Source organism: Pseudorhizobium marinum (genome assembly GCF_000705355.1).
GTDB lineage: Bacteria > Pseudomonadota > Alphaproteobacteria > Rhizobiales > Rhizobiaceae > Neorhizobium > Neorhizobium pelagicum.
In genome coordinates this window covers 55,471-284,066 of the sequence record NZ_JMQK01000008.1, presented here as the reverse complement: position 1 = coordinate 284,066, position 228,596 = coordinate 55,471, and the positions used below count along the sequence as shown (strand labels likewise).

The 228,596-nt window shown below is 64.0% G+C and carries 208 protein-coding genes, 2 tRNA genes and 2 other RNA genes (2 of these 212 only partly in view); 89 read left to right on the top strand and 123 right to left on the bottom strand.

Annotation, left to right across the window (positions count from 1 at the left end; translation table 11 throughout):
• From clpA to EO99_RS0112195, 5 genes are all read right to left on the bottom strand, one after another.
• Nucleotides 1–996: the 5' portion of an ATP-dependent Clp protease ATP-binding subunit ClpA gene (clpA, locus tag EO99_RS0112215; RefSeq protein WP_029618926.1), read on the bottom strand. It extends 1,515 nt beyond the left edge of the window; the window shows 996 of its 2,511 coding nt (coding positions 1–996); it begins with the start codon at nt 994–996; its stop codon lies beyond the left edge, outside the window.
• Nucleotides 997–1,005: 9 nt separating this feature from the next.
• Nucleotides 1,006–1,359, bottom strand: a complete 354-nt coding sequence (clpS, locus tag EO99_RS0112210) for an ATP-dependent Clp protease adapter ClpS (RefSeq protein WP_029618925.1) — start codon at nt 1,357–1,359, stop codon at nt 1,006–1,008.
• 250 nt (nt 1,360–1,609) lie between these two features.
• A complete protein-coding gene (locus tag EO99_RS0112205; RefSeq protein ID WP_029618924.1) occupies nt 1,610–1,813 on the bottom strand; it encodes a DUF3126 family protein in 204 nt (67 codons plus the stop codon).
• A gap of 123 nt (nt 1,814–1,936) precedes the next feature.
• On the bottom strand, nt 1,937–2,761 hold the full coding sequence (cysE, locus tag EO99_RS0112200) for a serine O-acetyltransferase (protein ID WP_029618923.1): 825 nt from the start codon (nt 2,759–2,761) through the stop codon (nt 1,937–1,939).
• A gap of 114 nt (nt 2,762–2,875) precedes the next feature.
• A complete protein-coding gene (locus EO99_RS0112195; protein ID WP_029618922.1) occupies nt 2,876–3,652 on the bottom strand; it encodes an alpha/beta fold hydrolase in 777 nt (258 codons plus the stop codon).
• A 158-nt stretch (nt 3,653–3,810) separates the two neighbouring features.
• Between EO99_RS0112195 and EO99_RS0112190 the strand changes: the two genes are divergently transcribed.
• Both EO99_RS0112190 and EO99_RS0112185 read left to right on the top strand, forming a co-directional pair.
• Complete coding sequence (locus EO99_RS0112190) at nt 3,811–4,056, top strand: zinc-finger domain-containing protein (protein WP_029618921.1); 246 nt, start codon at nt 3,811–3,813, stop codon at nt 4,054–4,056.
• A 20-nt stretch (nt 4,057–4,076) separates the two neighbouring features.
• A complete protein-coding gene (locus EO99_RS0112185) occupies nt 4,077–5,240 on the top strand; it encodes an FAD-dependent monooxygenase (protein WP_029618920.1) in 1,164 nt (387 codons plus the stop codon).
• Here the strand turns inward: EO99_RS0112185 and EO99_RS0112180 are convergent, their stop codons facing one another.
• Nucleotides 5,241–6,431, bottom strand: coding sequence for a cystathionine beta-lyase (locus tag EO99_RS0112180; RefSeq protein ID WP_029618919.1), 1,191 nt, complete (start codon nt 6,429–6,431; stop codon nt 5,241–5,243). It lies immediately after the preceding gene.
• A gap of 355 nt (nt 6,432–6,786) precedes the next feature.
• Between EO99_RS0112180 and EO99_RS0112175 the strand changes: the two genes are divergently transcribed.
• The 4 genes from EO99_RS0112175 to EO99_RS0112160 all read left to right on the top strand — a co-directional run bounded on the left by EO99_RS0112175 (nt 6,787) and on the right by EO99_RS0112160 (nt 11,062).
• Entirely contained in the window at nt 6,787–7,809 is a 1,023-nt protein-coding gene (locus tag EO99_RS0112175; RefSeq protein ID WP_029618918.1) for an amino acid ABC transporter substrate-binding protein, read from the top strand.
• A gap of 109 nt (nt 7,810–7,918) precedes the next feature.
• Nucleotides 7,919–9,112, top strand: coding sequence for an amino acid ABC transporter permease (locus EO99_RS0112170; protein ID WP_029618917.1), 1,194 nt, complete (start codon nt 7,919–7,921; stop codon nt 9,110–9,112).
• Nucleotides 9,113–9,116: 4 nt separating this feature from the next.
• Nucleotides 9,117–10,274 carry an amino acid ABC transporter permease gene (locus tag EO99_RS0112165; RefSeq protein ID WP_029618916.1) on the top strand — a complete coding sequence of 386 codons (1,158 nt, stop codon included), beginning with the start codon at nt 9,117–9,119 and terminating at the stop codon, nt 10,272–10,274.
• A gap of 14 nt (nt 10,275–10,288) precedes the next feature.
• A complete protein-coding gene (locus tag EO99_RS0112160; protein ID WP_029618915.1) occupies nt 10,289–11,062 on the top strand; it encodes an amino acid ABC transporter ATP-binding protein in 774 nt (257 codons plus the stop codon).
• 163 nt (nt 11,063–11,225) lie between these two features.
• Here the strand turns inward: EO99_RS0112160 and EO99_RS0112155 are convergent.
• From EO99_RS0112155 to EO99_RS0112110, 10 genes are all read right to left on the bottom strand, one after another.
• Nucleotides 11,226–11,301, bottom strand: a tRNA-Lys gene (locus EO99_RS0112155).
• 136 nt (nt 11,302–11,437) lie between these two features.
• The gene (locus EO99_RS0112150) at nt 11,438–12,352 is read right to left on the bottom strand and encodes a PhzF family phenazine biosynthesis protein (RefSeq protein WP_029618914.1); all 915 of its coding nucleotides are present in this window, start codon (nt 12,350–12,352) and stop codon (nt 11,438–11,440) included.
• 98 nt (nt 12,353–12,450) lie between these two features.
• Entirely contained in the window at nt 12,451–13,560 is a 1,110-nt protein-coding gene (locus EO99_RS0112145; protein WP_029618913.1) for an endonuclease/exonuclease/phosphatase family protein, read from the bottom strand.
• A 46-nt stretch (nt 13,561–13,606) separates the two neighbouring features.
• On the bottom strand, nt 13,607–14,635 hold the full coding sequence (locus EO99_RS0112140; protein WP_029618912.1) for an ABC transporter ATP-binding protein: 1,029 nt from the start codon (nt 14,633–14,635) through the stop codon (nt 13,607–13,609).
• Nucleotides 14,623–16,317 carry an ABC transporter permease gene (locus EO99_RS0112135; protein ID WP_029618911.1) on the bottom strand — a complete coding sequence of 565 codons (1,695 nt, stop codon included), beginning with the start codon at nt 16,315–16,317 and terminating at the stop codon, nt 14,623–14,625. Before EO99_RS0112135 ends, EO99_RS0112140 begins: the two co-directional genes overlap by 13 nt.
• Nucleotides 16,318–16,331: 14 nt before the next feature.
• Nucleotides 16,332–17,315 (bottom strand): ABC transporter substrate-binding protein, encoded by a 984-nt coding sequence (locus EO99_RS0112130; protein ID WP_029618910.1) that lies wholly within the window; start codon nt 17,313–17,315, stop codon nt 16,332–16,334.
• 141 nt (nt 17,316–17,456) lie between these two features.
• A complete protein-coding gene (locus EO99_RS0112125; protein ID WP_029618909.1) occupies nt 17,457–17,978 on the bottom strand; it encodes an AAA family ATPase in 522 nt (173 codons plus the stop codon).
• A gap of 84 nt (nt 17,979–18,062) precedes the next feature.
• Nucleotides 18,063–19,289, bottom strand: coding sequence for an aminotransferase-like domain-containing protein (locus EO99_RS0112120; RefSeq protein WP_029618908.1), 1,227 nt, complete (start codon nt 19,287–19,289; stop codon nt 18,063–18,065).
• Nucleotides 19,290–19,497: 208 nt separating this feature from the next.
• Nucleotides 19,498–20,517 (bottom strand): ketol-acid reductoisomerase, encoded by a 1,020-nt coding sequence (ilvC, locus tag EO99_RS0112115; protein WP_029618907.1) that lies wholly within the window; start codon nt 20,515–20,517, stop codon nt 19,498–19,500.
• Between the two features lie 40 nt (nt 20,518–20,557).
• Nucleotides 20,558–21,196, bottom strand: a complete 639-nt coding sequence (locus tag EO99_RS0112110) for a TetR/AcrR family transcriptional regulator C-terminal domain-containing protein (RefSeq protein WP_051679823.1) — start codon at nt 21,194–21,196, stop codon at nt 20,558–20,560.
• Between the two features lie 288 nt (nt 21,197–21,484).
• Between EO99_RS0112110 and EO99_RS0112100 the strand changes: the two genes are divergently transcribed.
• Nucleotides 21,485–22,531, top strand: coding sequence for an NAD(P)-dependent alcohol dehydrogenase (locus EO99_RS0112100; protein ID WP_029618905.1), 1,047 nt, complete (start codon nt 21,485–21,487; stop codon nt 22,529–22,531).
• A gap of 57 nt (nt 22,532–22,588) precedes the next feature.
• Here EO99_RS0112100 and EO99_RS0112095 read toward each other — a convergent pair whose 3' ends face one another.
• On the bottom strand, nt 22,589–22,999 hold the full coding sequence (locus EO99_RS0112095) for a winged helix-turn-helix transcriptional regulator (RefSeq protein ID WP_029618904.1): 411 nt from the start codon (nt 22,997–22,999) through the stop codon (nt 22,589–22,591).
• A gap of 131 nt (nt 23,000–23,130) precedes the next feature.
• Here EO99_RS0112095 and EO99_RS0112090 point away from each other — a divergent pair, with 131 nt between their 5' ends.
• Nucleotides 23,131–24,012 (top strand): SDR family oxidoreductase, encoded by an 882-nt coding sequence (locus EO99_RS0112090; RefSeq protein WP_029618903.1) that lies wholly within the window; start codon nt 23,131–23,133, stop codon nt 24,010–24,012.
• Nucleotides 24,013–24,048: 36 nt separating this feature from the next.
• On the opposite strand, the gene EO99_RS0112085 is transcribed toward EO99_RS0112090, so the two are convergent.
• The gene (locus EO99_RS0112085; protein WP_029618902.1) at nt 24,049–24,513 is read right to left on the bottom strand and encodes an Lrp/AsnC family transcriptional regulator; all 465 of its coding nucleotides are present in this window, start codon (nt 24,511–24,513) and stop codon (nt 24,049–24,051) included.
• Nucleotides 24,514–24,664: 151 nt separating this feature from the next.
• Here EO99_RS0112085 and EO99_RS0112080 point away from each other — a divergent pair, with 151 nt between their 5' ends.
• Both EO99_RS0112080 and EO99_RS0112075 read left to right on the top strand, forming a co-directional pair.
• Nucleotides 24,665–25,381: an aspartate/glutamate racemase family protein gene (locus EO99_RS0112080; RefSeq protein WP_029618901.1), complete on the top strand. Its 717-nt coding sequence runs from the start codon at nt 24,665–24,667 to the stop codon at nt 25,379–25,381.
• A gap of 55 nt (nt 25,382–25,436) precedes the next feature.
• Nucleotides 25,437–26,387, top strand: a complete 951-nt coding sequence (locus EO99_RS0112075; RefSeq protein ID WP_029618900.1) for a bifunctional helix-turn-helix transcriptional regulator/GNAT family N-acetyltransferase — start codon at nt 25,437–25,439, stop codon at nt 26,385–26,387.
• Nucleotides 26,388–26,395: 8 nt separating this feature from the next.
• On the opposite strand, the gene EO99_RS0112070 is transcribed toward EO99_RS0112075, so the two are convergent.
• The 6 genes from EO99_RS0112070 to EO99_RS0112045 form a co-directional block, all read right to left on the bottom strand.
• Nucleotides 26,396–27,148 (bottom strand): pyridoxine 5'-phosphate synthase, encoded by a 753-nt coding sequence (locus EO99_RS0112070; protein WP_029618899.1) that lies wholly within the window; start codon nt 27,146–27,148, stop codon nt 26,396–26,398.
• Nucleotides 27,149–27,261: 113 nt separating this feature from the next.
• Nucleotides 27,262–28,389 (bottom strand): ATP-dependent DNA helicase, encoded by a 1,128-nt coding sequence (locus EO99_RS0112065; RefSeq protein WP_029618898.1) that lies wholly within the window; start codon nt 28,387–28,389, stop codon nt 27,262–27,264.
• Between the two features lie 79 nt (nt 28,390–28,468).
• Nucleotides 28,469–28,840 carry a nitrile hydratase accessory protein gene (locus EO99_RS0112060; protein ID WP_029618897.1) on the bottom strand — a complete coding sequence of 124 codons (372 nt, stop codon included), beginning with the start codon at nt 28,838–28,840 and terminating at the stop codon, nt 28,469–28,471.
• A complete protein-coding gene (gene nthB, locus EO99_RS0112055; protein WP_029618896.1) occupies nt 28,827–29,486 on the bottom strand; it encodes a nitrile hydratase subunit beta in 660 nt (219 codons plus the stop codon). The genes EO99_RS0112060 and nthB overlap by 14 nt, the downstream gene beginning before the upstream one ends.
• A complete protein-coding gene (gene nthA / locus EO99_RS0112050; RefSeq protein WP_029618895.1) occupies nt 29,483–30,124 on the bottom strand; it encodes a nitrile hydratase subunit alpha in 642 nt (213 codons plus the stop codon). The genes nthB and nthA overlap by 4 nt, the downstream gene beginning before the upstream one ends.
• Nucleotides 30,125–30,135: 11 nt before the next feature.
• Nucleotides 30,136–30,729 carry a LysE family translocator gene (locus EO99_RS0112045; RefSeq protein WP_029618894.1) on the bottom strand — a complete coding sequence of 198 codons (594 nt, stop codon included), beginning with the start codon at nt 30,727–30,729 and terminating at the stop codon, nt 30,136–30,138.
• Between the two features lie 157 nt (nt 30,730–30,886).
• Here EO99_RS0112045 and EO99_RS0112040 point away from each other — a divergent pair, with 157 nt between their 5' ends.
• Nucleotides 30,887–31,735 carry an aldo/keto reductase gene (locus EO99_RS0112040; RefSeq protein WP_029618893.1) on the top strand — a complete coding sequence of 283 codons (849 nt, stop codon included), beginning with the start codon at nt 30,887–30,889 and terminating at the stop codon, nt 31,733–31,735.
• Here the strand turns inward: EO99_RS0112040 and ilvN are convergent, their stop codons facing one another.
• Together ilvN and EO99_RS0112030 are read right to left on the bottom strand one after the other, a co-directional pair.
• Nucleotides 31,736–32,308 (bottom strand): acetolactate synthase small subunit, encoded by a 573-nt coding sequence (gene ilvN, locus EO99_RS0112035; RefSeq protein WP_029618892.1) that lies wholly within the window; start codon nt 32,306–32,308, stop codon nt 31,736–31,738.
• A gap of 44 nt (nt 32,309–32,352) precedes the next feature.
• On the bottom strand, nt 32,353–34,131 hold the full coding sequence (locus EO99_RS0112030) for an acetolactate synthase 3 large subunit (RefSeq protein WP_173425146.1): 1,779 nt from the start codon (nt 34,129–34,131) through the stop codon (nt 32,353–32,355).
• A gap of 369 nt (nt 34,132–34,500) precedes the next feature.
• On the opposite strand from EO99_RS0112030, the gene EO99_RS0112025 reads away from it, so the two are divergent.
• A complete protein-coding gene (locus EO99_RS0112025; RefSeq protein ID WP_029618890.1) occupies nt 34,501–36,591 on the top strand; it encodes an ATP-binding protein in 2,091 nt (696 codons plus the stop codon).
• On the opposite strand, the gene miaA is transcribed toward EO99_RS0112025, so the two are convergent.
• Nucleotides 36,576–37,490: a tRNA (adenosine(37)-N6)-dimethylallyltransferase MiaA gene (gene miaA / locus EO99_RS0112020; RefSeq protein ID WP_029618889.1), complete on the bottom strand. Its 915-nt coding sequence runs from the start codon at nt 37,488–37,490 to the stop codon at nt 36,576–36,578. The genes EO99_RS0112025 and miaA overlap by 16 nt on opposite strands.
• Here miaA and serB point away from each other — a divergent pair, their 5' ends adjacent.
• Nucleotides 37,491–38,381 carry a phosphoserine phosphatase SerB gene (serB, locus tag EO99_RS0112015; protein ID WP_029618888.1) on the top strand — a complete coding sequence of 297 codons (891 nt, stop codon included), beginning with the start codon at nt 37,491–37,493 and terminating at the stop codon, nt 38,379–38,381.
• Nucleotides 38,378–38,956 (top strand): GNAT family N-acetyltransferase, encoded by a 579-nt coding sequence (locus EO99_RS0112010; protein ID WP_029618887.1) that lies wholly within the window; start codon nt 38,378–38,380, stop codon nt 38,954–38,956. Before serB ends, EO99_RS0112010 begins: the two co-directional genes overlap by 4 nt.
• 3 nt (nt 38,957–38,959) lie before the next feature.
• Here the strand turns inward: EO99_RS0112010 and EO99_RS0112005 are convergent, their stop codons facing one another.
• From EO99_RS0112005 to EO99_RS0111985, 5 genes are all read right to left on the bottom strand, one after another.
• Nucleotides 38,960–40,672, bottom strand: a complete 1,713-nt coding sequence (locus tag EO99_RS0112005) for a Do family serine endopeptidase (protein WP_029618886.1) — start codon at nt 40,670–40,672, stop codon at nt 38,960–38,962.
• Nucleotides 40,673–40,856: 184 nt separating this feature from the next.
• Nucleotides 40,857–41,867 carry a protease modulator HflC gene (gene hflC / locus EO99_RS0112000; RefSeq protein ID WP_051679819.1) on the bottom strand — a complete coding sequence of 337 codons (1,011 nt, stop codon included), beginning with the start codon at nt 41,865–41,867 and terminating at the stop codon, nt 40,857–40,859.
• Nucleotides 41,864–42,976, bottom strand: coding sequence for an FtsH protease activity modulator HflK (gene hflK, locus EO99_RS0111995; protein WP_029618884.1), 1,113 nt, complete (start codon nt 42,974–42,976; stop codon nt 41,864–41,866). Before hflK ends, hflC begins: the two co-directional genes overlap by 4 nt.
• 132 nt (nt 42,977–43,108) lie before the next feature.
• Entirely contained in the window at nt 43,109–43,636 is a 528-nt protein-coding gene (locus EO99_RS0111990) for a dihydrofolate reductase (protein ID WP_029618883.1), read from the bottom strand.
• Nucleotides 43,636–44,430 (bottom strand): thymidylate synthase, encoded by a 795-nt coding sequence (locus tag EO99_RS0111985; protein WP_029618882.1) that lies wholly within the window; start codon nt 44,428–44,430, stop codon nt 43,636–43,638. Before EO99_RS0111985 ends, EO99_RS0111990 begins: the two co-directional genes overlap by 1 nt.
• A gap of 168 nt (nt 44,431–44,598) precedes the next feature.
• Between EO99_RS0111985 and ssrA the strand changes: the two genes are divergently transcribed.
• The 4 genes from ssrA (at nt 44,599) to EO99_RS0111970 (ending at nt 46,105) form a co-directional block, all read left to right on the top strand.
• Nucleotides 44,599–44,966, top strand: a transfer-messenger RNA (tmRNA) gene (ssrA, locus tag EO99_RS26630).
• A 115-nt stretch (nt 44,967–45,081) separates the two neighbouring features.
• Nucleotides 45,082–45,585, top strand: coding sequence for an SspB family protein (locus tag EO99_RS0111980; protein WP_029618881.1), 504 nt, complete (start codon nt 45,082–45,084; stop codon nt 45,583–45,585).
• A 16-nt stretch (nt 45,586–45,601) separates the two neighbouring features.
• On the top strand, nt 45,602–45,793 hold the full coding sequence (locus tag EO99_RS0111975) for a DUF4169 family protein (protein ID WP_029618880.1): 192 nt from the start codon (nt 45,602–45,604) through the stop codon (nt 45,791–45,793).
• 69 nt (nt 45,794–45,862) lie between these two features.
• Nucleotides 45,863–46,105, top strand: a complete 243-nt coding sequence (locus tag EO99_RS0111970) for a ribbon-helix-helix domain-containing protein (protein ID WP_029618879.1) — start codon at nt 45,863–45,865, stop codon at nt 46,103–46,105.
• A gap of 7 nt (nt 46,106–46,112) precedes the next feature.
• On the opposite strand, the gene EO99_RS0111965 is transcribed toward EO99_RS0111970, so the two are convergent.
• Both EO99_RS0111965 and EO99_RS0111960 read right to left on the bottom strand, forming a co-directional pair.
• Entirely contained in the window at nt 46,113–49,838 is a 3,726-nt protein-coding gene (locus EO99_RS0111965; RefSeq protein WP_029618878.1) for an AsmA family protein, read from the bottom strand.
• A 56-nt stretch (nt 49,839–49,894) separates the two neighbouring features.
• On the bottom strand, nt 49,895–51,325 hold the full coding sequence (locus tag EO99_RS0111960) for an FAD-binding oxidoreductase (RefSeq protein WP_029618877.1): 1,431 nt from the start codon (nt 51,323–51,325) through the stop codon (nt 49,895–49,897).
• A 969-nt stretch (nt 51,326–52,294) separates the two neighbouring features.
• Between EO99_RS0111960 and EO99_RS27815 the strand changes: the two genes are divergently transcribed.
• Nucleotides 52,295–52,651 carry a hypothetical protein gene (locus tag EO99_RS27815; RefSeq protein WP_051679818.1) on the top strand — a complete coding sequence of 119 codons (357 nt, stop codon included), beginning with the start codon at nt 52,295–52,297 and terminating at the stop codon, nt 52,649–52,651.
• A complete protein-coding gene (locus EO99_RS27810; protein ID WP_029618875.1) occupies nt 52,648–53,247 on the top strand; it encodes a DedA family protein in 600 nt (199 codons plus the stop codon). The genes EO99_RS27815 and EO99_RS27810 overlap by 4 nt, the downstream gene beginning before the upstream one ends.
• Here EO99_RS27810 and EO99_RS0111945 read toward each other — a convergent pair whose 3' ends face one another.
• Together EO99_RS0111945 and EO99_RS0111940 are read right to left on the bottom strand one after the other, a co-directional pair.
• Nucleotides 53,248–56,406, bottom strand: coding sequence for an efflux RND transporter permease subunit (locus tag EO99_RS0111945; protein WP_029618874.1), 3,159 nt, complete (start codon nt 56,404–56,406; stop codon nt 53,248–53,250).
• Nucleotides 56,403–57,572 (bottom strand): efflux RND transporter periplasmic adaptor subunit, encoded by a 1,170-nt coding sequence (locus tag EO99_RS0111940; protein WP_029618873.1) that lies wholly within the window; start codon nt 57,570–57,572, stop codon nt 56,403–56,405. Before EO99_RS0111940 ends, EO99_RS0111945 begins: the two co-directional genes overlap by 4 nt.
• 284 nt (nt 57,573–57,856) lie before the next feature.
• Between EO99_RS0111940 and EO99_RS0111935 the strand changes: the two genes are divergently transcribed.
• Entirely contained in the window at nt 57,857–60,358 is a 2,502-nt protein-coding gene (locus EO99_RS0111935; protein ID WP_029618872.1) for an ATP-dependent helicase, read from the top strand.
• Nucleotides 60,359–60,364: 6 nt separating this feature from the next.
• On the opposite strand, the gene EO99_RS0111930 is transcribed toward EO99_RS0111935, so the two are convergent.
• The 3 genes from EO99_RS0111930 to EO99_RS0111920 form a co-directional block, all read right to left on the bottom strand.
• On the bottom strand, nt 60,365–60,658 hold the full coding sequence (locus EO99_RS0111930; protein ID WP_029618871.1) for a type II toxin-antitoxin system RelE/ParE family toxin: 294 nt from the start codon (nt 60,656–60,658) through the stop codon (nt 60,365–60,367).
• 2 nt (nt 60,659–60,660) lie between these two features.
• Nucleotides 60,661–60,909: a type II toxin-antitoxin system ParD family antitoxin gene (locus tag EO99_RS0111925; protein ID WP_029618870.1), complete on the bottom strand. Its 249-nt coding sequence runs from the start codon at nt 60,907–60,909 to the stop codon at nt 60,661–60,663.
• 81 nt (nt 60,910–60,990) lie between these two features.
• The gene (locus EO99_RS0111920; RefSeq protein WP_051679817.1) at nt 60,991–61,410 is read right to left on the bottom strand and encodes a winged helix-turn-helix transcriptional regulator; all 420 of its coding nucleotides are present in this window, start codon (nt 61,408–61,410) and stop codon (nt 60,991–60,993) included.
• A 104-nt stretch (nt 61,411–61,514) separates the two neighbouring features.
• On the opposite strand from EO99_RS0111920, the gene EO99_RS0111915 reads away from it, so the two are divergent.
• The 3 genes from EO99_RS0111915 to EO99_RS0111905 all read left to right on the top strand — a co-directional run bounded on the left by EO99_RS0111915 (nt 61,515) and on the right by EO99_RS0111905 (nt 64,617).
• On the top strand, nt 61,515–62,273 hold the full coding sequence (locus EO99_RS0111915) for an SDR family oxidoreductase (protein ID WP_029618868.1): 759 nt from the start codon (nt 61,515–61,517) through the stop codon (nt 62,271–62,273).
• A 120-nt stretch (nt 62,274–62,393) separates the two neighbouring features.
• The gene (locus EO99_RS0111910; RefSeq protein ID WP_029618867.1) at nt 62,394–63,395 is read left to right on the top strand and encodes a zinc-dependent alcohol dehydrogenase family protein; all 1,002 of its coding nucleotides are present in this window, start codon (nt 62,394–62,396) and stop codon (nt 63,393–63,395) included.
• Between the two features lie 76 nt (nt 63,396–63,471).
• Nucleotides 63,472–64,617 carry an amidohydrolase gene (locus EO99_RS0111905; protein ID WP_029618866.1) on the top strand — a complete coding sequence of 382 codons (1,146 nt, stop codon included), beginning with the start codon at nt 63,472–63,474 and terminating at the stop codon, nt 64,615–64,617.
• A 25-nt stretch (nt 64,618–64,642) separates the two neighbouring features.
• Here the strand turns inward: EO99_RS0111905 and EO99_RS26270 are convergent, their stop codons facing one another.
• The 3 genes from EO99_RS26270 to EO99_RS0111890 form a co-directional block, all read right to left on the bottom strand.
• Entirely contained in the window at nt 64,643–65,983 is a 1,341-nt protein-coding gene (locus EO99_RS26270) for a DUF2778 domain-containing protein (RefSeq protein ID WP_235776807.1), read from the bottom strand.
• 269 nt (nt 65,984–66,252) lie between these two features.
• The gene (locus tag EO99_RS0111895; RefSeq protein ID WP_037111686.1) at nt 66,253–67,476 is read right to left on the bottom strand and encodes a YeeE/YedE family protein; all 1,224 of its coding nucleotides are present in this window, start codon (nt 67,474–67,476) and stop codon (nt 66,253–66,255) included.
• A gap of 234 nt (nt 67,477–67,710) precedes the next feature.
• Nucleotides 67,711–69,093, bottom strand: a complete 1,383-nt coding sequence (locus EO99_RS0111890; protein WP_162179305.1) for a DUF2254 domain-containing protein — start codon at nt 69,091–69,093, stop codon at nt 67,711–67,713.
• Nucleotides 69,094–69,278: 185 nt separating this feature from the next.
• Between EO99_RS0111890 and pncA the strand changes: the two genes are divergently transcribed.
• From pncA to EO99_RS0111875, 3 genes are all read left to right on the top strand, one after another.
• Entirely contained in the window at nt 69,279–69,905 is a 627-nt protein-coding gene (gene pncA / locus EO99_RS0111885) for a bifunctional nicotinamidase/pyrazinamidase (RefSeq protein WP_029618862.1), read from the top strand.
• A 107-nt stretch (nt 69,906–70,012) separates the two neighbouring features.
• Nucleotides 70,013–70,732: an AzlC family ABC transporter permease gene (locus EO99_RS0111880; protein WP_029618861.1), complete on the top strand. Its 720-nt coding sequence runs from the start codon at nt 70,013–70,015 to the stop codon at nt 70,730–70,732.
• 1 nt (nt 70,733) lies between these two features.
• Complete coding sequence (locus EO99_RS0111875) at nt 70,734–71,048, top strand: AzlD family protein (protein ID WP_029618860.1); 315 nt, start codon at nt 70,734–70,736, stop codon at nt 71,046–71,048.
• Nucleotide 71,049: 1 nt separating this feature from the next.
• On the opposite strand, the gene EO99_RS0111870 is transcribed toward EO99_RS0111875, so the two are convergent.
• On the bottom strand, nt 71,050–72,879 hold the full coding sequence (locus EO99_RS0111870) for an aminopeptidase P family protein (protein ID WP_029618859.1): 1,830 nt from the start codon (nt 72,877–72,879) through the stop codon (nt 71,050–71,052).
• Between the two features lie 255 nt (nt 72,880–73,134).
• Between EO99_RS0111870 and EO99_RS28000 the strand changes: the two genes are divergently transcribed.
• The gene (locus EO99_RS28000) at nt 73,135–73,308 is read left to right on the top strand and encodes a hypothetical protein (protein ID WP_029618858.1); all 174 of its coding nucleotides are present in this window, start codon (nt 73,135–73,137) and stop codon (nt 73,306–73,308) included.
• 208 nt (nt 73,309–73,516) lie between these two features.
• Here the strand turns inward: EO99_RS28000 and EO99_RS0111860 are convergent, their stop codons facing one another.
• The 3 genes from EO99_RS0111860 to EO99_RS27995 all read right to left on the bottom strand — a co-directional run bounded on the left by EO99_RS0111860 (nt 73,517) and on the right by EO99_RS27995 (nt 75,359).
• Nucleotides 73,517–74,401, bottom strand: coding sequence for a 50S ribosomal protein L11 methyltransferase (locus EO99_RS0111860; protein ID WP_029618857.1), 885 nt, complete (start codon nt 74,399–74,401; stop codon nt 73,517–73,519).
• Between the two features lie 90 nt (nt 74,402–74,491).
• Nucleotides 74,492–75,091, bottom strand: coding sequence for an SCO family protein (locus tag EO99_RS0111855; RefSeq protein ID WP_029618856.1), 600 nt, complete (start codon nt 75,089–75,091; stop codon nt 74,492–74,494).
• A gap of 109 nt (nt 75,092–75,200) precedes the next feature.
• Nucleotides 75,201–75,359, bottom strand: coding sequence for a hypothetical protein (locus tag EO99_RS27995; RefSeq protein WP_173425145.1), 159 nt, complete (start codon nt 75,357–75,359; stop codon nt 75,201–75,203).
• Nucleotides 75,360–75,628: 269 nt separating this feature from the next.
• Between EO99_RS27995 and EO99_RS0111845 the strand changes: the two genes are divergently transcribed.
• Together EO99_RS0111845 and EO99_RS0111840 are read left to right on the top strand one after the other, a co-directional pair.
• Nucleotides 75,629–76,096, top strand: coding sequence for a chemotaxis protein CheW (locus EO99_RS0111845; protein ID WP_029618855.1), 468 nt, complete (start codon nt 75,629–75,631; stop codon nt 76,094–76,096).
• 186 nt (nt 76,097–76,282) lie between these two features.
• Nucleotides 76,283–76,630: a hypothetical protein gene (locus EO99_RS0111840; protein WP_029618854.1), complete on the top strand. Its 348-nt coding sequence runs from the start codon at nt 76,283–76,285 to the stop codon at nt 76,628–76,630.
• An 82-nt stretch (nt 76,631–76,712) separates the two neighbouring features.
• Here EO99_RS0111840 and EO99_RS0111835 read toward each other — a convergent pair whose 3' ends face one another.
• Complete coding sequence (locus EO99_RS0111835) at nt 76,713–77,204, bottom strand: CreA family protein (protein WP_029618853.1); 492 nt, start codon at nt 77,202–77,204, stop codon at nt 76,713–76,715.
• 67 nt (nt 77,205–77,271) lie between these two features.
• On the bottom strand, nt 77,272–77,862 hold the full coding sequence (locus tag EO99_RS0111830; RefSeq protein WP_029618852.1) for a 3'-5' exonuclease: 591 nt from the start codon (nt 77,860–77,862) through the stop codon (nt 77,272–77,274).
• A 278-nt stretch (nt 77,863–78,140) separates the two neighbouring features.
• Here EO99_RS0111830 and EO99_RS0111825 point away from each other — a divergent pair, with 278 nt between their 5' ends.
• Entirely contained in the window at nt 78,141–78,677 is a 537-nt protein-coding gene (locus EO99_RS0111825) for a GNAT family N-acetyltransferase (protein ID WP_029618851.1), read from the top strand.
• Between the two features lie 3 nt (nt 78,678–78,680).
• On the opposite strand, the gene ligA is transcribed toward EO99_RS0111825, so the two are convergent.
• A complete protein-coding gene (gene ligA, locus EO99_RS0111820; protein WP_029618850.1) occupies nt 78,681–80,846 on the bottom strand; it encodes an NAD-dependent DNA ligase LigA in 2,166 nt (721 codons plus the stop codon).
• A gap of 141 nt (nt 80,847–80,987) precedes the next feature.
• Here ligA and EO99_RS0111815 point away from each other — a divergent pair, with 141 nt between their 5' ends.
• Nucleotides 80,988–81,875: an MBL fold metallo-hydrolase gene (locus EO99_RS0111815; protein WP_029618849.1), complete on the top strand. Its 888-nt coding sequence runs from the start codon at nt 80,988–80,990 to the stop codon at nt 81,873–81,875.
• A gap of 4 nt (nt 81,876–81,879) precedes the next feature.
• On the opposite strand, the gene recN is transcribed toward EO99_RS0111815, so the two are convergent.
• From recN to EO99_RS0111695, 25 genes are all read right to left on the bottom strand, one after another.
• Nucleotides 81,880–83,553, bottom strand: a complete 1,674-nt coding sequence (gene recN, locus EO99_RS0111810) for a DNA repair protein RecN (protein WP_029618848.1) — start codon at nt 83,551–83,553, stop codon at nt 81,880–81,882.
• A gap of 3 nt (nt 83,554–83,556) precedes the next feature.
• Nucleotides 83,557–84,423 (bottom strand): outer membrane protein assembly factor BamD, encoded by an 867-nt coding sequence (locus EO99_RS0111805; protein WP_029618847.1) that lies wholly within the window; start codon nt 84,421–84,423, stop codon nt 83,557–83,559.
• A gap of 220 nt (nt 84,424–84,643) precedes the next feature.
• Nucleotides 84,644–85,597, bottom strand: coding sequence for a UDP-3-O-acyl-N-acetylglucosamine deacetylase (gene lpxC / locus EO99_RS0111800; RefSeq protein ID WP_029618846.1), 954 nt, complete (start codon nt 85,595–85,597; stop codon nt 84,644–84,646).
• 254 nt (nt 85,598–85,851) lie between these two features.
• Nucleotides 85,852–87,624 carry a cell division protein FtsZ gene (gene ftsZ / locus EO99_RS0111795; protein ID WP_029618845.1) on the bottom strand — a complete coding sequence of 591 codons (1,773 nt, stop codon included), beginning with the start codon at nt 87,622–87,624 and terminating at the stop codon, nt 85,852–85,854.
• 85 nt (nt 87,625–87,709) lie between these two features.
• Nucleotides 87,710–89,038, bottom strand: coding sequence for a cell division protein FtsA (ftsA, locus tag EO99_RS0111790; RefSeq protein WP_029618844.1), 1,329 nt, complete (start codon nt 89,036–89,038; stop codon nt 87,710–87,712).
• Nucleotides 89,035–89,961, bottom strand: coding sequence for a cell division protein FtsQ/DivIB (locus EO99_RS0111785; RefSeq protein ID WP_029618843.1), 927 nt, complete (start codon nt 89,959–89,961; stop codon nt 89,035–89,037). The genes ftsA and EO99_RS0111785 overlap by 4 nt, the downstream gene beginning before the upstream one ends.
• A complete protein-coding gene (locus EO99_RS0111780; RefSeq protein WP_029618842.1) occupies nt 89,949–90,875 on the bottom strand; it encodes a D-alanine--D-alanine ligase in 927 nt (308 codons plus the stop codon). Before EO99_RS0111780 ends, EO99_RS0111785 begins: the two co-directional genes overlap by 13 nt.
• A gap of 249 nt (nt 90,876–91,124) precedes the next feature.
• Nucleotides 91,125–92,099, bottom strand: a complete 975-nt coding sequence (murB, locus tag EO99_RS0111775) for a UDP-N-acetylmuramate dehydrogenase (protein WP_029618841.1) — start codon at nt 92,097–92,099, stop codon at nt 91,125–91,127.
• Nucleotides 92,100–92,101: 2 nt separating this feature from the next.
• Entirely contained in the window at nt 92,102–93,511 is a 1,410-nt protein-coding gene (murC, locus tag EO99_RS0111770; RefSeq protein WP_029618840.1) for a UDP-N-acetylmuramate--L-alanine ligase, read from the bottom strand.
• Nucleotides 93,508–94,632, bottom strand: a complete 1,125-nt coding sequence (murG, locus tag EO99_RS0111765; RefSeq protein ID WP_029618839.1) for an undecaprenyldiphospho-muramoylpentapeptide beta-N-acetylglucosaminyltransferase — start codon at nt 94,630–94,632, stop codon at nt 93,508–93,510. Before murG ends, murC begins: the two co-directional genes overlap by 4 nt.
• Before the next feature lie 4 nt (nt 94,633–94,636).
• Nucleotides 94,637–95,791: a putative lipid II flippase FtsW gene (gene ftsW / locus EO99_RS0111760; RefSeq protein ID WP_029618838.1), complete on the bottom strand. Its 1,155-nt coding sequence runs from the start codon at nt 95,789–95,791 to the stop codon at nt 94,637–94,639.
• 2 nt (nt 95,792–95,793) lie between these two features.
• The gene (gene murD, locus EO99_RS0111755; RefSeq protein WP_029618837.1) at nt 95,794–97,200 is read right to left on the bottom strand and encodes a UDP-N-acetylmuramoyl-L-alanine--D-glutamate ligase; all 1,407 of its coding nucleotides are present in this window, start codon (nt 97,198–97,200) and stop codon (nt 95,794–95,796) included.
• Nucleotides 97,201–97,204: 4 nt separating this feature from the next.
• On the bottom strand, nt 97,205–98,308 hold the full coding sequence (gene mraY, locus EO99_RS0111750; RefSeq protein WP_029618836.1) for a phospho-N-acetylmuramoyl-pentapeptide-transferase: 1,104 nt from the start codon (nt 98,306–98,308) through the stop codon (nt 97,205–97,207).
• A gap of 24 nt (nt 98,309–98,332) precedes the next feature.
• A complete protein-coding gene (locus tag EO99_RS0111745; RefSeq protein WP_029618835.1) occupies nt 98,333–99,766 on the bottom strand; it encodes a UDP-N-acetylmuramoylalanyl-D-glutamyl-2,6-diaminopimelate--D-alanyl-D-alanine ligase in 1,434 nt (477 codons plus the stop codon).
• Entirely contained in the window at nt 99,763–101,223 is a 1,461-nt protein-coding gene (locus tag EO99_RS0111740; protein ID WP_029618834.1) for a UDP-N-acetylmuramoyl-L-alanyl-D-glutamate--2,6-diaminopimelate ligase, read from the bottom strand. The genes EO99_RS0111745 and EO99_RS0111740 overlap by 4 nt, the downstream gene beginning before the upstream one ends.
• A 64-nt stretch (nt 101,224–101,287) precedes the next feature.
• Nucleotides 101,288–103,033: a peptidoglycan D,D-transpeptidase FtsI family protein gene (locus EO99_RS0111735; RefSeq protein ID WP_029618833.1), complete on the bottom strand. Its 1,746-nt coding sequence runs from the start codon at nt 103,031–103,033 to the stop codon at nt 101,288–101,290.
• Complete coding sequence (gene ftsL, locus EO99_RS0111730; protein ID WP_029618832.1) at nt 103,033–103,503, bottom strand: cell division protein FtsL; 471 nt, start codon at nt 103,501–103,503, stop codon at nt 103,033–103,035. The genes EO99_RS0111735 and ftsL overlap by 1 nt, the downstream gene beginning before the upstream one ends.
• A gap of 2 nt (nt 103,504–103,505) precedes the next feature.
• Complete coding sequence (gene rsmH / locus EO99_RS0111725; protein WP_029618831.1) at nt 103,506–104,531, bottom strand: 16S rRNA (cytosine(1402)-N(4))-methyltransferase RsmH; 1,026 nt, start codon at nt 104,529–104,531, stop codon at nt 103,506–103,508.
• Nucleotides 104,532–104,545: 14 nt separating this feature from the next.
• Nucleotides 104,546–104,992 (bottom strand): division/cell wall cluster transcriptional repressor MraZ, encoded by a 447-nt coding sequence (gene mraZ / locus EO99_RS0111720; protein ID WP_029618830.1) that lies wholly within the window; start codon nt 104,990–104,992, stop codon nt 104,546–104,548.
• A 405-nt stretch (nt 104,993–105,397) separates the two neighbouring features.
• An RNA gene (gene rnpB / locus EO99_RS26275) (RNase P RNA component class A) lies at nt 105,398–105,830 on the bottom strand.
• A 58-nt stretch (nt 105,831–105,888) separates the two neighbouring features.
• Nucleotides 105,889–107,079, bottom strand: a complete 1,191-nt coding sequence (locus tag EO99_RS0111715) for an FAD-dependent oxidoreductase (RefSeq protein ID WP_029618829.1) — start codon at nt 107,077–107,079, stop codon at nt 105,889–105,891.
• Nucleotides 107,080–107,088: 9 nt separating this feature from the next.
• Nucleotides 107,089–108,276 carry an NAD(P)/FAD-dependent oxidoreductase gene (locus EO99_RS0111710; protein WP_029618828.1) on the bottom strand — a complete coding sequence of 396 codons (1,188 nt, stop codon included), beginning with the start codon at nt 108,274–108,276 and terminating at the stop codon, nt 107,089–107,091.
• An 85-nt stretch (nt 108,277–108,361) separates the two neighbouring features.
• The gene (locus EO99_RS0111705) at nt 108,362–108,907 is read right to left on the bottom strand and encodes a lytic transglycosylase domain-containing protein (RefSeq protein ID WP_029618827.1); all 546 of its coding nucleotides are present in this window, start codon (nt 108,905–108,907) and stop codon (nt 108,362–108,364) included.
• Between the two features lie 236 nt (nt 108,908–109,143).
• Nucleotides 109,144–109,911, bottom strand: a complete 768-nt coding sequence (locus EO99_RS0111700) for an N-acetylmuramoyl-L-alanine amidase (RefSeq protein WP_029618826.1) — start codon at nt 109,909–109,911, stop codon at nt 109,144–109,146.
• On the bottom strand, nt 109,908–110,648 hold the full coding sequence (locus EO99_RS0111695; RefSeq protein WP_029618825.1) for a J domain-containing protein: 741 nt from the start codon (nt 110,646–110,648) through the stop codon (nt 109,908–109,910). The genes EO99_RS0111700 and EO99_RS0111695 overlap by 4 nt, the downstream gene beginning before the upstream one ends.
• Before the next feature lie 415 nt (nt 110,649–111,063).
• Between EO99_RS0111695 and EO99_RS0111690 the strand changes: the two genes are divergently transcribed.
• The 3 genes from EO99_RS0111690 (at nt 111,064) to EO99_RS0111680 (ending at nt 114,053) form a co-directional block, all read left to right on the top strand.
• Nucleotides 111,064–112,275, top strand: a complete 1,212-nt coding sequence (locus EO99_RS0111690; protein WP_029618824.1) for a pyrophosphate--fructose-6-phosphate 1-phosphotransferase — start codon at nt 111,064–111,066, stop codon at nt 112,273–112,275.
• A gap of 37 nt (nt 112,276–112,312) precedes the next feature.
• On the top strand, nt 112,313–112,948 hold the full coding sequence (locus EO99_RS0111685; protein ID WP_051679814.1) for a LysE family translocator: 636 nt from the start codon (nt 112,313–112,315) through the stop codon (nt 112,946–112,948).
• A 100-nt stretch (nt 112,949–113,048) separates the two neighbouring features.
• Complete coding sequence (locus EO99_RS0111680; RefSeq protein WP_029618822.1) at nt 113,049–114,053, top strand: lytic transglycosylase domain-containing protein; 1,005 nt, start codon at nt 113,049–113,051, stop codon at nt 114,051–114,053.
• Here EO99_RS0111680 and EO99_RS0111675 read toward each other — a convergent pair whose 3' ends face one another.
• On the bottom strand, nt 114,054–115,400 hold the full coding sequence (locus EO99_RS0111675; protein WP_029618821.1) for a serine hydrolase domain-containing protein: 1,347 nt from the start codon (nt 115,398–115,400) through the stop codon (nt 114,054–114,056).
• A 137-nt stretch (nt 115,401–115,537) separates the two neighbouring features.
• On the opposite strand from EO99_RS0111675, the gene EO99_RS0111670 reads away from it, so the two are divergent.
• The 5 genes from EO99_RS0111670 (at nt 115,538) to EO99_RS0111650 (ending at nt 120,655) form a co-directional block, all read left to right on the top strand.
• Nucleotides 115,538–116,785 carry a DUF3419 family protein gene (locus EO99_RS0111670; RefSeq protein WP_029618820.1) on the top strand — a complete coding sequence of 416 codons (1,248 nt, stop codon included), beginning with the start codon at nt 115,538–115,540 and terminating at the stop codon, nt 116,783–116,785.
• Nucleotides 116,782–117,459, top strand: a complete 678-nt coding sequence (locus EO99_RS0111665) for a class I SAM-dependent methyltransferase (RefSeq protein ID WP_029618819.1) — start codon at nt 116,782–116,784, stop codon at nt 117,457–117,459. The genes EO99_RS0111670 and EO99_RS0111665 overlap by 4 nt, the downstream gene beginning before the upstream one ends.
• 111 nt (nt 117,460–117,570) lie before the next feature.
• Nucleotides 117,571–118,353: a glycoside hydrolase family 25 protein gene (locus EO99_RS0111660; protein ID WP_029618818.1), complete on the top strand. Its 783-nt coding sequence runs from the start codon at nt 117,571–117,573 to the stop codon at nt 118,351–118,353.
• Nucleotides 118,354–118,465: 112 nt separating this feature from the next.
• The gene (locus EO99_RS0111655) at nt 118,466–119,650 is read left to right on the top strand and encodes a lytic murein transglycosylase (RefSeq protein ID WP_029618817.1); all 1,185 of its coding nucleotides are present in this window, start codon (nt 118,466–118,468) and stop codon (nt 119,648–119,650) included.
• Between the two features lie 81 nt (nt 119,651–119,731).
• Nucleotides 119,732–120,655, top strand: a complete 924-nt coding sequence (locus tag EO99_RS0111650; RefSeq protein WP_029618816.1) for a DMT family transporter — start codon at nt 119,732–119,734, stop codon at nt 120,653–120,655.
• A 423-nt stretch (nt 120,656–121,078) separates the two neighbouring features.
• Here the strand turns inward: EO99_RS0111650 and metF are convergent, their stop codons facing one another.
• The 3 genes from metF to ettA form a co-directional block, all read right to left on the bottom strand.
• Nucleotides 121,079–121,975, bottom strand: a complete 897-nt coding sequence (metF, locus tag EO99_RS0111645) for a methylenetetrahydrofolate reductase [NAD(P)H] (protein ID WP_029618815.1) — start codon at nt 121,973–121,975, stop codon at nt 121,079–121,081.
• Nucleotides 121,972–122,988, bottom strand: coding sequence for an ArsR/SmtB family transcription factor (locus tag EO99_RS0111640; protein ID WP_051679813.1), 1,017 nt, complete (start codon nt 122,986–122,988; stop codon nt 121,972–121,974). Before EO99_RS0111640 ends, metF begins: the two co-directional genes overlap by 4 nt.
• 144 nt (nt 122,989–123,132) lie before the next feature.
• Entirely contained in the window at nt 123,133–124,782 is a 1,650-nt protein-coding gene (gene ettA, locus EO99_RS0111635) for an energy-dependent translational throttle protein EttA (RefSeq protein ID WP_029618813.1), read from the bottom strand.
• Between the two features lie 90 nt (nt 124,783–124,872).
• On the opposite strand from ettA, the gene EO99_RS0111630 reads away from it, so the two are divergent.
• The 4 genes from EO99_RS0111630 (at nt 124,873) to EO99_RS0111615 (ending at nt 129,732) form a co-directional block, all read left to right on the top strand.
• Entirely contained in the window at nt 124,873–125,805 is a 933-nt protein-coding gene (locus EO99_RS0111630) for an alpha/beta fold hydrolase (RefSeq protein WP_029618812.1), read from the top strand.
• 101 nt (nt 125,806–125,906) lie between these two features.
• The gene (locus EO99_RS0111625; RefSeq protein WP_029618811.1) at nt 125,907–126,869 is read left to right on the top strand and encodes a DMT family transporter; all 963 of its coding nucleotides are present in this window, start codon (nt 125,907–125,909) and stop codon (nt 126,867–126,869) included.
• Nucleotides 126,870–126,880: 11 nt separating this feature from the next.
• Entirely contained in the window at nt 126,881–128,086 is a 1,206-nt protein-coding gene (locus EO99_RS0111620; protein WP_029618810.1) for a CaiB/BaiF CoA transferase family protein, read from the top strand.
• A complete protein-coding gene (locus EO99_RS0111615; protein ID WP_029618809.1) occupies nt 128,083–129,732 on the top strand; it encodes a thiamine pyrophosphate-binding protein in 1,650 nt (549 codons plus the stop codon). Before EO99_RS0111620 ends, EO99_RS0111615 begins: the two co-directional genes overlap by 4 nt.
• Nucleotides 129,733–129,791: 59 nt before the next feature.
• On the opposite strand, the gene EO99_RS0111610 is transcribed toward EO99_RS0111615, so the two are convergent.
• The 3 genes from EO99_RS0111610 to EO99_RS0111600 all read right to left on the bottom strand — a co-directional run bounded on the left by EO99_RS0111610 (nt 129,792) and on the right by EO99_RS0111600 (nt 131,446).
• Nucleotides 129,792–130,133, bottom strand: coding sequence for a RidA family protein (locus EO99_RS0111610; protein ID WP_029618808.1), 342 nt, complete (start codon nt 130,131–130,133; stop codon nt 129,792–129,794).
• Between the two features lie 63 nt (nt 130,134–130,196).
• Nucleotides 130,197–130,535 carry a TIGR01244 family sulfur transferase gene (locus tag EO99_RS0111605; RefSeq protein ID WP_029618807.1) on the bottom strand — a complete coding sequence of 113 codons (339 nt, stop codon included), beginning with the start codon at nt 130,533–130,535 and terminating at the stop codon, nt 130,197–130,199.
• A gap of 71 nt (nt 130,536–130,606) precedes the next feature.
• Nucleotides 130,607–131,446: a DUF4432 family protein gene (locus EO99_RS0111600; protein WP_029618806.1), complete on the bottom strand. Its 840-nt coding sequence runs from the start codon at nt 131,444–131,446 to the stop codon at nt 130,607–130,609.
• Nucleotides 131,447–131,638: 192 nt separating this feature from the next.
• On the opposite strand from EO99_RS0111600, the gene EO99_RS0111595 reads away from it, so the two are divergent.
• Entirely contained in the window at nt 131,639–133,000 is a 1,362-nt protein-coding gene (locus EO99_RS0111595; RefSeq protein WP_029618805.1) for a L,D-transpeptidase family protein, read from the top strand.
• A gap of 49 nt (nt 133,001–133,049) precedes the next feature.
• Here the strand turns inward: EO99_RS0111595 and EO99_RS0111590 are convergent, their stop codons facing one another.
• The 8 genes from EO99_RS0111590 to EO99_RS0111555 all read right to left on the bottom strand — a co-directional run bounded on the left by EO99_RS0111590 (nt 133,050) and on the right by EO99_RS0111555 (nt 141,829).
• Complete coding sequence (locus EO99_RS0111590) at nt 133,050–133,766, bottom strand: ParA family protein (protein WP_029618804.1); 717 nt, start codon at nt 133,764–133,766, stop codon at nt 133,050–133,052.
• 203 nt (nt 133,767–133,969) lie between these two features.
• Nucleotides 133,970–135,115 (bottom strand): iron-containing alcohol dehydrogenase, encoded by a 1,146-nt coding sequence (locus tag EO99_RS0111585; RefSeq protein WP_029618803.1) that lies wholly within the window; start codon nt 135,113–135,115, stop codon nt 133,970–133,972.
• Entirely contained in the window at nt 135,112–136,497 is a 1,386-nt protein-coding gene (locus tag EO99_RS0111580; protein WP_029618802.1) for an aldehyde dehydrogenase family protein, read from the bottom strand. The genes EO99_RS0111585 and EO99_RS0111580 overlap by 4 nt, the downstream gene beginning before the upstream one ends.
• Nucleotides 136,498–136,537: 40 nt before the next feature.
• On the bottom strand, nt 136,538–137,908 hold the full coding sequence (locus EO99_RS0111575) for a glutamine synthetase family protein (protein ID WP_029618801.1): 1,371 nt from the start codon (nt 137,906–137,908) through the stop codon (nt 136,538–136,540).
• A gap of 75 nt (nt 137,909–137,983) precedes the next feature.
• Nucleotides 137,984–139,030, bottom strand: coding sequence for a TRAP transporter substrate-binding protein (locus EO99_RS0111570; protein WP_029618800.1), 1,047 nt, complete (start codon nt 139,028–139,030; stop codon nt 137,984–137,986).
• Between the two features lie 102 nt (nt 139,031–139,132).
• Nucleotides 139,133–140,458 (bottom strand): TRAP transporter large permease, encoded by a 1,326-nt coding sequence (locus EO99_RS0111565; protein WP_029618799.1) that lies wholly within the window; start codon nt 140,456–140,458, stop codon nt 139,133–139,135.
• A complete protein-coding gene (locus tag EO99_RS0111560; protein ID WP_029618798.1) occupies nt 140,455–140,964 on the bottom strand; it encodes a TRAP transporter small permease subunit in 510 nt (169 codons plus the stop codon). The genes EO99_RS0111565 and EO99_RS0111560 overlap by 4 nt, the downstream gene beginning before the upstream one ends.
• 67 nt (nt 140,965–141,031) lie before the next feature.
• Nucleotides 141,032–141,829 (bottom strand): N-formylglutamate amidohydrolase, encoded by a 798-nt coding sequence (locus EO99_RS0111555; protein WP_029618797.1) that lies wholly within the window; start codon nt 141,827–141,829, stop codon nt 141,032–141,034.
• 164 nt (nt 141,830–141,993) lie between these two features.
• On the opposite strand from EO99_RS0111555, the gene EO99_RS0111550 reads away from it, so the two are divergent.
• From EO99_RS0111550 to EO99_RS0111525, 6 genes are all read left to right on the top strand, one after another.
• A complete protein-coding gene (locus EO99_RS0111550) occupies nt 141,994–142,881 on the top strand; it encodes a MurR/RpiR family transcriptional regulator (RefSeq protein WP_029618796.1) in 888 nt (295 codons plus the stop codon).
• A 177-nt stretch (nt 142,882–143,058) separates the two neighbouring features.
• On the top strand, nt 143,059–144,117 hold the full coding sequence (locus EO99_RS0111545; protein WP_408002868.1) for an ABC transporter substrate-binding protein: 1,059 nt from the start codon (nt 143,059–143,061) through the stop codon (nt 144,115–144,117).
• 115 nt (nt 144,118–144,232) lie between these two features.
• Nucleotides 144,233–145,108: an ABC transporter permease gene (locus tag EO99_RS0111540; RefSeq protein WP_029618794.1), complete on the top strand. Its 876-nt coding sequence runs from the start codon at nt 144,233–144,235 to the stop codon at nt 145,106–145,108.
• Nucleotides 145,105–145,896 (top strand): ABC transporter permease, encoded by a 792-nt coding sequence (locus tag EO99_RS0111535; RefSeq protein ID WP_029618793.1) that lies wholly within the window; start codon nt 145,105–145,107, stop codon nt 145,894–145,896. The genes EO99_RS0111540 and EO99_RS0111535 overlap by 4 nt, the downstream gene beginning before the upstream one ends.
• Before the next feature lie 14 nt (nt 145,897–145,910).
• Nucleotides 145,911–146,966 carry an ABC transporter ATP-binding protein gene (locus tag EO99_RS0111530; protein ID WP_029618792.1) on the top strand — a complete coding sequence of 352 codons (1,056 nt, stop codon included), beginning with the start codon at nt 145,911–145,913 and terminating at the stop codon, nt 146,964–146,966.
• A gap of 29 nt (nt 146,967–146,995) precedes the next feature.
• Nucleotides 146,996–147,916, top strand: coding sequence for a protein phosphatase 2C domain-containing protein (locus EO99_RS0111525; RefSeq protein ID WP_051679812.1), 921 nt, complete (start codon nt 146,996–146,998; stop codon nt 147,914–147,916).
• Here the strand turns inward: EO99_RS0111525 and metH are convergent.
• Nucleotides 147,871–151,647: a methionine synthase gene (gene metH / locus EO99_RS0111520; protein ID WP_029618790.1), complete on the bottom strand. Its 3,777-nt coding sequence runs from the start codon at nt 151,645–151,647 to the stop codon at nt 147,871–147,873. The two genes, EO99_RS0111525 and metH, sit on opposite strands and share 46 nt — an antisense overlap.
• 155 nt (nt 151,648–151,802) lie before the next feature.
• On the opposite strand from metH, the gene EO99_RS0111515 reads away from it, so the two are divergent.
• Together EO99_RS0111515 and EO99_RS0111510 are read left to right on the top strand one after the other, a co-directional pair.
• A complete protein-coding gene (locus tag EO99_RS0111515; protein WP_051679811.1) occupies nt 151,803–153,059 on the top strand; it encodes an AGE family epimerase/isomerase in 1,257 nt (418 codons plus the stop codon).
• 140 nt (nt 153,060–153,199) lie between these two features.
• Nucleotides 153,200–153,697, top strand: a complete 498-nt coding sequence (locus EO99_RS0111510) for an MgtC/SapB family protein (protein ID WP_029618788.1) — start codon at nt 153,200–153,202, stop codon at nt 153,695–153,697.
• Here EO99_RS0111510 and EO99_RS0111505 read toward each other — a convergent pair.
• Nucleotides 153,694–156,561: a hybrid sensor histidine kinase/response regulator gene (locus EO99_RS0111505; RefSeq protein ID WP_162179304.1), complete on the bottom strand. Its 2,868-nt coding sequence runs from the start codon at nt 156,559–156,561 to the stop codon at nt 153,694–153,696. The genes EO99_RS0111510 and EO99_RS0111505 overlap by 4 nt on opposite strands.
• A gap of 327 nt (nt 156,562–156,888) precedes the next feature.
• Between EO99_RS0111505 and EO99_RS0111500 the strand changes: the two genes are divergently transcribed.
• The 4 genes from EO99_RS0111500 (at nt 156,889) to glgB (ending at nt 165,954) form a co-directional block, all read left to right on the top strand.
• Nucleotides 156,889–157,110, top strand: a complete 222-nt coding sequence (locus EO99_RS0111500; protein ID WP_029618786.1) for a DUF982 domain-containing protein — start codon at nt 156,889–156,891, stop codon at nt 157,108–157,110.
• Nucleotides 157,111–157,193: 83 nt separating this feature from the next.
• A complete protein-coding gene (locus EO99_RS0111495) occupies nt 157,194–160,439 on the top strand; it encodes an alpha-1,4-glucan--maltose-1-phosphate maltosyltransferase (protein WP_051679810.1) in 3,246 nt (1,081 codons plus the stop codon).
• A gap of 11 nt (nt 160,440–160,450) precedes the next feature.
• Entirely contained in the window at nt 160,451–163,747 is a 3,297-nt protein-coding gene (gene treS, locus EO99_RS0111490; protein WP_029618784.1) for a maltose alpha-D-glucosyltransferase, read from the top strand.
• Nucleotides 163,744–165,954: a 1,4-alpha-glucan branching protein GlgB gene (gene glgB, locus EO99_RS0111485; RefSeq protein WP_029618783.1), complete on the top strand. Its 2,211-nt coding sequence runs from the start codon at nt 163,744–163,746 to the stop codon at nt 165,952–165,954. The genes treS and glgB overlap by 4 nt, the downstream gene beginning before the upstream one ends.
• A 19-nt stretch (nt 165,955–165,973) precedes the next feature.
• On the opposite strand, the gene EO99_RS0111480 is transcribed toward glgB, so the two are convergent.
• The 10 genes from EO99_RS0111480 to araD1 form a co-directional block, all read right to left on the bottom strand.
• Nucleotides 165,974–166,471: a cupin domain-containing protein gene (locus tag EO99_RS0111480; protein ID WP_037111679.1), complete on the bottom strand. Its 498-nt coding sequence runs from the start codon at nt 166,469–166,471 to the stop codon at nt 165,974–165,976.
• 65 nt (nt 166,472–166,536) lie between these two features.
• On the bottom strand, nt 166,537–167,118 hold the full coding sequence (locus EO99_RS0111475) for a J domain-containing protein (RefSeq protein WP_029618781.1): 582 nt from the start codon (nt 167,116–167,118) through the stop codon (nt 166,537–166,539).
• Between the two features lie 107 nt (nt 167,119–167,225).
• Complete coding sequence (locus EO99_RS0111470) at nt 167,226–167,933, bottom strand: phosphatase PAP2 family protein (protein ID WP_029618780.1); 708 nt, start codon at nt 167,931–167,933, stop codon at nt 167,226–167,228.
• Nucleotides 167,934–167,964: 31 nt separating this feature from the next.
• On the bottom strand, nt 167,965–168,786 hold the full coding sequence (locus EO99_RS0111465; protein ID WP_029618779.1) for a DUF1206 domain-containing protein: 822 nt from the start codon (nt 168,784–168,786) through the stop codon (nt 167,965–167,967).
• 126 nt (nt 168,787–168,912) lie between these two features.
• Nucleotides 168,913–170,103 (bottom strand): multiple monosaccharide ABC transporter permease, encoded by a 1,191-nt coding sequence (gene mmsB, locus EO99_RS0111460; protein WP_037111676.1) that lies wholly within the window; start codon nt 170,101–170,103, stop codon nt 168,913–168,915.
• Entirely contained in the window at nt 170,100–171,662 is a 1,563-nt protein-coding gene (mmsA, locus tag EO99_RS0111455; protein WP_029618777.1) for a multiple monosaccharide ABC transporter ATP-binding protein, read from the bottom strand. The genes mmsB and mmsA overlap by 4 nt, the downstream gene beginning before the upstream one ends.
• Nucleotides 171,663–171,722: 60 nt before the next feature.
• Nucleotides 171,723–172,787 carry a multiple monosaccharide ABC transporter substrate-binding protein gene (gene chvE, locus EO99_RS0111450; protein WP_029618776.1) on the bottom strand — a complete coding sequence of 355 codons (1,065 nt, stop codon included), beginning with the start codon at nt 172,785–172,787 and terminating at the stop codon, nt 171,723–171,725.
• 75 nt (nt 172,788–172,862) lie between these two features.
• On the bottom strand, nt 172,863–174,707 hold the full coding sequence (locus tag EO99_RS0111445; RefSeq protein WP_037111674.1) for an IlvD/Edd family dehydratase: 1,845 nt from the start codon (nt 174,705–174,707) through the stop codon (nt 172,863–172,865).
• A 48-nt stretch (nt 174,708–174,755) separates the two neighbouring features.
• Nucleotides 174,756–175,679 (bottom strand): Gfo/Idh/MocA family protein, encoded by a 924-nt coding sequence (locus EO99_RS0111440; RefSeq protein ID WP_029618774.1) that lies wholly within the window; start codon nt 175,677–175,679, stop codon nt 174,756–174,758.
• Nucleotides 175,680–175,687: 8 nt separating this feature from the next.
• Nucleotides 175,688–176,677 (bottom strand): AraD1 family protein, encoded by a 990-nt coding sequence (araD1, locus tag EO99_RS0111435; RefSeq protein WP_029618773.1) that lies wholly within the window; start codon nt 176,675–176,677, stop codon nt 175,688–175,690.
• A gap of 304 nt (nt 176,678–176,981) precedes the next feature.
• Between araD1 and ytfQ the strand changes: the two genes are divergently transcribed.
• The 5 genes from ytfQ to EO99_RS0111410 all read left to right on the top strand — a co-directional run bounded on the left by ytfQ (nt 176,982) and on the right by EO99_RS0111410 (nt 182,362).
• Nucleotides 176,982–177,941: a galactofuranose ABC transporter, galactofuranose-binding protein YtfQ gene (gene ytfQ / locus EO99_RS0111430; protein WP_029618772.1), complete on the top strand. Its 960-nt coding sequence runs from the start codon at nt 176,982–176,984 to the stop codon at nt 177,939–177,941.
• Nucleotides 177,942–178,044: 103 nt separating this feature from the next.
• Complete coding sequence (locus EO99_RS0111425; protein ID WP_029618771.1) at nt 178,045–179,568, top strand: sugar ABC transporter ATP-binding protein; 1,524 nt, start codon at nt 178,045–178,047, stop codon at nt 179,566–179,568.
• Nucleotides 179,565–180,596, top strand: a complete 1,032-nt coding sequence (locus tag EO99_RS0111420) for an ABC transporter permease (RefSeq protein ID WP_029618770.1) — start codon at nt 179,565–179,567, stop codon at nt 180,594–180,596. Before EO99_RS0111425 ends, EO99_RS0111420 begins: the two co-directional genes overlap by 4 nt.
• Entirely contained in the window at nt 180,596–181,579 is a 984-nt protein-coding gene (yjfF, locus tag EO99_RS0111415; RefSeq protein WP_029618769.1) for a galactofuranose ABC transporter, permease protein YjfF, read from the top strand. The genes EO99_RS0111420 and yjfF overlap by 1 nt, the downstream gene beginning before the upstream one ends.
• Entirely contained in the window at nt 181,580–182,362 is a 783-nt protein-coding gene (locus tag EO99_RS0111410) for a FadR/GntR family transcriptional regulator (protein ID WP_081852032.1), read from the top strand.
• A 9-nt stretch (nt 182,363–182,371) separates the two neighbouring features.
• On the opposite strand, the gene EO99_RS0111405 is transcribed toward EO99_RS0111410, so the two are convergent.
• Complete coding sequence (locus EO99_RS0111405) at nt 182,372–182,860, bottom strand: metallophosphoesterase family protein (protein ID WP_029618767.1); 489 nt, start codon at nt 182,858–182,860, stop codon at nt 182,372–182,374.
• 107 nt (nt 182,861–182,967) lie between these two features.
• On the opposite strand from EO99_RS0111405, the gene EO99_RS28570 reads away from it, so the two are divergent.
• Nucleotides 182,968–183,225, top strand: a complete 258-nt coding sequence (locus EO99_RS28570) for a CrpP-related protein (RefSeq protein WP_328286599.1) — start codon at nt 182,968–182,970, stop codon at nt 183,223–183,225.
• Nucleotides 183,226–183,451: 226 nt separating this feature from the next.
• Nucleotides 183,452–184,111: a BA14K family protein gene (locus tag EO99_RS27405; RefSeq protein WP_051679809.1), complete on the top strand. Its 660-nt coding sequence runs from the start codon at nt 183,452–183,454 to the stop codon at nt 184,109–184,111.
• 168 nt (nt 184,112–184,279) lie between these two features.
• Here EO99_RS27405 and EO99_RS26625 read toward each other — a convergent pair whose 3' ends face one another.
• Together EO99_RS26625 and EO99_RS0111390 are read right to left on the bottom strand one after the other, a co-directional pair.
• Nucleotides 184,280–184,759: a hypothetical protein gene (locus tag EO99_RS26625; protein WP_077067062.1), complete on the bottom strand. Its 480-nt coding sequence runs from the start codon at nt 184,757–184,759 to the stop codon at nt 184,280–184,282.
• Nucleotides 184,760–184,896: 137 nt separating this feature from the next.
• Nucleotides 184,897–184,972, bottom strand: a tRNA-Ile gene (locus EO99_RS0111390).
• Nucleotides 184,973–185,234: 262 nt separating this feature from the next.
• Between EO99_RS0111390 and EO99_RS0111385 the strand changes: the two genes are divergently transcribed.
• Nucleotides 185,235–185,936 (top strand): SIMPL domain-containing protein, encoded by a 702-nt coding sequence (locus tag EO99_RS0111385; protein WP_051679821.1) that lies wholly within the window; start codon nt 185,235–185,237, stop codon nt 185,934–185,936.
• An 89-nt stretch (nt 185,937–186,025) separates the two neighbouring features.
• Here EO99_RS0111385 and EO99_RS0111380 read toward each other — a convergent pair whose 3' ends face one another.
• The 6 genes from EO99_RS0111380 to EO99_RS0111355 form a co-directional block, all read right to left on the bottom strand.
• Nucleotides 186,026–186,418, bottom strand: coding sequence for a hypothetical protein (locus tag EO99_RS0111380; RefSeq protein ID WP_029618763.1), 393 nt, complete (start codon nt 186,416–186,418; stop codon nt 186,026–186,028).
• 127 nt (nt 186,419–186,545) lie between these two features.
• Nucleotides 186,546–186,968: a secondary thiamine-phosphate synthase enzyme YjbQ gene (locus tag EO99_RS0111375; RefSeq protein ID WP_029618762.1), complete on the bottom strand. Its 423-nt coding sequence runs from the start codon at nt 186,966–186,968 to the stop codon at nt 186,546–186,548.
• Nucleotides 186,969–187,053: 85 nt separating this feature from the next.
• On the bottom strand, nt 187,054–188,013 hold the full coding sequence (locus tag EO99_RS25660) for a DUF930 domain-containing protein (protein ID WP_037111672.1): 960 nt from the start codon (nt 188,011–188,013) through the stop codon (nt 187,054–187,056).
• Nucleotides 188,014–188,127: 114 nt separating this feature from the next.
• Entirely contained in the window at nt 188,128–190,182 is a 2,055-nt protein-coding gene (gene rpoD / locus EO99_RS0111365) for an RNA polymerase sigma factor RpoD (RefSeq protein WP_029618761.1), read from the bottom strand.
• Nucleotides 190,183–190,606: 424 nt separating this feature from the next.
• Nucleotides 190,607–192,601, bottom strand: a complete 1,995-nt coding sequence (gene dnaG / locus EO99_RS0111360) for a DNA primase (RefSeq protein ID WP_029618760.1) — start codon at nt 192,599–192,601, stop codon at nt 190,607–190,609.
• 151 nt (nt 192,602–192,752) lie between these two features.
• On the bottom strand, nt 192,753–193,202 hold the full coding sequence (locus tag EO99_RS0111355) for a GatB/YqeY domain-containing protein (protein WP_029618759.1): 450 nt from the start codon (nt 193,200–193,202) through the stop codon (nt 192,753–192,755).
• A gap of 323 nt (nt 193,203–193,525) precedes the next feature.
• On the opposite strand from EO99_RS0111355, the gene carA reads away from it, so the two are divergent.
• Entirely contained in the window at nt 193,526–194,731 is a 1,206-nt protein-coding gene (gene carA / locus EO99_RS0111350) for a glutamine-hydrolyzing carbamoyl-phosphate synthase small subunit (protein ID WP_029618758.1), read from the top strand.
• Between the two features lie 53 nt (nt 194,732–194,784).
• Here carA and EO99_RS0111345 read toward each other — a convergent pair whose 3' ends face one another.
• From EO99_RS0111345 to EO99_RS0111330, 4 genes are all read right to left on the bottom strand, one after another.
• A complete protein-coding gene (locus EO99_RS0111345) occupies nt 194,785–196,167 on the bottom strand; it encodes an MATE family efflux transporter (RefSeq protein ID WP_029618757.1) in 1,383 nt (460 codons plus the stop codon).
• 306 nt (nt 196,168–196,473) lie between these two features.
• Nucleotides 196,474–197,376 (bottom strand): KPN_02809 family neutral zinc metallopeptidase, encoded by a 903-nt coding sequence (ypfJ, locus tag EO99_RS0111340; RefSeq protein WP_029618756.1) that lies wholly within the window; start codon nt 197,374–197,376, stop codon nt 196,474–196,476.
• Between the two features lie 90 nt (nt 197,377–197,466).
• Complete coding sequence (locus EO99_RS0111335; protein ID WP_029618755.1) at nt 197,467–198,132, bottom strand: glutathione S-transferase; 666 nt, start codon at nt 198,130–198,132, stop codon at nt 197,467–197,469.
• A 104-nt stretch (nt 198,133–198,236) separates the two neighbouring features.
• Complete coding sequence (locus EO99_RS0111330; protein ID WP_029618754.1) at nt 198,237–198,959, bottom strand: DUF1868 domain-containing protein; 723 nt, start codon at nt 198,957–198,959, stop codon at nt 198,237–198,239.
• A gap of 265 nt (nt 198,960–199,224) precedes the next feature.
• Here EO99_RS0111330 and carB point away from each other — a divergent pair, with 265 nt between their 5' ends.
• The 6 genes from carB (at nt 199,225) to EO99_RS0111295 (ending at nt 206,088) form a co-directional block, all read left to right on the top strand.
• Nucleotides 199,225–202,710, top strand: a complete 3,486-nt coding sequence (gene carB / locus EO99_RS0111320) for a carbamoyl-phosphate synthase large subunit (RefSeq protein ID WP_029618753.1) — start codon at nt 199,225–199,227, stop codon at nt 202,708–202,710.
• 160 nt (nt 202,711–202,870) lie between these two features.
• A complete protein-coding gene (locus EO99_RS0111315) occupies nt 202,871–203,065 on the top strand; it encodes a DUF2283 domain-containing protein (RefSeq protein ID WP_029618752.1) in 195 nt (64 codons plus the stop codon).
• A gap of 113 nt (nt 203,066–203,178) precedes the next feature.
• Complete coding sequence (locus tag EO99_RS0111310; protein WP_029618751.1) at nt 203,179–203,523, top strand: ArsR/SmtB family transcription factor; 345 nt, start codon at nt 203,179–203,181, stop codon at nt 203,521–203,523.
• Nucleotides 203,520–203,963 (top strand): SRPBCC domain-containing protein, encoded by a 444-nt coding sequence (locus EO99_RS0111305; RefSeq protein WP_029618750.1) that lies wholly within the window; start codon nt 203,520–203,522, stop codon nt 203,961–203,963. Before EO99_RS0111310 ends, EO99_RS0111305 begins: the two co-directional genes overlap by 4 nt.
• Before the next feature lies 1 nt (nt 203,964).
• Nucleotides 203,965–204,435, top strand: a complete 471-nt coding sequence (locus EO99_RS0111300; RefSeq protein ID WP_029618749.1) for an SRPBCC family protein — start codon at nt 203,965–203,967, stop codon at nt 204,433–204,435.
• Between the two features lie 105 nt (nt 204,436–204,540).
• The gene (locus EO99_RS0111295) at nt 204,541–206,088 is read left to right on the top strand and encodes an MFS transporter (RefSeq protein WP_029618748.1); all 1,548 of its coding nucleotides are present in this window, start codon (nt 204,541–204,543) and stop codon (nt 206,086–206,088) included.
• A 26-nt stretch (nt 206,089–206,114) separates the two neighbouring features.
• Here the strand turns inward: EO99_RS0111295 and EO99_RS0111290 are convergent, their stop codons facing one another.
• Together EO99_RS0111290 and EO99_RS0111285 are read right to left on the bottom strand one after the other, a co-directional pair.
• On the bottom strand, nt 206,115–207,575 hold the full coding sequence (locus EO99_RS0111290; protein ID WP_029618747.1) for a UdgX family uracil-DNA binding protein: 1,461 nt from the start codon (nt 207,573–207,575) through the stop codon (nt 206,115–206,117).
• A complete protein-coding gene (locus EO99_RS0111285) occupies nt 207,575–208,807 on the bottom strand; it encodes a putative DNA modification/repair radical SAM protein (RefSeq protein WP_029618746.1) in 1,233 nt (410 codons plus the stop codon). Before EO99_RS0111285 ends, EO99_RS0111290 begins: the two co-directional genes overlap by 1 nt.
• Nucleotides 208,808–209,036: 229 nt before the next feature.
• On the opposite strand from EO99_RS0111285, the gene greA reads away from it, so the two are divergent.
• The 3 genes from greA to EO99_RS0111270 are packed head-to-tail and all read left to right on the top strand — an operon-like array spanning nt 209,037 to nt 211,778.
• Complete coding sequence (gene greA / locus EO99_RS0111280) at nt 209,037–209,513, top strand: transcription elongation factor GreA (protein WP_029618745.1); 477 nt, start codon at nt 209,037–209,039, stop codon at nt 209,511–209,513.
• A gap of 13 nt (nt 209,514–209,526) precedes the next feature.
• A complete protein-coding gene (locus EO99_RS0111275) occupies nt 209,527–210,591 on the top strand; it encodes a glycosyltransferase family 4 protein (protein ID WP_029618744.1) in 1,065 nt (354 codons plus the stop codon).
• A complete protein-coding gene (locus EO99_RS0111270) occupies nt 210,588–211,778 on the top strand; it encodes a capsular polysaccharide export protein, LipB/KpsS family (RefSeq protein WP_051679808.1) in 1,191 nt (396 codons plus the stop codon). Before EO99_RS0111275 ends, EO99_RS0111270 begins: the two co-directional genes overlap by 4 nt.
• Before the next feature lie 32 nt (nt 211,779–211,810).
• Here the strand turns inward: EO99_RS0111270 and EO99_RS0111265 are convergent, their stop codons facing one another.
• Entirely contained in the window at nt 211,811–212,278 is a 468-nt protein-coding gene (locus tag EO99_RS0111265; protein WP_029618742.1) for an Lrp/AsnC family transcriptional regulator, read from the bottom strand.
• Nucleotides 212,279–212,508: 230 nt separating this feature from the next.
• Between EO99_RS0111265 and trxB the strand changes: the two genes are divergently transcribed.
• The 4 genes from trxB to EO99_RS0111245 all read left to right on the top strand — a co-directional run bounded on the left by trxB (nt 212,509) and on the right by EO99_RS0111245 (nt 216,311).
• Nucleotides 212,509–213,483, top strand: coding sequence for a thioredoxin-disulfide reductase (trxB, locus tag EO99_RS0111260; RefSeq protein ID WP_029618741.1), 975 nt, complete (start codon nt 212,509–212,511; stop codon nt 213,481–213,483).
• A gap of 8 nt (nt 213,484–213,491) precedes the next feature.
• On the top strand, nt 213,492–214,394 hold the full coding sequence (locus EO99_RS0111255) for a LysR family transcriptional regulator VtlR (protein WP_029618740.1): 903 nt from the start codon (nt 213,492–213,494) through the stop codon (nt 214,392–214,394).
• 447 nt (nt 214,395–214,841) lie between these two features.
• Entirely contained in the window at nt 214,842–215,138 is a 297-nt protein-coding gene (locus tag EO99_RS0111250; RefSeq protein WP_029618739.1) for an ArsR/SmtB family transcription factor, read from the top strand.
• A 51-nt stretch (nt 215,139–215,189) separates the two neighbouring features.
• Nucleotides 215,190–216,311, top strand: coding sequence for an alkene reductase (locus EO99_RS0111245; protein WP_029618738.1), 1,122 nt, complete (start codon nt 215,190–215,192; stop codon nt 216,309–216,311).
• Between the two features lie 36 nt (nt 216,312–216,347).
• Here the strand turns inward: EO99_RS0111245 and EO99_RS0111240 are convergent, their stop codons facing one another.
• Together EO99_RS0111240 and EO99_RS0111235 are read right to left on the bottom strand one after the other, a co-directional pair.
• Nucleotides 216,348–216,728: a DUF6220 domain-containing protein gene (locus EO99_RS0111240; RefSeq protein WP_051679807.1), complete on the bottom strand. Its 381-nt coding sequence runs from the start codon at nt 216,726–216,728 to the stop codon at nt 216,348–216,350.
• Nucleotides 216,725–217,747: an NAD-dependent epimerase/dehydratase family protein gene (locus tag EO99_RS0111235; RefSeq protein WP_081852040.1), complete on the bottom strand. Its 1,023-nt coding sequence runs from the start codon at nt 217,745–217,747 to the stop codon at nt 216,725–216,727. Before EO99_RS0111235 ends, EO99_RS0111240 begins: the two co-directional genes overlap by 4 nt.
• Nucleotides 217,748–217,833: 86 nt before the next feature.
• On the opposite strand from EO99_RS0111235, the gene EO99_RS0111230 reads away from it, so the two are divergent.
• Nucleotides 217,834–218,757 (top strand): LysR family transcriptional regulator, encoded by a 924-nt coding sequence (locus tag EO99_RS0111230; RefSeq protein WP_029618735.1) that lies wholly within the window; start codon nt 217,834–217,836, stop codon nt 218,755–218,757.
• Here the strand turns inward: EO99_RS0111230 and EO99_RS0111225 are convergent.
• The gene (locus EO99_RS0111225; RefSeq protein ID WP_029618734.1) at nt 218,748–219,023 is read right to left on the bottom strand and encodes a DUF2188 domain-containing protein; all 276 of its coding nucleotides are present in this window, start codon (nt 219,021–219,023) and stop codon (nt 218,748–218,750) included. The two genes, EO99_RS0111230 and EO99_RS0111225, sit on opposite strands and share 10 nt — an antisense overlap.
• Nucleotides 219,024–219,343: 320 nt before the next feature.
• On the opposite strand from EO99_RS0111225, the gene EO99_RS0111220 reads away from it, so the two are divergent.
• The gene (locus EO99_RS0111220; protein ID WP_029618733.1) at nt 219,344–220,582 is read left to right on the top strand and encodes a PQQ-dependent sugar dehydrogenase; all 1,239 of its coding nucleotides are present in this window, start codon (nt 219,344–219,346) and stop codon (nt 220,580–220,582) included.
• Nucleotides 220,583–220,677: 95 nt separating this feature from the next.
• Complete coding sequence (locus EO99_RS0111215; RefSeq protein ID WP_029618732.1) at nt 220,678–221,685, top strand: SDR family oxidoreductase; 1,008 nt, start codon at nt 220,678–220,680, stop codon at nt 221,683–221,685.
• 71 nt (nt 221,686–221,756) lie between these two features.
• Here EO99_RS0111215 and EO99_RS0111210 read toward each other — a convergent pair whose 3' ends face one another.
• Nucleotides 221,757–222,959: a pyridoxal phosphate-dependent aminotransferase gene (locus EO99_RS0111210; protein ID WP_029618731.1), complete on the bottom strand. Its 1,203-nt coding sequence runs from the start codon at nt 222,957–222,959 to the stop codon at nt 221,757–221,759.
• 245 nt (nt 222,960–223,204) lie between these two features.
• On the opposite strand from EO99_RS0111210, the gene EO99_RS0111205 reads away from it, so the two are divergent.
• The 3 genes from EO99_RS0111205 (at nt 223,205) to EO99_RS0111195 (ending at nt 225,185) form a co-directional block, all read left to right on the top strand.
• Complete coding sequence (locus EO99_RS0111205) at nt 223,205–223,516, top strand: hypothetical protein (protein ID WP_029618730.1); 312 nt, start codon at nt 223,205–223,207, stop codon at nt 223,514–223,516.
• 116 nt (nt 223,517–223,632) lie between these two features.
• Nucleotides 223,633–224,529: a DMT family transporter gene (locus EO99_RS0111200; protein ID WP_029618729.1), complete on the top strand. Its 897-nt coding sequence runs from the start codon at nt 223,633–223,635 to the stop codon at nt 224,527–224,529.
• A gap of 440 nt (nt 224,530–224,969) precedes the next feature.
• Nucleotides 224,970–225,185, top strand: coding sequence for a cold-shock protein (locus EO99_RS0111195; protein ID WP_029618728.1), 216 nt, complete (start codon nt 224,970–224,972; stop codon nt 225,183–225,185).
• A 52-nt stretch (nt 225,186–225,237) separates the two neighbouring features.
• On the opposite strand, the gene EO99_RS0111190 is transcribed toward EO99_RS0111195, so the two are convergent.
• Entirely contained in the window at nt 225,238–225,894 is a 657-nt protein-coding gene (locus EO99_RS0111190) for an MBL fold metallo-hydrolase (RefSeq protein ID WP_029618727.1), read from the bottom strand.
• Nucleotides 225,895–225,950: 56 nt separating this feature from the next.
• Entirely contained in the window at nt 225,951–226,133 is a 183-nt protein-coding gene (locus tag EO99_RS0111185; RefSeq protein ID WP_029618726.1) for a hypothetical protein, read from the bottom strand.
• A gap of 188 nt (nt 226,134–226,321) precedes the next feature.
• Between EO99_RS0111185 and EO99_RS0111180 the strand changes: the two genes are divergently transcribed.
• The 4 genes from EO99_RS0111180 to EO99_RS0111165 all read left to right on the top strand — a co-directional run.
• Nucleotides 226,322–226,933 (top strand): DUF1236 domain-containing protein, encoded by a 612-nt coding sequence (locus EO99_RS0111180; RefSeq protein WP_029618725.1) that lies wholly within the window; start codon nt 226,322–226,324, stop codon nt 226,931–226,933.
• A 202-nt stretch (nt 226,934–227,135) separates the two neighbouring features.
• The gene (locus EO99_RS0111175) at nt 227,136–227,603 is read left to right on the top strand and encodes a MarR family winged helix-turn-helix transcriptional regulator (RefSeq protein WP_081852031.1); all 468 of its coding nucleotides are present in this window, start codon (nt 227,136–227,138) and stop codon (nt 227,601–227,603) included.
• On the top strand, nt 227,603–228,298 hold the full coding sequence (locus EO99_RS0111170; protein WP_029618723.1) for a response regulator: 696 nt from the start codon (nt 227,603–227,605) through the stop codon (nt 228,296–228,298). Before EO99_RS0111175 ends, EO99_RS0111170 begins: the two co-directional genes overlap by 1 nt.
• A 34-nt stretch (nt 228,299–228,332) precedes the next feature.
• Nucleotides 228,333–228,596 carry the beginning of an ATP-binding protein gene (locus EO99_RS0111165; protein WP_029618722.1) on the top strand. 1,116 nt of this gene lie beyond the right edge of the window, so 264 of the gene's 1,380 nt are visible here — the first part of the coding sequence; its start codon is at nt 228,333–228,335; its stop codon lies off the right edge, out of view.

The window sequence follows — 228,596 nt, the reverse complement described above, 5'->3', positions numbered from 1 at the left end:
GCAGCGGATCTGCCCGGAAGACAGCGCCGGCTTCAGAAGGTTCGAGGCATCCATGGCACCGCCCGACGTCGCGCCCGCACCGATGACGGTGTGGATTTCGTCGATGAACAGCACCGCACCCGGATAGTCCTCGAGTTCCTTGACGACCTGCTTCAGGCGCTCCTCGAAATCGCCGCGGTAACGGGTGCCGGCGAGCAGCGTGCCCATGTCGAGCGAGAAGATGGTCGCATCGGCGAGCGCCTCGGGCACCTTGCCTTCGACGATCCGCTTGGCCAGACCTTCGGCGATCGCCGTCTTGCCGACGCCGGGATCGCCCACGTAGAGCGGATTGTTCTTGGACCGGCGGCACAGCACCTGGATGGTGCGGTTGACCTCGGAATGGCGCCCGATGAGCGGATCGATGCGCCCGTTCTTGGCCTTCTCGTTCAGGTTGACGCAATAGGCCTTCAGGGCATCGGCCGGCTTCTTGCCGGGAGCTTCATCCTGTTCGCGCGAGGGCTTGGCGTCTGCGTCGCTCTCCTCGGCACCGCGCGGCGGCCGTACCGTCGAGGACCCGGGCCGCTTGCCGATCCCGTGAGAGATGTAGTTGACGGCGTCATAGCGCGTCATCTCCTGCTCCTGCAGGAAGAAGGCGGCATGGCTTTCCCGTTCCGCGAAGATCGCCACCAGCACATTGGCGCCGGTAACCTCCTCGCGTCCGGAAGACTGGACATGGATGACGGCGCGCTGGATGACGCGCTGGAAGCCGGAGGTCGGCTTCGAATCCTCGTCGTATCCGGTGATCAGGTTGGCAAGTTCGTTGTCGACGTAGTCGGCAACGGTCTTGCGCAGGGCATCCAGGTTGACGTTACACGCACCCATGACCGCTGCAGCATCGGCATCGTCGATCAATGCCAGCAACAGATGCTCGAGCGTGGCATATTCGTGATGCCGCTCGTTCGCAAACGTCAGTGCCTGGTGTAGCGCCTTTTCAAGACTAGGCGAAAAAGTTGGCACGTGGATTCCTCACTTCTTTTCCATCACGCATTGAAGGGGATGCTGGTGCTGTCGGGCAAAATCCATGACCTGACTGACCTTTGTCTCCGCCACTTCATACGTAAATATTCCACACTCCCCCACGCCATGATTGTGCACGTGGAGCATGATCCGCGTCGCCGCCTCAAGATCCTTCTGGAAGAACCGCTCCAGGATATGAATGACGAATTCCATGGGAGTGTAGTCGTCGTTCAGGAGCAACACGCGGTACAGGTTCGGTTTCTTCGTCTTCGGCTTGGTGCGGGTGATGACGGACGTGCCGCGATTTGCGTTGTCTCCGTCGCCGTTCTTTTCGTCTTGCATCAAGATCGGCGCTGCGATCATTTCGTTCATTCCCCAATCATCCGGCGGGTGACCATCTGGTTTAAGCGGCGGACATCAGATGCTCTTAACTTAGTGCATTTGACCCCGATTTTAAGCCCCCCGCGCTGTGGCGCAATCACTATTCCTTGCGCGGCCGGATCATTCGAAAAAGCAGCCGTCGGAATCGAAAGACCGGCGAACGGGCGTCGCCGGTCTCCAATCAAATATAGTGCAGAAGCGCCGCGCGACAAAGCCGCGTCTGAACCCGGGGCTACAGATCGACGTCGAGGATCGCCATCGAGAAATTGTAGGAGCGGTCGCCGTCCTCGTCGTCGATGTAGACGACGCCCAGGAACTCGTCGCCAATATAGACTTCCGCCGAATCGTCCTTGCGCGGGCGCGCCTTGACCGCCATCTGCGGGTTGAACGTCCGCTTGAAGTAGCCGTCCAGCTTCTTGATTTCTTCTGGCTTCATGATTTTTTCTCCGTCAGCGGTTCGATTTCGGGGCTTGTGCCATGGCATCGCAGCCAAAGTAAAGGCAACGGTCGGCCACCCGGCATTTTTCGTGCCGGTGCCGGGAGGGGGATCGTCGAGGGTCTATTCGTCGGAGCTGAGAAGCTGGTCCATCAGCCGGGCGGGCTCAGAGCAGCCGGCCTCGCCTACGACCTTCGCCGGGACGCCCGCAACGGTCGTCTTCGGCGGCACGGGCTTCAACACGACCGAACCGGCAGCGACCCGGGAGCACGAGCCGATCTCGATATTGCCGAGAATCTTGGCGCCTGCGCCGATCAGCACGCCGTTGGCGATCTTCGGATGACGCTCGGCGCCTTCCTTGCCGGTGCCGCCCAGCGTCACGCCGTGCAGGATCGAGACATTGTCGCCGATCACCGCCGTCTCGCCGACGACGAGACCGGTGGCATGATCGAGGAAGATGCCCTTGCCGATGCGCGCGGCCGGATTGATGTCCGTCTGGAAGACGCTGGAGGCGCGGCTCTGCAGGTAGAGCGCAAAGTCCCGCCGCCCGCGCGACAGCAGCCAATGGGCCAGCCGATGCGTCTGGATGGCGTGAAAGCCCTTGAAGTAGAGGACGGGTTCGAGAAAGCGCAGGCATGCCGGATCGCGGTCATAGACAGCCTGGATGTCCACCCGCAGGACCGAACCCCATTCCGGCCAGTCAGCCAGCATCTCAGCGAAGGTCTGGCGAAGCAGCACGGCCTGGAGATCGGCATGATCGAGCCGCTCGCAGATGCGATGGATCACGCTGTCTTCCAGCGAGCGGTGGTTGAGAACCGTCGAATAGAGGAAGGCCGCCAGCAGCGGGTCGCTGTCGGCCGCAGCGCGCGCTTCCTGCCGCATCGTATCCCAGATCGGATCGACGCTGGCCACCGGGTCATTGGGGCGAATTTCGGTTCTCGCGGCCATCGCCGTCTCCTCGTTCTCGATGGAGGATAATATATATAAGAACATTACAGGAAGACCAACGCCTCCAACATCGCATTTCGCTGATCTTTATCGTCAGGGCGGATCGTTCGCCCCTCAGAGTTCTTCGTAGAATTCGAGCACGGCCTTCTTGAAGACCCGGTCACCGACCGCCAGCATGTGGTCGCGGCCCGGAATGTCGAGGGCTGTCGCATGCGGCATCAGGGCGGCAAGCTTCTGCGGAGAACCGGCGATATCGTCCTTCGTTCCCACGCCGATCAGCGTCGGCGCCTCGATCCGCCCCATGTCGTCCTCCGACACCAGGTCCCGGGAGCCGCGGATGCAGGCGGCGAGTGCCTCACGGTCGCTCTTGGTCTGGTCGGCGAAGGCGCGAAACATGCGCCCGCGCTCGTGCGAAACATCGTCGAGCGTCGGCGCCATCAGGGCATCGGCGATCGGATCCCAGTCGCCGACCCCGTCGGTCATGCCGCTCCCGAGCCCGCCCAGCACCAGCGACCGCACCCGGTCCGGATGGTTGAGCGCGAGGAAGACGGAGATGCGGGCACCCATCGAATAGCCCATCACATGCGCCTGCGGGATGCGCAGATGGTCGAGCAGTGCGGCGGCGTCTTCGGCCATGACCCACGGCCGGTAGGCCTCCTGATCGCGCGGCTTGTCACTCCGGCCATGACCCCGGTTGTCGATCGCGATCACCCGGTAGCCCGCCTCGCCCAGCGTTTTCAGCCAGCCCGGGTGCACCCAGTTGACCAGTGCGCTCGAGGCAAAGCCGTGGATGAGCAGCACTGGCTGCCCCTCCGGATCGCCCTCGTCGAAGTAGAAGAGATCGAGGCCATCATGGGCGAAGGAGGAAAACGCGGGGGCATTGAGGTTCATGAACCGGCTTTCTGATCAGTTTGGAGCCCGCAGGCAGAGCGAGCGGATTTAAACCGCCGGCTGCGCCGTTTCCACCCCGCCGCGTCAGTTTTTCCCACTACACATTCCGCCATCGGGGAGATAATGTCCGGCGCAACGAAAAAGCATCGGAGACGACAATGGCTGGGCACGGCATCCCTCACTTCCAGAACGACGGCGGTCACAGGCTGATCCAGATCGGCGTGAAGGAGTTCATGTGCACCGGCGCGTCGGTTCCTTACGACCATCCGCACATCTACATCGACATGGGCGACGACGTCGAAAAGGTCTGCTCCTACTGCTCGACCCTCTATCGCTACAATCCGGCCCTGAAGCCCGAGCAGACGGACCCGCCGGGCTGCGTCTTCCACGTCAGGGCGGCGTAGTCCTCCGATCGGCATTGAAGATGCCGACAGACAGGATCGCCATTGTCGGCGCCGGAATGGCCGGGCTGACCGCTGCCCTCGCATTCGCACGAAAGGGTATTGCCTGCGATATCTACGAACAGGCACCGGAACTGACGGAAGTTGGCGCTGGCCTGCAGATCTCGCCCAATGCATCGCGCATTCTCGATGCGCTCGGCGTGCTGGAGAAGATCGAAACGGTCTGGACCGAACCGGAGCGCATCAACCTCCTCTCCGGCACCAGCCTGCGGGCCATCAGTCATGTGCCGGCCGGCAGTTTCGCGCGTGCGCGCTGGGGGGCGCCCTATGGCGTTCTGCACCGCTCGACGCTGCAGAACGCGCTGCTGGAAGCCGTGCTGGCGCAACCGCTTTGCAACCTGAAGCTCGCCACCCGCCTGTCGCCGGACGACATGCCCGACCTCATCGGCGCCGGCAAACCCTACAAACTTGTCGTCGGGGCTGATGGCGTCTGGTCGCAAATGCGCCACCGCGTTTCCGGCGGACCGGAACCAGAGTTTTCCGGAAATGTCGCCTGGCGCTTCACTGTCCCCGCTGCAGAGGGCCCCGCCTGGCTGACACCGGATGCTGTCTCGGCCTTCCTCGGCCCCTCCGCCCACCTCGTCTCCTATCCCCTGAAAGACGCCGGCGGCTTCAATGTGGTCGCCATCGCCTCAGGCATCAGTCCGGGCGAGACCTGGGAAGCGACGTCGACGCAGGCACAGCGGCAGATGCTGCTTGACCAGTTCCGGAACTGGAACCGCCAGATCGTATCTGTTCTCGAAAGAGCCCCTGCCCCGACCTTCTGGCCGCTTTACCAGATGATTCCGGGGCGCTGGCAGAACGGCCGCGACACCGTGCTGATCGGCGACGCCGCCCACGCCATGATGCCGTTTGCGGCGCAGGGCGCGGCGATGGCGATCGAGGATGCCTTCGCGCTCGCGGCCCATGTGGCGGGCGCCGCCTCGATTGCCGAGGCGCTCGGCACCTTCGAGGCGGAGCGCCTGCCGCGCATCGCCCGGGCCCGAGCCCGCGGCAAGTTCAACCGCTTCGCCTATCACGCCCGTGGACCGGTCCGGCTGGGACGCGATCTCGTCCTGTCGCTGAGGCCGCCGCAGTCGCTTGCGGCGGATCTCGACTGGCTCTACGGCTACCGCAGCCGCGACTGATCAGACGGCCGCCGCGGCAGCGAACCCGGCTTCCAGATCCTTCTTCAGGTCGGCGACATCCTCGAGGCCGATCTGCAGACGGATCACCGGCCCATCCGTCGGTGCGGTGCGGATGGTGCGGTCCGAGAGGTTGACGGGCACGGCGAGGCTCTCGTAGCCGCCCCAGGAATAACCGAGGCCGAACAGGGACAGTGCGTCGAGGAGCGCATGCGCCTTGGCCTTGAACCGGCCCGCCTCGTCCACCTTGAGGACGAAGGAGAAGACGCCGCTGGCGCCTTTGAAGTCACGCTTCCAGATCTCGTGGCCGGGAAAGCTCGGCAGCGCCGGATGCAGCACCCGGGAAACGTCGTCGCGTCCCTCCAGCCATTGCGCGATATCCAGCGCGCTGCGCTGGTGATGGTCGAGCCGCACGCCCATGGACCGCAGCCCGCGCAGGATCTGGTAGGAATCGTCGGGTGAACCGCAGATCCCCATGCTGAGCGCCGTCTCCTTCAATTGCGGCCAGTGGGCCGCATTGGCCGACACGGATCCCATCACGATATCGGAATGGCCCGACGGATATTTCGTCGTCGCATGGATCGAGACATCGACGCCGAAATCGAGCGGCCGGAAGAACAGCGGCGTCGCCCAGGTATTGTCCATGGTGACGACACAGCCGTGTCGATGGGCGGCCTCCGAGATGGCCGGGATATCCTGCATCTCCATGGTGTTGGAGCCGGGCGCTTCCGTATGCACGAGCTTGGTATTGGCCTTGATCAGCGTCTCGATCCCGGCGCCGATCTCGGGATCGTAGTATTCGATCTCCACCCCAAGCCGCTTCAGCACCGTGTCGCAGAACTGCCGGCAGGGCGCATAGACCGAATCGACGATCAGCGCATGGTCGCCGGCCGAGAGATAGGCAAGGAATGGCACCGAGATCGCTGCAAGACCGGACGGCACGAGGGTTGTCCCGGCTGAGCCCTCGAGCGCGTCCAACGCCTCGCACAGCGCATCGGTCGTCGGCGTCCCGCGGGTACCATAGAGGTATTTCTGCTCCCGCTTCTCCATCGCCTGGCAATCGGGGAAGAGAACGGTCGACGCATGCACGACCGGAGGATTGACGAAACCGTGATAGCTGAAGGGATCGTGACCGATATGGGCGAGACGCGTGTTCACACCGGCCTCGGCGGGCAAGGATGCCTTGTTTTTCATCTGCGGAGAGCTTTCTTTGCAATGCGAGAAAGCGATGTTGCCGCCTCGTACGGATACGGTCAACCCTTTGGAACCAGCAAGTTATCGGCATGGCAGGTTCGTGGATCGAAGGCAGTTGCAAGCATTTTCGGCAGTGAGCGCCTAAAAATTGGATCAATGACGGACAAGCGGGCAAATTAAGCAACTTTGACGCTTTTCGGACACAATCTGGGGCGTCCCGACTTGACCATGACGCCTTTTCCGACTGTGATGGCCGTCTCCGCACCGGGAGGTCAGCGGAGGTTGCGCTCGTGTTCACGAATGTGAACGGCAGGGCGACGAAGTCACAAGAACACAAAAGATAAAGGTTGGGAAAATGAAAAAGACGCTTCTGTCAGCTACGATTGGCGCAGCAGTCCTCGGCTTGGGCTCGGCTGCCTCGGCTGCCACGCTCGATGACGTCAAGGCAAAGGATTTCGTTCAGTGCGTGGTGAACACCGGTCTTGCAGGCTTTGCCGCACCGGACGCCTCGGGCAGCTGGACCGGTTTCGACGTGGACTACTGCCGCGCCGTTGCTGCCGCCATCTTCAATGATCCGTCGAAGGTGAAGTTCACGCCGACAACCGCGCAGACCCGTTTCACGGCGCTGCAGTCGGGTGAAGGCGACGTCCTGTTCCGCAACACGACCTGGACGATCAGCCGCGACACGGCTCTCGGCTTCAACTTCCGCACCGTCAACTACTATGACGGCCAGGGCTTCATGGTCCCGAACGCCCTCAACGTGAAGTCGGCTCTGGAACTCTCGGGTGCCGCCGTCTGCGTGCAGTCCGGCACGACCACCGAACTCAACCTCGCCGACTACTTCAAGGCCAACAACCTTGACTATCAGCCGGTCGTTTTCGAAAAGCTCGAAGAAGTGAACGCCGCCTATCAGGCCGGCCGTTGCGACGTCTACACGACCGACCAGTCCGGCCTTTACTCGCTGCGCCTGTCGCTGTCGAACCCGGATGACCACACGATTCTCCCGGAAATCATCTCCAAGGAGCCGCTTGGACCGGCCACCCGCCAGGGCGACGACCAGTGGTTCGACATCGTCAGCTGGACCCATTTCGCGCTTGTCCAGGCTGAAGAGTTCGGCATCACCCAGGCCAACGTCGACGAAATGAAGAACTCCGAGAACCCGGACATCCGCCGCTTCCTCGGCGTTGAAGCTGACACCAAGATCGGCACCGACCTCGGCCTCACCAACGACTGGGCCTACAACATCATCAAGCACGTCGGTAACTACGGCGAAGTCTTCGAACGCAACATCGGCAAGAGCACCCCGCTTGAAATCGAGCGTGGCCTCAACGCCCTGTGGACGAAGGGTGGCCTTCAGTACGCACCGCCGATCCGCTAAGATCGCGACGACTTCAGATGAGGCGGTTCGCCGCCTCATCTCTCTGAATAAAAACTAAAAGCAAAAACAAAAGAGACCTTAAAAAAGGTCACAAGGGGATAGGGCCGGCATGACCGATCACGCTGTAACTGCGCCGCCCTCCGGACGATCTTTGGCATCCTACATGTACGATCCGAAGTTCCGGGGGTTGTTCTTCCAGGCGCTGACACTCGCAATCATAATCATCTTTGGCTGGATGATTTTCGACAACACCACTGAAAACCTCAGCCGGTCGAACACGGCTTCAGGCTACGACTTCCTCAATGGTCGCGCAGGCTTCGACATCGGTCAGTCGCTGATCCCTTACAGCAGCGATTCAACCTATGGCCGCGCCATCATGGTGGGCTTCCTGAATACGCTGCTGGTGGCCATCGTCGGCATCTTCACGGCCACGGTCATCGGGTTCATCATCGGCCTCGGGCGACTGTCCCGAAACTGGCTGATCGCCAAGCTCTGCACCGTCTATGTGGAGGTGTTCCGCAACGTTCCCGTGCTGCTGGTTATCTTCTTCTGGTACAAGGGCGTCCTTGGCGCACTGCCACAGGTGCGGGACTCGCTTGCCCTGCCCTTCGGCATGTTCCTCAACAATCGCGGCCTCGCATTTCCGAAGCCGATCTGGGGTGAAGGCGCCTGGTTGATCCCGGCAGCACTGCTGATCGCCATTATCGCCTCCATCGCCGTGGCCCGCTGGGCAGCCGCCCGGCAGGCCGCCACGGGCCAGCAGTTCGGTACGGCACGGGTGGTGATCGCCCTCGTCATCGGATTGCCGCTGGTGGCCTATTTCCTCGGCGGCATGCCGCTGACGTTCGACTTCCCGGAAGCCGGCCGCTTCAATCTCACTGGCGGCGCCACCGTGGCGCCGGAGTTCGTGGCGCTCTACCTCGCGCTGTCCTTCTACACCGCCTCCTTCATCGCCGAAACGATCCGCGCCGGCATCGCGGGCGTGGCGAAGGGACAGACCGAAGCCGCCTCGGCACTGGGCCTGCAACCATCCATGACGACGCGCCTCGTCGTCATTCCGCAGGCGATGCGCATCATCATACCGCCGCTCACAAGCCAGTATCTCAACCTGACGAAGAACTCGTCGCTCGGCGTTGCGGTCGGTTTTCCGGAGCTGGTTTCCACGGGCGGCACGACCATGAACCAGACCGGCCAGGCCATCGAGGTCGTGTCGATCTGGCTGGTGGTCTATCTCAGCATCAGCATTGCCACCTCGATGTTCATGAACTGGTTCAACGCCCGTATGGCGCTGGTGGAGAGGTAAGGTCATGAACACGCGTAAGATTGGGTTTGTCAGAACCGAGCTTCTCCCGGCGCAGCCTGCGCCGGAGCATGCCGGAAGTGCGACCCGCTGGATCCGGGCCAATCTCCTGGCCACGCCGAAGGACATCATCCTGACCCTGGTGGCGATGGCCCTCCTCCTCTACACCGTCCCGGGCATGCTGAACTGGCTGTTCTTCGATGCCGTCTGGACCGGTGCCGACCGCGAGGCTTGCCTGACCGTCGCACAGGGAGGCGCCAAGCCCGACGGTTGGAACGGCGCCTGCTGGGCCTTCGTCGGCGACCGCTTCCAGCAGTTCATGTTCGGACGCTATCCTCTCGAGGAGAGATGGCGCCCGATCCTCGTGGCACTGATGTTCATCGGCCTCCTGACGCCCATCATGATCCCCAGGCTGCCGTTCAAGGGCTGGAACGCCCTGGCGCTCTTCGTGATCTTCCCGGTGGTAGCCTTCTTCCTGCTGCACGGCGGCAGCTTCGGCCTGGAGCAGGTCGAGACCCCGCTGTGGGGCGGCCTGATGGTGACGCTGATCCTCTCCTTCGTCGGGATCGCCGTCTCCCTTCCGGTGGGCATCCTGCTGGCGCTCGGGCGCCAGTCCAACCTGCCGGTGATCCGCATCTCCTGCATCACCTTCATCGAGGTGGTTCGCGGCGTGCCGCTGATCACCGTGCTCTTCATGGCCAATGTGATGCTGCCGCTCTTCCTGCCGACCGGCTGGACGATCGACAACTTCCTGCGCGCGCTCGTCGGCGTGGCGCTGTTTGCCTCCGCCTACATGGCCGAAGTGGTGCGCGGCGGGCTGCAGGCCATCCCGAAGGGCCAGTACGAGGGCGCCGATTCGCTCGGCCTCGGCTACTGGCAGAAGACCCGGCTGATCATCATGCCCCAGGCGCTGAAGCTGGTCATTCCCGGCATCGTCAACACCTTCATCGGCCTCTTCAAGGATACCTCGCTCGTGTCGATCATCGGCATGTTCGATCTCCTTGGAATCGTCCGGCTGAACTTCACCGATACGACCTGGATCACCCCCGTGACACCGATCACCGGGCTGATCTTCGCAGGTTTCCTGTTCTGGCTCTTCTGTTTCGGCATGTCGCGCTATTCCGCCTTCATGGAAAGCCATCTCGAAACCGGCCACAAACGATAATTTAGGGGAAAACAATGGCTGACGCCCAACCCAAGATCCGACCCGGCTCCGCAACCGACGTGGCCGTCGAAATCATCGGCATGAACAAGTGGTACGGGGACTTCCACGTCCTGCGCGACATCAACCTCAAGGTGATGAACGGCGAGCGCATCGTCATCGCCGGGCCTTCGGGATCCGGCAAGTCGACGATGATCCGCTGCATCAACCGCCTGGAGGAACATCAGTCCGGCACCATCACCGTCGATGGCATCGAGCTGACCAACGATCTGAAGAAGATCGACGAAGTGCGCCGCGAAGTCGGCATGGTGTTCCAGCACTTCAACCTCTTCCCGCATCTGACGATCCTCGAGAACTGCACGCTGGCGCCCATCTGGGTCCGCAAGATGCCGAAGAAGGAAGCGGAAGCGATCGCCATGCACTACCTGGAGCGGGTGAAGATCCCCGAGCAGGCGCTGAAGTACCCGGGGCAGCTCTCCGGCGGCCAGCAGCAGCGTGTGGCGATCGCCCGCTCGCTCTGCATGAGCCCGAAGATCATGCTGTTCGACGAGCCCACCTCGGCGCTCGACCCGGAGATGATCAAGGAGGTGCTCGACACCATGGTGAGCCTTGCCGAAGAAGGCATGACCATGCTCTGCGTCACCCACGAGATGGGCTTTGCCCGCCAGGTCGCCAACCGGGTGATCTTCATGGACCAGGGCCAGATCGTCGAGCAGAACGAACCCGCCGAATTCTTCGACAACCCGCAGCACGAGCGCACCAAGCTCTTCCTGAGCCAGATCCTGCACTAGCTGCCAGTTCTGTCCTCAGATTCACAAAAGATCGGCCGGAACCGCCAGACGCGGTTCCGGCCGATCTTGCGTTGAAGCCTGCAGCAGGCGCGGAAACGCCGTCGCGAGCCCACGTTGAAAACGTCGGCTGCGATGCGGCAAGATTATGAAAATCTGGAAAGAATGGTGGGTGATGTAGGGCTCGAACCTACGACCCGCTGATTAAGAGTCAGCTGCTCTACCACCTGAGCTAATCACCCGAGAACCGTTCGTTGCGGCCAGCGCCCCGTCGGTGTGAGCGCGTATAAAGGGGATCGAACGGGTTGTCCAGCGCTTGCGTGAAAATAATTGCTTCGCGTCGCGCAAGCAGCGCTCAAGCGCGATTTGCAAGGCAAATCAGAGCTCAAGCGTACCCCGGGCAAGCCGGACGGCCTGGCCGCCGATGCGTGCCTTGGCAATGGCTCCCTCTTTGACGTCGATATGCAGGTGGATGTAGGAGGGCCGCCCGATCTCGACGCCCTGCTCGACGAGGAGCGGATGATGGCCGTCCGGAAGGTCATCGAAATGATGGATCGCACCGGCCAGTGCCGCAACGGCAGAGCCGGTGGCCGGATCTTCAGCAATGCCCATGTCCGGGGAAAACATCCGCGCATGGAAGCGGGCCTGGTGATGCACGCCACCGCGGCAATAGACATAGGGCGACGCCAGCCCGCCGTCGGCGAAGGGCGCCACCTTTTCCCACAGGGACGCGTTGAACTCCAGGCTCTGGACGCTGGCCAGATTGTGCACCGGAATCAGGACGAAGGGTACACCGGCACTCCAGACCGAAGCGCGGTGGTTTTCGAACCCGATCGACGCGGCATTGAGGCTCAGGGCATCCGCGAGCCCCTGCCGGTCGAGCGGCAGGTCGATGGCAACCGGCGTCCTCGGCAGGTCGAACTCGGCAAAGCCGACACTGGCTGCGCGCAGGCGCACGGCACAGCGCACCGGCCCGACGTTCTCCTCCAGCACGCAAACCATGTCGAGGTCGCCATCGCTGCCGGTCTGAAGCTCCGCCAGGGCCACCGCGGTCCCTACCGTCGGATGGCCGGCGAAGGGCAGTTCCCGGCTGGGCGTGAAGATGCGAAGCTTGGCGGTGTGGGCCGGGTTCGTCGCCGGCAGCACGAAGACGGTCTCGGACAGGTTCATCTCCCGCGCCACGGCCTGCATGACATCGTCATCCAGTCCATCGCCGTCGAAGATCACCGCCAGCGGATTGCCGGCCAGCACCGTGTCGGTGAAGACGTCATAGATCCCGTAACGCCGCGTCAAAGCCCCCTCCCGTCGTGGTATGCTCCTTGCGCAACCTGCACGACGGCTGCCGTCCGCGCAACAGCTCCATCAGATTATCCTGAATCTCGCGCGTCGCCTCAGAGGCTGAGCTCCACCACCACCGGGCAATGATCGGAGGCCTTGGGCCGGTCCCAGCCGATCCGCGGGTAGCGCTCCACCTCCTGCCCCGGCGGAAAGGGCGTCCGGTATGGCTGCCCGTCGCGGATGATCTCCGGGATCATTTTCGCATTGCGGGTGGCAAGCGCCGACGACAGCCAGATGTAGTCGAGCTGGCAGAGATGCTGCTCCTGCGGCCCGCGGGAATGATAGAGCGTCCAGCGGTCGAGCTCGCCCCGCCGGCGCACGACGTTTTCGGCAAAGCCCTCAGCACTGAAGACGTCGAGCGCGCTGTTCTCCTCGCGCTGATAGGTGAACGCATGGCCGGAGCGGCGCGTCCCGGAGACCACCACCTTCTCCTGGTAGTCGTTCATGTCGCCGCAGATCGCGAAGTTCTTCCTGGCTGCGTGTTCGGCCCCGAACCGCTGTTCGATGATCCGCCGCACCGCCCTCGCCTCAGCCATCCGCACCGGCATCGTGCCGAGCCGACCGTCGCCGCTCTCGCGCGCGTTGCCCATCGACTTGAAGTGGACGACATAGAGCGTCAGCGGGCGCCCGCCGATGCGGATGTCGAGTTCCAGGCAGTCGCGCTTGAAGACCTTGTCGTGCGGCTTGACCATTGCCGTCGCCAGCGTCTCGTTGAAGACATCGAGGTCCTGATAGGTCTGCATCGCGTGGCTGCGGATGTCGACGAGCTCGATCGTCTCGCCATGGCGGGTCTTCTCCCGCATCAGCACGGCAACATCGATGCCGCGCGTGTCGTTGCCCTCGATCAGATACTTCTGGAGGTAGCCGTTGCCGACCATCCGGAACAGATAGCCGTATTCGAAGGCGTGCAAGGCGGGCATGTTGTCGACCTCCTGCAGGCAGAGGATGTCGGCATCCGCATCGGCGATCGCCAGAGCCGACAGCTGCCGCGTGTCGTCCGTGGCGGCGATGACCCGCGCCTGCTCCATCTGCTGGTAGGCGTCCTTGTCGTTGACGTCGTAGAGGCGCAGCACCCGGTCCTGCCGCAACTGGTTGCGGAAGCCGGAAAAGTCGAAGCGGGTGACGAGGTTTTCGATGTTGAAGGTGGCGAGGCGGACGGACATGAGCTCTCCCGGTTGAGGGGACAGTTATGCCCGCTGGCGGACCAGCCTACAATCGCCATCCACTGGCCAGCACCACGTTGATCGTGTCCCCCGGCCTCACCGCCTGCCGGGAGAAGGCGCGAAGCGACTGGCCGTCCGCCAGCTCGAGGCGCAGCGCGTAACGCTCGCCCTCGAAGAACGAGGAGGTGACGCGGGCAGCGATCCCGGATGCGTCGAGGACGACATCCTGCGGTCGCACCAGCACGCTGGACGGTTGCGCACCCTCTGCCGGTGCCTTGAGCGCTTCGTTCAACAGAGTCCAGTCCATCAGCCTGGGGGAGCCTGGCGCAAGCGGCACAGACAGGATCGACCCCTGCCCCACCAGTCCGCCGACGACGAGGCCCTCGGGCCTGGCATAGATCTCCTCGGGCGAGGCCATCTGCAGCAGCCGCCCCTCCGACATCACCGCAACGTCGGTGGCGAGCGCCATGGCCTCGCTCTGGTCGTGCGTCACATAGATCATCGTTGCCCCGGACCGGGCATGGAATTCGCGAAATGTCTCTTCCATCTCCTGGCGCAGGTGGCGGTCGAGATTGGCCAGCGGCTCGTCGAGCAGCACCACGTCCGGCTCCGTCACCAGGCAGCGGGCGAGCGCCACGCGCTGCCGCTGGCCGCCGGAAAGTGCTGCCGGTCGACGGTCGGCATAGGAGTCCAGTCGAACCGCAGCCAGCGCCTCGCGCACCTTCTGGCGCGCCCGCTCCTTGCCGACGTTGCGCACCTTCAACGGGTAGCCGACATTCTCGGCGACCGTCATATGCGGCCAAAGCGCGTAGGATTGGAACACCATCGCCATGTTGCGCCGTTCCGGCGGCACCATGGTCGCGGCATCGGCGAGCAGCCGCTCGCCCAGCAGGATCGACCCGTCGGTCGGCTGCTCGAAGCCGGCGATCATCCGCAGCACGGTCGTCTTGCCGCATCCGGACGGCCCCAGCAGCGCCAGGAACCGGCCGTCGCGCACCGTCAGCGACAGATCGCGCACGGCAGGCGCTCCGAGTCCGAAGCGCTTCTCCAGGGCATGGAGGATCAGCGGCGCCATGGCAGCGCTCCTGCCGGCAGCCGGCGTGCCATCAGTTCGAGTATCAGCATCAATATGACCACCATGATGACGACGAGCACCGAGAGTGCCGCGGCCAGGTCGAAGCTGCCGCTGTCGTCGAGATTGTAGATTGCCACCCCGAGCGTCTGTGTCCCGGCCGACCACAGCAGCGCGGAGACGGTCAACTCGTTGCAGGCAATCAGGAAGACCAAAATCAGCGAGGAGCCGGCCGCCGGCGCAATCAGTGGCACCAGCACGTCGCGCATCCGCCGGTAGAACCCGGCGCCGGACAGCCGCGCCGCCTCCTCAAGAGAGGGATCGAGCTGCCGGTAGGCGCTCACGACGGGCTTCAGGCTGACGGCGAGGAAGCTCGACAGATAGGCGATCAGAATGATCCAGATGGTCCCGTAGATCGAGAAGCCGAGGATGGGAAGCGGTGCCGCCAGCAACAGGATGAAGGCAACCGCCAGCACGATCCCCGGCAGCGCATAGGGAATTTCCGCCATGGCCGAGATGGTCGCCGCCGTCCGGCTCTTCGTCTGCACGATATAATAGCCGAGGAGAACCGAGATGACCAGCAGGCCGAAGGCGCTGGCCAGCGCCAGCGTGACCGAGTTGGAGAAGGCCGAGCGCGTCACCGACTGCCGGAACAGGACCTCTTCGTAGGCATGCAGGGTTGCCGTCTCCATGTTGAGCGGCACGCCATAGGCCGGTGCCAGCGAACTTGCCAGAAGCGCCAGGAACGGCAGGACGAGGATCACGAAGGTGACCAGCCAGAGCAGGATTTCGGCGGGCAGCCGCACTTGGCCAAGCCTGAAGACGGCCGCCTGCCCGGACAGTCCGATGGTGCGGAAGTCGCGTCCGCGCAGCACCCTCGCCTCCACCGAAAGCCCGGCGACGGCCAGCAGCGTGATCAGCGCCGAGATGATCGAGATGTCGGCAAAGGTCGTCGGGCCGAAGCTGGCAAACTTCGAATAGATCAGCGTCGGCAGCGTGTAGATCGAGGCCGGTATGCCGAGGATCGCCGGAATGCCGAAGTTGCCGACGCCGGACACGAAGGCGATCGCGGCGCCCGCGACCAGTCCCGGCAGGGCGAGCGGCAGGACGATGTCGAGCAGCACCCGCACCGACGAGGCCCCGGAAAGCCGCGCCGCCTCCACGCCCTCCTTCGGCAGCGCCAGCAGCCCGGAACGCATGGCAAGATAGACGAGCGGTGCATGCTGCACCCCGAACAAAAGGGCAATTCCGCCGATCGAATAGAGCGGCTGCGGGCTGCCGAGCGGCGGCGCCATGCCGATCGCCTTCAGAAGCGTGCTGGAGGGCCCGGTCAGTCCGATCCAGGAGAGCGCCGTCACCTGCGGCGGGATCATCATCGGCAGCATGAACAGAAAGCCGAGCAGGCTCCTGCCCCGCACGTCAAACAGCGTCAGCAGCACGGCGAAGCTGCCGCCGAGAACGACCGCAGCGATCATCCCGAGGAAGGAGGTGGTCAGCGTGTTGAGCGTCGCGCTCCAGAGGGCGGGGTCGGCAAGCAGCTGGCCGGCATCGCCGCGCAGGGCGGAGACCATGCCGGTCCACGCCAGCCGCGCCAGCGGCAGCACGCTCAGGATGAGGATGACGATGAGAACAAAAGGAAACAGCCAGCGCGGCTGGCTGTTTCCCGATCGCGCCGAAGACGGCATCTGCGGCTGACGGATCAGCCGGCGGTGCCGAAGATTTCGGAGAAGGTCTTGAGGTCTTCCTCCGAGGTCTTCAGGGCGTCGGCGGCATTGACCGGCAGAACCTTGATCTGGTCACGCGCGGGGAAGCCTTCCGGAACGCCCAGACCGTTGCGCGCCGGGATGTAGCCGAGGCCCAGCTGGATCTTCTGGCCGTCCTCGGACAGGATGTAGTCGATGAACTTCTTGGCGGCATCCGCATGCGGCGAAGACGACAGGATGGCGACCGGCTCGGTGACGGCGGACACGCCCTCTTCCGGGAAGACGAACTCGACCGGCGCGCCCTTGGCCTTCTCGCGGATCGGCATGTAATCGACGACCATGCCGTAGGCCTTCTCGCCGGAGGCGACCGACTTCAGGACGGCACCGTTGCCGCCGGAGGCGACTGCGCCGTTTTCCTTCAGCGACCGGTAGTAGTCCCAGCCGAGGCTGTCGATGCCGGTCAGTGTCTGGGCGTGGATGAGCGCTGCACCCGAGGTCAGCGGGCTCGGCATGGCGACGAGGCCCTTGGCTTCCGCCTCGGCGAGGTCCTTCCAGCTGGTCGGCTTCATGGCCGCCTGGGTGTTGTACATGATGCCGGTGGTGATCAGCTTGGTAGAGTAGTAGTGGCCGTCCGCGTCGTAGAGGGCGGCGTCGAAGTTCTGGGCTTCCGGCGACTTATAGGCCATCAGCTGGCCGGCCTGCTTCATCCGCTCGAGCGTGACGGTGTCGGCGATCAGCAGAACGTCTGCAACCGGGTTGCCGGCTTCGATCTCGGCCATCAGCTTGGCCATGATCTTCGGCGTACCGTCGCGGACCCACTCGACGTCGAGACCGGGATTGGCGGCCTTGAAGCCGTCGACGGTGGCCTGGGCGTCTTCATTGGGCTGGCTGGTGTAGATCACCAGGTCGGCGGCTTCGACGGCGCCGGCAAGCAGTGCGGTGGCGGCGAGAGCGGAAAAGGCGGAGACGATCTTGTTCATGGGATGGTCCTTCCTGCTGGGATTGCCCTCGCTAGACCACAGGCATCTGACAGGCTTATGACAGTCTGCCGACGTCATTGTGGATGAGGTGGCGGCGGCAGGCTTTCCACACGCCGAAACGCACCCTGCACCCTGTCAGGCTCACCGCCCTGGTGGACGGCTGCCAAGCGCGAGCCTGGACATCACCTCGGCGACGGATTGCTCCACATCCTGCGCCGCAGTGTCGATGACAAGTGGGCTTTGACCCCAGTCTTCATAGTGTCGGTTGGTAATTTCGTCCCAGCTCGGATTACTCGCTCCCGGACCGTCGGTTGCTCTTGCTTCCGCCCGTCGGCGATGCTCCTCCTTGTCCGAACAGATGATCTCTATTTCGACTGCCGGGACCCCCGATCGTGCTGCAACCGAGAGCCACGCATCCCTGGTGATTTTGATGCAGTTCACCGAATCCGCGATCACGGTGTTGCCGAGCCTCAGATTGTCTTCGGCAACCCCGTAGGCGACCATGTAGCCCGCCGGACCAACCTCGGATTTCAACACGTCAGAAGCTCGTATCGCCTGCTCGGCGGTATCGACGCGGACATAAGCCCCTCCGATCTCCTTTGCCAGGGCCCGAGCGACCGTGGTTTTTCCGGTGCCCGGCAGACCGCCAAAGATGATCAGCATGGATACGAACCTCCCCTTCGGACAAACAAAACCGATCGCTTCGATCAGCGATCGGCAGACTTCCGGGAGGCCCGTATCACACCTTTATGCAGCTTCGGCGACAGCCTGACCGATCAGCCGGCCGAGTCGCTGAATCCCCTCCTCGATCATCGCCTCGTTGGCGCAGGAGAAGGACAGCCGCAGGGTGTTGTTGTTGGAGCCGTCGGCATAGAAGGCCCGGCCCGGCACGAAGGCGACCTTCTCCGTCTGGATCGAACGGGCCAGAAGCTCGGCGCCATCCATGCCCTCCGGCAGCCGCACCCAGACGAACATACCGCCCTCCGGCTTCGTCCAGCTGGCGCCGGCAGGCATGTATCTGGCAAGGGCTGCCAGCATCGCATCGCGGCGCGCGCTGTAAGCCTTCTTGATCTTCGCCACCTGCTCGGGAAAGATCGTCTGCGCAACGGTCGCGACCGCCATCTGGTTGATCGTCGACGAATGCAGGTCCGCCGCCTGCTTCATCAGCACCAGCTTGCGGATGACCGGCATGGCCGCAACCACGAAGCCGACGCGCAGGCCCGGCGCCAGCGTCTTGGAGAAGCTGCCACCGTAGATCGTGCGGGTGTTCTCGATGCCGCCATTGCGGGCGATGTCCAGCGCCAGCACCGGCGGCACCGGCTCGCCGTCGTAGCGCAGGTTCTGGTAGGCGCCGTCTTCGATGATGGCGATGTCCAATTCATCGGCCAGGTCGAGCAGCTTTTCGCGCGCCGCGCGGTCGACCGTCTCTCCGGTCGGATTGGCGAAGTCGGGCGAGAGATAGGCGAACTTCACCGCGCCACCGGCCTTGGCGGCTGCCTCGCGGTAGCCTTCCGGCGTCCGGTTGCCGTTCAGCGACAGCTGGTCGTAGGTGGGTTCATAGGCGTTGAAGGCCTGCAGCGCACCGAGATAGGTCGGCCAGGTCACCAGAGCCGTGTCGTTGGGCGAAATGAACAGCTTGCCGAGATAGTCGAGCGCCTGCTGCGAACCGGAGGTGATGAAGACGTTGTCGACACCGCACTCGATGCCGATCCTGGCCATCTCGCCCACCAGCCATTCGCGCAGCGGCTTGTAGCCCTCGCTGACGGAATACTGCAGCGCGGCATTGACCTGCGGCCCGGAAAAGATCGACGCATAGGCCTCCTGGAAGGCCTCATGCGGAAACAGCGCCGGATCGGGAATGCCGCCGGCAAACGAGATGATGTCCGGCTGCTCGAGCAGCTTCAGCAGTTCACGGATTTCGGACGCACGCATTCTGGTGGAACGGGTGGCGAAGATATGTTCCCAATCGAGCACCGGATGTTTCCTCATCTTTCAATTTTGTTGGCCGAAGCATTACAGAAAGTTCGACAGGTCAGCAATACTGACCTATCGAACTTCTTCAAATTTCTGTCTGCTCCGACTTCGTTTGAGATCGGCGCAGCGCTCACTTATGGCTGATGCAAAAGCGAACGCCGCGTCTTCCATCAGGAAAACGCGGCGCAACCATGTCTATTTGTAGTTGTTAGTTGACCGACTTGTCGACCAGCTTGTTCTTGCCGATCCAGGGCATCATGCCGCGCAGCTTTGCGCCGACTTCCTCGATCTGGTGGGCGTCGTTCATGCGGCGGATGCCCTTGAAGCGGGCGCCACCGGCACGGTATTCCTGCATCCAGTCAGAGGTGAACTTGCCGGTCTGGATGTCGGTGAGCACGCGCTTCATCTCGGCCTTGGTTTCCGCCGTGATGATGCGGGGACCGGAAACATATTCGCCCCATTCCGCCGTGTTGGAGATCGAGTAGTTCATGTTGGCGATGCCGCCTTCATAGATCAGGTCGACGATCAGCTTCACTTCGTGCAGGCACTCGAAATAGGCCATTTCCGGCGCATAGCCGGCCTCGACCAGCGTTTCGAAGCCAGCACGGATCAGCTCGACCAGACCGCCGCAGAGGACGACCTGCTCGCCGAACAGGTCGGTTTCGCATTCTTCGCGGAAATTGGTCTCGATGATGCCCGAACGGCCGCCGCCGACGCCGCAGGCGTAGGAGAGCGCGAGCTCAAGCGCGTTGCCAGAGGCGTTCTGGTGAACGGCAACCAGGCACGGCACGCCGCCACCCTTCTGGTATTCGCCGCGAACCGTGTGGCCCGGGCCCTTCGGCGCGATCATGACGATGTCGACGGAGGCCTTCGGCTCGATCAGGCCGAAGTGGATGTTGAGGCCGTGGGCGAAGGCAATCGCCACGCCGTCGCGGATGTTCGGAGCGATCTCGGACTTGTAGATGTCGGCCTGCAGTTCGTCGGGGGTCGCCATCATCATCAGGTCGGCCCAGCCGGCCGCTTCGGCAACGGTCATCACCTTGAAGCCGTCGGCTTCGGCCTTCTTGGCCGTCGGCGAGCCCGCCTTCAGCGCGATCGCCACGTTCTGTGCTCCGGAATCCTTCAGGTTCAGCGCATGCGCGCGCCCCTGGGAGCCGTAGCCGATGATGGCGACCTTCTTGGACTTGATCAGGTTGAGATCGGCATCGCGATCATAATATACGCGCATCGTTTGGTCCTTCCCTATGCGTTTTTGCTGTTGCTGGTCTTTAACGTCCCGAAGAGAGGCGCAGCGCCTCCCCCGATTCCTGTCGCACGCCGTAGAGCGCGAGAAAGGCGGACACCGCCCTCTCCGCCTGGCGCGCCGTGTCTTTCAGCCCCGGCTCTCCGAGCAGCATGCGGACATGCAGGTCGGAGACGGCAAGGCCGTAAAGCGTGTGATAGGCGGCATCCGCATCGTCGAAGCGCAAGAGGCCCGCGCGCTTTGCCGTATCCATCAGCGCGACCGCACGCCGGTCGATCTGCCGACGGCCGTGCTCCACCAGAAGCTTGCCGAGCTTCGACCCGTCGCGGCTCGACTGCCCGATCGCCAGACGGTTCAGCGCCAGCGAGATGTCGCCCGAAAGAACCTCGATCAGGTCGCGCGCGAAAGTCTCCAGATGCTCGCGCAGGTTTTCCGCCGTCAGGCGCTCCTTGCTCCGTTCCAGCGTGCGCACCTTGCTGGCCTGATGCGCGATCATCGCCGCCAGCAGCCCGTCCCGGTCGCCGAACCACTTGTAGAGGCTTTCCTTCGAGCAGTTGGCCGCCCGTGCCAGTCCCGACGTCGTCAGCGCCCTGTCGCCGCCTTCCACCAGCAGGCGAAGCGCCTGCTCCAGAACCTCGTTCTGTCGCGGTGTAAACTCCGGCATCTGGCTCGCGTCAGCGATCAAGGCAACCACTCCAACAAAGGTACCGTACGGTACGGTTCTTGATGCTGTTATGCTGAACCCGGTGTCCGCCGTCAAGCGGATTCTTGCGCCACGATCCCGAACGGGATCAGCGCGATGCGGCCGGCATCCGCCGGCTGCGCACCCGCGCTCGCAATCTCGGAGGATCGTGCAAGAACCAAGTTGCATCGAACTACCGCCCGGCAACTCTTCCGGTGCATAAGCGTTGTCTCACCGCCCTTCCCAACCATCAAAGAACGGAGCTGTCCCATGGCACTTGCACGAGGCTATGCCGCCACTGACGCGTCGAAACCGCTGGCACCCTTTACCTTCGAACGGCGCGAGCCGAACGCCGACGACGTGGCGATCTCGATCCAGTATTGCGGCGTCTGCCATTCCGACATCCACACCGTCCGCAACGAATGGAAGAACGCCGTCTATCCGATCGTCCCCGGCCATGAGATCGTCGGCGTCGTGACCGCCGTCGGTTCGGACGTCACCAAGTTCAAGGTCGGCGACAAGGTCGGCGTCGGCTGCTTCGTCGATAGCTGCGTCGGCTGCGCCAGCCGCGACCTCGACAACGAGCAGTACATGCCGGGTCTGGTGCAGACCTACAACAGCGTCGAAGCCGACGGGAAGACCGCCACGCAGGGCGGCTATTCCGACCACATCGTCGTCAAGGAAGGCTACGTCCTGTCGATCCCGGACAACCTGCCGCTCGATGCGACCGCGCCGCTGCTCTGCGCCGGCATCACGCTCTATTCGCCGCTTCGCCACTGGAACGCCGGCCCCGGCAAGAAGGTCGCGATCCTCGGCATGGGCGGCCTCGGCCACATGGGCGTCAAGATCGCTCATGCCATGGGCGCCGACGTCACCGTGCTCAGCCATTCGCTCTCCAAGAAGGAAGATGGCCTGAAGCTCGGCGCCGATCACTACTATGCGACGAGCGATGCTGAAACCTTCACCAAGCTCGCCGGGACGTTCGACCTGATCATCTGCACCGTCGGCGTTGCCATCGATTGGAACGCCTATCTCGGCCTCCTGAAGGTCGATGGCTCCATGGTCATCGTCGGCGCGCCGGAAGATGCCATTCCCGTCCACGCCTTCTCGCTGATCCCCGGCCGCCGCAGCCTCTCCGGCTCGATGATCGGCTCCATCAAGGAAACCCAGCAAATGCTGGATTTCTGCGGCAAGCACGACATCGTCTCCGAGATCGAGACGATTGGTATCCAGGAGATCAATGAAGCCTATGAGCGCGTCCTGAAGAGCGACGTCCGCTACCGCTTCGTCATCGACATGGCCTCGCTGGCCGCCTGATCCGGCACCCTGGTGACACCTTCCAGAGGGCGGCAGCATCTGCCGCCCTTTTTCAATTCAGGCAAGGCCCGCGTCGTCGAAGGAGCGCCTCGCTGCGCGAACCGCATCATGGTTCTCCGCCGCCCACGCCAGCACCTTGGACAGCGGCTCGAACAGCGAGCGCCCCAGCGGCGTCATCCGGTACTCGACGCTCGGCGGCTTGGTCGGAAACACTTCCCGCTCGATATAGCCGTCCCGCTGCAGATCGCGCAGCGTCTGCGTCAGCATGCGCTGCGAGATGTCCGGCACGAGACGCCTGAGCTCACCGAACCGATGCGGCTTTTCGGCCAGCGCCTCCAGAAGCAGCGTCGACCATTTTCCGGAAATCCGGTTCATCACATCGCGCACGGGGCAGTTGCCCGCATCCCAGGCGCTGCGATCGCAGTCGGCGGTCGCAGCCTTTACGGCTGAGCGGACGGCTTGGTCCATGGCAGGTGGTTCCCTCAAGGTAACGATCTCCCCGAAAACTGCCTCCTTTACAGCCGAAGATCAATTCCCTTTATAGTGCTGGTCTATTTTTGAGACTGACATCGTCACCGACCCCTGAATGGAGCCCACGCATGACCCGTCTGTTCGTTACCGGCGCCAGCGGCCATCTTGGCCGAGCCACTCTCCGACACCTGCTGGAGACACAGAAGATCGCGCCGTCCGACATTGTCGCCGGAAGCCGGGACCCATCAAAACTGGCAGAATTCTCCGAGCTCGGCGTCGAGACCCGCAAGGCCGATTTCGACGACAGGGACGGGCTGGTGCAGGCTTTCACCGGCATCGACCGCCTCCTTATCGTCTCGACGGACGAACTGGCGACGCCCGGAAAACGCCTCAAGCAGCATCGCAACGCAATCGAGGCTGCGGTTGCAGCCGGCGTCGGCCACGTCGTCTACACCTCCATGCCGAACCCCGACCGCTCGCTGGTGACCTTTGCTCCGGATCATCTCGGCACCGAGCAGGCCATCAAGGCGAGCGGCCTCCCCTACACGATCCTGCGCAACGCCTGGTATGCGGACAACCATCTGATGGCCATGCCGCACAACCTGCAGGCCGGCAGCTGGTACACGGCCATGGGCGACGGACGCGTGTCCAATATCTCCCGCGACGACTGCGCCCGCGCCGCCGCTGCAGCCCTCGCAAAGCCGCCTGCAGGCAATGCAACGCTCACTCTCACCGGTCCGGAGAGTTTTACTGCCTCCGAGATTGCCGCGATTGTATCCGCCGTTGCCGGCAAGCCGCTGCAGGTCGTTCCTGTCTCCGACGAACAATTGGCAGAAGGGATGACGGCCGCGGGTCTGCCCGGCTTCGTGGTCGCGATGCTGGTCTCGGCGGACGCCAACATCCGTGCCGGCAATTTCGACCTTGTCACCAACGATTTCCAGGCACTGACGGGTGCCACGCCACAGTCGCTGAGGGCGTTCTTCGAAGAGCATCGCGCGGTGCTCGCCTGATCTTCCCGGCGGGCGCCGTTCGTGGCGCCCGCATCCTCACACGGCATAATCCACCGGCAGCGTCTGGCCGCTCTTCAGCACCTCCATGGAGATGAAGGCCGAGACGTCGAAGAGTTCGATGCGCTTGACGAGGCGGCGATAGACGACGTCGTAGTGCTCGACCCGCGGCAGCACCACCTTCAGGATATAGTCGTAGCTGCCGGTCAGCCGGTGCGCCTCGACGATTTCACCGATGTCGCTGATCGCCCGCCGGAAATTTTCGATCCAGTCGTCGGAATGATGCGCCGTCTTGATCAGCGCAAACACCGTCGTCGGCACGCCGATGCGCTCCCGGTCGAGAACGGCGATGCGCCGCTGGATATAGCCGGCCTCCTCAAGCCGCTGAATGCGCCGCGAACAGGCCGAGGCCGAGAGCGACACCTGGTCGGCCACCTCCGCCACCGGAATGGCGGCATCCTTCTGCAGCAGTTCGAGGATTCGTCGATCACGCTCGTCCAGCATCGATTGTCTCCCAGTGTCTGCACACAACGTGCAGCATTCCTGCGATGCGCGCAATCAGAATGCAACGGGCGCGCTAATCGCCGCCGACATCGCACACTTCCACCGCCTGACGCGCCCTATCATCCTGCCACTCACCAGAGGGAGACCAGAGATGAAGACGATTGGCCTGATCGGCGGCATGAGCTTTGAGAGCACGGCGGTCTACTACCGCATGATCAACGAGATGGTACGTAAACGCATCGGAGGTCTCGCCTCCGCGGACGTACTCCTGCATTCGGTGAATTTTGCCGAGATCGTCGCCCTCCAGAAGGCCGGTCGCTGGGATCTCGCGGCCGAAGCCCTGACGACCAGCGCCCGCCGCCTGCGGGAGGCCGGCGCCGACTGCGTGCTGATCTGCACCAACACCATGCATCTGGTCGCGCCAGAGGTGGCCGGCGGAATCGACGTGCCGCTGATCCACATCATCGACGAAACCGCCAAGGCGCTGGCCGCCAAGGGCCTGAAGCGCCCGCTCCTGCTCGCCACCCGCTATACGATGGAGCATGGCTTCTATGCCGAGCGCATGCGCGAGGCCGGCATCGAGGTGATGGTCCCGGAAGCCGATGACCGCGGCGCCATGCACGACATCATCTTCGACGAACTCTGCGCCGGCGTCGTCCGGCCCGGCTCCCGCGAGCGCGCCATTGCCATGATCGAGGCGGCCAAACGCCAGGGCGCCGACAGCATCATCCTCGGCTGCACCGAGATCTGCCTTCTGCTGGACCCGCAAGACCTGCCGCTGCCAGGCATCGATTCCACTGCCGTCCATGCCTGCGCCGCAGTCGAGTTCGCGCTGGCAGAGACCGCCGCGGACCGCGTCGCCGCCTGATACTTGACTCAGTCAATATTTTATTGGATGGAGTCGACGAACGGAGGCTCCATCCATGCTCGACGATACGACCGCGGATACCATCCGCGCCTTCAACCGCTTCTACACCAACAAGCTTGGCCTGCTCGACAAGGGCTATCTCGAGACCCCCTATACGCTGACGGAAGGGCGCATCCTCTACGAGATGGGTGCCCGGCAGTCGGTCTCGGCCAGCGAACTCAACCGCGATCTCGGGCTCGATCCCGCCTACCTTAGCCGGATCGTGAAGAAGTTCCGCGAGGCCGGCTTCATCGACAGCACGTCCGATCCGTCCGACAAGCGCAGCCAGATCCTGCGTGTCACCGCGAAGGGACAGGAGGTCTGCGACATGCTGGGACAGCGCTCCCGCCAGCAGATCGCCGGTGATCTTGCAGGCGTCAACGAGGGCGACCGCGGCAGGCTGATCGAGGCTATGCGTACGATCCGGGCGATCCTCGACTCTTCGTCGCAACCGGCGAGCCCCGCCCCCGTGATCCTGCGCCCCTACCGGATCGGCGACATGGGCTGGCTCATCGAAAGCCAGGCGACGGCCTATGCCCGCGAATACGGGCTGAACGAGAAGTTCGAGGCATTGATCGCACAGGTCGCCGGCAAGTTCATCGCCGACTTCAACCCGCAGCGCGAACGAAGCTGGATCGCCGAACAGGGCGGCAAGCGGGTGGGCTCCGTGCTGGTCGCCGACGGCGGCGGAGACACCGCAAAGCTGCGCCTGCTCTATCTCGACCCGCAGGTGCGCGGGCTTGGCCTCGGCCGCACGCTGGTGGAGGAATGCATCCGCTTTTCGATCTCGGCCGGCTATGCCCGGCTCTCGCTCTGGACGAACGACATGCTGACGGCTGCCATCCGCATCTATGAGACCGCCGGCTTCAAGCTTGTCTCCGAGGAGAGACATGCCATGTTCGGGCCGGAATGCGTCGGCCAGACCTGGGAGCTCGATCTCTCCGAAGCTAAGCTTTCGACCCCCTAGACCGGCACCTAGACCGTCTGGCCGCAGGCGCGACGGAAGCGGCGCACGGTTTCCGCCATGCCGAACTCCAGCGCGTCCGCCGTCAGCCCGTGACCGATCGAGACTTCCGCAAGATCCGGAATCCGCTTGACCAGAAGCGGCAGGTTGGCGACGGTCAGATCATGTCCGGCATTGACGCCCATCCCTTCGGCGCGCGCCGCATCTGCCGTCTGGCCGAGCTTTTCGACCATCTCTGCCGCCCGTTCCGGCGCGTCGTAGCAGCCGCCATAGGGGCCGGTATAGAGTTCGATGCGATCGGCACCTGTCGCCTTTGCAAGCTTGACCGCCTCCACATCGCCATCGCCATCGGCAAACAGCGAGACACGCATGCCGCCCGCCTTCAGCCGCGCCACGATCGGCTTCAGCATCTCGCCATGAGCCCTGAAATCAAATCCATGGTCGGAAGTGGCCTGGCTCGGATCGTCCGGCACCAGCGTCACCTGCTCCGGCTGCGTCCGTTCGCAGAGCGCCAGAAAATCCTCGCTCGGATAGCCCTCGATGTTGAACTCGGCCTGCGGAAACTCGTCGTCGATCAGCGCCCGGATCACGGGCAGGTCGGAGAATCGGATGTGCCGCTGGTCCGGCCGCGGATGCACGGTCAGGCCGCTGGCGCCCGCCCGCAGCGCAATGCGCCCCAGATGCTCGAGGCTCGGCCACGGCAGGTCGCGGCGATTGCGCAGCATGGCGATGGCATTGATGTTGACCGAAAGCGTCGTGGGCATGGCGAAATCCACTTCAGAAGATGCGCTTCCTGCTTATGCCAAGCCGCCGCAGATGACCAATGGCTTTCGCAGATCCGGCCATTGAAACTTTTGATGAACCGCCACCGAAGGCCTTAGCGGACGATGGTGATCGTCTCGGCCGCCCGGGTGATCGCCGTATAGAGCCAGCGCTCGCGGGTATCGCGAAATGCCCAGCTCTCGTCAAACAGCACGACATTGTTCCACTGCGAACCCTGCGCCTTGTGGACGGTCAGCGCATAGCCGTAGTCGAACTCGTCGTAGCGCTTGCGCGTCGACCACGGGATCTCCCCCTCGACGTTCTCGAAGGACGCCTTGAGCAGCTTGATCTTGGCAGCGCCGCGATCCATGTCGTCGTCTTCCGGCCGGATCATCAGGTTGATCCCCGGCTTCACTGTCTCCTTGGACGAACTCATCACCTGCCACAGCGAGCCGTTCAGCAGACCCTTCACCTGGTCGTTGCGCAGGCACACCAGCTTGTCACCGGACTGCGGGTATTCGGTCGCAAAACCTTTAAGCTCTCGGAGCCGCTGGTTGTAGCGCTTGCGGGTCTTGTTGGTGCCGACCAGCACCTGGTCGGCCTCCAGCACCAGCTCCTGGCTGACGTCGCCGCGGGAGATCACCTGGGCGGTGCCATAGTCGCCGTGCATGATCTCCTTGCCTTCGCGCACGTTCATCGCCAGCTGGATGATCGGATTGTCGCGGGCCTGGCGATGGATGTCGGTCAGCAGGTAGTCGGGCTCCTGCTCGGTGAAGAAGCCGCCGCCGGACACGGGCGGCAGCTGCCCCGGATCGCCGAGCACGAGGATCGGCGTTCCGAAGCTCATCAGGTCGCGACCGAGCTGCTCGTCCACCATCGAGCATTCGTCGATGACGATCAGCGGCGCCTTGGCGAGCGGGCTCTGCCGGTTGATGGAGAACATCGGCGACACGGAGGTCTTGCCGGTCTCCTCGTCGGACACCTCTTCCTCCCCGCGCGGCCGGTAGATCAGCGAATGAATTGTGCGGGCGTTCTTGGCACCGCGCGATCGCAGCACCTGCGCCGCCTTGCCGGTGAAGGCGGCAAACAGCACCTCGCCGTCGACGTTCTCGGCAAAATGCTTGGCCAGCGTCGTCTTGCCGGTACCGGCATAGCCGAACAGCCGAAAGACCGGGCTGCGGCCTTCCTTCAGCCAGCGCGAAACGGCTTTGAGAGCCTCGTCCTGTTGCGGTGCAAATTGCATGGCTGCGACATGGCAGGATTCTGGAGCTCACCGCAACCGAAAAGAACGAAAGAGGATCAAAAGGGCCGGCAAACCGTGGTCAGCGCTCCGGATCGTTCGCCAGCTCGATCGGCTGCGCGTGCGGCGTCGCCTCCGCCGCCCGCTGCCAGCTGCGCTGCAGGCCGAGGATCTGTTCGGCATCGGCAATGCCCTTGGCCGCAAGCAGCGCTGAAAGCGCCTCCACCCAGCAGTCGAAATAGTCGCTGCCGTCCTCGGCCCGGCCCGGTCGATGCACTTCGGCGGACAATGCCGCGGCCCATTCCGTCCAGGAGAAGACGCCCCGCGCATGCAGATGCACCGTCATCGCAAAGGCTTCCGCCGCCCAGGGCTCCGGAAACACCGGATCTCCCTCCGAGGACATCGGCAATCCCAGCGACCGGGCGAGTGGCGATCCGGTCTCACCGGCGCTCAAGATAGCTCTCCCAGGCATCGATCGAGACCGTCAGCGTCGCATCGGCGCCCTCGCCCCAGATCTCGTCCCCGTCGAAGACGACAGTATAGAGCCATTGCGGATGCTCGCCGCGGCCATGGGCATTGTCGTCAGCAAAGACGAAGGAGCCCTGCACCGCCTCTATCACGCCCGCCTTGGCCCGCGCATAGCGCGGCAGCCGCGTGTGCGTCTCCGGATTGAAGTTCTTCGTCCGCACGCGGTCGCCGACGGCAAAGCGCGGCGCCGTCTCGACGGGCCGATCGCAGGGCCCGCCGCGTGCCAGCACGCCCGCCACCATATCCGCGGTCAGCACCCGCTTCGGCGTCGCCGGCGGCCGCAGCATCCGCCCCGCCTCGATCTCGTCCTGGCCCGCGAACCCGTGCCGCTCCAGCAGCACCTCCAGCGCCCGGATCCAGATCTCGTAGTAGCTCGCGGAAAGATAATTGGCCGGCGGAATGGTTTCCCGCGCATGCCGGCTCTCGTCGATGGTCCAGGCGCCGAAGGCACCGCAGGACAGCGTCAGCCCAAGCGCCCGCTTCTCCCATTCTGCGTGGAAATAAGGCTCATGCGGCTCCGGCGCCACTGGCCCGAAACCCATCTGGCCGCCGAGATCGTGCGGGCCGTTCATCGCGCACCCTCCGGCGCCAAGGCGAGCCCCGTGCCGATCATCGAATCGCGCGTCACGAGATCCGCCAGTTCGGCTTCGCCCATCCCGTCCGTCCCGGAGGGTCGCTGCGGCACCACGAGATAGCGAAGTTCCGCCGTCGAATCCCACACCCGGATCTTCTGCTCCGGCGCCAGCGTGACGCCGAATTCCGCCAGCACGCCGCGCGGATCGATGACGGCGCGCGAGCGATAGGCCGGCGCCTTGTACCAGACGGGCGGCAGCCCGAGCACGGACCAGGGATAGCAGGAGCAGAGCGTGCAGACGACGAGGTTGTGGGTCTCCGCCGTATTGAAGACCGCGCGCATGTGCTCGCCCTGCCGGCCGGTGAAGCCGAGGCTCGCGATCGCCGCCGTCGCATCCCGTTGCAGCCACTCGGCAAAATCCGGATCGCTCCAGGCCTTCGCCACCACGCGGGCGCCGTTGCGCGGCCCGACCTTCGTCTCATAGGTCTCGACGATGGCATCGATGGCAGCCGGATCGACCAGCCCCTTCTCCATCAGGACGGTTTCGAGCGCCCGCACCCGCGCCTGCATGTCGCTGTAGCGGTTGTCGTGGTGATGATGATGATCGTCGTGGGCGTCGTGGTGGTGGTCGTCCATCGGTTCTTCCTTTACTTCAGCATCGGCCACAGGCTGATGACGAGCAGGACTGCCATGGTGATGTTGAACCATTTCAGCCGCACCGGCACCGACAGCCACTCGCGCAGGGCAGAGCCGAAGCCGGCCCAGGAGGAAACACTCGGCACGTTGACGAGCGCGAAAGCGAAGCCGACCAGCAGCACCGTCGGCACATAGGAGGCTGGATTGGTATAGGTCGCCATCGCCGTCACCGCCATCACCCAGGCCTTTGGGTTGACCCACTGGAAGGCGGCAGCCCCCAGGAACGTCATCGGCTTGGCGCCGGCCTTGCCTTCCGACAGGCTACGCGAGGTGCCGATCTTCCAGGCGATGAAGAGCAGATAGGCGCCGCCGGCAAATTTCAGCACCGTATAGGCGACCGGCACCGCCTGCATCAGCGCGCCGAGCCCCAGTCCCACGCCGATCAGCAGCGAAAAGAAACCGACGCCGATGCCGAGCATGTGCGGAATGGTCCGGCGGAAACCGAAGTTCACGCCCGATGCGAACAGCATCATGTTGTTGGGGCCTGGTGTGATCGAGGTCGTGAAGGCGAACAGGACCAGGGCCAGAAAGGTTTCCAGCGGCATGACTTCTCCAGACGCCAAGGGGTCCCAGGTGGTGCGGCCATCTCGTTCAGCGGATCGCCTGCAGTGGGTTTAGGCGCATTCGCAAGCCGCTTCAAGCGGGCTTGGCAGCAGAGCGGTACGCCTTATCTATGGCTTATCGAGAAGGAGCGACCCCATCATGATCGACGACACCCTGCCCACCGTCACCCTGTCTTCCGGCGCAACCGTCCCGGCGCTCGGCCTCGGCACCTGGCACATGGGCGAGGACCCGGCGCAGGCGGCCCAGGAAGTCGCGGCGCTCCAGGCGGGCCTGGATCTCGGCCTGACGCTTGTGGACACCGCGGAGATGTATGCCGAGGGCGGCGCCGAGGAGATTGTCGGCGAGGCGATCGACGGCCGCCGCGACGAGGTCTTCCTCGTCAGCAAGGTCTATCCGTGGAATGCCAGCCACGAGGGCACCATCGCCGCCTGCGAGCGGAGCCTCGAGCGCCTGCGCACCGACCGGCTCGATCTCTACCTCCTCCACTGGCGCGGCGAACATCCCCTCGCCGAAACCGTGGGCGCCCTCGAGGAACTCCGCAGTCAGGGGAAAATCGGCGCCTGGGGCGTCTCCAATTTCGACGTAGACGACATGGAAGAGCTCATGGATGTGCCGGGCGGCGAGAACTGCACCGTCAACCAGGTGCTCTACAATCTCTCGCGGCGCGGCGTCGAATACGATCTGCTGCCCTGGTGCCAGGAGCGCGGCATCGCCGTCATGGCCTATTCGCCGATCGAACAGGGACGGCTGATCCACAGCGAGGCGCTGGCGAGAATCGCCAAGGCCTATCAGGCAACCCCGGCGCAGGTGGCCCTGGCCTTCCTGCTGGAGCGGGAGGGCGTCATCGCCATCCCGAAATCCGCCAACACCAGCCGGGTCGCGGAAAACTGCGAGGCGGCGCGCCTGGAGCTGACGGAGGAGGATCTGCAGGCGCTCGACGCCGCCTTCCCGCCGCCGGCAAAGAAGACGCCGCTCGCCATGCTCTGATCACATCCCCTGGGGCCCGCGGTTCATCGCGGCAATGCCGGTGCGGCAGATCTCGATCAGTCCGAGCGGCTTCAGGATGGCCACGAACTGGTCGATCTTCGACGACTTGCCTGTCATTTCGAGGATGAAATGCTCCACCGTCGCGTCCACCACCTTGGCGTGGAAGGCATCGGCAAGGCGCAGCGTCTCGGCGCGGTGTTCGCCCGATCCGACCACCTTGATGAGCGCCACCTCCCGTTCGATCGGCCGCTCCTGGCCGAGGCTCTGGGCCCGAACCGTCAGGTCGACCACCCGGTGCACCGGCACGATGCGCTCCAGCTGCGCCTTGATCTGCTCCAGCACCGCCGGCGTTCCGCGCGTCACGATGGTGATCCGCGACAGATGAGCCTCATGCTCCGTCTCAGAGACCGTCAGGCTCTCGATGTTGTAGCCGCGGCCGGAAAACAGGCCGATGACGCGGGCCAGCACGCCCGGCTCGTTGCTGACGAGGACGGAGAGCGTGTGGTTCTCCGCCTTGGCGGTCTCCGGCGCGATGAAATAGGCGGATCCGGTCGGTTGTTGATGCGCATTCATGATCTTGCGTCCATTCTATGAGAAATCGCTTTAGAAGACAGCGCTCAAACGAGCTGCCGTCCCTTGGCATCGATGGCATTGGCGACCGCGTCGTCTGTGGCCTCGTCCGGCAGCAGCATCTCGTTGTGCGCCTTGCCCGACGGGATCATCGGGAAGCAGTTGGCGAGGTTGGCGACGCGGCAGTCGAAGATCACCGGCTTCTTGACCGCGATCATCTCCTCGATCTTTCCGTCCAGCTCCTTCGGGTCGTCGCAATACATGCCGATGGCGCCATAGGCTTCCGCCAGCTTGACGAAGTCCGGCATCGCCTCGGTGTAGGAGTTCGACAGCCGGTTGCCGTGCAGGAGCTGCTGCCACTGGCGCACCATGCCCATGTACTGGTTGTTGAGGATGAAGATCTTGACCGGCAGGTTATGCTGGATGGCGCAGGACATTTCCTGGATGCACATCTGGATCGAGGCGTCGCCGGCGATGTCGATGACCAGCGCATCCGGATGCGCGACCTGCACGCCGATCGCCGCCGGCAGGCCGTAGCCCATCGTGCCGAGACCGCCCGAGGTCATCCAGTGGTGCGGCTCCTCGAAACCGAAGAACTGGGCTGCCCACATCTGGTGCTGGCCGACTTCCGTGGTGATATAGGTGTCCCTGCCCTTCGACAGCTCGTAGAGCCGCTGGATGGCGTATTGCGGCATGATGACGTCGTTCGACATCTTGTAGGCGAACGAGTTGCGGCCGCGCCAGCGGGCGATGCCCTCGTGCCAGTCCTGGGTCTGGCTCTTTTCCGGCTTCTTGGGCAGTGCCCGCCACAGGCGAACCATGTCCTCCAGCACCCGGCCGACATCGCCGAGGATCGGCACGTCGACGCGGACGTTCTTGTTGATCGACGACGGGTCGATGTCGATGTGGATCTTGCGCGAGTTCGGCGAGAACGCGTTCAGTCGCCCGGTGATGCGGTCGTCGAAGCGTGCGCCGATGCAGACCATGACGTCGCAGTCATGCATGGCCATGTTGGCCTCGTACGATCCGTGCATGCCAAGCATTCCGAGCCAGTTCTTGCCCGATGCCGGATAGGCGCCCAGCCCCATCAGCGTCGAGGTGACGGGAAAATCCGTCAGTTCGACCAGTTCGCGCAGCAGGCGGGTGGCTTCCGGACCCGAATTGATGACACCGCCGCCGGTGTAGAGAATCGGACGGCGCGCGCCGGCCATCAGCTCGACGGCCGCCTGGATGGCCGTGAGGTCGCCCTGCAGCTTCGGCTTGTAGCTGCTGTTGGCCGGCGTCTCGCCCGGCGGCGTATAGGTGCCGGTCGCGAACTGGACGTCCTTCGGGATGTCGACGACGACTGGGCCCGGACGGCCGGCCTGGGCGATCCGGAAGGCCTCATGGATGACGGCCGCCAGATCATTGACGTCCTTGACCAGCCAGTTGTGCTTGGTGCAGGGGCGCGTGATGCCGACGGTATCGCACTCCTGGAAGGCGTCCGAACCGATCAGCGTCGTCGGCACCTGGCCGGTCAGACACACCAGCGGGATCGAATCCATCAGCGCATCCTGCAGCGGCGTCACCGCATTCGTGGCGCCCGGACCGGAGGTGACCAGCATGACGCCGACCTTGCCGGTGGAGCGGGCATAGCCCTCGGCCGCATGGCCCGCACCCTGCTCGTGGCGCACGAGGATGTGCTGGATGTCGTCCTGCTGGAAGATCTCGTCGTAGATCGGGAGCACCGCCCCGCCGGGATAGCCGAAGATATGCTCCACGCCATTGTCTTTCAGCGCCCTCAGAACGATCTCCGCGCCGGTCATCTGATTGTTGCTATCCGTCATGTCCTGGTCCATTTGCTGCTGTCTGCTGGATGGTCTTGCTGTGCTTCGGGCATAAAAAAAGGCCCCTTGAGGAGCCTGTCTTTCCGCGCATGGGTGGCTAACGCCGGATGGTCAATCCATCCTGCCCATGCGCGTTCCCACCACGATAAGTGCGTTTGCAATGTTCATGGTGGCAAGTGTTAGACAGATAATTGCTGTGCGTCAACGCGAGACGCACTAAAAATTACGCCCGGGTTGCCCGGCGGCGGCCGTCGAGTCTCAGCTTTTGCTAAACTACTTGTTAAGCCAGGTGAATTAAGTTGCCGATTAAATCTGCATGCCGGCGGTTGGCCCACATACCATTCCGTCACCCAATGATCGGGAGACGTTTTGCTCAACAACGATTTGCACCGTTCCGTATCCGCTGGGGAACATGATCGCCGCAACTCCCAGAGTGCCGGCAACCGAATGCTGGGACGCGTCGTTGCTTGCAATGGCGCCCATGCCACGATCGCCGCGACTGCCGAACTCGGCGAAACCGACCTCACCGAACTCTGGTCCGTCGGCAGGCTCATCTCCATCAACGTCGGCCGCAACCGGGTCGTGGCTCTGGCCTATTCGATGAGCACGGAAAAGAAGACCTGGGGCGAAGGCGAAGACAACAGCTTCCAGATCGAAGCGGAGCTTCTGGGAGAGGTCCGCGTCGGCGAGGATGGCCGCGAAGAGTTTTCCGGCGGCATCTCGCGCTATCCCTATCTCGGCGCCGTCGCCCACCGCATCCGCGCCTCCGATCTCTTGCGCATCTACGACACCGGCAAGGATGATACCTGCGTCATCGGCAAGCTGACGCAGGACGAGACGATCGACGCGGCAATCCATATTCCGTCCATGCTGTCGAAGCATTTCGCCATCGTCGGCTCCACCGGCGTCGGCAAGTCGACGGCCGTGTCGCTGCTGCTGCACAAGGCGATCGAATCCGATCCGAAGCTTCGGGTCCTGATTCTCGATCCGCACAACGAATTTGCGGCAGCCTTTCCCGAGCATGCCGTCGTCATCGATACCGACACGCTCGACCTGCCCTTCTGGCTGATGAAGCTTGAGGAATTCGCGGAAGTCCTCTTCCGTGGCCGCCCGCCGATCGCCGAAGAGCTCGACATTCTCCGGGACCTCATCCCCGAAGCCAAGCGCGCCTTCCGCGGCGGCGATTCCGCCCTGATGCGCCGTGCCACCGAAAAGAGCTCGATCACCGCCGACACGCCGGTTCCCTATCGCATGGCCGACCTGCTGGCGCTGATCGACGAGCGCATCGGCCGCCTCGAGGGACGCGGCGAAAAACCTCTCCTGCGAACGCTGAAGATGCGCGTGATCTCGGCGATCAACGATCCGCGCTATCACTTCATGTTCTCCAACAACACGATCCAGGATACGATCATGGAGGCGATCGCGCATATCTTCCGCATTCCCGGCGGAGACAGGCCGATATCCACCTTCCAGCTGGCGGGAATTCCGTCCGAAGTCGTCAATTCGGTCGCCTCCATCCTGTGCCGCATGGCCTTCGAGCTGGCGCTCTGGAGCAATGGCGCGATCCACATGCTGGTCGTCTGCGAGGAAGCACACCGCTATGTCCCGGCCGATCCGGAACGCGGCTTCTTCCCGACCCGCCAGGCGATCGCCCGCATTGCCAAGGAAGGCCGCAAGTACGGCGTGTCGCTCGGGGTGATCACGCAGCGTCCGGGAGAGCTCGACCAGACGATCCTCTCACAGTGCTCGACCATCTTCGCCATGCGTCTCTCCAACGATCGGGATCAGGACATCATCCGCTCGGCGATCCCCAATTCGTCGATCTCGACGACCAGCTTCCTCTCCTCGATCGGCAACGGCGAAGCGATCGCCTTCGGCGAGGCGATCTCCGTGCCCATGCGCATGCGCTTTGCCCGCGTCGAGCAGAAATATGTGCCGAAAGCCAACGGCGTGGCCAACAAGGGAACGGAAGACACCCCCGACACGGTCGACCTGCGCACCGTGGTGGCGCGCATGCGCTCCGTAAACGGACCCGACATCCAGGCCTTCAAGCAGAGTTTCGACCGCTACGACGACAGCGAGGATTGCCCGGACACCGTGCCGCCGCCAGCGCCGGCAGCGTCCTCCGATGGCACCGATCTGGACCGCTGGGCGCAGACGGTCAACAGCGCCCAGGAGCGCCGTCGCCCGCCTTCGGAGACGGGAGCAAGCCCGGAACCCTATCGGCCCGACATGCTGCCGCAGGCGCGGACGCCAGCCCCTCTTCCACGTCCGGCTCCGCGGTTCGATCGTCCGGCCGCAAGCCTGCCCGGCGAGGAGCTTCCGGACCGGACGCAGAGCGGCTACAGGCCGTTTGGCGGCGAGAGCGGCCCGCGGCCGCCCCAGCCCCCGCGGCGCGAGGGGTCGCTGCGCGACAGCCTCCTGAGGAAGCCGCTCGGCGGCCTTTACGACAAGGACTGAGGATCGGCAGGGTCGATCCTCTTCCAGCTCTCGTTCATCTGGTTGCGAAACCACGTCATCTGCCGCTTGGCATATTGGCGGGTGAGCGCCGAGGACCGTTCAACGACCTCCTGCGCGCTCATCCTGTCTTCCAGCATGTCGGCGATCTGCGCCACGCCGATCGCCCGCATCGCCGGCACGTCCGGATCCGGATGCAGCGCCAGCAGCGCCGTGACCTCGTCCACGGCACCCGCTTCGAACATCTCTCCGAACCGCCTGTCGATCCGCTCCCGCAGGACGGCCCGGTCCGGCAGCACCACGATTTTCAGGGCGCGCTCCGGATCGACGATCATGGGGCCGCGCTTCTCCTGGAAGTCCGCGATGGATTTCCCGGTCACCTCCAGCACCTCCAGCGCCCGGATGATCCTCTGCCCGTCCATCGGCTCCAGCATCGCCGCCATGGCCCGGTCGCGACCTGAAAGCTCCTGGTGCAATGCCTCCGGTCCCTCGTCCTTCAGGCGCGCGCGCAGCCGAAGGCGGACGTCGGCGGGGATCTCCGGCATGTCGGACAACCCGCCGGTGAGAGCCTTGAAGTAGAGCCCGGTTCCGCCCACGAAGATCGGCAGCCGCCCCTCCGCCTGCAGGCGCGGCAGAAGTGCCGCCACGTCGCGCAGCCATTCCCCCGTCGAATAAGCCCGGGTCGCCGCCACCGTGCCGTAGAGATGATGCGGCACGCCCGCCATCTCCTCGTCAGAGGGACGCGCCGTCAGTACCCGCAGCGTGTCGTAGACCTGCATGCTGTCGGCGTTGATCACGGCGCCGCGGCTCTCCCGCGCAAGCCGCAGCGCCAGTGCCGACTTGCCGCTGGCGGTCGGTCCCGTTATCAGGATCGCATCATATTGTTTTGCAAGGTCGCTCATATGGCTTTCGTTGCCACGCTCATCGCCCATCCGTCAAACCCTGTCCTCGCGTCGTCGGTCGGAGAAGCCGCCGCGGCGGCCGTCGAGGCGAGCGGTCTCTACTGGCTGGCCGATGGCATCGCCTGCGATATCGTGCTGCGCGACGGCGCCGACCTCACCGCGGCGGAGGTCGCATTGCGCGCCGCCACCCTCGGCCTGCCCGTCGATCTCGTCATCCAGGACGCCGACACCCGTCGCAAGAAATTCCTGATCGCCGACATGGATTCCACCATGATCGGCCAGGAATGCATCGACGAACTCGCCGACGTCGTCGGCCTCAAGGACCGGGTGGCGACCATCACCGCCCGTGCCATGAACGGCGAGATCGCCTTCGAGCCCGCCCTTCGCGAGCGCGTCGCACTCCTCAAGGGCCTGCCGCTGTCCGTGGTCGACGACGTGATCGCAAAGCGCATCACGCTCACCTCCGGCGGCCCCGAGCTGGTGGCCACGATGCGGGCGAAGGGCTTCTACACCGCCCTCGTCTCCGGCGGCTTCACCGTCTTCACCGATCCGATCGCCGCCCGTCTCGGCTTCGACGAGAACCGCGCCAACATTCTCCAGGCCGATGACGGCATCCTCACCGGCGAGGTCGCCGAACCCATCCTCGGCAAGCAGGCCAAGGTCGATGCGGTCGTCGACATCTGCGCAAAACTCGGCATCGCCTCGGACGACGTGATTGCCGTCGGCGATGGCGCCAACGATCTTGGCATGATCAAGCTCGCCGGCACGGGTGTTGCCCTGCATGCCAAGCCCGCGGTGGCGGCCGAGGCCCGCGTGCGGATCGACCACGGCGACCTGACCGCCCTCCTCTACCTCCAGGGCTACCGCAAATCGGACTTCGTCACCCCATGAACCTCGCCGGCCGGCCCGCGATCATCCTGGAGACGGACCGCCTGCTGGTCCGCAGCTGGATCGAGACGGACCGCAACCTCTTCCGCGAGATCAACGCCGATGCCAAGGTGATGGAATTCTTCGCCTTCCGCCGCAGTCACGAGGAGGCGGACGCCCTCCTCGACAAGGTTAACGGCTCGATCGAGGATACCGGCTTAGGTTTCTATGCGCTGGAGCTGAAGGCGACGGCAGAGCCGATCGGCTTCTGCGGCCTGTCGCTGGCGAACCTGCCGGACATCTTCCCGGTCGAGACGGTGGAGATCGGCTGGCGTCTTGCCACCCGCTTCTGGGGCCACGGCTACGTCACGGAGGCGGCCCGCGCGCTGCTCGACTTTGCTTTTGTGGAAAAGCGCATGGCCGCCGTGCTCGCCTTTGCGGTGGCGGCCAACCACCGCTCCACCGGTGTCATGGAGCGCATCGGCATGAGCCGCTGCCCGCAGATGGACTTCGACCATCCGCGGGTCCCCGAAAGCCATCCGCAGCTCAGGCGCCACGTCGTCTATGCGGCCGTGTCAGAGGCTATGAAGCCCGCCTGACCTCTACTCGACCGGGATCGCCACGAAGCGCAAGGCGCCGTCCGGGCCGGCGATCATCATGTGGGCATTGCGCCGACCTTCGGCCTTCAGCGCATCCACACGTTCGCTGACGGTCGCCGGCGCATCCACGAAGTCCTGGCCGACCTCGACGATCACGTCGCCCGCCTTCATGCCCTTCTCGGCCGCTGCCGATCCGGGTGCGACGGCGGTGACGACGACACCCTCGACGCTTTCCGCAATGCCGAAGGCCTGGCGCTGCTCTTCGTCGAGTGCAACCACCGTCATGCCGAGGATCTCGACCGGCTCGCCGGGCTCCTCGCTGCTCTGCTCGTCGGGAGCGCCACTGTCAGGCGCCGGATCGCTGTCGTCCGGGACGACAGATTCTTCGTCCGTCTGGGCCACCTCTTCGCCGCTGTCCTCCAGCCGGCCGAGCGTCACCTGGACGGTCTCTTCCTTGCCGTCGCGCAGGACCACCACGTCGACCTCCTTGCCGACCGGGCTTTCGGCAACCACCCGCGGCAGGTCGCGCATTTCGCCCACCGGCCGGCCGTCGAACGTCAGGATGACGTCGCCGGCGCGGATGGCGTCATTCTGGATCGGGCCGCCCTCGACGACACCCGACACCAGCGCCCCGCGAGCCCGGTCGAGGCCGAGGCTTTCGGCCACCTCGTCGGTGACCGGCTGGATCCGCACGCCGAGCCAGCCGCGCCGGGTCTCGCCGAACTCGATCAGCTGGTTGACGATGTTTTCCGCAAGCTCTGTCGGCACCGCAAAGCCGATGCCGATCGATCCGCCCGACGGCGAGATGATCGCCGTGTTGATGCCGATGACCTCGCCGCGCATGTTGAAAAGCGGCCCGCCGGAGTTGCCCTTGTTGATGGCAGCGTCGGTCTGGATGAAATTGTCGTAGGGGCCGGCGTTGATGTTGCGGCCGCGCGCAGAAATGATGCCGAGCGTCACCGAGCCGCCGAGGCCGAACGGATTGCCGATCGCCATCACCCAGTCGCCAATGCGCATCTGCCGCGAATCGCCGAAGCGGACCGACGTCAGGGGCGCCTTCGGTTCGACCTTCAGAACCGAAAGGTCGGTCTTCGGGTCCGTGCCGACCAGCGTCGCCTTCAGCTTGTTGCCGTTCGGGAAGACGACTTCGATGTCGTCGGCATCCTCGATGACGTGGTTGTTGGTGACCACGTAGCCGGAAGGGTCGATGACGAAGCCGGAGCCGAGCGAATTGACCTTCTGGCCGCCGCCCTCGCCGCCTTCACCACCCTCGCCGTCGAAAAAGTCGTCGAAGAACTCCTCGAAGGGAGCGCCATCCGGGACCTGCGGCGATTGCGGTCCGGCGCCGCGGTTGTCGACGCTCTGCGACGTCGAGATGTTGACGACGGCGTCCAGCAGTCCTTCCGACAGGTCTGCGATCGAGGCCGGACCGCCGGTCACGGGACCGGGCGATGGCTGGATGTTGACGGTCGGTGTCGCGGTGGGGGGCGCCGGCAGCATGGCATCCGGCTGGACGCCGTCCCCAGCCGCCGGAGGCTCGACCGTCTCGCCGGCCGGAGGGGCGCCAGGCGGCGGGGGTGCAGGTGCGATCGGAGGGGCCGGTTCTGCCGATGGCGCGGGTGGCGCCGGCGTTTGCGCCGCGGCACTCGCGGCCAGGGAAACAATGGCCAAAACCGCGACGGACCGTTTCAAGGACGATAGAACCGACTGAGCCATTTGGCCTCCCTGTAGAGCATGCCCGACCGTGGGCGGCCGCACCGTATTATTCGCGCGGACTGTCGCCGCAACATAGGGCGGAATGAAGACCGGCGAAATTACCTTTTCGTGAGAAATGTGCAGAGACTGACTGCAACGGGCACGCTTGAAAAGAAAGAGGCGGCCGAAGCCGCCTCTCTGGATCTTAGCCGCCGGTGCCCGGGGCTGCCGGCGTCGCCGGTACGGATGCTTCCGGAGTGGCCGGAGGCGGAGCGGCGGGAAGCGCCCCGGCTGGCGCCGGTGCCGCGTTCCGGGCCCGCGTGGCGGCAGCCCCTGCTTCCACGTCCGGATTGTTCAGGAACTTGAAGAACGCCGAATCGGGCGACAGGACCAGCGTCGTGCCGGTATCCACCAGCGATTCGACGTAGGCTGTCATCGACCGGTAGAAGTCGAAGAACTCGGGATCCCGCCCGAAGGCCTCGCCGAAGATCTGCGTCCGCTCGGCATCGCCCTCGCCTCGGATGATCTCCGAGTCGCGCTGCGCTGCCGAGACGATCTCGACGACCTGGCGGTCGGCGACGGCGCGGCGGGTCTGGCCGAGCTCGTTACCGCGGGCACGGATCAGTTCCGCCTCCGCAAGGCGCTCGGCCTTCATCCGCTCGAAGGTCTGCTGCGAGACCTCCTGCGTCAGATCGGTCCGGCTGATGCGCACGTCACGCACCGTGATGCCGAGCGATTCGCCGGCGTCACGAAGCTGTTCGCCGACTTCCTGCATCATCTGCGAACGCTCTTCGGAAAGAGCCGCGCTGAAATCGCGCAGACCGTAAACACGGCGCAGGGCCGCATCGAGACGGGTACGCAGCCGCGACTCGGCAGCCTCGCGGTCGCCGGAGACCGTCTGGCGGAACAGGCGGGGATTGCTGATCTCGTAGACGACGAAAGCGTCGACTTCATAGAACGCACCACCGCGGACCTGAACACGGATGTCGTTCAGATCGAAGCGAAGCGCGCGATCTTCGACATACTGCACCCGATCGGCATCCATGAATGCGAACGGCAGCTTGAAGTAGAGACCCGGCTCGCTCTTCACGTCCTGGATTTCACCGAAGCGAACGACCACCGCCTGCTCGCGCTCGTTGACGACGAAGACCGACGAATAGATCAGGAAGAGAACGACCGCGATGCCGATAAGGATAGCTGGGAGACGAGAGCTCATTGGGTGCCTCCCTGCTGCCGCTGACCGGCTGTTCTGTTGATCTCGTTGAGCGGGAGATAAGGCACGACGCCCTGTCCGCCTTCAACAATGATCTTCTCGGAATTCTTCAGGACAGCCTCCATGGTCTCCAGGAAGATGCGCTGACGCGTCACGTCCGGAGCCGTCTGGTATTCATCGTAGATCGAAATGAAGCGCTGCGCTTCACCCTGTGCCTCGTTGACGACCTGATCCTTGTAGGCTGCCGCCTCTTCGCGGATCTGGGCCGCCTGGCCTCGGGCCTGACCGAGCCGCTGGTTGGCGTACTGGTTGGCCTCTTCGACGAAGCGATCTTCGTCCTGCTCGGCGCGCTGCACCTCTTCGAACGCGTCGGCAACCTCGCGCGGCGGCGCCGCATCCTCGATCGGAACCGCGTTGATGGCAATGCCGGAGCCGTAGGTGTCCATGGTGCCCTGGATGATGGCGCGCACTTCCGTGGAGATCTCCTCGCGATTGTCGCGGAAGACGTCCTGAGCCGGACGGCGACCGACCACTTCACGCATCGCACTTTCGGCCACCTGCTGCAGGGTGCCGGCCGGATTTTCCAGGTTGAACAGGTAATCCTTCGGTTCGTTGACCGTATAGAGCACCGAGAACTGAACGTTGACGATGTTCTGGTCGCCGGAGAGCATCAGGCCCGCGGAGGACTGTGCACTGCCGGCCGCCCCGATGTTCTGCTGCTGCTCGGTGACCTTCACGATCTCCACCGTTTCGAACGGCCAGAAGTGGAAGTGCAGGCCAGGCATCGAAATTTCTTCCTTCGGCTGACCGAAGCGAAGCTCGACGCCGCGCTCGTCCGGCTGCACCGTATAGACGGACTGGATCGCCAGGAATGCGACCACCACCAGCACGATGATGACGACGGCGCCCCCGTTGAAGCCGCCGGGCACGATGCTGCGCAGCCGATCCTGGCTGCGCCGTATGATGTCTTCGAGATCGGGTGGGCCGCCATTGCCGCCGCCGCCGCCGCCACGCGGGCGGTTAGGACCGTTGCCCCAGGGGCCTTGGTTGTTTCCACCACCGCCGCCGCCGCCCCAAGGACCGCCGCCGCCATTCTGATTGCTCCAGGGCATTAAAACCTCTTTGTTTGCTCTCCCACCGCACGGAAGCAATGCCTCCCCGCCTGTATGGTCTCGTTATAGGGAGCCGGGGAGACCCTTTCAACGCCGGTTCCGGAAGTTCCGGGCGTTTGGTAACGAAATGTTTCAGTTTGTCGCGGGGCGGCGGACGTAAACGGCAAATCGCGTGGGATAACTATCCCTTTCGCCGGATGGATGCGCCGTTTCTTCCCGCTTCTCGAAGACGTCCGGGTCGATGTCCGGGAAGAAGGTGTCCCCATCGCCGATCGTGGTCTCGACATGCGTCACATACAGCACATCCGTCGCATCAAGCGCCTGCTTGTAGATCTCACCGCCACCGATGACGCAGACCTCTGTGGCCCCTGTCTCCGCAGCAATGCGCTGCGCGATCACCAGGGCCTCCTGTACCGAGGAAGCCGTTACCGCACCGTCGAGCACGAAGTCGGCACTGCGGGTGACCACGATATGCGGCCTGCCCGGCAGAGCCTTGCCGCCGAAGGATTCCAGCGTCTTTCGCCCGACGATCACGGGCTTACCGATGGTCAGGGCCTTGAAGCGCTTCAGGTCGGTGGAGAGCTTCCAGGGCATACCGCCCTCGCGGCCGATGACGCCATCGTCCGATACAGCAACGACGATCGAGACAGGAACAGTCATCATACGGCGATCCGTGCCTTGATGCTGGGCTCGGCTTCATAGCCGTCGAGCCGGAAGTCCTCGTAGGTGAAGGCGAAGAGATCCGTCACCTCCGGATTGATATGCATCCGCGGCAGCGCTTTCGGGGTGCGGGTCAGCTGCAGCCGGGCCTGCTCGAAGTGATCCGCATAGAGATGCGCGTCCCCCAGGGTGTGAACGAAGTCGCCCGGTTTCAGCCCCGTCACCTGCGCCACCATCATCGTCAGCAGGGCGTAGGAGGCGATGTTGAAGGGCACGCCGAGAAAGATGTCGGCCGAGCGCTGGTAGAGCTGGCAGGAGAGCCGGCCGTCGGCGACATAGAACTGGAACAGGCAGTGGCAGGGCGGCAGCGCCATCTCGTCCACTTCCGCGGGGTTCCAGGCCGAAACGATGTGCCGGCGCGAGTTCGGATTGCTGCGGATGCTCTCCACGACATTGGCGATCTGGTCGATCTTGCGCCCGTCCGGCGCGGGCCAGGAGCGCCACTGCGCGCCGTAGACCGGCCCGAGGTCGCCGTTCTCGTCGGCCCATTCGTCCCAGATGGTGACGCCGTTGTCCTTCAGGTAGGCAATGTTGGTGTCGCCCCGGAGGAACCACAGGAGCTCGTGGATGATCGAGCGCAGATGCAGCTTCTTGGTGGTCAGCACCGGAAACCCCTGCTCCAGGTCGTAGCGCATCTGGTAGCCGAAGACCGAGCGGGTGCCCGTCCCGGTCCGGTCACCGCGATCGGTGCCCTCCTCGAGGACATGGTGGAGAAGGTCGAGATACTGCTTCATGCTGCCGCCGCCGATTCTGGATGGTGCGATTGTAGCGGCTATGGACGGCGGCTCCAACGACGCGCTTCGTCTATCTACAGCTAACTGTCACCTGTCCGGAGCGGCTTGCCGCAGCGCGAACCGGAACATGACGCCACCATGACAATCCGCCCGCAAATTGCACGCATCCCCCTTCCCAGCGGCGTCCGGAAGCCCTATATCTGGTTTGCCGGGGCTTGCTCCGGATATGGCGATAAATGGTCGATGAAATAAACCTATTGGACCCGGGGGCGGTACCCGGCGCCTCCACCAAAAACCGGTCGGTCAGCATGACCGGCTTTTGATGGGGGCGAAATAGGATCGACAAGGGTGTAAAGATCGTACTTTTGCTCGGCATGATACCGCCGTTATCGGGTCACAAGTGTAGTTGCAAATGACAACAACGCTAAGGGTTACGCTCTCGCTGCCTAATGGCGGTGCGGGAAACCCGAACTAAGTCCTCCTGGCTAGCACCTTGAGGCGGGGTCCGAAGGCACCTGGCAACAGAAGCCTTCACCTTCTCTCTTTCGACGAATTTATGTACAGTGACACCAACGCGACCGCTTTCCCGCGCATCGCGGGCATGGCATAAGCAGTGCTTCGACACTTATTCAGAATGAGAGACAGAACCGAATGGGGCAGGATCACATCCGCTACGATATCTTGGCACAGGACGCATTGCGCGGCGTCATCCGCAAAGTATTGTCGGAGGTCGCAGCCACCGGGCGCCTGCCTGGCGACCACCATTTCTTCATCACCTTTCTGACCGGCGCGCCCGGCGTTCGTGTCTCCCAGCATCTGAAGTCCAAATATCCCGAGCAGATGACCATCGTCGTCCAGCACCAGTTCTGGGACCTGAAGATCTCCGACACGCAGTTCGAGATCGGCCTGTCGTTCTCCGACACGCCCGAGCGTCTGGTCATCCCGTTCAACGCGATTCGCGGCTTCTACGACCCGTCGGTGAACTTCGAGCTCGAGTTCGAGGTGCCGTTGGTGGACGAAGACCAGGCATCCGCGGAGATCACCGCTATTCCCGTCGACTCGGTTGCCAAGCCGGAAACCGGCGAGCAGAATTCCGGCGAGGAAAAGAAGCCGGCGTCCGTCGTGTCCCTCGATTCCTTCCGCAAGAAGCAGTAGCCCAGTCGGAGACCCCATGAGCGGCGATGTCGTCAACCTGCGGCAGTTTCGAAAGACGAAGCAGCGGGTCGAGAAGGAAAAGCAGGCGGAGCAGAACCGCCTGACCTTCGGCCGCAGCAAGGCGGAAAAGACGCTGACGAAGACGCTGAACGACAAGGCGGAGCGGACACTTGATCAGGGCCGCCGGGAAAAGCCGGATCTGGACTGACCGGGAGCCTGATCCGCGACGAGCCTGGAATGCATGCATGCGACAGGCTTAGCTCAAATGGGGGCGCCGGTGATCCGCAAACATTCCGCAACGCTGCACGGCCACCGGACCAGCTTCTCGCTCGAAGACGAATTCTGGGAAGAGCTGAAGCGCATGGCTACGGACCGGCAGATCAGCATTGCCGGCCTCATTGCCGAAGTCGATGACGCGCGCCCCCCAGACAGCAATCTCTCGTCGGCGCTCCGGGTACACGTCCTGCGAACGCTGCAGCAGGCAAGTCGCCAACATCCCACGATCGCAAGGCCGGCGTAGACCAGGCCTAAGGCTGCACGCCGGGCAGGTTCTGGATGCTCGGCGTCTGGAGCGGCGCAAGATTCTCTCGGAACACGTCTCCCGTTGGCGGCACGGACAGTGTCGGCGCCACCTGCTGCGAGCGACGAAGCTCCTCTTCGGCGGCCCGGGCGGCAGCTTGCGCCCTCTCCCGCTCCGCCTGTGCCGCAGCCTCGGCCTGCCGGCGTGCTTCCTCCGCTTCGCGCCGCGCCCGTTCCTCGGCTTCGGCCCGTTCGCGGGCCGCCTGACGCTCCTCTTCCAGGAAGCGGTAGAGCGCGACCTCGCGGCGCAGCCGCTGCTTTTCCAGCACACTCGCCTGCAGGGCTTCGACCCGACGGCGCTCCCGCTCGTAGGCCCGCAGCGACAGGAAGTTTGTGAGCGGCGCCACCGACGTCGTCACCTGCGGCTCGGCGATATCGCCGGAATAGGTGAGCTGCACGGCCGCATCGCCGCCGGCCAGCCCCTCGTCACCCGCCGCATAGGCTGCGACCAGTTCGCCGCGGAGCGTCTCCTCCAGAAGATCGACCCTCGCCTCGCCCGACAGCCTGACATCCCCGGCGGCGGCAACGATGTTCTGCGCCCTCACCTCGCCTTCGGTGATCGTGAACGGCACAACGACCGTTCCGAGCGAAAGCGCGCCGCTGCGGATCAGCCGCTCGGCAATCGGGCGCACCCGCGCCTCCGTGATATCGCCCTCCAACTGATCGACCTCCGCCAGGATGGCCGGCAAGGCCGTGGGCGAGATGCCCTGCACCGAAAGGTCGGCAAGCCGCAGTTCGCCGGAGCCGTTGAGCGCGGCCATCAGCGCGGCGGGCGACTGGGCAGTGGCCTCGGCCGAAAGCGTTGCGTTCAGCCGTCCGCTGGCGACCGGCGCACCGCCGCTTTCCCAGACAACCGAAGACAGATCGGCATCCTCTACCGTCAGGCGGCTCTGGAAGATGCCATTGCCCTCGCCGTTCGACATGGCGAGCCGGCCGGCAATCCGCCCGCCCTGCCAGGCACCCGCGGCGTCCTCGATGGTAAGGCTGCCGTTGCGATGCGTAATGACGCCGGAGAAATCGGCTATGTCGCCGAAGAGTCCCGGTCGGAACGTTTTCGCCTGCACGTTAAGCTGCGCCTGCGCCGCGCCGAAGATCGGCAGGGAGAACGGCTTGTCCGACAATCCCCCCGTCGCCGGATCGGCGAGCGCGCCATAGGCCGCCTCGCCGAGCCAGGCAAGATCGAGGGTGTCGAGCACCAGGTCCCCGGCGAGCGAGAAATCCGGGGCGGTGCGGTCGACGACCAGTTCGCTGCTGGCAACCGAGTTGCCGCCAATCCGTCCCGCGACGTCCGCAAAAGCCATGCTCTGCGGCGACACCGTGACCTCGGCGCCGAGTTCGACGGGCAAGCCGGTGCCGAACTGCGGCACACCGATGCCCGACATCAGCAGATAGGGTTCGATGTCGCGGCTGCGAAGACTGATCCTACCGCGGCCGGAGCCGAAATCTTCGGACGCGAGGCTGAGCGATCCATTCGTCTCGAACTGCGTGGCATCGGTCTCGAACGCGAGGCTGCCGGTGGCCGGCTGATCGCCTTCCCGGTTGAGCGCCAGCGACAGCCGGCCCGGACCATCGTCGCCCAGCGGCAGAGGATCGAGGCCGGCCTGACCGAGCAGGATGAGGCTCTGCTCGTTCGTCAGCAGGGCGTTGAGCGAAAAATCGGCGCCGGCCGTCAGGTCGAACAGTGTGGGCAAGGCGATATCCGCCTCGACCGTGCTGCCGTTCACCGTTCCGGTCACCCGTGCGGACGCGCCGCTGATCTCGCCGCCGACGGAGACATTCGCCGAGAGGTCCGTTCCCGCAAACCAGCCGGCGCTCGCCGCCATCCGGTCGAGCATCGGGTGCGACGGCAGCCGGTTGCGCAACATCGCCAGGAAGGCAGACGGATCCTCGGCTTTGAGCGTGGCGGACCCGCTGCCGGTATAGGAGAAGAACGAGCCGGTCAGATTGCCTTGCGCCGCGATCGCTGCTCCGGCCAGATCGCCGATTGCCAGACGCTCGAGCGAAAGCTGTCCCTCGGAAAGCGTGAAGACCGTATCCACCCGGTCGGCGGCGACGCCGAAGGCGGTGAACCGTTCGGCCTTCAGGCTGGCGGCGACGGTATGGTCGAGGACATCCTCACCCGCATCATCGCCGGTGATCAGCGAGGCAAGCGCCCGTATGGCATCGAGGTCGATCTCGTCGCCGGCAAGGTCGAGGGTCAGCGAAGGCACCGCCTCCGGAGGTGCATGCCGCTCGACGCTGCCGCGCAGCGTCGCAGGGCCGATGGCAAGCTCCAGGTCGTCGAAGCGCTGCAGTTGCGGCGTGAGGTTCACGCGCGCCGAAAAGCCCGCCGTCTTCAACTGCCGGATGGCCGGATCGACGGTGCCCGACAGCCAGTCGGCAAGTCCCGAGGGCTGGTTCGAGGCGAGCAGCATGTCGCCGACGAAGCCAATCCGGTTCTCCAGCGTCAGGGCGCCCTTGGCTTCTACCTGGGTGCGGCCCGGAAGGGTCGCCGCAAAATTCTCGACGGTCCAGCCGCTGCCGGCCGGCCGCACGTCGATGCGGATGTCGCGGACGGTCGTATCATTGGCCACGACGGCGGGAAGCCTGAGGCTGGCCCGCCCCGGCACCTGCGGAATGGGGATCTGCGCGGCGATGTCGATGACCGCCTGGATGCGCCGCTGGGCGGAAGCGGCCGCATCACGGCCGGTCTTGGCGCGCTCGCCCGTTCCCAGACGATTGACGTCGATCTGCTGGCCGTCGGCCGTCAGCAGGAATTCCGGCGCCTGCCCGGTATCGAGCGTCGCCTCGCCCGTCACCACATAGGGATCATTCAGCGCTCCGACCTCAAGCCGGTATTCCGGGATCCTTATCCGCTCGTTGGTGAGTTCGAAGCCACCCTTCAGGCGCGGGCCGGGTGGCGGCGCATTGACCGGCTCGTCCTCGCTTTCCTCCTGCAGCACATCCAGAGCGAAGGTGCCGTTGTAACCGGGGCGGTCTTCCGAAAGAGCAAGGTCCCCGTCGAGCGTCAGGGCGATCGGCGCCGAATCCGGCAAGAGCCGCAACCGCAGCGGGACCTTCTGCTCGATCCGGTCGGCCTCCCCGGTGGAGAGGCTGAAGGCAGCCTCCTCGCCGTCGAGCGAGGCAAAGCCGTCGCCGCGCCAGGGACCCGCCAGCGAGCCTGCGGACAGATCCGCAGAAAGGCCAGTCAGCCGCCGCGTCTGGCCGCTCTGCTCATCGATCAGGTCGATGGAGCCCCCGGTGATGTGGACGTCTTCGATCACCACGGTGCGCAGCGGAATATCGGCGCTGCTGCCGCGCATCCAGTCGAGCGTCCCATCTGGAAGAACACGCACGCGCGCCTTCGGATCCTCGATGCGCATGTCGAAGATGCGCGCCTCGCCCGACAGGAAGGGTGCCAGTTCCATGTCCATGGAGAAACGGGCTGCCGACACCTGCGGCTGACCGTCCTGATCCTGGCCGACCCGGACGTCGCTCAGCGTCACCGATGGGAACGGCAGGATGCGGGCCTCGACCTCGCCGTGGACCGTCACCTTCTTGCCGAGGATGCGGCTCGCCCGCTGCTCGAACTCGACCCGGAAGTCGGTCCAGTCGATGAAGAACGGCGCCAGCAGGGCGGCGAACAAAGCCACCACCAGAACACCGCCAAACGTCAACAGGATGCGTCCAAGCACCGTACGAGTCTCCTTCGCCTTAGGAAAAGACTAGTCCCACCCGATGCATAGGCAAGTCAAGCATTGGGGAGCGACATCGTCATCGGGAAGATCTTTCCGGGGTTGAAGATATTCTCCGGATCGAGCCCTTTCTTGATCGATCGCATCAGATCGACCGCGCCGCCAAGCTCCTGCTCCAGGAAGCTCATCTTGCCCTGGCCGATGCCGTGTTCGCCCGTACAAGTCCCGCCCATGGCAAGCGCCCGGGTGTTGAGCCGCGCCACGAAGGCCTCGGCGCGCGCCACATCCGCCGGGTCCTTGTCGTCGAACAGGATCAGTACATGGAAGTTTCCGTCGCCCGCATGGCCGACGATCGGCGCCAGATAGCCGTGCTCCCGGATGTCCGCCTGGGTCTCGACGACGCAGTCCGCCAGCCGCGAGATCGGCACGCAGACGTCCGTCGACAGGCCGTTCAGATGCGGCGCCAGCGCCCGCGACGCCCAATAGGCGTCGTGGCGGGCCTTCCACAGGCGGCTGCGCTCCTCGGCATTGGCGGTGAAGCTGAAGCTGTCGCCGCCGCATTCCGTGGCGATCTCGGTAAACTGCTCGGCCTGCAGCGCCACCGTCTGCTCCGTGCCGTGGAATTCGACGAAGAGCGTCGGCTTCTCCGCATAGGAGAGCCCGGAATAGGCGTTGCAGGCGCGCATCTGCATCTCGTCGAGCAGTTCGATGCGGGCGACCGGAATGCCCATCTGGACCGTCAGAATCACGGCGTCGCAGGCCGCCTTCACCGACGGAAAGGCGCAGACGCCGCCGCCGATCTTTTCCGGAATGCCCTGCAGCCGCAGCGTCACCGAGGTGATGACGCCGAGCGTTCCTTCCGATCCGACGAAGAGCCGGGTGAGGTCGTAGCCGGCGGAGGATTTTCGCGCCCGCTGGGCGGTGCGGATCTCTTCGCCGTTCGCCGTCACCACGGTCAGCGCAAGGACATTGTCCTTCATCGTGCCGTAGCGCACCGCATTCGTGCCGGAAGCCCGCGTCGCCGCCATGCCACCGATCGAGGCATTGGCGCCGGGGTCGATCGGGAAGAACAGGCCGGTGTCGCGCAGCTCCGTGTTCAGCTGCTCGCGGGTGACGCCGGGCTCCACCACCACGTCGAGGTCTTCGGCGTTGATCTGGAGCACGCGGTTCATGCGGGAGAAATCGATCGAGATGCCGCCGCTCGGCGCGTTCACCTGGCCTTCGAGCGAGGAGCCCGTGCCGAAGGCAATCACCGGCACCTTGTGCGCCGCGCAGGCCGCGACCACCGCCTTCACGTCCTCGGCGGTTTCGACGAAGACGACGCCGTCGGGAAGCTGCGACGGCAGATAGGTCGTGGTATGGGCGTGCTGCTCGCGAAACGCCTGCCCCGTCTGGAAGCGCTCGCCGAACTGCTGCTTCAGGAGACCGAGGACCATCTCGATCCCCTGCTCGTTGCGTTGTCCCGACCGAACGTCCTTCAATGCCATGATCACTCTCTCCCGCAGTACTGTCGACAGAGTGGGTAAGCGCCAGCCGGGCGTTTGTCCAGAACGGTGAACCGGTCAGGCGAGGCTGCGACAAGATGCGGCCGGTGTGGGATGCGGCCTTCGGCGCCGAGGCTACCCCTCATCCGCCCTGAGCCGAAGCAAAGGCCGGAGAAGTGGCCCGGCAGGGCGGATGAGAGCAAGCCGCAAGCTCAGAAACAGCACAGAATCCTCCCTTGGCGATCGGTGGAATTTTCAAAATTCGGACGGGGCGCTGAAAGCTGCCTCGTAAGTTTAGTTTTATGTGGCACCTCTCAGCACCCCGTTCGGCGGTTGTTGCCCGCGACTTCGGTCCCTCTGCAAGGGTCTTCGAGGCGGTGTTCGTCTGGCCTTCCGAAGCACGGGCGGACCGATTTACCGCCAACACTTACGGCGCCTTCGCCGAACGCTCGTCGAGACGACAGACACACCGTCCGGCGACACCATCCTCGTCGACCCCCCTGTGTGCCGCACAGGCACGCCCGGCGCGCTCTTTCGGGCTTCAAGAGACGGGGGCCGGTCCGAAAGCCCGCGCCTCTCCCCGTGTCGCCGGAGGGAGACCATTTTCCGCGAACCCCGAGGATGGAGACTTACGTCGTTTCTCCACCACCGGCGCCGGCCCCACCTCGCCGGCACGCCTGCCGGTGTATCCGAGAGCGGAACGGGGGGATTATGGGCATGGGTTTGCGGGAGGTGAATCTGGATGGGGGTAAGTGGTTGATTTTTGGTGGGTGGGGTGCGTTTTTTTGGTGGGGCGCCGCAGATGCGCTTGATCCTGAGGCGGACGGGCGAAGCTGGACTCGCCAAGGATCGGCTTGCGGTGCGGCCCGCCCTGGCCGCCTCGGGTGATGGCGAGCGGCGTCCCCGCATCCGGACAGATCGACAACAGGCAGCCGTCCGTGGCAGGTTGGCGGCACATCGAGAGAACGTCACGTGACCACACGACATCCCCGCAGGGTTCTATTCGCCCTTGCCATCGCCTTTGCCGCTGCACTGGGTGCCGCGGGTTTCTTTGCGGTGCGGTTCGCAGTCCATGCAACCTACTGGTCCGCCCATCGTCTGGAGCCCATCGAGGACTGGATGTGGATCGGCTATGTCGCCCATTCGCACGATGTACCGCCGCAAATCCTCCAGGAGGCGATCGGCCTGCCGGTGGGACAGCCGGACCGCCGTCCGCTGGCGGATATCGCCAAGGACCAGGGCAGAGCTTTCGCAGACGTCAGGGCAGATCTCGAGCGGGCGATCGCCGCCGACACGGCGAAGCGCCCGAACGGCGAGGCCGCAAGGTGACGGATCAGCTTCTCCAGTTCGTCAACACGGGAGGGAGCCTCGCTCTCGCGCTGATCCTGATGGCGAGCTGTCTTGCCGTTCCCGTTCCCGCCGCCCTGGTGATGATGGCCGTCGGCTCCCTGGTGGACCAGGGGGAGATCGAGGCCCTGCCCTTCTTCCTTGCCGGTCTGGCCGGCTCGGTCGTCGGCGACCAGCTCGGCTACCTGATCGGTCACACCGGCCGGTCAAGGGTCAGGGCGAGCACGGAGCAAGGCTGGCTTGCCGCAACCCTCCAGAAGGCGGAGCGCTTCGAGACCCGCTGGGGGGATCTCGGAATCTTCCTGAGCCGCTGGCTGCTCAGCCCCATGGGACCGTGGATCAATCTGGTGGCGGGCATGACCGGCTATTCCTGGGCCCGGTTCTCGCTCTTTGGGCTTCTCGGGGAAGCGGTCTGGGTCGCAGGCTACCTCGCCCTCGGCGTGACCTTCAGCCGAAGCGTGGAAATGTTGTCGGAGTTGCTGGGCAGCCTGACGTGGTTCATCGTGTCCGCGCTCGTTGCCGGCATCCTGGGCTGGAAGCTGTTTACCCTCGCAAGGACGCGCAGGCGTCGGCGGTAGTCACTCCGCCGCCAGCAGCGGCCGCTCGTCTTCGTTCGCCTGCCGCTGGCGGGCAACCGCCAGCTCCGCGTGGAAGCGCTGCTCCTCATGCACATGCGGCTTGGAGAAGCGGGCGAGCAGCAGATAGGCGACGGGGGTGATGTAGAGGGTGACGAGCGTCGCCATGCCGAGACCGCCGACGATGACCCAGCCGAGCGCGATGCGGGCCTCGGCGCCGGCGCCCTGGGCCAGCACCAGCGGCAGGCCGCCGATCACGGTCGCGATCATCGTCATCATCACCGGACGCAGGCGCACGCTGCAGGCATTCTCGATCGCCTCGCGCACGCCCTCGCCGCGGTCGCGCAGCTGGTTGGCGAACTCGACGATCAGGATGCCGTTCTTCGCCATCACCCCGACCAGCAGCACGAGCCCGATCTGGCTGTAGACGTTGAGGCTGGAGCCCGTGATCACCAGGGCAAACACGGCGCAGGCAAGCCCCAGCGGCACCGTCGACATGATGATCAGCGCCGAGATGACGCTTTCGAACTGCGCCGCCAGCACCAGGAAGATGATGGCGATCGCAAAGCCGAAGGTCAGCAGCATGCCGTTCGAGTTCTCGTCGAGCGTCGCCGCCTCGGCAAGCGGCATCAGCCGGGCGCCCGCCGGAAGAAGCGGCGCGGCAAGCTCGGTGGCGACCTGGACCGCCTGGCCGAGCGACACGCCGTCGCGCAGGTTGGCCGAGAAGGAGACGGCGGCAAGCTGGTCTTCGCGGTTCAATTCCGGCGCAACCGCCACCTCTTCCAGGGTCGCGACCGTCGACATCGGCACCATGCGGCCGTCCTGTGCCTTCAGGAAAATGTTCTCCAGATCCGTCGGATCGTCGATCGGGCGCGTCGTCGAGGCGAGCTTCACCGGGATCGCCTCGCCGTCGACGAAGACGTCGACGATCGACCGGCCCTCGAGCAGCGCCTGCAGCGATGTGCCGAGGCTGGTGATGTCGATGCCGAGATCGGAGGCCCGCTCGCGGTTGATGCTGACGGAAATCTGCGCCTGGGTCGGCTCGTCGTTGAGACGCGGCGTCTCGAAGAGGCCGCTGTCGCGCAGGGCATCGACCAGCTTGATCGTCGCTTCGGTGAGCTGTTCGTGCGTGGAGCCGACCATGGCCATCTGCAGGCCGTTGCCGGCGCCGCGGATGCGCAGGCTGTTCTGCTGGATGGCAAAGCCGCGCAGCGCCGGCACTTCGGCGGCGGCCGCATTGATGTCCTGGACGATCTCGTTCTGGCTGCGCTCCCGCTCGCCCCAGGGCGCCAGCGTCAGCACCATGAAGCCGCTGTTGGTGGAGCTGCCGAAGCCGGAGATGGAGAAGACGTTGGAGACCTCGCCCGAATCCACCAGCGGCTGCAGCCTCTCCTCGATCTGCTGCAGCTTGTCGCGGGTGTATTCGAGGCTGACGCCCTCCGGCGCGCTGGCACGCATCATCACCATGGCGCGGTCTTCCTGCGGCGTCAGCTCGCTCTGGACCTGGGTGAAGGCGAGGTAGGCGGCGGCCGAGACGATGATCGACACGACGATCACCACCGCCGGCGCGTTGAGGCAGACGCGCAGCGTGACGCGGTAGAGTTCGGCGACCCTGGTGCCGAAGCGCCCGAGCGCCCCGTGATCTTCCTTCATCGGCTTCGTCAGCATGCGCGAGGCGAGCATCGGGCAGAGCGTCAGCGCCGTCACCGACGACAGCGCCACGGCGAAGGCCAGCACGAAGCCGAACTCGCGGAACAGGCCGCCCATCTGGCCGGGAAGGAAGGACAGAGGAATGAAGACGGCGGCAAGCGTCGCCGTGGTCGCCAGCACAGCGAAGAACACCTCCTGCGTGCCGAGTACGGCGGCCGCCCGCGGTCCCATGCCTTCGGATCGTCGTCGCACGATGTTTTCCAGCACCACGATGGCATCGTCGACGACGAGACCGGTGGCGAGAACGATGGCAAGCAGCGTCAGGATGTTGATCGAGAAGCCGACCAGATAGACGGCGACCAGCGTGCCGATCAGGGCGACCGGCATGGTCAGCGCCGGAATGAGCGTCGCCCGCCAGTCGCGCAGGAAGAGGAAGATGACGGCGATCACGACGGTGCCGGAGATCGCCAGCGCGATCTCCACCTCGTGCAGCGCGCCGTCGATGAAGACGGCGTCATTGCTGGTGATGGCCAGCCGCGTGCCTTCCGGAAGCGTTCCGGCAAGATCGGCAACGGCCGCCTCGACGCCCTGCGAGATGCTGAGCGTGTTGGACTGGGCCTGTCGCAGGATGCCGAGGCCGACGCCCTGCACGCCGTTGGAGCGCAGCGCCGTGGTGCCGTCGTCGGCGCCGAGCATGACGGTGGCGACGTCGCGCAGCCTGATGTTGTCGCGCAGCAGGACGTTCTCGAAGTCTTCCGGCGTCGTCAGATTGGCGGTGGCGCGCACGACGATGTCCTGGGTGCTGGATTCCAGCGACCCGGCCGGCACGTCGAGGGCCGCCGTGGACAGCGCCTCCGACACATCCGCGACCGTCAGGCCGCGGCTGGCGAGAGCGCCCTGGTCGACGTCGATGCGGAAGACCTTCTCCTGGTCACCGTAGAGTTCCACGTCGGCCACGCCTTCCACGGCCGCGAGGCGGTCGGAGATCTCGTTGTCGACGAGCAGCGTCAGGTCTTCCATGCTGAGCGTGGTGGAGGTGACGGCAAGCCGCATGATCGGCTGCGAGTCGGAATCCGCCTTGATGATGCGCGGTTCGTCGACATCGTCGGGAAGCTGGTTGGTGACCCGGCCGAGCGCATCGCGCACGTCGTTGGCGGCTACGGCCAGATCGGCGGTATCGTTGAACTCGAGGGTGACGCGGCTGGAGCCGAACTGCGAGGAGGACGAGATCTTGCTGAGGCCGCTGACGCGGGCGACCGCGCCCTCGATGATCTCGGTGACCTCCTGGTCCATGGTCTGGGCGGAGGCACCGTCGTAATCGGTGCGCACGGTGATGACCGGCTGGTCGACGTCCGGCAGTTCGCGCACCTCGATGCCGAAGAGCGCGGCAAGGCCGGCGACGACGAGCAGCGTGTTGAGGACCGCGGCCAGGATAGGCCGGCGCACGAAGAGTGCGGTAAAGGTCTGCGAGGAATCGCCCTGCGTGGGGTTCTGCGTCTCGTCCTGGCTCATTTGCTGGCGACCTCCGGTGCCGGCTGGCCGGCAATGCGCACGGTGCCACCTTCCCGCACGCGCTGCAGGCCCTCGGTCACGACGCTGTCGCCTTCGGCAAGTTCGGCCTCCACGAGCACCAGATCCGGATTGCGCTGGATGATGCGAACGCGCGTCTTCATCGACTTGTCCTCGCGAACCTGCCAGACGAAGGAGCCCTGGCTGTCCCACTGCACCGCCAGCGGATCGACGGCGGGGAAGCGCTCGCCTTCGAAGCGCATGGTGACGTTGAACGACATGCCGGCGCGCAGCGCGTCGTCGCCGTTCGGGATCTTGGCGCGGATGCGGATCGTGCGGCTGGCGGGATCGACGCGGTTGTCGACGGCCTCGACCGTGCCGTTGAACACCTCGCCCGGCCGCGACACCGAGCTCGCCTCGACCGGCATGCCGGGCTTCACGGCAACGGCGAAGCGCTCCGGCGCCCAGAAGTCGACGAGCAGCTCCGAACGATTGTCGATCGACACGACATTGCTGGTGGTGGTGACGTTGTCGCCGATATTGACCGCGACGATGCCGACGATGCCGTCGATCGGCGCGACGATCGACCGGCGATTCAGGGCAAGCTCGGCATTGGTCAGATCGAGCTGCGCGGTTTCCTCGGCGATCTGGGCGTCGAGCACTTCCAGACGCGAGAAGCTGCGGGCATTGCGGTAGGAGGAGGCCTTTTCGCTGGCACTGCGCAGGAGGACCTGCGCCTGGTCGCGCAGGATGGTCTGCTCGTCGTCGTCGAGGCGAGCCAGGACCTGCCCCTTCGTCACGCGGTCGCCGGAGGAGACCATGATCTCCTCGATCGTGCCGGTGGCCTGCGGCATCACCACGACGGACTGGATCGCCTCGCCGTCGCCGATGGCGCTCAGCCGGTCGTTGACGGTGCCGATCTCGACCGGGCGCGTGGCAATCAGCGTCCCCTGCCCGCCCCCCTGTCTGCGGCCGGCCTGGCCGCCGCGGGGCGCGCCCTCGCCCTCGGCGGGCGCACTGGCCGTTTCCGGGCGGACGGCGGCGATCCAGGTGGCCGGCACGCCGGCCTTCGCCAGCGTATCGCCGGCGCTCGGCACCAGATAGACCCAGAGACAGAGGGCTCCGACGAGAAGGACGATACTCAGCAGGAGCTGTTTCCAAATGCGCATGAAGGTCTCCGGTGGAGGGCCCGGGGGCCGAAAATCAATTGGCGAAAATTACTGGTTGCGGGATTATACATGCAATACCCGGGCCGCATCCTTACGGATTTGTAACGTCGCGACATTTCACGCAAATGTCAGCGTCGCCGACCACTGCATGCAGCCGACATAGGCAGCCGGCAGCGGAAGGACAGAGGCGATCCGCCCGCTTTTTGACCACCGATAGGGCGCGACTGGAATGAAAGCAGAACATCTTTTCTGGCCTTTCGAGTCCGAATCACTACATTGGCCGCATGAGTAACAGTTTCGACGATATTCCGTTCTTCGACGAGGAGCCGGAACCCCGCCGCCCGTCGCAGCCGGCCCCCTCGGCGTCCGCTGCCCCTGCTCCAGGTGGGTTGGGCATCGCCGCCCGCGCCATGGCCGCCCGCGACCAGAGCCGCAGCGTTCCCGACTATCTCTCCGGCCTCAACCCGGAACAGCGCGAGGCCGTCGAGGCGCTCGACGGTCCCGTGCTGGTGCTGGCCGGCGCCGGCACCGGCAAGACGCGCGTGCTGACCACCCGCATCGCCCATATCCTGGCCACCAACCGCGCCTATCCAAGCCAGATCCTCGCCGTCACCTTCACCAACAAGGCGGCGCGCGAGATGAAGGAGCGCATCGGCGTGCTCGTCGGGGGCGCCGTCGAGGGCATGCCGTGGCTCGGCACCTTCCACTCGATCGGCGTCAAGATCCTGCGCCGCCACGCGGAGCTCGCCGGCCTGCGCTCCGATTTCACCATTCTCGACACCGACGACGTGATCCGGCTGATCAAGCAGCTGATCCAGGCCGAGGGTCTGGACGACAAGCGCTGGCCGGCCCGCCAGTTCGCCGGCATGATCGACGGCTGGAAGAACAAGGGGCTGACGCCGAAGGACATTCCCGAAGGCGACGCGCGCGCCTTCGCCAACGGCAAGGGCCGCGAGCTCTATGCCGCCTATCAGGCGCGGCTGCGCACGCTGAACGCCTGCGATTTCGGCGATCTGCTACTGCATCCGATCGCCATCTTCCGCGCCCATCCGGATATCCTCAAGGAATACCACGGCCGCTTTCGCTACATCCTCGTCGACGAGTATCAGGACACCAACACCGCCCAGTACATGTGGCTGCGGCTGCTCGCCCAGCGGCCGAAGGATGTGCCGCAGAACGTCTGCTGCGTGGGCGACGACGACCAGTCGATCTACGGCTGGCGCGGCGCCGAGGTCGACAACATCCTGCGCTTCGAAAAGGATTTCCTGGGCGCCCGCGTCATCAAGCTGGAGCGCAACTACCGCTCGACCGAACACATCCTCGGCGCCGCCGGCCATCTGATCGCCCACAACGAGGGGCGTCTGGGCAAGACGCTGTTCACCGACCGGGTAAATCCGGACGACGAGAAGGTGCAGGTGCACGCCGCCTGGGACAGTGAAGAGGAAGCCCGCGCGCTCGGCGAGGAGATCGAGCGGCTGCAGCGCGGCGACGCCGACGGCAAGAAGCATGCGCTGAACGACATGGCGATCCTGGTGCGCGCCTCCTTCCAGATGCGCGAGTTCGAAGACCGCTTCGTGACGCTCGGCCTCAACTACCGCGTCATCGGCGGCCCGCGCTTCTACGAGCGGCTCGAGATCCGCGATGCCATGGCCTACTTCCGGCTCGTCTGCCAGCCGGCCGACGACCTCGCCTTCGAGCGCATCGTCAATACGCCGAAGCGCGGCCTGGGCGACACGACGATCCGCAATCTGCACGACTATGCCCGCGCCCGCGACATCCCGATGCTGGCGGCCGCGACCGACATCATCGAGACAGACGAGCTGAAGCCGAAGGCGCGCAAGGCGCTGTTCGACGTGATTCAAAGCTTCAGGAACTGGCAGGAAAGGCTTGAAAAGACTCCGCATGTCGAGCTTGCCGAGCAGATCCTCGAGGAGTCCGGCTACACCGACATGTGGAAGAACGACAAGTCGGCCGAAGCCCCCGGGCGGCTCGAAAACCTGAAGGAGCTGATCCGCTCCATGGAGGCCTTCGAGTCCATGCGCGGCTTCCTGGAGCATGTCTCGCTGGTGATGGACGCCGAGCAGAACGAAGACCTCGACGCCGTCTCGATCATGACGCTGCATTCCGCCAAGGGCCTGGAGTTCGAGACCGTCTTCCTGCCCGGCTGGGAGGAAGGCCTGTTTCCGCACCAGCGGTCGCTCGACGAAGGCGGCCGCTCGGGGCTGGAGGAGGAACGTCGCCTCGCCTATGTCGGCATCACCCGCGCCAAGCGCCGCTGCCATATCTGGTTCGTCTCCAACCGCCGCATCCACGGTCTCTGGCAGTCGACGCTGCCGTCGCGCTTCCTCGACGAGCTGCCGCAGGCCCATGTCGACGTCGCCGCCTCCGACACGAGCTACGGCGGCTATGGCGGCGGTCGCGGCGGCTACGGTCAGTCGCGCTTCGACAAGGCCGAGCCCTTTGCCAACAGCTATGGCACCCCCGGCTGGAAACGCGCCCAGGCCAACAAGACCGATGCCACCCGCGACAACTGGGGCTCGCGCTCCGGCCACGCGGTGGAGCGCATTGGCTATGGCGAGAGCGGCCCGCGCGGGCGCACCATCGACGGCGAGCTGGTGGCCAAATCCGTGGCCGACACCCCGTCGAAATTCACCCTCGGCGACCGCGTCTTCCACATCAAGTTCGGCAACGGCAATGTGGTGACGATCGAAGGCAACAAGCTGACGATCGATTTCGACAAGGCCGGGCAGAAGCGGGTGCTGGACGGGTTCGTGGAGAAGGTGTGAGGGGGATCACGTCTCCTCGCTATCCCAGTTCTCATGTGCGTGCCGTACGCGAAGCACAAGAACCTCGCCATCATCTTCGATCAGGTAGACGACGAGATGCGCCTTGAACGGCTGTATGCGGACCGGCGGGACGATCTCACGACGCTCCCGCGCCATGTGCGGATGGTCGGCGATCAGCGCCATCAGCGTGAAAAGTTCCTGGTGATAGCGCTTAGCCTGAGCCTCGCCGAAGGATAGGATGCCGTGTTCGGCAATACGGACGATGTCTTCTTCCGCCTCGAGAGAAAGGCGGAAGCCCACGATCAGCGCCCCGTGCCTTGAGCCCGCGTCTTCGCCTCATCGAACAATGCGGCCGCCGAGCGGCCCCCAAGGCCGCTTGCCAGGCCTTCATCGACCAGCCGTTGCATGGCGGCGACCTTTTCGGACCGCTCCTGATCGCGTCGGATCAAGTCGCGGACATAATCGCTCACGTTCGAATAGCCGCCGGATCGTGCCTGGTCCTCGGCCCAATCCTTCATTTTCTCCGGAAGGGATACGTTCATCGTCGCCATGGCGGGACACCTCGTCTGTTACGGATGATGGCAAAGTTTGTAACCTGTGGCAACGCTCTGGCTTGTGGGCAACGATAGCTGTCAGCCCCTTCCCGTCCGCGCCGCAAACGCCGTCCGTGCCGCCTCGATCGTCGCGTGGTGCTTCTCCGCCCAGATCCAGACGCCGCAGAAGGCCTCGCCGAGGCTGTGGCCGAGGTCGGTCAGCGTATAGTCCACATGCGGCGGGATGACCGGGTGGACGGTGCGTGAGACGAGGCCGTCGCGCTCCATGTCGCGCAGCGTCTTCGTCAGCATCTTCTGGCTGATGCCGCCGACATGCCGGCCCACCTCCGTGAAGCGCAGCGTGCCCTGTTCCTCCAGCACCTCGAGGATCAGCATGGTCCATTTGTCGGCGACCTGGCCGATGATGCCGCGCACCAGCGCCTCGATCGCCGGATCGATCTCGTCGGGAATCCCGCGGCTTGGATCAGACGTTTTTTCGGCCGCAATCGCTTGGCTCACAGACACTCTCCTTCGGGTACGTATGGAACTCTTAAGTGCCTTCTTTCGAAAGGTAAGCATGCGCCATATCTTCTCTCCAGACAAGCAGCGAGAGGACGACACGCATGCAGACGACAGGCAATACCATTCTCATCACCGGCGGCGGTTCCGGCATCGGCCGGGCGCTGGCGGAAGCCTTCCACCAACTCGGCAACCAGGTGATCATCTCCGGCCGCCGGCAGGAGGCCCTGGCCGAAGTGACGGCCGCCAATCCCGGAATGGCGGCGCTGACCGTCGACATGATGGACGCGGACAGCATCAAGGCCTTCGCCGATGAAGCGACCACGCAACATCCCGGCATCAATGTCGTCATCCACAATGCCGGCATCATGAAGCGCGAGACGCTTGCGGATGCGCCGGACTTCCTGGCGACGGCGGAAGACACGATCGCCACCAATCTGCTCGGCCCGATCCGGCTGACGGCTGCCCTGCTGCCGCATCTCCTGAAGCAGAAGGACGCGGCGATCCTCACCGTCTCCTCCGGCCTCGCCTTCGTGCCGATGGCCGCGACGCCCACCTATTCCGCCACCAAGGCGGCCATCCATTCCTACTCGATGGGACTGCGCCGCCAGCTGGCAGAGACGCCGGTGCAGATGATCGAGATCGTGCCGCCCTACGTGCAGACAACGCTGATGGGCGACCGCCAGGCGAATGACCCGACAGCCATGCCGCTCACGGACTTCATCACCGAGGTGATGGACATCCTGACGAACCAGCCGGATGCGCAAGAGGTCGTGGTCGAGCGCTGCAAGCCGCTGCGCTATGCGGCCGAAACCGGCAACCTCGACAAGATGTTCGAGATCGTCAGCGGCCTCAACCACTGAGGCCGCCGGCATCGGCTCGGACACCTGCGAGGGGTGCTGGCGAGATTTCGCGGCGCCCCTTGTCCATCTCCGCCCCGCCTCCTAGGTGTGGCCTCCACCCCCAAGACTGAGGACCTCCCCATGAAAGCCATCGTCACCGCCCCGGGCGGACTGAACGCCCTGAAGCTCGTCGACCTGCCCGATCCGGGCCAGCCGGGGCCGGGCGAAATCCGCGTCGCCCTGCACGCCAGCTCGATCAACTTCCACGACTACAGCGTGGCGAGCGGCAAGATGCCGAGCGACGGGCGCGTGCTGATGGCCGACGGCGCCGGCGTGGTGGAATCCGTCGGCGACGGCGTCAGCGAATTTGCCCCGGGTGATCATGTCGTCTCCGGCTTCTTCCCCGACTGGCAGGATGGACCGCCGGTCTCTGGCAATTTTTCCCGCGTCCCCGGCGACGGCATCGACGGTTTTGCGACCGAATACGCGGTGCGCCCGGCGACCGCCTTCACCCATGCGCCGAAGGGCTTTTCCCATGTCGAGGCGGCGACGATCACCACCGCGGGGCTGACGGCCTGGCGGGCGCTGGTGGAGCTCGGCGGGCTGAAGGCGGGTGACACGGTGCTGGCGCTCGGCACCGGCGGCGTCTCGATCTATGCCCTGCAGATCGCCCGCGCCATGGGCGCCCGCGTCGCCATCACCTCCTCCTCGGACGAGAAGCTGGCGCGGGCCAGGGAACTGGGCGCGGAGTTCACGCTGAACTACAAGACGCATCAGGACTGGGGCAAGCAGGTGATGGACTGGACCGGCGGCCGCGGCGTCGATCACGTGGTCGAGGTCGGCGGTCCCGGCACGCTCGCGCAATCCATCCAGGCGGTGGCGCTGGGCGGCCGCATCACGATGATCGGCGTGCTCACCGGCGTCAGCGGCGAGGTGCCGACGGCAGCGCTGATGGGCAAGCAGGCGGTGCTTTCTGGCATCATCGTCGGCAGCCGCCGGCACCAGCAGGACTTTGTCCGCGCCCTCGACACCGGCATCTTCCGTCCGGTAATCGACCGCGTGTTCCCGTTGGAGCAACTCGCAGACGCCTTCCGCTACGAGGAGAGCGGCGCCCACTTCGGCAAGATCGGCATCGAATGGTAGGCTGACGCCAGCGCCCGGCTGCTTGCCTTGCCGGGCGCACCCCGTTACCTCTTTGCACCGGTAACGGAGGTGCCCCATGTTTCTCACCAATCACGACATCGTCGAGCTGACCGCCTGGCGGCAGAAGCTGCACGCCATGCCGGAGATCTCCGGCGAGGAGGTGGCGACCGCCGCCGAGGTGATTGCCTTCCTGGCCGAGACGGCGCCCGACAAGGTGCTCTCGGGCCTCGGCGACACCGGCGTTGCGGCCGTCTTCGACGGCGCCGAGCCGGGGCCGACGGTGCTCTTCCGCTGCGAGCTGGATGCGTTGCCGATCGAGGAAATCTCCGACATCCCGCATCGGTCGCGGCTCTCCGGCAAGGGCCATATGTGTGGCCACGATGGCCATACCGCGACGATCGCCGCACTTGCCCGAGGTTTTGCCAAGGCGCGTCCGAAGCGCGGACGCGTCGTGCTGCTGTTACAGCCGGCGGAGGAAACCGGCGCCGGCGCGGCGGCCGTGATTGCCGACCCGCGGTTCGCGGAGATCACGCCGGACTATTCCTTCTCGCTGCACAATTTGCCGGGGCTGCCGCTCGGGCATGTCTGGCTGAAGGAGGGCATCGCCAACTGCGCCTCGCGCGGGCTGAAGATCACGCTGACCGGCAAGACCGCGCATGCCTCCATGCCGGAAACCGGAGCCTCGCCGATGCGGGCGATCGCCGGGCTGATGCCGGCGCTGACGGATCTGAGCGGCGGCACCGTCGCCGGTGACGATCTGGTGCTGGCGACCGTCGGCCATGTCCGACTGGGCGAACCAGCCTTCGGCATCGCGCCTGGCTACGCGGAGCTCTGGGTGACGCTGCGCACCACGACCAACGACCAGATGCAGGCTCTGGTGGATGCCGCCGAGAAGCTGGCGCGGCAGGCGGCCGATGCCGGTGGGCTTTCGCTGGACACGAGCTATCACGAGGTCTTCAGCCACTGCGACAACCATCCCGATGCGGTGGAGAAGCTGCGCGCCGCGCTCGATGCGGAAGGAGTGGCCCATGAACCGGGCGAGGCGCTGCGCGCGTCGGAAGACTTCGGCCGCTTCGGCGCGGTCTCGCGCTCGGCGATGTTCTATCTCGGCGCCGGTGAGAAGCACCCGGCGCTCCACAATCCGGATTACGATTTCCCCGACGACCTGATCCCGATCGGCGCCCGCATCCTCATGCGCACGGCGCGCGACCTTCTCGGCTAGGAATCAGGCCCGAAACAGGGGCGGATCAGGCGCCCTTGCCGCCGAACAGCTTGACCAGCAGGTTGTCGTTCTTGCCCGGCAGGCGGCCGTTGTATTCCGGCACGATGACCATGTGGGTGATCTCGCCGCGGCGGAAGGCCGCCAGGAACTTGTCGTAGTTCTTGAAGGCGACGCAGCCATGCGAATCGCCGGGCCGCGAGCGCAGCAGATAGGTGTGCGCCAGAAGGCCGGTGCGGTTCTGCGGATGCTTTCCGTCCACGGACGTCAGGCGGATGGCGGCGACGCCGTGGAATAGCTTTTCGCGCATCGACAGCTTGTAGGTGCCGGGCGGCGTCGGGCCGTTCATCTTCACATGGGTGTATTTCGGGTTGTCGCGCATCTTGCCGATGCCGGAATGCGCTTCGAGCTTGGTGCCGTTCGGCATGTGTACGACGCCATTGGTGATATCGTAGATGGCCACCTTCTTGGTGCCCGGATTGGGAATTGGCGCGACCGGGGCAAGCGGCTTCACCGGATTGTCGGGACGGGCATAGGCCAGCACGGTGGAGGCAGGCTCTTCGGCCGCATCATCGGCCTGCGGCTTGGACAGTTTCGCAACCGCCATCGCCTCGAGCGCCTTGGCCGCGGTCTGCGGGCGTGTCCCCGGCAGCGGGCCTGCCATCGGCAGGCTGTCGTCCATCAGCGCCGCGATCTCGGCGGTGCGTCCGGCTTCCTCCGCCTCGATGGCGGCCAGTTCGACGGCGCTCTCGTCCGAGAGTGCCTCGTCCTGGGCAGGCTCGGTCGGGATGGAGGCTGTGGTAATCATGGCGAGTGCATCGCCGGCGGCAGGCTCGATGCGCGGGGCCAGCGCAACGACCTGGGTCATCGCCTCGCCGAGCATCTGCTTGACCACCTCGGCTTCCGGGCGAAGCTCCGCCAGGGCCTGGAATTTTTCTTCCTCGGCAGCCGAGGCGAAGGCAGCGCCCAAGGTGTCGGCCAGGGCCTGTTCGCCCGGGCGCTGCGCCAGGGCGGCAGCGAGACGCGCGCCCTCAAGCCGCTCGGCCTTCGGCGCCGCCGGCTGCTGGTAGAGGCGGGAGAACTTGTTGATCTTCAGCGAAAAGGGTTCGAGCGCCTGCGGCTCGGAGGTCTTTGCCGCATGGGCCGGCCTCAACGACAGCATCAGGTCGAACTGCGGCTTTTCCAGTGCCGAATGGCTGGGCGCAAAGCTGCTGACGGTGGTGGTGGCCGCAAAGATCCAGATGCCGCCGAGCGCGGCGGCGGCAAGTGCCATCTTGCCGGCGAAGGCGAAGCGGGACGGACGCTTCTTGCGCGGTGCCTGCTTCTGCGATGGAAATGCATTATCGAGCGTTTCGATCTCTAGCGCCATGATACTCGTTACCCGGTCATTCTGCCAAAGCCGCTGCTGCGACCATGTCCACATTCGTTGAACGGCGGCCCGTGAGCCTCATGCCGTCCGGCGATTGGATTAGAGAATGCCGAAATATGGTAACCAATATCTTTACACCCCGCCCGTGATTTGATGCTTCTCCTCTAGAGGGCAAACATGCGGGAAATTTAGCGGAAATGCGGCGCTGCCGTGTCGGGGGCCGAAAAAGTGGCCTCCCCGCACCACATGGGGCGCGGGGAACCAGAGTGCTAGCCATCCATGCGGCGGATGGCGCTCCGCTCCAGGAAGAACCAGGGACGCAGCTTGACACCGAGGATATTGCCGGCAAAGGCGGCCACCGCCCAGAGATAGCCGTGCAGGCTGCCCGAGGCGATGCCGGAGAAATAGGCGCCGATGTTGCAGCCATAGGCGATGCGGGCACCATAGCCGAGCAGCAGGCCACCGACGACGGCGGCGAGAATCGACCGCAGCGGGATGTCGAGGCTCGGAGCGAACTTTCCGGCAAGTGCTGCGGCCAGCATGGCACCGGCGATGATGCCGAAGTCCATGACCGAGGTGACGTCGGCAAAGACGCTTTCGGCGAGCGCCCTGGCGTTGCCGGGCGCCTGCCAGTAGGCCCAGGCCGTCGGATCGATGCCGATCAGTTGCGCACCCTTGGCACCCCAGAGCGCGAAAGCCGAGGTGATGCCCCACGGACGGCCGGCCAGCGACAGGGTCGCGAAGTTGAGGAGTGCCAGTGCCACGGCACCGGCCACCAGCGGCCAGGGACCGCGCAGATAGCGGGCAAGACCATGGCGCGGCGCTTCCGGCGGCTGTTCCAGCGCACCGTTGCGCTTCTTCTCGACGAGGACGGTGATCGCCGCGATGGCACCGAAGATCGCCAGCGACACGAGAATGCCGGCAACCGGGCCGAGACCCGTCAGCGACATTGGCGGCAGCGCCGGCAGGCTGGCCCACCAGTCGAAGTGGACGGTGGCCAGCACGGAGCCGACGATGAAGAAGAACAGCGTCACCAGCATGCGGGCATTGCCGCCGCCGGCGGTAAACAGCGTACCGGAGGCGCAGCCGCCGCCGAGCTGCATGCCGACGCCGAACATGAAGGCGCCGACGATCACGCCGGTGCCGGCCGGCGAGACGAAGCCGCTCACCTCATGGCCGAAGAGCGTGCCGCTCGACAGGAACGGGAAGAACAGGATGACGGTGAGCGCCAGCAGGATCATCTGCACGCGCAATCCCCTGCCCCGCCCATCCGCGATGAAGACCCGCCAGGCGGAGGTGAAGCCGAAGGCGGCGTGATAGAGCGAGATGCCGAGCGCGCCGCCGACGAGAAAGAGCGCACCATGGGCAGTGCCATAGGCGGCGCCAAGCGCCAGGGTGCCGAGGATGAGGACGGCGAGCGCCGCGAGGCCGGGCGCGCCGAGCGGTGGCAGGCTCCCGGCGCGCGGCTGGATAGATGTAGATGAAACGGACATGGGAGACTCCGGAAAGTTGTAAGCCGTATATGGGCCGCATCGCCGCCGGCTTCGAGGAACCCTGTTCTCCCTGCGGCGGTTCAGGCGGATATTGTTTGCGCCCAGACGCCCGTCGCGGGTCAGGCAGACTTCTGACGGTCCAAAACCCGGCGACGCGCAGCTTCCTGCGGAATTGCATCAGACGGGCGCCTGCAGTTTTGCCGAGGCAGGCGAGCCTCGCCACCGCAGATCGCGTCAGCGCCGCTCCTGGATGAGCCTCTGCCTTTGCCTGTTGATCGCGCTACGGGCGGCCTCTGCCCGGGCGTTGATCGCCTGCCGGTCGAAGTCCCCGATCGCGCTGCCGGCGTCCAGGGCCGCGTCCAGTTGCTCCTCCAGGACGTCGGCCTGCTCCGGAAGCCGGACATGGTCCGCGATGCGCAGAATGGCCTCGATCAGGTGCAGGATGACGAAGGGCTTGGAAGCCGCGTTCTGCCGGATCTGGTTGAACGCGGCGCCGACGACCGAAGCATAGGTCGAGCTCGGAACCACGATGCGTGCGCCTCCGTCTGCCCCGGTCACCACCGATTCCGGCAGCGCGCGCTTCATGAGATGCGCCAGACCCGCGGAGAGCTGCGCCAGCACCGCCGTTGCCGTATAGGGATCGTTGACCCCCGGCGACAATGCTCTCACCGCCATCTCCACCAGATGGCGGATGGCGAACTCCGGGTCCTGGGTGGAGGTTCGCCGCGAGCCCACGACGATCATCCGGCAAATGTGCTCCTGAAGTTCGGGCGTGCAGTTTCGGCCGGGACAGACCCCGATGCCACCGCCATCGGCGATGACATAGTCGCCGGGCCGAAACGAGAATGCGACAAGTACGTCGGCGTCCTCAGCGAGCTCCTTGAGCCCGTCCAGGTCGATGCTCTGGACGAAGCCGTCAGCACGCGGACCAAAGAAGGTGGCCTCACGCTCGAAATCCTCCGGCAGCGCCGCTGCCGTCTGCTGATTGCGATCCTCCGGCAGGTCATCCAGTTCCGCGACCATGTCGGCGACCTCCGTGCCGAGCCGCTTGATCAGAGTTTCCGAGACGATCGACCGCGCCAGAAAATGGAGGAAGGACACCAGGACAAGGACACTCACCAGCATCAGCAGAAGTCCGAGACTGACGCTCGGAAAGGGCTGCATCTTTTCCTCGGTGGTTGAGCCCACCGATCCGAGCTCGAGCAGACAGTAGACGGACGTCATGACGAAGGTCCCCAGCACGAACTGCGTGTGCGGGTTCGACATGAAGCTGCGGATCAGGCGCGGGCCGAACTGGTTGGCCGCCAGCGACAGGACGACCATGGTGATCGAAAACACCAGGCTGGTCATCGTGATCATCGACGACAGCAATGTCGAGAGGACATCCCTTGCCGCATCCGGCGTGCTGACGAAAATGAATCTCGGCATGCTGGCGGGGTCGGCGTCGGCCAGCTGGAAGTCAGCCCATGTGGCGGCCACGGCGATCGCGAGCGCCGCCAGCGCCATCAGGCTCGGCACCAGCCAGAAGCTGGTCCTGAGCTTCTCCCACACGACCTGAATCGCAGGATTGTGCCCGCCCAGATGCCCCCTGCCCATCATCGCTCGCGGAAATCTCATCGGAACTCTCTGGCTGGATCGCTGGACGCTGCAACCGGAGGGCACGGCGAAAGTTCCCAGCCGCTGCCGTGCCCCTTGCCAGCCCGTTTGTTTAGCGCCCATTCGCTGCTCCACACGCGGCAAGGGTTGTCCCGCGGGTCTGCCTCGGGTTTAATCAACCGGGTACGGACAAGGAGGAGCAGATCATGAAGGCCTTGCTGCTGGTCGACATCCAGAACGGCTTCTGCCCGGGCGGCAACCTGCCGGTGCCGGAGGGCGACAAGGTGGTGCCGGTGGCCAACCGCCTGATCGAGGAAGGCGGCTATGACGTGATCGTCGCTTCCCAGGACTGGCATCCCGCCAATCACGGCAGCTTTGCTTCGCAGCACCCCGGGAGGCAGCCCTTCGAGATGGGCGAGCTTTGCGGCCAGCCGCAGATGCTCTGGCCGGATCACTGCGTGCAGGGAACCGCCGATGCCGAATTCCATCCGGATCTCGACACCGATGCGGTCGACTACATCCAGCAGAAGGGCGAAAACCCGGCCATCGACAGCTATTCCGCGTTTCGCGACAACGACAAGGCGGCGATCACCGGCCTCGCGGGCTACCTTCGCGCGCAGCAGATCAAGGAACTCGACATCTGCGGCCTGGCGACCGACTACTGCGTCAGGTTCTCCGCCCTCGATGCCCTGGAGATGCTGCCCGGCGTGCAGATCTGCTTCATCGAGGATGCCAGCCGCGGCATCGATCCCAAGGCCGTGAAGGCGGCGATCGAGGAGATGCGGGAAAAGGGCATCGGCATCGTCAAGAGCCGGCAGATTCTCAAGGACTGAAGGCACGGCCGGTCGCGATGCTTCAGCGAAATCGATCCATCCATCAGCGCAATTGAATTGTGCCCTTCGCTGCACGCCCGTAAGGCTTGCGCGCAAGAAGGATTTCCATGAACCGCAGCGATTTCAAACAAGGCCTGAAGGGCGGTGCCATCATTGCCCTGTCGTCGGCACCTTTCGGGGTTCTCTTCGGGGCGGTGGCCATCGACAATGGCCTGAGCTTCCTCGAGACGCTGCTGATGAGCGCCACGGTCTACGCCGGGGCAAGCCAGCTGGTGGGCATCGAACTCTTCGGCCAGCGCGTCGAACCGTGGCTGGTGGTGCTGTCGGTCTTTGCCGTCAACTTCCGGCATATTCTCTATTCCGCCGCCATCGCGAAATTCGTCCGGCACTATACTCCACTGCAGAAGGCGCTCGCCTTCTTCCTGCTGGTCGATCCGCAGTTTGCCGAAGCCTTCCGGCGCGGCGAGAGCGGTCAGGGCGTCAGCTTCTCCTGGTATTTCGGCTTCGGCGCGGTGATCTACGTGTGCTGGAGTATTTCCACGATGATCGGCGCCTGGTTCGGGCGCATGATCGGCGATCCCGCCTCGATCGGGATAGACATCCTGCTGCCGGTCTATTTCCTCGGCATGGTGCTGGCCTTCCGCAGCCGCTGGGGCTTCTACCCCATCGTGCTGGCAAGCGCCGTCGCATCGATCGCGGCCTACCACACGGTCGGTTCCCCCTGGCATGTCAGCATTGGCGCAGCCGCCGGCGTGATCGTGGCCACCCTGCTGCCGCTGCCGGCAAAGCAGGAGCCCGATGCCGCGGTATCCGAGGCGGAGGGCTGAGATGAGCACCGCACTTGACATCAACACGGTAATGCTGATCCTCGCGGCCGCTGCGGCGACCTATGTCACCCGCATCGGCGGCTATCTGCTGATCACGCGGATGACGAGCATCCCGCCCCGGATGGAGGCGGCGCTGAACGCCGTGCCGGCGGCCGTCCTGACGACGCTGGTGGCACCCGCCTTCTTCGAGGGCGGCTGGGACGTGAAGATCACCATGCTGGTGGCGCTCGGCGTCGCCCTGCGCTTTCCCGGTCTGCTGGTGCTGGTGGCCGGCTGGGCGACAGTGATGATCTGCCGCCACCTGTTCGGGCTCTGACCTAACCGAGCGGCTCGGTCGCCCGCGCCAGCCATTCCCGCACCTCCGCGTCCTCGATCAGCGGCATCAGCTTCTCGCGCGTCTGCGCATGATAACCATTCAGCCACTCCGTCTCGTCCGTCGTCAGCAGTTCGGGCAGGACGAGGCGGCGGTCGATCGGGCACCAGGTCAGCGTCTCGAAGGAAAGCATCGACATGTCGCCGCCGGCGATCTCTTCGGCGTCGCGGACGTGGATCAGGTTCTCGATGCGGATGCCGAAGTGCCCGGGGCGATAGTAGCCCGGCTCGTTGGAGAGGATCATGCCGGCCAGCAGCTCCTGCGTCGACAGCCGCGAGATCCGCTGCGGCCCCTCGTGCACGGAGAGATAGGAGCCGACGCCATGGCCCGTGCCGTGCGCGAAATCGCCGCCGGCCTTCCACAGTGCGATGCGGGCCAGCGGATCGAGATCGCAGCCGCGTGTCCCCTTTGGAAAGCGCGCTGTGCTGATCGCGATCATGCCCTTCAGCACGAGCGTGAAGAACCGCTTGCGGTCCTCCGGCACCGTACCGATCGCCACCGTGCGGGTGATGTCGGTGGTGCCGTTGATGTATTGCGCCCCTGAGTCGATCAGGAACAGCTCGCCTTCGTTCAGACTGCGGTCGCTCTCGCTGGTCACCCGGTAATGCATGATGGCGGCGTGTTCGCCGGCACCCGAGATGGTGTCGAAGGAAATGTCCTTGAGCGGGTTCTGCATCCGCTCGCCGACCCGTAGACGGGCCGCTTCCAGCGCCCTGACGCTTTCGATCTCCGTGACGCTGCCCGCCGGCTGCCGGTCCAGCCAATGCAGGAACTCAACCACGGCCGCGCCATCCTGCAGATGCGCCCTGGCGGAGCCTTCCAGCTCCGTGCGGTTCTTGCAGGCGCGCGGAAGCCTGGCCGGATCCGGCGCCTCGATGACGGTTCCGCCGGCCTCCTCGATCGCCAGGCTGAGCGCCAGCGGCGCGAGATCGGCGTCAAGGAGAATGGGGCCCTGCTTCGCCCAGTCCTGCAGCCGGACCGGAAACGCCTCCGGCGGCAGCTGCTCGGCGAGCTGGGCGAGATAGGCGCGCACCTCGATGCCCGTCTTGCGCTGGTCGAGGAAGAGCTGCGGCTTGCCCTCGGTCGAGACGATGGCGCGTGCCAGCGGATGCGGCGTATGCGGCACGTCGCTGCCGCGGATGTTGAAGATCCAGGCGACGGAGGACGGATCGGTGATCAGCACCGCGGCGGCCTTCTTGTCCTTCACCTGCTCGACGATCGCGGCGATCTTCTCGCTCGCCAGCGTGCCCGCATGGTCGGCCTTCTGGATGGCGACGGCGCCGACCGGCTCTGCCGGGCGGTCCGTCCAGATTGCATCCAGCGGGTTCGACGGCAGGAAGATCAGCGATCCGTCTATCTCCTCCAGCGCCTTCCTGAGCCGGCGCACCTCGGCGGCCGTGTGCAGCCAGGGATCGATCCCCAGCCGGAACCCCTTGGTGCCATGATGGCGCAGCCACAGATGCGGCGGTTCGCCCACCAGATCGCCGCCGGTGAAGACCTCGCCGTCCACCTGCTCCTTCAGCTGCGTCGTATAGCGCCCGTCAACGAAGACGATGGCCTGCGAGGCGGTGATCAGCGCCACGCCGGCCGATCCGGTGAAGCCGGTGAGCCAGGACAGCCGCTCGGCGGACGCCGGGACATATTCCCCCTGATATTCGTCCGCGCGTGGGACGAGAAAACCGTCGATGCTTGCCTCGGCGAAGCGAGCCCGGAGAGAAGCGACCCGCTCGCGACCGAACTGCGGGGCTGATTTGATATCGAAGGACTGGAACATGAGAACTTTCCGGAACGGCAAAAAGGACAGGAGGATGCCGATACTAGACGATCCCTGCCGGCTCCCGCCAGCGAAAGACGCAGATGCACGCCGATTGTGCATATGCTAACAGGCAATGGACACTATCGCGGCGGCCCATGCGCTGGGCGCATAACACCAATGACGCAAGCCCTCTCACTGCCTCCCGGCAAAGCGACTATATTCCAATCATCGAACGGGCAGCGAACCAGTCCCGCGATGAAAGGAACTAAGACAATGGCTACCTCATTTTTCCGCACTGCCTTCCAACGCGTTGTTGCGGCACGCGAACGTCAGGCCAGCCGGTATGTCAACGGCGTGCTGATGAACCTCGACGACCAGACCCTTAAGGGCATGGGCACCAGCCGCGAAGAATTGCGCCGCAAGGGCGGCTCGACCTCCGCATTCTGATAAAGGTTCCGGATCGGGATCCTCCCTCCCTCCTCCGGAAACCTCGGAATGCGTGCTTCCTGCTTGAGCTTTCCTCCCAGGCTCGCGGGTCAGATCAGGATCTCCTGATCGTTCAAGGCGGTACCTCACGGTGCCGCCTTTTTCTTGTTCCGAGTTTGGGTTTGGGGGAGTTGCTTTGCAGCCTGCGCAATGCTGCAGCGCAGCAGAATCAGTGACTGCGATGCCGCAGGTGGATCGTCACCCAGCCGTTGCGCCAGATCGTCCGCACGTGGTGCAGGCGCACGCCATTGTAGGCCGCGAGCACCTTCCAGCGCTGCGCCGCAAGAATCCCCGAGAGGATGACCGATCCGCCGGGGGCAAGATGCGCCGCCAGCTGCGGCGCCATCTTCATCAGCGGACGGGCGAGAATGTTGGCGATGATCAGGTCGAACGGCCCCGCCTGCGCGAATGCCGGCGAGTGGAAGCCCGGCGCCGTCACCAGCTTCAGTCCGGAGGCGATGCCGTTGCGGCGGACGTTCTCTTTCGCCACGGCAACAGCAACCGGATCGATGTCGGTGGCCAGGATCGGGATGTTGCGGATCTTGCGCAGGCCGATCGCCAGCACACCGCTTCCCGTGCCGAGATCAAGCGCCCGGCGGATGGTCTGCGACCGCGCCACGGCATCGATCATCTCCAGGCATCCGGCCGTCGTTCCGTGATGACCCGTGCCGAAGGCCTGGCCCGCGTCGATCTCGATCGAGACGTCGTTGGCCTTCACCTTGCCCCGGTCGTGCGAGCCGTGAACGAGGAAACGACCGGCCCGCACCGGCGACAGGCCTTCGAGCGATTTGGCGATCCAGTCGACATCGGGAATCACTTCCTTCTCGATGGCAAGGCCCGGATAGGCCTCCGCGAGACCATCGGCGATCCGCTGGCGGATCTCGTCCTCATCGTCCGCCATCAGATAGACCGAGGCCTCCCAGAGGTCCCGCTTCTCGTCGACCTCCGTCGTGGCGAGCGCTATATCCTCCTCGCCGAAAACATCCGACAAGATGTCGAGGATGCGCTCGGCATCCCGTTCGGTGGCGGCGACGTATAGGCGGATCTCACTCAAGGGGCGGCTCTTTGGCGATTGCGATTGCGGTGGCATGCCACATAGCCCCTGCCCCTGCCATCGGCAAGCGACAGCAGGCAAATAGGATGATCAGCCGTTGACGAGGTTCTCGAGTTTCTTGACGGCCGTCTCCGGATTCTCGCCGTAGGAGATGGTGCCGGAGAAGCGCCCCTGCGCGTCGAGCAGGAAGACGGAGGCGGTGTGGTCCATCGTGTAGTCACCCTCCGGCTGCGCCTCGTCGAGCGGCACCTTCTTGAAGTAGACCTTGAACCCCTTGGCCATCTCGCTCACCTTTTCAGGTGGTCCCGAGATCCCGGTGATGCGGTCGGTGACATTGGAAATATACTTTCCGAGAAGCTCCGGCGGATCGCGCTCCGGATCGACGGTGACGAAATAACCGTTCAGCTTCGTGCCATCGGGATCGACCTGATGCATCCAGCCGTTCAGTTCGTAGAGCGTCGTCGGGCAGACCTCCGGGCAGTGGGTGAAGCCGAAGAAGAGCGCGGTCGGCTTCTGCCGGAAGGCCTGTTCGGTGATCGGCTCGCCATTCTGCGCCACGAGCTCGAAGGGAACGCCGAACGGTTCTTCGACGACGGCCTGCCGGGTCTGGGTCACTTCGAGTGTCAGCCACGCCAGCACGCCGCCAAGCACGAGGACGGCTGCCCAGAGGATGATGCGGAGCGTTCTCATGTCTGTCTCTCTTTGCGGCCATGGATTTTACCGATCCGATAGGCGAATCTGCGGCTGCGGGCAAATCATTCGCGCGTCGAGCGGCGATTTGTCTCAAACCCGAAGATCCTCAGAAACAGTTGGAGAGGCCGGTTTCGGCAAGCGTCAGCAGGATCGACGATCCGTAGGTCACCCAGCCATAGAAAGCGGCAGCCACAAGCGACGTCACGGCCAGGGCAGCGAGCAATGCGGTCGGAAGGCGGTGAGCCGATGGCGAGACCTGATCCATGGATACAGTCTACTGCCAATCGGCGGAGATCGAAAGCCCGAGATGCAGGCATTAGCGGAAGCTTAACATCTGATGGGCATTCTCCCATCCACGCGAAGGTGGATTCGATTGCCATGTCCGTCCTCATGATGACGGAGGGCAAAATCCACACCGACATGACGTCACCGAGAGAGATCTCGCCTCCGCATCTCGATCCAGACAATTTATTGCAGCCTGAATGGCGGCATCCGCGGCAAGCCGCGAGCCCATTGGCAGGTGGGGGAAAACACATGAGCAACGCCATCAAGCAATCGGGCGCCTATCTCGAAATCGTCTCCTTTCATCTTGGAGACCAGGAATTCTGCATCGACATCATGGCGATCCGCGAAATCCGCGGCTGGGCGCCGGTGACCCCGATGCCGCATACCCCGCCCTATGTGCTCGGCCTCATCAACCTGCGTGGAGCGGTGATCCCGGTTATCGACATGGCCTGCCGCCTCGGCATGAAGATGACCGAGCCGTCGGAGCGCTCCGCCATCATCGTCACCGACATTGCCGGCAAGCTGGTGGGTCTGCTGGTGGAACAGGTTTCCGACATGATGACCATCCGGTCCGAAGACCTGCAGCCGGCACCGGAAATCATTCCGGAAGAGCAGCGCGCCTTCTGCCGCGGCATCGTGGCGCTGGAGAAGACCATGGTCTGTTTCCTGAACCTCGACACGATCATTGCCGACGAATTGGCCCGCGAAGCAGCCTGATCCATCAGAGCACTGCGGCCTTAAGTCAGTCCCGAGATGACGCTTATGTTATCTCTGCGTGAAATAATACATGAGCGGCGTGGGAACGAAGTCGTACCCGCGCCGTTTCTCTGGTGTCCAATCGGACAGCGAAATGTTCGGCTAAGCTTAGGCTGGTCGATCGGAAACAAACCAGGGAGAATATCCATGAGAAACGCCGTAACACTCGCTCTCGCCGCAGCACTGTCCACCGCATCGCTCGGCGGCATTGCTTTCGCACAGACGACATCTTCGACAACGGCGACTGCCACGTCGGACATGAACGACATGATCCGTATCGTGCGCATCAGCGAAAATTCCGACAGCGACGACGCAAACAACCAGGTTCCTGAGATGTTCCAGAGCCCGACGGCCGAAGTCACGGCTGAAGCACAGGCTGAAGTCCGCGCCACTCCGGCACTGATGGCTGAACTGCAGGAAAACAGCATCGAAGTCGACAACGTTCTGGCCATCGACACGGCTGCCAACGGCGGCAAGATCGTCTACGTCAAGTAAGACGATCACGTCCCTCCAGGACACAAAGAGCCCGCATCGCGGGCTCTTTTTTTTGTCTCCGAACGCCTTTGCTTTCGGACTCTTAGGGCTTGCCACTCGTCCACGTCACCTCTTCGCCGTAAAGCGGAACGGTGGAGATCGACATCTTCGCCGATCCTTCGACCACCTGCCGCGAATGCGCCAGATAGACCAGCGTGTCATTGGTCTTGTCGTAGATGCGCTTGACGAGCAGATCCTTCCAGATCAGCGACCGGCCCTGCCGGAACACCTCTTCGCCCCCCTTGGAGAGATCGATATCGCCGATCTCGATCGGGCCGGTCTGCCGGCAGGCGATCGAACTGTTGGAAGGATCCTCAAACCAGTTGCCCTGCTTCAGCCGGTCGATGATGGAGCGGTCGAAATAGGTGACATGGCAGGTGACGCCCTTCACCTCCGGATCGGCGACGGCCTCGACGATGATGTCGTTGCCGATCCAGTCGACGCCGACCTCGCCGACCACTTCAGCCAGAGCTACGGATGCCAGAAGGCCGCAGGATAAAGCGGCGGCGGATGCGAAAAGGGTCAGGCGATTCATAAGGGGTGCTCCGGTCAACGATCTGTGATCAGAGATAAGGTACAGCGCCGGCGTTACAAGCGCGACATCACTTCAGTCGGCAGGTGCAGGGGGCGTAACCGCCCGCAAACAGCCGCCCCACCTTCATGCCGATCATCGCCGGAATATCCCGGATATGCGCAACATCCAGAGATTTGGCGATCGCGATCGCCGCCCGCGCGCAGACGGCCGCATCCTCGGCCGCATTGTGGTGCATGAACTGCAGGCCGAGATGGGCCGCCAGCGCATTCAGCCGGTGCGAGCCGAGATGCGGCCAGACCTTCTGCGACATCTTCACGCTGCAAAGGTAGGAGAGTTCCGGATAACCAAAACGGTAGAGGTCGAGACAGGCGCGCCAGACGCTGAAGTCGAAGGCCGCGTTATGGGCGATCATCGTCGCTTCGCGGAAATCCTCGGCGAATTCGTCCATCACTTCCGGGAATTCGGGCGCATCCTCCACATGCTCCGGGCGGATGCCGTGGATGGCGATGTTGAAGGAGGAAAACCGCATGTCGTGCGGCCGGATCAGCCGCTCCTCGACACGCACAACCTCGCCGTCCTCGATCCAGGCGAGACCGACGGAGCAGGCGCTGCCGCGGGTCTCGTTGGCCGTTTCAAAGTCGATGGCGATGGTCTTCACGGTGCGGTCCCGGGTTTGTCTCCCCCACTTCTAGCGAGGTGGCGGTGATTCGGCAAAACAGCAGACATTTCGGTGTTGACGATCTTGGGACAACATGGCGAGATGCAGCCATGACCAGCATCATCACCCACGTGCAGCTTACCATGACCATCCGCCCTGCAGGGCGCGTGGCGGGTATGGCGCGTTAGCCGGTCCTCCGTCACCCACCCTGCCCCATATGGCAGGGTCCGGTGTTGCCGCTCTGCCTAGGCCCAAGACCCAGGAGAGCAAAGATGAACATTTCTGCAAACGAGACTGACGAGCAGCCGGCGCGACCGGCCAGGCTGGAAGGCCTGACGATTCGCGCTGCCCATCCCGCAGACGCAGAGGCGATCACCGCCCTCGCCAACATGCCGGGTTATCGGCACGGGACGCTGCGCATGCCCTTCCAGCGAGTGGACGAGACGCGAAAATGGGTCGACAACCCGGCTCCCGGCAGTATCGCTCTGGTGGCCACCAGCGACGGCCGGATCGTCGGCAACGGCGGCATCAACCCGTTCCAGGGACGAAGAAGCCACGCAGCCAGCATCGGGATGGGCGTGCACGACGATTTCATCGGGCATGGTGTGGGAAGCGCCCTTCTGGGCGAAATGCTGAAGGCTGCCGATAACTGGCTGAACATCCGCCGGATCGAACTCACGGTCTACACCGACAACGCGCCGGCCATGGCGCTCTATCGTAAATTCGGGTTCGAAGTGGAAGGCCAACTCCGCGACTTCGCCTTCCGCGACGGCAGCTATGTCGACGCCTATGCGATGGCGCGCATCAGACCCTGATCCTCAGCCGCCCACCAACGCCAGCCATTCATCCTCGTCCATCACCTGAACGCCGAGCTCCGCCGCCTTGGCAAGCTTGGAGCCGGCGCCGGGGCCTGCTACGACGATATCGGTCTTCTTGGAGACCGAACCGGCGACCTTGGCGCCAAGGCTTTCGGCTTTCGCCTTGGCCTCGTCGCGGGTGAATTTTTCGAGCGCGCCGGTAAAGACGACGGTCTTGCCGGCGACCGGGCTGTCGCTCGCGGCAATCTGTTCGGCCACCTCCGGCGTCACCTCCTCCAGCAGCCGGCCGATCACCTCGACATTGCGTGGCTCCTTGAAGAATTCCACGATCGCGCGGGCGACCACCTCGCCGATCCCCTCGATGTTGTTGAGATCGTCCCAGGCATCACCGGCCAGGCCCGCCGCCTCCTTCATCGCCGCTTCGAAGGCGCCATAGGTGCCGTAGGCGCGCGCCAGGAGCTTTGCCGTCGTTTCGCCCACGTGTCGGATGCCGAGTGCATAGATAAAGCGGTGGAGCGCAATGGTCCGGCGCTCGTCGATCGCTTCGAAGAGCTTGCGGACGCTGACCTTGCCGAAGCCCTCGATGTTCTCGAGCTTGGTGAGCGGCGATTTCTCCTGGCGGTCCTTGAGGGTGAAGATGTCCGGCGCCGTCCGGATCGTCAGCGCCGGATCCTCGGCCTCGAAGAAGAAGTCGATCTGCTTGGAGCCGAGCCCCTCGATGTCGAAGGCATTGCGGGACACGAAATGCTTCAGGTGCTCCATCGCCTGCGCGCGGCAGACGAAACCGCCGGTGCAGCGGGTGACCGAATCGAGCTTGCCCGTCTTCTCGTTCTTCTCGCGCACCGCATGGCTGCCGCAGACCGGGCACTTCCGCGGAAACTCGTAAGCCACCGCCTCAGCCGGCCGCTTCTCCATGACGACGTCGAGGACCTGCGGGATGACGTCCCCTGCCCGCTGCACGATCACGGTGTCGCCGATGCGGATGTCGTGCTCGTCCTCGCGGATGCGCTCGCCGGAATTGCCGATGCCCTTGATGTAGTCCTCGTTGTGGAGCGTCGCATTGGTGACGACGACGCCGCCGACCGTCACCGGCGTCAGCCGCGCGACCGGTGTCAGTGCACCGGTGCGGCCGACCTGGATGTCGATCTTCTCCACCAGGGTGAAGGCCTGCTCGGCGGGGAACTTGTGCGCCGTCGCCCAGCGCGGCGAGCGCGAGCGGAAGCCGAGGCGCTGCTGCAGGTCGAGCCGATCGACCTTGTAGACGACGCCGTCGATCTCGTAGTCGAGATCCGGGCGCTTCAGGCCGATCTCCTGGTAATGGGCGATGATCTCCTCGACGGAGGAAAGGCGCTTCATCAGCGGGTTGACCGGAAAGCCCCAGGTCTTGAACGTCTGGACCATCTCATACTGCGTCGTCGGCAGGTCGTTCGGCTCAGACATCTCGCCCCAGGCATAGGCAAAGAACCGCAGCCGGCGGCTTGCCGTCACCTTCGGATCGAGCTGGCGCAGCGAGCCCGCCGCCGTGTTGCGCGGGTTGACGTAGGTCTGCTTGCCCTCGGCGGCCATCTTCTCGTTGAGCGCCAGGAAGTCGCTCTTCGTCATGTAGACCTCGCCGCGCACTTCCACCACCGACGGCGCGCCCTTGGGCAGCACGTTCGGGATCTCGTCGATCGTCAGGATGTTGGCGGTGACGTTCTCCCCCGTCGTGCCGTCGCCACGGGTGGCGGCATTGACGAGCCGGCCATTCTCGTAGCGGATCGACATCGACAGGCCATCGATCTTCGGCTCGGCGGTGAAGGCGATCGAGCCGTCCGGCAGTTGCCCGAGGAAGCGATAGACGGCGTTGATGAAGTCGCGCACGTCCTCGTCGGAAAACGCGTTGTCGAGCGACAGCATCGGCCGCGAATGGGTGATCGGTGCGAAGGTGGCGAGCGGTGCGGCACCGACGCGCAGTGACGGGCTATCGGCGCGCCGCAGCTCGGGGAAGCGCGTCTCGATGGCATCGTTGCGACGCTTCAGGGCATCGTATTCGGCATCCGACACCTCCGGGGCGTCGTGGCCATGATAGAGCTCGTCGTGGCGCGCGATCTCGGAGGCCAGAAAGGCCAGTTCGGCCGCGGCCTGCTCTTGGGTCAGGGTTTCAACGGGCGTCTGTTCGGCGGCCATGCTTCTGTCTCACTCCAGTCGTGTCGAAGCGTTTTAGCCGAAAATTCCAGAATGCAAACGTCGAACTGTCGCAAGGCGTGCGCTTGCCACGGCGATTTCCGGTCCGTAGTTTCCACCAGGTCAAAACAGGATGCCGCCATCATGGTCGATACGTCGACGCTTCGAGTCTTCGAGCCCTACCCGGGCGTCTTCGCCTATTACGACGGGCGCATTGCCGGCAAAAGGCTGTATTCGCAGAAGCCGAACTGGCTGGACGATGGCGCCTTTGAGCTGGGCGCCGCCTCCTATGCCATCGTCGATGGCGCGGAAGCGCTGGTCTACGACACGCATATCTCGATCGCCCACGCTCGCTTCATCCGCCAGCACCTCGAGGACCGTGGCGTCGGCAAGATCACCGTCGTCCTCAGCCACTGGCACGCCGATCACGTCGCGGGCAACGCCATCTTCGAGGATTGCGAGATCATTGCGCTGGAGCTGACCGCGCGGACGCTGGAGGAGAACCGGCCGAGACTGGAAAGCCGCGACCCGCCGATCAAGCCGCTGGTCATGCCGAACCGCCTGTTCACGACGGCGCTGACGCTGCAGATCGGCGAGCGGACGGTGGAGCTGCATCATTTCGACATCCACAGCGCCGACGGTAATGTCCTCTGGCTCGCCGACCAGGGCCTTCTGTTCGCCGGTGACACCCTGGAGGACCCGATCAGCTATCTCGCCGAAGAAGACAGGCTCGCCATCCACATCGGTGAACTGGAGCGCATGCGCACATGGCCGATCCGCCGCATCCTGCCCAATCATGGCTCTGCCGAGCGGATCGCAGCGGGCGGGTATACAGTAGAGTTCATCGACGCGAACCGGCGCTATCTGGAAAAGCTCACGACCAAGGGGGAGATTTCGAAACCGCAGGCCATGTCGCTGAAGGATTTCATCGCCGAGGATCTGGCGGCGGGCGCCATCGACTACTTCCAGCCCTATGAAGCCGTTCACCGTCGCAATGTCGTTGCGATCGTGAGCCAGTCGGACGGCGACTAGCCGATCAGCCGGTTCCGGCCAGAAGCTTCTTGGCTGCGGCGCGCGCCTCTTCGGTGACCGAGGCGCCGGCAAGCATCCGGGCGATTTCCTCGGTGCGGTGCTCGGGCTCCATGGTCGCGACACGGGTGGCGATCTTCTCCGAGCCCTCGCCGGCCGGTCCCTTGGAGATCAAGAGATGCGTGGCCGCGCGCGCGGCCACCTGCGGCGCATGGGTCACCGACAGGACCTGCACGTTGTCGGAGAGCCGCTTCAGGCGCTGACCGATGGCATCGGCCACCGCACCGCCGACGCCGGTGTCGATCTCGTCGAAGACGAGCGTCGGCGCCGAGCCGCGATCGGCCAGAGCGACCTTCAGCGCCAGCAGGAAGCGCGACAGCTCGCCCCCGGAGGCGACCTTCATGATCGGGCCCGGCCGTGTGCCCGGATTGGTCTGGACATGGAATTCGACGATGTCGATGCCCTCGGCCGTCGCCGCGTCGGCGTCGCTCGTGACTTCCACCATGAACCGCGCCCGCTCCAGCTTCAGCGCCGGCAGCTCCGCCATCACCGCTTCGGCCAGGCCCTCGGCACCCTGCTGCCGCTTCTGCGACAGCGTGAGCGCCGCCCAGTCGAATTCCGCCTTGGTGGCGAGCGTCTGCTGTTCCAGGATCCCGAGTCTTTCCTCGCCGGCATCGAGATCGGCGAGATCCGCGACCATCTTCTCCGCCAGGGCAGGAAGTTCGGCCACCGCGACGGAATACTTGCGCCCGGCGGCGCGCAGCGCAAAGAGCCGTTCCTCGACACGCTCGAGCTCGCGCGGATCGAATTCCGTCTTCCGAAGGGCGGCTTCGACCTCCATCTGCGCGTTCGACAGGCTGTTCAGCGCCGCATCGAGAAGCTCGACCGTCTCTTCCAGGAGCCCGGGAGCTTCCTGGGACTTGCGCTCCAGCCGGCGGACCATGGAGGCGATCGCCGGAACCGGCGAACCATTGCCGTTCAGGAACTCGGACGCTTCGGAGATGTCGCCGGCGATGCGCTCGGACTTCTGCATCCGCGAGCGTTGCTCGGCCAGCTCCTCCTCTTCCCCGTCCCGTGGGCTGAGGGCCTCCAGCTCCTCCACCGAGGCGCGGATATAGTCGGCCTCGCGGGCGGCGGCTTCCACCTTGGCGCGATGAGTCTTGAAGGCGCGCTCGGCATCCTTCCAGTTGCGGTAGAGGCCGGCGACCTGCTGGACCTCCTCCGTCAGCCCGGCAAAGGCATCGAGCAGCGTGCGGTGTGTATTGGTGTCGGTGAGAGCACGGTCGTCGTGCTGGCCGTGGATCTCGACCAGCAGCTGGCCGATCTGCCGCATCATCTGGACGCTGACCGGCTGGTCGTTGATCGAGGCGCGGGTGCGGCCGTCCGCGGACTGGATGCGGCGGAAGATCAGGTCGCCGTCGTCATCGATGCCATTGTCGCGCAGCATGAGACGGGCGGGATGCTGGCCGGCGACGTCGAATACCGCCGTCACCTGTCCCTTGTCCTCGCCGTGGCGCACGAGCCCGCCATCGCCACGCCCGCCAAGCGCCAGCGACAGGCTGTCGAGAAGGATGGATTTGCCCGCCCCCGTCTCGCCGGTCAGCACCGAGAGGCCGGCCTCGAAATCGAGGTCCAGCCGCTCGATCAGGACGATATCGCGGATCGAAAGCTGGACGAGCATGGGTTAGGCGCCGATGAGCTTGGCCCCGGCGCGGGAAATCCAGGAGCGAGGGTTTTCGCGCGGCTCGATGCCACCCGACTGCAGCAGCTTGTAGGAGTCCGCGTACCACTGGCTGTCAGGATAATTGCGGCCGAGAATGGCGGCAGCCGTCTGCGCCTCTTCGACGATGCCCATGGCGTAATAGGTCTCGACGAGGCGCGCGAGCGCCTCTTCCACCTGGTTGGTGTTGGAATACTCCTCGACCACAACGCGGAAGCGCTTGATGGCGGCGAGATACTCCTTGCGCTCCAGATAGTAGCGGCCGACCTGCATTTCCTTGCCGGCGAGCTGGTCGCGGGCAAAGCGGATCTTCGCCTGGGCGTCCTCGACATACTCCGAATCCGGATATTCGTTGATCACCCGCGACATGGCGTCGATGGTCTGCGCCGCAGCCTTCTGGTCCTGCGTCACATCGGCGATCTGCTTGGAGTAGGAGAGGCCGACGAGATACTGGACGTAGGCCGAATCCTCGGAGTTCGGATACTGCTTCAGGTAGCGGTTGCCGGTGGTGATGGCGTCTTCATTGCGGCCCAGCCGGTATTTGCTGAAGGTGCTCATCACCAGCGCCTTGCGACCCCATTCGGTGAAGGGGTACTGGCGATCGATCGAGTCGAACTTGCGCGACGCTTCGCCGATATTGCCGGCCTTCATGTTGGCCAGGCCCTGATTGTAGAGCATCTCCGGCGGCTCGCTTTCGAAGCCGAGCTTGGTGATGTCGATGTCCTTGTCGGACTGGCAAGCCGTCACGGCAGCACCTGCAAAGGCCATTGCAAGCGAAACCAGGGCGATCCTCGCCGTTTTCTTCATCACTTCAGACTGCGCATAAGCCATTCGACGGTTCCTGATCATCACGCGTACAAGTGCCACTGCTCTTACTGGCCTTCTAGCCTTACAAGCAGGTTCAGAGCAACGCAATGCGGACGCATTAACGCAATTTTGTGGCACGTTGTCCGAGGCAGCACTCACCGGAGGACGGATTTTGCCGGTTTGCACTTGCCGTTCAAAGAAAAGGCCGCCCACGAGGAGCGGCCAGTTGGACTGGAGGTCGATTTCAAGCAAGCCAGGCTGAAACTTCCGGTGCCTGCACCGGCACGAACTCGCGCGCACGCACCCGGTCGCTGCGGACCGGCGCCTCGACAATTTCATAGGCAGTGGGATCGCTCAGCAGCGCCTTCAGCGCATTGGCGTTCATCTTGTGGCCGCCACGATAGGACCGGTAGCAACCGATGAACTGGGCACCGGCAAGGGCAAGATCGCCGACGGCATCCAGCGTCTTGTGGCGAACGAACTCGTCCTTGTAGCGCAGGCCTTCGACATTGACGACGGTGTCGTCGTCGGAGATCACCACCGAGTTTTCCAGCGACGAGCCAAGCGCGTAGCCGGCAGCCCAGAGCCGCTCGACATCGCGCATGAAGCCGAAGGTGCGCGCCCGCGAAAGCTCTTCCTTGAAGGTCGCGGCGGTCAGGTCACCCTTCCAGCTCTGGCGACCGATCAGCGGCGTCGAGAAATCGATTTCGACCTCGAAGCGCGTGCCGTCATAGGGCCGGAACTCCGACCAGGAGGCGTCCGAATCGATGCGCACCGGCTTGACGACGCGAATGTAGCGGCGCTTGACGCCGAGATTGACGATGCCGACCTGCTCGATCGCCTCGATGAAGTCATAGGAGCTGCCGTCCATGATCGGCATTTCGGCCGCGTCCACCTCGACGAGGACATTGTCGATGCCCAGCGCATAAAGGGCTGCCATCACATGCTCGATCGTGGCGACCCAGTTGGCCGGCGAGCTGCCGAGGATGGTGCAGAGATCCGTCGGGCCGACCTGCGAGGAGACTGCCCGGTATTCGACGGACTTGCCATTGGCGAAGACACGGCTGAAAACAATACCGGCACCGGCCTCGGACGGCTGGAAGGTGATCGACACCGGAGTTCCCGAATGCACACCAATGCCCCGCATGGTCACGGGAGCTGCGATGGTTGTCTGAAATCCGAGGAGACCGATCGTCATTGCTTTTGCCTTTTAAAGGTCCCTCCGCCCGAAGGCGGCGGGGCATTCCTGCGATTGCCATCCCACGCGGATGTCAATGCTTATTCTGAGCCTTCTACATACGCAGCCCGGGAGGACATTCCAAATCACTGTTTCTTTCTGATTGTTACGTTGTTAACCATCAGTATTTGCTAATCTTTCAGGTCCTCGCGCAGACGCGAAAAAGGCCCGGATCTGGAGATCCGGGCCTTCGTCTGTTCCTGGTATGGATTGAATCAGTTGTGCTGGCGGCGCAGGAAGGCCGGAATTTCCAACTGATCGTCTTCCTGCTGTGCAGCCGACTGCGGCACGGCGCGGCCGTGATCGTCGAGCTGGCCACGACGCGGCGCATAGAGGCTCGCCTCGGCCGAGAGCGGACGGCGCTGCTGCGAGGCTGCAGCCGGTGCCGGTGCCGTCATGTCGGCCGTGACCTGGTCTTCGTCTTCGCGACGCCCGAGCGAATTGGTGATCCGCTTCAGGAGACCCATCGGGCCACGCTCTTCCTGGACATGCTGAACCTGGTGGGCGCGGTGATCCATCTCGGCCTTCACGACCGGCGGAAAGTCTTCGACCTTGGGCATGCGGACCGGCTCGACTGCAGCCGACATGGTCGGTGCGGCAGGCTCATGGTGGAACGGCTGCGCCATGCGCGGTGCCGGCTGGGCCATGACCGGAGCCGGCTGCGCCTGCATCTGCGGGGCTGCCGGAGCGCGAAGAACCGGGGCTTCGATCGGAGCCGAGCCGCTGAAGATCCGGCTCTGCGGACGGAATTCCGGCTCTGCCTGCTGGGCAACCGGCTGCGGTGCCGCCGGCTGGAGAGCGGCCGGACGCGGTGCTTCCGCAATCGCCAGTTCGCGTTCCATGTCGGCTTCTGCCTGGCGGATGGTCTCGGCAACCGGGTCTACGGTTCGGGGTGCCTGCATCACGGGGGCAGGCTGTGCTGCGGCCGGAGCCGGAGCAACGGCCGCCGAAGGACGAATGATCGGACGTGCCGGAGCAGCAGCGGCATGGGCCTCATAGCCGCGCATGTCGCCCTGGTTGGCGCTACGGTCGATGCCGGTGGCAACGACCGAGACGCGGATCAGGCCTTCAAGTGCTTCGTCGAAGGTGGCGCCGAGGATGATGTTGGCATCCGGATCGACTTCCTCGCGGATGCGGGTCGCCGCTTCGTCGACTTCAAACAGCGTCAGGTCGCGACCGCCGGTGATGGAGATCAGCAGGCCCTGTGCGCCCTTCATCGAGGTTTCGTCGAGCAGCGGGTTGGCGATTGCGGCTTCCGCAGCCTGCATGGCGCGGCCCGGACCCGAAGCCTCGCCGGTACCCATCATGGCGCGACCCATCTCGCGCATCACCGAACGGACGTCGGCGAAGTCGAGGTTGATGAGGCCTTCCTTGACCATCAGATCGGTGATGCAGGCGACGCCCGAGTAGAGCACCTGGTCGGCCATCGCGAAGGCGTCGGCGAAGGTGGTCTTGTCGTTGGCGATGCGAAACAGGTTCTGGTTCGGAATGACGATCAGCGTGTCGACCGACTTCTGCAGTTCCTGGATGCCCATCTCGGCAAGCCGCATGCGGCGTGCGCCTTCGAAGTGGAACGGCTTGGTGACGACGCCGACAGTCAGGATGCCCTTGTTGCGGGCGGCCTGTGCCACGACCGGTGCCGCACCGGTGCCCGTGCCGCCGCCCATGCCGGCAGTCACGAAGCACATGTGGGTGCCGTTCAGGTGGTCGACGATCTCGTCGAGGCACTCTTCGGCGGCAGCGCGACCGACTTCCGGCTGCGAACCTGCGCCGAGACCTTCGGTGACCTGCGCGCCCATCTGGATGATGCGCTCGGCCTTGGTCATCGTCAGCGCCTGGGCATCGGTATTGGCGACGACGAAGTCGACTCCCTCGAGCCCGGCCGAGATCATGTTGTTGACAGCGTTTCCGCCACCGCCACCGACGCCGAACACGGTGATCCGAGGCTTCAGCTCGGTGATATCGGGCTTTTGCAGCTTGATGGTCATTGTACCCGTTCCTTCTCACTCTGGCCGCATCGCCGCCGGCCGATTTATTACAACTTCTTCAGACGCCGCCCTTGTGGGCGGTTGGTCAAAAACTTTCCTTCAGCCACTGGCCCATGCGGGACAGTCTGCCGTTGCCATTGCCGAGGGAGGCGATCAGGCCACCCTGCGACGCATGCGTTTCCATGTCCGCAACCTGCGGATAGATCATCAGCCCGACCGCAGTCGAGAAAGCCGGTCCCTTGGCCGCAACCGGCAGTCCCGAGACGCCCATCGGGCGTCCGATCCGCACGTTGCGGGCGAGAATCCGCCGCGCCGTTTCCGGCAGGCCGGTCAGCTGGCTGGCGCCGCCGGTAAGCACGATCCGCTTGCCGACGACCGGGCTGAAACCCGATGCCTGGATGCGGTCGCGGATCAGTTCCAGCGTTTCTTCGATGCGAGCCCGCACGATGCGCGTCACCAGCGCACGCGGCACCTGGGTGGGCTGGTCGCGGTCGTCCTCGCCGATCGGCGGGATCGAGATCAGATCGCGATCGTCGCCGCCGTTCGACAGCGCCGACCCATGCACCACCTTCAGGCGCTCGGCATCGTCGATGCGGGTGGAGAGGCCGCGGGCCAGATCGGTGGTCACGTGATGACCGCCAAGACCGATGGCATCGGTGTGCACCAGCTTGCCTTCGGCAAAGACCGAGATCGTCGTCGTGCCGCCGCCCATGTCGATGGCCGCGCAGCCGAGTTCGACCTCGTCGTCGACAAGCGCCGACAGGCCGCTGGCATAAGGGGTTGCAACCATGCCCTCGACCGACAGATGCGCCCGGTTGACGCAGAGTTCGAGGTTGCGCAGCGTCGCCCGCTCGGAGGTCACCACGTGCATGTCGACGCCCAGAACGTCGCCGAACATGCCGAGCGGATCGCGGATGCCGCGCTCGCCGTCCAGCGAATAGCCGGTGGCGAGGGAATGCAGGATGGCGCGATCCTGACGCTGCGACTGCTGGCTGGCAGAGATCAGCACCTTGCGCAGGTCGTCGCCTTCGACCTCCTGGCCACCGAGGTCGATGCTCGCCGTGTAGACGTCGCTCGCAAGGCGGCCGGACGAAATGTTGATGATGAGGCTGTCGACCGTGAGACCGGCCATGCGCTCGGCGGCGTCCACCGCCAGCCGCACGACGCTTTCGGCCGCATCGAGATCGGCGATGACGCCGGACTTCACGCCGCGCGACCGCTGATGGCCGATGCCGATGACCTCGATGTTGTGGGTGCGCCCCGGCAGGACCAGGCTCTCGGCGCGCGGCGTCAGGCGACCGATCATGCACACGACCTTGGTCGAGCCGATGTCGAGGACGGACACGACGTGGCTGCGCTTGGAGGACAGCGGCTTGATGCGCGGCAGGAAATGCGAGGAACCGAACAGGCTCATGACTGCGCCCCCGCCTTCTTGAGGGCCTTGGTACGGGCGTCGAGAGCTTCCTTGCGGCGCTCGAAGGCGCCATCGCTCAGCTGCACGGCGGTACGGTCGTCGAGGCGAAGGTCGACGGCTGCGACATCGCGCTCCAGGATCCCCTGCTCGGCTTCCAGACGCGAGAGCACGGCCAGCGCCTTGTGGATGTTGCGCTCGGGAAGCTTCAGGACGACGCCATTGTCGAGATGCAGATCCCACCGGCGTCCGGCAACGCGGACGTAGGCGCGCACCCGCCTCTTCAGTTCCGGCCAGCCGGCGAGCTCCTGCTCGAATGCGGAAGCGGCCGTCTCGGCATCGCGACCGACGAAGAGCGGCAGCGTGGCGAACTTGCTGTCACGCAGCGGCGCGATGACCTTGCCGTCGCGCTCGATCAGCGACAGTTCCGTGCCGTGCTGCCAGATGCCGAACGCCTGGCGCTCCTTGAGCATGACTTCGATCGTCTTCGGATAGACCTTGCGGACTTCCGCGTATTCGACCCAGGGAAGCTCGGCGAGCTTCTTGCGGGCAGCCTCGATGTCGAGAGCGACGAGCGAGGTCGTGCCATCGAGGCCGAGGAGCTGGAGAATGTCGATCTCGGAGGTCTGGTCGTTGCCGGAGACGCGGACGTCCTCGATGGCAAAGCCGGCCGAGGCCGTCACGGACTGCGCAACGACTTCCGTGTGACCACCGACGGACATGCCGTAGAGGCCGACAACGCCGAGGAAGACGAAGGTCGAGGCCGTACCGACATGGCGCGGGATATGAATGCGGCCGCTCGCCAGGCTGACGGTGAAGCGAACGATACGGCGAAGGGGCCGCGGCAGGACGCGGCGATCTTCGGCATGGGATACAGTTCCCTCATGGGACGACCTGCCGGACATTTTGCCGTTCAACGCAAACACGATGCGTCCTCCACCATCCAACGAACAAGCTCACCGAACGAATAACCGGCATGAGCTGCCATTTCGGGCACCAGGGAGGTCGGGGTCATTCCCGGCTGGGTATTGACCTCCAGCCAGATGATCTCGCCGTTTTCGGAGAAGCGGTCGTCGTAGCGGAAATCGGATCGACTCACGCCGCGGCAGCCCATCGCCTGATGCGCCTTAAGTGCGTAGGATTGAATGTTTTGGTAAACATCTGGTGAAATTTGCGCCGGAATGACGTGTTTCGACCCACCGTCCGAGTATTTCGCGTCATAGTCGTAGAAGGCGTTGCCGGTCGGCACCACCTCGGTGACACCGAGCGCCACGTCGCCCATGACGCCGCAGGTCAGCTCGCGACCGTGGATGTAGCGCTCCACCATGACCAGATCGCCATAGCGCCAATCCGGCGAGGTGAGGATCTGCGGCGGATGCGACTGCCCTTCCCGGACGATCACGACGCCGAAGGACGACCCTTCCCGCACCGGCTTCACCACATAGGGCGGCTCGATCGGATGCTCCGAGGTAAAGTCGAAACGGTTCATGACGCGCGCTTCGGCGACCGGAATGCCGGCTGCCGCGGCAACATGCTTGGCCTGCCCCTTGTCCATCGACAGCGCAGAGGCAAGGACGCCCGAATGCGTATAGGGAATTTCGAGATATTCGAGGATACCCTGGATGGTGCCGTCTTCGCCGAAGGGGCCGTGCAGGGCATTGAAGGCGACATCCGGCCGAAGCTCGGACAGGACGGATGCGACATTGCGATCAACGTCGACGCGCGTTACCCGATACCCTTCAGCCTCGAGAGCATCGGCGCAGGGCCTTCCGGAAGCCAAGCTTACGGGCCGCTCGGAGGAGAATCCCCCCATTAGAACAGCCACATGCTTGTCACTCATCGACGACCTCCGGAAAAAGAACGCATCCATTCCACACTTCACTTGCGCCAGGCTGACCGGACCAAACCGGATCACCCGACGCAGGACCCATATTGGCGGCATATGGTTAATGAACCGTTTACTTTCGTTAACCGAAACCCGAAGTCGTTGAAAAATCAGTCCTTCCGGGCAGCGACTTTGACCGGAATCAAGACAATAAAAAAGGCCGCCAACCCTTTGGGATGACGGCCTTTTAAGGAACTGGACCTGTTATTCCGACGCGACGCCCTGGTAAGGCTTAACCTCGCGGCCCGGCATGAAGATTCCGAGGCGCTTGATCTCCCATTCGAGCCTGATTCCCGAATGTTCAAAGACTCGCTGGCGCACCATCTCGCCGAGATACTCCAGGTCGTAGCCCCCGGCATGGCCGGTGTTGATCATGAAATTGCAGTGCAGCGACGACATCTGGGCCCCGCCGCAGACCAGTCCGCGGCAACCGGCCTCGTCGATGAGCTTCCAGGCCGAATGACCTTCCGGGTTTTTGAACGTCGAGCCGCCGGTCTTTTCCTTGACCGGCTGCACCGTCTCGCGATGCTGGCGCACGGCATCCATTTCCTGGCGGATCTTCGCCCGCTCGTCGGCATAGCCTTCAAAGATGCCGTGGGTGAAGATCAGCCCGGCGGGCGCGCTGGAGTGGCGGTAGCTGTAGCCCATGTCGGCCTTGCTCAGCACGTGTCTGTTGCCGCTCCGGTCCACCGCATGCACCTCGACGACGCGGTCCGCCGTTTCGGTGCCGTTGGCGCCGGCGTTCATGCGCAGGGCGCCGCCGATCGACCCGGGAATGCCGTAGTAGAAGGCAAAGCCGCCGATGCCGTTGTCCATCGCCATGGCCGCGACATGCTTGTCCGGGCAGATGGCGCCGGCCTTGATCCGGTTTTCGCCGACGAGATCGACCTGGCCGAAGCCCTTGGCCGAAAGCCGCAGCACGACGCCCGGAATGCCGCCGTCGCGCACCAGGAGATTGGACCCGACGCCGACCACCGTCAGCGGCACCTCTTCCGGCAGGATCTTGAGGAAGGTGACCAGGTCGTCGACGTCATGCGGCTGGAACATCAGCTCGGCCAGACCGCCGGCCTGGAACCAGGTGACGCGGTCCATCGGCGCATCCGGCGTCAACCGGCCCCGCACATCCTTGACGCCCTCCCCGAGCGACGCCAGCAGTTTTTCCCCATTCACCTGTTTCATGCCTACTGTCCCGAAACGCTTTCCAATTCCTCGGGCAAGACTGCTGCCCACTGGGTGATATTGCCAGCCCCCAGAAGAACCACAAAATCGCCGGGCTTCGCAATGCCGGAAATGATCGGCGCCAGCTCGGCGGGTCCGCTGATGTAGCGCGCGTCGCGATGGCCTCCGGCCCGGATCTGCGCCACGAGGGCCTCGGAGGTGATGCCCTCGATCGGCTCCTCGCCTGCGGCATAGACCGGGGCAAGAAAGATGCTGTCGGCATCGTTGAAGCAGGTCGCGAAATCGTTGAAGAGGCTCGACAGCCGCGAAAAGCGGTGCGGCTGATGGACCGCGATGATGCGACCGGAGCAGGACTCGCGTGCCGCCCGCAGCACGGCCTTGATCTCCACCGGATGGTGGCCGTAGTCATCGAAGATGGAGACGCCGTTCCAGGTGCCGGTCAGCGTGAAGCGCCGCTTGACGCCGCCGAAGGCAGCCAGTCCCTTGCGGATGTCATCTTCGGAAATGCCCAGGCGGTTGGCGACGGCAATCGCGGCCGTGGCGTTCGAGATGTTGTGGCGTCCCGGCATCGGCAGCGCCAGATCCTTGAGCTGGAAGACGCGGCCGGTCCGGCGCCGGCGGATCTCGACGTCGAAGATCGCCTTCGTGCCTTCTATGCGGACGTTGGAGAAACGCGCATCGGCCTGCGGGTTTTCGCCGTAGGTGACGATCTTGCGATCCTCGATGCGGCCGACCAGCGCCTGCACTTCCGGGTGGTCGATGCAGAGCACGCCGAAGCCGTAGAACGGCACGTTCTCGACGAACTGGCGGAAGGCCGCGCGAACAGCGTCGAAGCTGCCGTAATGGTCAAGGTGTTCCGGATCGATATTGGTGACGACGGCCACATCGGCCGGGAGCTTCAGGAAGGTGCCGTCCGATTCGTCGGCCTCCACCACCATCCATTCGCCCTCGCCCATGCGGGCATTGGTGCCATAGGCATTGATGATGCCGCCGTTGATGACGGTCGGATCCAGGCCGCCGGCATCCAGAAGCGTGGCGACCATCGAGGTCGTGGTCGTCTTGCCGTGCGTGCCGCCGATGGCGATGGCATTGCGAAAGCGCATCAGTTCGGCCAGCATTTCCGCACGCCGCACGATCGGCAGTGATTTCTCGCGGGCGGCAACCAGCTCGGGATTGTCCTTCTTGATCGCGGTGGACACCACCACCACCTCGGCGTCGCCCAGGTTCTCGGCCTTGTGCCCGACGAAGACGGGAATACCCTTCTCGCGCAGCCGCTGGACGTTGGCGCCATCCGCCTGGTCGGAACCCTGCACCCGGTGGCCGAGGTTGTGCAGGACCTCGGCGATACCGCTCATGCCGATCCCGCCGATGCCGATGAAATGAACAAGCCCGATGGCCTTCGGCATCTTCATGGATGCTCTCCTTTGAATTCCTGTACCGATTGATGCGCCGAGATAGCCACAACCAGGTCTGCGAGCAAGGCTGCTGCGTCCGCACGCCCGGCCTGCTTCGCCGCCGTGGCCATCTTTTCCAGCCGCTCGGGCTCGGCCATGGCGGCCGTGATCAGTTCTGCCAACCGTTCCGGCGAAAGATCCGCCTGCGCCACGACGGCCGCGCCGCCCTTGGCAACCAGCGCCGCGGCATTTGCCGCCTGGTCGTGATCGAGGGCGTAGGGATAGGGGACGAGAATGGCAGGGCGCCCGATCACCGCGATCTCCGACACCGTCGAGGCGCCTGACCGGCAGATGACGAGATGCGCATCCGCGAGCCGCTCGGCCATGTCGGCAAAGAAGGGCGACACCGCCGCCGGGATGTCGAGCGCCCGGTAGGCCTCGGCCACCGCGTCGGCATCGTCCGCGCGCGCCTGCTGCGTCACGTTCAGACGGGCCCGCTGCGCCGGATCGAGCAGGCCGATGGCGGCCGGAATGGCCTTCGAGAAGAACTGCGCACCTTGGCTACCGCCGAACACCAGAAGCCGGAACTCCTGCGCCGCGGCCGACGGCCTATAGATCGTCTCCGCAGCCGCCAGGACGGCGGGACGAACAGGGTTTCCGGTGATCACAGTCTTCGCCGCGTAAGTGCCGCTGCTTTCCGGAAGAAAACCGCCGGCAATCGCCTTGACCCGCGACGCGAGTGCCTTGTTGGCACGGCCCATGACGGCGTTCTGTTCGTGGATCAGCGAGGGGACGCCCATCGAGGTTGCCGCCAGAAGCGGCGGCACGGTGGGATAGCCTCCGAAGCCGATGACGGCAGCAGGCTTCAGCCGACCGATGAGCCGGCGGGCGGCGCGCAGCCCGCTCCACATCTTCCAGCCGCTGCGCAGAAGCGCGATCGGGTTCTTGGAGCCGAAGGTGGCGGAAGCGACGACATGCACCTCGTCCGCGGGAAAACTGCCGGCGAAGCGTTCGGCGCGACTGTCCGTCACGAGATGCACGCTGTAGCCGCGGGCCTTCAGCTCGTGGCCCAGCGCCTCTGCCGGAAACAGGTGACCGCCGGTCCCGCCGGCGGCCAGGAGGATGATGCCCTTGCTCATGCCCCTACTCCGCCGGCACGGCGGAGGTGACCCGGAACAGGCTCCGTTCCTGAGCCCGCTTCTCCGGCCGGTGGCGGGTGAGCGCCAGGATGAAGCCAGCGGTGACGCAGACGGCGATCATCGACGAGCCGCCATAGGAGATCAGCGGCAGCGTCATGCCCTTGGCGGGCATCAGCTCGAGGTTGACGCCGACATTGATCATCGACTGGATGCCGAGCTGGAGCACCAGGCCGGCAACCGCAAACCGGTTGAAGTCGTTGCGCTCCTTGAAGGCATGGCTGAGGCCGCGCAGGACGATGAAGGCGAAGATCGCCACCAGCAGCATGCAGAACAGGATGCCGAACTCCTCGGCCGCCACGGAGAAGATGAAGTCGGTGTGGCTGTCGGGGATGATCCGCTTGACGATGCCCTCGCCCGGACCCTGGCCGAACCAGTCGCCGCGGATGATCGCGTCGCGCGCCGTGTCCACCTGGAAGGTGTCGCCTTCGCCGGTGAGGAATCGGTCGATACGGCCGGCGACGTGCGGCAGCATGTAGTAGGCGGTCAGGAAGCCGCCGGCGCCCAGCATGCCAAGCACCATGATCCACAGCCAGGGCATGCCGGCCATGAAGAACATGCCGCCCCAGACGACGGAAGTCAGGATGGTCTGGCCAAGGTCCGGCTGCGCCACGAGAAGCGCCGCAACGATGCCGAACAGGATGATGGCAAACAGATTGCCGGGGATCTCCGGCTGGCGGGCATGTTCGGCAAACAGCCAGGCACAGACGACGACGAAGGCGGGCTTCATGAACTCGGAAGGCTGCAGCGAGAAGCTGGCGATCGAGACCCAGCGGCGCGAGCCCTTCACTTCGACACCGAAGAAGAGCGCGATGACCATCAGCAGGAGAGAGATGCCGAGCAGGATGACCGCCGCCCGCCGCACCTGCCGCGGCGTCAGGAAGGAGAGCCCGATCATCACCGCCAGCGACGGCACGATGAAGACGGCATGCCGCTTGACGAAGTGGAAGCTGTCGAGACCGAGGCGCTCCGCGACCGGCGGCGATGCGGCAAACGACAGCATGAAGCCGACGCCCATCAGCAGGATGAAGGCGGCCAGGAAAAAGCGGTCGATCGTCCAGAACCAGTCCGCCAGCGGTCCACGATCTGCGCGGCTTACCATCGTCAGTTCCCCTTCTTCGTCTCGACCAGCATGGTGACGCCGTCGAGTGTAGCGACATGGCTCACGAAGGCGTCTCCGCGAACCTCGAAGTTCTTGTACTGATCAAAGCTTGCGCAGGCGGGAGACAGCAGAACGGCCGCATCCTGCCCGTCCGCTGCCGCGTCGGCGCTGGCATGAGCAACCGCCTGCTCCAGAGTGCCCGATATCTCGTAGGCAACGGCCTCACCCAGCGATGCAGCAAAGCCTGGAGCTGCCTCTCCGATCAGATAGGCTTTCATTATATGCGGAAAGAGTGGTGCGAGGCTTGCGATGCCACCCTCCTTCGGCAGACCGCCGGCAATCCAGTAGATGCGCTTGTAGCTGGACAGCGCAGGGGCTGCGGCATCCGCATTGGTCGCCTTCGAATCATTGACGAAAACGACGCGTCCGCAACGACCGACCGGCTGCATGCGATGCTTGAGGCCCGGGAAGGAGCGCAATCCCGCACGGATGTCGTCAGCGCTGACGCCGACCGCCCGGCAGGCGGCAATGGCCGCTGCGGCGTTCTGGGCGTTGTGGCTGCCCTTCAGCGTATCGATGCCGTCGAGATCGACGAAGTCCGCGCTGGTGCCGCCATCGGTCTGAAAGATCCGGCTGCCCTCGGCATAGACGCCGTCCGCGACGACGCTCCGCTTCGAGATGCGGCGCACCGGGACACCGGCCCGCTCAATGCGGTCGGCGATCAGCGCGCAAAAGCTGTCGTCAACGCCGACGATCGCCGTGCGGCTGCCGGCCACCAGCCGTTCCTTGATCTCGGCATAATGCTGCATCGTGCCGTGACGATCGAGATGGTCGGGGGTCAGATTGAGGAGGATGCCGGCCGTCGGGTCGAGTGTGGGCGCCAGATCGATCTGGTAGGAGGAGCACTCCACCACAAAATAGCGCTCCGCCTTCGGCGGATCGAGCGTCAGGATCGCGGTGCCGATATTGCCGCCGAGCTGCGTGTCACGACCGCTGGCCTTCAGGATATGAGCGATCAGCGCCGTCGTGGTGGATTTGCCGTTGGTGCCGGTGATCGCGATGAAGGGGCAATCGGGCGCATGGACGCGGCGCTCGCGTACGAAGAGCTCGACGTCGCCGATGATCTCGACGCCCGCCGTGCGCGCCAGATCGACGCTCCAGTGCGGCTTCGGATGCGTCAGCGGCACGCCGGGCGACAGCACGAGGGCCGCCTGCGCCGACCAGTCGAGCCCCCGCAGGTCGCCGGTCGGGATGCCCGCCTGCGCCGCCCTTGCGACACTGTCGGGGTTGTCGTCCCAGGCGGTCACCTCCGCCCCGCCCGCCACCAGCGCCTGCGCGGTCGCAAGGCCCGAGCCGCCGAGACCGAAGAGGGCGACCTTTCTGCCGGCGAATGTGGTGACCGGGATCATCGGCTCACCGCAGCTTCAGGGTGGAGAGGCCGAGCAGCGCGAGGCCGACGGCGATGATCCAGAAGCGGATCACCACCTGGCTTTCGGTCCAGCCCAGTTTCTCGAAGTGATGGTGGATCGGCGCCATCAGGAAGACGCGCCGGCCGGTCATCTTGAAGAAGCCCACCTGGATGATCACCGACAGCGTCTCCATCACGAAGAGACCGCCGATGATGATCATGACGATCTCGTGCTTGGTTGCCACGGCGACCGAGCCGATCAGGCCACCGAGCGCGAGCGATCCGGTATCGCCCATGAAGATGGCCGCCGGCGGCGCGTTGAACCAGAGGAATCCGAGACCGGCGCCGATGACGGCGCCAAGGATCACCGCCAGTTCGCCGGTGCCGGGCACGAAGTTGATCTGCAGGTAATTGGCGAAGACGCCGTTGCCGGCCAGATAGGCGATCACGCCGAAGGAGGCGGCGGCGATCATCACCGGCACGATGGCAAGCCCATCGAGGCCATCCGTCAGGTTGACCGCATTGCCCGCCCCGACGATTACGAAAGCGCCGAAGAAGACGAAGAAGATTCCGAGATCGAGGAAGAGATCCTTGAAGAACGGGAAGGCAATGGACGAGCCGAGCGTCGGGTTGGACGGCTGCCCGGTGGCGAGCGCGATCCGCATCATGAAGAAGACGGCGATGGCGGCGATCAGGAATTCGATGCCGAGTCGCGCCTTGCCGGAAAACCCCTTGTCGGTCTGTTTGGTGACCTTCAGGTAGTCGTCATAGAAGCCGATGGCGCCGAAGCCGAGCGTCACCAGCAGCGTCGCCACGACATAGACGTTCGAGAGATCGGCCCACAGCAGCGAGCCGCCGACGATGCCGGCGAGGATCATCAGGCCGCCCATGGTCGGCGTGCCGGCCTTCTTGAAGTGCGTCTGCGGGCCATCGGCGCGAATCGGCTGCCCTCTGCCCTGCCGGACGCGCAGCGACGCGATGATCCGTGGCCCGAACAGGAAGACGATCAGTGCGGAGGTGAACAGAGCTGCGCCGGTGCGGAACGTGATGTACCGGAAGAGATTGAAGAATTGAAACGTGTCCGCCAGTTCCACAAGCCATATGAGCATCAATGGCCCTTTCTAGAAGCCGTATTACAGTTGGCGCTCCCTGTCGGAAACTGCCGGGTAATTGTCAATAAGGGCCGCGACGATCTTGCCGAAGCCGAGGCCGAGGGACGATTTCACCATCACCACGTCGCCCGGCGTCACCGCGCTGACGGCATAGGAAACCAGCGATTCGGTATCGGGATGATATTCGACGTGCACGCTGTCGGGCAGCGCATCGCGCAGCGCCGCCATCTCCGGCCCTGCCAGCCAGACATGCTCGATCCCGGCCGCAAGAATGGGTCCCGCCAGTTCCTCATGCACCTTCGACGAGAATTCGCCCATTTCCAGCATGTCGCCCAGGACGGCGATCCGCCGGCCCGAAGCCTGCGGTTCGGATGCCGCGAGCAGGGCGATTGCCGCCCGCACCGAGGCCGGGTTTGCGTTATAGCTCTCGTCGATCAGCGTCAGGGTACCCTCTCCGATCCCCAGCCGGTGCTGCTCGCCGCGCCCCTTGACCGGACGAAGATCCGGCAGCGCCGAGATCGCCTTGGAAAGATCGGCTTCCACGAGAAGACAGGCGCCCAGTGCCGCCATGGCATTCTCGGCGATGTGACGGCCGGGCGAGCCGATGTGCACTTCGACGGTTTCGCCGTTCAGTGTCGCCCAGATCGTCGAACTCCGGCTGTCGCCCTCGAAATCGGCCAGACGGAAATCCGCCTTGGCATGCTGACCGAAGCTGTAGATCCGCTCGACACCCGTCTCCTGGGCCCGTTTTTCCAGATAATCGAACTGCTTGTTGTCGCGGTTGAGGATGACAGCGCCGCCTGGCTCGAGCCCCTCGAAGATTTCCGCCTTGGCGGCCGCAATTTCCTCGATCCCCTTGAAGTGACCGAGATGGGCTGCCGCGATGGTGGTGATGATCGCCACATGCGGGCGCACCAGCTTCACCAGCGGACGGATCTCGCCGGCATGGTTCATGCCGATCTCGAAGACGCCGAACTCCGTATCGGCAGGCATCCTGGCAAGCGTCAGCGGCACGCCCCAGTGATTGTTGAAGGATGCGACGGCGGCATGCACGCGACCGGAGGGCGCCAGCACATGGCGCAGCATCTCCTTCGTCGTCGTCTTGCCGACCGATCCGGTGACGGCGACGATCTTCGCCCTGCTGCGCTGGCGCGCCGCGGCGGCAAGACGGCCGAGGGCCGCCAGAACGTCGTCGACGACGATCATCGGCACGGTGAGCCGACCCATCGCCGGCAGCTTCGCCTCGCTGACGATGATGAGGGAGGCGCCATTGGCGACCGCGATGCTGGCAAAGTCGTGGCCGTCGACGCGGTCGCCCTTGATGGCAAAGAAGGCCTCGCCGGGCGAAATCGAACGGCTGTCGATCGAGATGCCGGTGATACCCTCCGGCGGCGTCCCCACCGGGCGCCCCTCCATCACGGAAACCATCGTCTCGGTCGTCCAGAGCCAGCTCAAGATCCCATCTCCTCCAATGCCTTTCGGACTTCCGCATGATCGGAGAAGGGCAAAACCCTGTCTCCGATCGTCTGTCCTTCTTCATGCCCCTTGCCTGCGACAATCAAAGTATCGCCCGAGGCCAGGATTCCAACCGCATGGCGGATGGCAGCGGCACGATCGCCGATTTCGACCGCGCCGGGCGCCGCCGCCATGATTTCCGAGCGCACCACCTCCGGGACTTCCGACCGCGGATTGTCGTCGGTGACGATGACGACATCGGCAAGCCGTGTCGCCACCTCGCCCATGATCGGACGCTTGCCCTTGTCGCGGTCGCCACCGCATCCGAAGACGACGATGACCCGCCCCGTCGTGAAGGGCCGCACGGAGGTCAGGACATTCTCCAGCGCATCGGGCTTGTGGGCGTAATCGACATAGGCCAGCGCACCACCCTTCGTCTGCCCGACGAGTTCGAGCCGGCCGGATGCTCCCTTCAGTTTCTCGAGCGCCGCCATTGCCGTGGCCGCCGGTGTTCCGGTCGCCATCGCCAGACCGGCGGCGACCAGGGCGTTGGCCACCTGGAAATCGCCGGCGAGCGGAATGTCGACCTCGAAGATCGCACCGTCGACATGGATTTCGGCCGTCTGCTTGTGACGGAAATGCTCGACCCGCTTGAGGCTGAGGTAATCGCCGCGGCGGCCGACGGTCCTGACGTCGAGGCCGCTGGCGCGGGCCACCCGGATCGCCTCCGCAGACCATTCGTCGTCCGCGAAAATGATCGCCGGCGCCCCTTTCGGCAGCAGCGTATCGAAGAGCCGCATCTTGGCTGCCATGTAGCTCTCGACGGTCGGGTGGTAGTCCATGTGGTCGCGGCCGAGATTGGTGAAGCCGGCAGCGGCAAGGCGGACGCCGTCGAGGCGGGACTGGTCAAGGCCGTGGCTCGAAGCTTCCACCGCGGCATGCGTCACGCCTTCCGCGGCGAGCTCGGCCAGCAGCGCATGCAGCGCCACGGGATCGGGAGTCGTCAGTGAGCCGTATTCATTCCGGGACGGCGAGACGACGCCGGTCGTGCCGATCTGTGCGGCCGCCAGTCCGGCATGCGCCCAGATCTGTCGGGTGAAGGAGGCAACAGAAGTCTTGCCGGCCGTGCCCGTGACAGCCACCATGGTCGCTGGCTGCGCTCCGGAGAGCCGTGCTGCCGCAAGCGCCAGGAATCGGCGTGCGTTGGCGACGACGAGGACCGGAATGTCGGCCTCGACAGGGCTTTCCGCCACGGCCGCAACTGCGCCGTGCGCGACCGCGTCGGCGATGAAGCCGGCACCATTGGCCTTGGTGCCCGCCACAGCCACGAACAGCGCTCCCGGCCTTGCCTTGCGGCTGTCGGAGGTCAGCGCCGCAATCTCGAGGTCGCCCGTCGGACCGGTCAGGATGTCGTTGATCTCCGGGAAGTCGCTTCCCGCAAGCTCTCGCAGTTTCATCGGCGCACTTTCATTTCCGAGCGGATATCACATCCCACGAATCGTCCGCTCGATTAGTTGTCGTTCAATAAGACACGAGCAGGGCAGACCCGTCATCGCCAAACTTCGGCTTCACACCGAGAATGGCGGCGGAGCGGCTGATGATGTCATGGGCCATCGGCGCCGCGGAATTGCCGGCAAGCGCTGCACCATTGCCCTTGTCGGTCTTCGGCTCGTCGATGAAGGTCAGAACCACGTACTGCGGATCATCGATCGGGAAAGCCGCGAGGAAGGCGTTGAAGTTCTTGTCGTTGACGTAGCGTCCGTTGACGACCTTGTCGGCCGTGCCTGTCTTGCCGCCGACATTGAAGCCTTCGACGCGGGCGTTCTTGCCCGAGCCCTTCACGCCGTTCCAGTGAAACAGGTAGCGCATGGAATCGCTGGTGGTCGGCTGCAGCACCTGCTGCGCGACCTGATCCGCTTCGTCACGGGTCCGCGGCAGGAAGGTCGGCTCGATCAGCTTGCCGCCGTTGATAAGCGCCGCGCCGGCGACCGCCGTCTGCAACGGCGTCGTGGCGACGCCGTGGCCGAAGGAGATGGTGATCGAATTGATCTTCTTCCATTCGCGCGGCTGGCTCGGCTGGGCGACCTCCGGCAGCTCCGTCTGCATCTTGGAGAGCAGGCCGAGCTTGGTCAGGAAATCCTTGTGGCCCTCGATGCCGACAACATCGGCCATTTTCGCCGTGGCGATGTTGGAGGAATACTGGAACACCTCCGGAACCGTCAGCATGCGGCCCTTGCCGTGGAAATCCTTGATGGTGAAGCCGCCGATGCGGATCGGGTAGCGCGCATCGAAGCTGTCGTTCATGTTGACCTTGCCGGAATCGAGCGCCATCGCGATGGTGAACGACTTGAAGGTCGAGCCCATCTCGAAGGTGCCGTTCGACATCCGGTTGAGCCAGCCTTCCTCGGCACCGGCCGCCGGATTGTTCGGATCATAGTCCGGCGCCGAGGCCATGCCGAGGACTTCGCCCGTATGCACGTCGAGCACGACGGCACCGGCGCCGATCGCCTTGAACTTGTCCATGGCGGAATAGAGGACCTCGCGCACGATCGACTGGACCCGGAGGTCGATCGACAGGCGAACGGGTTCGAGCGACTGGTCGGAGGTCATCCCGACGGCGGCGAGATCGGCCAGACCCTGCCCGTCGACGTAGCGCTCCATGCCGGCCACGCCGCGGTTGTCGATGTTCACATGGCCGACGATATGCGCGGCCGTCGCACCGCCGGGATAGAAGCGCCGCTTCTCCGGCCGGAAGCCGATGCCGGGAATGCCGAGCGACAGGATCTGGCTCTGCTGCTTGGGCGTCAGCTGGCGGCGCAGCCACTGGAAATGCGATTTCGAGGCAAGACGGCCGTAGACGCTCTTGGCGTCAATGTCGGGAAGCACGGTGGCAAGCTTCTCGATCACCTCGCTGGCGTCGACGATCTTGTGCGGCTCCGCGTAGAGCGACACGGTGCGGATGTCGGTCGCCAGGACCTCTCCGTTGCGATCGAGGAGATCCGGGCGGGATGCCAGAAGCCGGTCGGCCGGCATGATGCTCGAGGTGATCTCCGGCTGCGCCATGCCGTACTGGACGAGCCGTCCGCCGATGACACAATAGAAGGCGGCGAAGCCGAGCATCAGCAACCCGACGCGATTGCGTGCTTGCGCCGCCTTGCGCTTGCCAGCGCCCTCGAAGAGATCGCTGCGAACGCCCCGACTGCCGCGCGTGCCGGCGGAAAGGTGAGCCCGGCTTTTCAACACCATGATGCGCGAAAGGAAGGACATTAGCGGTTCACCGATCCGGTTGAGATGACGTCGACAGGATAGCCGCCACGCGGGAGCGGCACGGGGATATCGGAGACAGGCGCCGCATTGCGCGCCTCGTCGACACCCTTGATGGCCGCGGCCACATCCCCGCCGGCACTGGCGATGAGGTCTTCGATCGTGGTTTCGGGCATCGGCAGCTGCGAACGCGGCATCGGCAGTTCCATCGGCATCGCCAGCTGCGTCGGCGCCGTCGGCACGAGCTGCAGTTCCGACTGGTAGACATCGATCAGCCGGTCAAGCCGGTTGGGCTGGGTCAGCAGAGCCCAGTCTGCCTTCAGAAGGTCGATCGTATCGCGCTCCAGCCGGATCTCGGTCTCCAGGCGGCGGACCTCCTGCAGCTTGTCGTCGGCATGGTGCTTGATGGTGTAGGTGACCACCGCGGCGGCGGTCATGACACCGATGAGCACGAGATCGAAGCTTCTGAGCATGCTTAGGCTCCCAGCTTGGCAAGAGTGGCGAGATCGGGAAGGTCGAAGATGGAAAGGTCGTCGGGGCGCGAGGCGGCATCGGTGCGCAGACCTGTCCGCAGCTTGGCCGAGCGCGCCCGCGGATTGAGTTCGGCTTCCGCCTCCGTGGCGGCCACCATGCCCTTTCCGATCGGCTCGAAGATCGCGGGCTTCACTTCCACCATCGGCATGTGCCGAGATCCGGAAGCCTTGCCGGAGCGGTCGGCGAAGTACTTCTTGACGATCCGGTCTTCGAGCGAATGGAAGGTGACGACCAGCAGGCGTCCGCCCGGCTTCAGCGCCCGTTCGGCCGCAAACAGCGCCTGCGCCAGTTCGCCGAGCTCGTCGTTGACGAAGATGCGCAGCGCCTGGAATACGCGGGTCGCCGGATGGATCTTGTCCTTGGCCTTGCGGGGATTGACGCTCTCGATGAGGTTGGCCAGATCGCGCGTCGTCGTGAAGGGTTCGGTGAGCCGGCGCTTCTCGATCGCCCGTGCGATTCGTCCGGGATGCTTTTCCTCGCCAAGGAAGCCGAAGATCCGGATGAGGTCGCCGACCTTGGCCCGGTTGACGACATCCGCCGCCGAGACGCCGTCTCCGGACATGCGCATGTCGAGCGGCCCGTTGCGCTGGAACGAGAACCCTCGCTCCGCCTCGTCGATCTGCATGGAAGAGACCCCGATATCGAGAACCACGGCATCGAGCCCTTCGGCCGGCGCATGCTCGTCGAGACGGGAAAACTGGGTCTGAATGAGGGTAAGCCGGCCTCCGCTGGCCTCGACCAGCGCCTGACCTCCGGCAATTGCCGTCGGATCGCGATCAAGCGCGATCACCGAAGCTCCGGCATCGAGAATCGCTGCCGTATACCCGCCGGCGCCGAAGGTGCCGTCCAGAACGACCTGCCCCGGCTTCGCGTCGAGTGCCGTCAGCACCTCCGACAGAAGAACCGGAATGTGGCGAACCGGTCCGCCTTCGGCCTCGGGATGTCCGCTGCCAAGATTCGCCGCCATTCCAATCCCCCGTCCTAAGTGGGGCGATGTCCGAAGCGCCCCTCCCTTGCCGCCGCCTGCGCCTCGTGAAACGCCTGCGGCCGCCATAGCTGAAAATGATCCGAGCGCCCGACGAAGGTGACCTCCGTATCGATGCCCGTGAAGTCCCGGATGAAATCCGTGACCATCAGACGGCCTTCCGCATCGAGCCTCATATAGACCCCGCCGCCATGAACCAGCAGCGACATCCTGTTTGCTTCCGGCGAAAACGGATCGACGGTTGCGATCTGCCGCTCGTAACGATCGAGCAGATCCGGTCCGCCGACGCTGATCGCCGGATAGATGAAATCCTGAAGACAATAAAGCTCCTGGACCCCTCTGTCGGCCAAAACGGAACGAAAGCTCGCAGGCACCGAAACACGCCCCTTCGCATCGATCCGATTGGTTGCATTCGACAGGAAGCGGTTGACTACGCCAGACATCCGTCCCGCTGCTCCTCAGGGCGTAAATCGCCCCCTGACACACGACTGAACCAGACACGGCTTCGCCGACCAGACGGATGAGAATCCGCTCGGCTGAGCGACTGAAACTTGGTGATTGGCGGGCACTCATTTGCCCCTCAACAGTGTGCATCTGGGATAACATGGGACCATATGGGCGTCAATGGGAAGAGGCCCCGCAGCAAGGCCGCAACAGCGTTTATTTATGAGCTGTTAAGTTTAACAAAGGGTTAGTGGAGGTCGCCGAGAAAGAGGTTCGACAGCTACCGCTAAGCCGCATCCTGCACACTATCAACCCACTGAAAAGATGAGAATTTTTGTATGTACTTACATGCGCCAACGCCCCCGGACCTTGTTCGTCCGGAGGCGTTGAGCCATGCAAATTGTGGAGCCAGTTGGCCTGTAAGCCGGGTTCTGTAAGGCCCCGGTGCGAACACCGGGACGCGGCAGCCATTCATCTGGGACGATGCTTGCGCACCGCCTCGCGCAACCCACCCGGATGACTGGCCCAGAAACAGGCTGTAGGTGCGTAAAGCACCCCGCGTCATCCCTATTCGGTCTTGCTCCCGGTGGGGTTTACCATGCCGCTCCTGTCACCAAGAGCGCGGTGGGCTCTTACCCCACCCTTTCACCCTTACCCCGCCAGCTCTTGCGCTCCCTGAAGGAGCGAAACAGCAGGCGGGGCGGTTTCCTTTCTGTGGCACTTTCCCTGGGGTCGCCCCCGCCGGACGTTATCCGGCACCGTGTTTCCGTGGAGCCCGGACTTTCCTCACCCTACCGCCTTTCGGCATTGGTAAAGCGCGGCTGCCCGGCCAACTGGCAAGCGGTGAGATAGTCGAGTTGATCGACAAACGCCAGCGGAAATGGACGCGCAGGCCTCAGACGAAGCGCGCCTCAACGTCCGCAGAATAGGCATCGTCCTGAAAGGCGCCGTGAAAGATGAGCTCCGCCCCGAGTCGGCCGATCTCGTCGGAACTCTTGGCGGCCGCACCGCAGCCACCCGACAGCACGCCGATCCTGTCTGAGTCGGACATCGAGATGGCCGGATAGCCGGTCGGAGTGAACGAGGTGACGCAGGCCGCCATGTGCGTCCGCGACAGGTCGAGCTCCGGCATCAGCCGGCTCATCACGCTCGTCAGGTGCCGGTGGGTGCTCTCGCGGCCGCCGGAGCGGAACCAGGCGCGGATGTCGGCCTCGCGCTCCAGCCGCACATCGTCTGGATCGCCGCCGATCTTCAGGTAAAGCTTGCCATCGGTGTAACGGACCGGCGGCAGGAGATAGATGCCGTCCTCCTCCTCGTTCCACTTCCAGATCAGCGACGGCACCCTGCCCCAGACCTGCATGGCGCTTTCGTCCACCTCGTAGAAGGCAATGGTGCGGGCGAAGACATCGAGGGCAAGCCGCCGCGGCAGCAGCGCCTCGTTGATCGAGAAGCCGCCGGCGGCAACCAGCACCCGGTCGGCAGAATAGACTTGGCCCTCCGCGGTCGTCACCACGGCCCTGCTGCCGTCGTCGCGCACCGAGGCTGCCGTCTCGCGCAGGAGCGCACAGCCCTGGCGCTCGGCCAGCACGATCTGCGCCTTCACCAGCCGGCGCGGGTTGATGTGGCCGGCATTCGTCGCTTCCCAGACACCTTCGCTGCCCTGCGGAAAGGCGAAGCAGGAGAACTTCGTGTCCAGTGCGGAGCCATCCAGCACCTCGGGCTGCACGCCGAGGCGGTCGGCTGCATCCAGCACGTCTCCGACGTAGGACGGGCCGCCAGCGCGCTTCGGCCCGACGAGGAGGCAACCGGCCTCTGAGTAGAAATCCACGCCGCTGTCCGCCGCGATCTCCGGATATCGGGCGATCGACCGGTGCGCGAGACGGGCCCAGACCGGATCGGGATCGATCGTGCGGGTGATTCGCGCTTCGTCGTAATGGCTGCCGAAGACGCCCTCATGGGTCTTCGGGTCTGTCGGCTCGGCCGGCCCCAGGAGCGCCACGCCATCCGTCCACTGCGACAGATGCCGGGCGGCCGCCGCCCCCATCATGCCTGCACCGACGATCAGATACTTGAAGTGTTTTGCCATTCCCATGCCTCACTGAAAGACCGGCGCCATCTGGTGCCCGAAATCGTCTTCGCCCAGACCGCCCTGGAGCAGCAGGAGCGACCCCAGCCGCCCGATTTCGTCCGACGATTTGGCAGCCACGAAATTTCCGCCGGCGAGAACCGCAATCCGGGAAGATTCGGTATATCCCGCATAGGGGCGCGCGGTCGGCGTGAAGCTCGCGACGCAGGCCGCCGATGATGTCGGGCATCCGGCAAGACCCGGCATCAGCTGCAGGGCGATGTCGATCAGGCGCTGCCGCTCTGCCGCATCGCCGGACGTCCGGAACCAGGCCTGGGCGTCCTCCAGCCTGTCGAAACCTCCGGCCTCGATGTCGCCGCCGAGCTTGAGATAGACCTTGCCGTCGGGGTAGCGGACGGGCGGCAGGATGTAGACGTGATCCTCCTCCCGGTCCGTGAACACGATCGTCGAGGGCATGGTGGAAAACGTCGCCATCTCCGCCTCGCCGAGCTCGAAGAACACCACGGTGCGCGGGGCTGCCCGCAGGGCGAGCGCGCGCGGCAGAAGGGTCTGGAAGTTGCTGAAGGCGCCGGCGGCGACCAAGACGCGCTCGGCCAGATAGTCCCCGCCCCCGGTCTCGACCCGGACGCGGTCACCCTCGTCACGGACGGACGTCACCATCTGCGCGATGTGGCGGACGCCGCCGCGCGTCGCCAGCAGCGTCTGGGCCCGAACGAGCGCGCGGGGATTGATATGACCGGCCTTCGTCTCCTCGTGGTAGCCGGTCACATGGGACGGAAAGTCGAATTGCGGGAAACGTTTGGCGAGTTGCGTGGGAGGCAATGTCTCGACCGGAAACGCCATCGACAGCGCCACGGCAGAGGCACGATGGAGATAGTCGGCCTCCGAGCGCGGCTGCGGGCCGACGAACAGGCAACCCACCTCGCTGTAGAAGCCGATCCCGCTTTCGTCCTCGATCTGGCGGTAGCGGTCGAGGGAGCGGGAGGCAAAACTGGCCCAGAGGGCGTCGGCATCGAAACGGCGGGTGATGCGGGCCTCGTCGTAGTGGCTTGCGAACACCCCGTCATGCGACTGGTAGTCTAAGGGCTCCGCCGGTCCGATCAGGGCAACGCCTTCGGTGGACTTGGAGAGATGACGGGCGGCGGCGGCACCGAACATGCCGCCACCGATGACGATATACCTGAAGCTTTCTGCCACGCCTGCCCCTGCCGGTCGAATTGATCCGGAAGGGTTTTAGCCGCTCCCGGGCCTCGAGCGCCAGTGGCAAAGCAGCACGGCAGGATCAGGACTGGAGCAGCGCCAGAACCTTGCCGCAGTAGCGCTTGGAGATCGGGTTCATGCGCTTGGCGCCGTGGCCGGCATTGTACTTGAGGATGGTGCCGCAGGTTTCTCCGCCGCCCAGCTCATGCGCCGCCGCCAGGTACTTCATGCCGAATTCGATGTTGGTTTCCGGATTGTAGAGGCTCTTGACGCTGCCCTTGTAGCCCATCATCCGCGCCGTCGCCGGCTTGATCTGCATCAGACCGACCTCGCCAGCCTGACCGCGCGCCTTGGGATTGAAATTGCTCTCCACCTTCACGACGGCATGGGCAAGATCGACCGGCACACCGTAGGCCTTGGCAAACTTGGTGATGATCTTCGAATAGGGATTGGCGGATTCCATGGCAGCGGACAAGGGGCTCTTGGCCGAAGCGTAACCGGACTTGCTGACTTTCGATTGCAGCGCGACGGTCTTCGTCTTCACCTTTTCCTCGCCGGCGAACGAAGCCTGGGGAACAGCGATGAGCATGGAGAAACATGCCGCAGCGGCAACAATTGCATTTTTCATTTTCGGGGAAGCTCTCCGATTGCAAGGTCTCGTCTGGGCAAGCGCCAGCCGCTGCGCACCGCGCCCAAAAGACGCTGCGGCAGTGGGTAAGACCCACGATTCATTGATGTTTGCGGCCCCCGTCCTTCGGTGTCGGCCACGTCGATGGATTGGGTTTTAAACGGCGTAATGCGGAAATGATGTGGCGCCGGTGATTTTTTGTCCCGGCGGCGGGGAACCGAAACCCGGTTGGCGCATTAGGACGGGTTGTATTTCGGGAGCGAGACGATCAGCCGATGCAGCGTATCGATCGTCGAAATATCGGCGATCCCGTCGACCCGCTGCGGGCGGAAATGGCGCTGGAACGCCTCGATGACGCCCCTGGTCCTGTCGCAGAAATACCCTGTGATCTCAATGTCGTAACCATAGATCGACAGCATCGACTGAAGGGCCTCGATGGGTTGCCCCGTCTCGCCTCGCTGGAAGAAACGGCCGCTGGTGATCGGCGCCGGTTCGACCCAGTGTCCGACGCCTCCCGAGTGCAGCGCCGACCATGGGAAATTTTCACCCGGATCGATCTTGCGGATGGGGGCAATATCCGAGTGCCCCAGCACCCTTTCGGGGGCAATATTCCAGCGTGAGCCGCAATCGCGACACAATCTGACGACCGCTTCGATCTGCGCCGCTGGAAATGGCGGCAGCCCGTCCGGGTGCCCGGCGTTGGCGATCTCGATTCCGATCGAGCTGGAGTTGATGTCGCTCTCGCCACCCCAGCAGCTCTTGCCCGCATGCCAGGCGCGCGCGCTCTCCGGCACCAGTTGCAGGACGCGCCCGTCTTCATGGACGAAGTAGTGGCTGGACACCTGGCTGTCGGGATTGCAGAGCCAGGACAGGGCCTGCTCGTGATCCGGCATGCCCGTGTAGTGCAGGATGAGCATGTCCGGGCTGCGCTGATCGGCGCGAAGCCCGTGATTGGGTGAGGGTCTGACCACTGCGCCGGGAAAATCGGCGGCGAATTCGCTCATGCCGCGCGGCGCTCTTTCTCGATTGCGGCATAGGCCGCATTGAGCGCTGCCATGCGTTCGTTGGCGGCGGCATGCAAGGCGGGAGGCACGCCGCGGGCGATCAACCGGTCCGGATGATGCTCCGACACGAGCCGGCGATAGGTCTTGCGAATCGCGGCGAACTCGTCGTCCGGCGAAACGCCGAGAACGAGATAGGGGTCCCTCCCCTCGATATGGACGTGGCGGGCCAGGATGCGGCGGAAATGCTCTTCGTCGATCTTGAAGATCTCGGCGATGCGCGCCAGGAACGCCAGTTCCTTCTCGTGGATCAGGCCGTCGGCCTTGGCGATATGGAAGAGCCCGTCGATGACGTTCTCGAGCATCGGGCAATTGTCATCGCCGCTGCCACAAAGCCCCGACAATCGGGTCGCATAGGCCTCATAGCCTGCAATGTCCTGCCGCGCGAGGTTGTAGAGCCGCGCCACGTTCTGCGCTTCCTCCAGCGGGAAGTCGAAGATCTGCCGGAAGGCATCCACTTCCTTTTCCGTCACCAGTCCATCGGCCTTGGCCATCTTCGCCGAAAGCGCAATGATGGCCACCGAGAACGACACCTGGCGGCGCATTTCGGGATCGCCCTCGAAGAGGGTGCGGATCGCTTCGACCACCCGGCCGAGCGCACCGCCAGCGGCGTCGCCGATGGCGCCGATCAGCCTGTCCCACAGGGAGGATATTTGGAAGCAGGAAAAATCAAAAATCATGCCGCAGATGACCAGATAATCGGGTTGGATGCAATAAGTCGAACGTCCCGGAAAAGATTAAACTCTGTTCATCCTTTCCGAACAACGAACCCAACTGTCAGATCTTCCAGCAGTTCCGAAGCCGACAGATTTCACTCTCGCTTCGAATTCGGTTCCGTCCGCCGGGTTCCGGCTGGCCCCAAAAGCTCCGCTCAGGTTCTTGCAATTGTCCTACGGCAGTTTTCCACAGCCGGATCTCCAGCCCCTTCACTTTGAACCGATTAGATCGCCCACCTCCTGCCGGAAGTGGATCAATCTCGTCGAAACACCCGATTTCCTTGGGAAATTTCCTTTACAGCTGCAGCTGCGTGCTCCATCCATTGCTCACGATCCGAAAGGCGGAAGCCGGCGCAGGCTGGCGCACAAGGAGGCTGAGATGGCGAAACAGAAAGTGGCAATGCTGACTGCGGGCGGACTGGCCCCCTGTCTTTCATCGGCTGTCGGCGGACTGATCGAGCGATACACGGACATCGCTCCGGAGATCGAGCTGGTCGCCTACCGGTCCGGCTACCAGGGCCTGCTGAAGGCAGACCACATCGCGATCACGCCGGATATCCGCGAAGGCGCGCATCTTCTCCATCGCTACGGCGGCTCGCCGATCGGCAACAGCCGCGTCAAGCTGACCAATACGGCCGACTGCGTGAAGCGCGGCCTCGTCAAGGAGGGGCAGAACCCGCTTCAGGTGGCAGCCGACCGGCTGGCCGAGGATGGCATCACCATTCTCCACACCATCGGCGGCGACGATACCAACACCACCGCTGCGGATCTCGCCGCCTACCTTGGCGCCAACGGCTATGACCTGACCGTGGTCGGCCTGCCGAAAACGGTCGACAACGATATCGTCCCGATTCGCCAGTCGCTGGGCGCCTGGACGGCCGCCGAGGTCGGAGCGCATTTCTTTGACCACGTCAGCAACGAGCAGAGTGCGGCCCCGCGCAGCCTCGTCATCCATGAGGTGATGGGCCGCCACTGCGGCTGGCTTACCGCCGCCACCGCCCGCAAATACATCCAGCGCACCCAGCACAACGAGTATGTCGAGGGCCTGATGATGAACACCTCGATGAAGAACATTGACGGGCTCTATCTCCCGGAGATGGCCTTCGATTTCGAGAAGGAGGCGGAGCGCCTGCGCCAGGTGATGGACGAACGCGGCTATGTCACGCTCTTCGTGTCCGAGGGCGCCTGCCTCGACGCCATCGTCGCCGAGCGCGAGGCCTCCGGCGAAGACGTCAAGCGTGATGCCTTCGGCCACGTGAAGATCGACAGCATCAATGTCGGCAACTGGTTCCAGAAGCATTTCGCCGCCAGGCTCAACTCGGAGCGGTCCATGGTGCAGAAATCGGGCTATTTCGCCCGCTCGGCGCCGGCCAATGCGGGTGACCTGCGACTGATCCAGAGCATGGTCGATCTGGCGGTCGAGAGTGCCCTCAACCGCGTCTCGGGCGTCACCGGGCACGACGAGGACCAGGACGGACGTTTGCGAACAATCGAGTTTCCGCGAATTAAGGGTGGAAAACACTTCGATCTGTCGGCAAAATGGTTCGGTGACGTTATGGACTTCATTGGCCAGCCTTTCGAGGCCGCCTGATCCCGACGTCTGAAATCGCAATGCTGAGGAGGACGTGATGACGGCCGAAACCTGGGTAGCCTTCTGTGCTGCTGCCATCCTCATCACGCTGCTTCCGAGCCCCGTGGCCAGCCTGATTGCGCGGTTCGCCGTTCAGAGAGGCCGCCGCAGCGCCTTCGTCACAGTCCCCGGCGTCGCGCTGGGGATGGGCACCGCCATGACGATTGCCGCCCTTCCCCTGGCGGCGCTCGTCTGGGCAGCGCCGGCCCTGCGCGAGCCGCTCTCGTGGCTCGGCCTGGCCTATCTCCTCCTCTACATTCTCTGGTCGTTCCAAGAGCCGTCCGCCCGCGCGCCGCTCGCGAGCAACGACAATCTGCCGCAACAGCGGCCTCTGGGTATTTTCGTCCACTTCTTCCGGGAATGTGTCGGGACGGGCCGCTATCTGGTGGTGCTCGCCGCCCTTCTTTCCCAGTTCCTCGACCCGGTCATGGCTGTGCCGGCTCTGGCCCTGGAGATGCAGGCGGCCTTCGTGCTGGCGGTGGCAGCCGGCGCCACGCTGCATGTCCTCTTCCCCCAACGCACCCTGAACCGGCTCCGTCGACCCGCGCGGCGTCATCCAGCCTCGCACAAGATGCAGACCAGATATATCGCCCGCCGCGCCGTCAGTGCCGGGTTCCGGCGCATTGCCGCATGAGGGCGACTTGTTCCCTTCAAGGGAATGGGTTAATGAGATTCCTGTTCGATGGCGTTTGGGCGGCTGGGGACAAGCACGTAAACATCATGAGAGCGACCCAATGGCGATGACCCTACTCTTGAGCCGTACTGCACTCGCCTCGCTGGCGCTGACTGCGGCGCTTTCGGGATGTTCGAGTGTCGAGCCGGCGCCGAACAAGACCTCTCGCCTCCAGCCCGCTTCAAGTCCCGTTCAGCAGGCGAACGCCGCAGAGGTGGCGGATGAGAGTTCCTCGACCGAGGTTGCCTCCGCCGCGACGCCCGGGGCGACGGTGTCCATTTCCAAGACTGGCCGCATTCACCTCGCTATTCCCGATACGACGTCCGTTGCACATGCGCAGCAGGCCGCCATGGAGGCGCCTGAAATGGCGCCGCAGGTTGCCTACGCCACCAGCAATCCGGTATCGGCGACAACGGCCGCCGTCGCCATCCAGTCGGTCGCCTCCGCAGCGACCGTTGATGTCGTCACGGAAACGGCCAGCATCGCACCGACTCCACTCGGCGGACAGACTCTGACGGCGGAAGAGGCCGCGCTGACGCCGGACATGCGGTCCCTGCAGGCAGCAATTCCCACTCCCCGTCCCGACATCAAGGCGCTTGCCTACGCCAGCGCGCCTGCTGCGCCGGCTGCCGTCGCCACCCTTCAAGCGGTCGATACCCGCCGCGCGTTTCCGCCCGCACCGGGTGATCCCCTTCCCGAAACGGCGGCTGCAAGCCCGCCGGAACTGACGAAACTGATCAAGCATTACGCCGGTCTCTATGGCATTCCCGAATCGCTGATCCACCGCGTCGTCCAGCGCGAGAGCCGCTACAACCCCAAGGCCTACCACAAGGACGGCTACTGGGGTCTCATGCAGATCAAATACGCGACGGCCAAGTCGATGGGCTACAACGGCCGTCCTGAGGGCCTTCTCGACGCCGAGACCAACCTGAAGTATGCGACGAAGTATCTTCGCGGCGCCTGGCTTGTGGCCGACAACAGCAACGACAACGCCATCCGTCTCTATGCGCGCGGCTATTACTACGATGCCAAGCGCAAGGGCATGTTGCACGTTCTGAAGCAGTAGTCAGCGGCTCAACTTCACGATTTCCCGCACCAGTGGAACGACATCGTAGCCTGTCCGGCGCGGTGTCAGTCCCAGCCGAACGACCGCAAGGTCGAGCGACCGCATGACGGCAATCGTCTGCCCGTCGTGCCCCTGCAGGAAGAAGGTATCCTCGGGAAGCTCGGTTTCGTCGGGGCCGGGAAGCCAGGTCTGCATCTGCGAATAGCGGCCCTCCGACGTGCCGTTCGGCTGTGCCATCATCGCCACGAACCGCTCCGGCAAAAGGCGCTCGCCGTTCCACAGGCCGTCGCGCAGCAGAAAAAGCGCGAATCGCGCCCAGTCACGCGCGGTCGCATACATGTAGGAACTGCCGACGAAGGTGCCCGCGGCATCCACCTCCATGACCGCGCTGTCCATGCCGAGCGGCCGGAACAGGGCCTCCCGGGGATAGGCGAGCGCCGTCGCGGCATCCCCGAGACGATCCATCCAGATGCGCGACAGCAGGACGGCACTCCCGGAGGAATAGCTGAAGCGCGCACCAGGCTCGGCGCGCAGCGGCGCATCGGCGGCAAAGGCCGCCATGTCCGGCTCGAGATAGAGCATCTGCGTCACATCCGTCACGGAGCCGTAGCTCTCGTTGAAGGCGAGCCCGTCCTCCATCGCCAGAAGATCTGCAAGCGAGATATCCGCCCGCGGGTCGCCCTGCCACTGGGCAAGCAGTGCCGTCTCGTCCATCCTCATCCGGTTCTGGTTGATCAGCGTCCCGATGATCGCCGCGTTGACCGTCTTCGTCATCGACCAGCCGAGCAGGACTGATTCCGCCGAAAAGCCTTCACCATAGGCTTCCGCGACGATCCGACCGCCGCGCAGCACGACAAGCGCCCGCATGCCGTCGCCGGTGAAAGCAGGATCTGAAAGAAGTGCCGCAACAGACTGGTCTGACTCTGCAATCTTCCCCTCCGGCCACCGGCTCTCGACAGGCCGGTCGACGGCAGGGGCGCCTGTGATCGAGATGTCCTCGGGAGGACCGCCCTGCGGCAGCACGGTGCACCCCAGGCCTGCACGGTCGACGGCTTCATTGCCGGCGAGGCCTCCCAGAAACGCCGCCTGCACACGACCCGACGAGTGGTCGACGTCCACCTGCATCAGCCGCAGCAGCGGATTGCCCGGCGCCTGGACATCGACCGACAGGACGTCATCGGGATCGCGACCGTTCAGGAACACGTTGGAGCAGACCATTTTTGCGGCATACCCCGCCCCGACGCGCAGCAAGGCCGGGGGCGAGAACAGCATCCAGAGAAGACCTCCGGCAAGGACCACCGCAAGGGCAAGGGCAACAAACTTCAGAATGCGGACGGGACGGGTCATGGGCGCTCCTGTGATGCTCCATGCAAGCAGCAAAACGTCGGGGAGAAAACCCCTGATCCCTTTGCCCACAGGCCACGTCATTAATCTGTAGCACGGCGCGTCTAGATGCACGTGACACCAAGGCGGGAGATTTCAGGATGGCGGACGTTGCTCACCACGCGGGTTACCGCAAGAACCGGCCCCTCAAGGACGCGCTGCTTCAGCACAAGGCGCTGACGCGCAAGGGGCTTTCGGAACGGCTTTTCGGACTTCTGTTTTCCGGCCTCGTCTACCCGCAGATCTGGGAAGACGCCGATGTCGACATGCAGGCGATGGAGCTCGGTCCGAAGCACAGCATCGTCACGATCGGCTCCGGCGGCTGCAACATGCTCGCCTATCTCAGCCGCGCGCCGCAGGCCATCGACGTCGTGGACCTGAACCCGCACCACATCGCGCTGAACCGGTTGAAGCTTGCGGCCTACCGGCATCTGCCCACCCACAACGACGTCGTTCGCCTCTTCGGAATGGATCAGGTCGGCACCAACAGCGCCAGCTACGACATGTTCGTCGCTGCCAACCTCGACCAGGCGACCCGTGCCTACTGGGAGCGCCGCAGCATGACCGGCCGCCGCCGCATCGAGGTGCTGAACGGCAATATCTACCGGACCGGACTGCTCGGCCGCTTCATCGGCGCCGGCCATCTTCTGGCGCGCCTTCACGGCGTCAACCTCACCGATTTCGTCAAGACCCGCTCGCTGCGCGAACAGCGCCAGTTCTTCGAGACAGAGATCGCGCCGCTGTTCAACAAGCCGCTGATCCGCTTCATCACAAGCCGCAAGAGCTCGCTCTTCGGCCTCGGAATCCCGCCGCAGCAATACGACGAGCTGGCGCGCGGCGCCGAGGGCGGTTCGATCGCGCCGGTGCTTCGCCAGCGCCTGGAAAAGCTCGCCTGCCACTTTCCACTCCGCGACAACCATTTCGCCTGGCAGGCCTTCGCGCGACGCTACCCGGCAACCCACGAAGGCAGCCTGCCGACTTATCTGCGGCCTGAAAACTACCTGACGATCCGTGACAACGTCGAGCGGGTCACCGTCCACCATGCGAGCTTCACGGAACTGCTGGCGAAAAAGCCGGCCGCTTCGGTCGACCGCTACGTGTTGCTGGATGCCCAGGACTGGATGACCGATGTCCAGCTGAACGAGCTGTGGTCGGAAATTTCCCGCACGGCCGCTCCCGGCGCCCGCGTCATCTTCCGGACGGCCGCCGAAGAGAGCGTCATCGAGGGCCGCGTCGCACAGACCCTGCTGCAGCGCTGGGCTTATCTTGCCGACCGCTCGAGAGAGCTGAACCTGCGCGATCGCTCCGCCATCTACGGCGGCTTCCACATCTACGAGTTCCGCGGATGAGCGAGCTTCCGCAGGCAGCCGGCACCATGGACATCGAAGGCGAACACGCCGAGCGGATGGACCGGATGTACCGCTATCAGCGGCACATCTACGACCTGACCCGCAAATACTACCTCCTCGGGCGGGACCGGGCGATCCTCGACCTGCAGGTTCCGCGGGACGGCCGGCTGCTGGAAATCGGTTGCGGCACCGGCCGCAACCTTCTGAAGGCGCACCGTCTTTATCCGACCGCCCGGCTCTACGGCCTCGACATCTCCGCCGAGATGCTGAACAGCGCGCGCCGCCACTTCGAGCGCGAGGTGACAAGCCCCGTCCTCGTCCGCGCCGATGCCACGAATTTCGATGCGGCGGAGTTCGGTACGGATCGCTTCGAGCGGGTGATGATCTCCTACGCGCTGTCGATGATCCCCGACTGGGAAGCCGCCATCGACGCCGCGCTGGCTGTGGTCGCACCGGGAGGATCGCTGCACATCGTCGACTTCGGCCAGCAGGAGCGCCTGCCCCGCTGGTTCCGGAACCTCCTTGTGGGCTGGCTTGCCCGTTTCCATGTCACGCCGCGGGCACGGCTGCAGACGGCGCTCGAGGAAAGGCTGGAGCAAGCCAATGCCGATATGATCTTCGAGGAGATCGGCGGCGGATATGCGTGGCACGCCATCGTGCGCAAGCGCATCTGACCCGTCTCCCCTTGCCCCGGCGCCGCTTTTGCGGCGTTATGGCGAGCAAGGAAGAGGACGGCTTCAGGCTTCACCCACGCGGGACCTGTCGGCGCAGCATACGGGATATCGATGACACGGCTTCTGATCGCGCTCCTTTCCGCAGCGTTTCTGCTCTCTGGATGCAGCGTAATGGACTACGACGACTTGACCACTGCGTCGATCGTCCGACCGAAGTTCCAGGACAATGATCCGGTCGATTTCGGCAACAAGCATCCTCACAGGCACGACATTCACGGCATCGACGTCTCCAAGTGGAACGGTGACATCGACTGGCGCACCGCCAAGGGATCCGGCGTCTCCTTCGCCTTCATCAAGGCGACCGAAGGCAAGGACCGCATCGACAGCGGCTTCGAGCGCAACTGGCGCCAGGCCGCCGCAGCCGGCGTTCCGCATGCGCCCTACCACTTCTACTATTTCTGCTCCACCGCCGACGACCAGGCCGACTGGTTTATCCGCAACGTCCCGAAAGCCTCGGTCCGTCTGCCGCCTGTTCTCGACGTGGAATGGAACCACGCCTCCCCGACCTGCAAGCTCCGCCCGGATTCCACCACGGTGCGCGCCGCCATGCAGCGGTTCATGGACCGCATCGAGGCCCACTACGGCAAGCGACCGATCATCTACACCACGGTCGACTTCCACCGCGACAACCTCGTCGGCCACTTCGACGACTACCATTTCTGGATCCGCTCGACCGCCGCGCATCCGGAGGACATCTACGCCTCGCGGCGCTGGGCGTTCTGGCAGTACACGGCCACCGGCGTCGTGCCCGGCGTGCCCGGCAACACCGACATCAATGTCTTTGCCGGCACGGAGAAGAACTGGCGGACCTGGCTGGCCTCCGTCGGCGGCTGACGGTTGAGCGGCAGCGGAACATGCCGGGACACCGGCGTTTGCCGCGCTTCCGTCACATTGATTGCCCAGACCCGGCAGACCTGTTTCCCTTTGCCGTCTGATGGAGCGTCCGATGCCGATAGCCCGCAACCTGATCCTCTCTGCCCTGTTGTCGACCGCTTTTGCCTCCTCGGCGCTGGCGCAAAGCTGCGGCGGCGATCTCGGTGCCTTTCTTGAGGGTGTGAAGGCGGAAGCCGTCGCCAAGGGGATCCCGGCAGAGGTGGCCGACCGGGCCCTCTCCGGCGCCCGCATCGATCCGAAGGTACTTTCGCGCGACCGCGCCCAGGGCGTTTTCAAGCAGACCTTCCTGGAGTTCTCGCAGCGCACCGTGAGCCAGGCCCGCCTCGACATCGGGCGCCAGAAGCTCAAGCAGTATGCGGACGTCTTTGCGCGCGCCGAGCAGGAGTTCGGCGTGCCGCCTGGTGTGATTGCCGCCTTCTGGGCCATGGAGACCGATTTTGGCGCTGTCCAGGGCGATTTCAGCACCCGCAATGCGCTGGTGACACTCGCGCACGATTGCCGCCGACCGGAACTCTTCCGGCCGCAACTGCTCGCACTGATCGAGATGGTGCAGCACGGCGACCTCGACCCGGCGACCAGTACCGGCGCCTGGGCCGGCGAGATCGGCCAGGTCCAGATGCTTCCCGAGGACATCATCGCCTATGGCGTCGACGGTGACGGGGATGGCCACGTCAACGTCAAGCAGAGTTCCCCCGACGCCATCCTGACGGCCGCCAAGTTCATCCAGAGCCTCGGCTTCCGTGCCGGCGAGCCCTGGATCCAGGAAGTCACTCTTCCCGCCGATCTGCCGTGGGAAAAGAGCGGGCTTGGCAATGAAGTGCCCGCCAGCGAGTGGTTTGCCATGGGCGTGACGCCGCGCGACGGCGACACCACGTCCGGCGCGCTGCCGGCGGCGCTCGTGCTGCCGCAGGGCCGCAATGGTCCAGCCTTCCTCACCTATCCGAACTTCAACATCTATCTCGAGTGGAACCAGTCGTTCATCTACACCACCTCGGCCGCCTATTTCGCCACGCGCCTGATGGGCGCTCCGGCCTACCAGAAGGGCAATCCCGATACAGGTCTCGACGATGCCGCCATGAGGGCGCTGCAGACGAAGCTGCAGAGCGTCGGCCACGATGTCGGCAAGGTGGATGGCATTCTCGGATCCGGCACCCGCCGCGCCGTCCAGAAGGAACAGGCGCGCCTCGGACTGCCGGCAGACGGCTGGCCGACCCAGGAACTCCTGCAGGCTCTCTGAGCCCGGGGTTCCCAGCAAGATTCGGGTGGCGCAGAAAGCTGCGCCCCCCTATTCCTTCGACCTCGTCCGAGGGAGAATCACATGGCACCTGAATCACCACAACGGCTGTCGGCAACCGCCTGGGGGCTCTTGCTGCTGCTAGGCCTGATCTGGGGCGGCTCGTTCTTCTTCGCCCGCGTGGCGGTCCTGGAAGTGCCGCCCTTCACCCTGGTCTTCCTGCGATTGTCGATCGCCGCCCTGGCGCTGCACATCTACCTGCATGGGCGCCGCGATCTCTACAGGACGCTTCGCTTCCATTGGCGCGCCTTCGCCATCATGGGTCTCCTCAACAACGCTTTGCCCCACACGCTGATCTTCTTCGGCCAGACGGAGATCGGCGCCGGCCTCGCCTCGATCCTCAATGCAACGACGCCGATCTGGACGGTCATCATCGCCAACCGCCTGACGACGGACGAGAGGCTGACGGGCGCCAAGCTCGCCGGCTGCGCCATCGGCCTTGCGGGCACCGCCGTCCTGATCGGGCCAGCGCTTTCCTCGGCAGCCCATGCGCCGCTCTGGGCCCTGATCCTGCCGGTCGCAGCCGCGATCTCCTACGGCTTTGCCGGCACCTTCGGCAAACGCTTCCGCGGGATCCCGGCGCCGGTGACCGCAACCGGCCAGTTGACGGCGTCCTCCCTGATGATGCTGCCGGTCGCTCTCGTCATGGACCAGTCCTGGTCGCTGCCGATCCCGAGCACGGCTGCAATTCTGGCCATCCTCGGGCTTGCGCTCCTGTCGACCGCCTTCGGCTATTTGCTGTACTTCCGAATCCTGACCCTGGCCGGCGCCACCAATGCCTCGCTGGTCACCCTGCTCGTGCCGCCAAGCGCCATCGTCCTCGGCGCCCTGTTCCTGAGCGAGCGGCTGACGTGGACGGACATGGCGGGAATGGCGCTGATCGCGCTGGGTCTGGTGGTCCTCGACGGTCGGCTTTTCCGTCGCCTGAGTCCTGCTGCAGCGCGGTAAGGGCGGGCGCTCGGCGTCTAAAGGCTCACGGAATGTAACTCTTCCTAACAGCAGGAGAGCGGAAATTCACGATTTATCCACCATGAAAATTAACAGATTTGTTGATTTATAACAGTGGGTTGGTCGTCATTTTCAAATGAACGCAGATAGCTGCCGCCTGCACCGCAGCATAAAATTTACTTTTCAAACGGGTGAAAAGAGACATACACTCCCTCAGTCAGCACAAGGAGGCAGACATGGGGCGCGCTTACTCTCTGAATGTCCTGGCAGTTGGTGTAGCATTCGTATTCGTGGCTTCCATGCTCTTCATTTGAGCGCCACAGTTTCACAACTACCGGTCATATCTGGCATCCGTGACAATCATATAAAGATTTGAAAGCAGGAAACGCAGCTCCATCGGGCTGCGTTTCTTCTTTCGTCCTGTCAGGCGGCAGCGCCCGTCTGTGCCGGCCGCTTCGGGCGGCCAAGCCGCTCCAGCACGGCGTTGACGAGGCCGGACCTGTTCATCGTGTAGATGTGGAAGTCGTCGATGCCGCGTCGCTGCAGGTCTTCGATCTGCTCGGCAGCCACATCCGCAGCCACCTTCGCCCGCTCCTCGGGCTTGTCGTCAAAGCCCGCGAACCGGTCGTCCAGGAAAGACGGCACCGACGCGCCGCACCGTCCGGCGAACCGCTTCAGCTGCGTCAGGTTCTGGATCGGCATGATCCCCGGCACGATGGGAATGCTGATGCCTGCCGCCCGGACCTTTTCAAGGTAGCGCTCGAAGACGTCGTTCTCGAAGAAGAACTGGGTGAGAGCCCTCGCCGCTCCGGCGTCGGCCTTGCGCTTCAGGGTCTCGATGTCGGCCGCCATGTCCGGGCTTTCCGGATGCTTCTCGGGATAGGCGGAAACGGAAATGTCGAAGTCACCGAGGGCACGGAGGCCGGCAACGAGTTCGGCCGTATCGGTGTAACCCTCCGGGTGCGGTACATAGGCCGTCCCGACGCCGCTGGCGGAATCGCCGCGAAGCGCGACGATATGGCGGACGCCGGTCGCCTTGTACTCGGCGACGACGGCATGCACCTCCTCGCGCGAGGCATCGACGCAGGTCAGGTGGCCGGCCGTCACGAGCGGTGTCTCCTCGACAAGCCGCCGGATCGTCGCCAGTGTCGGCGCCTTGGTGGAGCCGCCGGCCCCATAGGTGACGGAGACGAACTCCGGGTTCCAGTCGCGCAGCTCGGCGACCGTCTGCCAGAGCTGCCCCTCCATCTCGGGACCCTTGGGCGGAAAGAACTCGAACGAAACGCTGAAGGCGTCTCGTGAAGCTTGACCGGTTCTCATGCGTGTTCTCCCTGAGTAGCCGTCATGTCGTGGGCCGAACTGGGTTCGGCGATCAGCAGGCGTTTGTCGCGGGCAAGCCACAGCGTCGCCGTCAGCGACGGGGCGATCTTCTGCCCGGACGCCAGATCGACGACCTCCTCGACCTCCAGGCCCACCTTTTCCAGCCAGTCGCTCATGATCTGGTGTGAAAAACCGAGGCGCACGTGAGCGTGCTCGTCGCGAAGGTATTCGAGCGTGTGGGGGGCGAGATCGACGATCAGGAGCCGCCCGCCGGGCCGCAGCACCCGGGCCGCCTCGGCGATCGCCAGCTCCGGCTGGTCCAGGAAGTGCAGCACCTGATGGATCGTGATGAGGTCGAAGTCCTGCCCCTCCACCGGCAGGTTGAGGATGTCCCCGTGCCGGACGGAGGCCTTGAGGATGCCGGCATTGTCCAGATTGGCGCGCGCCACAGACAGCATGTCCCGACTGGCATCGACGCCGACCGCGCGCCTGTAGATGTCCGACAGCAACTGCAGGATCCAGCCTGTTCCGGTTCCCAGATCCAGCAGCGAATCGACGGGCGTCCGGCCGATCAGCCCAAGAAGCGCCTTCTCGACGGCGGCATCGCTGACATGCAGGCGCCGCAGCTCGTCCCATTCGGACGCGTTGCGGCTGAAATAGGCCTGTGCCCGCTCCGCCCTCGCCCGCTTCACCGTCGCCAGCCGCTCTCCATCGCGCACCAGCACCGGCTCGTCTGAAGCGGCCGCGGCCAGCAGGGTTTGCACCAGCACCGCTGCCCGGCCGTCCTGCTTCAGGCGGAAATAGGCCCAGGCACCCTCCTGATACCGCTCGATCAGGTCCTCCTCCGCCAGAAGCTTGAGGTGACGCGAGATGCGCGGCTGGGATTGGCCGAGAATTTCGGTGAGGTCGCTGACAGTGAGGTCGCCGTCGGCCAGAAGGGCCAGAAGGCGAAACCGCGTCGGTTCGCCGACGGTCTTCAGCACATCCACCAATGTATCGAGCGACAAACCCATTCGCACCAGCCTTACGCAATCAAGATATAAAGATATCTTTATATGAGGCGGAGCGGTCGTGCAACCCGATTGTCGTCGTGTCGGTGGAAAAGCAGAAGGCCCCGGCAGCCCGGAGCCTCCTGCATTATCAGGTCAGTGTGACGGTCAGCGCGTCAGGCGCTTGTAGGTCTGGCTGCCGGGATTGAGGGCGTCGGCACCGAGACGACGAATCTTGTCCTGCTCGTAGTCTTCGAAGTTGCCTTCGAACCACTCCACATGGCCGTCGCCTTCGAAGGCGAGGATGTGGGTGGCAAGACGGTCGAGGAACATGCGATCGTGGCTGATGATGATGGCGCAGCCGGCAAAATTCTCGAGCGCCGTTTCCAGCGCGCCGAGCGTTTCCGTATCAAGGTCGTTGGTCGGTTCGTCGAGGAGGAGAACGTTGCCGCCGGCCTTCAGCATCTTGGCAAGATGCACGCGGTTGCGCTGGCCGCCGGAGAGGTTTCCGACCTTCTGCTGCTGGTCGCCGCCCTTGAAGTTGAAAGCACCGCAATAGGCGCGGGAGTTCATGTCGAACTTGCCGAGCTTGATGATTTCGGCACCGCCGGAGATTTCCTCCCAGACCGTCTTCGAACCGTCCAGCGCGTCGCGGCTCTGATCGACATAGCCAAGGTGCACCGTGTCGCCGATACGGATCGAACCGGCATCCGGCGTTTCCTGTCCGGTGATCATCTTGAACAGCGTCGACTTGCCCGCGCCGTTCGGTCCGATGATGCCGACGATGCCCCCCGGCGGCAGCTTGATCGACAGGTCGTTGATCAGCGTGCGACCTTCAAAGCCCTTGGTGATGCCGTCGAGCTCGATGACCACCTGGCCGAGGCGTTCGGATACGGGGATGATGATCTGTGCATCGCCCGGCCGGATGCCTTCCGCAGCATCCACCAGCTGTTCGTAGGACCGGATACGCGCCTTGGACTTGGCCTGGCGTGCCTTCGGGCTGGAGGCAATCCATTCCTGTTCGCGCGAGATTGCTTTCTGGCGGCCGGCATCTTCGCGGGCTTCCTGCTGCATGCGCTTGGCCTTGGCGGTGAGATAGGCCGAGTAATTGCCTTCGTAGGGAATGCCACGGCCGCGGTCGAGCTCGAGGATCCAGCCGGTGACGTTGTCGAGGAAGTAGCGATCGTGGGTGATCATCATCACGGCGCCGGGATAGGCGCGCAGGTGCTTTTCGAGCCAGGCAATGGTTTCGGCGTCGAGGTGGTTGGTCGGTTCGTCGAGCAGCAGCAGGTCCGGCTGCGACAGAAGCAGGCGGCAGAGCGCGATACGGCGACGCTCACCACCGGAGAGAACCGAGACGTCGGCATCCTTCGGTGGGCAGCGCAGGGCTTCCATCGCCATCTCGACCTGCTGTTCGAGATCCCAGAGGTTCTGGCTGTCGATGACGTCCTGAAGCTTTGCGCCCTCTTCCGCTGTCTCGTCGGAATAGTTCATCATCAGTTCGTTGTAGCGGTCGAGCACCGCCTGCTTGTCGGCCACGCCTTCCATGACGTTCTCGAAGGCGGTCTTCGTCTCGTCGAGATGCGGCTCCTGCTCCAGGTAGCCGACGGTCGCGCCTTCGGCGAGCCAGGCTTCGCCGTTGAACTCCTTGTCCTGGCCGGCGATGATGCGCAGCACGGTGGACTTACCGGCGCCGTTTGGACCGAGGATACCGATCTTGGCGTCCGGGTAGAAGGACAGGCTGACGTTCTCGAGGATCTTCTTGGCGCCGTAGGACTTGTTCAGTCCCGACATGTGATAGATGAACTGGCGTGCCATCGTGAAATTGCTCCGGGCAGAATGGGAAGTTGCCGCTATGTAGGCGAATTGGCGCCCCGGAGCAATGCGCAGGCGCCTAAGGGAGGGGTAATGTTCAGCGAAACGCGACGATTCCAGAGCCCGACGGGCGCCGACCTTGCCTATCACCACCGCGCGTCGGGGCCAGCTGCTGCTGGCATTCTCCTGATCTGCCATGGACTGGCCGAGCATTCAGGGCGCTACCGCGCATTTGCGGACAAGATGGCCGATACCGGCTTTCACGTCTATGCCCATGACCACCGCGGCCACGGTGAAACGAGGGCGCCGGATGCAGTCCCCGGACGCTTTGCCGAGCGCGACGGTCTGCGCAAGGTGATCGACGACGTCTGCGCCATGCGCGACATGGCCGCCGCGGCGCACCCCGGCCTGCCCGTCATCCTCTTCGGTCATTCCATGGGCGGCCTCATTGCCCTCAACGTTGCCGTCGATCGACCCGACGACTTCCAGGGACTCACCATCTGGAACTCGAACTTCCACCCAGGACCCGCCGGGCGCCTCGCACAGGCCGTGCTTCTGGCGGAACGGGCGTTGAAGGGGTCGGACGTGCCGAGCACCATCCTGCCGATGGCGACATTTCGCGCCTGGGGCCGCTCGATGCCGGAAAAGCGCACCGAGGCGGACTGGCTGAGCAATGATCCGGCCGAGGTCGATGCCTATCTCGCCGACCCCCTGTGCGGCTTCGACGCCAGCGTTTCGCTGTGGCTCGACCTGTTCGAGATGACCTACCGTGGCCCGACGCTCGTCGACAGGCTGCGCAAGGACATGCCTATCTACCTCGTCGGCGGCGAGAACGACCCGGCCACCAACGGCGGCCGCGAGATCACCTGGCTCGCGCGTCATCTGAAGACACACGGATTGCGTCGTGTAACGAGCAGGATCTGGCCGAAGACCCGCCACGAGACGTTGAACGACAGCGTCCGCAACGAAGCGACCGCGGAATTCGCCGCCTGGGCACGCGAGGCCGCCGAGCTTCGAACGGAATGAAGTGATGACATTTCGTCAAGTGCGGCCGCAGCCGCGCTTGGCTATACATGACCCGTGGCCGGAACTGATTGCCCTGCCGCGCCTTGCAAGAGTGGATCAGGATGACTTCCCCAGCCGGCGGCCTTGCCGCCACCCATGCCCCGACTGCAAGCATCGTCAACGGCCTCCTGCTGATGCTGCTCGCCATGCTTGTGGCGCCGCTGATCGACACCTTCTCCAAGCTCGCCACCGACACCACGTCGCCGACCATGATCACCGCCGGCCGCTTCGTCTTCCAGGCTATCTTCATGCTGCCGATCGTGATCTGGCACGGCCTGTGGCGCAGCTTCTCCTGGCGGATGAGCACCTTCCACGCCATACGCGCAGCCCTGATCACCGTCGGCATGATCTGCTTCGTTGCGACGCTCGCCGTGATGGAAGTGGCCGACGCAGTCGCAATCTTCTTCGTCGAGCCCATGATCCTGACGGTGCTGTCGAGCATCTTCCTGAAGGAAGTGGTCGGCTGGCGGCGCTACACCGCCTGCGGCGTCGGCTTCCTCGGCGCCATGATCATCATCCAGCCAAGCTTTGTCGACATCGGTTTCGTGGCGCTGCTGCCGATCGCCACCGCCTTCTGCGTTGCGGTGTTTGCGCTGATGACCCGCGCGCTGGCCCGGCACGAGAACCCCTGGGCCATGCAGTTCCAGATGGCGCTCTGGGGCATCCCGATTTCCGCGGCGCTGCTGGCGATCGGCAGCGGGAGCGGCATCGCGTTCATGGCCCCCTCCACGCCGGACGTGACGACGGTGGCGTGGCTTGTCGGCGTCGGCTTCTTTGCCACCCTGTCCGGCGTCCTCGCGGTCTACGCCTATCGGGTCGCCCCGGCCTCCATCCTGGCGCCGATCCAGTATTTCGAGATCGTCTCGGCAACGCTTTTCGGCTGGCTCATCTTCGGGGATTTTCCCGATGGCACCAAATGGCTGGGCATCGCCATCGTCGTCGGCTCCGGCCTCTACATCATCTGGCGCGAACGCCGCGCTGCCTCCAAACCCGTGACAACGGCCGATCCCGTCGTCACGCCCTGAACAGGGACACCATGAACGAGACCACAGCGAAGAAACCGCCCCTCACCGGAATCCGGGTCATCGAACTGGCCCGCGTCCTTGCCGGCCCCTGGGCCGGCCAGATGCTCGCCGACCTCGGCGCGGACGTGATCAAGGTGGAGAACCCGGAAGGTGGCGACGACACGCGCGCCTGGGGACCGCCCTTCGTCGAAGGCGAAGACGGCGAGAACCTCTCGGCTGCCTACTATCATGCCACCAATCGCGGCAAGCGCTCGGTCGCCGTTGATCTGAAGACCGCAGACGGACAGGAGATCGTCCGCCAGCTGGTGGCGACCGCCGACGTGGTGATCGAGAACTTCAAGCTCGGTGGACTGAAGAAATACGGGCTGGACTACGAGAGCCTGAAGGCGATCAACCCCAAGCTTGTCTATTGCTCGATCACCGGCTTCGGCCAGGACGGCCCCTATGCCAATCTCGCCGGCTACGACTACATCGTCCAGGGCATGTCCGGCTTCATGTCGATCACCGGCGAGACCGACGGCCAGCCGATGAAGGCGGGCGTCGCCATCGCCGACATCTTCACCGGCATCTACGCCGTGGCGGCCATCCAGGCGGCGCTGATCCATGCCATGAAGACCGGCGAAGGCCAGCTGGTGGACATGGCTCTCCTCGACGTGATGTCGGCGGTGCTGGCCAACCAGAACATGAACTACCTGGTCTCCGGCACGCCGCCGACCCGCCTCGGCAACGCGCATCCGAACATCAGCCCCTATGAGGTCATTCCCGTCGAGGACGGCCACATCATCCTGGCCGTCGGCAACGACGGGCAGTTCCGCCGCTTCTGCCGTGTTCTCGGCATCGAGGCCCTGGCCGACGACGAGCGCTTTTCGACCAACAAGGCCCGCGTCGCCAACCGCCTTGCCCTGCGGCCGCTGCTGGTGGCGCAGACCGAAACCTGGCCGAAGGCGGCCCTGCTCGCCGCCTGTGGCGACAACGCAGTCCCGGCCGGACCGATCAACTCGGTCGCCGAGATGTTCGACGATCCGCAGGTGAAGGCGCGCGGGCTGCGCATCGACCTGCCGTCGTCCGACGGCACCATCATTCCCGGCGTCCGCACGCCGATCGTGCTGTCGGAAACGCCGCTTGCCTATCACCGCCCGAGCCCGAAGCTCGGCGAGCACACGCAAAGTGTGCTGTCAGAACTGAAACTCAAAGACACCAAGGGGAAAGACCGATGAAGACCGGAGGACAGCTGATTGTCGAGGCGCTGAAGGCAAACGGCGTGGAGCGCATTTCCTGCGTGCCCGGCGAAAGCTATCTCGCCGTGCTCGACGCCCTCTACGAGAGCGGCATCGAGGTTCTCGTCTGCCGCCAGGAAGGCGGCGCTGCCATGATGGCCGATACCTGGGGACGGCTGACGGGCCAGCCCGGGATCTGCATGGTCACCCGCGGACCAGGCGCCACCAACGCCTCCGCCGGGCTGCACATCGCCAAGCAGGATTCCATCCCGATGATCCTCTTCATCGGCCAGATCGGCCGCGACATGAAGGAGCGCGAGGCCTTCCAGGAGGTCGAATACCGCCGCGCCTTCACCGAATTCGCCAAATGGGTGGGCGAGATCGACGACGCCCGGCGCATCCCGGAGTTCGTCACCCGCGCCTTTGCGGTGGCGACCTCCGGCCGCCCCGGCCCCGTCGTCCTGACGCTGCCGGAGGACATGCTGGTCGAAGAGGTCGAGGCCCCGGCAGCGCGCGCCTATATGCCGGTCGAATCCCATCCTGGCCCGAGCCAGATGCGGGCACTCGAGGCGATGCTGAAAGAGGCCCAGCGGCCGATGTTCATCCTCGGCGGCACGCGCTGGAGCCAAGAGGCCGTCGCCGACATGCAGGCGTTCGCAAGCCGCTTCAAGGTGCCGGTCGGCTGCTCCTTCCGTCGGCAGATGCTGTTCGATCACCTTCATCCGTCCTACGCCGGCGATGTTGGCATCGGCATCAATCCGGCACTGTCGAAGGCGATCAAGGAATCCGACCTCATCGTCCTCGTCGGCGCGCGCATGTCGGAAATGCCTTCCTCCGGGTACACGCTGATCGACATTCCCTACCCGGCCCAGAAGCTTGTGCACGTCTACCCGGATCCGGAGGAACTCGGCCGCATCTACCGCCCCGATCTCGCCATCTGCGCGGCACCGGCGGAATTTGCCGCGGCGCTGAAGCACATCGAGCCGCCGGCGGCGCCGCTCTGGGCCGAGCGCAAGTCGGCCATGCACGACGCCTATCTGAAATGGTCCACGCCGCCGCAGACCGGTCCGGGCGCCGTGCAGATGGGGCCGATCATGGAGTGGCTGGACGCCAATACCGCGACCGACACGATCTTCACCAACGGCGCCGGCAACTACGCCACCTGGGTGCATCGCTTCCACCGCTTCCGCAAGTACAACACCCAGGCAGCTCCGACCTCCGGTTCCATGGGCTACGGCCTGCCGGCCGCCGTCGCGGCCAAGCAGCTGTTTCCCGAGCGCGAGGTGATCTGTTTTGCCGGTGACGGCTGCTTCATGATGCATGGCCAGGAGTTCATCACCGCCGTGCGCTACGGCCTGCCGATCATCACGGTGCTGGTCAACAACAGCACCTACGGCACGATCCGCATGCACCAGGAGCGGGAGTATCCCGGCCGCGTCAGCGCCACCGATCTCGTCAATCCGGATTTCGTCGCCTTCGCCAAGGCCTATGGCGGCCACGGCGAACTGGTGGAGAAGACTGCGGACTTCGCGCCCGCCTTCGAACGGGCCCGCGCCAGCGGCAAGCCGTCGATCATCGAGATCAAGCTCGATCCGGAGGCCATCACGCCGACCCGGACGCTGACGCAGATCCGCGAGAAGGCTTGATACAAAAAAGGCCGGCGCATCAGAGGATGCGCCGGCCTTCGGATTCAGATTGTCACCGCTCAGATGGCGGCGGTCACCGTAAACTCGACCTTGTACTTCGGTGCCGCAAGCTTGGCTTCGCTGGTGGCACGAGCCGGCGTGTTGGCCGGATCGACCCAGGCTTCCCATGCGGCGTTCATCTCGGCGAAGTAGGACATGTCCGAAAGGTAGATCAGCGTCTGCAGGATCTTCGACTTGTCGGAGCCGACGGCGGCCAGCAGACGATCCACTTCCCGCAGGGCATATTCGCACTGCTCCGTCACGGTCTCGCCCTCACCCACCTGGCCGGCCAGATAGACGGTGTTACCGTGGACGACAGCGCCGCTCATGCGGGCGCCTGGTTCGATGCGCTTGATGCTCATGGATACTCCTGGAAATGTTCGAGCTGCGGATGAATGGCCGGCAGCACGCCGGCCGTGAAGATCTCAGCCACGCAGATGCTGGCTTTTCTCGTAGATGGCCGTGGAGCGGGCGCCCGAGCGGCAGTAGGCGAGCATCGGACGCGGCAGTTCGTCCAGCGCATCGACCATGCCGTTGACGGCATCGGCATCGACGCCCATGCGACCGACCGGCACGTGCTTGACCTCGAGGCCGAGTGCCTCTGCCTTGGCCGCGATGTCGGCGAAGCTCGGCTGGCCGGGGTCTTCCTCGTCCGGGCGGTTGCAGACGATCGACTTGAACCCCATCGCCTTGACCTGCTCCAGGTCTTCGACCGTGATCTGTCCGGTGACCGCGTACTCGTCGTTGATCTGTCGGATATCCATCGCTTTTCCTCCGGCTGGAATGTGGCAACCCCAATACGCTGCCACCGACGGAGCGTCAATCGACGCCCGTGTCAGACGAAGCAGAAGCGCAGGCCGTAGTCGATGCTCTCGCCGGGCCTCAGGAGGGACAGCTCCCCCGCTTCCTCGAGCTCGCGACGGCCCACCCAACGGTGCGAGACCGGCTCGATGCCGAGCACATGCGCCGGCGACTGCTGGTTGCGCCAGATCTGCAGATGCGGGAGTGTGTCGGTGCGAAACTTGACCCTCAGCGTCTTGCCGCCGATCGCAGCAATCGGCCCGAGATTGACCTCGGCCCAGGCAGCGCCTTCCGTTGCCGCCGGCACGCAGAACACGCCCCCAGGGTCCTCGCCGAAGTTCCAGGGCAGGCTGCCGTTCTCCAGCATCGCGCCGTTCAACCGCACCTCGCTGTCGAACAGCCAGGCACCAATGTTCATGTGGTACATGTGAACGGGCGAGAAGGGTTCGGGCCCCGTGTTCGTGACCTTGTCGGCAAGCCAGACCTCCCCGGACTGGCCGTCGATCCGCCACTGGCGCTCCAGGAGCGCCGTGCCGCCGTCGGCAAGCTTCACCGGCACCTCGGCATGGCATTCCACATCCTCGCCCTGCCCGTCCCAGAAGACGAGCTTGGCCGGGTGCGACGAGAAGGAACCGTGCAGCGGGAAATGCTTGCCGTCCTTGCGCCCGGGTATCGGTTCAGGGTGGCGGATGTGATCCGGTCCGCAGGTGAACAGGAAGCCCTCGAGGGAGTGATCGATCCGCGGATCGCCGTCGTCGGGAATTGCGCGCCCAGGCGCCAGGTCGACCTCGCCGACGAAGCATGAGCCGATGTCGAGCACCGAGCTCTCATCGAGCATCAAGCGCGGTCCGACGGCTGCGGAAAAAGCTTTCATTTCAACTCCTCACTCCCCTGCAACGACTCTGTTACCAGAACGTGATAGAGAATTTAACGCTGTGTTCACGATGAATTCAGCTAATTCACACTAGCGTCAAATTTAGCTTGTCTGTGGCAGCCAATACACCGGGCGGAACGTTTGGCAGTCTCGGCAATTTCATCCGTGTTCAACAACAAGGTCGGTGACAACGTGAAACGCCTTTTTACCGCTAGTCTCGGTCTCGCAATTCTGGTGACCCAGGGCATCTCGACCACATCGGCGCAGGTGATCTTCGATCCCTATGCCGCAGACACCATGCTCGTCTCCCCCGACGGCAGCATCCTCGACTTCGTGCCCGAAGAAGGCGAAGTCAGGATCGGCTATGACCGCGCCGGTCAGCGGGTCCTGATCGACCGCTACGGAGAGGTGGTTGCGACGGAAGTCCGTCGCGACGCGTATGGACAGCGTCGCGTGGATCAGTACCCGCCGGCCCCGGGCGGTTACCGTGACGAAGCGGGCTACCGTGACTATCGCGAATACCGGCCGGGAGAACCCGGCTCCGTCACCGGCTCGATTGCAAGCCCCGGCTCGATCACGCGGATGCCGCTCGAGGAGCAGGCCTACCCCGAGGCGCCCCAGCCGGACGGGGACTATGCCGCGATTGACCGGGAACAGCAGCCTGTCCAGCCGATGCAGCAGCAGGAGCAGATCATCACGGTGACCAAGAAGCCGGAAGCCGAGATCGCGGCACTCCAGGTCTTCCTCGACCGCGAGGGTATTTCCCCTGGCGTCATCGACGGCCATCTCGGCGAGAACGTCAACAAGGCGATCGCCGCCTGGCAGCAGATGACGGGCGAGACGCTGGATCCCAACAACTCCGAGGACATCCTGCAGCGCCTGACCTATTCGGACGGCCTGCCGATCGTCGATTACACGATCACCGCGGCGGATGCCGCCGGTCCTTACGTGGCATCCATTCCCGAGGACTATGCGCACAAGGCGCAGCTGCCGGCCTTGTCCTATACCTCGACGAGCGAAAAGCTGGCCGAGCAGTTCCACATGGACGAGAACTACCTGAAGACGCTCAATCCCGGCGTCGACTTCTCCATCCCCGGCACGACGATCAAGGTCATCAACCCCGGCCAGCCCAAGAAGGGCGCGGTCGCGCGGATCGTGGCCGACAAGAGCAAGGAACAGGTCCTCGCCTATGGCGAAGACGGCGCCCTGATCGCGGCCTATCCGGCGACGATCGGCTCGACCGACACACCCTCGCCGGTCGGCACCCATACGGTCCAGCGCATCGCGCTCGATCCGGGCTATACCTACAACCCGAAGATCAATTTCAAGCAGGGCGACAACGACAAGGTTCTCGAGATCCCGCCAGGCCCCAATGGTCCGGTCGGAACCGTCTGGATCGCCCTGTCGAAGCCGAGCTACGGCATCCACGGCACGCCCGAGCCGTCGAAGATCGGCAAGACCAACAGCCACGGCTGCATCCGCCTGACCAACTGGGATGCCACCGAGCTCGCCAAGATGGTCAAGCCCGGCGTGACGGTCGAATTCGTGGAATAAAAAAGGCGCCTCAGGCGCCTTTTTTATTCATTCGTTCATCCGGTTGGCTTCAGGCCGCGTGGCGACCGAAGGGGAAGACGCGCAGGCGCGGCGAGCGGATGACATGCGCCGGCATCAGGCGGATGACCTCCTGCGCGAAGGCCGCCGCATTCTCCTTTGCCTTGTCGACGTTGCTGACCTTAACCGGATCCAGCGTGTGCAGGGTACCGCCCACCTCGAAGATCTCCTTGAAGGCGTTGCGCTCGCCGATCGGCGTATTGAGGACGTTGACGCCACGGGCGGCAAGCAGGCCCTTGATGGCGAGCAGTGCCTTGGTGGTCACCATCGAGGACACCCGGGTCAGCACCACCGAATGGGCGATGTCGAGGTTGGCCTTGTCCTTCATCAGCGCCAGGAGATCGAGGATCTGCGCTGCGCCCTTGGCGTCCATCGCCGATCCCTGCACGGGAATCATGACGTGATCCGAAAGACCGATCGCTGTGGTGACCAGGGCGTCCTTGGCGCCGGCGAGATCGACGATGAAGAAATCGACGCGCGACGCCAGATCGCGCAGATGACACTGCAGCGATGCGACCGACGCTTCCGAGATGACCTCGAGATTGCGAATCGGACCGGAGATCTCCGCCCACTGCGTGATCCAGTGCTGCGGATCGCAGTCGATGATGGCGACCCGAAAGCCCCGGTGGGCCAATTCGGTCGCGAGCAGAAGGGCTGCGGTGGTTTTTCCGGCACCACCCTTGGCGTTGGCAAAGGAAATTACGGGCATTCTCGGTCCTCAGGAGGGATATGAGCCGCATCGCTCGAAGGGGCACCGCAGCGGCATGGTGCATTGCCCGCATCCTGCTTAATGATGGTTAACGGACGGTTAATTCAGATGCCTGTCATATGACCGATGAGATATGAGAGCGCGACGAAAAAAGCCCCGGATCCAGGCTCCGGGGCTTGTCCGTCCGTTCCGCTTCGATTGCCTTAGAAGCAGTCGAGGAAAAGCTGCCGGGTGTTCTCCAGCGTCATCGGCACCGGATTGCCGCCGCAGCTCGGATCCTCGATCGCCATGGCCGCAAGCTCGTCGATCCGATCCGGGGTGATTCCCATCGCCGTCAGCGTGTCCGGCACGCCGAGTTCGGAGCGCAGCGACAGGACATAGTCGTAGAACCCGTCGAAGCCGCCCGCGATGCCGAGGTAGGCGGCAGCGCGCGCCAGCTTGTCTTCGATGGCCGGTCGGTTGAAGCGCAGCACAGGCGGCATGACCACGGCGTTCGTCATGCCGTGGTGGGTGTTGTAGACGGCGCCGATCGGATGCGACAGCGCGTGGATCGCGCCGAGCCCCTTCTGGAAGGCGACGGCGCCCATGGCGGCAGCCGCCATCATGTTGGTGCGGGCCTCGATGTCGGTGCCGTCCTTGTGGGCGCGCGGCAGGAACTCCTTCACCAGCCGCATGCCCTCCAGCGCGATCCCCTGGCTCATCGGATGGAAGAAGGGCGAGCAATAGGCTTCCAGGCAATGGGCGAAGGCGTCCATGCCGGTACCGGCGGTGATCACCTTCGGCATTCCGACCGTCAGCTCCGGATCACAGATGACGACGCCCGGCAGGAACTTCGGGTGGAAGATGATCTTCTTCACATGCGTCTGGGAATTGGTGATGACCGAAGCGCGCCCGACTTCCGAGCCGGTGCCGGCGGTGGTCGGCACGGCCACGATCGGCGCGATGGCGTCGGCGTTCGCCCGCGTCCACCAGTCGCCGATGTCCTCGAAGTCCCAGACCGGACGGGTCTGTCCGGCCATGAAGGCGACCGCCTTGCCGAGATCGAGGCCGGAGCCGCCGCCGAAGGCGACGACGCCGTCATGCCCGCCTGCCTTGTAGGCCGTGACACCGGCCTCGAGGTTCTTCTCGTTCGGGTTCGGATCGACATCGGAGAAGATCGCCCGGCCCAGCCCCGCCTCTTCGAGCACGTCGAGCGCATGGGCGGTGATCGCCATGGTCGCCAGTCCCCGGTCGGTGACGAGCAGCGGCTTCTTGATGCCGAGCGTCTTGCAGGCCTCCGCCAGTTCCTTGATGCGCCCGCGACCGAGTTTGACGGCCGTCGGATAGCTCCAGTTCGCGACGATGTTCATTGGGTGACCTTCTTCAGATGGTAGGACTTGGGTCTTGTAAGATTGTGAAAGCCGAGTACGGAGAGCGAGCCGCCGCGGCCGGTTTCCTTGACGCCCGTCCAGCAGAGCGCCGGATCGAGGTAGTCGGCACGGTTCATGAAGACGGTACCCGTCTCGATCTCGCGGCCAAGCCGTCCTGCCCTTTCGGCATCCTGCGTCCACAGCGAAGCCGTCAGTCCGTACTTGCTGTCGTTCATCAGCGCGATGGCTTCCTCGTCGCCCTTCACCTTCATGATGCCGACGGCAGGACCAAAGGTCTCCTCGGTCATGAAGGTCATCGAATGATCGACATCCACCAGGACCTGCGGCGCCAGATAGGCGCCGCCGTCATCGGCCGGGAAAAGCTTGGGATCGACCAGCGCCCTGGCGCCCCGCGACACCGCGTCCGCCACTTGCTCGCGCACGACCTGGGCAAATCGCCTGTTGGCCATGGGGCCTAGCGTCGTCTCCTGCTCCAGCGGATTGCCGAGCTTGTAGTTCGACACCCAGGCGACCGACTTCTCGACGAACTCGTCGTAGAGAGACTCGTGCACGTAGATGCGCTCGATGCCGCAGCAGCACTGGCCGGAATTATAGGTGGCCCCGTCCATCAGCGTGTCGACGGCGGCGTCGAGATCGGCGTCCTCCATCACATAGCCCGGATCCTTGCCGCCGAGTTCGAGGCCAAGGCCGGTGAAGGTGCCAGCAGCCGCCCGTTCGATCGAACGGCCGCCCGCGACGGAGCCGGTGAAGTTGATGAAGTTGAACTTGCCCGCGGCGATCAGCGCGGAGGTCGTGTCATGGTCGAGGAACAGGTTGACGAAGACGTCGTCGGGAACGCCCGCTTCCACGAAGGCGCGCACCATGCGCTCGCCGACCAGCAGGGTCTGCGAGGCGTGCTTGATGACCACCGTGTTGCCGGCCATCAGCGCCGGAGCAATCGTGTTGATGGCCGTCATATAGGGATAGTTCCACGGGGCGATGACGAAGACGACGCCATGCGCTTCCCGCTCGATGCGGCGCTCGAAGGCGCCACTCTCTTCCACCACCATCGGCGCCAAGGCATCCGCGGCGATGGATGCGACATAGTTCGAGCGCTCGTTGAAACCCTTGAACTCGCCGCCGTAACGGATCGGCCGGCCCATCATCCAGGCCAGTTCCGGGACGATCTCGTCCGCCATCTCGTTGAGACGGGCGACCCCCTTCATGACGAGCTGCACCCGCTCCTCCAGCGGCCGCTTCGCCCAGGCCTTCTGCGCCTTGCGCGCCCGATCGACGGCAACTGCGGCCTCCTCGAAACTCATGGCCTGCCGCTCGGCGTAGACCGAGCCGTCGACCGGCGAAATACATTGGATCATCGTCATGATCGCGCTTCCTGTCGTTTATGAACTTGTGGTTTGAGCACTAGGCCCTTTCGAACCCGCGCGCCACTTCCCAGTCGGTGATGCGGCGATCGTATTCCTCCTGCTCCCATTGCGCAGCACGGGTGTAGTGATCGATGACATCGTCCCCGAAGGCCGTGCGCAGCATGGCCGAACCGTTCATCAGCGCGGTCGCGCCCCGCAGCGTGTTGGGGATTTCGCGGATGTCCTTGCCGCCATAGGCGTCGCCGACGAAGGCGGGCTCCAGCGCCATCTTCTTTTCGATCCCGTCGATGCCGGCCGCCAGCAGCGCCGCCATGGCGAGATAGGGGTTGAGGTCGGAGCCGCCGACCCGGCATTCGATGCGGATGCCCTTCGTCTCCTCGCCGCAGAGGCGGTAGCCGGCGGTGCGGTTGTCCTTCGACCAGATCGCCTTGGTCGGCGCGAAGGTGCCCGCCATGAAACGCTTGTAGGAGTTGATATAGGGCGCCAAGAAATAGGTGATCTCGCCGGCATGGGCGAGCAGTCCGGCCACATAGTGCCGCATCGTCTCCGACATGCCGTATTCTGCATCCTTGTCGAAGAAGAGCGGCGTCTTGCCGTCAGCGCTCCAGAGCGACTGGTGGATGTGCGACGACGAGCCGGCCGCAGCGTAGTTCCACTTGGCCAGGAAGGTGATCGCCTTGCCCTTCGACCAGGCGATCTCCTTGCAGGCGTTCTTGATGACGACATGCCGGTCGGCCATGGTCAGGGCATCGGCGTAGCGGACGTTGATCTCCGCCTGCCCCGCCGACGCCTCGCCCTTGGAATTCTCCACCGGGATGCCGGCGCCCTGCAGGCCGTTGCGGATCGCCCGCATCACATCCTCCTCCTTGGTGGTCTGGAAGATATGGTAGTCCTCGTTATAGGTGCCGGCGAGCTTCAGGTTGCGGTAGCCCGAGGCCTGCGCCTGCTCGTAGGTCTGGTCGAACAGGAAGAATTCCAGCTCGGTCGCCATGAAGGCCTTCATGCCCATGGCGTCCAGCCGCGCGACCTGCTTCTTGAGGATGGCACGCGGGGAATGGGCCACCTCCTCATGCGTGTGGTGATCGAGCACGTCGCAGAGCACGAGCGCGGTGCCTTCCAGCCACGGCACGCGGCGAAGCGTCGAAAGATCCGGCTTCATCGTATAATCGCCGTAGCCCGTCTCCCAGCTTGTCGCCTTGTAGCCGGAGATGGTCTCCATCTCCATGTCGGTTGCCAGCAGGTAGTTGCAGCTGTGGGTTTCCTCGAAGGCGCTTTCAATGAAGAACTCAGCCTGGAAGCGCTTGCCCATCAGCCGGCCCTGCATATCGACGAGGCAGGCCAGGACGGTATCGATCCGGCCGGCATCGACGTCGGCCTTGAGTGCATCGAAGGTATAGGTGGGGGACATGGATGGGTTCCGTCAGGCGAGCGTGTTGAAGGGTGGCAGATCCGGAGGCTCCGGATCTGCCGTTGGGTTATGCGATCAGGTGTAGCGGTACGGCGGCCCCGCCTTCTCCATCGTGTCGCGATACTTCTTCAGGATATCGACCACCTTGGCGCAGCGCGGGCTGATCTGGGCGGTCTCGTCCCAGAACTTCAGCGCTTCCGCCTCGACCGTCTTCCACTCCGCCTCGGGAATCGTCGTCAGTTCCAGCTTCGTGCCCTCGACGCGCAGCTTCGCCTCGCCGCCCCAGTACCAATGCTGGCGGTAATAGTGCGACGAGTCCATCGTCAGCATGAAGAGCTCCTTCAGATTGTCCGGCACCTCCGCCCAGCGATCGGCATTGGCGAAGAAGGAGCCGCACCAGGCGCCCGAGATGTTGTTGGTGAGGAAGTACTTCGTCACGTCCGCCCAGCCGACGGTATAGTCCTCGGTGATCCCCGACCAGGCGATCCCGTCGATCTCGCCGGTCTGCATCGCCACCTGCACGTCTTCCCAGGGCAGTGTCACGGGCACGACGCCGAAGCGCGACAGGAACTGGCCGGCCGTCGGGAAGGTGAAGATCCGCAGCCCCTTCAGGTCCTCCAGGCTGTTGAGCGGCTTGTTGGTGGCAAAGTTGCAGGGGTCCCAGGAGCCCGCAGACAACCACTTCACGCCGACCTCGTCATAGGCCTCCTGCCAGATCTCGTTCAGCCCATACTGGTGGAACAGGGTGGGCACGTCGAGGCTGTAGCGCGAGGCGAACGGGAAGTAGCCGCCGAAAACCTTGATATCGACCGGCGAGTTCATCGAATCGTCGTCCGACTGCACGGCATCGATCGTTCCGGCCTGCATGGCGCGGAAGAGCTCGCCCGTCGGCACCAGCTGGTCGGCGGTGTAGAGCTCGATCTCCATCTGGCCGTCGGCGATCTTGTTGAAGGAGTCGATCGCCGGCTTGATGACGTGCTCGGCAAGCGCCGGGCCGGCATAGGTCTGCAACCGCCAACGGATCGGCGCCTGCGCTCTCACGTGCGGAGCCGCCAGCATGGCGGGCCCTGCGGCAGCAGCCGTCATGCCGGCTTTCTTCAGAAATTCGCGTCTGTTCGTCATGTCTGTTCCCTCTGTTGCTGATTGACACAGTCACGCCGTGCCGGCTCATCCGGCACGAGGAATGGCCCCTTCCCCGGGGCTCTTGCTCTTGGTGTTGTGAGGCTAGCCGCGCACATTGACGTGCTCCGGCAGCCAGAGTGCGATCTGCGGAAAGGCCATGATGATCGCCAGCCCGATCATCATGATGATCACGAACGGCCAGACGGACCGGTAGATGTCGCCCAGCGAGATCTCCTTCGGCGCCATCGCCCGCATCAGGAAGAGATTGTAGCCGAAGGGCGGCGTCATGTACGAGATCTGGCAGGTGATCGTGTAGAGCACGCCGTACCAGACGAGGTCGAAGCCGAGCTTGCCGACGAGCGGGATGTAGAGCGGCGCAACGATCACCAGCATGGCCGTGTCATCCAGGAACATGCCCATCAGGATGAATGACAGCTGCATCATGATCAGGATCGTCCAGGGCGACAGACCCCAGTCGTTGACCAGCAGGCCCTCGATCGCCCGGACGGCACCCAGCCCATCGAAGACGGCACCGAAGCAGAGGGCGGCGAGGATGATCCACATGAACATGCAGGAGATGCCGAGCGTCTGCTCGATCGTCCGGGTCAGCACGCCATTGCCGAGACGCCCCTTGAGCGCGGCCACCACCAGCGCCGAGAGCGCGCCGACGGCAGAGCTCTCCACCAGGCTCGTGTAGCCCATCAGGAACAGGCCCATCATCAGGAAGAAGATCAGGAACGGCAGGATCCCGGCCCGCAGCAGCAGGAGTTTGTCGCGCAGCGGGATGTCCCGTTCCTCCTTCGGGAGGACAGGCCCCAGCGCCGGATTGAAGTGGCAGCGCACGAGGACGTAGATGATGAAGAGCGCTGCGAGCAGCAGACCCGGCAGCGCACCGGCGAGCCAGAGCTGACCGACCGGCTGGCGAGCGATCATGCCGTAGAGGACCAGCACCACGCTCGGCGGCACCAGGATCCCGAGCGAGCTCCCCGCCTGGATCACACCGGTGACCATCGTCTTGTCGTAGCCGCGCTTCAGCAGTTCCGGCAGTGCGATCGTCGCGCCGATCGCCATGCCGGCGACCGAGAGGCCGTTCATGGCCGAGATCACCACCATCAGCCCGATCGTGCCGACGGCAAGACCGCCGCGCAGTCCGCCCATCCAGACGTGGAAGGCTTTGTAGAGATCCTCGGCAATGCCGGATTCCGAGAGCAGATAGCCCATGAAGATGAACAGCGGCAGCGTCAGCAGCGGATACCACTTCATCAGCTTCATGGCCGCCGAGAACCCGAGCTCGAAGCCGCCGTTGCCCCACAGGATGGCTGCCGCGACGACGCCGACGAACCCGATGACGGCAAAGACGCGCTGCCCCGTCAGCATGCTGAGCAGCATCGACGAGAACATGAAGAGGATGATCATTTCCGCGCTCATGCGAGCGACCTCCCCAGCGCCGTCGCGATATCCTTGATGAAGATCGAGGTCGCCTGCAGCAGTGTCAGGAAGATGCCGATCACCATGATGATCTTGATCGGCGCCATGTAGGGCGACCAGGAGGAGTAGCTGGTCTCGGTGTATTGCAGCGCGTAGGTCGTGCTGGAGATGCCGCCGTAGAGCAGGAAGAACAGGTAGGTGAACAGCATGAAGATGGTGATCGCGTCGACGACGGCCTTGGTCTTCGGCGACCAGCGGCCATAGGCGAGATCCATGCGCACGTGGGAATCCATCTGCAGCGAATAGGCGCCGCCGAGGAGGTAGTAGGCCGACATCACGAACTGCGCCATCTCCAGCGTCCAGAGCGACGGCAGGAAGAAGGTCTTCGAGATCGACGACCAGAGCAGGATGCCCATCATCACGAAGATCAGGTACATGGTCACGCGCCCGACGCCCCGGTTGAAGCGGTCGACGGTGCGGACATAGGTTTTCAGCGCCTCAGGCATCGGCCCGACCCGGCGCGGCACTCACATTCGCAGGCATCCCTTCATTCTCCCAGTCCGTTCCACCTCGTTACGCCCCGCCATTATTGTTCTGATTGGTCAGTGCGTTGATAGCTTGTCTCAGCAGGCCGCTGAGGAAGTCTGCCGCCCGGCCCTGCCCCGCCTCGTCGGCGATCAGGTCATTGCGGATCTCGATCATCACGTTCAGCATGCCCGCCGGCATGGCGTGCAGCTCCAACGTATGGGTAACGCCATCGGCCGGTCCATAGGGTTCGTTGCGCGCCACCCGGTAGAGCGTGCCGCCGGCGGCAATCTCCAGCATGGCATCGGCAAGCCGGTGATCCCGCTCATGGAGAATGCCGATTTCCACCTGTCTCTGCTGTCCGAAATAGACGGGCGTGAAGCTGTGCACCGTCACCAGCACCGTTGGCCGGCCCAGAGCCCTGCGTGTCTCGATATCCTGGCGGATGCGCCCCTGGAACGGCAGGTAGAGGGACGAGGTCCGCAGCGAGCGCTCCTCCTCCGTCAGGTTCTCGTTGCCGGGAATGCGGAAGATCTCGCTGACATCGCGCATCGCAGCCGGCGAATCCGGCGGACGGTTGCAGTCGTAGATCAGCCGGGAGAAGCGCTGGTAGATCAGCGTGGCGTCGAGTTGCTGCGACATCCGCTGCGCCACCGCAAGCGCGCCGGGGTCCCAGGCGATATGGGATGCGAGAGCATCGCCGGAGAGGCCGAGCGTGCCGTAGCGCTGCGGCAGCCGTCGCGAGGCATGTTCGCAGACGAGCAGGACCTCGCCCTTCCCGTCCGGGTTTTCGACAGCCACAGGATCGCCGTCGGCCTCAGTGAAGAATGTTGTCTCAGCCAGCATTCGAAGATGTCATCACTCGGGGAAAGACTTAGAAGAGAATTCTTCATCTTCGACGACCCGTCAATGCAGTCCTGAAAATTTCTCTTCATTGCTTCCATTGACTCCGAAACCGAAAGAACTTTTAAATCTTCATCAACCGGCGAAGACCGGAGGGAACAGCTTCAGTGCCAACGACAGCACGCACCGTCTCAGATGTCATCCGCACCCGCTACGACAGCCTGACTCGCGCGGAACGGCAGTTGGCCGACAGGATTTTGGAGAATTATCCGGTGTCCGGCCTCGGCAGCATCACCACGATCGCGGAGAACGCAGGCGTCTCGACGCCCACTGTTGCCCGCATGGTGCAGAAGCTCGGCTTCAAGGGCTATCCGGAATTCCAGTCGCATCTGCACCAGGAGCTGGAGGCGACGATCTCCAACCCCATCGCCAAGCACGACCGCTGGGCGTCGAATGCCCCGGGCATGCACATCCTCAATCGCTTTGCCGATGCCATCACCGCCAACCTGCGCGAGACGCTCTCGGACCTCGACACGCGCACCTTCGAGGAAGCGGCGTCGCTGCTGGGAGATCCCAAGCGCGGCATCTATTTCGTCGGCGGCCGCATCACGGGGGCGCTGGCGGAATACTTCTTCACCCACATGCAGGTGATCCGCCCGAAGACGACGCTGATCTCGACCAACTCCAGCTCCTGGCCGCAGCACGTCCTCAACATGAACCCCGGCGACGTGCTGGTGATCTTCGACATCCGCCGCTACGAGCAGGAGATGGCGACGCTTGCCGAAGTCGCCAAGGCAAATGGCGTCGTCATCGTCCTCCTGACCGACGTCTGGGGCTCGCCGGTCGCCAAACATGCCCTGCACAGCTTTCGGGTCCGCATCGAGGCGCCCAGCGCATGGGACTCCTCCGTCGTGACCCTGTTCGTCGTCGAGGCGCTGATCGAGGCGGTGCAGAGCGCCGCCTGGGACAGGACACGCGAACGCATGAATTCCCTGGAAGACCTGTTTGAACGATCCCGGCTGTTTCGCCGCCACAATCGCCACGGGCCCAAATGACCGTGGCGGACGCAAAGGCCGTCTGCGCAAGGGCTTCATGAGCAAAAGCTCACCTTCGCAGGCTGTCACATACGCTACATCAACTGGCTCTACGAGTCGCGCCAACACGACCAACCTCAGGAGGATATCGTGATCACCAAGACCCACCGTTTGCTGTCTCTGACGACCGCCATCGTCATGGCTTCGACCAGCCTTGCCTTTGCCGAACCGAGCGCGGAACTCATCGAAGCGGCCAAGAAGGAAGGCATGCTGACCACCATCGCCCTGCCCCACAGCTGGTGCGGCTACGGCGACGTCATCGCCGGCTTCAAGGCGAAGTATCCCGAGATCCAGGTCAACGAGCTGAACCCTGACGCCGGCTCCGCCGACGAAGTGGAAGCCATCAAGGCCAACAAGGACAACAAGGGCCCGCAGGCGCCTGACGTGGTCGACGTCGGCCTCGCCTTCGGACCGCAGATGAAGGACGAAGGCCTGCTGCAGCCCTACAAGGTCTCGACCTGGGACGAGATTCCGGACGACATCAAGGATGCCGAAGGCTACTGGTACGGCGACTATTACGGCGTTCTGTCGTTCATCGTGAACAAGGACCTCGTCGAGAACACGCCGGCTGACTGGGCCGATCTTCTGAAGCCGGAATATGCAAGCCAGGTCGCGCTTGCCGGTGACCCGCGCGCCTCCAACCAGGCCATCCTCGGCGTTCTCGCCGCCGGCCTGCACAAGGGCGCCGAAGCCGGCGAAGCATCCGGCAAGGCCGGCCTCGAATACTTCGCCGAGCTGAACAAGGCCGGCAACTTCGTTCCGGTCATCGCCAAGGCCGGCACGATCGCACAGGGCGCGACCCCGATCGCGATTGCCTGGGACTACAACGTGCTCGCATGGCGCGACGAACTGGCCGGCAACCCGCCGGTCGAAATCGTCGTGCCGAAGACCGGCGTTCTCGCCGGCGTCTACGTCCAGGGCATCTCCGCCTACGCACCGCATCCGAATGCCGCCAAGCTGTGGATGGAATACCTTTACTCCGACGAAGGCCAGAACCTCTGGCTGAAGGGTTACTGCCATCCGGCCCGCTTCAACGCCATGGCCAAGGCCGGCAAGATCCCGCAGGAACTGATGGACGCGCTGCCGCCGGCTGAGAGCTACGAAGCCGCCGTCTTCCCGACCGTCGAGGAGCAGAACGCCAACAAGGCCGCCGTCACTGCCGGCTGGGACAGCGTCGTCGGCGCCAACGTTCAGTAAGCCTCTCCACTTCAGTCCCGGCCCTCCACAAGGGGCCGGGACTTGCCAGCCGAAGCGCTCTCGCCGTACGTTCACCGGAAGCGCAACAACAGCCTGACGGGGATAACCTGCCGCGATGAACCAAGCCTCACCCGCACCCCGGCTGCGCCTCTCGTTCACATGGCTGGGCCTGATGCCCTTCGTGATCTTCGTGATGCTGTTCATGGTGCTGCCGACGATGCACATCGTCATCGGTGCCTTCCAGACGCGCGACGGCGCCTTCACGCTGCAGAACATCATCGACCTCAACAGCGGCACCATCCCGTCCAGCTACTGGATCTCGGTCAAGATCTCCGTCGCCTCCGCCGCCCTCGGCTGCCTCATCGGTTTCGGCATGGCCGCAGCCGTTGTCTTCGGCGCCGTGCCGCGCTGGATCCGCTCGCCGCTGATGACCTTTTCCGGCGTCGCATCGAACTTCGCGGGCGTGCCGCTCGCCTTCGCCTTCCTGGCGACCTTCGGGCCGGTGGGCCTCGTCACCGTCTTCCTGCGCAATAATTTCGGCCTCGTCCTGCAGCGCGACCTCGGCTTCAACATCCTCAGCTTCTGGGGCCTGACGGTCACCTATCTGTTCTTCCAGATCCCGCTGATGATCCTGATCATCACGCCAGCCCTCGAGGGCCTGCGCCGCGAATGGCGGGAAGCCGCGCAGGTGCTGGGTGCAACCACCCTGCAGTATTGGCGGATGGTGGCCATGCCGATCCTCTTCCCCTCGCTTCTCGGCACCTTTGCGCTGCTCTTCGCCAATGCCTTCGGCGCCGTTGCCACCGCCATCGCGCTGACCGGCTCCAGCCTCAACATCGTGCCGATCCAGCTCTACGCGCAGATCCGCGGCGATGTTCTGGGCAATCCTCACCTCGGCTACGCCATGGCCTTCGGCATGATCGTCGTCACCGCCATCGCCAATGTCGTCTACATCTGGCTGCGCATCCGCGCCGAGAGGTGGCTCAAATGAGTATCGGCGCGCGCATCATCGGCTGGGGAGTGCTGATCTTCGGCCTCCTGTATTTCTTCGTGCCGCTCGGCGGTCTCTTCGAGTTCTCGCTGAAGGCCAGACGCGGCGTCTACAGTCTCGACGCCTATTCCCGGGTCTGGGCTGATCCGCAGTTCCAGGCGACCTTCGGCTATTCCGTGATGATGGCGCTAGCGACGATCGTCATCGGCATCGTCATCGTCGTTCCCACCGCCTTCTGGGTGCGGCTGAAGATGCCCTGGGCACGGCCCTACGTCGAATTCATGACCCTGCTGCCGCTGGTCATTCCCGCCATCGTCATCGTCTTCGGCTATATCCGGCTCTACAACACCTCGAGCTTCCTGCCGCTGACCGGTTCCGTCCTCGGCACCAATGTGCTGCTCGCCTTCGGCTATACGGTGCTCGCCCTGCCCTACATGTATCGCGCCGTGGATACGGGATTGCGGACGATCGACGTCGCGACGCTGACGGAGGCCGCACAGATTCTCGGCGCCGGATGGTTCACGATCCTGAGCCGGATCATCCTGCCGAACGTCGTTCCCGCCGTTCTGTCAGGTGCCTTCCTGACGTTCGCCATCGTCATCGGCGAATTCACGCTGGCGGCCCTGCTCGACCGGCCGGCCTTCGGCCCATACCTTCAGCGCATCGGCGCCAACAAGGCCTATGAGCCGTTTGCGCTCTCCGTCATCGCCTTCGGCATCACCTGGGGCTGCCTTGCGCTGATCCAACTCGTTTCCCGCTTCAGCAAGGCGGCACCCGCCCGCTTTTAAGGATTGATCTGCCCATGTCGTTCCTGGTTCTCGACAACCTCCAGAAGAGTTTTGGCCCGGTGCAGGTGGTGAAAGACTTCAACATGTCCATCGAGAAGGGCGAATTCGTCTCCTTCCTCGGACCGTCCGGCTGCGGCAAGACCACCGTGCTCAGGATGATCGCGGGCTTCGAGATGCCGAGCGGCGGCACGATCACCATCGACGGTGAGGACCAGGACCGGCTGAAGTCCAACCAGCGCAACATCGGCATGGTCTTCCAGGCCTATGCGCTCTTCCCCAACATGAACGTCTTCGACAACGTCGCCTTCGGGCTGAAGGTGGCCGGCAAGCCGAAGGCCGAGATTACGGAACGCGTCAACGAGATGCTGGCGCTGATCCGCCTCGAGCACCTGGCCGACCGCTACCCCTACCAGATGTCGGGCGGACAGCAGCAGCGTGTTGCCTTGGCCCGCGCGCTGGCGCCCAAGCCGCGGGTTCTGCTTCTCGACGAGCCGCTGTCGGCGCTCGATGCCAAGATCCGCATTTCGTTGCGCGAGGAGATCCGGCAGATCCAGCGCCAGCTCGGCATCACCACCGTCTTCGTCACCCACGACCAGGAAGAGGCCCTGTCGATCTCCGACCGTATCGTCGTGATGAACGCCGGCCGCGCCGACCAGATCGGCACGCCCTCGGAAATCTACAACCGCCCGGCCACCCGCTTCGTCGCTTCCTTCGTCGGAACCCTCAACATGATCGATGCCGTGGTCGCCGATCCCGCGGCAAACACCGTGCGCATCGGCGACCAGCTCATCGCGCTCAAGGAAGCGATCGCGGAAAAGAAGGGCGGCGACACCATCTCGCTGGCCCTGCGCCCGGAGGCCGGCAGTCTTGCCGACAGCGGCGACACCGCCTTGCGGGGCGAGGTGCTGTCGTCGAGCTTCCTCGGCTCCGTGATCCGCACGAAACTGGCCATTGGCAGCAACACCGTTTCCTTCGACATGTTCAACGATCCGGATCTCACGATGCCCGCGCCGGGAGAAGTCGTGACGCTCCGCTTCTCGGCCGGCGATCTGCTCGTGGTGCGCGACTGACATATCGGCCTCAGCCTGAAGGACAGCCCATGAACCGCCGCTTCACGCTGGAGATCCTCGACACGATCACCGATCCGGGCAAGCCCGGCCGGCCGAACGAGGACAGGTTCGGCTTCAACGACTGCGCCGCCTTCGTGCTGGACGGTGCAACCGGGCTCGGCGACCGGCAATTCATGGGAGGCTTCGGCTCGGACGCGGCATGGATTGCCGAATTCGCCGCGAGCCGGCTTTCGGAGCGTCTGGACGGGAGTATCGATCCGGCCGCTGTTCTCAGACAGATTTCGAGTGAAGCGCGGAGTGCTTTCCTAACGGCGGCGGGAGACCAGCCGCGCTACGCCTGGCCGCTCTGCAGCCTGACGGCGCTGCGCGCGACGGACGCCGGCTTCCAGTATTTCGGGCTCGGCGACAGCTGCCTCTACGTCCTCCACGACGACGGCACGAGCGACTTTCTCATCCCGATCCCCGGCGCCTACGAATGGGAACAGCAGCAGGCCGCCCGCCATATCGCCCGGCTCGGCGGTATAGGCCTGATCCGCGGCGACCAGACCGACCCGGTGACGCTGGAAGAACTGCGCAGGGGGCGAGCACTGCAGAACACGCCGGACGGCATCACCTGGACCTTCGGCATCGTGCCGGAAGCCGCAGACCATATTTTCCGCTGCGACGTGCCGCTGCGCGGCGGTGGCGCCTACGCCATCCTCTGCTCCGACGGTCTGGCCGATCTCGTCGCCCTCTACAAGGCCTACGATGCCCCCGGCCTCGTTCGCCAGGCGATGGACAAGGGATTGCCGTCGCTGGTCGAGGAGCTCCGACGCCTGGAGCGCGAGACGGACCCGGAAGGGCTCACGTTCCCGCGCTTCAAGCAGTCGGACGACACCACCGCCGTCCTCCTCAGGCTGACGGATCAGGCCGCCTCGTCGGCCTCGTCCGCTGCAGTGGTCGGCACGTAGTTGAGCACAGGCCCGAGCCAACGCTCGACCTCCGCGAACGGCATGCCCTTGCGGGCCGCGTAGTCCTGCACCTGGTCGCGCTCCACCTTGGCAACGCCGAAGTAGTAGGACTCCGGGTGCCCGATGTAGAGACCGGCGACCGAGGAGCCCGGCCACATGGCAAAGCTCTCCGTCAGCTTGACGCCCGTCGCGTTCTCCGCGTCGAGCAGACGGAAGAGCGTCTCCTTTTCCGTATGGTCCGGCTGTGCGGGATAACCAGGCGCCGGACGGATGCCCGCATAGCCCTCGCCGATCAGCGCGTCCGGCGCCAGCGCCTCGTCGCGCGCATAGCCCCAGAATTCCTTGCGCACCCGCTCATGCAGCCGCTCGGCGAACGCTTCCGCGAACCGGTCGGCGAGCGCCTTCACGAGGATCGAGGAATAGTCGTCGTTGGCCCTCTCGAAGCGTTCGGCAATCGCGACCTCCTCGATGCCTGCCGTGACGACGAAACCACCGACGTAATCCTGCTTGCCGCTCTCCACTGGCGCCACGAAATCCGAGAGCGCCACATTGGGCCGGCCGTCGCGCTTGGACAACTGCTGGCGCAGCGTGAAGAAGGTCGCAAGCTCCTCGCGGCGGCTGTCGTCGGCAAACAGGCGGATGTCGTCGCCCACCGCATTGGCCGGCCAGAAGCCGATCACGGCCTGCGGCCGGAACCACTTCTCGGCGATGATCTTCTCCAGCATCGCCTGGGCATCGGCGTAGAGTTGCCGGGCGGCCTCGCCCTGTTTCTCGTCTTCCAGGATCGCCGGGAACCTGCCCTTCATCTCCCAGGTCTGAAAGAACGGCGTCCAGTCGATGTATTTTGCCAGTTCCTCGAGATCGTAGTGATCGAAGGCTCTGGTTCCCGTAAAGGTCGGTGCGACCGGCTGATAGGCCTGCCAATCGAGCTTATGGGCGTTTTCCCGGGCCCTCGGCAGAGGAAGGCGCTTCTTTTCCGCTTCGCTGCGGGCGTGCGCGGCCGCTACCTTGGCATATTCGCCGCGGATCGTATCCACATACCCCGTCTTGCTATCTTCGGAGAGAAGCGAGGATACGACGCCGACGGCGCGGCTGGCATCGGTCACATAGATCGCCTGTCCGCGCTCGTAGCGCGGATGGATCTTGACAGCGGTATGGACGCGGCTCGTCGTCGCGCCGCCGATCAGCAGCGGGATATTGAACCCCTGGCGCTCCATCTCTGAGGCGACATGCACCATCTCGTCGAGCGACGGCGTGATCAGTCCCGAGAGGCCGATGATGTCGACCTTCTCGGCAATCGCCGTTTCCAGGATCTTGGTGGCCGGCACCATCACCCCGAGATCGATGATCTCGTAGTTGTTGCAGGCCAGCACGACGCCGACGATGTTCTTGCCGATGTCGTGGACGTCTCCCTTCACGGTCGCCATCAGCACCTTGCCGGCGGTCTGTCGCTGGCCGTCACCGCCATTGAGGCGTTTCTCTTCCTCCATGTAGGGCAGCAGCACGGCCACCGCCTGCTTCATGACGCGGGCCGACTTGACCACCTGCGGCAGGAACATCTTGCCGGCCCCGAAGAGGTCGCCGACGACATTCATGCCGGCCATCAACGGCCCCTCGATCACATGCAGCGGACGCTCCGCCTGCAGGCGTGCTTCTTCCGTATCGGCGTCGATGAACTCGGTGATGCCGTTGACCAGCGCATGTGCCAGCCGCTTGTCGACGGTCCACTCGCGCCAGGCGAGATCCTGGACCCGCGCTTCCTTGCCGGCAGCACCGCGATAGCGCTCGGCGATCTCGAGCAGCCGCTCGGTGCCGTCGTCGCGCCGGTTGAGGACGACGTCCTCGCACGCCTCGCGCAGCTCGGCATCGATCGATTCGTAGACAGCCAGCTGCCCGGCGTTGACGATCCCCATGTCCATGCCGGCCTGGATGGCATGGTAGAGGAAGACCGCATGCATCGCTTCGCGCACCGGTTCGTTGCCGCGGAACGAGAAGGAGAGGTTCGAGACACCGCCGGAAATATGCACCAGCGGCATGGTCTGGCGGATGGTGCGGGTCGCTTCGATGAAGTCGACGCCGTAACCATTGTGCTCCTCGATGCCCGTTGCCACCGCAAACACGTTCGGGTCGAAGATGATGTCTTCCGGCGCAAAGCCCGCTTCTTCCGTCAGAAGCTTGTAGGCGCGGCTGCAGATCTCCACCTTGCGCTCGTAGGTGTCTGCCTGCCCCTGCTCGTCGAACGCCATGACGACAACGGCGGCGCCGTAGTTGCGGATGAGGCGGCCCTGGGCGATGAATTTCTCCTCGCCCTCCTTCATCGAGATCGAGTTGACGATCGCCTTCCCCTGCACGCACTTCAGGCCCGCCTCGATGATCTCGAACTTCGACGAGTCGATCATCACCGGCACCTTGGCGATGTCCGGCTCGGCGGCGATCAGGTTCAGGAATTCGACCATGGCGCGGCCGGAATCGATCAGGCCCTCGTCCATGTTGATGTCGATGATCTGCGCGCCGTTCTCCACCTGGTCGCGGGCGACGACGAGCGCTGCGGCGTAGTCGCCGGCGGTGATCAGCTTGCGGAATTTCGCAGAGCCGGTGACGTTCGTCCGCTCGCCGACGTTGACGAAGGGGATCTCCTTGGTGAGCACGAAGGGCTCGAGACCGGCCAGCGCCATGAATGGCTTGTGCTCGGGCACCTCGCGCGGCGCGAAACCGGAGACGGCCTCGGCGATCGCCCGGATGTGCTCCGGCGTCGAGCCGCAGCAGCCGCCGATGACGTTGATGAGGCCTTCGCGGGCAAATTCCGCCACCTGCCGAGCCATGTCCGCAGGCGACTCGTCGTACTGGCCGAATTCATTGGGAAGACCGGCATTCGGATAGGCGCAGATGAAGGTGTCGGCGACCGTGGAGAGTTCCTGCAGATGCGGCAGCATGGCATCGGCACCGAGCGCGCAGTTCAGGCCGATGGTGAAGGGGTTGGCGTGTCGGACGGAATACCAGAAGGCCGACGGCGTCTGCCCGGACAGGGTGCGACCGGAGAGATCCGTGATCGTCCCGGAAATCATCACCGGCAGGCGGATGCCCTTCTCGGCGAAGCGTTCCTCGCAGGCGAAGATGGCAGCCTTCGCGTTCAGCGTATCGAAGATCGTCTCGATCAGGATGAGATCGGCGCCACCGTCGATCAGTCCGTCGATCTGCTCGCCGTAGGCGATCCGCAGGTCGTCGAAGGAGACCGCCCGATAGCCGGGATTGTTGACGTCCGGCGACATCGACGCCGTACGGTTGGTCGGGCCGATGGCGCCGGCCACGAAACGGCGCTTGCCGTCCTCCTTCTCAGCCCGAAGCGCTGCGCGGCGGGCCAGACGGGCGCCATCGCGGTTGAGGTCGTAGACGGCCCCTTCCATTTGGTAATCGGCCTGGGCAATCCGCGTCGAGGAAAACGTATTGGTCTCGAGGATGTCGGCCCCAGCCATCGCATAGCGGTAGTGGATCTCCTCGATCGCCTGCGGCTGACTGAGGATGAGAAGATCGTTGTTGCCCTGCTGGTGACAGGCGCAACCGGCAAAGCGCTCGCCGCGGAAGTGGTCTTCGTCGTAGCCGAGCCCCTGGATCTGGGTGCCCATGGCGCCGTCGATGATCAGGATGCGTTCGCGTGCAGCCTTCTGCAGGGCGGCAAGCACCTCTGCACCGTCGCGTGGCGAAGCCTCCGGGCCGAACAGCTCGTCGAACATAGACATCTCCCTTATCGATTTGCGCCATAAGCGCATAAACATATCTTTATGTCAAATAATTAGCGACTGCTGCATCGACAACAATCGCGATGACACCATGTGGTCCCTCGCGTTATATGCCCACCAGTTAAATCTGTGAGTCCGGGAGAGGTTTCATGAACGAGTCGGCGTCAATGCCACGCATGTGGGCGAAGCGCGAGTATCACCGTCATTGGCTGCTGCGGCAAGCCGAGACCCTGATGGACTTCTTCCAGTACCGGGCGATGAACCCCAAGGGCGGCTTCCACGACCTCGACGACACAGGTGCGCCGCTTGTCACGGAAAACCCCGTCCGCGGCATCCATTCGTCGGCGCGCATGGTGCATTGCTACTCGATCGCCTATCTCCTCGGACGCCCGGGCGCCGGCGAGGTCATCGATCACGGCATGACCTATCTGTGGAACAGCCACCGCGACAGCGTCAACGGCGGCTATTCCTGGTCCCTGAACGATGATGGCGTCGTCGATGCCACCAAGCAGGGTTACGGCCACGCCTTCGTGCTGCTCGCCGCCTCTTCGGCCAAGGTCGTCGGGCACCCGCTGGCCGACCAGATGCTCGCCGATATCACGCAGGTTCTGGACACCCGCTTCTGGGAAGAGCGCCACGGCGCGATCGCCGAGGAGTTCGAAGCCGACTGGTCGCCGATCGATGGCGGCACCTATCGCGGCCAGAATTCCAACATGCATTTGACCGAAGCGCTCATGGCCGCCTTCGAGGTCACCGGCGAGAGACACTATCTGGACAAGGCCGAGAGCATTGCCGACCTCGTGATCCGGCGCGCAGCCGGCAGCGTCGGCTTCCGGGTCGCCGAGCATTTCGACAGCGAATGGCAGATCGACCGGGACTATTACCACGAGAACGAGATGTTCCGGCCGGCGGGGACGACGCCGGGCCACTGGCTGGAATGGTCGCGCCTCATCCTGCAGCTCTGGTCGCTCGGCGACAAGCGCCATGGCTGGATGGCCGATGCCGCAAGAACCCTGTTCATCCAGGCCATGTCACTGGGCTGGGACAAGCAGCGGGGCGGCTTCTTCTATACCCTGGACTGGGACGACAAGCCCGCCAAGACGGCCAAGCTCTGGTGGCCGCTCTGCGAAGCCGCCGGCGCGGCGCATTTCCTCAACGAGCATCTGCCCGCCGACGACTTCTACGAGGACAGCTACCGTCTCGTCTGGAGCACGATCGCCAACCATGTCGTCGACCACAGGAACGGCGGCTGGCATGAGGAACTGACGGAGGATCTCGTTCCTTCGCACGACCTGTTCCCGGGCAAGGGCGACCTCTATCACGCGCTGCAGGCCTGCCTCATCCCTCTCTTTTCGGCGGACGGCAGCCTGACCCGCGTCATCCAGAACGCCGGCGGCAAGCTCTAGCGCGGCATCGCGTGGTGCAGGCCTCCTCTCGCGGCCGGCACCACCGGGACTGGCGACGCTTCAGCCCATGCGGATCAGGAACTTCGATTGCCGGAGGCAGTTGTCGGGTGACAACGAGATGACGAGACCCTGACGCTGCCATGACCGAAACCCTCGCCGCGGAGTTTTCCAACACCTCCCCCGTCAGCATCGAAGTTCTGCTTCTGCGGATCCTCGGCGCCCTGCTCCTCTGCGGCGTCATCGGCCTGGAGCGCGAGATCCGCAAGAACACCGCCGGGATCCGCACCAACATGCTGATCGGGCTGGCTGCGACCGTCTTCACTCTCGTCACGCTCCAGATGATGAAGACGCTCGGCGATGGCGATACGACGCGCATGGATCCCGTCAGGCTCGTGGAGGCGGTGACGTCCGGCATTGCCTTCCTCGCGGCCGGCGTCATCGTCTATACGAAGGGGAGCGTGCGCGGCCTGACGACGGGCGCGAGCATGTGGCTGTCCGCCGCCATCGGCCTCAGCGTCGGAATGGGCATGTGGGTGGTCGCCGTCGCTGCGACCGTCACCGGCATCATCGTCCTCTGGCTGCTGCGGGAGACGGAGATCGCCGCCGGCATCAAGAGCGACGACGACCGCGACCTCTAGGACCGCGGCGTCACCATCGCGTGGATGCGCGTCGCCAGAAGATCGTAATCATAGGGCTTGGTGATCAACGCCGTCTTCTCCAGCACCTCCGACCCCGGAACCGTCCTGTCGCCCGTCGCGAAGATGACCGGCAGATGCGGCAGGGATTCACGAAGTTTCAGTGTCAGTTCCAGCCCGCTCATGTCCGGCAGGTTGACGTCGGTGATGAGGATATCGATCGGGTGGCTTTGCGCCGCGGCAAGGGCCTCCGCGCATGTGCCTGCCTCGACGACGTTCATTCCGATATCCTGCAGATAATCGACGGTCGAGATGCGGATGAGCACTTCGTCCTCGCAGATGAGGACGGTGATCGGCAGATCACTGGCCGGCCCCGATGGGCTTGATGTCTCTGGCTCCGTCATGCCTTGTCCCCCCGACTTCCCACGCACCTGTTCGAGCACCTGCCTGATCTTGCGGGCAAGCGCCTCTCGCGTATAGGGCTTGCTGAGAAGATTGACGCCGGGGTCCAGGCGTCCCCCGTGAACGATGGAGTTCTCCGTGTAACCGGAGGTGAAGAGAACGCCAAGCGTCGGCAGGCGCTCTTTCGCCTTGCGCGCCAGATCCCGGCTCTTCAGCCGGCCCGGCATGACCACATCGGTGAAGAGAAGATCGATCGGCGCGCCACTTTCGATGATCGCCAGACCGCTGTCGGCATCCTTGGCTTTCAGCACCTTGTAGCCGAGCTCGGTCAGCAGGCTGACGGTCACGTCGCGAACAGCCTCCTCGTCCTCGACCACCAGCACCGTCTCGGATCCGCCGGTGACGGGTCCGGTAATATTGTCGGCGAGGACGTCCTCGGCCTCCATCGCCCGTGGCAGGTAGATACGCACAGTCGTGCCACTGCCTGCCTCGCTGTAGATCTTGATATGGCCTTCCGACTGCTTGACGAAGCCATAGACCATCGACAGCCCGAGCCCGGTGCCCTTGCCGTCCGGCTTGGTCGTAAAGAATGGGTCGAAGACCTTCTCCAGGATGTCGGGCGTCATCCCCGAACCGGTATCGGTGACCGCCAGCATGACATACTGCCCCGGGGACACATCGATGGCGTTGCGGGCATATTCGTCGTCGAGAAAGGCGTTTCCGAGCTCGATCGTCAGCTTGCCCTGCCCGTCCATGGCGTCGCGCGCATTGATCGCCAGATTGAGGAGGGCATTCTCGACATTGCTCGGATCTACGAGCGTGTTCCAGAGCCCGCCGCTGACGATGGTGTCGATCTCGATCGCCTCGCCCAGGCTCCGGCGCAGCAGATGATCCATCTCGCGGATCAGCCGGCTCAGGTTGATGACCTTGGGTTCCAGCGGCTGCCGGCGCCCGAAGGAGAGAAGCTGCGAGGCAAGCCGCGCACCGCGCGCAGCACCCGCCAGCGCGCCTGCGACACGGCGTTCTGCAACATCATTGCCGGAAACATCGCGGTTCAGCAGTTGCAGATTGCCGGTGATGACCTGCAGCAGATTGTTGAAGTCGTGGGCGATGCCGCCGGCCAGATTGCCGATCGCTTCCATCTTCTGGCTCTGGCGCAGCACTTCCTGCGTCCGCTCCAGCTCCTGCGTTCTCGCTTCAACCGTCTGCCCCAGCGATTCCGCCAGATATTCGAGATGCGACTCGGTCTTCTTCTGCGTTTCGATATCGGTATTGGTGGCGACCCACAGGATAATGTCGCCCTCGCTGTTCATGATCGGCGCAGCACGGCTGATGAACCACCGGAATGTGCCGTCATGGTGCCGCAGCCGAATGTCCATCTCGAACGGCTGGCCGCTGCGCAGCGAGTGCTGCCAGTTGCGCGAGACCGCTTCGGCCTCGTCCGGGTGGATCATCGTGGAGCGGGTGGTCGCATCGAAGTGGAGCGAGGCGAGCCCGCTGTAGCGATAGACCTCGTCGTTGCACCATTCGATCTGCCCGTTCGGCAGCGCCGTCCAGACCTGGTTCGGCAGAGACTGGGCAAGCGTTCGAAAGCGCTTCTCGTTTTCCTTCGCCGTCTCCTGGGCCTCGCGGAGCTGGGTGACGTCGTGTCCCTGCACAAAGATGCCGCTCACGGCCCCCGATGCGTCGCGGATCGGCTGGTAGACGAAATCGAGGAAGCGCTCTTCTTCCGTGTCGTTCTGGCGCTTCAGCAGGATGCGCGCCGCATTGGCGGAATAGGGATTGCCGCTTCGGTAAACCTCGTCGAGGATCTCGTAGAACCCCTGGCTGGCCACCTCCGGCAGCGCCGTTCTGATCGTCTTGCCGATCAGGTCGCTGCGTCCGACGAGCTCGCGGTAAGCCTTGTTGGCAATGGTGAAGACATGCTCCGGTTCGCGAAGAACCGCCATGAAGCCCGGCGCCTGCTCAAAGAGGTTGCGCAGATACTCCCGCTCCTCTCCCAGAACCCGGTTCTGGCCCTGAACGGCATCTGCGCGGTTCAAGACGCCGACCTGGGCCTGCAGATCGCCGTCGAGGCTGGCGGCCTGCCGCAATCGATGCAGTTCGGTGACATCGACGGTATGCTGCAGGATGAAGATCACCTTGCCGTCGCCGTCCTTGATCGGCGTGTGGGTCGCGCTCCAGAAACGGTTTTCCAAGACCCCGTCAGGTCCGGCGATCGGGTAAGGGATAACCGAAAGATAATCGATTTCACCCGTCTCGAGCACGCGGGCAAAGGAGTGCCGGAGCATCTTTCCGGGCGTGGAATCCGGCTCGCTGGGGAAGGCGTCGAACAGCTTGCGACCGAGAAGCTCTTCCTCGGTGCGCATCGTCGCCTTCAGATAGGCATTGTTGGCACCGACGATCTGAAGCTCACCATCCAGCAGGACGTATGGATTTGGAGAAAGATTGAACAGCAAATTCAAATCGATCTCTGATAGTCCCGTCCGCCGAAACATGCCCATTCCCAAATCAATGCAGATAGGCGGTTATACCGCTTCCTGCCGTGATGACAATTACCGAAGCGAATGCCGGCAGGTATTGCAACCGATTGCTAAATTTCCTGTTCGGGTCCGCCGCTACGGAATCTGACGATCCCGCCGATCTTCCCTTGAGCTCTCGCACATCAAACCGGGCTAACTTTTCAAAACGTGCTAAACTTGAGCCGGAGCGCAACCGCTTCAATTCCTGGACGTTACTAGGGTCCTTTCGGCTGGGAGGCCGAGGGACCGAGACACCATGGGAGGATGGTCATGCAGAACGTGGTTTGGCAGACACCGGTAAGGACGCGATCCGACGCCGTCACGAGCACCTTTGAGGCGCTCGACTACCTCGATCATCGATGGCCCAACATCAAGGGCCCGAGATTCGTGAAGGCCCGCTACGCCTGCCTGGCGGCTCTGGACGGCCGTGAAAGCGCCGAGGTCGCGCGACAGACATTCCAGGATGCCGTTGCAGAAGCACAGCTGATGTAGCGGAAATACTCTTCCCCCTTTCGGCGGAACAAGCCGGGAGCCCCACCGTTAAGCGTTGGACGCAAACGTAGGGGGCCCCGGCCATGAATCCGATTCCAAAATTCGATGCTCCGGCCTCACGCCTGACCCATCCCCCCCGGATCTATTACGTTCATCCTCTTCAACTGAATGGGATAGAGGCCTGGCAGGCCGTTTTCCGGCATGCCTCGGGTCTCGGCTTCGATACGATCTTGAGCGCACCGCTCTTCGAGCGAAGCGGCCACACGAGCGTCTTCGTGACCAGGGACCCGGACCGCATCGACCCGGGTCTCGGGCTCGGTGAAAGCGTCAAAGATGTCCTCAAGACCCTGACGACAGCAGCGGCCGAGCACGGCCTGAGCTTGATGCTGGATCTGGTGATCGACAGGGTTGCGCGCCAGAACAGCGGAAGCGTCAGCATCGTCTCGGACCCGCGCATCGGACCGGACGAAAGCTGCAGCACGTCCATCGAACTGCCGCCGAACGATGAAACCTATCGGCACCTGGAAACCTGGCGCCAGCGTCTGGCCGTGATGACCGATGCCGGCGTCACCGGTTTCCGCTGCCTCGGGATCGACCGTGTCCCGGAGGAGGCCTGGAGGTCGCTGATCAGCCCGGCGCGGGCCCACGGGAATGCCATCCAGTTTTACGCATGGACGCCGGGCACGGACCTCAATCGGCGCCGTGCGCTGGCAGGCGTCGGCTTTGACGGCTGCTTCTCCTCGCTTGCGTGGTGGAACCTGGAGGACAGCTGGCTTCCGGAAGAGCATCTTCTGCAGCGAAGCCTCGGCCACCAGATCGCCTTTCCCGAAGCCCCCTTTGCCAAGCGCCTCGCCCATGGCACCGAAAGCTCCGAAATCCTGCAGCGCCGCGCGCTGCGGGCTCTGAAGCTTTCCGCACATCTGGGCGGGGGCCTGATGGTGCCGATGGGCTTCGAGTATGGCGCCTCCACACCGCTCGACCAGATGAACGGCGACGGCCTTGGCCTCGCCGCCTTTCGCGACCAGTCCGCCTATGACATCTCCGGCGAGATCCGCGCAATCAACGAGAAGCTGCAACGGGATCAGGATGCGTTCCATCGCCGTCCGCTGACGATGATTGCCGGCAGCAGCAACACGCCGGCCGTGGCGATCCTGCAGTCCGATCGGGAAGATCTTCGCGCCTCTCAGAAGGTGCGGGTCGTCATCGTCAACCGTGATCTGCGGCAGAGCGTTGCGCCGCCACTGAAAGCCATCAATCAGGTCGCCTCGTCCTTTCTGCCGTTGACCGACCTCGATGGCGCGTCGGAGTCCCGCCTGAAGCCCGGGGAAGTCCGCGTCCTGGAAGGCCGTGCCTCCGAACCGATCCAATCGGCCTCTCCCCTTCCTGACCTGACCGCCGCCGCGGCTGCGCCGAGACTGGCGATCGAAAAGATCACGCCGGCGGTCGACGAAGGCCGTTTTGCCGTCAAGCGGGTGGTCGGCGATACGATCCGCGTCGAGGCCGACATCTTTGGCGACGGTCATGACCCGTTGAGCGCCGCCCTACTGTGGCGCGCGGCCGATCAGGACGATTGGCAGGAAGTCCGGATGCAGTTGTTCGAGAACGACCGCTGGCAGGCCGAGTTCACGCCGCGGCGAATGGGCCGCCACGAATATGCCGTCGAGGCCTGGCGAAACCCCTTCGCGATTTTCCGCTACGAGCTGACGAAGAAGCACGACGCGCGGCTGGACCTCAGGCTGGAGATCCAGGAGGGCATCAATCTGATCAAGGCGACGGCCGACCAGGTTGACGGCGATATCAAGCTGCAGCTCAAGCGCCTGATCGGCGAGCTTGAGGATGCCCCCGAAGCACGTCGGATCGAACTTCTCCTCGACCACGCGACGTCGGAGCTGATGACGAAGGCCGACCGCCGGCCGTTCCGCATCCGCTCGCAGGTCATGCCGCTCGATGCGGAGCGGCTGGGTGCAAGCTTTGCCAGCTGGTACTCGCTCTTCCCGCGCTCGCAGAGTGGCGACCCCGAACGCCACGGCACCTTCGACGACGTCATCGAACGTCTCCCCGGCATCCGCGAAATGGGTTTCGACGTCGTCTATTTCACACCCATCCATCCGATCGGCGAGACCAATCGCAAAGGCCGCAACAACAGCCTGAAGGCGGCGCCCGGCGATCCCGGCAGCCCCTACGCCATCGGATCGGAAGACGGTGGCCACGACGCCATTCATCCCGAGCTCGGCACCTTCGAGGATTTCCGCCGCCTCGTCGCCGCTTCCCATGAGCAGGGCATGGAAGTCGCCCTCGACTTTGCCATCCAGGCCTCCCCCGACCACCCATGGCTGAAAGAGCATCCGGGCTGGTTCGACTGGCGGCCAGACGGCACGATCCGCTATGCCGAGAACCCGCCGAAGAAATACGAGGACATCGTCAACGTCGATTTCTACGCCAAGGACGCCGTGCCGTCTCTGTGGCAGGAATTGCGCGACGTGATCCAGATGTGGGTCGACGAAGGCGTCAAGCTCTTCCGCGTCGACAACCCGCACACCAAGCCCTTCCCGTTCTGGGAGTGGCTGATCGCCGACATCCGCTCGCGTCACCCGGAGGTCATTTTCCTCTCCGAGGCCTTCACGAAGCCGAAGGTCATGTATCGGCTGGCGAAGATCGGCTTCTCGCAGTCCTACACCTATTTCACCTGGCGCAACGCCAAGTGGGAGCTCGAGCAGTACATGCACGAGATCACGACGGAAGAGCCGAAGGATTTCTTCCGACCCCACTTCTTCGTCAATACCCACGACATCAATCCGGACTTCCTGCAGAACGCGCCGCGTTCCGCCTACCTCATCCGTGCCGCGCTTGCGTCGACCCTGTCGGGTCTCTGGGGCGTCTACAACGGCTTCGAGCTTTGCGAAGGGCGGCCGGACGCCAAGCGCAAGGAATATGCCGACAGCGAGAAATACGAGATCCGCGCCTGGGACTGGGATCGTCCCGGAAACATCAAACAGGAGATCGGCATGCTGAACCGCATCCGCAGGGAAAACCCCGCCCTGCACTCGCATCTCGGCCTCACGCTGCTCCCCGCTCAGAACGACAATGTCATGTTCTTCGAGAAGGCGAGCCCGGGCCGCGAGAACGTTTTGATGATCGCCATCAACCTCGATCCGCACAATGCGCAGGAGGCGGATGTCGAAATCCCACTGTGGTCATGGAACCTCCCGGACCATGCAGCACTTTCGATGGAGGACCTGATCTCAGGTCACAAGTTCACCTGGACTGGAAAATGGCAGCGGCTGCGCCTTGAGCCCGGCCTGCCGTTTTCAATCTGGCGCGTGAGATAATGGAGAAGAGCATGGACAACCTGCAGGCGCAGGCCCAGGACACGACCATCCAGGACCCTTTGTGGTACAAGGATGCGATTATCTATCAGCTGCACGTGAAGTCGTTCTACGACGCCAACGGGGACGGCATCGGCGATTTCAAGGGACTGCACGAGAAGCTCGATCATATCTCGTCTCTGGGTGCGACAGCGATCTGGATCCTGCCCTTCTTCCCGTCCCCGCGTCGGGATGACGGCTACGATATCGCCGACTACGGCGACGTCAGCCCCGACTACGGCACGATGGACGAATTCAAGGCCTTCGTCGATGCCGCCCACGCCCGCGGCATGCGGGTGATCATCGAGCTCGTGATCAACCATACCTCCGACCAGCATCCCTGGTTCCAGCGGGCGCGGAACGCGCCGGTCGGCTCGCCCGAGCGTGACTTCTACGTCTGGTCCGACGACGACCAGAAATTCCCCGAGACGCGCATCATCTTCATCGACACCGAGAAGTCGAACTGGACCTGGGACCCGGTCGCAGGCTCCTACTACTGGCACCGCTTCTATTCACACCAGCCGGACCTGAACTTCGACAACCCCCAGGTCTTGGAAGAACTGCTCGACGTCATGCGTTTCTGGCTGGAAACCGGCATCGACGGCTTCCGCCTCGACGCGATCCCCTACCTCATCGAACGGGAAGGCACGATCAACGAGAACCTTCCCGAGACCCACGACATCCTGAAGAAGATCCGCGCAGCGCTCGAGGCGACGCACCCCGGCAAGATGCTGCTCGCCGAAGCCAACCAGTGGCCGGAAGACACCCGCGACTATTTCGGCGATGGCGATGAATGCCACATGGCATTCCACTTCCCGCTGATGCCGCGCATGTACATGGCGATTGCCAAGGAAGACCGCTTCCCGATCACCGACATCATGCGCCAGACGCCCGAGATCCCGGAAAACTGCCAGTGGGCGATCTTCCTGCGCAACCACGACGAGCTGACGCTCGAAATGGTGACGGACGAGGAGCGCGACTACCTCTGGAGCACCTATGCAGCCGACAGCCGCGCGCGCATCAACCTCGGTATCCGCCGTCGCCTGGCGCCGCTGATGGAGCGCGACCGTCGCCGCATCGAGCTGATGAACGCCCTGCTTCTCTCAATGCCAGGCACCCCGGTGCTCTACTATGGCGATGAGATCGGCATGGGTGACAACATCTACCTCGGCGACCGCGACGGCGTGCGCACCCCGATGCAATGGTCTCCCGACCGCAACGGCGGCTTCTCCAAGGCCGATCCGGCGCGCCTGGTTCTGCCACCGGTCATGGATCCGCTCTACGGCTACGAAGCGGTCAACGTTGAAGCCCAGGCCGCCGATGCCCACTCGCTCCTCAACTGGACGCGGCGCATGCTGTCGCTGCGCGGCAAGCATCCAGCCTTCGGACGCGGCTCGCTGCGGTTCATGACGCCGGGCAATCGCAAGATCCTGGCCTACATGCGCGAATACCAGGGCGAGACAATCCTCTGCGTCGCCAACCTGTCGCGGATTCCGCAGGCCGTCGAGCTCGACCTCTCGGAGTTCCAGGGCCGCGTTCCGATCGAATTGACCGGCATGTCGCCCTTCCCGCCGATCGGCCAGCTCACCTATCTCTTGACCATGCCTCCCTACGGCTTCTTCTGGTTCCAGCTGGTTGCCGAGGCCGATGGTCCCGCTTGGCGGACCGAACCGCCAGAACAGCTTGCCGACTTCGCCACGATGGTGATCCGTCGCGACCTGCACGAACTCCTCGAAGAGCCGCGTCTGGTCAACACCATGTCGCGCGAGATCCTGCCGGCCTATCTGACGAAGCGCCGCTGGTTCGGATCGAAGGGCGAGAAGTTGAAGAGCGCCAACCTGGTCGCTGCAACGCCGCTGCCCTTCGCCGGCAACATCCTGCTCGGTGAGCTGGAAGCGGAGCTGGAAGGCAGAACCGAAACCTACCTCCTGCCGCTTGCGGCGGCCTGGGACGAAACGCAGCCGCCGGCCCTCGCCCAGCAGCTCGCACTGGCACGCATCCGCCAGGGCCGACGCGTCGGCTTTTTGACGGACGGCTTTGCGTTGGAGGCCATGGCCCGCGCCACCATCCGCTCGCTCTGCGAACGGTCGCAGATCTCGGGTCGTGCCGGCACGCTGGAGTTCATCGGCACCGAGCAGCTCGACGGCATGGGCATGACCGAGGACATGAACGTCAACTGGCTCTCGGCGGAGCAGTCCAACAGCTCGCTGATCATCGGCGACAAGGCGATCATCAAGCTCATCCGCAAGATCTTCCCGGGCATCCACCCGGAGGTCGAGATGACCCGCTACCTGACCAAGGTGGGCTATCAGAATACCGCTCCCTTGCTGGGCGAGGTCGCCCGCACCGCACCTGACGGATCCCGCTACACTCTGATCATTGTCCAGGGCATGATCCGCAATCAGGGCGACGCCTGGACCTGGATGCTCGGCAATCTGCGCCGTGGCATCGACGACATCCTGCTGACCGCAGGCGAGGAAGAAGCGGACGTCACCGAACAGTTCAAGCCGCTGGTGGATTTCGCAGGCACCATCGGCCAGAGACTGGGCGAGCTTCATCTGGCTCTGTCCCAGCAGACCGACGATCCGGATTTCCAGCCGATCACGGCGCGGCAGGAAGATACGGACGCATGGCGCCAGTCGGTTGCCGATCAGATCGGTTCTGCACTCGACATCCTGGTCGAGGAGAAAGGCAATCTCGATCCGGAGGTCGCCCAGCAGGTACAGCCGTTGCTGGACCGCCGTGAGGAACTGCTCGGCGCTGCCGGCAAGCTTGCCAGTGCCGGCATCGACACGCTGATGACGCGCCATCATGGCGATTTCCACCTGGGCCAGATCCTCGTTGCCGAAAACGATGCCTATCTCATCGACTTCGAAGGCGAGCCGGCCCGGGACCTTGCGGAACGCCGGGCCAAGTCGAGCCCGCTGCGCGACGTCGCAGGCTTCCTGCGCTCGCTGAGCTATCTCGCTGCAACGGCGGACCTCGAGCAGGATGTGATGGTCGATGCCGACCAGTCTCGCCGCCACTCGATCGTTTCGCAGTTCGGACGGGATGCGGAAGCGGCGTTCCTGGAGCGTTACAGGCAGGTGGTGGCGGAAGCCGGACCACTGGCCATGGCGGAAGAGACATATCGCGCGGTGCTCGACCTCTTCCTTCTGGAAAAGGCGGCCTACGAGATCAGCTATGAAGCTCGCAATCGCCCGAAATGGCTACCAATTCCCTTGGGCGGCTTTTCGGAAATCGCAAAACGCCTCATGGAGAATGCGGAATGAACCTTGAGCGCGACGATCTGCTCGCCAATATCGATCACGCTGCCCTGCAGGCACTCGTCGAGGGGCGTCACGGCGACCCCTTTACGATCCTCGGTCGCCACCCCGTCGGCCAGACCAATGTGGTGCGTGCCTTCCTGCCGGGAGCCACCTCCGTGGAGGTGATCGACACCGAAGGTGATGGCGTCATCACCCCCATGGAACAGGTCTTCGGCGGCGGCCTGTTTGCCGCCGACATCGGAGGACGCGGTTCCTATCGCCTGCGGATCTCCTGGCCGGATGCGGTCCAGGAGACCGAGGACCCGTATTCCTTCGGCCTTCTGCTGGGCGATCTCGACCTTCACCTGATTTCCCAGGGCACCCACTACGATCTCGGTCGCACCCTCGGCGCCCAGCCGATGGACGTTGATGGGGTATCGGGCGTCCGTTTCGCCGTCTGGGCACCCAATGCCCGCCGCGTCTCCGTCGTCGGCGATTTCAACGCCTGGGACGGCCGCCGGCACCCGATGCGGCTGCGCGGCTCCGCCGGCATCTGGGAACTGTTTCTCCCCCGGCTTGGTCCGGGCGAGCGCTACAAGTTCGAGATCATCGACTACAACGGCCATACGCTGCCGCAGAAGGCGGATCCCGTGGCGCGCGCCAGCGAGGCCGCGCCCTCGACCGCGTCGATCGTTGCCTCGAACGCCCCGTTCCGCTGGACGGACGACGAGTGGATGCGCTCCCAGGCTCCGGTCCGCGACGGCAGGGACGCCATGTCCGTCTACGAGGTGCATCTGGAATCCTGGCTGCGAGTTCCCGAAGAGGGCAACCGCAACCTGAACTGGATCGAACTCAGCCAGCGCCTCATTCCCTATGCCGCGGATCTCGGGTTCACCCACATCGAACTGCTGCCGATCATGGAGCATCCCTTCGGCGGCTCCTGGGGCTACCAGCCGCTTGGCCTGTTTGCACCGACGGGCCGCTATGGCACGCCGGAAGACTTCGCCTATTTCGTCGATCGCTGCCATGCCGCCGGCATCGGCGTCATCGTCGACTGGGTGCCGGCGCATTTCCCGACCGACGTCTGGGGCCTTGCCCGGTTCGATGGCACGGCCCTCTACGAACACGAGGACCCGCGCGAAGGCTTCCACAAGGACTGGAACACGCTGATCTACAACCTCGGCCGCAACGAGGTGAAGGGCTTCCTGATCGCCAGCGCGCTGGAATGGCTCGAACACTATCACGTGGACGCACTGCGCGTGGATGCCGTGGCCTCGATGCTCTACCGGGACTACAGCCGCAATGCCGACGAGTGGATCCCCAACAAGTACGGCGGACGTGAGAACCTGGAATCGGTGGAATTCTTCAAGCACCTCAACAGCATCATCCACCACCGCTGTGAGCATGCCTTCACCGTTGCCGAGGAATCGACGGCTTGGCCGGGCGTCACGGTACCGCCGGAACAGGGCGGCCTCGGGTTCGACTTCAAGTGGAACATGGGCTGGATGCACGACAGCCTGCACTACATGGAGGAAGATCCGGTCTACCGGAAGTATCACCACGGCATGATGACCTTCAGCATGGTCTACGCCTACTCCGAGCGCTTCATGCTGCCGATTTCCCATGACGAGGTGGTGCACGGCAAGGGCTCGCTGCTCGGCAAGATGCCGGGTGACGTCTGGCAGAAGCACGCCAACCTGCGCGCCTACTACGGCTTCATGTGGGCCCATCCTGGCAAGAAGCTGCTCTTCATGGGCTGCGAGATCGGCCAGGAAACCGAATGGAACCATGACGGCTCGATCGTCTGGGATCTGCTCGACAACCCGCAGCACGCCGGCGTGCAGCGGCTGATCCGGGATCTCAATCGCCTCTATGCGACGGAACCGGCCCTCACCTATGGCGACATCAACCCGCAAGGCTTCGAGTGGGCGATCGGGGACGATGCGGAGAACTCGATCTTCGGAATGCTGCGCTGGCCGGAGGACCGCTCGTCCTGCGTGCTCGCCATATCCAACATGACCCCCATGCCCCGCCACGGCTACCGGGTCGGCGTTCCGGAAGCCGGCCGCTGGACGGAGATCCTGAACTCCGACGCGGGCGTCTACGGCGGCTCCAACCTCGGCAACTCCGAGGCCTGGAGCGAAGAGCATCCCTCGCATGGAAAGGCGCAGTCGATCGTGCTGACGCTGCCGCCGCTCTCCACCATCTTCCTGCGCTGGAGCCGCGACTAGTTAAACAGACGGCGGCCTCTCAGCCGCCGTCTCCCCACAAGTCCCGAAGCGTCGCGCCGCCGAGAGGATCGGTTTCGGGAACGGGAAGCGTGTTCAAGATACGCATCCCGTTTTCGCCCGCCTCGCTGCGCCGCAGGTCCGGATCCTGCCCCGCCGGATAGGCACCAATGACGAGGAAGTCGTCGCTGGCCGAAATCCTGCAGTGGCCTGTGCCTGCCGGCAGCACGAGGCAGTCTCCGGCCTGCACCTGCAGCTCGCGGCCGCCGGGACCGCCCAGCACAACCCTCGCCTGCCCGCGCGCGATCCCCAGCACCTCGTGGGCGGTCGTGTGGTAGTGGTGATAGTCGAAGATGCCGTTGCGCCAGATGCCCTGCCAGCCGTTTTCCGCGAACGTCGCTTCAAACATGTCCGCCAGGGACTCCTCCTCCGACGAGAGGCCGCTGTGGACTATCACCGGCAGCCGCGGATTGTTCGGGACCCAGTCGTTTTCGGACAACAGGAAATGGTCGGTCTTCATGCAGAGGCCTCCTATGCTCGTTTCTCTTAAGCTAGGAGGGCTTCGGCGTTCGACCAGAGCAGCCGCTACTCCGCGGCGCTCCTCGCCTCCAGCTCCAGCTCGTAGGAATACCCGTCGAGCATCTGGTAGGCCTTCTCGATGGTGGTGATCTGCGCCTCGGCCTTGAGAATGGCATCGGTGATCGAATCGCTGCGCGCCCGCATCATGCTGCCCAGAAAATCCGTCTCCGGCTTGCGCCCGATGCGGTCCAGGTGATTGCGGATCCGGGCACGATGCCGCTCGAGCTCCAGGATGTGAAAGCGGACATTGACGATCTTGTCGGTGAGCTTGCGGCGCATGGCGGCCACCGGATCGAAGCTTCCCGGCTCGCGCTCGTCGAGGATAAAATCATTGATGAGCGTCTCGAGCACGAGCAGCCCCTCGAGGTCCTTCGTGTCGGCCAGCGTCGGGTCATAGCCGGTCTCGTCGAAGACCTTCCGCCGCACCGGATCGCAGAGCAGCTCGTAGGATGTCGTCAGTTTCGCGAACGCGTCCACGTCGCCACCGGTGTCCGGATGAGCGTTCTTCGCCCGCCGGCGGTAGGCGGTCTTGATCTGTGTGGCGTCGGCATTTCGTGCAACACCGAGGGTGTCATATGGATCGATCAACGTGTCCCACCTGATTTTGCTCGGTCGTCATCCCGCCGCTATGGTTTAGAGCTTGGCGAGGCTTCGCTCAAGCCGAAACGGCTTTTTCCCCATCCAAGGCACGGAACCTAGCCGGGAGTTTGGGCGATATAGCGGCGGGCGATCAACCAGCAGATCAGCGCCCAGGTTGCGCCGGCACACCAGCCGCCCAGGACGTCCGTGGGATAATGGACACCGAGAAAGACCCGGCTTACCCCGATGAGGAAGGTCAGCAATACCGCAACGCCGATGGTGTAGATCCGGGTGATCCGCCCTGGTTCCGCCCGCGACAGCAGCGCGCCGAGCGTCAGATAGGTCACCGCCGAGAGCATGGCGTGGCCGCTCGGAAAGCTCAGGTCGTGGACTTCCACGAGATGAGGCACGATGTCGGGTCGGGGACGGGCAACACCCAGCTTCAGCGAAGCGCTGAGCGCCCATCCGCCGACCACGGACAGGAAGGTGAAAATCGCGATCTTCCTGCGTCTGGCCAGAACGAGGTAGCCTGTCACGAGCACCGTCATCAACGACAGGACGGTCGTGCCACCGAGCGCCGTGATATCGTTCATCGCATGCGAGAGCCAGAAAGGCCCGATGGCCGTCCCGGGATCTTCGGCGCTGCGAAGCATCAGCAGGACGGTCTCGTCGAAGGCACGCGTCTCGCCTTCGAGCACTTCTCCGGTCAACTGGAAGAACACGAAGAGGCCGCCCGCAGCCACGGCAAACAATACAAGGCTGATGGGTTCGAACGTCATGATCCGCTCGACGATCCTTCGTCCGACCCGCTGGTGGTAGGCCATCTGTAACTCCGTATGCCGGTTGTCCGGCGATCTAGGCCATTGCTGCTGCGCGCTTGGCATCATCTAGGGTGGGTGCCCGCACAGTTCTATACCGGGCTTCGATCAAACCATAGGCGCCGAAGGCGAAAAGACCGAGGGCCACGAAACCATAGAGGATCCGTCCAAAGGGAAGCTGGCGCACCCAGGCCATCGCGTCTGCCGTGCTTCCGGCCTGCTCCGGATCAACCACCCAGGCGGCATACAGGAAGAAGGTGCCGATGATAAGGAAGATCACGCCCCGCGCCGCCAGACCATAGACGCAGATGAGATCGAGTGCTCGGTGCCTGGCGGGCGAAAGGTTCACGTATTTCAGATAGCGCCGTTTGACACCCTTGAGGATCTGCACGACGCCACCGGCAATGATGGCAAGACCGACGGCCCCGACGAGATAGGGACCGAAGGCCTGCTGCATGAGCCAGGACGTCCAGCTCTCCTGGCTGCTGCCTGATCCGCCACCGATCGACAGCTGAAACGCCTGACGAAGCGCGAAGGAGGCAAGCCCCACGTGGGTGATCGCGCTGACGATCATGGCGGCACGGGTCAGATAGCCCTTGGCGTTGCCGGGATGGCCGTCGGCGTTGAGGATGCCCTGTGCCAGCCGCCAGACGATGAAGCCGATCAGGCCAAGTCCGATCAGCCCCAGCCAGATCCAGCCGAGCGGCTGCCGCAGGACCATCTGCAGCGCCGACTCCTGATCCGCCTGACCGCCTGAGAAACTGGACAGCAGCGCGATGCCGCCGACCAGCAGATAGACAACGCCACGCGCGGCATAGCCAAAGCGCGCGAGCCATTCGAACCTTACCTCATCGGGCATGGGGGGACCTCCGTTTCAGCAAAGCGAACGCGTCGGAACCAAGGCGGTTCCGGAAGCCGATGCTGCAAAACGATAAGGCCCGCCTCCTGAGGAAGCGGGCCTTTGGTTTCAGCCGGAATGGCGAGATCAGCGGCGCTGGTTGTAGACGTCGACGCAGACGGCACCCAGAAGCACCAGCCCCTTGATCACCTGCTGATAATCGATGCCGATGCCGAGGATCGACATGCCGTTGTTCATGACGCCCATGATGAAGGCGCCGATCACGGCACCCGTGACCTTGCCGACGCCGCCATAGGCCGAGGCGCCGCCGATGAAGCAGGCGGCGATCACGTCGAGCTCGAAGCCGATGCCGGCCTTCGGCGTCGCCGTGTTCAGACGCGCGGCAAACACCAGGCCGGCCAGAGCCGCGAGCACGCCCATATTGACGAAGGTGAAGAAGGTCAGCCGCGCCGTCTTGATACCGGACAGGGCCGCCGCCTTCTCGTTGCCGCCGACCGCATAGATCTGCCGGCCGAAGATCGTCCTGTTGGTGAAGAAGGCGTAGCAGCCGATCAGGAGTGCCATGATGATCAGCACATTCGGCATGCCGCGGTGGGAGGCCAGCAGATAGGCCACATAGCCGATCACCAGGAAGATCGCGACATTCTTAGCAACGAAGAAGCCGAAGGGCTCCGTCTCGACCTCATGCAGGACCCGCCGCGAGCGGCCCTTGAAGTTCTGCCAGACGAGGAAGGCTGCAGCAGCGAGACCCACGGCGAAAGACGTGAGATAGACGCCGCTGCTGGACGATACGAACTCGGGAATATAGCCGGAGGACAGCTTCTGGAAGGTCGGGTCGAAGGGACCGATCGAACGCCCGCCGAGGACGGCGATCATCAGGCCGCGGAACACCAGCATTCCCGCCAGCGTGACGATGAACGACGGTATCTTGAAATAGGCGATCCAGAAGCCCTGTGCCGCCCCGATCAGGCCGCCGAGCGCCAGGCAGATGACGGCCGCCAGCACGAAGTTCAGGTCGTACTGCACCATCAGCACCGCGGCGATGGCGCCGATGAAGCCTGCCACGGAGCCCACCGAAAGGTCGATGTGGCCGGTGACGATGACCATCAGCATGCCGAGCGCCATGATGACGATATAGCTGTTCTGCAGGATGATGTTTGTGATGTTGAGCGGCTTCAGGATGACGCCGCCGGTGGCGAACTGGAAGAAGAGGACGATCGCCAGCAGCGACATCATCATTCCGTATTCGCGCAGGTTGTCCTTCCAGAAGCCGGTGCCGCGCGGCGGCGCAGCCAGCGTGTTGGGCGGGTTAGTCATTCTTCCCTCACTTTGCGGCGCATGATGGCACGCATGATGTTTTCCTGGGTGGCCTCCTCACCGGCCACCTCTCCGACGAACTCACCCTCGTGCATCACCATGATCCTGTCGCAGATGCCGATCAGTTCCGGCATCTCCGAGGAGATCACGATGACGGCCTTCCCGGCGTCCGCCAATTCGTTGATGATCGAATAGATCTCGTATTTCGCGCCGACGTCGATGCCGCGGGTCGGCTCGTCGAGGATCAGCACGTCCGGGCCGGTGAACAGCCATTTCGACAGCACCACCTTCTGCTGGTTGCCGCCGGACAGCTTGCCGGTCTCCTGATAGACGTTGTGGCTGCGGATCCGCATCCGGGTGCGGAAATCCTGCGCCACCTTCATCTCGTCGATGTCGTCGATGACGCCGCGTGACGAGACGCCGCCGAGATGGGCCAGCGAAATGTTCTTGCGGATGTCCTCGCCCAGGATCAGGCCCAGATGCTTGCGGTCCTCGGTGACATAGGCGAGACCCGCCTTGATCGCCCGGTGCACGTCCGACACATCGACGTCCTTGCCATGCAGGCGCACCTTGCCGGAGATGTTGCGTCCCCAGGAGCGGCCGAAGATGCTCATGGCGAACTCGGTGCGGCCGGCGCCCATCAGCCCGGAGATGCCGACGATCTCGCCTGCCCTCACCTGCATCGAGACGTTCTTGACCACCTGGCGCTCGGAATGCTGCGGGTGGTAGGCGGACCAGTTCTCGACGTCGAAGATGACATCGCCGATCTTCGGGTCGCGCTTCGGGTAGCGGCTCTCCATGTCGCGGTCGACCATCCGCCGGATGATCTCGTCTTCCTGAACGACGCCTTCGTGGCAGTCGAGCGTTCCGACCGAGCGCCCGTCGCGCAGCACCGTGATGCGGTCGGCGACGGCCGAGATCTCGTTGAGCTTGTGCGAGATCAGGATCGACGTGATGCCCTGGGCCCGGAATTCCTTCAGGAGCTCCAGCAGGGCGGCGCTGTCCTTTTCGTTGAGGCTGGCGGTCGGCTCGTCGAGGATCAGCAGCCGCACGTCTTTCGACAGCGCCTTGGCGATCTCCACGAGCTGCTGCTTGCCGACCCCGATGTTGGTGATCAGCGTATCCGGCGTCTCGCTCAATCCGACCTTGGCGAGCAGGGCCTTGGTCCGCTCGTGGACTGCCGACCGGTCGATCACGCCGAAACGCGACGGCGGGTTGGACAGGAAGATGTTTTCCGCGATCGACATCAGCGGAATGAGTGCCAGCTCCTGGTGGATGATGATGACTCCGAGTTCCTCGGAATCATTGATGTCGCGGAAGTGCCGCTCCTGCCCGTCGAGCAGGATGGAACCCTCGTAGCTGCCATGCGGATAAACGCCGGACAGCACCTTCATCAGGGTCGATTTGCCGGCGCCGTTTTCGCCGACCAGGGCATGAATTTCTCCTTCGCGAACGGTAAAGCTCACGTCGGAAAGCGCCTTGACGGCGCCGAAGGATTTGGAGATGGCGCGCATCTCGAGAATGGGCAATTGTTCGGCCGAAACCGCGGGTGCAAGCATCCGGAAACTCCGCTGCTGGGAAAAAAGGCGCCCGCGTCTCCGCAGGCGCCCTCAGATAGCTTACTTGATCTGGTCTGCGGTGTAGTAACCGCTGCCAACCAGGACTTCTTCCCAGTTGTCCTTGTTCACGACGACTGGCTTCAGCAGGTAGGATGGAACGACCTTGACGCCGTTGTCATAGGTCTTGGTGTCCGTCACTTCCGGCTCCTTGCCGGTCATCACGGCATCGACCATGTCGACGGTGACGCTTGCAAGGTCACGGGTGTCCTTGAAGATGGTCGAATACTGCTCGCCTGCGAGGATGGACTTCACCGACGGGACTTCCGCATCCTGGCCGCTGACGATCGGCATCGGCATGTCGCCGCTGCCGTAGCCGACGCCCTTCAGCGAAGACAGGATGCCCATCGAGATGCCGTCATAGGGCGACAGGACGGCGTCGAGGCGCTTGTCGGAGTAGGTCGAGCTCAGGAGAGCATCCATGCGGGCCTGTGCCGTGGCACCATCCCAGCGAAGGGTGGCAACCTGGTCCATGCCGGTCTGGCCGCTGCCGACGACGAGTTCGCCGCTGTCGATCATCGGCTGCAGCACGCTCATGGCGCCGTCGTAGAAGAAGTAGGCATTGTTGTCGTCCGGCGAACCGCCGAAGAGCTCGATGTTGTAGGGGCCTTCCTTGCCGCTGGCCTTCAGGCCGTCGACGAGCGACTGCGCCTGCAGCACGCCGACCTGGAAGTTGTCGAAGGTGGCGTAGTAGTCGACATTGCCGCTATCGCGGATCAGGCGGTCATAGGCGATGACCTTGATGTCCTGATCGGCTGCCTGCTGCAGCACGTCCGACAGCGTGGTGCCGTCGATCGAGGCGATGACGAGAACCTTGGCGCCCTTCACGATCATGTTCTCGATCTGCGAGAGCTGATTCGGAACGTCGTCTTCCGCATACTGAAGATCGGTTTCGTAACCGCGCTCCTGCAGGACCTTCACCATGTTGTCGCCGTCGGCGATCCAGCGGGCAGAGGACTTGGTCGGCATGGCAACGCCGACAAGGCCCTTGTCCTGGGCGCCGGCCGGCGCGGCAAACGCCATCGATGCCAGCATCGCGGCAGTCGTCAGATATTTCAGCATTTTCATAATTACTCCTCCGAAAAGGCGGACGTCTTTGTCCGCTGAAATGGCTGGCGGCCCCCTGCCGCCAGCCTTTGCAACTCAGTGGTTGTCGCGCGGAATGCCTTCCGTTTGCGCAATCCGCTGGTATTTCACGGCGGGTTCGAGAACCGCGCCGGATTCCATCTGACCGACGATGCCACGCTGGATTTCCTGCCAGGGCGTCTGGTGCTTCGGATACTGATAGCCACCGTGGGCCTCCAGGGTCTGGCGGCGTTCGGCAAGCTCCTCCTCGGAAATCAGGATGTCGGCCGTGCCGCGACCGACGTCGATGCGCACGCGGTCACCGGTCTTCAGCAGAGCCAGGCCGCCGCCCGCAGCCGCCTCCGGAGAGGCGTTGAGGATGGACGGGCTGCCCGAGGTTCCCGACTGACGACCGTCGCCGATGCAGGCCAGCGACGTGATCCCCTGCTTCAGGAGGTAGTCGGGGGCGCGCATGTTCACCACTTCCGCCGCGCCCGGATAGCCGATCGGGCCGGCGCCGCGCATGAAGAGGACGCTATGCGCGTCGATTGCAAGCGACGGATCGTCGATCCGCTTGTGGTAGTCCTCCGGTCCGTCGAAGACGACCGCACGACCTTCGAAGGCCTCCGGATCGTCCGGGTTCGACAGGTAGCGCTCGCGGAATTCGGGCGAGATGACGCTGGTCTTCATGATTGCCGACGAGAACAGGTTGCCGCGCAGGACGCGGAAGCCGGCGCGCTCCTTGAGCGGCTGATCGAAGGGACGGATGACCTTCTCGTCCTCGATTATGGCACCGCGGCAGTTCTCGCCGATCGTCTTGCCGTTGACGGTCATCGCATCCTCGTGGATGAGGCCGTGGTTCATCAGCTGGTTGACGACGGCCGGAACGCCGCCGGCGTGATAATAGTCCTCGCCGAGATATTCACCGGCCGGCTGCAGGTTGACGAGCAGCGGCACATCTTCGCCATAGGTCTGCCAGTCGTCGACGGACAGCTCGACGCCCATGTGGCGTGCGAGACCGTTCAGATGGATCGGCGCGTTGGTCGAGCCGCCGATCGCCGAATTGACGCGGATGGCGTTGATGAAGGCTTCCCTGGTCATGATCTCGGAGGGCTTCAGGTCTTCCTTGACCATTTCCACGATCCGAAGACCGGTCAGATAGGCAACCTCCTGACGATCGCGATAGGGCGCCGGAATGGCGGCCGAGCCCGGAAGCTGCATGCCGAGCGCTTCGGCCAGCGAATTCATCGTGGTCGCGGTGCCCATGGTATTGCAGTAGCCGGTCGACGGTGCCGACGAGGCGACCAGCTTGACGAAGCCGGCGTAGTCGATCTCGCCCTTGGCGAGCAGTTCGCGCGCCTTCCAGACGATCGTCCCGGAGCCGGTGCGCTCGCCGCGGAACCAGCCGTTCAGCATCGGGCCGACCGACAGCGCGATCGACGGGATGTTGACCGTCGCCGCCGCCATGAGACAGGCCGGCGTGGTCTTGTCGCAGCCGATCGTCAGCACGACGCCGTCGAGCGGGTAGCCGTAGAGCACTTCCACAAGTCCGAGGTAGGCGAGATTGCGGTCGAGGCCGGCGGTCGGACGCTTGCCGGTCTCCTGGATCGGATGCACCGGAAACTCGATCGCAATGCCGCCGGCTTCGCGGATGCCTTCGCGCAGGCGCTTGGCGAGCTCCAGGTGATGCCGGTTGCAGGGCGACAGGTCGGAGCCGGTCTGGGCGATTCCGATGATCGGGCGATCCGACTGCAATTCCGCCTGGCTGAGGCCGAAATTCATGTAGCGCTCGAGATAGAGCGCCGTCATGTCCGCATTGTGCGGATTGTCGAACCAGGCTCGCGACCGCAGTCTGGTCGTCTCTCCGCGGGTATGGTCCGTTTCGGCAATTTCGGTCGAAGGCAGGTTTTCGGAATTTGTCATGGTCTACTTCTCACGCGTGGATGGGGACGAGGCGAGCGGCACGCATCGCTAGTCCTCGAAGGGTTCGACGGCATGCCGGCGTCCGAGCAGGAAAGCGTCGGCGACATGGACCAGCGGCGAGAAATCCGCGTCGCTGCGGCCCTCCCCGACCAGCTGGACGAAATGCTTGTAGAGGTTCCGGTATTCCCTGTCCTCTTCGACCATCCGCTGCTCGCCATCGACGGTGAGCCGGCTGCCGCCATGAGTGACGACGACAGGCCCCTCTTCCGTGTCGATGCGGATGTCCCAGGTCTGCGGTCCGGTCTGCCGCCAGTCGAACTCTGCCGTCACGGCCATGCCGCCGACGGCTTCGAAGACAAGGCTCGCCGCAATCGGCGCTGCGCGGTTTTCCGGGAAGAACAGGTCCGAGCGAACGAGGTGGAACGGCACCGGCATGATCCGTGTCACGATCGACAGCGCATTGATGCCGGGATCGAAGACCCCGAGACCGCCCGGCTCCCAGATCCACGCCTGGCCCGGATGCCAGTGGCGAACGTCTTCCTTCCACTCCACCGCGACGCTGCGGATCGTCCGCTGCGCCAGCAGTGCCCGTGTCGGCTCGACGGCAGCGGCTTCGCGCGAGTGCCAGGTGGAAAAAAGCGTCACGCCCTTCTCTTTCGCCAAAGCCTCCAGCGCATGGACCTCGGAAAGTGTCGCGCCGGGCGGCTTTTCCAGCATCACATGCTTGCCGGCTTCGATGGCGGCCATCGCCTGCTCGAACCGGCCCTGCGGCGGCGTGCAGAGCGAGACGGCATTGATCTCGACGTCGGACGACAACAGATCCTGGATGTCGTTGAACGAGGCGACGCCGTCGAGCGTCGCCTTGCGGCTCGCGACGGCAACCAGTTCGATGCCGCCGGTCGCCTCAATGGCACCGAGATGCTGGTCCCTGGCAATCTTGCCCAGTCCAACGATGCCGAGACGGATGCTCATGGCGCGCCTCAGAGCTTGCGGATGGAGACGGGCGCCTCAGCAGCCACCGTCAGCGTATTGACGAGCGGCAGCTTGAACGGCTCGGCAGCGATCTCGAACACATCACCTGGCTCGGTCTTGACGCCTTCCGAGAACGACAGCGTTGCCGTGCCGAAGAAGTGCACGTGCAGGTCGCCGGGACGGCGGAAAAGCTCGTACTTGAAGTTATGGTGCTCGAGGTTGGCAATCGAATGCGACATGTTCGCTTCGCCCGACAGGAAGGGCTTTTCGAAGATCACCGCATCGCCACGGCGAACGCGCGACGTTCCCTCCACATGCGCAGGCAGATCGCCGACGATGAGCTCGGCGCCGAGAGCCGCCTGGCGCAGCTTCGAGTGAGCAAGCCAGAGATAGTTGCCCTTCTCGGTCACGTGGTCGGAGAACTCATTGGCGAGACAGAAGCCGAGGCGGAACGGCGTGCCATCCGGTCCGATCAGATAGATGGCGGCGAGCTCAGGCTCTTCCCCGCCATCGAGCGCGAAGGCGGGCGAAACCAGCTCCTCGCCGGTGGGGCGCAGTTGCGAACCGTCGCCCTTGTAGAACCACTCCGGCTGCACGCCGACCTGGCCGTCCGCCGGCTTGCCGCCTTCGACGCCCATCTGGAACATGCGCATGGAATCGGTGGGCTTTTCTGCGGACTGTGCCGCCTTGTGCATCTTGTCGCGTCCGTCGGCAGACCCGAGATGAGTCAGGCCCGTTCCTGCAACGAAGAAATGCGCCGGATCCGCGTGCGACACCGGGATCGTCAATCGTCCCTCGTCCTGCGCGCGCCGAAGATCGATGTCTTCCGCATAGCCGAGCGCATCGATGCGCTCCTGCAGGGACTGCCCCGCCTCGATGGCACCCATGGCCAGATCGTAGGTGGATGCGGCGTCGCGCACGACCCGTCCCGCACCGACACCATCCCAGGCAACAACCTTGACGCCGTCGCCATCACGCACTTGAAGAATTCGCAGCATTGACCCTCTACCCAAAGCACTTTCGGTAAGGCCGCACGCGGCGGCCATCTCCTCCCACCCCGATCATGCCGGAGAGAATATAATAGGATTATTGGAGCGATGGGGCCATTGTCAAGCGCACAGCTATCCCACCGGCCGCACTCAAATAAACATCTTTTATGCTGCTAAATCAGCAAGAAAACACCGAGCAACTCGCCGGCTATACGGTTTTTTTCAGACAACTCCTCAAAAACCCCCTTGCAAAAGTATGACAATATGGAAATGTGAGGAGGTCATAGGCCATCATCTTCTGGGAGGATTTAAGATGAAAAAGGCACTCGCGGCGTTTACCGTCGCATTTTCCGCATGTCTCGCATCCGGCGTTTCCGCACAGTCCCTGACCGTGGGCTTCTCGCAGATCGGCTCAGAGTCCGGCTGGCGCGCCGCCGAGACGACAGTCACGAAACAGGAAGCGGAAAAGCGCGGCATCGACCTGAAGTTTGCCGATGCGCAGCAGAAGCAGGAAAACCAGATCAAGGCGATCCGCGGCTTCATCGCGCAGGGCGTCGATGCGATCCTGGTTGCCCCGGTCGTCGCGACCGGTTGGGAATCGGTCCTGCAGGAAGCCAAGGAAGAAGAGATCCCCGTGATCCTTCTCGACCGGCAGATCGAAGCATCGGACGATCTCTACCTCACGGCCGTCACCTCGGATCAGGTCCATGAGGGCAAGGTCGCCGGCGACTGGCTGGTGAAGGACATCGGCGACAAGCCGTGCAACGTCGTGGAGCTCCAGGGCACCACGGGCTCCTCGCCCGCCATCAACCGCAAGAAGGGTTTCGAGGAAGCGCTTGCCTCGCATGACAACATCAAGATCACCCGCTCGCAGACCGGCGACTTCACCCGCACGAAGGGCAAGGAAGTCATGGAAAGCTTCATCAAGGCGGAAGGCGGCGGCCAGGACATCTGCGCCGTCTATGCCCATAACGACGACATGGCCGTCGGCGCCATCCAGGCCATCAAGGAAGCGGGCCTGAAGCCGGGCTCCGACATCAAGATCGTCTCGATCGACGCCGTTCCGGACATCTTCAAGGCCATGGCCGAGGGTGAGGCCAATGCGACGGTGGAACTGACGCCCAACATGGCAGGCCCGGCCTTCGATGTTCTGGAAGCCTACCTGAAGGACAAGACGGAACCACCGAAGTGGATCCAGACGGAATCCAAGCTCTACACCGCCGCTGATGATCCGATGGCCGTCTACGAAGCCAAGAAGGACCTCGGCTACTGAGCCGAACCGTCAAAGGGGGGCCGGCACGCCGGTCCCACCGCCCTTCCTGAAGCATGGCTGGGGCCGCATGTCGCGGCTCCGGTCGTCGGTCGCAGGACGTCATATGAACACCACACACACTCTTCTGGACGCTCGCGGCATCAACAAGAGCTTCCTCGGCATCGCCGCACTCGAGAACGTCGATTTTTCCCTGAGGCATGGCGAAGTCCATGCGCTGCTTGGTGAAAACGGCGCCGGCAAGTCCACCCTCATCAAGATCCTGACCGGCGTCTACAACCGCGATGGCGGCACCATGATGCTGGAGGGCACGGAGGTCGCGCCCGCCACTGTGGCGGAAGCCCAGGACCTCGGCATCGGCACCGTCTATCAGGAGGTGAACCTTCTCGAAAACCTCACGGTCGCCGAAAACCTCTTCCTCGGCCGCCAGCCGCGGCGTTTCGGGTTGGTCGACAAGCGGGAGATGCGCCGCCGCGCCCGCGCGCTGCTGCAGGATTACGGGCTGGACATCGATGTCGACGCCCTGCTGTCGTCCTACTCCGTCGCCATCCGCCAGATCATCGCGATTGCCCGCGCCGTCGACCTCTCCGGCAAGGTCCTCGTCCTCGACGAGCCGACCGCGAGCCTCGACAGCCATGAAGTGGAGATGGTCTTCTCGGTTCTGCGAAAGCTGCGCGACAGGGGCCTCGGCATCATCATCATCACCCACTTCCTGAACCAGGTCTACGATATCGCCGACCGGGTGACGGTGCTCAGGAACGGCCGCATGGTCGGCACGCGCGAGATCGACGGATTGCCGCGCATGGAGCTGATCTCGATGATGCTCGGCCGCGACCTGCAGCACATCACCCGCGACCATCACGCACTCGAAGAAACGGTGGAGGCCACCTCTGCGCCGATCCGCTTTGCAGGCTACGGCAAGCGCGGCAGCATTGCGCCCTTCGACCTCGACATTCATCCCGGCGAAGTGGTCGGCATCGCCGGCCTGCTGGGTTCGGGCCGCACGGAAACCGCCTTCCTGCTGTTTGGCATCGACAGGCCCGACTCGGGGACGGCGCATATCGATGGAGAGGCGGTGAAGATCACCTCGCCGGAAGCGGCCATCGCCCATGGCTTCGGGTTCTGTCCGGAGGAACGCAAGAGCGACGGCATCATCAGCGAATTTTCCGTCAGCGAGAACATCGCCCTGGCGCTGCAGGCGCGGCAAGGCTGGGCACGGCCGGTGTCGGCACGCCAGAAGGCGGAACTGGCCGACGAATTCATCCGCTCGCTCGATATCCGCCCCCCGGACCCGGACCGGCCGATCAAGTTCCTCTCCGGCGGCAACCAGCAGAAGGCGATCCTGGCGCGCTGGCTGGCGACAGGGCCGCGCCTTCTCATCCTCGACGAACCCACCCGCGGGATCGACATCGGCGCTCATACGGAAATTCTCAGAATGATCGAAAGACTCTGCGCCGATGGCATGTCGCTCGTCGTCATCTCGTCCGAACTGGAGGAACTGACGGCAGTGGCCCATCGCGTCATCGTGCTCGCCGACCGTCGCCACGTCGCGGAACTGACCGGCGCGGCGGTGACCGCCGACAACATCATGGCGGCGATTGCCGATCCGGCCCGTACGGAGGCCGCATGAAAAGCGCCCTCGCCCGCCGCCTGCGCCGCATCGCCCCGCAACTTGCGGCCCTGATCGTCATCGTCACCCTCGTCAGCCTGATCTCGCCCGGCTTCCTCAGCGTCACCTACCAGAACGGGCGCCTCTACGGCAGTCTCATCGATGTGCTCGTTCGCGGCGCACCGGTCGCGCTGCTGGCGATCGGGATGACGCTGGTGATCGCCACCCGCGGCATTGATCTCTCCATCGGCGCGGTCATTGCCATCTGCGGCGCAGTCGCCGCAACGCTCGTCACCAGCGGATACCCGCTGCCGGTCGTGATCTTCGCATCCCTCTGCGTCGGCCTCGCCTGCGGCCTCTGGAACGGGCTGCTTGTCGCCGTGCTCGACATCCAGCCGATCATTGCCACCCTGATCCTGATGGTGGCCGGCCGCGGCATCGCGCAGCTGATCACCGAGGGCGTGATCCTGACCTTCAACAACGAGAGCTTCGCAGCCCTCGGATCCGGCTCGATTGGCGGCATTCCGGTGTCCATCCTGATCTGGGTGACCGCGGCCCTGCTGGTCGGCCTGCTGGTGCGCCGCACGGCGCTCGGCTTCCTGATCGAGGCGACCGGCATCAACCGGCGCGCCGCCATGCTGGCCGGCATCCGCGCCCGCTTCCTGCTGTTCTTCGTCTATGCCGTCTCCGGCATCATGGCGGCCGTCGCGGGTCTGATCGTCACCGCCGACATCCGCGGCGCCGACGCCAACAATGCCGGGCTCTGGCTGGAGCTCGACGCCATCCTCGCGGTCGTCATCGGCGGCACCTCGCTGAACGGCGGACGCTTCTCCATCCTCGCATCGCTGATCGGCGCGATGATCATCCAGACCATCAACACCGGTATCCTCGTCTCCGGCTTCCCGCCGGAATTCAACCTGATCATCAAGGCGGGCATCATCATCCTCGTCCTGACGCTCCAGTCGCCGGCAATCGGCACGCTGGTCGGCTTCCTGAAGCCCGTCCGGCACACCGCCCAGACCGCAAAGACCGAGAGGACGGCCCGGTGATCCACACACGCAACCTCCCCTTCGTCGCGGCACTGGCCATATTCCTCCTCGCCTATCTCGCCTGCGTGCTGCAGTTCCCCAACATGCTGTCGACACGGGTGCTCGGCAATCTGCTCACCGACAATGCCTTCCTCGGCATCGCCGCCGTCGGCATGACCTTCGTCATCCTCTCGGGCGGCATCGACCTGTCGATCGGCTCCGTGATTGCCTTCACCAGCGTCTTCGTCGCCTCCATGGTCGGCTCGCTCGGGGTCAACCCGCTCATCGCCTTCGCGGCGGTGCTGGCCATCTCCACCACCTTCGGCGCCTCCATGGGGCTGATGATCCGCTTCCTGTCGATCCCGCCCTTCGTGGCGACGCTTGCCGGCATGTTCCTCGCCCGCGGCGCCGCCTATCTGATCTCCACCCAGTCCGTGCCCATCTCGCATCCCGTCATCGATGCCATCCAGGGCTTCTACTTCCGCTTCCCCGGCGGCGGACGCCTGACCGCCATGGCGATGCTGATGCTTGTGGTCTTCGTCGTCGGCGCGTTCGTGGCGGGACGCACCCGCTTCGGCGCCAATGTCTATGCGCTTGGCGGCAATCCGCAGTCGGCGGAGCTGATGGGCGTGCCGGTCGGACGCACGACGATCGGCATCTATGCGCTCTCGGGCTTTCTCTCCGGTCTCGCCGGCATCGCCTATACCCTCTACACCTCGTCGGGCTATTCGCTGGCCACCGTCGGCGTCGAACTGGACGCGATCGCGGCGGTGGTGATCGGCGGCACCCTGCTCACCGGCGGCGCCGGCCTGGTCGCCGGAACCTTCGTCGGCATCCTGATCCAGGGCCTCATCCAGACCTATATAGTCTTCGACGGATCGCTGTCGTCCTGGTGGACCAAGATCGTGATCGGCATCCTGCTCTTCACCTTCATTGTTCTGCAACGGGCGATCGTGTGGTATTCGGACCGGAGACTGGCCGAAGGACGCCTGAAGGAGGCATGATTGGGACTGCTTGAAACCACGATCACCGGACGCAAGGGGCGTAGCAGCCATGCGCATGTGGTCGCGGAGCTTGGCAGCGCCATCGTCGCCGGACGAATCCCCGAAGGGGCGCTGCTGCCGGGCGATGCCGAACTCTCCGCCCGCTTCGGCGTCTCGCGCACGGTCCTGCGCGAGGCCATGAAGACGCTGTCGGCAAAGCGCCTGATCGAAGCCAAGGCAAAGGTCGGCACCCGGGTCGTTGACCGCGCCAGCTGGAACTTCTTCGATGCCGACGTGCTCGGCTGGCGCTGCCAGTCCGGCCTCGATTTCGAGTTCATCGAGCATCTGGCCGAGATGCGCATGGCACTGGAGCCCGCGGCCGCCGCGGCAGCGGCCCGACGCGCCTCCAACGACGACATCGTCCAGCTCTATGCCATCGCCGCCAGGTTCGACGACCTCGCCCATACGCCGGAAACCATCGCCAAGGTGGACCTCGAGTTCCACCTTGCCATCGCCCGCATGTCCGGCAACCCGTTCATGCGCTCGGCGAGTGCCATCGTCGAGGCGGCGCTCGCCATTTCCTTCCAGCTCTCCTCCCCGGCCGCCTCCCCGGAAAAGATCGATGAAGTAGCGACCAACCATCTGCGCATCGTCCATGCCATCGCCTCGCGCGATCCCGACAAGGCGATCCACGCCATGCGCCATGTCATCGAGGTCGGCAAGAGCCGCATCCGCTCCTCGTTCGCCGCATCCGAACCGGCCCGTCACCTGGGCGAAGAGCCTGCGGCGGTCACCGCGTCCTGAGCCTGCCGGTCACGGCTGCGTCAGCTCCTCCAGGGTCACGGGGCGCAGCCGCCTTGCGTCGACCCCGACGTCGAACTGCCGCGGCACCGGCTTCAGCCGGCCATGGGAATGGCCGTGCAGGTTGATCGATTTCTTGCTCATCTGGTTCCAGGTCCGGAAGGCATAGTGGCAGAGCACCAGGAGCTGGTCGCCGAGCCGGATCTCGGCATAGTGCTGGACACTCGCCCAGGCAGCGGCCTGCGTCACCGGCACGGGATCATTGTTGCCGATCACCAGATGCTTGCGGCCATTCAGACGCGACAGCAGCAGTTCGGCGTCCTCGGTGCTACGCGACGACATGACATCGCCCAGATGCCAGACCTCGTCGTCAGGCCCGATCGTGTCGTTCCACGTCTCGATCAGGGCGGCATCATGCTCGACCATATTGGCGAAGGGACGGCGGTCGATGCGCAGGACGCGCGTATCGCCGAAATGGGTATCACTGGTGAAGTAGATCATCTGTCTCCGAACGCTTCGCCCTGGCCTTTGATCCGGCGCGGATCGCCCGATCAAGTTTATTAGACTTTGGTGGTGAACGACTCTTGTCGTGAATCACCGCCTCTGCCATGGTCGCCAGGACCTTAGAATCAACTAATAAGACTGACAGGCCAGTAGCTTATACAGTGCTAGAAATGCTTCTGACATACCAGGATGAGGGCATGACCGCCCGATCCCGCGGTTTCGGTTTCGACACCAATCCCTTCCTCGTGAAGGAACGGCTGCCGCAGACCACGGGCGAACCTGTCGGCGACTGGCGCCAGAAGGCCGAAGCCTGGCTTTTCGGCTGGCTGCTGGAAAACGCCTGGACGACCGAATTCGACTAGCGCTCGCCCCTGCGGGCATCGCCATTTCGGCCACAGGCATCACAGCCCCCTGCGGATTCCAGCGGCCACGCCGCACGTGTTTTGCGCGCAACCGGAGGCGTCTCCACTTGCGCCCGCCGATTTTATCAGGCTTTGCTAACACTCCTGCCGAAATTGCCGAATTGCGACGGAACCGCTCCGCGGCATGCCGCATTGACGCCGCAATGGCAGAATGCGGAGCAGAACGATGAGATCTCTTTTTTCCCTGGTGCTGGGCATCACGATGGCCGTGGTGCTGTTCGTCGGTGGCGTCGCCGCTGCGTCCTGGATCCTGGCCGAGCCCGCACCGCATCGCTTCGCGCATCTCGACGAGCGCCCGCTGTGGACCAACCGGCCCGTCGCGATCGATCCGCAGACCCAGTCCTTCGAACGCATCGCCGCCGCTCCCGTGCCCCCGGTCTTCCTCGCCATGGCCGTCGAGGTTCCCGACGATCGGAAGCCGCCGGTCGACATGGCGTCTGAAGACGGCGCCTTCCAGAATGCCAGCCTCGATATGGCCACGACCGGCGCCATCGAGGACGAGCCGATGACGACCCTTGCCGGCACGCCGCATGCGCAATGGTGCCAGAGCCGCTACAACTCCTACCGCCTCGAGGACAATACCTACCAGCCCTACAACGGCCCCCGCCGCAGCTGCGAGTCCCCCCACATGGCGGGCGAGATCGCCCCTGACACCGCCCGCGCCGAAACCGTCGCCTACAGCGCAGACGCCAAACGCCCCCTGGTCCAGGCCGACAATTCGCACGTGAACTGGTGCCTGCAGCGCTACCGCTCCTACCGCCTCGAGGACAACAGCTACCAGCCCTACAACGGCCCCCGCCGTGCGTGTGAGTCGCCGTTTGGGTGAGGAGGGTCGCGCACGCTGCCGATCGGCATGGCGGCACCGGGTCTAGGTTCAGGCACTGGTTCCGGAACTTTCTTCACACGGGCCAGCGAGGTTAAGTCACCCAAACGGGAATTTGGAAACAATCCATAGAACCCGGGATGCTACCCCGTCTGGGTTAGTCTGCCAGTATCAGTTGCACAACCGAACGCCGTCTCGAACAATTGTTGCCCATTTGGGCCCCAAAGTTTCACGTGCTGAAATGGCATTACTCGCACCTGGCTCACCTTCGGCGAACATACGGACACCTACCGCCTGATCATGGCTGCCGCCGTAAATTATTGGACCCGGTGTGTAAGTGGTCGTCGCATTCACAATTCCAAACCCGCCATAAGAACTCACGCGGCCATAAGTATTGTACGTTCCCGGCATCTGCGTCGCGTGAACATTATTTGCCGATGAAGCTGCGGTGATTATGTAGCGATCATAGCCAGCCTTGATTGTCTCAATCGCAGCCTGTTTCTCGGCGGCCTTAAGTGCGCCTGTCGCGCCACACATTGCTTCGGCACTAGTTTGAATGATGGCTTCATTCTGCGAGACGCGCATCGCGCTAGACTGCACACACGACGTAAGTGTTAGCGCTGCCGTAACAGCCGCTATAATCATTCTCATTTCCAAATCCCTGCTCCCTAAGAGGTCTGAGATTGGCATGGTAGGCGCTGGAGTCAATTGAGGGCGGGACGATATGCCAAGGAACTAACTCAGACCTGTGCGGCGACAGTCCGGATTTCTGTGGCGATGTACAAGAATGGTGGGCCCGGAGGGACTCGAACCCCCAACCAAGCGGTTATGAGCCGCCGGCTCTAACCATTGAGCTACAGGCCCTGCCTTTTGAGAGGCATCGGGTGGCGCAATGGTTCGCCGGCCCTCAAGGCCCGCTCTAACGCAATTCGTCGGCCACCTCAAGCCGTCGCCGCATTCGCTTCACAATCGCCCCTCACCTATGGCGGATCGCCCACCGCAAGAGGAATCACCGATGCACCCCTCCATCCCTTCCACGCGCCCCACAACGGGCCTGGCCCCGACGAAGTCTGAAGCCTCCGCGCCGTCCAGGGTGCTGTCCCGCCTCTCCGTCGGCGGCCTGCTGATGCTGGCTTCCGTCGGTCCGGCCCTCGCGCAGGATGCGCGGGATGCTCCCCGCGCGCGCCAGCCGGTCGTCAGCGTCTCGGCCGATGGCGAAGCGTCGATCGCGCCGGACATGGCCATCCTCACCTTCTCGGTGGTGCGCAATTCCGAGACTGCGGAAGTCGCCGTCGGCGACAACAGCACGGCGATGGCAGCCGTCATGGCGGCCCTGAAGGCCGAGGGCATCGAGGCCAGGGACCTGCAGACCAGCAATTTCGCGATCTATCCGCAGTACCGGCAGGCGGAGCCGAAGGACGGCGTCGTCGAGCCGCCGCAGGTGGTCGGCTACGAGGTCACCAACACGCTGACGGTCAAGGTGCACGACATCGCCAAGGTGGGCGCCATCCTCGACCGCTCGGTCAAGCTCGGGATCAACCAGGGCGGCCAGATCACCTTCACCAACGACAACCCGGAGGCGGCGCTGGCCGAGGCCCGCAAGCAGGCGGTCGAAAGGGCGATCGCCAAGGCGCGCACGCTGACGGAAGCGGCAGGCGTCCGGCTCGGGCCGGTGATCGAGATCAGCGAAGGCGGCAACCAGCAGATGCCGCCGCAGCCGATGTACCGCATGTCGATGGCCAAGGAAGCCTCCGACAGCGTTCCGGTCGCCGCCGGCGAAAACACCTATACCGTCACGGTCAATGTCACCTTCGGGCTCGAGCAGTAGCAGCAAAACGCCCCCGCCGGCCTTTTGAAGGGCTGGCGGGGGCGTTTCCTCCGTCGACGGGCGAATGAAGACGGAAGCTCTGGACGCTCCTAGCGGCGGATCACCGGGCAGCCGCGGTCGTTGGCGAAGACGATGCGGTCGCGGCCGTGGCGATCACGCCCGACGACGGTGACGGTGCGCCGGTCGATATCGACGACGCGGGCGCGACGCAGGCCCATGTGGCGAGCCTTTTCTTCCGCCAGACCTGGCGAGCAGCGGCCGCCGCGATCATGGCGCGGACGCTCCCAGCGGTCGCCCCGGTCATGGCGCGGGCCGTCCCAGCGGTCGCCGCCCCGGTGGCGGTCGCCGCCGCGGCTGTCCCAGCCCTGCTGCACGAAGATGCGGAATTCGGCTCCGGACGCTGCCGCCGTCGACGCCGTGGCGGAGAGGCCGGTCATGGCAATCAGAGCGGCAATTCCGGTCTTGATGAGAATGTTCGTCATGGATGTCTCCCCAGAAGGGCCAGCAACTGGCGCCGTTGAACTCTCCCGTCGTCCGGGATTGAGGAGACCTTAGTGCGCGCCGGCTGAACGCATTCCGAAGCGCGCATTCACCAGCTGTTCATTTGGGTCAGCGGGACAGGTGCAGGACGACGCTGCGGCTGTGCGGCCGGTCGCGGTGCTCGAAGAGATAGATCCCCTGCCAGGTCCCGAGCACCGGCCGGCCCCGGCTGACGGGGATGGAGAGCGACACGGCCATCAGCGCCGCCTTGATGTGGGCCGGCATGTCGTCCGGCCCCTCCATCGTGTGCGCCACCCAGCTCATCGACGGCGCATCCGACGGTGGCACCAGCCGCGTGAAGAAGGTCTTCAGGTCGCGCTGCACGTCCGGGTCGGCATTCTCCTGGATCAGCAGCGAGCAGGAGGTGTGACGAACAAAGACCGTCAGCAACCCCTCCTCCGCTCCCAGCCGCCCGACGAAGTCCACGACCTTGTCGGTGAACTCGTAAAGCCCCTGCCCGCGGGTCTGGATCGTCACTTCGGTCTGCGGCATGAGCGGCCTCCTGATCGGTGTATGAGTGGCTGGTGAGGGCATGAGAGGAGACCCCGCCGCCGGTGATGGCCGTGAGCCTGACGTACTAGGAGTCGGGGAAGCCACGATTCCTCCATTCGCTGCGCGGTACGGGCGCGCCAATGAAAAGCGAAAATCCAATCACCTTTGTCGCTTCTTCGTTGATCTCGCAGCGGAAGCTCAAGTCGTGCCACTGGCCTACTGAAAAGAATCCCGTATTCCTCAGTTCAAGAACAGTTCCTTCTGTCATCGGCTGCTTGGGAACGAACTCGGGATCCTGAGGTGGTGAAGCATTGCGCAATTGCGCAGTGAGTTCGGTGTCGCACAACAGCGCAGCGCGCACAGGATGCGATAAGTCACCTATCTCGGTCTGCGCCAGAAGGTCATCCGTCACAGCTTGGGAAAATAGCGTCGTCGCCTCGGTCAAGGCAACCAAGGGCGCCTCCGCGGTCTGTTCGTCCTCCTCTGCCGCCTCCTCAACCACCTCGGGTGGTGCGGGTTCGGCAATGGAAGGATTCGGACTGACGCCCGGGCCTGCGCTCAGGACATCCGGCGCTGGCGGCTCGACGGGTTCCTCAATCGGCTCTTCGGTAACCTCAGGCGGTTCGCGCGCATCCGTCGCCGCATCGCCATCCCTAGACATCTCAGGGCCCGTCGTTTCCTCCCCGAACTCGAACACAGTGCGCAGCGCCGGCGTCGGCGCAGCGGGCTCGTCTGGCACTTGCGCCTCCGGTTCAGTCTGCGGCTCGGGCGCAGGTTCGGCTTCTTCCTCTTGCGCCGGCGGTTCCGGCTCCGGGGGAGCCGGCGGCTCAGGCTCTTCAGCCTCTGGTGGTTCAGGTTCCGGGGGCTCGGGCTCCGGTGGCGGCTCGACGATCTCCACCGACACCGCCTCCTCTTCCTCGGGAGGCTGCGGCAGTTCGAGCGGCAGGCCGAAGATCAGGATGGCGGCCAGCACCACATGCACGAGGATCGAGGCGGGGATCCCCCATCCCATGTCGTTCCGCGGCTTCTCCGGTTCATCCTGCATGAGGCCCGATGTAGGTCCAAACGGCGGCAAGATCGAGAGCCACCGGGAAAACAGCGTAAAAAAGAAAAGCCCGGCCGCAAAGGGCCGGGCTTGATGGATCTAAGCCTTGCCGGCCTAGCTGTCGAGGAAGGACCGCAGCTTGCGGCTCCGGCTCGGGTGCTTCAGCTTGCGCAGCGCCTTCGCCTCGATCTGGCGGATACGCTCGCGGGTGACCGAGAACTGCTGGCCGACTTCTTCCAGCGTGTGGTCGGTGTTCATGCCGATGCCGAAGCGCATGCGCAGCACGCGCTCTTCGCGCGGCGTCAGCGAGGCGAGAACGCGGGTCGTCGTCTCGCGCAGGTTCGCCTGAATGGCGGCGTCGATCGGCAGCAGCGCGTTCTTGTCCTCGATGAAGTCGCCGAGGTGGCTGTCTTCCTCGTCACCCACCGGGGTTTCGAGCGAGATCGGCTCCTTGGCGATCTTCAGGACCTTGCGGACCTTTTCGAGCGGCATGGCGAGCTTTTCGGCGAGTTCTTCCGGCGTCGGCTCACGACCGATCTCGTGCAGCATCTGGCGCGATGTGCGGACGATCTTGTTGATCGTCTCGATCATGTGCACCGGAATGCGGATCGTCCGGGCCTGGTCGGCGATCGAGCGGGTGATCGCCTGCCGAATCCACCAGGTGGCATAGGTCGAGAACTTGTAGCCGCGACGATACTCAAACTTGTCCACCGCCTTCATCAGGCCGATGTTGCCTTCCTGGATCAGATCGAGGAACTGCAGGCCGCGGTTCGTGTACTTCTTGGCGATCGAGATCACCAGACGCAGGTTGGCCTCGACCATTTCCTTCTTGGCAATACGCGCTTCGCGCTCGCCCTTCTGGACCATGGACACGATCCGGCGGAATTCGGCGATCGAGATGCCGGTTTCCGTCGCGAGATTCTGGATCTCCTGGCGGATGTCGCGGATCGTCTGGTTTTCCTCGCGGGCGAAATCCTTCCAGCCGCGGGCCGACAGGTTGGCGATCGACTTCATCCAGTTCGGATCGAGCTCGGCGCCCTGGTACTGCTCCAGGAACGAGTCGCGCTTGACGCCGTAGGATTCGGCGAGCCGCAGCAGACGGCCTTCGTTCTGCATCAGCCGCTTGGAGATGTCGTAGAGCTGCTCGACGAGCGAGTCGACGCGGTTCTGGTTGAGCGACAGCGACTTCACCGCCGTGATCAGTTGATCCTTGAGCTCCTTGTAGCGGCGCTCCTGGCCGGACGACAGCGTGCCGGTGCAGGAGAGGCGTGCCTCGACCTGCTGGTCCTGCAGCTTGCGCAGCTTCTTGTAGGTCTCGGCAATCGTGTCGAGCGTCTCCATGACCTGCGGACGCAGTTCCGCTTCCATGGCGGCAAGGGACAGGCTCGACTCGTCGTCGTCCTCTTCTTCCTCTTCGCTCGGCAGGCCTTCGCCGCCGACGGAGGTGACATCGTCGTCGTTGGCGGCGGTCCGGGTCTTGCGGACCCTTTCCTTTTCCTCGGCAGCCTTGCGGTCGGCCTCGATCTTCTCGGGGCTCTGGAACTGCGGCGCAGCCTTGGCCTCGGGACCGGAATAGGTCGTTTCGAGATCGATGATCTCGCGCAGCAGCGTCGTGCCTTCGTTCAGCTCGTCACGCCAGATGATCAGCGCCTGGAAGGTCAGCGGGCTTTCGCAAAGCCCGGCGATCATCGTCTCGCGGCCAGCCTCGATGCGCTTGGCGATGGCGATTTCGCCTTCGCGCGACAGAAGCTCGACGGAGCCCATCTCGCGCAGATACATGCGCACCGGGTCGTCGGTACGGTCGGTCGGCTCTTTCTTCTTGGCAGCAGCCAGCGCCGTGCCGGCGCTTGGCGCAATCTCGCCGCCTTCGCTCTCGCCGTCGCTGTCGTCGGAACTGTCGTCCTCGGTCGCGGCTTCGTCCGCCTCGTCGTCTTCAACGACGTTGATGCCCATGTCGGAGAGCATCGACATCGTGTCCTCGATCTGCTCGGAAGTGACTTCCTCCGACGGCAGGACAGAATTCAATTCGTCCATGGTGACATAGCCGCGCTTCTTGGCGGCCTTGATCATCTTCTTGACCGCGTCATCGGAAAGATCGAGAAGCGGACCATCCGGAGTGCCTTCGCGCTCGGTCTCGGCTTCTTCGTTTTCTTTGACTTTCGTTGCCATATATTTTCGCTTTCCCTGAACGCCACCCCGCGGCGGTGGCCGTCGGCTAAGGCTCAGAGCCCAGCCGCGAATCACTGTTCAACACGTACGGAATGTTCTTTAATTCCGGATTACCACGACGGTAGCAGTCGATTGCCGATGCCCCTGGTTCACAGGTCGCCGATCGTGGCCCGCTGTGCTTGACCCATTCCACCTTTTCCGCCTGATGTGGTGATTCCCACAATTTAACGCTCCGTCAAGCTTTTCCAAGGCGAAGTGCCCGGAAAAGTGGAAAAAGCCGTTCTACAGGGCTTCACGGGTAAGATGCACATGTTTGCCGATATGTAGGAAGCATCTGGGCCGTGACAAGAGCAGCACCCCCAATGCAAGCCTTCAGCCGGTCCCAACACATGCACCCCAACAGCCTAGACTGATTCGCCCCGCTCTAGCCATGACCGACGGCGGCACCCTTCACACGCCCCGACATCACCCCGAAGCCATCGATGATGGCCTCCTGGTTTTCCAGCCGCCCGATCTCCAGCTGCACCTCGGACAAGGCGCGCATCAGCGCCGTCGCCCGCTCTTCCTCGTCGGTCGCCGTCTCGGCGATTTCGCGCTCCAGCTCGATCTTCTGCCAGCGCAGCTCCTTGTTGCGCGAATGCAGCGCATAGGCCTGCCGGTAGGCCTGCACGACATCCTGCAGATCCGCCTCCTCCGTCGCCGTCCAGAGCCGGGCATTACGGATCTGCTGGTTCATCAGGGCGATCAGCGATTCAAACCCGTTCTCCTCCAGTTCCGCGCGCAGGTTCGGCCGGTTGAGGCGCGCGCCGAGCTTGGCGGCAGCGGTCAGCAGACAGGACCAGAAGCGTTGCAGATCGCGGTTCTCGAACTCCACGCCGGCAATCTCGTCGTGATCGTCGAGCAGAAGCTGGGGATGGTTGGCAACGGTCAGCGCCAGGACGCTCTCGCGCAGCGCCGGCAGGTCGCGATGCCCCCGCACCAGTCCCGACCGCGCCAGCCGGTCGGAGACGGCAAGCCCCCGGCCCGCCGCCCTTGGCCCTGGCGTCGGCCCCTGGCCGGGGCGGTTGTTGCCGCCCCGTGGCTGGAAGTTGGAGCGCCGGTCACCGCCCCGGTTGTTGCCCTGGAACAGGGCATGCAGCCGGTCGCGCATCTCCTGCTGATAGTAGCGGCGAACGTTTTCGTCGGCGATCACCGACACCACCTGCTTCAGCCGCGCTTCAAGCTCCGCCCGCTTTTCTGGCGTTTCGAAATTGCCGCCGGAGGTCTCGCGCATCCAGATCGTCTCGGCCAGCGGCCGCGCCTCGACCAGCACCTTGTCGAAGGGGCCCCGCCCGTCCTGACGCACGATGTCGTCCGGATCCTTGCCTTCCGGCAGCAGCGCAAAGCGCACCGACCGGCCGGGCTTCAGGAACGGCAAGGCGAGGTCTGCCGCCCGGTTGGCCGCCCGCACGCCGGCCCCGTCACCGTCGAAGCAGAGCACCGGCTCCGGCGACATCTTCCACAGGAGGTCGAGCTGGTTTTCAGTCAGCGCCGTGCCGAGGGGCGCAACCGCATTCTCGATGCCCGCCTGGTGGAGGGCGATCACATCCATATAGCCTTCGACGGCAATGATCGTCCCGGCGTCGCGGCTGCCGGGGGCACCCTGCGAGGCCCGTCGGGCGCGGGCAAAATTGTAGAGCACCTGCCCCTTGTGGAAGAGTTCGGTCTCGTTGGAGTTCAGGTATTTCGCTGGCGCATCGGGAGACATCGCCCGGCCGCCGAAGGCAATCACCTTCTCGCGCGACGACAGGATCGGGAACATGACGCGATCGCGAAAACGGTCATAGGAGACGGCGATCCCCTCCCCGTGAACGACCAGCCCGCAGGCCTCGATCTGCTCCTTCGGCACGCCCTTGCCGGACAGAAACTCCTTGAGAGCATTGCGGCTCTCCGGTGCAAACCCCAGCCGGAACGTCTCGATCGTCCGCCCGGTCAGGCCCCGGTCGCGCAGATAGGCCCGCGCCCGCGCGCCTGCAGCGCTCTGCAACTGATCCTGGAAGAACTGCGTCGCCAGTTCCATGACGTCGAGGAGCGTCGTGCGCTCCTTTTCGCGCCGCTCCGCCTGCGGATCGGGCTGCGGCAAGGCAATGCCGGCCATGTCGGCGATCTGCTGCACGGCTTCGGGAAAATTCAGCCCTTCAAGATCGGTGAGAAAGCGGAAATGGTCCCCGGAGACACCGCACCCGAAGCAGTGGTAGCGCCCCTTGCGGTCCTCGCAATGGAAGCTCGGGCTCTTCTCGCCGTGGAACGGGCAGCAGGCCCAGTAATCCCCGCGGGAAACATTGGTCTTCTTCCTGTCCCAGGTCACACGGCGTCCCACCACGGCCGAGATCGGCACACGGTCGCGGATTTCGTCGAGAAAACTGTTGGAAAAGCGCATTTTCACCTCGGGACCCGGCAACTATAGAACCTGCGGCCCCCGTGCGCCAATGCTAAAGCGCGTCATGCCCGGTATCCACAGCACCGATCTCGGAAAACAAAAAGGCGAGGCCAAGACCGGCCCCGCCCTTTCTGAATGGAATGCAGGCTGATTACTTCAGCAGATCCTTGACCATGCCGGATGCCTTGGCGAAGTCCATCTTGCCCGGGTACTTCTCCTTCAGCGCATTCATGCATTTGCCCATGTCGCGCAGCCCGTGGGCGCCGGTCTCGGTGACCACCGACTGGCAGAGCTGGCGCACCTGGTCTTCCGGCAACTGCTCCGGCATGAAGCTCTTGATGACGTCGATTTCCTCGCGCTCCTGCGTTGCGAGCTCGGCGCGCCCGGCGTCGTGATAGATCTTGGCGGATTCTTCCCGCTGCTTCACCATCTTGTGGAGGATCTGCATGATCTCGTCCTCGCTGACCGGATCCTTGCCGGCGCCGCGATTGGCGATGTCCCGATCCTTAATGGCGGTCTGGATCAGACGCACGGTGGACAGACGGCGGCTGTCCCCGGACTTCATCGCGTCTTTCATTGCAGTGGCGAGTTTATCGCGCATCATGTCTTGCTCCTTTGGAGAAGCCGCAGCGAGTGCTGAAATACGGCTTTTCCTTGTCAGTCAGGCCGCCCTCATAGCCAAGCACACGCGCCTGATCAAATCAATTCATCCAAGTTCTTGAAAACAAAGGGTATGATATCCCATGTAGAAAGAACGAGTGTGACATTGACCGCCAAGCGCGCTTTGTCTATTTTCCGGCACCTGCACGAGATTTAGGTATTCAGGGCTGCGCGGGTCATTCCGGCGCGCCCTTTTCTGCGACCACAAATGGCCCTGCATCCCCGCCACTTCAAGTGACGGGCCGATCGGGCGGAAGGATAGAGATGACCGCGACAGCCCCCTGGACAAGCAAGAAGCCCACCGCCGTTCTCGTTCTGGCCGACGGCACGGTGATCGAAGGCGTCGGTGTCGGCGCGACAGGCAAGGTCTGCGCCGAAGTGTGCTTCAACACCTCGCTTACCGGCTACCAGGAAATCCTCACCGATCCCTCCTATCTCGGCCAGATCGTCACCTTCACCTTTCCCCACATCGGCAACATCGGCACGAACGAGGAAGACATCGAGGATCTGACGCCCGCTGCCCGCCGCGGCGCCGTCGGCGTCATCTTCAAGGCCGACATCACCGAACCTTCGAACTACCGCGCCTCCAAGCATCTCGACGAATGGCTGAAGTCGCGCGGCGTGATCGGCCTTTCCGGCATCGACACGCGCGCATTGACCGCCTGGATCCGCGAGAAGGGCGCGCCGAACGCCGTCATCGCCCATGACCCGAACGGCGTCTTCGACATCGAGGCCCTGAAGGCCGAGGCCCGCAACTGGAGCGGCCTCGAGGGTCTGGATCTCGCCAAGGAAGCCACCTCGGGCCAGTCGTCGCAATGGACGCAGAAGCCCTGGGTCTGGAACGAAGACTTCGAGGACGCAGACCCGGCCGAAGCCAAGTACCACATCGTTTGCGTCGACTACGGCGTCAAGCGCAATATCCTGCGCCTGTTTGCCGGTCTCGACTGCAAGGTCACTGTCGTTCCCGCGCAGACATCCGCCGAGGACATCATGGCGCTGAAGCCGGATGGCGTCTTCCTGTCGAATGGCCCCGGCGACCCGGCCGCGACCGGCGAATACGCCGTGCCGGTCATCCGCCAGGTGCTGGAGAACGACGTTCCGACCTTCGGCATCTGCCTCGGCCACCAGATGCTCGGCCTCGCGCTTGGTGCGACCACGACGAAGATGCACCAGGGCCATCACGGCGGAAACCACCCGGTGAAGGACCACACGACCGGAAAGGTCGAGATCGTCTCCATGAATCACGGCTTCTCGGTCGACTCCAACAGTCTGCCGGAAGGCGTTGAAGAGACTCACATTTCTCTCTTCGACGGCACCAACTGCGGCCTGCGGGTCACCGGCAAGCCGGTGTTCTCGGTGCAGCATCACCCGGAGGCGTCGCCCGGACCGCAGGACAGCCACTACCTCTTCCAGCGCTTCCTCAACATGGTGCGCGAGCGCAAGGGCGAAGCGGCTCTCGCCGAACGCTAGGCGCCACGCGCAGACAGAGACTGAAAATGGCCCGCCGTTCGAGCGGGCCTTTTTTATGCCCGCCGGACCAGGAGATAGAAGCGGCCGCAGAGAAGAAAGGCCGCCGCGCCGAGGCCGGTGACGAAACCGAACCAGACGCCAGGTCCTCCGTATCCGAGCGGGAAGGCAAACAACCAGGCACAGGCAAATCCGATCGGCCAGTAGGCGATGAGCGCCAGCAGCATCGGCACCTTCGTGTCCTTCAGGCCGCGCAGCATCCCGGCGCCCACCGCCTGCAGGCCATCCGCCATCTGAAAGATGCCGGCGATCACGATGAGCCATACGGCATAGTCGAGCACCGCCTGCGCATCCGGCTTGCGGGTGTCGAGGAAGAGCGCGCCGAGCTGCCGCGGCATGACGGCAAACAGCGTGCTGCCGCAGACCGAGACGCAGAGACTGACCGCCAGGACCGCCAGCGCCGCGCGGCGCACGCCCAGCATGTCGCCGCGACCATAGGCCAGTCCGATGCGAACCGTGGCAACCTGCGCCATGCCAAGCGGGATCATGAAGGCGAGCGAGGCAAGCTGCAGCGCAATGCCATGGGCGGCAAGTTCGATCGTGCCGATCGTGCCGATCATCAGCGAGGCGGCGGCAAACAGGCTCGTTTCGGCCAGGATCGTGAAGCTGATCGGCAGCCCCAGCGCCAGGTTCTCGCGGATCGCGCCCCAGTCGGCGCGCCAGAAACGCACGAAGAGTTCGTAGGTGTGGGTCTCGGCGCGGTTGTTGATATAGGCCACCATCAGCACGCAGCCGAAGGTGCTGGCACAGACGGACGCCACGGCGGCGCCGACGAGGCCCCAGGCGGGCGCGCCGAAGTTTCCGAAGATCAGGGCGTAGTTCAGAAACGCATTGGCGAGGAACATGCCGATCGTCACGTAGAGGATGATGCTGCCCCGCTCCAGCCCGCTCAGGAAGCTTCGCAGCACCATCAGGGTCAGCGCCGGAAAGATGCCCCATTGCGCGACGCGCAGATAGCCTTGCGCGAGCGCGGAAACCTCCGGCTCCTGACCGAAGGCAAGCAGCAGCGACTCCGAGAACCACAGGATCGGCGCCGTCAGCGCGCCGTAGCCGAGCACCACCCAGATGCCCATCCGGACGGCCCGCCGCACCGATGTGCCATCGCCGCGCCCGACCGCATGCGCCACCATCGGCACGACGGCGGCGGCAAATCCCGAGCCGAAGATGAAGACGATGAAGAAGATCTGGCTGGCAAGAACAATGGCCGCGAGCTCCGCGGTGCCGAGCCAGCCGACCATGATCACGTCGGTCGTGTTGATCGCCATCTGCGCCAGCTGTGCCCCGACGAAGGGGATGCCGAGATTGATCGTCGAGCGGATATGGCGGCGCCAGCTGTTATCCGCAGCAACAGGCCCCATCGCGGGAGAGTGGCTCGACATCTTCGTTCTCCAGATGAAAAAAGGCCGCTGCCCCGAACGGGGTGGGCGGCCAGTACCGGATGGCTTTAGAGGAGCTGCCGATGTGCAGCAAGCCTCCACCCTGCCCGGCTCCGGAAACGTTGGCGGGCGAAAGCGAGACTTAGCCGCAGCCACGCGCGGAGACAACACGCGAAGCTTCAATCTTGTTGATGCAGCCGACAAAGATGCTGATGACGGATCGGAACCTTCCCGGCACGAAGACCGAACGGAGGCGGACTGTCTCCTCCTCCGAGGAATTCCGTACCAGCTTGGCGGACTGCCAGCCTCCTAGAGGTTGGCCGAGAAGGTGTCGCAGCTGTTCATGTCACCGCTGTCAAAGCCGCGGCGGAACCACTCCATCCGCTGCGCCGAGGTGCCATGGTTGAAACTCTCCGGCACCACGTAGCCCTGGCTCTGCCGCTGCAGCGTGTCGTCACCAATCTGCTGGGCCGCGTTCAGCGCTTCCTGAAGATCGCCCTGCTCCAGAATGCCCTTCTGGTCGGTGAACTTGCCCCAGACGCCGGCGAAGCAGTCCGCCTGCAGTTCGACACGCACGGACATCCGGTTCGCTTCGACTTCGCTCATCTGCTGACGCGCCTGGTTGAACCGCGGCAGGATGCCGAGGAGGTTCTGCACGTGATGGCCGACCTCGTGGGCGATCACATAGGCCTCGGCAAAATCGCCGGAGGCTCCGAACTGCTGGCGCAGGTCCTGGAAGAAGGCGGTGTCGAGATAGACCTTCTGGTCACCCGGGCAGTAGAAGGGGCCCGTTGCCGAGGAGGCAAAGCCGCAGGCGGATTCAACCTGGCCGGAGAACAGCACGAGCGTCGGCTCCTGATACGTCTCGCCGCCGGCCTGGAAGATGCCGTTCCAGGTATCCTCCGTCTCCGCAAGCACGGTGCGCACGAAGGCGGTCGTCTCATCGTTTGCGGGCGCCGCGTTTTGGGTCTGCTGCTGCTCGTAGCCGCCACCCGTGGAACCGGTGTCACCGGACAGGAGCGTCAGCGGATTGATGCCCAGCGCCCAGGAGACGATCAGGATCAGGATGATGCTGCCGATCCCGAGCCCGCCGCCGGCGCGACGCATGCCGCCGCGACCCATGGGGATCCGCAGGCCGCCGCGGGAACTGCGCCCGCCCGCTCCGCGCCGATCTTCGACATTGTTCGACTGTCGGCGGCCTTTCCATTCCATCGCAAGCGTCCTCTGCTGCTGCTTCTTCTACCGCCCATAATACCGGGCTGGTCAAAGCGTTCCACTCCCGGCTTGAGGGCAGCGAAGGCTTCAGCTCTCTGCATAGACGTAAGCGCCGCCGCGCGCGAGGGCACGCTGATAGGCGGGCCGCGCACGGATCGCCGCAAGATAACTGCGGATGGCGCCCATAGCCTTCGCTTCATCGATCCGGCTGGCCGCTGTTTCCACGGGAAAGCTCATCATGATGTCGGCAGCGGAGAAGTTCTTACCCGCAAACCAGCCGTCGCGGGCAAGCTCGCCGTTCCAGAACCGGATGTGATCGCGCAGCTGCGGCTCAACCAGTGTCCGGGAGACGCCCTTGCACATCAGGGCGGCCGGCGCCTTCAGGAACCAGGGCACCTGCCCCGGCAGCCGCGCGAAGATCAGTTTCAGCAGGAGCAGCGGCATGGCCGACCCCTCCGCGTAGTGAAGCCAATAGCTATAACGCAGCCGCTCCTCGCTCCCTGTCGGCCGCAGCTCGTCGCCGCCATAGGTCTCCACCAGGTATTCGACGATGGCGCCGCTCTCGGCGATTACCCTGTCGCCATCCTCGATGATCGGAGACTTGCCGAGCGGATGCACCGCCTTCAGGCTGTCGGGCCCGCGCATGTCGCTGCCGCGATGATAGATTTCGACCTCGTATTCGAGCCCCAGTTCCTCCAGGAGCCAGAGGATGCGATGGGCGCGCGAGTTGTCGAGATAGTGCAGCTTGATCATGGGTTGCTCCGGGAACGTGAAGTCGGCGAAAAGCCGGCCCCGGACATCATACGCGGAAATGGCTGTGCCAGTTTTCGGCAGCGCCATTTTTCCAGGAGCACGTTTTAGTTCTGGACCGGCAGGACGACGAGTTCTTCGAAATGCTTCATGTCCTTGAACGCGCAGAAAGCCGGCGCCTTCAATTCCAGGACGGGTGCGCGCCGCCGGATATCGCCTGCGATATCCTGAAGCATGGTCTGCCAACGCTCCAGCACCTCTTCTGACAGCCAATCTATCATATAGGCAAAGGTGATGTGGAACACGTAATCATCATGATCCGGATGGCGATAGCCGAACAGAGCGGCCAGCCGGTCCCGCCAGACCGTGAGGTTTTCCCTATCGGCTTTCGTCGCTCCCTCGAGCACGAGACCCGTCGGCAGCGCCTCGACCAGCCGCACCTTATAGGCTGGTCCGGCGGCGAAGCCGGTAATTCTCTGCCGGAGGATCGCAGTCATGTCGTCGATCGGCGTGTCGAGCGACATGTCTGCGGGCCAGTACTCGGGGCTGCGCCTGTATTCGATGATCCCTTGAAAGAGGGTCATATGGAGACTGGAAAGCGGCGTGATGGCGAGTCGATCGGCCTCCGGCATGCAGAGGTATTGTGCCCGGGCGTCTGCCAGCGCCCGTTCGGTCTCGGAATCCGCGGTGAGATGGCAGACGACCGTGTTGCCCGGCTCGGGCAAGAACGCGCCGTTTGCATCGTAGCGCTGCCCCAGATGTCGCGGCGGCGAGGCATTGTGTGACTTCGCGTAGCAGAGAAGGTCCGGAGAGATTGCGTTGGCTGCCATGATTTCATCCTGCACGCAAAGATGATCAGCCGTCTAAGCCACACATGCTGCGCCATTGTGACAGCGCAAAGGCAGCTGGCAAACCCGCCCACGAGCATCGAGGAAACTGTGAAATATTTCCGGCTGGATTCCTCATTTCCGGGGTTCCGCTCTGCCGCACAATTCCATATAAGCCGCTTCTAGCCTGAAAAGACCCTCCATGCGCGCCCCGGCCGGTAATTTGCCCTGGCCGGCTTTTCGCGCACCAAAAAACTGGAAGACGCCCATGCCGAAGCGCCAAGACATCAAATCGATCCTCATCATCGGCGCGGGGCCGATTGTCATCGGTCAGGCATGCGAGTTCGACTATTCCGGCACGCAGGCGGTGAAGGCGCTGAAGGAAGAAGGGTACCGGGTCATCCTGGTCAATTCCAACCCGGCCACGATCATGACCGATCCGGGCCTCGCCGACGCGACCTACGTCGAGCCGATCACACCCGAAGTCGTCGCCAAGATCATCGCCAAGGAACGCCCCGATGCGCTGCTGCCCACCATGGGCGGTCAAACGGCGCTGAACACCGCGCTGTCCCTGAAGCGCATGGGCGTGCTCGACCGCTACAACGTCGAAATGATCGGTGCCAAGCCGGCCGCCATCGACATGGCCGAAGACCGCGCCCTCTTCCGTGAAGCCATGGCCCGCATCGGCCTCGAGACGCCGAAGTCGATGCTGGCAAACGCCACCGACATCAAGGAGCAGGACCGCGCCCTGCACGAGGCCGAGCGCGCCAAGCTTCGCGACAGCCTGACCGGCGCCGATCTCGACACCGCCCTTGATGCGCTGGAAAACCAGTGGAACCTCGGCGAGAGCGATCGCAAGCAGCGCTACATGAACCATGCCATGGCGATCGCCGCACAGGCGCTCGACGCTATCGGCCTGCCCGCCATCATCCGCCCCTCCTTCACCATGGGCGGCACCGGCGGCGGCATTGCCTACAACCGCTCCGAATTCTTCGAGATCATCGGCTCTGGCCTCGACGCCTCGCCGACCACCGAAGTCCTGATCGAGGAATCCGTGCTCGGCTGGAAGGAGTACGAGATGGAGGTGATCCGCGACAAGGCGGACAACTGCATCATCATCTGCTCGATCGAGAACATCGACCCGATGGGCGTCCACACGGGCGATAGCATCACTGTCGCGCCGGCGCTGACGCTGACGGACAAGGAATACCAGATCATGCGCAACGCCTCGATTGCGGTGCTGCGCGAGATCGGCGTCGAGACCGGCGGCTCGAACGTCCAGTTCGCCGTCAACCCGAAGGACGGCCGCCTTGTCGTCATCGAGATGAATCCGCGCGTCTCGCGCTCCTCGGCGCTGGCGTCGAAGGCGACCGGCTTCCCGATCGCCAAGGTCGCCGCCAAGCTCGCCGTCGGCTATACGCTCGACGAGCTCGACAACGACATCACCGGCGGCGCGACGCCGGCTTCCTTCGAGCCGTCGATCGACTACGTCGTCACCAAGATCCCGCGCTTTGCATTCGAGAAGTTCCCCGGCGCCGAGCCGACGCTGACCACCGCCATGAAGTCGGTGGGCGAAGTCATGGCGATCGGCCGCACCTTCGCCGAGTCGCTGCAGAAGGCGCTGCGTGGCCTCGAGACAGGCCTCACCGGCCTCGACGAGATCGAGATCCCGGGCCTCGAAGATGGCGAAAACGCCAACAACGCCATCCGCGCCGCGATCGGCACGCCGACGCCGGACCGCCTGCGCATGGTCGTCCAGGCGCTGCGCATGGGCATGCCGGAAGGCGAGGTCCACGAGGCCTGCAAGATCGATCCCTGGTTCATCAGCCAGTTCAAGGCGATCGTCGACATGGAGGCGCGCGTTCGCGAACACGGCCTGCCGCAGGACGCCGAGAACCTACGGGCGCTGAAGGCCATGGGCTTCTCCGACGCTCGCCTGGCGAGCCTGAGCGCCAAGCGTCCGAAAGAAGTTGCCGAACTGCGCAACAGCCTCAACGTCCGGCCGGTCTTTAAGCGCATCGATACCTGTGCTGCCGAATTCGCCTCGCCGACGGCCTATATGTATTCGACCTACGAGACGCCCTTCGTCGGCGCGCTTCGCTCGGAAGCGGAAGTCTCCGACCGCAAGAAGGTCGTCATCCTCGGCGGCGGTCCGAACCGCATCGGCCAGGGTATCGAGTTCGACTATTGCTGCTGCCACGCCGCCTTCGCGCTGAAGGATGCAGGCTTCGAAGCGATCATGATCAACTGCAACCCGGAGACTGTCTCCACCGACTACGACACCTCCGACCGTCTCTATTTCGAGCCGCTGACGGCCGAGGACGTGATCGAGATCCTGCGCGCCGAGCAGGAAAAGGGTGAAGTCGTCGGCGTCATCGTCCAGTTCGGCGGCCAGACGCCACTGAAGCTTGCCGAGGCGCTCGAGAAGAACGGCATCCCGATCCTCGGCACCGCACCCGACATGATCGATCTCGCCGAAGACCGCGACCGCTTCCAGAAGCTCCTGACGAAGCTCGACCTGATGCAGCCGAACAACGGCATCGCCTATTCGGTCGAACAGGCCCGCCTGATTGCCGCCGAGATCGGCTTCCCACTCGTCGTGCGCCCGTCCTACGTGCTGGGCGGCCGTGCCATGCAGATCATCCACTCGGAATCGATGCTGCAGAGCTACCTGCTCGACACCGTCCCGGGCCTCGTTCCGGAAGACATCAAGCAGCGCTACCCCAACGACAAGACGGGGCAGATCAATACGCTGCTCGGCAAGAACCCCCTCCTCTTCGACAGCTACCTGACGAATGCCGTTGAAGTCGACGTCGACGCACTGTGCGATGGCGAAAGCGTCTTCGTCTCCGGCATCATGGAGCACATCGAAGAGGCCGGTATCCATTCGGGTGACAGCGCCTGCTCGCTGCCGTCCCGCTCGCTCTCCGAGGAGACGCTGGACGAGTTGGAGCGCCAGACAGCGGCCATGGCCAAGGCGCTCAACGTCGTCGGCCTGATGAACGTCCAGTACGCCATCAAGGACGGCGTGATCTACGTTCTCGAGGTCAACCCGCGCGCCTCGCGCACCGTGCCCTTCGTGGCCAAGACCATCGGTGCGCCAATCGCCAAGATCGCCGCCCGCATCATGACCGGCGAGAAGCTGGATGCGGCGATCACCGCCTATGGCACCAAGCCCGATCCGCGCAACCTGACGCACATCGCCGTCAAGGAAGCCGTCTTCCCCTTCGCCCGCTTCCCCGGCGTCGACACCCTGCTCGGCCCGGAAATGCGCTCGACGGGCGAAGTCATGGGCCTCGACACCGATTTTGCCCTGGCCTTCGCCAAGTCGCAGCTCGGTGCCAGCGTTGAACTGCCGCGTGACGGGACCGTCTTCGTCTCCGTTCGCGACGAGGACAAGATACGTGTGCTTCCGGCCATCCGCATTCTCATGGAGTGCGGGTTCAAGGTCATGGCAACCGGCGGCACGTCCCGCTTCCTCGCCGAACAGGGCATAGCGGCCACCAAGATCAACAAGGTTCTGGAGGGTCGTCCTCACGTCGAGGACGCCATCCGCAACCGTCAGGTCCAGCTGGTGATCAACACCACCGATGGCAACAAGGCGATTTCGGACTCCAAGTCGCTGCGCCGCGCAACCCTGATGCAGAAGGTGCCCTATTACACCACGATGGCAGGTGCCGAGGCCGCGGCCATGGCCATCCGGGCCCTGAAGGCCGGCAACCTCGAGGTTCGTCCGCTGCAGAGCTACTTCTAAAGGTTCTACCATGCGAAAGCCGCTCCACTTCACCCTCCATGCGGAAACGGTGATGTCGGAGCGGCAGCGACGGTAGGGTTCTCCGGGTAATCTGCTTGGAAACGGAGACGGCAATCCGTATAATCACTGCATTCCTCGCTCGGAAGGCACGGATGCCGCAATGAAGCCGAAGCTCGAATATGATGCCGCAGCCGATGCTGCCTATATCCGCTTCTCCAGCGAGCCGGTGCTGGAAACCGAAGAGGTTTCTCAAGGCATCATGCTCGACTACGATCGGGACGGTCGCATCGTCGGGCTTGAAGTCCTGAACGCGCGCGCGAACTTGCCAGCGGCAGCGCTCGAGGATGCGGCCTAAACTCCCCCTTCGATCTCACCTCCACCAGCCCCCCAGCATCGCCAGATCTTGACTCCGGCTGAGCTGGGATGTATTTACCCGAAAAGTTAATTAACTGATCGGCTAAATAGTAGATGGATGAGCTTTCGACCACCCTCTCCGCCCTTGCCGACCCGACCCGTCGCGCCATCCTCGCCCGGTTGGCGCATGGCGAGGCGACGGTGAACGAGCTGGCCGCTCCCTTCGACATGAGCTTGCCCGCGGTCTCCAAGCATCTGAAGGTCCTGGAGCGGGCAAAGCTCGTCTCCCGCAGCCGCAATGCTCAATGGCGCCCCTGCCGGCTGGAAGCCGCTCCCCTGGAACAGGTGGACGACTGGCTGGGCGAATACCGGGCGCTCTGGGAGAAACGGCTCGACCGGCTCGAGGAGTACATCGCCACGTTGGACAGCAGGACCGGGCAGAAGGAGGAAGCGAAATGACGGACCGGATGGAGATCCTCAACGAGCGCTTCTTCGCCGTCGAGCCTGCGACGCTCTTCGATGCCTTCGCCGATCCCGAGAAGCTGAAGCATTGGTGGGGGCCGCATGGATTCACCAACACGATCGGCGCCTTCGACTTCCACCCCGGCGGCCTGTGGCAGATCACGATGACCGCGTCCAACGGCACGGACTTTGACAATCGGTCGACGTTCCAGGAGATCGTGCCCGGTCGGCGCATCGTCTTCCTCCACCACGAGCCCATGCACGTCTTCACCATGGAGATGGACTTCCTGCAGGAGGATGGCGGCACATGGCTTCGCTGGCGGATGCTGTTCGAGCCGACGGAGGAGAACCTGCAGCTGCAGAAATTTATCGCCGCCGCGAACGAACAGAATTTCGACCGCCTGGAAAATCTTCTCGAATTGGCCGGAGCCCACTGACATGACAGTAAAACCCGATCCGAACACAAGCCTTGCAGTCGACCGCCTGATTGCTGCCCCGCGCGAACTGGTCTTCAAGATGCTGACGGAGGCCGGCCATCTCGACCAGTGGTGGGGCCCGGACGGCTTCAAGACCGAAACCCATGAAATGGAATTCGCGGTCGGCGGACTGTGGCGATACACGATGCACGGCCCCGACGGCAAGGACTGGCCGAACTGGATCCGCTATACCGAGATCACCCCGCCCGAACGCATCGTCTATGACCATGGCGCCGAAGTGGGAGAACCCGCATGGTTTGTCGGCACCATCACCCTCGACGCCGAAGGCGACGGCACGCGCATCACCATCCTGCTGCAGTTCCCGACGGCTGAAGCGCGCGACGCGACACTGAAACATGGGGCGGAGGACGGCGGCAAGCAGACGCTGGCACGGCTGGACGCCTATGTCACCGGGCCGCAGACACAGGCGTAACAGGCCTGTCCCGCAGCACCCTATGTCGTCGCGGGGCGGCTGGATTGGCACTTGCCAACTGCCAGAAATCAGGGAAATCTCCGCCGGCTGTCCGGGAGGATGAAAATGGCCGAGGGTATCGTAACGCCGGAGCGGGCGACCCGCCGCGAATGGATCGGCCTCTGCGTCTTGTCCATCGCCTGCCTGATCTATTCCATGGACCTCTCGGTCCTGTTTCTGGCCATGCCGGCAATTGTCGCCGACCTCGACCCGTCGGCGGCACAGCTGCTCTGGATCAACGATATCTACGGCTTCATGGTCGCCGGCTTCCTGGTGACCATGGGGACGCTTGGCGACCGGATCGGACGTCGGCGCGTGCTGCTGATCGGCGCCTTCTCTTTCGGCGTCGCATCCGCCTTCGCAGCCTTCTCCAGCACCGCCGGGCAGCTTATCGTCGCAAGGGCGCTGTTGGGCGTTGCCGGCGCGACGATCGCCCCCTCGACCCTCTCACTGATCGTCAACCTGTTCCGGGACGAGGCCGAACGCAACAGGGCGATCGGCATCTGGGGCACCGCATTCGCGCTGGGTGGCCTCGTCGGCCCGCTGATCGGCGGCGTCCTGCTGCAGTATTTCGAGTGGGGATCGGTCTTCCTGATCAACATCCCGGTGATGATGGTTTTGCTGGCCGTGGCGCCCTTCCTGCTGCCGGAATATCGCAACGAGGAGGCAGGCAGGCTGGATCTGGCAAGCGTTGCACTGTCGCTCGCAACGGTCCTCCCGGTCATCTACGGCGTCAAGCACATGGCTGCCGATGGCTTCCAGCTATCGCAGCTCCTCTACATTGCCGTCGGGGTGATGGTTGGAACAGCATTCGTGCGGCGCCAGAAACTTCTGGCCGATCCGCTGATCGACCTTGCCCTTTTCCGCATCCCCGCCTTCACGGCCTCGCTCATGGTCAATCTCGCCGGGGTCTTCTTCGTGTTCGGCGTCTTTCTGTTCCAGAACCTCTTCCTGCAGCTGGTGCTCGGCCTCTCGCCGCTGGAGGCGGCCTTGTGGTCGATACCGTCGGCGTTCGTCTTCACCGTGATGTCCTTCCAGGCCTACCGCTTTACCAACCGCTTCGGACCGGTCCGCACGGTCATTAGCGGACTTCTGGTCAACGCCGTGGGAACGGCGTCGATGGCCATGGCCGCCTATGCCGAGAACCTCCTCGGCATCCTGGGCTCCAGCATGATCATCGGCCTCGGCTTTGTGCCGGTGGTCCTGACGACCACCGGCCTTATTGTCGGGACGGCTCCGCCGGAACGAGCCGGATCGGCGTCGGCCATATCGGAAACCGGCGCCGAATTCGGCGGCGCCCTGGGCATTGCCCTCCTGGGAAGCCTCGCCACCCTCGTCTACCGGATGACCATGAAGGGCGAGGATCTGAGCGGCCTGACGGACGCGCAGGCACAGGCCGTCTCCGCCACCCTGGCCGGCGCCGTCGAAACGGCGCAAGCGATCACGGACCCTGCTGCGGCCGCATGGCTGGAGACGGCCAAGGCCGGTTTTTCACTCGGCTTCGCGGTCTGCTGCATGGTGGCGACCGTCACGCTCGTGCTCCTCGCCGTGATCGCGGCAAAGGTCTATGCACGCGCGCATATCGATGACGACGCGCTTGCTCCGCAGCATTAATCGAGATCGAGAAGAGCTAAATTAGATTACACAAAAGAACGCGCAAGCGACTGAACTGACTCGATATCCCGTTTGAAACGCAGAAGCTCTGCCGCCTTCTGCTCGCCATCGGGAAGGCGCAGCAGGTAGGAGGGGTGCACCGTCACGTAGAGGGTCCTTCCGCCTTCCATCGGCATCGGCTTGCTGCGCACGTCGGGGAGCTTCTGCTTCTCACCGGTCAGCGCAAAATAGGCCGTCGCCCCCATGGCCACCACCAGCTTCGGCTTCACCAGCTCCATCTCCTGGCTGAGCCACCAGCGGCACTGCTGGATCTCGCCCATGTTCGGCTTCTGGTGGATGCGCCGCTTGCCCCGCGCTTCGTACTTGAAGTGCTTCACCGCATTGGTGACGTAGAGCGAGCGGCGGTCGAAGCCCGCCTCGCGCAGGACATCGTTGAACATCTGCCCCGCCGGTCCGACGAACGGCTTGCCCGCCAGATCCTCCTGGTCGCCCGGCTGCTCGCCGACCACCATCACGGTCGCCTCCTCAGGCCCGTCGCCGAAGACCGTCTGCGTTGCCATGCAGTGCAGGTCGCAGCGGGTGCAGTGGCGCGCCTCCTCCTTCAGGCTCGCCAGCGCGCCCGACGGCAGCTCCGGCGCCGCCGGCGCCCAGGCGGCAGCCTCCTGCAGCCGGTGGTGGAACGGCAGGGGTTCGCTCGCCGCCTTCGCCGCCATCTCCAGGACGCTGCGTTCCGCATTGGCGATCAGCCCGGGTATGAGTTCGGCCTCCGGCAGGTTCTTCCAGTATTTCTTCGGCATCTCCGACGTCATCGCCTTTACCTTCAGGCGCGCCGGATTGAAGATCGAGGCATAGTAGGTGCGCCAGAGATCTTCCGTCTCGTCCTTCAGGTGAGGCTTCCGCGCCGGCTCATCGGTCGTGCGCAGCGTCTCGCCATCCCAGGAGGCTGCCCCCTTCGGCGTCGCAATCAGCCAGTCCATGTCGTTGAAACGCCGCTGAAAGAACGGCGCGACGCGCTCGACGATGAAATGGTCCGGCTCGAACCAGGCGACGAACTTCCGCCGCCCCCCGCTGTCCTGCGGCAGGGGGATCTCCTTGAACCGCACGAAGGCCGTCATCTTGTGGTAATCGCGGCCCACCGTTTTCGCCATCCGCCGCGCCGCCACCACGTCCACATCGGCGAGCATGTCGAGAAGGCGCCGCTGGTACATGAGACGGAACAGCAGACGGTAGAGCAGCGAAAACCGGCCCGGATCCGAGTGACAGATGACAGCACCCGCGAGCTTGATGAAGTCGGGAGGAACCGAGATCGGTCCGATCTGCGGCAGCGGCGGCGGCAGGTGGTTGGGCTCTGCGGCAAACAGTCCTTCCGCAGCGCTCGCCGCCTCCCAGACGATCCGTTCCGGCAGCACCCCGCCCTGCAGGAACGCCCGTGCCGCGTCGCGCCACTCGCCGAGATCGCCCCTGCCCTTCAGCGTCACCGTATACATCAGAGCAGCGACAGTTGTTCCGGCTTCGGCTGGAACATGGCCCGCAGGTCCGGCCGGTCCACCAGCCGATGCGGTGTCCAGCCGTCCACGGTGATGAAGGGCTGCACCTTCTTCAGAGACACGCCGAGCCGCTTCAGATCCTCCAGCCGCAGCCGCGTGAAGCGCCGCGAGGACAGGATCGATGTGACCGTCTTGGTGCCGAGGCCCGGCACGCGCAGCAGCATCTCCCGCTCCGCCCGGTTCACGTCGACCGGAAACTGCTCCCTGTGACCCAGCGCCCAGGCCAGTTTCGGGTCGAGGTCGAGATCGAGCATCCCGTCCGCCCGCGTGGAGGTAATCTCGCCGACGTTGAAGCCGTAGAAGCGATAGAGCCAGTCGGCCTGATACAGCCGGTGCTCGCGCATCAGTGGCGGCCTGATCAGCGGCAGGTTCTTCGACGAATCCGGGATGGGACTGAAGGCGGAATAGTAGACCCGCTTGAGGCCATAGCTGCCGTAGAGCCGCGCGCTGGTTCCGAGGATCGTCGCATCATTGGCGCCATCGGCACCGACGATCATCTGCGTGCTCTGGCCCGCCGGCGCAAACCGGCGCGTGCGCTTCGTCTGCAGCGTCTTGTCGCCCATTTCCTCGATCTTGAGGCGCAGCGCCCCCATCGACCGGCGGATGCCGGCGGGCTGTTTTTCCGGTGCATAGCGGGCAATCCCGGCATCGGTCGGCAGCTCGATGTTGAGCGACAGCCGGTCCGCATAAAGCCCCGCCTCCTCGATCAGATGCGGCGAGGCCTCGGGAATGGACTTCAGGTGGATATAGCCCCGGAAGTTGTGGGTTGTTCTCAGCTCGCGCGCAATCCGCACCATCTCTTCCATCGTGTGGTCGGAGGAGCGGATGATACCCGACGACAGGAACAGGCCTTCGATGTAGTTGCGGCGATAGAACTCCAGCGTCAGCCAGATCACCTCCTCCACCGAGAACCGCGCCCTTTCGACATTGCTGGACGAGCGGTTGATGCAATAGGCGCAGTCGTAGATGCAGAAGTTCGTCATCAGGATCTTCAGCAGCGAAATGCATCGTCCGTCCGGCGCATAGGCGTGGCAAATGCCGGATCCCTCGGTGGAGCCGAGTCCGCCGCTCCCGACAGAGGAGCGGCGAACGGTGCCGCTCGACGCGCAGGACGCGTCGTACTTTGCGGCATCGGAGAGAATCGCCAACCGTTCTTTGAGACTTTTCTTCATTAGTGTGTTCACTAAATGTTCTTGTCGCGGTCGTCAATCCGGCGCTTTGGCGGACCGCCCCCCTTGAAAGCCCATTTCAAAGCTCCACTTCGAAATCGCTGGAAATGACCGCGAGTGATCTGTTATAGTTCCAGAAAATTTGGTGTGTGGATGGTTCCGTGGTGTCGCTACGGAACCTGTTTCTTTTTGTGGCCGCGAATAGCGCGTTCGCAACGTGAAGGACAAGAAAATGGTCGAAAAGGTACCGATGACGCAGAATGGCTTTAACCAGCTGCACGAGGAGTTGCGCTGGCGCCAGCAGGAGGAGCGTCCCCGTATCATCGAGGCGATCGCCGAAGCGCGAGCCCATGGCGACCTTTCCGAGAACGCGGAATATCATGCTGCCAAGGAAGCGCAGAGCCACAACGAAGGCCGCATCAGCGAGCTGGAGGATCTGACGGCACGGGCGGAAGTCATCGACCTGTCGAAGATGTCCGGCGACAAGGTCAAGTTCGGCGCGACCGTCAAGCTCATTGACGAAGACACCGACGAGGAGAAGGTCTACCAGATCGTCGGTGACCAGGAGGCCGACGTGAAGGCCGGTCGCATCTCCGTCTCGTCCCCGATCGCCCGCGCCATGATCGGCAAGGAAGTCGGCGACTCGATCGAGGTCAACGCGCCGGGCGGCTCCAAGGCCTACGAGATCCTTGCCCTCACCTGGGGCTGAAGGGCTGAGCCCCTTGGCCTCTCTCCGCGACATCACGGTGATCGCGCCGCATTTCAAGCGGCGGCTTTCCGGCGTGACGTCGACGGTCGTGCAACTGGTGCCTGAACAGGTGCGACAGGGCCGCGGTATCGCGACCCTGGGGCCAGGCCTGCCGGATGACCTGCCAAGGATGTGGTGGTCGCAGCTGCCGCAGCTCTGGCAGCGCCCGACCGGGCACCGCTGGCGGGTCTGGCATGCGCGCCGCAACAACGAAATGCTGGTCGGCCTGCTGTTGAAGGCCGTGCTGCGCATGCCGTTGCAGCTGCTCTTCACCTCCGCCGCCCAGCGCAGCCACAGCAGCTATACGAAATGGCTGCTGCGCAACATGGATGCCGTGGTTGCCACCAGCGAGCGCTCCGGCTCCTTCCTGGAAGTTCCCCATACGGTGATCCGTCACGGGGTCGATCTCGACGTCTTCCATCCGCCACGCGGCGATGAGGATCGTCTTTCCGAGACAAATCTGCCCGGAACACATCTGGTTGGCTGTTTCGGGCGGGTCCGCCACCAGAAGGGAACCGACCTTTTCGTCAAGGCCATGATCGAGCTTCTGCCGCGATACCCCGACTGGACGGCGGTGGTCTGCGGCCGGGTCACGGCCGAGCATCAGGCGTTCGGCGATGCATTGAAGGCAGCCGTCGAGACGGCCGGCCTGTCCGACCGCATCCTCTTTCTCGGCGAGGTCGACGACATCAAGCCGTGGTACCGGCGCCTGGATCTCTACGTCGCGCCCTCCCGCAACGAAGGCTTCGGCCTTACCCCGCTTGAGGCCATGGCCTCGCGCACGGCTGTGGTTGCAAGCGACGCCGGCGCCTATGCCGAGCAGATCGTGAGCGGCAGCACGGGCGCAGTGGTCCCCGCCGGAGCATACGAGCCGCTTCGCGACGCCATTGCGGACTATCTGGCAGACCCAGATCTGGCACAAGCGCATGGCGAAGCCGGGTTGAGGCATGTCGCGCAAGATTTCGCACTGGCGCGCGAGGCGGAGGCCTTGGATAAGGTCTATGCTGGCCTTCTGTCGGCACGCCGGGGCGCCAAATGAAAAAAGTCGAATTCATCGGGCACAGCAAGCATTTCACCAGCATCCGCAAGGCCTCCGATGGCGGCGTCCTGCTGATTCCGCTCGAACTCTCCAGGATTGTCCGCGAACTCGTCGAGCGCAAAGGATGGTTGGGGCTTGCGGCAGCGGCTTTCGGCAGGAACAGGACGGTCGATCTGCAGCCGCTCGTGGAGCACAATCTCTTGCGCCGCCGCATCCGGATCGGCTGGCTCTACGGCAATCCTCTGGCGGCTGCGATCTACCGCGCGGTGGCAAGCGCCCGGGCCCGCATTTCCGCCGCACTCATCACCTGCTATTTCGACGACCATCCCGAGGCACGCGCCCTGGTATTCAATGGCTTCCTGATGCCGGATGCGCTGACACTGGCCGTCAGCCAGGCCTTGGGGCGTGAGCGGCTGGTGATCGAACTCGGCTTTTTTCCCGGCACGCTTCAGTACGACAGCCAGGGTATCAACTACGACAGCACCCTGCCCCGCGACCCGGCATTCTACCGGATGGTGGAGACGAGGATCGGCGCGGAACTGCCCACTGCGCTGGTCCGGCGCGCTTCCAAGCAGAAGCAGGCGGAGGCCATCAGCCTGCCCCCCTCCTATATCTTCGTGCCGTTTCAGGTCCCGAGCGACATGCAGGTGCTGGTCCACTCACCCTGGATCAAGAACATGGTGCAGTTCTATCAGGTCATTGCGCGGTTGGCTGACCGGCGGCCCGAGACGACCTTCGTCATCAAGGAGCATCCAAGCTTCCCGCTGTCGATCCGCGACCAGGTCGAGGCGCATGAGCGGATCCTTTTCGCCAACCACAACGAAACGCGCAGCCTCATCGAGGGCGCCGATGCCGTCGTCGTCATGAATTCGACCGTGGGTCTGGAGAGCCTCTTCCTTCAGAAGAAGGTCATCACGCTCGGCAATGCGCCCTATGACGTCGATGGCCTCGTGCTTCAGGCGGAAGATGACGACGCGCTGCTGTCCGCTTTCGACAGATTGGATGACTGGGAGCCGGACGCCGCTCTCAGGGAAACGTTCTTGCGCTACGTCTACAACGTCTTTCTGCTCAAGGGGGACATGAACAACGCCGATCCCGCGATGGTCGCCGCCGTGCGCAGTCGCGCCCAGGGGACGGATCAGCATGGCCTTCTCCTGAAGGAATTCGCCGAGCGCCCGACGGTCTGAAATGGCCGTGGGCGGAAGACGGCGACCGCTTCCTAGACCTCTACCAGTCCCAGCCGCTTCACCTGCCGAATCGTCAGCATGGTTCGCACCGTGTCGACGTGCTCGTCGGCCGTCAGCACCTCGATGACGAAATTCTGGAAGATGCTGAGATTTTCCGCCGTGCAGCGCAACAGGAAGTCGCTGTCGCCGGAGACCATCCAGGCCTCCCGCACGATCGGCCACGTCTGCGCCCGCGCCGCAAAGGATTTCAGGTCCGTATCGGACTGCCGCTTCAGGCCGATCATGCAGAAGGCGACGAGATCGAAGCCGAGCTTCGGCCCGTTGAGCAGCGCATGATAGCCCTCGATGATCCCGGCTTCTTCGAGCTTGCGCACGCGGCGCAGGCAGGGCGGCGCAGAGATGCCGACCCGCTCTGCGAGTTCGACGTTCGTCATGCGCCCGTCCTGCTGCAGTTCCCGCAGAATTTTGATGTCTATGGCGTCCAGATCGGCGCGAAGCACGGTCTTCCCCTTCAATTTTCCGAACCTATTAGCCAAAAGCGGGTTGAACGCAAGCAGACCGGGCAGCCTATTCACGGCCTCGCAGCAACTGTTCTGTTGTTAATGCAAGGCTGCCCTTGATGTAACGCATGGATCACTCTTAAATGCTGCGACAAAAGCGGTGGATCGCGACCCTGCTTCCTATATGTGTGGGCGCACCCGCACTGCGATCAGCTGCCGAAAGGAAGGCCATGTCTGCCCGTCACACCGAAGTCCTCATCATTGGCTCTGGCCCCGCCGGATATACCGCTGCCGTCTATGCCGCGCGCGCCATGTTGCGCCCCGTCCTCATCGCCGGCATGGAACAGGGTGGCCAGCTGATGATCACCACGGATGTCGAGAATTACCCCGGCTTTGCCGACCCCATCCAGGGGCCCTGGCTGATGGAGCAGATGCTCAAGCAGGCGACGCATGTCGGCGCCGAGATCGTCAACGACATCGTCACCGAGGTCGACATGTCCGGCCGCCCCTTCACGGTGCGCACCGATTCCGGTGCCGTCTGGAGTGCCGATACCCTGATCATCGCCACGGGTGCCAAGGCCAAGTGGCTCGGCATCGAGAGCGAGCAGCACTTCCAGGGCTTCGGCGTCTCCGCCTGCGCGACCTGCGACGGCTTCTTCTATCGCAACAAGGACGTGATCGTCGTCGGCGGCGGCAATTCCGCCGTCGAGGAGGCGCTCTACCTCTCCAACATCGCCAGGACCGTCACGGTGGTTCACCGCCGCGACAGCTTCCGCTCGGAGAAGATCCTGCAGGAACGCCTTTTCCAGCGCCACAATGTCAAGGTGATGTGGAACACGGAGATTGCGGAAATCGTCGGCGAACCGGCTAAGCCGCCGATGCCTCCCTCGGTCAACGGCGTGCGCCTGCGCGACACCCGCACCGGCATCGTCAGCGACCAGGCGATCGACGGCGTCTTCGTCGCGATCGGCCACGCGCCTGCGACCGAACTCTTCAAGGACACGCTCAAGATGAAGCCGAACGGCTATCTCTGGACTGCCCCCGATTCCACCGCCACCAGCGTTCCGGGCGTATTTGCCGCGGGCGACGTCACCGACGACAGCTTCCGCCAGGCCATTACGGCTGCCGGCCTCGGCTGCATGGCGGCACTCGAGGCTGAGCGATATCTGGCTGGCATTCAGCCCGTCGCTCAAGCCGCGGAATAGTGTGAAGCATGGGTGTACCTCTCGACTGGGACAAATTGCGGATCTTTCACGCGGCGGCGGAAGCGGGATCGTTCACCCATGCCGCAGACAAGCTGCATCTGTCCCAGTCGGCCATCAGCCGGCAGGTGAGCGCGCTGGAGCAGGACGTCGGCGTCAAGCTCTTCCACCGCCACGCCCGCGGCCTGATCCTGACGGAACAGGGGGAACTGCTCTACCGCACCGCCCATGACGTGCTGCTGAAGCTCGAAACGGTCAAGGTGCAGCTCACCGAGACCACCGACAAGCCCTCCGGCAAGCTCCGGGTCACGACCACCGTCGGCCTCGGCCAGGGCTGGCTGACGGACAAGGTGCAGGAGTTTCTGCAACTCTACCCGGACATGTCGATCCAGCTGCTGCTCGACAACGAGGAACTCGACGTCAACATGCGCCATGCCGACTGCGCCATCCGGCTGCGTCAGCCGCAGCAGTCCGACCTCATCCAGCGCAAGCTCTTCACCGTCCACATGCACGTCTATGCCGCGCCCTCCTACATCAGCCGCTTCGGGGAGCCGCAGACGATCGAGGATCTGGACGACCACAAGATCATCACCTTCGGAGAGCCGGCGCCCAACTACCTGCTGGACGTGAACTGGCTCGAGACAGCCGGCCGCTCCTCCGACAATCCCCGCAATCCGCACCTGCAGATCAACAGCCAGACGTCGATCAAGCGTGCCTGCCTGCTGGGAATCGGTATCGCGGTGCTCCCCGACTACATCGTCGGGCGCGATCCCGGACTGATTCAGCTCCCGCTGGCCGCCGACATCCCCTCCTTCGACACCTATTTCTGCTACCCGGACGAGATGAAGAACGCCGCCAAGCTGAAGGTCTTCCGCGATTTCGTAGTGTCGAAGGCAAGAAACTGGAGTTTCTGATCGGTTTTGAGGCACTTCGCCCAGGCCTGCGCAGCCTGCATGGCTGTCCTGCACATTTATGCATTGTTCACTGCACAAATAACGACCATATCGCACTCAGTTGATGCACACGGTGGCTTTCCTCCCAGTTCCACCGCATCAGCTGTTCCCCTCTGGAGGTTTTTGACCTTCATACCTATAGGGCCCCGAAGCAATTCGGTGGCCCTTTTTTTTGCCCGTTGTTCGCCCGCTGTCTTGTCCGGTCCCGATCAACTTCCCATATTACTGTCAGCTGGCATCCGCGACCCGCAGTTGCTGCTACCAGCTGTTCCCCTCTGGAGGTTTTGAACCTTCACATCTCAGGGCCAGGAGAAATCCGGGCCCTATTTTTTTGGCCTCTGCATTGGGGGCGCGTCTTTAAATCGATAAATCTCGATCTATATATCGGGAATGAACGATTTTGTGCCGATGAACAAGAACGAGGTCCTCAAGGCGCTGTCGCATCCCGCCCGGGTAGAGTTCCTCGAGTGGATGCGTGAGCCGGAAGCGCATTTTTCATCCCAGGCCCACCCGCTGGATATGGGTATCTGTGCCAATCAGTTCGAAAAGCGCTGCGGGCTCTCGCAGTCGACTGTTTCCGCCCATCTCGCGACGCTTGAGAAGGCTGGTCTTGTTGAGATCAACCGCGTTGGCCAGTGGTCGTTCTATCGCCGCAACGAGACGGCGATCAAAATGTTTCTCGATGAGCTGAAAAACACGCTCTGACCACCTCACCTCCCTCTCCCGCAGTCCTCCCAACACCCAAGGATATTTCCGATGACCACACTTTTTGATCCGATGAAGATCGGCGACATTGACGTCGCTAACCGGCTGGCGATGGCTCCCCTGACGCGCAATCGTTCGCCTCGGGCGATCCCCAATGATCTCAACGTCACCTACTACGAGCAGCGCGCCACGGCTGGCCTGATCATCACGGAAGGCACGCCCATCACCCAGCAGGGCCAGGGCTATGCCGACGTTCCGGGCCTTTACCTGCAGCAGGCCGTCGACGGCTGGAAGAAGGTCACCGACGCGGTTCATGCCAAGGGCGGCAAGATCGTGACGCAGATCTGGCATGTCGGTCGCGTCTCGCATGTCTCGCTGCAGCCGAACGGCGCAGCCCCGGTCGCGCCCTCGGCTATCCCGGCGGGCGGCAAGACCTACATCATCAATGCGGACGGCAGCGGCGAATTCGTCGAGACCTCCGCTCCCCGCGCCCTTGAGGCATCCGAAATTCCAGGCATCGTCGATGACTTCCGCAAGGCTGCCCGTGCCGCCGTGGACGCCGGCTTCGATGGCATCGAAATCCATGCTGCCAATGGCTACCTGATCGACCAGTTCCTGAAGACCGGCGCCAACCAGCGCACCGACGACTACGGCGGCTCGATCGAAAATCGTGCCCGCTTCCTGCTCGAAGTGGTCGATGCCGTAGCGGACGAGATCGGCGCTGGCCGCACCGGCATCCGCCTCTCGCCGACCACCCCCGCCAACGGCATTTCCGACGAAGACCCCCAGGCCGTCTTCGACTACGTCGCAACACAGCTGGCGACGCGCGACCTCTCCTTCATCCACGTCATCGAGGGTGCAACGGGCGGCGACCGCAGTTTCCAGTATGAGGGCACCAGCTTCGACTACGATGCCTTCAAGGCGACCTATCGCAACGCCGGCGGCAAGGCGGGCTGGATGGTCAACAACGGCTATGACCGCGAAGCTGCCATGCAGGCGGTGGAAAGCGGCCGCGCCGACATGGTCTCCTTCGGACGCCTGTTCATCGCCAACCCGGATCTGGTCGAGCGCTTCGAGTCCGGTGCGGCCCTCAACGACCCGGACGGCAGCACCTTCTATGGTGGCGGCGCCAAGGGCTACACCGACTATCCGGCGCTCGACGCCGCAGCCTGATGATTCGAGGGGCGCCACAAGGCGCCCCTTACATCTTCATTCGGACCATGCTCCTTTTGCGAGGAGAACCGCTGCCACCGTGATGGCAACGGCATTGGCCGGATGCAGTGCCTGCAGAAATCCCCATCCCTCGCCTGCGATGACGAAGACGAACTGCAGGATATAGAGCCCGAGCAGCAGCGTCGTGAGGAGCCGGTGCCGGCGAAGCTGCGGGGACAGCCAGGCCACCAGCAGCAATGCGATGATCGGCACACCCATGGCACCGCCGACCGCGCCGTGAACCGCCCAGAGAGAGCCGTCCGAGAAGATGGCGAGCCCTGCCAGGTAGACCTGGACCAGGATCAGCACAGGCAGCGCCAGGGCGAAGAGACGAAAGGCGGATCCGGCTAAACCGGTCTTTGCCGCTGCGGATCTCATGCCGCTCTCCCCGTGTCGCTCTGCGTCGCAGGTCCGTAAGGACTGACGTCCGCATCCAGGCACTCGAGATCCTTCAACGTGGCGAGCATGGCAAGGTCGAGCGACGTGCGTGGCTCGTCGCCGAGAAAGGCGACAAGCTTGTCATTGGTCATCCGCACCGGCGTGCGCCAGAGATAGCGCATCTCACCGAGCTCCCGAAACATAGGCACGAAAGGCGCAGCGAGACGCAGCAGCCACCATGGAAAGGGCTTGGCCGGGATCCGGCGCCCCAGAACGCGCTCGATCGCATGTCTCATCTGCTGCCCGTCATGGTCCCAGACGCCCTCCATGTGGAAGACTGCAAACGGCGGCAGGTCGCGGGAGCGATCCACCAGCCGCAGCATGGTTTCGGCAACATCGGGCAGGTAGGCCCATTGGTGCCCTACCCCACGGCTGCCGGGATTGCCGAACGAGGCGACCGGTTTTCCCGGCTTGATCACGCCCTGCGAGAACCAGTTGTTGCCGGCGCCGGGGCCAAAAAAGTCTCCGGCCCTTACGATCAGGACCGGAACGCCTTCCATCGCGGCAGCCTGCAGGCGTCGCTCCATCTCGACGCGGATCTTTCCTTTCCGGGTCAGGGCATTTTGGGGGCTCTCTTCCGTGACAACCGGAAAGACATCCGGCCCGTAATTGTAGACGGTACCCGGCAGAAGGATCCGGGCGCCGACCGCTCTTGCAGCCGAAATGGTGTTCTCCAGCATCGGCAGCACCAGCTTTTCCCAGTCGCGGTATCCGGGCGGATTGACGCCGTGCACGATGAGGTCCGCGCCTTCCGCGGCACGAAGCACATCCTCGGCATTGAGCGCGTCGCCGACATGCCACTGAAATCGAGGATCGAGCTCGCGACCGCCAGTCGTGCCACGGCTCAGGGCCCGCACGGTCCACCCTCGGGCAGCAAGCCCTCGGGCGACGTGGCCACCAATTCCACCCGTGGCTCCAAGGACAAGGGCCCTGCGGGCTGGGACTATTTCGTTGTTCATGGCAATCTCCATCGGTTGATGGCTGGATTGTCGGGCATGCCAGAGATATATGGAATTGGCAACATAGGCAGAGAAGCTATTCAAAAATGAATACCATCAGCTGGGACCTTTACCGCACCTTCCTGGCCGTCCTCCGGACCGGCTCCCTGTCGGCGGGGGCGCGCGATCTGGGTCTGACGCAGCCGACGGCCGGGCGGCATGTGGAGGCCTTGGAACGGGCCTTGGGCTATCCGCTCTTCACGCGATCACAACAGGGCCTGCGTCCGACCGATGCGGCTCTCTCCCTGCAGCCCTATGCGGAAACGCTCGCGTCGACGGCGGCCGCCATGGAGCGGCACGCGACCGGCGCCTCGGGCGATATCAGTGGCGTCGTGCGCATCAGTGCCAGCGACGTCATCGGCATCGAAGTCCTGCCGCCGATCCTCGCGGCGCTGCAGGACGAGCATCCGCATCTGACCATCGAATTGTCGCTTTCGGACGCGGTGGAGGATCTGCTGCGGCGCGACGCGGATATCGCCATTCGCATGACCAATCCTGCCCAGGAAGCGCTCGTGGCGCAAAGGATAGGCAACGTTCCGATCGGCCTTCATGCCCATCGGCGCTACCTTGATCGGTACGGCATGCCGCTTTCCCCAGCCGACCTGAAAGGCCACCGCTTCATCGGTTTCGACCGGAAAACGGCGTTCATCAGGGCAATGGAAGTCCGCTTTCAGGCGATGATGCCGACATTTCCGGCCCTCGACGAGCTGAACTGGAGCTACAGGATCGACAGCAACGTTGCCCAACTGGCAGCCATCCGGGCCGGCGTAGGTATCGGGTTCTGCCAGACGGGCGTTGCGCGAAGAGACCCGGATCTCGTCCGGATCCTTCCCGACGTCTTCGAACTGCCGCTGGAGACATGGGTCGTCATGCACGAGAACCTGAGAGGCGGTCTCCGGTGGCGCAAGACCTTCGATGCCCTGGTGCAGGGCCTGCGTGACTACGCGCGGGAGACCCGGCCTCAGGACTGACGGCGGCCGGACGGCTCGTCGTTCTCGTCGTCCACCACCTCGGCTTCCGGACGGTCGCCGCCGTCGCTGTATTCCGTATGCCAGACGCCCTTCGCGTCCTGCCAGCTGATTTCTTCTGGCTCACCGCCCACCTGCTGCTCGGCCGCAACGATCCGTGCCGCCTGGAGGGCATCGGAGTGAGACGCGAATGTCTCGGAGTAGACGTCGCCGAGTCGATAGGCCCAGCCACCGTCGTGCTCGACGATCTGGTACGTCACCTTGGTCATGTTTTCCCTCCTGTGATCAAAAACCTTTGCGCCGGTGGAATGACCGGCTCGAAGGTGATGGAAAAGCGCAGTCTGCACCTCATGGTTCCAAACGGAAGGCAAAATCCGCAAACGAACTGCACTTCCTCCGATCGGAGCCCGCGCCACTGGACGGGGCGTGAAACCGCATGTTCGGCGTTACATCTGCAATAAACTATTCTTGAAGGGCCCGTGTGCAGCCATCCACCCCGCTCGCCCTAGATCACCCTTAGCGCGGCCCGATCGGTGACAGCCGCAAGGCGGCACCTTTGCCGCAAGTGCCAACAAGGGAGTGACCACCTATGAACCGACTGATCCTTCTCCTCTCCGGGACCATGCTGTCTGCCACGCTGGCCGTCGTGCCGGCACATTCCCAGCAAAGCGGGGCTGAGCCCGGCGCCCCCGTGGAGACCGCGCCACCCAATGCGCCCGACCAGCAGCCGGCCTTCAAGGAACAGACCCGGGCACCGCAACCGCCGGAAATGCCGGAGATCGCCACGGAGGTCGTTGCCGATGGCCTTCCGCATCTCTGGGCCATGGAGTTCCTGCCGGATGGCCGGATGCTGGTCACCGCCAAGCAGGGCGCCATGCACATCATTTCCGAAGAAGGCGAGGCAGGACCGGAGATCGAAGGTGTCCCCGAAGTCCTCAGCGCCGGCCAGGGTGGCCTCCTCGATGTGGCGCTCGGTCCGGATTTCGAGACGTCCGGCATGATCTACTTCTCCTTCGCCGAAGAGCGAGAGGACGGCAACGGCACCTCCGTGGCCTCCGCCAAGCTTGTGACCAATGACGATGGCGGCGGCAGCCTGGAAAACGTCGAGGTCATCTTCCGCCAGACGCCAAGCTATGACGGCAACAAGCATTTCGGCTCCCGCCTCGTCTTCAGCCCGGAGGGTAACCTTTACGTCACCGTCGGCGAACGCTCGGATCCGGAACCACGCGTCCAGGCCCAGGACATCACAAGCGGCTTGGGCAAGGTCTTCCGGATCACGGCGGAAGGCGAGCCTGTCGAGGGCAACCCCTTTATCGGCCAGGAAGGTCTTCCAGAAATCTGGAGCCTCGGCCACCGCAACGTGCAATCGGCAGCACTTGACGGCGAAGGCCGCTTCTGGCTCGTGGAGCACGGTCCGCGCGGCGGCGACGAGCTGAACAGGCCCGAAGCCGGCAAGAACTACGGCTGGCCGGAAGTCACATACGGGGTGGAATACAGCGGCAGCCCCGTGGGCGACGGTGTGACCGAGATGGCCGAGACCGAACAGCCGGTCTATTATTGGGACCCGGTGATCGCCCCCTCCGGCATGGCTTACTACGATGGCGATGCCATTCCGGAATGGCAGGGAGCCTTCATCGTTGGTGGTCTTGTGACGCAGGGCCTCGTAATCATTCACATGGAGGACGACCGCGTCCAGTACGAGGAGCGCGTTCCGATGGATGCCCGCATCCGCGACGTCAAGGTCGGTCCGGACGGTGCCGTCTATGCTGTCACGGAACAGCGCGGCGGCGGCGAATCCACCATCGTACGGATCACCAAGGAAGACTGATCGCTCTGTTGACGCTCCGGTCTTCACGGCTCCGTGACGATCGGAACTGACGGCACCATCTCCAGTTGGGGCACTGCACCAACTGGAGACACCCTATGAGCAACAATGAAATCAACCCGTCGCGACGTCTCGTCCTGGGAGGCCTGTCGACCGGCGTCGCCGTCGCTGCGCTGGCGGGAACCGCACGCGCGCAGTCGGCGGCACCAGCTGCGGCGGCGCCACAGCCGTTGCAGGATCCGACGACAAAATATCCGCAGCCTCCCTTTCCCCGTCAGTCCCAGGAATGGCCCGGTCTGACGAGCCGGATGGAGCCGAGGCCCGACCATGGCGAGGAAAGCTACAAGGGATCGGGCCGTCTCGCCGGCCGGAAGGCATTGATCACCGGCGGCGATTCCGGCATCGGTCGCGCTGCAGCGATTGCCTATGCACGCGAAGGCGCAGATGTCGCAATCGGCTATCTGGAGCAGGAAGAGCCGGATGCGCAGGAAGTGCTCGAGCTGATCAGAGCCGAAGGCCGGAAGGCAGTCGCCTTGCCGGGCGATATCCGCGACGAGGCATTTTGCCAGCAGCTCGTCGCCGATGCGGTGGAGCAGCTCGGCGGCCTCGACATCCTGGTCAACAATGCGGCCAGGCAGCAGTCGGCCGCCTCGCTCGCCGACATCTCCACACAGCAGCTCGACGACACGCTCAAGACCAATGTCTATGCGATGTTCTGGATCACCAAGGCTGCGCTGTCCCACCTGCAGCCCGGCTCCACGATCATCAACACCACCTCTGTCGTCGCCTATAGCCCGCCCGAGAACCTCCTCGACTACTCGGCGACAAAGGCGGCGATCGAGAACTTCACCAAGGGGTTGGCGAAACAGGTTGCGTCGAAAGGCATCCGCGTCAATGGCGTGGCGCCGGGACCGTTCTGGACACCGCTGCAGCCGAGCGGCGGCCAGCCGACCGATGCCCTCGTCGAATTCGGCTCGGACACGCCGCTGGGGCGTCCGGGGCAGCCCGCGGAACTGGCCGGGGTCTATGTCCTGCTGGCATCGCCGGAATCCAGCTACTCGACCGGCCAGATCTTCGGGGCGACCGGCGGAAACGGTGGCCCCTGATCCAGCCAATACCCACTTTGCAACAAAAAAAGCCCGCCGGTTGGCGGGCTTTCTTGTAATGCGAGGCGAGCTTAGCGGCAGCTGGCGCAGAAGCGCTGGATGCGCTTGCAGGCTTCCTCGAGCTGTTCCTCCGAGGTCGCATAGGAAATGCGGAAGTTCGGACCGAGACCGAAGGCGGAGCCGTGAACGACGGCAACGCCTTCCGCTTCCAGAAGCTCGGACACGAAGTCCTCGTCGGTTTCGATGACCTTGCCCGACGGTGCGGTCTTGCCGATCAGTCCGGCGCAGGACGGATAGACGTAGAAGGCACCTTCCGGAGTCGGGCACTTGATGCCCGTCGCCTGGTTCAGCATCGACACGACCAGATCGCGGCGGCCTTCGAAGATCGCCTTGTTCTTCGCGACGAAGTCCTGCGGGCCGTTCAAGGCCTCGACGGCCGCCCACTGGGCGATCGAGCAGGCGCCCGATGTCTGCTGGCCCTGGATCATGTCCATGGCCTTGATCAGTTCCAGCGGACCGGCCGCATAGCCGATGCGCCAGCCGGTCATCGCATAGGCCTTGGAGACGCCGTTCATCGTCAGCGTGCGGTCGTAAAGCTTCGGCTCCACTTCCACCGGCGTCGCAAACTTGAAGTCGCCGAAGGTCAGGTGCTCGTACATGTCGTCCGTCAGGATCCAAACGTGCGGATGCTTCAGGAGCACATCCGTCAGCGCCTTGAGCTCGTCATGGCTGTAGGCCGCGCCGGACGGGTTGGACGGCGAGTTGAACAGGAACCACTTCGTCTTCGGCGTTATGGCGGCCTCGAGATCGGCGGCCGTCAGCTTGAAGTTGTTCTCCTGCGTCGTCTTCACGAACACGGGCGTGCCGCCGCAAAGCGCCACCATTTCCGGGTAGGACACCCAGTAGGGTGCGGGAATGACGACTTCATCCCCTGCGTTCATCGTCGCCATGAAGGCGTTGAAAAGAATCTGCTTTCCACCGGTGCCGACGATCGTCTGCTCCGGCTTGTAGTCGAGACCGTTCTCGCGCTTGAACTTTTCCGAGATTGCCTTGCGCAGCTCGGGAATGCCGGACACCGGCGTATACTTTGTCTCGCCGCGATTGATCGCATCGATCGCCGCCTTCTTCACGTTGTCCGGCGTATCGAAATCCGGCTCGCCGGCCCCCAGACCGATCACGTCGCGACCCTGCGCTTTGAGTTCGCGGGCTTTCTGTGAGACGGCGATGGTGGCGGAAGGCTTTACGCGGGAAAGTGCGTCGGCGAGAAAGGCCATGATCTGGGTCCTGAAAGGTCTGTTGAACAAGGCGGAACCGCGCGCCGATATCCGCCGACAGGTTGTATGTCGAATGTGACACGGGGTTTCAAGCCGAAAGCGCAAGCGGTTGCTCCCGGCCGGACTTTCGCGATGCAACTGCGCCACGTTTCCAGGCAAACATCGGCGATGATCGCCGCTGCCTCAAATCTGCCCTTCTTGCACTGCCTCCTAGTCGCCGTGACTGACCGAGCTGGAGACGGATGATGTTCATCGACGACCAGAAGAAGACAAATCGGCTGGGGCTGCTCAGGTCGCCCTTTCCGCTCGCTTTTCTTGCGCTGATCGGCTGTGCCGTGATGCTGCTGGTCCTGATCGGACGTCCGTCGGTGCCGACGATCGCCGCGTCGCCCTTCCCCTCCACCACCGTTCTGCATGCCGCCACCCTCTTTGCCGACCAGCGGCTGATGTTCTTCATGCTCCTTGGCGGCTTCGTGCTCATGGCCGGTGGCTGCTTCGTGCTGTCGCGACGAAGCTTTCGCGACACCGTGAAGGCGGAACTGAAGCGCACGAAGTAAGATCCTCCCAAACGCGAAGCCATGCGGCGCCCTTGCCGGCGCCGGGCGGCGCTGATAGTTCGTGCGGCTTCCCTTGAGGCCTGCCAAGGCCGTTTCCGCACATAGGTCCGGCCCATATGACCCGTCTCCAGGCAAACCTCGTCCTTTTGCTGGCCGCTGCGATCTGGGGCGGCGGCTTCGTCGCGCAATCGACGGCCATGGCAAAGATCGGCCCCTTCTGGTTCGTCGGGCTTCGCTTTGCGATCGCCGCGATCGCCGTCCTGCCATTCGCCCTGATGGAAGCGCGCAAATCGGCGAGACCGGTCACCACCGGGGAATGGCTCTCGTTTGCAACCGTGGGAATGGCACTCTTCGGCGGGGCGATCACCCAGCAGGTCGGACTGCTGACGACGACGGTCACGAATTCGAGCTTCCTGACCGGGCTCTACGTCGTCTTCGTGCCGGTGATATCGGTGATTGCACTGCGCCGCTACCCGCACTGGATCATCTGGCCGGGTGCAGGCCTGTCGCTCACCGGCATCTTCCTGCTGAGCGGTGGCCAGCTCGGCAACCTGACGCAGGGCGACCTCCTCAGCATCGTCTGCGCCTTCTTCTGGGGCATCCAGATCATCCTGGCGGGCCTCTTCGTCACGACGACCGGGCGACCGCTGGCGCTCTCCTTGACCCAGTTCGCCGTCTGCTCCCTTTGCTGCCTGGTCATAGCCCCCTTCGTGGAGCCCATCAGCATTGAGGCGATCCTCTCGGCCGGACGCGAGATCCTGTATGTCGGTGTGATTTCCTCCGGTCTCGCCTTCGTGCTGCAGGTCATCGGCCAGCGCTATACCACTGCACCGCAGGCGGCGATCTTCCTGTCCAGCGAGGCTCTTTTCGGCGGGTTGCTCGGAGCGCTGCTGCTGGGGGAAATACTTCCACCCGCAGGTTATCTCGGATGCGCCATCATCTTTTCGGCCATGATCATGGTGGAGATCGTCCCGGAACTGAGCCGGCGAAGGTCTTCGCTCCCGAAGACCTAGAGAACGGGCCCGGATTTCTAGCCCAATGCGACAGCGGGCGTCAGCCCACCAGTCTAGTCTCGGCAACTACTTCCTGGCGCAAAGGAATGCCGGCTCACTTTCTCCAAATGCCTGCATCACTGCAGATTCGCGTTGCTTCGGATCAAGACCTGCTGAGTCGCGCAAGCCGTGCGCAAAACTTTTTCTTGCCAAACTCCTGCAAACACAGCACTCTGTCTGCGTTCGGGCAATTTACGAGCATGGGAAGACCTATAATGATGCGCTCCGAAGGCGTCAAAACTTCGGGCGGCGTTTGCGAAGGGCGGACTTCGATCTTCCTGAGCGACATGCCGCGGTAACCACAGGGACCCTTTCTTAAAGCTGCCTGCCACCCGCCCCTCGGGGCGTTATTCTGATGCTGTCCGACGCTGAACACGGACGGAGAGAAAAGGACCTGCTGCATGGCCGAAACTGGCACTGTAAAATTCTTCAACACCGACAAGGGCTTCGGTTTCATTAAGCCAGATAATGGCGGCGCCGATATCTTTGTGCACATCTCTGCCGTACAGGCCTCCGGCCTGGCGGGACTCTCAGAAAACCAGAAAGTAAGCTTCGACACGGAACCGGATCGTCGTGGCAAGGGCCCCAAGGCCGTCAACTTGCAGATCTCCGGCTAAGCCGGAAGGCTTGATCATTCGAGTTGAAGCCCGGCAGTCATGCCGGGTTTTTTTATGCGTTCTCGATGCCCTGCAGAAAGGGGTTGGTCCTGCGCTCCTCGCCGATCCGACCGCCCGGCCCATGGCCGCAGAGGAAGCCGACCTCGTCGCCCAGCGGCAGCACCTTGTCGCGGATCGATCGCAGCAGCGTGGCGTGATCGCCGCCCGGCAGGTCGGTGCGTCCGATGGAGCCGTTGAACAGCACATCGCCCAGATGCGCAAAATTCTGTTGCCGGTTGAAAAAGATCACATGGCCCGGCGCGTGCCCCGGGCAGTGGAAGACCTCGAAGACATGCTCGTCGAAGGACACCCGATCCCCGTCCTTCAGGTAGCGGTCCGGCACGACATTTCGGACAGCCATGGCGACGCCGAACATCTGCGCCTGCGCTTCCAGCCCCTGCAGAAGTGGCAGATCGTCCTGATGCGGACCGATGACGGGAATGCCGAGCGCTTCCCTCAGCTCGTCTGCGCCGCCGGCATGATCGATATGACCATGCGTCAGCCAGATCTCCTTGATGGTGAGACCGTTCTGGGAAATCACGTCGAGGATCTTGGCGACATCGCCGCCCGGATCCACCACAACGCCGTTCTTCGTCTCCTCATCGAAGAGAATCGTGCAGTTCTGCTGGAAGGGGGTCACCGGAACGATACCGGCCTGTAGTCTGCCCATGCTCAACTCCCGAGTTGTCGGGCGGACCTATAGCGGCATCATACCGCCGACACAAACTAGTTGAGCGCAGCGTAGCTGGATTCTGCGGCAACCGGTGGCGCCATAGAGACTGTCGTCAGCAGGAATGCCGCGACCAGAACTTTTGCAGCGAGAACCGCGATGAACACCGGTCGCAGCGGATGTGCAGGCTGGCTGGAGTACGAAAAGGTGGTGTCGGTGGAGGTCGATAGATCGGCCATGATTTTTTTCCTGTCTGTTTGGCGATGGCAACGGCCTCGACCGGCATTTGGTTCCTCTCGAAGCTGCGCGTTCACACCACCGCAGCGCCTGTGGCCAGAGCGCCACACTCGAGCGGCACCGCCGGCACCCGGAGGAACGAGAGTGCGATCGGGACGTTGCCGCTGCAGTTGAACCCCAGGAGACGAAAATGAACCATTTCCTCAGAGCACTGCTGGCCGGTAGCGCCGTTGCGCTTCTTGCCCTCCCTGCCCAGGCGCAGATGAGCACTGTCACGGCCTCCGACATCACCGTCCGGTCCGGCCCGGGCGACGAATACCCGGAGGTCGGCCTTGCCACGCGCGGCAGCGCGGCCGTGATGGACGGCTGCATCGCCGGCAGCAGCTGGTGCCGCATTGACGTCAACGGCATGCGTGGCTGGGTATTTGCCGAATATCTGACCATCGAGCGCGATGGCGCTCCCGTGGTCGTCGAAGAGTACCGCACGCAGTACGACGTGCCGGTCGTGACCTATGAGGCGACGGGCGCCGTTCCGGCAGCATCTCCCGCACCGGGCGATCTGCTTCTCGGTCCGGTCGAGGATGTCGTGGTCGTGGAGCCGCCGGAAACGGTCAACACCTACATCCAGCAGAACCGTTCCCAGGCTGTCTACGTCCAGAACGACGTGGTCGTTGGAGCCTCGCTGCCGGCTGGCATCGTCATTCAGGAAGTCCCGGATTACGACTACGATTACGTGGTCGTGAACGACACCCCCGTTCTGGTCGATCCGCAGACCCGCCGCATCGTCCATATCTACGACTGAAAAATCGGCGGAGCCGCAATCGCGGCTCCGCCTCCCCTCCGCTATCCCTCCCGCTGACGATTGCGGTTGATTGTTGCTGCCGTTCGCGCTTTATCGGTGCACGACGGATCACAGCAGGAGCCTTCCGCAGGGGCTCAGGTGGAAAGGACAGGGTGTGTCGCGGGCACCGGCAGCAAGAGCAGTGAAGAAAAATCCTCCGGCCATGCCGGCAGTTGACGAGGCGCAGATCGATTTCGAGATGATCGAACTGCTGTTCTTCGCCTACCGCGACTTCGTCTCCGATCCCGATGCCATTCTTGCGACGATCGAAATGGGCCGGGCGCACCATCGCGTCGTCTACTTCGTCTCCCGCCACCCGGGCATGATGGTGACGGATTTGCTGGACATTCTGAAGATCACCAAGCAAAGCCTTGCCCGCGTGCTCAAACAACTCATCGAAATGGGTTATATTCGCCAGATGGCCGGCGCCAAGGACCGACGCCAGCGGCGTCTTTACCCGACGCTCGCCGGCCGCGAACTGGCCCTGGCCCTGTCGGAGCCGCAGTCACGCCGCATCACCCGAGCTATGGAGGCCCTGCCTCCCGAGGGGCGCACGGCCGTGGCGAATTTTTTACGGGAGATGCGGGGTCGTGACCCCAATCTTCCTGTCCTTGAAAGCGAGTTGGAGTGATGACACCACTTCTGTCCGATGATGCCCCTCACCTCCTTGTCGTGGACGACGACACCCGTATCCGCGACCTCCTGAACCGATACCTCACCGAGCAAGGCTTTCGCATCACGGTCGCTGCCGACGCGGCCGATGCGCGAAGAAAGCTGGCAGGGGTCCAGTTCGACCTGATCATCCTCGACGTCATGATGCCCGGCGAATCGGGAATCTCGCTGACGGAAGCGCTTCACCGGGACAAGACCACGCCCGTCATTCTGCTGACGGCGAGAGCCGAAGCGGATTCGCGCATCGCGGGGCTGGAGGCCGGTGCCGACGATTATCTGTCGAAGCCCTTCGATCCACGCGAACTGGTGCTACGAATCAACAATATTCTCAGGCGCAACGCTTCCCCCGATGCACCGAAGATCGAACAGGTCATGTTCGGCCCCTATACATTCTCCATCCTGCGCAAGGAACTGCGCAGGGCGGCAGAGCCGATCCGGCTGACGGATCGCGAACAGGAAATCATGCTGCTGTTTGCGCTGAGGGCCGGCGATACCATACCGCGTCACGAACTGATCGGCGGCGACGCCGACGTGGGCGAGCGGACGATCGACGTCCAGATCAATCGTCTGAGACGCAAGATAGAGGACGACCCCGCAAACCCGATCTATCTGCAGACGGTGCGGGGCATCGGCTACCGGCTGAGCATCGATTGACGACGGCAGGATGGCCAACAGGAGCGACAGGGCGATGGCACTGTTCGACAGCTTGAGACGCGATATCGGCAGGTTTCAGGTGCCTGGCCTGCGCGCCTCCCGGCGCCGGTTCAAGCGGATGCTGCCGACGCGGCTCTACACCCGCTCCGTCCTGATCGTCATCATTCCGATGATCCTGCTGCAGACCGTCGTGGCCGCCGTCTTCATGGAGCGCCACTGGCGAATGGTGACCGAGCGGCTCTCGGAAGGCGTGACACGCGATATCGCTGCCATCATCGAGATGATCGAGTCCTTCCCC

Excerpts from the sequence above, each read along its gene's own strand:
- clpS (WP_029618925.1), bottom strand. The coding sequence starts at position 1,359 with ATGATCGCAGCGCCGATCTTGATGCAAGACGAAAAGAACGGCGACGGA.
- EO99_RS0112205 (WP_029618924.1), bottom strand. The coding sequence starts at position 1,813 with ATGAAGCCAGAAGAAATCAAGAAGCTGGACGGCTACTTCAAGCGGACG.
- cysE (WP_029618923.1), bottom strand. The coding sequence starts at position 2,761 with ATGGCCGCGAGAACCGAAATTCGCCCCAATGACCCGGTGGCCAGCGTC.
- EO99_RS0112195 (WP_029618922.1), bottom strand. The coding sequence starts at position 3,652 with ATGAACCTCAATGCCCCCGCGTTTTCCTCCTTCGCCCATGATGGCCTC.
- EO99_RS0112190 (WP_029618921.1), top strand. The coding sequence starts at position 3,811 with ATGGCTGGGCACGGCATCCCTCACTTCCAGAACGACGGCGGTCACAGG.
- EO99_RS0112185 (WP_029618920.1), top strand. The coding sequence starts at position 4,077 with ATGCCGACAGACAGGATCGCCATTGTCGGCGCCGGAATGGCCGGGCTG.
- EO99_RS0112180 (WP_029618919.1), bottom strand. The coding sequence starts at position 6,431 with ATGAAAAACAAGGCATCCTTGCCCGCCGAGGCCGGTGTGAACACGCGT.
- EO99_RS0112175 (WP_029618918.1), top strand. The coding sequence starts at position 6,787 with ATGAAAAAGACGCTTCTGTCAGCTACGATTGGCGCAGCAGTCCTCGGC.
- EO99_RS0112170 (WP_029618917.1), top strand. The coding sequence starts at position 7,919 with ATGACCGATCACGCTGTAACTGCGCCGCCCTCCGGACGATCTTTGGCA.
- EO99_RS0112165 (WP_029618916.1), top strand. The coding sequence starts at position 9,117 with ATGAACACGCGTAAGATTGGGTTTGTCAGAACCGAGCTTCTCCCGGCG.
- EO99_RS0112160 (WP_029618915.1), top strand. The coding sequence starts at position 10,289 with ATGGCTGACGCCCAACCCAAGATCCGACCCGGCTCCGCAACCGACGTG.
- EO99_RS0112145 (WP_029618913.1), bottom strand. The coding sequence starts at position 13,560 with ATGTCCGTCCGCCTCGCCACCTTCAACATCGAAAACCTCGTCACCCGC.
- EO99_RS0112140 (WP_029618912.1), bottom strand. The coding sequence starts at position 14,635 with ATGGCGCCGCTGATCCTCCATGCCCTGGAGAAGCGCTTCGGACTCGGA.
- EO99_RS0112135 (WP_029618911.1), bottom strand. The coding sequence starts at position 16,317 with ATGCCGTCTTCGGCGCGATCGGGAAACAGCCAGCCGCGCTGGCTGTTT.
- EO99_RS0112130 (WP_029618910.1), bottom strand. The coding sequence starts at position 17,315 with ATGAACAAGATCGTCTCCGCCTTTTCCGCTCTCGCCGCCACCGCACTG.
- EO99_RS0112125 (WP_029618909.1), bottom strand. The coding sequence starts at position 17,978 with ATGCTGATCATCTTTGGCGGTCTGCCGGGCACCGGAAAAACCACGGTC.
- ilvC (WP_029618907.1), bottom strand. The coding sequence starts at position 20,517 with ATGCGCGTATATTATGATCGCGATGCCGATCTCAACCTGATCAAGTCC.
- EO99_RS0112110 (WP_051679823.1), bottom strand. The coding sequence starts at position 21,196 with ATGCCGGAGTTTACACCGCGACAGAACGAGGTTCTGGAGCAGGCGCTT.
- EO99_RS0112100 (WP_029618905.1), top strand. The coding sequence starts at position 21,485 with ATGGCACTTGCACGAGGCTATGCCGCCACTGACGCGTCGAAACCGCTG.
- EO99_RS0112095 (WP_029618904.1), bottom strand. The coding sequence starts at position 22,999 with ATGGACCAAGCCGTCCGCTCAGCCGTAAAGGCTGCGACCGCCGACTGC.
- EO99_RS0112090 (WP_029618903.1), top strand. The coding sequence starts at position 23,131 with ATGACCCGTCTGTTCGTTACCGGCGCCAGCGGCCATCTTGGCCGAGCC.
- EO99_RS0112085 (WP_029618902.1), bottom strand. The coding sequence starts at position 24,513 with ATGCTGGACGAGCGTGATCGACGAATCCTCGAACTGCTGCAGAAGGAT.
- EO99_RS0112080 (WP_029618901.1), top strand. The coding sequence starts at position 24,665 with ATGAAGACGATTGGCCTGATCGGCGGCATGAGCTTTGAGAGCACGGCG.
- EO99_RS0112075 (WP_029618900.1), top strand. The coding sequence starts at position 25,437 with ATGCTCGACGATACGACCGCGGATACCATCCGCGCCTTCAACCGCTTC.
- EO99_RS0112070 (WP_029618899.1), bottom strand. The coding sequence starts at position 27,148 with ATGCCCACGACGCTTTCGGTCAACATCAATGCCATCGCCATGCTGCGC.
- EO99_RS0112065 (WP_029618898.1), bottom strand. The coding sequence starts at position 28,389 with ATGCAATTTGCACCGCAACAGGACGAGGCTCTCAAAGCCGTTTCGCGC.
- nthB (WP_029618896.1), bottom strand. The coding sequence starts at position 29,486 with ATGAACGGCCCGCACGATCTCGGCGGCCAGATGGGTTTCGGGCCAGTG.
- nthA (WP_029618895.1), bottom strand. The coding sequence starts at position 30,124 with ATGGACGACCACCACCACGACGCCCACGACGATCATCATCATCACCAC.
- EO99_RS0112045 (WP_029618894.1), bottom strand. The coding sequence starts at position 30,729 with ATGCCGCTGGAAACCTTTCTGGCCCTGGTCCTGTTCGCCTTCACGACC.
- EO99_RS0112040 (WP_029618893.1), top strand. The coding sequence starts at position 30,887 with ATGATCGACGACACCCTGCCCACCGTCACCCTGTCTTCCGGCGCAACC.
- ilvN (WP_029618892.1), bottom strand. The coding sequence starts at position 32,308 with ATGAATGCGCATCAACAACCGACCGGATCCGCCTATTTCATCGCGCCG.
- EO99_RS0112030 (WP_173425146.1), bottom strand. The coding sequence starts at position 34,131 with ATGACGGATAGCAACAATCAGATGACCGGCGCGGAGATCGTTCTGAGG.
- miaA (WP_029618889.1), bottom strand. The coding sequence starts at position 37,490 with ATGAGCGACCTTGCAAAACAATATGATGCGATCCTGATAACGGGACCG.
- serB (WP_029618888.1), top strand. The coding sequence starts at position 37,491 with ATGGCTTTCGTTGCCACGCTCATCGCCCATCCGTCAAACCCTGTCCTC.
- EO99_RS0112010 (WP_029618887.1), top strand. The coding sequence starts at position 38,378 with ATGAACCTCGCCGGCCGGCCCGCGATCATCCTGGAGACGGACCGCCTG.
- EO99_RS0112005 (WP_029618886.1), bottom strand. The coding sequence starts at position 40,672 with ATGGCTCAGTCGGTTCTATCGTCCTTGAAACGGTCCGTCGCGGTTTTG.
- hflC (WP_051679819.1), bottom strand. The coding sequence starts at position 41,867 with ATGAGCTCTCGTCTCCCAGCTATCCTTATCGGCATCGCGGTCGTTCTC.
- hflK (WP_029618884.1), bottom strand. The coding sequence starts at position 42,976 with ATGCCCTGGAGCAATCAGAATGGCGGCGGCGGTCCTTGGGGCGGCGGC.
- EO99_RS0111990 (WP_029618883.1), bottom strand. The coding sequence starts at position 43,636 with ATGACTGTTCCTGTCTCGATCGTCGTTGCTGTATCGGACGATGGCGTC.
- EO99_RS0111985 (WP_029618882.1), bottom strand. The coding sequence starts at position 44,430 with ATGAAGCAGTATCTCGACCTTCTCCACCATGTCCTCGAGGAGGGCACC.
- EO99_RS0111980 (WP_029618881.1), top strand. The coding sequence starts at position 45,082 with ATGGGGCAGGATCACATCCGCTACGATATCTTGGCACAGGACGCATTG.
- EO99_RS0111975 (WP_029618880.1), top strand. The coding sequence starts at position 45,602 with ATGAGCGGCGATGTCGTCAACCTGCGGCAGTTTCGAAAGACGAAGCAG.
- EO99_RS0111960 (WP_029618877.1), bottom strand. The coding sequence starts at position 51,325 with ATGGCATTGAAGGACGTTCGGTCGGGACAACGCAACGAGCAGGGGATC.
- EO99_RS0111945 (WP_029618874.1), bottom strand. The coding sequence starts at position 56,406 with ATGAGCCAGGACGAGACGCAGAACCCCACGCAGGGCGATTCCTCGCAG.
- EO99_RS0111940 (WP_029618873.1), bottom strand. The coding sequence starts at position 57,572 with ATGCGCATTTGGAAACAGCTCCTGCTGAGTATCGTCCTTCTCGTCGGA.
- EO99_RS0111935 (WP_029618872.1), top strand. The coding sequence starts at position 57,857 with ATGAGTAACAGTTTCGACGATATTCCGTTCTTCGACGAGGAGCCGGAA.
- EO99_RS0111925 (WP_029618870.1), bottom strand. The coding sequence starts at position 60,909 with ATGGCGACGATGAACGTATCCCTTCCGGAGAAAATGAAGGATTGGGCC.
- EO99_RS0111915 (WP_029618868.1), top strand. The coding sequence starts at position 61,515 with ATGCAGACGACAGGCAATACCATTCTCATCACCGGCGGCGGTTCCGGC.
- EO99_RS0111910 (WP_029618867.1), top strand. The coding sequence starts at position 62,394 with ATGAAAGCCATCGTCACCGCCCCGGGCGGACTGAACGCCCTGAAGCTC.
- EO99_RS0111905 (WP_029618866.1), top strand. The coding sequence starts at position 63,472 with ATGTTTCTCACCAATCACGACATCGTCGAGCTGACCGCCTGGCGGCAG.
- EO99_RS26270 (WP_235776807.1), bottom strand. The coding sequence starts at position 65,983 with ATGGCGCTAGAGATCGAAACGCTCGATAATGCATTTCCATCGCAGAAG.
- EO99_RS0111895 (WP_037111686.1), bottom strand. The coding sequence starts at position 67,476 with ATGTCCGTTTCATCTACATCTATCCAGCCGCGCGCCGGGAGCCTGCCA.
- EO99_RS0111890 (WP_162179305.1), bottom strand. The coding sequence starts at position 69,093 with ATGAGATTTCCGCGAGCGATGATGGGCAGGGGGCATCTGGGCGGGCAC.
- pncA (WP_029618862.1), top strand. The coding sequence starts at position 69,279 with ATGAAGGCCTTGCTGCTGGTCGACATCCAGAACGGCTTCTGCCCGGGC.
- EO99_RS0111880 (WP_029618861.1), top strand. The coding sequence starts at position 70,013 with ATGAACCGCAGCGATTTCAAACAAGGCCTGAAGGGCGGTGCCATCATT.
- EO99_RS0111875 (WP_029618860.1), top strand. The coding sequence starts at position 70,734 with ATGAGCACCGCACTTGACATCAACACGGTAATGCTGATCCTCGCGGCC.
- EO99_RS0111870 (WP_029618859.1), bottom strand. The coding sequence starts at position 72,879 with ATGTTCCAGTCCTTCGATATCAAATCAGCCCCGCAGTTCGGTCGCGAG.
- EO99_RS28000 (WP_029618858.1), top strand. The coding sequence starts at position 73,135 with ATGGCTACCTCATTTTTCCGCACTGCCTTCCAACGCGTTGTTGCGGCA.
- EO99_RS0111855 (WP_029618856.1), bottom strand. The coding sequence starts at position 75,091 with ATGAGAACGCTCCGCATCATCCTCTGGGCAGCCGTCCTCGTGCTTGGC.
- EO99_RS27995 (WP_173425145.1), bottom strand. The coding sequence starts at position 75,359 with ATGGATCAGGTCTCGCCATCGGCTCACCGCCTTCCGACCGCATTGCTC.
- EO99_RS0111845 (WP_029618855.1), top strand. The coding sequence starts at position 75,629 with ATGAGCAACGCCATCAAGCAATCGGGCGCCTATCTCGAAATCGTCTCC.
- EO99_RS0111840 (WP_029618854.1), top strand. The coding sequence starts at position 76,283 with ATGAGAAACGCCGTAACACTCGCTCTCGCCGCAGCACTGTCCACCGCA.
- EO99_RS0111835 (WP_029618853.1), bottom strand. The coding sequence starts at position 77,204 with ATGAATCGCCTGACCCTTTTCGCATCCGCCGCCGCTTTATCCTGCGGC.
- ligA (WP_029618850.1), bottom strand. The coding sequence starts at position 80,846 with ATGGCCGCCGAACAGACGCCCGTTGAAACCCTGACCCAAGAGCAGGCC.
- EO99_RS0111815 (WP_029618849.1), top strand. The coding sequence starts at position 80,988 with ATGGTCGATACGTCGACGCTTCGAGTCTTCGAGCCCTACCCGGGCGTC.
- recN (WP_029618848.1), bottom strand. The coding sequence starts at position 83,553 with ATGCTCGTCCAGCTTTCGATCCGCGATATCGTCCTGATCGAGCGGCTG.
- EO99_RS0111805 (WP_029618847.1), bottom strand. The coding sequence starts at position 84,423 with ATGGCTTATGCGCAGTCTGAAGTGATGAAGAAAACGGCGAGGATCGCC.
- lpxC (WP_029618846.1), bottom strand. The coding sequence starts at position 85,597 with ATGACGATCGGTCTCCTCGGATTTCAGACAACCATCGCAGCTCCCGTG.
- ftsZ (WP_029618845.1), bottom strand. The coding sequence starts at position 87,624 with ATGACCATCAAGCTGCAAAAGCCCGATATCACCGAGCTGAAGCCTCGG.
- ftsA (WP_029618844.1), bottom strand. The coding sequence starts at position 89,038 with ATGAGCCTGTTCGGTTCCTCGCATTTCCTGCCGCGCATCAAGCCGCTG.
- EO99_RS0111780 (WP_029618842.1), bottom strand. The coding sequence starts at position 90,875 with ATGAGTGACAAGCATGTGGCTGTTCTAATGGGGGGATTCTCCTCCGAG.
- murB (WP_029618841.1), bottom strand. The coding sequence starts at position 92,099 with ATGAAACAGGTGAATGGGGAAAAACTGCTGGCGTCGCTCGGGGAGGGC.
- murC (WP_029618840.1), bottom strand. The coding sequence starts at position 93,511 with ATGAAGATGCCGAAGGCCATCGGGCTTGTTCATTTCATCGGCATCGGC.
- murG (WP_029618839.1), bottom strand. The coding sequence starts at position 94,632 with ATGAGCAAGGGCATCATCCTCCTGGCCGCCGGCGGGACCGGCGGTCAC.
- ftsW (WP_029618838.1), bottom strand. The coding sequence starts at position 95,791 with ATGGTAAGCCGCGCAGATCGTGGACCGCTGGCGGACTGGTTCTGGACG.
- murD (WP_029618837.1), bottom strand. The coding sequence starts at position 97,200 with ATGATCCCGGTCACCACATTCGCCGGCAGAAAGGTCGCCCTCTTCGGT.
- mraY (WP_029618836.1), bottom strand. The coding sequence starts at position 98,308 with ATGCTCATATGGCTTGTGGAACTGGCGGACACGTTTCAATTCTTCAAT.
- EO99_RS0111740 (WP_029618834.1), bottom strand. The coding sequence starts at position 101,223 with ATGAAACTGCGAGAGCTTGCGGGAAGCGACTTCCCGGAGATCAACGAC.
- EO99_RS0111735 (WP_029618833.1), bottom strand. The coding sequence starts at position 103,033 with ATGTCCTTCCTTTCGCGCATCATGGTGTTGAAAAGCCGGGCTCACCTT.
- ftsL (WP_029618832.1), bottom strand. The coding sequence starts at position 103,503 with ATGCTCAGAAGCTTCGATCTCGTGCTCATCGGTGTCATGACCGCCGCC.
- rsmH (WP_029618831.1), bottom strand. The coding sequence starts at position 104,531 with ATGGCGGCGAATCTTGGCAGCGGACATCCCGAGGCCGAAGGCGGACCG.
- mraZ (WP_029618830.1), bottom strand. The coding sequence starts at position 104,992 with ATGTCTGGCGTAGTCAACCGCTTCCTGTCGAATGCAACCAATCGGATC.
- EO99_RS0111715 (WP_029618829.1), bottom strand. The coding sequence starts at position 107,079 with ATGGCAAAACACTTCAAGTATCTGATCGTCGGTGCAGGCATGATGGGG.
- EO99_RS0111705 (WP_029618827.1), bottom strand. The coding sequence starts at position 108,907 with ATGAAAAATGCAATTGTTGCCGCTGCGGCATGTTTCTCCATGCTCATC.
- EO99_RS0111700 (WP_029618826.1), bottom strand. The coding sequence starts at position 109,911 with ATGAGCGAATTCGCCGCCGATTTTCCCGGCGCAGTGGTCAGACCCTCA.
- EO99_RS0111695 (WP_029618825.1), bottom strand. The coding sequence starts at position 110,648 with ATGATTTTTGATTTTTCCTGCTTCCAAATATCCTCCCTGTGGGACAGG.
- EO99_RS0111690 (WP_029618824.1), top strand. The coding sequence starts at position 111,064 with ATGGCGAAACAGAAAGTGGCAATGCTGACTGCGGGCGGACTGGCCCCC.
- EO99_RS0111685 (WP_051679814.1), top strand. The coding sequence starts at position 112,313 with ATGACGGCCGAAACCTGGGTAGCCTTCTGTGCTGCTGCCATCCTCATC.
- EO99_RS0111680 (WP_029618822.1), top strand. The coding sequence starts at position 113,049 with ATGGCGATGACCCTACTCTTGAGCCGTACTGCACTCGCCTCGCTGGCG.
- EO99_RS0111675 (WP_029618821.1), bottom strand. The coding sequence starts at position 115,400 with ATGACCCGTCCCGTCCGCATTCTGAAGTTTGTTGCCCTTGCCCTTGCG.
- EO99_RS0111670 (WP_029618820.1), top strand. The coding sequence starts at position 115,538 with ATGGCGGACGTTGCTCACCACGCGGGTTACCGCAAGAACCGGCCCCTC.
- EO99_RS0111665 (WP_029618819.1), top strand. The coding sequence starts at position 116,782 with ATGAGCGAGCTTCCGCAGGCAGCCGGCACCATGGACATCGAAGGCGAA.
- EO99_RS0111660 (WP_029618818.1), top strand. The coding sequence starts at position 117,571 with ATGACACGGCTTCTGATCGCGCTCCTTTCCGCAGCGTTTCTGCTCTCT.
- EO99_RS0111655 (WP_029618817.1), top strand. The coding sequence starts at position 118,466 with ATGCCGATAGCCCGCAACCTGATCCTCTCTGCCCTGTTGTCGACCGCT.
- EO99_RS0111650 (WP_029618816.1), top strand. The coding sequence starts at position 119,732 with ATGGCACCTGAATCACCACAACGGCTGTCGGCAACCGCCTGGGGGCTC.
- metF (WP_029618815.1), bottom strand. The coding sequence starts at position 121,975 with ATGAGAACCGGTCAAGCTTCACGAGACGCCTTCAGCGTTTCGTTCGAG.
- EO99_RS0111640 (WP_051679813.1), bottom strand. The coding sequence starts at position 122,988 with ATGGGTTTGTCGCTCGATACATTGGTGGATGTGCTGAAGACCGTCGGC.
- ettA (WP_029618813.1), bottom strand. The coding sequence starts at position 124,782 with ATGGCACGCCAGTTCATCTATCACATGTCGGGACTGAACAAGTCCTAC.
- EO99_RS0111630 (WP_029618812.1), top strand. The coding sequence starts at position 124,873 with ATGTTCAGCGAAACGCGACGATTCCAGAGCCCGACGGGCGCCGACCTT.
- EO99_RS0111625 (WP_029618811.1), top strand. The coding sequence starts at position 125,907 with ATGACTTCCCCAGCCGGCGGCCTTGCCGCCACCCATGCCCCGACTGCA.
- EO99_RS0111620 (WP_029618810.1), top strand. The coding sequence starts at position 126,881 with ATGAACGAGACCACAGCGAAGAAACCGCCCCTCACCGGAATCCGGGTC.
- EO99_RS0111615 (WP_029618809.1), top strand. The coding sequence starts at position 128,083 with ATGAAGACCGGAGGACAGCTGATTGTCGAGGCGCTGAAGGCAAACGGC.
- EO99_RS0111610 (WP_029618808.1), bottom strand. The coding sequence starts at position 130,133 with ATGAGCATCAAGCGCATCGAACCAGGCGCCCGCATGAGCGGCGCTGTC.
- EO99_RS0111605 (WP_029618807.1), bottom strand. The coding sequence starts at position 130,535 with ATGGATATCCGACAGATCAACGACGAGTACGCGGTCACCGGACAGATC.
- EO99_RS0111600 (WP_029618806.1), bottom strand. The coding sequence starts at position 131,446 with ATGAAAGCTTTTTCCGCAGCCGTCGGACCGCGCTTGATGCTCGATGAG.
- EO99_RS0111590 (WP_029618804.1), bottom strand. The coding sequence starts at position 133,766 with ATGCCCGTAATTTCCTTTGCCAACGCCAAGGGTGGTGCCGGAAAAACC.
- EO99_RS0111585 (WP_029618803.1), bottom strand. The coding sequence starts at position 135,115 with ATGAACATCGTCGCGAACTGGAGCTATCCGACGGCCGTCAAACTCGGT.
- EO99_RS0111580 (WP_029618802.1), bottom strand. The coding sequence starts at position 136,497 with ATGACGATGATCCAATGTATTTCGCCGGTCGACGGCTCGGTCTACGCC.
- EO99_RS0111575 (WP_029618801.1), bottom strand. The coding sequence starts at position 137,908 with ATGTCCCCCACCTATACCTTCGATGCACTCAAGGCCGACGTCGATGCC.
- EO99_RS0111570 (WP_029618800.1), bottom strand. The coding sequence starts at position 139,030 with ATGACGAACAGACGCGAATTTCTGAAGAAAGCCGGCATGACGGCTGCT.
- EO99_RS0111565 (WP_029618799.1), bottom strand. The coding sequence starts at position 140,458 with ATGAGCGCGGAAATGATCATCCTCTTCATGTTCTCGTCGATGCTGCTC.
- EO99_RS0111560 (WP_029618798.1), bottom strand. The coding sequence starts at position 140,964 with ATGCCTGAGGCGCTGAAAACCTATGTCCGCACCGTCGACCGCTTCAAC.
- EO99_RS0111555 (WP_029618797.1), bottom strand. The coding sequence starts at position 141,829 with ATGCTGGCTGAGACAACATTCTTCACTGAGGCCGACGGCGATCCTGTG.
- EO99_RS0111545 (WP_408002868.1), top strand. The coding sequence starts at position 143,059 with ATGGCTTCGACCAGCCTTGCCTTTGCCGAACCGAGCGCGGAACTCATC.
- EO99_RS0111540 (WP_029618794.1), top strand. The coding sequence starts at position 144,233 with ATGAACCAAGCCTCACCCGCACCCCGGCTGCGCCTCTCGTTCACATGG.
- EO99_RS0111535 (WP_029618793.1), top strand. The coding sequence starts at position 145,105 with ATGAGTATCGGCGCGCGCATCATCGGCTGGGGAGTGCTGATCTTCGGC.
- EO99_RS0111530 (WP_029618792.1), top strand. The coding sequence starts at position 145,911 with ATGTCGTTCCTGGTTCTCGACAACCTCCAGAAGAGTTTTGGCCCGGTG.
- EO99_RS0111525 (WP_051679812.1), top strand. The coding sequence starts at position 146,996 with ATGAACCGCCGCTTCACGCTGGAGATCCTCGACACGATCACCGATCCG.
- metH (WP_029618790.1), bottom strand. The coding sequence starts at position 151,647 with ATGTTCGACGAGCTGTTCGGCCCGGAGGCTTCGCCACGCGACGGTGCA.
- EO99_RS0111515 (WP_051679811.1), top strand. The coding sequence starts at position 151,803 with ATGAACGAGTCGGCGTCAATGCCACGCATGTGGGCGAAGCGCGAGTAT.
- EO99_RS0111510 (WP_029618788.1), top strand. The coding sequence starts at position 153,200 with ATGACCGAAACCCTCGCCGCGGAGTTTTCCAACACCTCCCCCGTCAGC.
- EO99_RS0111500 (WP_029618786.1), top strand. The coding sequence starts at position 156,889 with ATGCAGAACGTGGTTTGGCAGACACCGGTAAGGACGCGATCCGACGCC.
- EO99_RS0111495 (WP_051679810.1), top strand. The coding sequence starts at position 157,194 with ATGAATCCGATTCCAAAATTCGATGCTCCGGCCTCACGCCTGACCCAT.
- treS (WP_029618784.1), top strand. The coding sequence starts at position 160,451 with ATGGACAACCTGCAGGCGCAGGCCCAGGACACGACCATCCAGGACCCT.
- glgB (WP_029618783.1), top strand. The coding sequence starts at position 163,744 with ATGAACCTTGAGCGCGACGATCTGCTCGCCAATATCGATCACGCTGCC.
- EO99_RS0111480 (WP_037111679.1), bottom strand. The coding sequence starts at position 166,471 with ATGAAGACCGACCATTTCCTGTTGTCCGAAAACGACTGGGTCCCGAAC.
- EO99_RS0111470 (WP_029618780.1), bottom strand. The coding sequence starts at position 167,933 with ATGGCCTACCACCAGCGGGTCGGACGAAGGATCGTCGAGCGGATCATG.
- EO99_RS0111465 (WP_029618779.1), bottom strand. The coding sequence starts at position 168,786 with ATGCCCGATGAGGTAAGGTTCGAATGGCTCGCGCGCTTTGGCTATGCC.
- mmsB (WP_037111676.1), bottom strand. The coding sequence starts at position 170,103 with ATGACTAACCCGCCCAACACGCTGGCTGCGCCGCCGCGCGGCACCGGC.
- mmsA (WP_029618777.1), bottom strand. The coding sequence starts at position 171,662 with ATGCTTGCACCCGCGGTTTCGGCCGAACAATTGCCCATTCTCGAGATG.
- chvE (WP_029618776.1), bottom strand. The coding sequence starts at position 172,787 with ATGAAAATGCTGAAATATCTGACGACTGCCGCGATGCTGGCATCGATG.
- EO99_RS0111445 (WP_037111674.1), bottom strand. The coding sequence starts at position 174,707 with ATGACAAATTCCGAAAACCTGCCTTCGACCGAAATTGCCGAAACGGAC.
- EO99_RS0111440 (WP_029618774.1), bottom strand. The coding sequence starts at position 175,679 with ATGAGCATCCGTCTCGGCATCGTTGGACTGGGCAAGATTGCCAGGGAC.
- araD1 (WP_029618773.1), bottom strand. The coding sequence starts at position 176,677 with ATGCTGCGAATTCTTCAAGTGCGTGATGGCGACGGCGTCAAGGTTGTT.
- ytfQ (WP_029618772.1), top strand. The coding sequence starts at position 176,982 with ATGAAAAAGGCACTCGCGGCGTTTACCGTCGCATTTTCCGCATGTCTC.
- EO99_RS0111425 (WP_029618771.1), top strand. The coding sequence starts at position 178,045 with ATGAACACCACACACACTCTTCTGGACGCTCGCGGCATCAACAAGAGC.
- EO99_RS0111420 (WP_029618770.1), top strand. The coding sequence starts at position 179,565 with ATGAAAAGCGCCCTCGCCCGCCGCCTGCGCCGCATCGCCCCGCAACTT.
- EO99_RS0111405 (WP_029618767.1), bottom strand. The coding sequence starts at position 182,860 with ATGATCTACTTCACCAGTGATACCCATTTCGGCGATACGCGCGTCCTG.
- EO99_RS28570 (WP_328286599.1), top strand. The coding sequence starts at position 182,968 with ATGGTCGCCAGGACCTTAGAATCAACTAATAAGACTGACAGGCCAGTA.
- EO99_RS27405 (WP_051679809.1), top strand. The coding sequence starts at position 183,452 with ATGAGATCTCTTTTTTCCCTGGTGCTGGGCATCACGATGGCCGTGGTG.
- EO99_RS26625 (WP_077067062.1), bottom strand. The coding sequence starts at position 184,759 with ATGAGAATGATTATAGCGGCTGTTACGGCAGCGCTAACACTTACGTCG.
- EO99_RS0111385 (WP_051679821.1), top strand. The coding sequence starts at position 185,235 with ATGCTGGCTTCCGTCGGTCCGGCCCTCGCGCAGGATGCGCGGGATGCT.
- EO99_RS0111380 (WP_029618763.1), bottom strand. The coding sequence starts at position 186,418 with ATGACGAACATTCTCATCAAGACCGGAATTGCCGCTCTGATTGCCATG.
- EO99_RS0111375 (WP_029618762.1), bottom strand. The coding sequence starts at position 186,968 with ATGCCGCAGACCGAAGTGACGATCCAGACCCGCGGGCAGGGGCTTTAC.
- EO99_RS25660 (WP_037111672.1), bottom strand. The coding sequence starts at position 188,013 with ATGCAGGATGAACCGGAGAAGCCGCGGAACGACATGGGATGGGGGATC.
- rpoD (WP_029618761.1), bottom strand. The coding sequence starts at position 190,182 with ATGGCAACGAAAGTCAAAGAAAACGAAGAAGCCGAGACCGAGCGCGAA.
- dnaG (WP_029618760.1), bottom strand. The coding sequence starts at position 192,601 with ATGCGCTTTTCCAACAGTTTTCTCGACGAAATCCGCGACCGTGTGCCG.
- EO99_RS0111355 (WP_029618759.1), bottom strand. The coding sequence starts at position 193,202 with ATGCGCGATAAACTCGCCACTGCAATGAAAGACGCGATGAAGTCCGGG.
- carA (WP_029618758.1), top strand. The coding sequence starts at position 193,526 with ATGACCGCGACAGCCCCCTGGACAAGCAAGAAGCCCACCGCCGTTCTC.
- EO99_RS0111345 (WP_029618757.1), bottom strand. The coding sequence starts at position 196,167 with ATGTCGAGCCACTCTCCCGCGATGGGGCCTGTTGCTGCGGATAACAGC.
- ypfJ (WP_029618756.1), bottom strand. The coding sequence starts at position 197,376 with ATGGAATGGAAAGGCCGCCGACAGTCGAACAATGTCGAAGATCGGCGC.
- EO99_RS0111335 (WP_029618755.1), bottom strand. The coding sequence starts at position 198,132 with ATGATCAAGCTGCACTATCTCGACAACTCGCGCGCCCATCGCATCCTC.
- EO99_RS0111330 (WP_029618754.1), bottom strand. The coding sequence starts at position 198,959 with ATGGCAGCCAACGCAATCTCTCCGGACCTTCTCTGCTACGCGAAGTCA.
- carB (WP_029618753.1), top strand. The coding sequence starts at position 199,225 with ATGCCGAAGCGCCAAGACATCAAATCGATCCTCATCATCGGCGCGGGG.
- EO99_RS0111315 (WP_029618752.1), top strand. The coding sequence starts at position 202,871 with ATGAAGCCGAAGCTCGAATATGATGCCGCAGCCGATGCTGCCTATATC.
- EO99_RS0111310 (WP_029618751.1), top strand. The coding sequence starts at position 203,179 with ATGGATGAGCTTTCGACCACCCTCTCCGCCCTTGCCGACCCGACCCGT.
- EO99_RS0111305 (WP_029618750.1), top strand. The coding sequence starts at position 203,520 with ATGACGGACCGGATGGAGATCCTCAACGAGCGCTTCTTCGCCGTCGAG.
- EO99_RS0111300 (WP_029618749.1), top strand. The coding sequence starts at position 203,965 with ATGACAGTAAAACCCGATCCGAACACAAGCCTTGCAGTCGACCGCCTG.
- EO99_RS0111295 (WP_029618748.1), top strand. The coding sequence starts at position 204,541 with ATGGCCGAGGGTATCGTAACGCCGGAGCGGGCGACCCGCCGCGAATGG.
- EO99_RS0111290 (WP_029618747.1), bottom strand. The coding sequence starts at position 207,575 with ATGTATACGGTGACGCTGAAGGGCAGGGGCGATCTCGGCGAGTGGCGC.
- EO99_RS0111285 (WP_029618746.1), bottom strand. The coding sequence starts at position 208,807 with ATGAAGAAAAGTCTCAAAGAACGGTTGGCGATTCTCTCCGATGCCGCA.
- greA (WP_029618745.1), top strand. The coding sequence starts at position 209,037 with ATGGTCGAAAAGGTACCGATGACGCAGAATGGCTTTAACCAGCTGCAC.
- EO99_RS0111270 (WP_051679808.1), top strand. The coding sequence starts at position 210,588 with ATGAAAAAAGTCGAATTCATCGGGCACAGCAAGCATTTCACCAGCATC.
- trxB (WP_029618741.1), top strand. The coding sequence starts at position 212,509 with ATGTCTGCCCGTCACACCGAAGTCCTCATCATTGGCTCTGGCCCCGCC.
- EO99_RS0111255 (WP_029618740.1), top strand. The coding sequence starts at position 213,492 with ATGGGTGTACCTCTCGACTGGGACAAATTGCGGATCTTTCACGCGGCG.
- EO99_RS0111250 (WP_029618739.1), top strand. The coding sequence starts at position 214,842 with ATGAACAAGAACGAGGTCCTCAAGGCGCTGTCGCATCCCGCCCGGGTA.
- EO99_RS0111245 (WP_029618738.1), top strand. The coding sequence starts at position 215,190 with ATGACCACACTTTTTGATCCGATGAAGATCGGCGACATTGACGTCGCT.
- EO99_RS0111240 (WP_051679807.1), bottom strand. The coding sequence starts at position 216,728 with ATGAGATCCGCAGCGGCAAAGACCGGTTTAGCCGGATCCGCCTTTCGT.
- EO99_RS0111235 (WP_081852040.1), bottom strand. The coding sequence starts at position 217,747 with ATGAACAACGAAATAGTCCCAGCCCGCAGGGCCCTTGTCCTTGGAGCC.
- EO99_RS0111230 (WP_029618735.1), top strand. The coding sequence starts at position 217,834 with ATGAATACCATCAGCTGGGACCTTTACCGCACCTTCCTGGCCGTCCTC.
- EO99_RS0111225 (WP_029618734.1), bottom strand. The coding sequence starts at position 219,023 with ATGACCAAGGTGACGTACCAGATCGTCGAGCACGACGGTGGCTGGGCC.
- EO99_RS0111220 (WP_029618733.1), top strand. The coding sequence starts at position 219,344 with ATGAACCGACTGATCCTTCTCCTCTCCGGGACCATGCTGTCTGCCACG.
- EO99_RS0111215 (WP_029618732.1), top strand. The coding sequence starts at position 220,678 with ATGAGCAACAATGAAATCAACCCGTCGCGACGTCTCGTCCTGGGAGGC.
- EO99_RS0111210 (WP_029618731.1), bottom strand. The coding sequence starts at position 222,959 with ATGGCCTTTCTCGCCGACGCACTTTCCCGCGTAAAGCCTTCCGCCACC.
- EO99_RS0111205 (WP_029618730.1), top strand. The coding sequence starts at position 223,205 with ATGTTCATCGACGACCAGAAGAAGACAAATCGGCTGGGGCTGCTCAGG.
- EO99_RS0111200 (WP_029618729.1), top strand. The coding sequence starts at position 223,633 with ATGACCCGTCTCCAGGCAAACCTCGTCCTTTTGCTGGCCGCTGCGATC.
- EO99_RS0111195 (WP_029618728.1), top strand. The coding sequence starts at position 224,970 with ATGGCCGAAACTGGCACTGTAAAATTCTTCAACACCGACAAGGGCTTC.
- EO99_RS0111190 (WP_029618727.1), bottom strand. The coding sequence starts at position 225,894 with ATGGGCAGACTACAGGCCGGTATCGTTCCGGTGACCCCCTTCCAGCAG.
- EO99_RS0111185 (WP_029618726.1), bottom strand. The coding sequence starts at position 226,133 with ATGGCCGATCTATCGACCTCCACCGACACCACCTTTTCGTACTCCAGC.
- EO99_RS0111180 (WP_029618725.1), top strand. The coding sequence starts at position 226,322 with ATGAACCATTTCCTCAGAGCACTGCTGGCCGGTAGCGCCGTTGCGCTT.
- EO99_RS0111175 (WP_081852031.1), top strand. The coding sequence starts at position 227,136 with ATGCCGGCAGTTGACGAGGCGCAGATCGATTTCGAGATGATCGAACTG.
- EO99_RS0111170 (WP_029618723.1), top strand. The coding sequence starts at position 227,603 with ATGACACCACTTCTGTCCGATGATGCCCCTCACCTCCTTGTCGTGGAC.